194 protein-coding genes, 2 tRNA genes and 1 pseudogene (2 of these 197 only partly in view) are annotated in these 230,686 nt (G+C 71.1%); 75 read left to right on the plus strand and 122 right to left on the minus strand.

Annotated elements, in window-relative coordinates; all coding sequences use genetic code 11:
* The 7 genes from topA to bldG form a co-directional block, all read right to left on the minus strand.
* Positions 1-2,123, minus strand: partial view of a type I DNA topoisomerase gene (gene topA / locus IAG44_RS17985; protein ID WP_187748117.1) — the 5' portion only. 709 nt of this gene lie to the left of the window's left edge; only the first 2,123 of its 2,832 coding nucleotides appear in the window; it begins with the start codon at positions 2,121-2,123; the stop codon falls past the left edge of the window.
* A 268-nt stretch (positions 2,124-2,391) separates the two neighbouring features.
* Positions 2,392-2,589, minus strand: coding sequence for a hypothetical protein (locus IAG44_RS17990; protein ID WP_187748118.1), 198 nt, complete (start codon positions 2,587-2,589; stop codon positions 2,392-2,394).
* 359 nt (positions 2,590-2,948) lie between these two features.
* Positions 2,949-4,469 carry a DUF7059 domain-containing protein gene (locus IAG44_RS17995; RefSeq protein ID WP_187748119.1) on the minus strand — a complete coding sequence of 507 codons (1,521 nt, stop codon included), beginning with the start codon at positions 4,467-4,469 and terminating at the stop codon, positions 2,949-2,951.
* Between the two features lie 243 nt (positions 4,470-4,712).
* The gene (locus tag IAG44_RS18000; protein ID WP_187748120.1) at positions 4,713-5,426 is read right to left on the minus strand and encodes a small secreted protein; all 714 of its coding nucleotides are present in this window, start codon (positions 5,424-5,426) and stop codon (positions 4,713-4,715) included.
* Positions 5,427-5,633: 207 nt separating this feature from the next.
* On the minus strand, positions 5,634-7,994 hold the full coding sequence (locus IAG44_RS18005; RefSeq protein WP_187748121.1) for a sodium-translocating pyrophosphatase: 2,361 nt from the start codon (positions 7,992-7,994) through the stop codon (positions 5,634-5,636).
* A gap of 244 nt (positions 7,995-8,238) precedes the next feature.
* Positions 8,239-8,631, minus strand: a complete 393-nt coding sequence (locus IAG44_RS18010; RefSeq protein ID WP_187748122.1) for an ATP-binding protein — start codon at positions 8,629-8,631, stop codon at positions 8,239-8,241.
* Between the two features lie 107 nt (positions 8,632-8,738).
* Entirely contained in the window at positions 8,739-9,080 is a 342-nt protein-coding gene (gene bldG / locus IAG44_RS18015; RefSeq protein WP_187748123.1) for an anti-sigma factor antagonist BldG, read from the minus strand.
* Between the two features lie 80 nt (positions 9,081-9,160).
* Between bldG and IAG44_RS18020 the strand changes: the two genes are divergently transcribed.
* Positions 9,161-11,590 (plus strand): DEAD/DEAH box helicase, encoded by a 2,430-nt coding sequence (locus IAG44_RS18020; protein ID WP_187748124.1) that lies wholly within the window; start codon positions 9,161-9,163, stop codon positions 11,588-11,590.
* Between the two features lie 412 nt (positions 11,591-12,002).
* Here IAG44_RS18020 and IAG44_RS18025 read toward each other — a convergent pair whose 3' ends face one another.
* From IAG44_RS18025 to ssd, 7 genes and pseudogenes are all read right to left on the minus strand, one after another.
* Positions 12,003-12,350: an Rv3654c family TadE-like protein gene (locus IAG44_RS18025; protein ID WP_187748125.1), complete on the minus strand. Its 348-nt coding sequence runs from the start codon at positions 12,348-12,350 to the stop codon at positions 12,003-12,005.
* Positions 12,347-12,706, minus strand: coding sequence for a TadE family type IV pilus minor pilin (locus tag IAG44_RS18030; RefSeq protein WP_187748126.1), 360 nt, complete (start codon positions 12,704-12,706; stop codon positions 12,347-12,349). Before IAG44_RS18030 ends, IAG44_RS18025 begins: the two co-directional genes overlap by 4 nt.
* Complete coding sequence (locus tag IAG44_RS44550) at positions 12,693-12,830, minus strand: DUF4244 domain-containing protein (protein WP_343075743.1); 138 nt, start codon at positions 12,828-12,830, stop codon at positions 12,693-12,695. Before IAG44_RS44550 ends, IAG44_RS18030 begins: the two co-directional genes overlap by 14 nt.
* 192 nt (positions 12,831-13,022) lie before the next feature.
* A pseudogene (locus IAG44_RS18040) lies at positions 13,023-13,869 on the minus strand (type II secretion system F family protein).
* Between the two features lie 100 nt (positions 13,870-13,969).
* A complete protein-coding gene (locus IAG44_RS18045) occupies positions 13,970-14,830 on the minus strand; it encodes a type II secretion system F family protein (protein WP_187748127.1) in 861 nt (286 codons plus the stop codon).
* The gene (locus IAG44_RS18050; protein WP_246561815.1) at positions 14,827-15,987 is read right to left on the minus strand and encodes a TadA family conjugal transfer-associated ATPase; all 1,161 of its coding nucleotides are present in this window, start codon (positions 15,985-15,987) and stop codon (positions 14,827-14,829) included. The genes IAG44_RS18045 and IAG44_RS18050 overlap by 4 nt, the downstream gene beginning before the upstream one ends.
* A 230-nt stretch (positions 15,988-16,217) precedes the next feature.
* The gene (gene ssd, locus IAG44_RS18055; protein ID WP_246561817.1) at positions 16,218-17,348 is read right to left on the minus strand and encodes a septum site-determining protein Ssd; all 1,131 of its coding nucleotides are present in this window, start codon (positions 17,346-17,348) and stop codon (positions 16,218-16,220) included.
* Positions 17,349-17,928: 580 nt separating this feature from the next.
* Between ssd and IAG44_RS18060 the strand changes: the two genes are divergently transcribed.
* The gene (locus tag IAG44_RS18060; protein ID WP_187748129.1) at positions 17,929-18,756 is read left to right on the plus strand and encodes an HAD family hydrolase; all 828 of its coding nucleotides are present in this window, start codon (positions 17,929-17,931) and stop codon (positions 18,754-18,756) included.
* Between the two features lie 376 nt (positions 18,757-19,132).
* On the opposite strand, the gene IAG44_RS18065 is transcribed toward IAG44_RS18060, so the two are convergent.
* Positions 19,133-19,957: a Fic family protein gene (locus IAG44_RS18065; protein WP_187748130.1), complete on the minus strand. Its 825-nt coding sequence runs from the start codon at positions 19,955-19,957 to the stop codon at positions 19,133-19,135.
* A gap of 101 nt (positions 19,958-20,058) precedes the next feature.
* Between IAG44_RS18065 and IAG44_RS18070 the strand changes: the two genes are divergently transcribed.
* Positions 20,059-21,039, plus strand: coding sequence for an ATP-binding protein (locus tag IAG44_RS18070; protein WP_187748131.1), 981 nt, complete (start codon positions 20,059-20,061; stop codon positions 21,037-21,039).
* Here the strand turns inward: IAG44_RS18070 and IAG44_RS18075 are convergent.
* On the minus strand, positions 21,029-22,309 hold the full coding sequence (locus IAG44_RS18075) for a polysaccharide deacetylase family protein (RefSeq protein ID WP_187748132.1): 1,281 nt from the start codon (positions 22,307-22,309) through the stop codon (positions 21,029-21,031). The two genes, IAG44_RS18070 and IAG44_RS18075, sit on opposite strands and share 11 nt — an antisense overlap.
* A 259-nt stretch (positions 22,310-22,568) precedes the next feature.
* On the opposite strand from IAG44_RS18075, the gene IAG44_RS18080 reads away from it, so the two are divergent.
* The 6 genes from IAG44_RS18080 to IAG44_RS43565 all read left to right on the plus strand — a co-directional run bounded on the left by IAG44_RS18080 (position 22,569) and on the right by IAG44_RS43565 (position 31,038).
* On the plus strand, positions 22,569-25,394 hold the full coding sequence (locus tag IAG44_RS18080; RefSeq protein ID WP_187748133.1) for a bifunctional SulP family inorganic anion transporter/carbonic anhydrase: 2,826 nt from the start codon (positions 22,569-22,571) through the stop codon (positions 25,392-25,394).
* A 214-nt stretch (positions 25,395-25,608) separates the two neighbouring features.
* Positions 25,609-27,564, plus strand: coding sequence for an acetate--CoA ligase (gene acs / locus IAG44_RS18085; protein ID WP_187748134.1), 1,956 nt, complete (start codon positions 25,609-25,611; stop codon positions 27,562-27,564).
* 254 nt (positions 27,565-27,818) lie between these two features.
* A complete protein-coding gene (gene nhaA, locus IAG44_RS18090; RefSeq protein WP_187748135.1) occupies positions 27,819-29,231 on the plus strand; it encodes a Na+/H+ antiporter NhaA in 1,413 nt (470 codons plus the stop codon).
* A 50-nt stretch (positions 29,232-29,281) separates the two neighbouring features.
* Positions 29,282-29,770 (plus strand): phage holin family protein, encoded by a 489-nt coding sequence (locus IAG44_RS18095; protein ID WP_187748136.1) that lies wholly within the window; start codon positions 29,282-29,284, stop codon positions 29,768-29,770.
* Positions 29,767-30,696 (plus strand): alpha/beta fold hydrolase, encoded by a 930-nt coding sequence (locus IAG44_RS18100; RefSeq protein WP_187748137.1) that lies wholly within the window; start codon positions 29,767-29,769, stop codon positions 30,694-30,696. The genes IAG44_RS18095 and IAG44_RS18100 overlap by 4 nt, the downstream gene beginning before the upstream one ends.
* A 159-nt stretch (positions 30,697-30,855) precedes the next feature.
* Positions 30,856-31,038, plus strand: coding sequence for a hypothetical protein (locus IAG44_RS43565; protein ID WP_246561819.1), 183 nt, complete (start codon positions 30,856-30,858; stop codon positions 31,036-31,038).
* 39 nt (positions 31,039-31,077) lie between these two features.
* Here IAG44_RS43565 and IAG44_RS18105 read toward each other — a convergent pair whose 3' ends face one another.
* From IAG44_RS18105 to nth, 3 genes are all read right to left on the minus strand, one after another.
* Positions 31,078-32,277, minus strand: coding sequence for a MarP family serine protease (locus tag IAG44_RS18105; protein WP_187748138.1), 1,200 nt, complete (start codon positions 32,275-32,277; stop codon positions 31,078-31,080).
* 1,041 nt (positions 32,278-33,318) lie between these two features.
* Positions 33,319-34,005 (minus strand): NUDIX hydrolase, encoded by a 687-nt coding sequence (locus tag IAG44_RS18110; protein ID WP_246561822.1) that lies wholly within the window; start codon positions 34,003-34,005, stop codon positions 33,319-33,321.
* A gap of 515 nt (positions 34,006-34,520) precedes the next feature.
* Entirely contained in the window at positions 34,521-35,363 is an 843-nt protein-coding gene (nth, locus tag IAG44_RS18115; RefSeq protein WP_187748139.1) for an endonuclease III, read from the minus strand.
* Between the two features lie 329 nt (positions 35,364-35,692).
* On the opposite strand from nth, the gene IAG44_RS18120 reads away from it, so the two are divergent.
* Positions 35,693-36,367 carry a Crp/Fnr family transcriptional regulator gene (locus IAG44_RS18120; RefSeq protein ID WP_010350941.1) on the plus strand — a complete coding sequence of 225 codons (675 nt, stop codon included), beginning with the start codon at positions 35,693-35,695 and terminating at the stop codon, positions 36,365-36,367.
* A gap of 81 nt (positions 36,368-36,448) precedes the next feature.
* Positions 36,449-37,267 carry a nucleotidyltransferase domain-containing protein gene (locus IAG44_RS18125; RefSeq protein ID WP_187748140.1) on the plus strand — a complete coding sequence of 273 codons (819 nt, stop codon included), beginning with the start codon at positions 36,449-36,451 and terminating at the stop codon, positions 37,265-37,267.
* Positions 37,268-37,309: 42 nt separating this feature from the next.
* Here IAG44_RS18125 and IAG44_RS18130 read toward each other — a convergent pair whose 3' ends face one another.
* From IAG44_RS18130 to sp36, 4 genes are all read right to left on the minus strand, one after another.
* Complete coding sequence (locus tag IAG44_RS18130) at positions 37,310-38,140, minus strand: MBL fold metallo-hydrolase (RefSeq protein ID WP_187748141.1); 831 nt, start codon at positions 38,138-38,140, stop codon at positions 37,310-37,312.
* A complete protein-coding gene (locus tag IAG44_RS18135; RefSeq protein WP_187748142.1) occupies positions 38,137-39,006 on the minus strand; it encodes an NUDIX hydrolase in 870 nt (289 codons plus the stop codon). The genes IAG44_RS18130 and IAG44_RS18135 overlap by 4 nt, the downstream gene beginning before the upstream one ends.
* 99 nt (positions 39,007-39,105) lie before the next feature.
* Positions 39,106-39,570, minus strand: a complete 465-nt coding sequence (locus IAG44_RS18140) for a RidA family protein (protein ID WP_187748143.1) — start codon at positions 39,568-39,570, stop codon at positions 39,106-39,108.
* Positions 39,567-39,722 carry a Sp36 family protein gene (gene sp36, locus IAG44_RS18145; protein ID WP_187748144.1) on the minus strand — a complete coding sequence of 52 codons (156 nt, stop codon included), beginning with the start codon at positions 39,720-39,722 and terminating at the stop codon, positions 39,567-39,569. The genes IAG44_RS18140 and sp36 overlap by 4 nt, the downstream gene beginning before the upstream one ends.
* A 129-nt stretch (positions 39,723-39,851) precedes the next feature.
* On the opposite strand from sp36, the gene bagA reads away from it, so the two are divergent.
* Positions 39,852-40,829 (plus strand): ATPase BagA, encoded by a 978-nt coding sequence (gene bagA, locus IAG44_RS18150; protein ID WP_187748145.1) that lies wholly within the window; start codon positions 39,852-39,854, stop codon positions 40,827-40,829.
* A complete protein-coding gene (bagB, locus tag IAG44_RS18155) occupies positions 40,826-42,205 on the plus strand; it encodes an ATPase BagB (protein WP_246561827.1) in 1,380 nt (459 codons plus the stop codon). Before bagA ends, bagB begins: the two co-directional genes overlap by 4 nt.
* 215 nt (positions 42,206-42,420) lie before the next feature.
* Here the strand turns inward: bagB and IAG44_RS18160 are convergent, their stop codons facing one another.
* Complete coding sequence (locus IAG44_RS18160) at positions 42,421-42,777, minus strand: WhiB family transcriptional regulator (RefSeq protein ID WP_187748146.1); 357 nt, start codon at positions 42,775-42,777, stop codon at positions 42,421-42,423.
* A gap of 563 nt (positions 42,778-43,340) precedes the next feature.
* On the opposite strand from IAG44_RS18160, the gene IAG44_RS18165 reads away from it, so the two are divergent.
* Positions 43,341-45,683: a transglycosylase domain-containing protein gene (locus tag IAG44_RS18165; RefSeq protein WP_187748147.1), complete on the plus strand. Its 2,343-nt coding sequence runs from the start codon at positions 43,341-43,343 to the stop codon at positions 45,681-45,683.
* A gap of 160 nt (positions 45,684-45,843) precedes the next feature.
* On the opposite strand, the gene IAG44_RS18170 is transcribed toward IAG44_RS18165, so the two are convergent.
* Entirely contained in the window at positions 45,844-46,308 is a 465-nt protein-coding gene (locus tag IAG44_RS18170) for a GatB/YqeY domain-containing protein (protein ID WP_187748148.1), read from the minus strand.
* 301 nt (positions 46,309-46,609) lie between these two features.
* On the opposite strand from IAG44_RS18170, the gene IAG44_RS18175 reads away from it, so the two are divergent.
* The 5 genes from IAG44_RS18175 to IAG44_RS18195 all read left to right on the plus strand — a co-directional run bounded on the left by IAG44_RS18175 (position 46,610) and on the right by IAG44_RS18195 (position 54,560).
* Positions 46,610-47,536 (plus strand): metallophosphoesterase, encoded by a 927-nt coding sequence (locus tag IAG44_RS18175; protein WP_187748149.1) that lies wholly within the window; start codon positions 46,610-46,612, stop codon positions 47,534-47,536.
* Positions 47,537-48,009: 473 nt separating this feature from the next.
* Entirely contained in the window at positions 48,010-48,795 is a 786-nt protein-coding gene (locus IAG44_RS18180) for a Pr6Pr family membrane protein (RefSeq protein ID WP_187748150.1), read from the plus strand.
* 46 nt (positions 48,796-48,841) lie between these two features.
* Positions 48,842-48,915, plus strand: a tRNA-Pro gene (locus IAG44_RS18185).
* A 394-nt stretch (positions 48,916-49,309) separates the two neighbouring features.
* Positions 49,310-53,986 carry an RHS repeat-associated core domain-containing protein gene (locus tag IAG44_RS18190; RefSeq protein ID WP_187748151.1) on the plus strand — a complete coding sequence of 1,559 codons (4,677 nt, stop codon included), beginning with the start codon at positions 49,310-49,312 and terminating at the stop codon, positions 53,984-53,986.
* A gap of 10 nt (positions 53,987-53,996) precedes the next feature.
* Entirely contained in the window at positions 53,997-54,560 is a 564-nt protein-coding gene (locus IAG44_RS18195; RefSeq protein WP_187748152.1) for a hypothetical protein, read from the plus strand.
* Positions 54,561-55,247: 687 nt separating this feature from the next.
* On the opposite strand, the gene IAG44_RS18200 is transcribed toward IAG44_RS18195, so the two are convergent.
* From IAG44_RS18200 to IAG44_RS18210, 3 genes are all read right to left on the minus strand, one after another.
* Positions 55,248-60,134 (minus strand): DNA repair ATPase, encoded by a 4,887-nt coding sequence (locus tag IAG44_RS18200; RefSeq protein ID WP_187748153.1) that lies wholly within the window; start codon positions 60,132-60,134, stop codon positions 55,248-55,250.
* A 92-nt stretch (positions 60,135-60,226) separates the two neighbouring features.
* Positions 60,227-62,278, minus strand: coding sequence for a flotillin family protein (locus tag IAG44_RS18205; RefSeq protein ID WP_187748154.1), 2,052 nt, complete (start codon positions 62,276-62,278; stop codon positions 60,227-60,229).
* A 186-nt stretch (positions 62,279-62,464) separates the two neighbouring features.
* Positions 62,465-63,925 (minus strand): L,D-transpeptidase, encoded by a 1,461-nt coding sequence (locus IAG44_RS18210; protein ID WP_187748155.1) that lies wholly within the window; start codon positions 63,923-63,925, stop codon positions 62,465-62,467.
* A gap of 338 nt (positions 63,926-64,263) precedes the next feature.
* On the opposite strand from IAG44_RS18210, the gene IAG44_RS18215 reads away from it, so the two are divergent.
* Positions 64,264-65,826 carry a hypothetical protein gene (locus IAG44_RS18215; protein ID WP_187748156.1) on the plus strand — a complete coding sequence of 521 codons (1,563 nt, stop codon included), beginning with the start codon at positions 64,264-64,266 and terminating at the stop codon, positions 65,824-65,826.
* 15 nt (positions 65,827-65,841) lie between these two features.
* On the opposite strand, the gene IAG44_RS18220 is transcribed toward IAG44_RS18215, so the two are convergent.
* Positions 65,842-66,591: a TIGR03943 family putative permease subunit gene (locus tag IAG44_RS18220; protein WP_187748157.1), complete on the minus strand. Its 750-nt coding sequence runs from the start codon at positions 66,589-66,591 to the stop codon at positions 65,842-65,844.
* Positions 66,588-67,631, minus strand: a complete 1,044-nt coding sequence (locus tag IAG44_RS18225) for a permease (RefSeq protein WP_187748158.1) — start codon at positions 67,629-67,631, stop codon at positions 66,588-66,590. The genes IAG44_RS18220 and IAG44_RS18225 overlap by 4 nt, the downstream gene beginning before the upstream one ends.
* Positions 67,632-67,829: 198 nt before the next feature.
* On the opposite strand from IAG44_RS18225, the gene IAG44_RS18230 reads away from it, so the two are divergent.
* Complete coding sequence (locus tag IAG44_RS18230) at positions 67,830-69,644, plus strand: NAD-binding protein (RefSeq protein ID WP_187748159.1); 1,815 nt, start codon at positions 67,830-67,832, stop codon at positions 69,642-69,644.
* 50 nt (positions 69,645-69,694) lie between these two features.
* On the opposite strand, the gene IAG44_RS18235 is transcribed toward IAG44_RS18230, so the two are convergent.
* A complete protein-coding gene (locus IAG44_RS18235; protein ID WP_246561829.1) occupies positions 69,695-71,485 on the minus strand; it encodes a S9 family peptidase in 1,791 nt (596 codons plus the stop codon).
* A gap of 248 nt (positions 71,486-71,733) precedes the next feature.
* On the opposite strand from IAG44_RS18235, the gene IAG44_RS18240 reads away from it, so the two are divergent.
* Positions 71,734-72,627 carry an SURF1 family protein gene (locus IAG44_RS18240; protein ID WP_187748160.1) on the plus strand — a complete coding sequence of 298 codons (894 nt, stop codon included), beginning with the start codon at positions 71,734-71,736 and terminating at the stop codon, positions 72,625-72,627.
* A gap of 74 nt (positions 72,628-72,701) precedes the next feature.
* Here IAG44_RS18240 and IAG44_RS18245 read toward each other — a convergent pair whose 3' ends face one another.
* The 5 genes from IAG44_RS18245 to IAG44_RS18265 all read right to left on the minus strand — a co-directional run bounded on the left by IAG44_RS18245 (position 72,702) and on the right by IAG44_RS18265 (position 77,704).
* Entirely contained in the window at positions 72,702-73,754 is a 1,053-nt protein-coding gene (locus IAG44_RS18245; protein ID WP_187748161.1) for a hypothetical protein, read from the minus strand.
* 140 nt (positions 73,755-73,894) lie between these two features.
* The gene (locus tag IAG44_RS18250) at positions 73,895-74,464 is read right to left on the minus strand and encodes a SigE family RNA polymerase sigma factor (RefSeq protein WP_425508527.1); all 570 of its coding nucleotides are present in this window, start codon (positions 74,462-74,464) and stop codon (positions 73,895-73,897) included.
* The gene (locus tag IAG44_RS18255) at positions 74,455-74,934 is read right to left on the minus strand and encodes a hypothetical protein (RefSeq protein WP_187748163.1); all 480 of its coding nucleotides are present in this window, start codon (positions 74,932-74,934) and stop codon (positions 74,455-74,457) included. Before IAG44_RS18255 ends, IAG44_RS18250 begins: the two co-directional genes overlap by 10 nt.
* 290 nt (positions 74,935-75,224) lie before the next feature.
* Positions 75,225-76,415: an aspartate-semialdehyde dehydrogenase gene (locus IAG44_RS18260; RefSeq protein WP_187748164.1), complete on the minus strand. Its 1,191-nt coding sequence runs from the start codon at positions 76,413-76,415 to the stop codon at positions 75,225-75,227.
* Entirely contained in the window at positions 76,412-77,704 is a 1,293-nt protein-coding gene (locus IAG44_RS18265; protein WP_187748165.1) for an aspartate kinase, read from the minus strand. Before IAG44_RS18265 ends, IAG44_RS18260 begins: the two co-directional genes overlap by 4 nt.
* Before the next feature lie 189 nt (positions 77,705-77,893).
* Here IAG44_RS18265 and IAG44_RS18270 point away from each other — a divergent pair, with 189 nt between their 5' ends.
* Together IAG44_RS18270 and IAG44_RS18275 are read left to right on the plus strand one after the other, a co-directional pair.
* Positions 77,894-78,610: a response regulator transcription factor gene (locus IAG44_RS18270; RefSeq protein ID WP_187748166.1), complete on the plus strand. Its 717-nt coding sequence runs from the start codon at positions 77,894-77,896 to the stop codon at positions 78,608-78,610.
* Positions 78,607-79,995 carry a HAMP domain-containing sensor histidine kinase gene (locus tag IAG44_RS18275; protein ID WP_187748167.1) on the plus strand — a complete coding sequence of 463 codons (1,389 nt, stop codon included), beginning with the start codon at positions 78,607-78,609 and terminating at the stop codon, positions 79,993-79,995. Before IAG44_RS18270 ends, IAG44_RS18275 begins: the two co-directional genes overlap by 4 nt.
* Here the strand turns inward: IAG44_RS18275 and IAG44_RS18280 are convergent.
* A complete protein-coding gene (locus tag IAG44_RS18280) occupies positions 79,961-80,479 on the minus strand; it encodes an SgcJ/EcaC family oxidoreductase (protein WP_187748168.1) in 519 nt (172 codons plus the stop codon). The two genes, IAG44_RS18275 and IAG44_RS18280, sit on opposite strands and share 35 nt — an antisense overlap.
* Before the next feature lie 339 nt (positions 80,480-80,818).
* Here IAG44_RS18280 and IAG44_RS18285 point away from each other — a divergent pair, with 339 nt between their 5' ends.
* Positions 80,819-81,190 (plus strand): MazG-like family protein, encoded by a 372-nt coding sequence (locus IAG44_RS18285; RefSeq protein WP_187748169.1) that lies wholly within the window; start codon positions 80,819-80,821, stop codon positions 81,188-81,190.
* A gap of 120 nt (positions 81,191-81,310) precedes the next feature.
* Here the strand turns inward: IAG44_RS18285 and IAG44_RS18290 are convergent, their stop codons facing one another.
* The 3 genes from IAG44_RS18290 to IAG44_RS18300 all read right to left on the minus strand — a co-directional run bounded on the left by IAG44_RS18290 (position 81,311) and on the right by IAG44_RS18300 (position 83,086).
* Entirely contained in the window at positions 81,311-81,970 is a 660-nt protein-coding gene (locus tag IAG44_RS18290; protein ID WP_187752747.1) for a DUF5063 domain-containing protein, read from the minus strand.
* Positions 81,971-81,977: 7 nt separating this feature from the next.
* Positions 81,978-82,577: a recombination mediator RecR gene (gene recR / locus IAG44_RS18295; protein ID WP_187748170.1), complete on the minus strand. Its 600-nt coding sequence runs from the start codon at positions 82,575-82,577 to the stop codon at positions 81,978-81,980.
* A gap of 167 nt (positions 82,578-82,744) precedes the next feature.
* Positions 82,745-83,086, minus strand: a complete 342-nt coding sequence (locus IAG44_RS18300; RefSeq protein ID WP_187752748.1) for a YbaB/EbfC family nucleoid-associated protein — start codon at positions 83,084-83,086, stop codon at positions 82,745-82,747.
* 534 nt (positions 83,087-83,620) lie between these two features.
* Here IAG44_RS18300 and IAG44_RS18305 point away from each other — a divergent pair.
* Positions 83,621-84,358, plus strand: a complete 738-nt coding sequence (locus IAG44_RS18305; protein ID WP_425508528.1) for an SLATT domain-containing protein — start codon at positions 83,621-83,623, stop codon at positions 84,356-84,358.
* A 67-nt stretch (positions 84,359-84,425) separates the two neighbouring features.
* On the opposite strand, the gene IAG44_RS18310 is transcribed toward IAG44_RS18305, so the two are convergent.
* The 3 genes from IAG44_RS18310 to IAG44_RS18320 all read right to left on the minus strand — a co-directional run bounded on the left by IAG44_RS18310 (position 84,426) and on the right by IAG44_RS18320 (position 87,019).
* Positions 84,426-85,775 carry a sensor histidine kinase gene (locus IAG44_RS18310; RefSeq protein ID WP_187748172.1) on the minus strand — a complete coding sequence of 450 codons (1,350 nt, stop codon included), beginning with the start codon at positions 85,773-85,775 and terminating at the stop codon, positions 84,426-84,428.
* Between the two features lie 61 nt (positions 85,776-85,836).
* Positions 85,837-86,499, minus strand: coding sequence for a response regulator transcription factor (locus IAG44_RS18315; protein WP_187748173.1), 663 nt, complete (start codon positions 86,497-86,499; stop codon positions 85,837-85,839).
* A 70-nt stretch (positions 86,500-86,569) separates the two neighbouring features.
* Positions 86,570-87,019, minus strand: coding sequence for a hypothetical protein (locus IAG44_RS18320; protein ID WP_187748174.1), 450 nt, complete (start codon positions 87,017-87,019; stop codon positions 86,570-86,572).
* A 271-nt stretch (positions 87,020-87,290) separates the two neighbouring features.
* On the opposite strand from IAG44_RS18320, the gene IAG44_RS18325 reads away from it, so the two are divergent.
* Positions 87,291-87,935, plus strand: a complete 645-nt coding sequence (locus tag IAG44_RS18325; protein ID WP_187748175.1) for a ribonuclease domain-containing protein — start codon at positions 87,291-87,293, stop codon at positions 87,933-87,935.
* A gap of 66 nt (positions 87,936-88,001) precedes the next feature.
* Positions 88,002-88,355: a barstar family protein gene (locus tag IAG44_RS18330; RefSeq protein WP_187748176.1), complete on the plus strand. Its 354-nt coding sequence runs from the start codon at positions 88,002-88,004 to the stop codon at positions 88,353-88,355.
* Between the two features lie 10 nt (positions 88,356-88,365).
* On the opposite strand, the gene IAG44_RS18335 is transcribed toward IAG44_RS18330, so the two are convergent.
* The 4 genes from IAG44_RS18335 to IAG44_RS18350 all read right to left on the minus strand — a co-directional run bounded on the left by IAG44_RS18335 (position 88,366) and on the right by IAG44_RS18350 (position 94,810).
* Positions 88,366-89,796: a M20/M25/M40 family metallo-hydrolase gene (locus IAG44_RS18335; protein WP_187748177.1), complete on the minus strand. Its 1,431-nt coding sequence runs from the start codon at positions 89,794-89,796 to the stop codon at positions 88,366-88,368.
* Positions 89,797-89,903: 107 nt separating this feature from the next.
* Positions 89,904-91,457 carry a substrate-binding domain-containing protein gene (locus IAG44_RS18340; protein WP_187748178.1) on the minus strand — a complete coding sequence of 518 codons (1,554 nt, stop codon included), beginning with the start codon at positions 91,455-91,457 and terminating at the stop codon, positions 89,904-89,906.
* 108 nt (positions 91,458-91,565) lie between these two features.
* Positions 91,566-93,602 carry a serine/threonine-protein kinase gene (locus IAG44_RS18345; RefSeq protein ID WP_187748179.1) on the minus strand — a complete coding sequence of 679 codons (2,037 nt, stop codon included), beginning with the start codon at positions 93,600-93,602 and terminating at the stop codon, positions 91,566-91,568.
* A 203-nt stretch (positions 93,603-93,805) separates the two neighbouring features.
* The gene (locus IAG44_RS18350; protein ID WP_187748180.1) at positions 93,806-94,810 is read right to left on the minus strand and encodes a helix-turn-helix transcriptional regulator; all 1,005 of its coding nucleotides are present in this window, start codon (positions 94,808-94,810) and stop codon (positions 93,806-93,808) included.
* 222 nt (positions 94,811-95,032) lie between these two features.
* Here IAG44_RS18350 and IAG44_RS18355 point away from each other — a divergent pair, with 222 nt between their 5' ends.
* From IAG44_RS18355 to IAG44_RS18375, 5 genes are all read left to right on the plus strand, one after another.
* Positions 95,033-96,679, plus strand: coding sequence for an amidohydrolase (locus tag IAG44_RS18355; RefSeq protein ID WP_187752749.1), 1,647 nt, complete (start codon positions 95,033-95,035; stop codon positions 96,677-96,679).
* A gap of 313 nt (positions 96,680-96,992) precedes the next feature.
* Positions 96,993-98,360, plus strand: a complete 1,368-nt coding sequence (locus IAG44_RS18360; RefSeq protein ID WP_187748181.1) for an aspartate aminotransferase family protein — start codon at positions 96,993-96,995, stop codon at positions 98,358-98,360.
* Between the two features lie 191 nt (positions 98,361-98,551).
* The gene (locus IAG44_RS18365) at positions 98,552-99,256 is read left to right on the plus strand and encodes a GntR family transcriptional regulator (protein ID WP_187748182.1); all 705 of its coding nucleotides are present in this window, start codon (positions 98,552-98,554) and stop codon (positions 99,254-99,256) included.
* A complete protein-coding gene (locus IAG44_RS18370; RefSeq protein ID WP_187748183.1) occupies positions 99,253-101,706 on the plus strand; it encodes a dolichyl-phosphate beta-glucosyltransferase in 2,454 nt (817 codons plus the stop codon). The genes IAG44_RS18365 and IAG44_RS18370 overlap by 4 nt, the downstream gene beginning before the upstream one ends.
* Before the next feature lie 125 nt (positions 101,707-101,831).
* A complete protein-coding gene (locus IAG44_RS18375) occupies positions 101,832-102,482 on the plus strand; it encodes a hypothetical protein (RefSeq protein WP_187748184.1) in 651 nt (216 codons plus the stop codon).
* A 105-nt stretch (positions 102,483-102,587) separates the two neighbouring features.
* Here the strand turns inward: IAG44_RS18375 and IAG44_RS18380 are convergent, their stop codons facing one another.
* Together IAG44_RS18380 and IAG44_RS18385 are read right to left on the minus strand one after the other, a co-directional pair.
* Positions 102,588-104,393, minus strand: a complete 1,806-nt coding sequence (locus IAG44_RS18380) for a bifunctional metallophosphatase/5'-nucleotidase (RefSeq protein WP_187748185.1) — start codon at positions 104,391-104,393, stop codon at positions 102,588-102,590.
* Between the two features lie 257 nt (positions 104,394-104,650).
* Positions 104,651-105,742 carry an acylglycerol kinase family protein gene (locus tag IAG44_RS18385; RefSeq protein ID WP_246561832.1) on the minus strand — a complete coding sequence of 364 codons (1,092 nt, stop codon included), beginning with the start codon at positions 105,740-105,742 and terminating at the stop codon, positions 104,651-104,653.
* Between the two features lie 250 nt (positions 105,743-105,992).
* Here IAG44_RS18385 and IAG44_RS18390 point away from each other — a divergent pair, with 250 nt between their 5' ends.
* On the plus strand, positions 105,993-107,276 hold the full coding sequence (locus IAG44_RS18390; RefSeq protein ID WP_187748187.1) for an adenylosuccinate synthase: 1,284 nt from the start codon (positions 105,993-105,995) through the stop codon (positions 107,274-107,276).
* A 298-nt stretch (positions 107,277-107,574) separates the two neighbouring features.
* Complete coding sequence (locus tag IAG44_RS18395; protein ID WP_187748188.1) at positions 107,575-109,083, plus strand: APC family permease; 1,509 nt, start codon at positions 107,575-107,577, stop codon at positions 109,081-109,083.
* A 72-nt stretch (positions 109,084-109,155) separates the two neighbouring features.
* Here IAG44_RS18395 and IAG44_RS18400 read toward each other — a convergent pair whose 3' ends face one another.
* Positions 109,156-109,650, minus strand: a complete 495-nt coding sequence (locus tag IAG44_RS18400) for a GbsR/MarR family transcriptional regulator (RefSeq protein ID WP_187748189.1) — start codon at positions 109,648-109,650, stop codon at positions 109,156-109,158.
* Positions 109,651-109,723: 73 nt separating this feature from the next.
* Between IAG44_RS18400 and IAG44_RS18405 the strand changes: the two genes are divergently transcribed.
* From IAG44_RS18405 to IAG44_RS18415, 3 genes are read left to right on the plus strand one after another with little or no spacing between them, the layout of a single operon-like run.
* The gene (locus IAG44_RS18405; protein ID WP_187748190.1) at positions 109,724-110,614 is read left to right on the plus strand and encodes an ABC transporter ATP-binding protein; all 891 of its coding nucleotides are present in this window, start codon (positions 109,724-109,726) and stop codon (positions 110,612-110,614) included.
* Positions 110,611-112,179 carry an ABC transporter permease gene (locus tag IAG44_RS18410; RefSeq protein ID WP_187748191.1) on the plus strand — a complete coding sequence of 523 codons (1,569 nt, stop codon included), beginning with the start codon at positions 110,611-110,613 and terminating at the stop codon, positions 112,177-112,179. The genes IAG44_RS18405 and IAG44_RS18410 overlap by 4 nt, the downstream gene beginning before the upstream one ends.
* A gap of 54 nt (positions 112,180-112,233) precedes the next feature.
* Positions 112,234-112,473, plus strand: a complete 240-nt coding sequence (locus IAG44_RS18415; protein WP_187748192.1) for a hypothetical protein — start codon at positions 112,234-112,236, stop codon at positions 112,471-112,473.
* 140 nt (positions 112,474-112,613) lie between these two features.
* On the opposite strand, the gene IAG44_RS18420 is transcribed toward IAG44_RS18415, so the two are convergent.
* Positions 112,614-113,816 (minus strand): cytochrome P450, encoded by a 1,203-nt coding sequence (locus IAG44_RS18420; protein WP_187748193.1) that lies wholly within the window; start codon positions 113,814-113,816, stop codon positions 112,614-112,616.
* A gap of 99 nt (positions 113,817-113,915) precedes the next feature.
* On the opposite strand from IAG44_RS18420, the gene IAG44_RS18425 reads away from it, so the two are divergent.
* Positions 113,916-115,664 carry a C40 family peptidase gene (locus IAG44_RS18425; protein WP_187748194.1) on the plus strand — a complete coding sequence of 583 codons (1,749 nt, stop codon included), beginning with the start codon at positions 113,916-113,918 and terminating at the stop codon, positions 115,662-115,664.
* On the opposite strand, the gene IAG44_RS18430 is transcribed toward IAG44_RS18425, so the two are convergent.
* The 8 genes from IAG44_RS18430 to IAG44_RS18460 form a co-directional block, all read right to left on the minus strand.
* Entirely contained in the window at positions 115,652-116,143 is a 492-nt protein-coding gene (locus tag IAG44_RS18430) for a hypothetical protein (RefSeq protein ID WP_187748195.1), read from the minus strand. The genes IAG44_RS18425 and IAG44_RS18430 overlap by 13 nt on opposite strands.
* Before the next feature lie 55 nt (positions 116,144-116,198).
* Complete coding sequence (locus tag IAG44_RS18435) at positions 116,199-116,423, minus strand: DUF397 domain-containing protein (RefSeq protein WP_187748196.1); 225 nt, start codon at positions 116,421-116,423, stop codon at positions 116,199-116,201.
* Between the two features lie 115 nt (positions 116,424-116,538).
* Positions 116,539-116,709, minus strand: coding sequence for a hypothetical protein (locus IAG44_RS18440; RefSeq protein ID WP_187748197.1), 171 nt, complete (start codon positions 116,707-116,709; stop codon positions 116,539-116,541).
* An 83-nt stretch (positions 116,710-116,792) separates the two neighbouring features.
* Positions 116,793-117,623 (minus strand): helix-turn-helix domain-containing protein, encoded by an 831-nt coding sequence (locus IAG44_RS18445; RefSeq protein WP_187748198.1) that lies wholly within the window; start codon positions 117,621-117,623, stop codon positions 116,793-116,795.
* Positions 117,620-118,141, minus strand: a complete 522-nt coding sequence (locus IAG44_RS18450) for a DUF6879 family protein (RefSeq protein ID WP_187748199.1) — start codon at positions 118,139-118,141, stop codon at positions 117,620-117,622. Before IAG44_RS18450 ends, IAG44_RS18445 begins: the two co-directional genes overlap by 4 nt.
* Complete coding sequence (locus tag IAG44_RS43570) at positions 118,125-118,334, minus strand: hypothetical protein (protein WP_246561836.1); 210 nt, start codon at positions 118,332-118,334, stop codon at positions 118,125-118,127. The genes IAG44_RS18450 and IAG44_RS43570 overlap by 17 nt, the downstream gene beginning before the upstream one ends.
* Positions 118,335-118,451: 117 nt before the next feature.
* The gene (locus IAG44_RS18455) at positions 118,452-118,652 is read right to left on the minus strand and encodes a DUF397 domain-containing protein (RefSeq protein ID WP_187748200.1); all 201 of its coding nucleotides are present in this window, start codon (positions 118,650-118,652) and stop codon (positions 118,452-118,454) included.
* A gap of 7 nt (positions 118,653-118,659) precedes the next feature.
* Positions 118,660-119,511 carry a helix-turn-helix domain-containing protein gene (locus IAG44_RS18460; RefSeq protein ID WP_187748201.1) on the minus strand — a complete coding sequence of 284 codons (852 nt, stop codon included), beginning with the start codon at positions 119,509-119,511 and terminating at the stop codon, positions 118,660-118,662.
* A gap of 215 nt (positions 119,512-119,726) precedes the next feature.
* Here IAG44_RS18460 and IAG44_RS18465 point away from each other — a divergent pair, with 215 nt between their 5' ends.
* Positions 119,727-120,158, plus strand: coding sequence for an ATP-binding protein (locus tag IAG44_RS18465; protein ID WP_187748202.1), 432 nt, complete (start codon positions 119,727-119,729; stop codon positions 120,156-120,158).
* Between the two features lie 60 nt (positions 120,159-120,218).
* On the opposite strand, the gene IAG44_RS18470 is transcribed toward IAG44_RS18465, so the two are convergent.
* The 18 genes from IAG44_RS18470 to IAG44_RS44285 all read right to left on the minus strand — a co-directional run bounded on the left by IAG44_RS18470 (position 120,219) and on the right by IAG44_RS44285 (position 140,567).
* Positions 120,219-120,890 carry a response regulator gene (locus IAG44_RS18470; RefSeq protein WP_187748203.1) on the minus strand — a complete coding sequence of 224 codons (672 nt, stop codon included), beginning with the start codon at positions 120,888-120,890 and terminating at the stop codon, positions 120,219-120,221.
* A 25-nt stretch (positions 120,891-120,915) separates the two neighbouring features.
* On the minus strand, positions 120,916-122,292 hold the full coding sequence (locus IAG44_RS18475; RefSeq protein ID WP_187748204.1) for a sensor histidine kinase: 1,377 nt from the start codon (positions 122,290-122,292) through the stop codon (positions 120,916-120,918).
* A gap of 128 nt (positions 122,293-122,420) precedes the next feature.
* Positions 122,421-123,110: a response regulator gene (locus IAG44_RS18480; RefSeq protein ID WP_187748205.1), complete on the minus strand. Its 690-nt coding sequence runs from the start codon at positions 123,108-123,110 to the stop codon at positions 122,421-122,423.
* Entirely contained in the window at positions 123,107-124,708 is a 1,602-nt protein-coding gene (locus tag IAG44_RS18485) for a sensor histidine kinase (RefSeq protein WP_187752750.1), read from the minus strand. Before IAG44_RS18485 ends, IAG44_RS18480 begins: the two co-directional genes overlap by 4 nt.
* A 4-nt stretch (positions 124,709-124,712) precedes the next feature.
* Positions 124,713-126,125, minus strand: a complete 1,413-nt coding sequence (locus IAG44_RS18490; protein ID WP_187748206.1) for an acyltransferase family protein — start codon at positions 126,123-126,125, stop codon at positions 124,713-124,715.
* Entirely contained in the window at positions 126,118-127,107 is a 990-nt protein-coding gene (locus IAG44_RS18495) for an alpha/beta hydrolase (RefSeq protein WP_187748207.1), read from the minus strand. Before IAG44_RS18495 ends, IAG44_RS18490 begins: the two co-directional genes overlap by 8 nt.
* 274 nt (positions 127,108-127,381) lie before the next feature.
* Complete coding sequence (locus IAG44_RS18500) at positions 127,382-128,296, minus strand: alpha/beta hydrolase (protein ID WP_187748208.1); 915 nt, start codon at positions 128,294-128,296, stop codon at positions 127,382-127,384.
* Positions 128,297-128,541: 245 nt separating this feature from the next.
* The gene (kynU, locus tag IAG44_RS18505) at positions 128,542-129,741 is read right to left on the minus strand and encodes a kynureninase (RefSeq protein WP_187748209.1); all 1,200 of its coding nucleotides are present in this window, start codon (positions 129,739-129,741) and stop codon (positions 128,542-128,544) included.
* A complete protein-coding gene (locus tag IAG44_RS18510) occupies positions 129,734-130,573 on the minus strand; it encodes a tryptophan 2,3-dioxygenase family protein (RefSeq protein ID WP_187748210.1) in 840 nt (279 codons plus the stop codon). The genes kynU and IAG44_RS18510 overlap by 8 nt, the downstream gene beginning before the upstream one ends.
* 200 nt (positions 130,574-130,773) lie before the next feature.
* Entirely contained in the window at positions 130,774-131,187 is a 414-nt protein-coding gene (locus tag IAG44_RS18515) for a DUF3151 domain-containing protein (protein ID WP_187748211.1), read from the minus strand.
* A gap of 113 nt (positions 131,188-131,300) precedes the next feature.
* The gene (locus tag IAG44_RS18520) at positions 131,301-133,286 is read right to left on the minus strand and encodes a WD40 repeat domain-containing protein (RefSeq protein ID WP_187748212.1); all 1,986 of its coding nucleotides are present in this window, start codon (positions 133,284-133,286) and stop codon (positions 131,301-131,303) included.
* Positions 133,287-133,559: 273 nt separating this feature from the next.
* A complete protein-coding gene (fbaA, locus tag IAG44_RS18525) occupies positions 133,560-134,591 on the minus strand; it encodes a class II fructose-bisphosphate aldolase (protein ID WP_187748213.1) in 1,032 nt (343 codons plus the stop codon).
* Positions 134,592-134,732: 141 nt separating this feature from the next.
* Positions 134,733-135,281, minus strand: coding sequence for an orotate phosphoribosyltransferase (gene pyrE / locus IAG44_RS18530; RefSeq protein WP_187748214.1), 549 nt, complete (start codon positions 135,279-135,281; stop codon positions 134,733-134,735).
* Positions 135,282-135,389: 108 nt separating this feature from the next.
* Complete coding sequence (locus IAG44_RS18535) at positions 135,390-136,178, minus strand: aldose epimerase family protein (RefSeq protein ID WP_187748215.1); 789 nt, start codon at positions 136,176-136,178, stop codon at positions 135,390-135,392.
* A 146-nt stretch (positions 136,179-136,324) separates the two neighbouring features.
* A complete protein-coding gene (locus IAG44_RS18540; protein ID WP_187748216.1) occupies positions 136,325-137,188 on the minus strand; it encodes an SRPBCC family protein in 864 nt (287 codons plus the stop codon).
* 200 nt (positions 137,189-137,388) lie between these two features.
* Positions 137,389-139,029, minus strand: a complete 1,641-nt coding sequence (locus IAG44_RS18545; protein WP_187748217.1) for a polyamine aminopropyltransferase — start codon at positions 139,027-139,029, stop codon at positions 137,389-137,391.
* 278 nt (positions 139,030-139,307) lie between these two features.
* Complete coding sequence (locus IAG44_RS18550; RefSeq protein WP_187748218.1) at positions 139,308-139,823, minus strand: DUF2617 family protein; 516 nt, start codon at positions 139,821-139,823, stop codon at positions 139,308-139,310.
* A 423-nt stretch (positions 139,824-140,246) separates the two neighbouring features.
* Positions 140,247-140,567, minus strand: a complete 321-nt coding sequence (locus IAG44_RS44285) for a hypothetical protein (RefSeq protein WP_187748219.1) — start codon at positions 140,565-140,567, stop codon at positions 140,247-140,249.
* Between the two features lie 150 nt (positions 140,568-140,717).
* Between IAG44_RS44285 and IAG44_RS18560 the strand changes: the two genes are divergently transcribed.
* Positions 140,718-141,914, plus strand: coding sequence for a pyridoxal phosphate-dependent aminotransferase (locus tag IAG44_RS18560; protein ID WP_187748220.1), 1,197 nt, complete (start codon positions 140,718-140,720; stop codon positions 141,912-141,914).
* A gap of 881 nt (positions 141,915-142,795) precedes the next feature.
* Here the strand turns inward: IAG44_RS18560 and IAG44_RS18565 are convergent.
* Both IAG44_RS18565 and clpB read right to left on the minus strand, forming a co-directional pair.
* Positions 142,796-143,323 carry a YbjN domain-containing protein gene (locus IAG44_RS18565; RefSeq protein ID WP_187748221.1) on the minus strand — a complete coding sequence of 176 codons (528 nt, stop codon included), beginning with the start codon at positions 143,321-143,323 and terminating at the stop codon, positions 142,796-142,798.
* 268 nt (positions 143,324-143,591) lie between these two features.
* A complete protein-coding gene (clpB, locus tag IAG44_RS18570) occupies positions 143,592-146,189 on the minus strand; it encodes an ATP-dependent chaperone ClpB (protein WP_187752751.1) in 2,598 nt (865 codons plus the stop codon).
* A gap of 194 nt (positions 146,190-146,383) precedes the next feature.
* Here clpB and IAG44_RS18575 point away from each other — a divergent pair, with 194 nt between their 5' ends.
* Complete coding sequence (locus tag IAG44_RS18575; RefSeq protein WP_187748222.1) at positions 146,384-146,797, plus strand: pyridoxamine 5'-phosphate oxidase family protein; 414 nt, start codon at positions 146,384-146,386, stop codon at positions 146,795-146,797.
* 166 nt (positions 146,798-146,963) lie between these two features.
* Here the strand turns inward: IAG44_RS18575 and IAG44_RS18580 are convergent, their stop codons facing one another.
* Together IAG44_RS18580 and IAG44_RS18585 are read right to left on the minus strand one after the other, a co-directional pair.
* Positions 146,964-147,299, minus strand: a complete 336-nt coding sequence (locus IAG44_RS18580; protein WP_187748223.1) for a Rieske (2Fe-2S) protein — start codon at positions 147,297-147,299, stop codon at positions 146,964-146,966.
* Complete coding sequence (locus IAG44_RS18585) at positions 147,296-147,508, minus strand: hypothetical protein (protein ID WP_246561839.1); 213 nt, start codon at positions 147,506-147,508, stop codon at positions 147,296-147,298. The genes IAG44_RS18580 and IAG44_RS18585 overlap by 4 nt, the downstream gene beginning before the upstream one ends.
* Before the next feature lie 103 nt (positions 147,509-147,611).
* Between IAG44_RS18585 and IAG44_RS18590 the strand changes: the two genes are divergently transcribed.
* Genes IAG44_RS18590 through IAG44_RS18605 form a run of 4 tightly spaced genes read left to right on the plus strand, consistent with a single transcriptional unit; the run spans position 147,612 to position 151,570 of the window.
* Positions 147,612-148,622: a helix-turn-helix transcriptional regulator gene (locus IAG44_RS18590; protein ID WP_246561842.1), complete on the plus strand. Its 1,011-nt coding sequence runs from the start codon at positions 147,612-147,614 to the stop codon at positions 148,620-148,622.
* 7 nt (positions 148,623-148,629) lie between these two features.
* Entirely contained in the window at positions 148,630-149,607 is a 978-nt protein-coding gene (locus IAG44_RS18595; RefSeq protein ID WP_187748225.1) for a helix-turn-helix transcriptional regulator, read from the plus strand.
* The gene (locus IAG44_RS18600) at positions 149,604-150,587 is read left to right on the plus strand and encodes a helix-turn-helix domain-containing protein (protein WP_187748226.1); all 984 of its coding nucleotides are present in this window, start codon (positions 149,604-149,606) and stop codon (positions 150,585-150,587) included. Before IAG44_RS18595 ends, IAG44_RS18600 begins: the two co-directional genes overlap by 4 nt.
* A complete protein-coding gene (locus IAG44_RS18605; protein ID WP_187748227.1) occupies positions 150,584-151,570 on the plus strand; it encodes a helix-turn-helix transcriptional regulator in 987 nt (328 codons plus the stop codon). Before IAG44_RS18600 ends, IAG44_RS18605 begins: the two co-directional genes overlap by 4 nt.
* Here the strand turns inward: IAG44_RS18605 and IAG44_RS18610 are convergent.
* Positions 151,533-152,570, minus strand: coding sequence for a helix-turn-helix transcriptional regulator (locus IAG44_RS18610; protein ID WP_187752753.1), 1,038 nt, complete (start codon positions 152,568-152,570; stop codon positions 151,533-151,535). The two genes, IAG44_RS18605 and IAG44_RS18610, sit on opposite strands and share 38 nt — an antisense overlap.
* Positions 152,571-152,986: 416 nt before the next feature.
* Here IAG44_RS18610 and IAG44_RS18615 point away from each other — a divergent pair, with 416 nt between their 5' ends.
* Complete coding sequence (locus tag IAG44_RS18615; protein WP_187748228.1) at positions 152,987-153,574, plus strand: hypothetical protein; 588 nt, start codon at positions 152,987-152,989, stop codon at positions 153,572-153,574.
* A 41-nt stretch (positions 153,575-153,615) separates the two neighbouring features.
* On the opposite strand, the gene IAG44_RS18620 is transcribed toward IAG44_RS18615, so the two are convergent.
* The 6 genes from IAG44_RS18620 to IAG44_RS18645 form a co-directional block, all read right to left on the minus strand.
* Positions 153,616-154,719: a sugar ABC transporter substrate-binding protein gene (locus IAG44_RS18620; protein ID WP_187748229.1), complete on the minus strand. Its 1,104-nt coding sequence runs from the start codon at positions 154,717-154,719 to the stop codon at positions 153,616-153,618.
* Between the two features lie 260 nt (positions 154,720-154,979).
* Positions 154,980-155,426 (minus strand): heat shock protein transcriptional repressor HspR, encoded by a 447-nt coding sequence (locus tag IAG44_RS18625; RefSeq protein WP_187748230.1) that lies wholly within the window; start codon positions 155,424-155,426, stop codon positions 154,980-154,982.
* 5 nt (positions 155,427-155,431) lie between these two features.
* Entirely contained in the window at positions 155,432-156,604 is a 1,173-nt protein-coding gene (gene dnaJ, locus IAG44_RS18630) for a molecular chaperone DnaJ (RefSeq protein WP_187748231.1), read from the minus strand.
* 33 nt (positions 156,605-156,637) lie between these two features.
* Positions 156,638-157,270: a nucleotide exchange factor GrpE gene (gene grpE / locus IAG44_RS18635; RefSeq protein ID WP_112474705.1), complete on the minus strand. Its 633-nt coding sequence runs from the start codon at positions 157,268-157,270 to the stop codon at positions 156,638-156,640.
* Positions 157,267-159,108 carry a molecular chaperone DnaK gene (gene dnaK, locus IAG44_RS18640; RefSeq protein ID WP_187748232.1) on the minus strand — a complete coding sequence of 614 codons (1,842 nt, stop codon included), beginning with the start codon at positions 159,106-159,108 and terminating at the stop codon, positions 157,267-157,269. Before dnaK ends, grpE begins: the two co-directional genes overlap by 4 nt.
* Positions 159,109-159,203: 95 nt before the next feature.
* Positions 159,204-160,409 (minus strand): MraY family glycosyltransferase, encoded by a 1,206-nt coding sequence (locus IAG44_RS18645; protein WP_187748233.1) that lies wholly within the window; start codon positions 160,407-160,409, stop codon positions 159,204-159,206.
* 273 nt (positions 160,410-160,682) lie between these two features.
* Between IAG44_RS18645 and IAG44_RS18650 the strand changes: the two genes are divergently transcribed.
* The 13 genes from IAG44_RS18650 (at position 160,683) to IAG44_RS44760 (ending at position 177,950) form a co-directional block, all read left to right on the plus strand.
* The gene (locus IAG44_RS18650; RefSeq protein WP_187748234.1) at positions 160,683-161,120 is read left to right on the plus strand and encodes a hypothetical protein; all 438 of its coding nucleotides are present in this window, start codon (positions 160,683-160,685) and stop codon (positions 161,118-161,120) included.
* Positions 161,009-161,485, plus strand: a complete 477-nt coding sequence (locus IAG44_RS18655) for a hypothetical protein (RefSeq protein WP_187748235.1) — start codon at positions 161,009-161,011, stop codon at positions 161,483-161,485. The genes IAG44_RS18650 and IAG44_RS18655 overlap by 112 nt, the downstream gene beginning before the upstream one ends.
* A 54-nt stretch (positions 161,486-161,539) precedes the next feature.
* Entirely contained in the window at positions 161,540-163,822 is a 2,283-nt protein-coding gene (locus IAG44_RS18660) for a (Fe-S)-binding protein (protein WP_187748236.1), read from the plus strand.
* Positions 163,823-163,959: 137 nt separating this feature from the next.
* Positions 163,960-165,033, plus strand: coding sequence for a Yip1 family protein (locus IAG44_RS18665; RefSeq protein WP_187748237.1), 1,074 nt, complete (start codon positions 163,960-163,962; stop codon positions 165,031-165,033).
* Positions 165,034-165,569: 536 nt separating this feature from the next.
* Entirely contained in the window at positions 165,570-167,474 is a 1,905-nt protein-coding gene (locus IAG44_RS18670; RefSeq protein WP_187748238.1) for an ArnT family glycosyltransferase, read from the plus strand.
* A 171-nt stretch (positions 167,475-167,645) separates the two neighbouring features.
* Complete coding sequence (locus IAG44_RS18675) at positions 167,646-169,961, plus strand: HAMP domain-containing protein (RefSeq protein ID WP_246561845.1); 2,316 nt, start codon at positions 167,646-167,648, stop codon at positions 169,959-169,961.
* A 6-nt stretch (positions 169,962-169,967) separates the two neighbouring features.
* Positions 169,968-171,506 carry a poly-gamma-glutamate synthase PgsB gene (pgsB, locus tag IAG44_RS18680; RefSeq protein WP_246561848.1) on the plus strand — a complete coding sequence of 513 codons (1,539 nt, stop codon included), beginning with the start codon at positions 169,968-169,970 and terminating at the stop codon, positions 171,504-171,506.
* Positions 171,503-171,985, plus strand: coding sequence for a poly-gamma-glutamate biosynthesis protein PgsC/CapC (locus IAG44_RS18685; protein ID WP_187748239.1), 483 nt, complete (start codon positions 171,503-171,505; stop codon positions 171,983-171,985). The genes pgsB and IAG44_RS18685 overlap by 4 nt, the downstream gene beginning before the upstream one ends.
* 121 nt (positions 171,986-172,106) lie before the next feature.
* The gene (locus IAG44_RS18690; protein WP_246561851.1) at positions 172,107-173,207 is read left to right on the plus strand and encodes an NlpC/P60 family protein; all 1,101 of its coding nucleotides are present in this window, start codon (positions 172,107-172,109) and stop codon (positions 173,205-173,207) included.
* A 747-nt stretch (positions 173,208-173,954) separates the two neighbouring features.
* On the plus strand, positions 173,955-174,269 hold the full coding sequence (locus IAG44_RS18695) for a PadR family transcriptional regulator (protein WP_187748240.1): 315 nt from the start codon (positions 173,955-173,957) through the stop codon (positions 174,267-174,269).
* Positions 174,270-174,328: 59 nt separating this feature from the next.
* Entirely contained in the window at positions 174,329-175,024 is a 696-nt protein-coding gene (locus IAG44_RS18700; protein ID WP_187748241.1) for a hypothetical protein, read from the plus strand.
* 341 nt (positions 175,025-175,365) lie between these two features.
* A complete protein-coding gene (locus IAG44_RS18705; protein ID WP_187748242.1) occupies positions 175,366-176,775 on the plus strand; it encodes an IS701 family transposase in 1,410 nt (469 codons plus the stop codon).
* A gap of 96 nt (positions 176,776-176,871) precedes the next feature.
* Positions 176,872-177,950 (plus strand): IS630 family transposase gene (locus IAG44_RS44760; RefSeq protein WP_425508456.1). Its coding sequence is split into 2 segments (ribosomal slippage): positions 176,872-177,315 and positions 177,318-177,950, totalling 1,077 coding nucleotides; the frame shifts between segments, so codons are not numbered across the junction.
* A gap of 39 nt (positions 177,951-177,989) precedes the next feature.
* On the opposite strand, the gene IAG44_RS18720 is transcribed toward IAG44_RS44760, so the two are convergent.
* From IAG44_RS18720 to IAG44_RS18745, 6 genes are all read right to left on the minus strand, one after another.
* Positions 177,990-179,399 carry an IS701 family transposase gene (locus IAG44_RS18720; protein WP_187748242.1) on the minus strand — a complete coding sequence of 470 codons (1,410 nt, stop codon included), beginning with the start codon at positions 179,397-179,399 and terminating at the stop codon, positions 177,990-177,992.
* A 133-nt stretch (positions 179,400-179,532) separates the two neighbouring features.
* Positions 179,533-181,656 carry a KAP family P-loop NTPase fold protein gene (locus tag IAG44_RS18725; protein WP_187748245.1) on the minus strand — a complete coding sequence of 708 codons (2,124 nt, stop codon included), beginning with the start codon at positions 181,654-181,656 and terminating at the stop codon, positions 179,533-179,535.
* 527 nt (positions 181,657-182,183) lie between these two features.
* Positions 182,184-182,378: a hypothetical protein gene (locus tag IAG44_RS18730; protein WP_187748246.1), complete on the minus strand. Its 195-nt coding sequence runs from the start codon at positions 182,376-182,378 to the stop codon at positions 182,184-182,186.
* Positions 182,379-182,595: 217 nt separating this feature from the next.
* On the minus strand, positions 182,596-182,832 hold the full coding sequence (locus IAG44_RS18735) for a hypothetical protein (RefSeq protein ID WP_187748247.1): 237 nt from the start codon (positions 182,830-182,832) through the stop codon (positions 182,596-182,598).
* Positions 182,833-182,837: 5 nt separating this feature from the next.
* Entirely contained in the window at positions 182,838-183,326 is a 489-nt protein-coding gene (locus IAG44_RS18740; protein WP_187752756.1) for an ATP-binding protein, read from the minus strand.
* Positions 183,327-183,372: 46 nt separating this feature from the next.
* Positions 183,373-183,780, minus strand: a complete 408-nt coding sequence (locus IAG44_RS18745) for an NUDIX hydrolase (RefSeq protein WP_187752757.1) — start codon at positions 183,778-183,780, stop codon at positions 183,373-183,375.
* A 107-nt stretch (positions 183,781-183,887) separates the two neighbouring features.
* On the opposite strand from IAG44_RS18745, the gene IAG44_RS18750 reads away from it, so the two are divergent.
* Positions 183,888-184,679 (plus strand): GntR family transcriptional regulator, encoded by a 792-nt coding sequence (locus IAG44_RS18750; RefSeq protein WP_187748248.1) that lies wholly within the window; start codon positions 183,888-183,890, stop codon positions 184,677-184,679.
* A gap of 203 nt (positions 184,680-184,882) precedes the next feature.
* Here IAG44_RS18750 and IAG44_RS18755 read toward each other — a convergent pair whose 3' ends face one another.
* The 3 genes from IAG44_RS18755 to IAG44_RS18765 all read right to left on the minus strand — a co-directional run bounded on the left by IAG44_RS18755 (position 184,883) and on the right by IAG44_RS18765 (position 186,250).
* Positions 184,883-185,380 (minus strand): phosphoribosyltransferase, encoded by a 498-nt coding sequence (locus IAG44_RS18755; RefSeq protein ID WP_187748249.1) that lies wholly within the window; start codon positions 185,378-185,380, stop codon positions 184,883-184,885.
* Positions 185,381-185,390: 10 nt separating this feature from the next.
* A complete protein-coding gene (gene dcd / locus IAG44_RS18760; protein WP_187748250.1) occupies positions 185,391-185,966 on the minus strand; it encodes a dCTP deaminase in 576 nt (191 codons plus the stop codon).
* A 98-nt stretch (positions 185,967-186,064) separates the two neighbouring features.
* Positions 186,065-186,250 (minus strand): hypothetical protein, encoded by a 186-nt coding sequence (locus tag IAG44_RS18765; RefSeq protein ID WP_187748251.1) that lies wholly within the window; start codon positions 186,248-186,250, stop codon positions 186,065-186,067.
* A 258-nt stretch (positions 186,251-186,508) separates the two neighbouring features.
* Between IAG44_RS18765 and IAG44_RS18770 the strand changes: the two genes are divergently transcribed.
* The 7 genes from IAG44_RS18770 (at position 186,509) to IAG44_RS18800 (ending at position 194,973) form a co-directional block, all read left to right on the plus strand.
* A tRNA-Gly gene (locus tag IAG44_RS18770) sits at positions 186,509-186,579 on the plus strand.
* Positions 186,580-187,717: 1,138 nt separating this feature from the next.
* Positions 187,718-189,085 (plus strand): hypothetical protein, encoded by a 1,368-nt coding sequence (locus IAG44_RS18775; RefSeq protein WP_187748252.1) that lies wholly within the window; start codon positions 187,718-187,720, stop codon positions 189,083-189,085.
* On the plus strand, positions 189,082-190,032 hold the full coding sequence (locus IAG44_RS18780; protein WP_187748253.1) for an AAA family ATPase: 951 nt from the start codon (positions 189,082-189,084) through the stop codon (positions 190,030-190,032). Before IAG44_RS18775 ends, IAG44_RS18780 begins: the two co-directional genes overlap by 4 nt.
* Positions 190,029-191,222 (plus strand): DUF58 domain-containing protein, encoded by a 1,194-nt coding sequence (locus IAG44_RS18785; RefSeq protein WP_246561853.1) that lies wholly within the window; start codon positions 190,029-190,031, stop codon positions 191,220-191,222. The genes IAG44_RS18780 and IAG44_RS18785 overlap by 4 nt, the downstream gene beginning before the upstream one ends.
* On the plus strand, positions 191,219-193,552 hold the full coding sequence (locus IAG44_RS18790) for a transglutaminase TgpA family protein (RefSeq protein WP_187748254.1): 2,334 nt from the start codon (positions 191,219-191,221) through the stop codon (positions 193,550-193,552). The genes IAG44_RS18785 and IAG44_RS18790 overlap by 4 nt, the downstream gene beginning before the upstream one ends.
* A gap of 259 nt (positions 193,553-193,811) precedes the next feature.
* The gene (locus IAG44_RS18795) at positions 193,812-194,015 is read left to right on the plus strand and encodes a hypothetical protein (protein ID WP_187748255.1); all 204 of its coding nucleotides are present in this window, start codon (positions 193,812-193,814) and stop codon (positions 194,013-194,015) included.
* 178 nt (positions 194,016-194,193) lie between these two features.
* Positions 194,194-194,973 carry a polysaccharide deacetylase family protein gene (locus IAG44_RS18800; protein WP_187752759.1) on the plus strand — a complete coding sequence of 260 codons (780 nt, stop codon included), beginning with the start codon at positions 194,194-194,196 and terminating at the stop codon, positions 194,971-194,973.
* A gap of 11 nt (positions 194,974-194,984) precedes the next feature.
* Here the strand turns inward: IAG44_RS18800 and IAG44_RS18805 are convergent, their stop codons facing one another.
* From IAG44_RS18805 to IAG44_RS18825, 5 genes are all read right to left on the minus strand, one after another.
* Positions 194,985-196,412 (minus strand): BTAD domain-containing putative transcriptional regulator, encoded by a 1,428-nt coding sequence (locus IAG44_RS18805; RefSeq protein ID WP_187748256.1) that lies wholly within the window; start codon positions 196,410-196,412, stop codon positions 194,985-194,987.
* A gap of 395 nt (positions 196,413-196,807) precedes the next feature.
* Complete coding sequence (locus IAG44_RS44765; protein ID WP_246561855.1) at positions 196,808-197,488, minus strand: GtrA family protein; 681 nt, start codon at positions 197,486-197,488, stop codon at positions 196,808-196,810.
* 11 nt (positions 197,489-197,499) lie between these two features.
* Entirely contained in the window at positions 197,500-198,171 is a 672-nt protein-coding gene (locus IAG44_RS18815; RefSeq protein ID WP_187748257.1) for a DUF4097 family beta strand repeat-containing protein, read from the minus strand.
* A gap of 187 nt (positions 198,172-198,358) precedes the next feature.
* Positions 198,359-199,033: a hypothetical protein gene (locus IAG44_RS18820; protein ID WP_187748258.1), complete on the minus strand. Its 675-nt coding sequence runs from the start codon at positions 199,031-199,033 to the stop codon at positions 198,359-198,361.
* Entirely contained in the window at positions 199,023-199,637 is a 615-nt protein-coding gene (locus tag IAG44_RS18825) for a SigE family RNA polymerase sigma factor (RefSeq protein WP_425508457.1), read from the minus strand. The genes IAG44_RS18820 and IAG44_RS18825 overlap by 11 nt, the downstream gene beginning before the upstream one ends.
* A gap of 156 nt (positions 199,638-199,793) precedes the next feature.
* Here IAG44_RS18825 and IAG44_RS18830 point away from each other — a divergent pair, with 156 nt between their 5' ends.
* The 4 genes from IAG44_RS18830 (at position 199,794) to IAG44_RS18845 (ending at position 204,096) form a co-directional block, all read left to right on the plus strand.
* Positions 199,794-200,855, plus strand: a complete 1,062-nt coding sequence (locus IAG44_RS18830) for a sigma factor-like helix-turn-helix DNA-binding protein (RefSeq protein WP_187748259.1) — start codon at positions 199,794-199,796, stop codon at positions 200,853-200,855.
* 223 nt (positions 200,856-201,078) lie between these two features.
* The gene (locus IAG44_RS18835; RefSeq protein WP_246561857.1) at positions 201,079-202,629 is read left to right on the plus strand and encodes a transglycosylase domain-containing protein; all 1,551 of its coding nucleotides are present in this window, start codon (positions 201,079-201,081) and stop codon (positions 202,627-202,629) included.
* A gap of 249 nt (positions 202,630-202,878) precedes the next feature.
* Positions 202,879-203,163: an RICIN domain-containing protein gene (locus IAG44_RS18840; RefSeq protein WP_187748260.1), complete on the plus strand. Its 285-nt coding sequence runs from the start codon at positions 202,879-202,881 to the stop codon at positions 203,161-203,163.
* An 81-nt stretch (positions 203,164-203,244) separates the two neighbouring features.
* Positions 203,245-204,096, plus strand: coding sequence for a DUF72 domain-containing protein (locus IAG44_RS18845; RefSeq protein WP_187748261.1), 852 nt, complete (start codon positions 203,245-203,247; stop codon positions 204,094-204,096).
* On the opposite strand, the gene IAG44_RS18850 is transcribed toward IAG44_RS18845, so the two are convergent.
* The 4 genes from IAG44_RS18850 to IAG44_RS18865 all read right to left on the minus strand — a co-directional run bounded on the left by IAG44_RS18850 (position 204,080) and on the right by IAG44_RS18865 (position 210,285).
* Positions 204,080-206,632, minus strand: a complete 2,553-nt coding sequence (locus tag IAG44_RS18850; protein ID WP_187748262.1) for a hypothetical protein — start codon at positions 206,630-206,632, stop codon at positions 204,080-204,082. The genes IAG44_RS18845 and IAG44_RS18850 overlap by 17 nt on opposite strands.
* A gap of 100 nt (positions 206,633-206,732) precedes the next feature.
* On the minus strand, positions 206,733-207,872 hold the full coding sequence (locus tag IAG44_RS18855) for an SGNH/GDSL hydrolase family protein (protein WP_187748263.1): 1,140 nt from the start codon (positions 207,870-207,872) through the stop codon (positions 206,733-206,735).
* A 96-nt stretch (positions 207,873-207,968) separates the two neighbouring features.
* The gene (locus IAG44_RS18860) at positions 207,969-209,579 is read right to left on the minus strand and encodes a serine/threonine-protein kinase (RefSeq protein WP_187748264.1); all 1,611 of its coding nucleotides are present in this window, start codon (positions 209,577-209,579) and stop codon (positions 207,969-207,971) included.
* Positions 209,580-209,646: 67 nt separating this feature from the next.
* Positions 209,647-210,285: a TetR/AcrR family transcriptional regulator gene (locus IAG44_RS18865; protein WP_187748265.1), complete on the minus strand. Its 639-nt coding sequence runs from the start codon at positions 210,283-210,285 to the stop codon at positions 209,647-209,649.
* A 41-nt stretch (positions 210,286-210,326) separates the two neighbouring features.
* On the opposite strand from IAG44_RS18865, the gene IAG44_RS18870 reads away from it, so the two are divergent.
* Positions 210,327-211,043: a 2-oxoglutarate/malate transporter gene (locus IAG44_RS18870; RefSeq protein ID WP_246561859.1), complete on the plus strand. Its 717-nt coding sequence runs from the start codon at positions 210,327-210,329 to the stop codon at positions 211,041-211,043.
* Positions 211,044-211,057: 14 nt separating this feature from the next.
* Here IAG44_RS18870 and IAG44_RS18875 read toward each other — a convergent pair whose 3' ends face one another.
* The 14 genes from IAG44_RS18875 to IAG44_RS18940 all read right to left on the minus strand — a co-directional run bounded on the left by IAG44_RS18875 (position 211,058) and on the right by IAG44_RS18940 (position 225,972).
* Positions 211,058-211,354 carry a DUF2218 domain-containing protein gene (locus IAG44_RS18875; RefSeq protein ID WP_187748266.1) on the minus strand — a complete coding sequence of 99 codons (297 nt, stop codon included), beginning with the start codon at positions 211,352-211,354 and terminating at the stop codon, positions 211,058-211,060.
* A gap of 179 nt (positions 211,355-211,533) precedes the next feature.
* Positions 211,534-214,542, minus strand: coding sequence for a golvesin C-terminal-like domain-containing protein (locus IAG44_RS18880; RefSeq protein WP_246561861.1), 3,009 nt, complete (start codon positions 214,540-214,542; stop codon positions 211,534-211,536).
* A gap of 262 nt (positions 214,543-214,804) precedes the next feature.
* Positions 214,805-215,494 carry a response regulator gene (locus tag IAG44_RS18885; RefSeq protein WP_187748267.1) on the minus strand — a complete coding sequence of 230 codons (690 nt, stop codon included), beginning with the start codon at positions 215,492-215,494 and terminating at the stop codon, positions 214,805-214,807.
* 15 nt (positions 215,495-215,509) lie between these two features.
* Positions 215,510-216,142, minus strand: a complete 633-nt coding sequence (locus IAG44_RS18890; protein WP_187748268.1) for a potassium-transporting ATPase subunit C — start codon at positions 216,140-216,142, stop codon at positions 215,510-215,512.
* Positions 216,143-216,145: 3 nt separating this feature from the next.
* Positions 216,146-218,281, minus strand: a complete 2,136-nt coding sequence (gene kdpB / locus IAG44_RS18895) for a potassium-transporting ATPase subunit KdpB (protein ID WP_187748269.1) — start codon at positions 218,279-218,281, stop codon at positions 216,146-216,148.
* The gene (gene kdpA, locus IAG44_RS18900; RefSeq protein WP_187748270.1) at positions 218,278-219,942 is read right to left on the minus strand and encodes a potassium-transporting ATPase subunit KdpA; all 1,665 of its coding nucleotides are present in this window, start codon (positions 219,940-219,942) and stop codon (positions 218,278-218,280) included. Before kdpA ends, kdpB begins: the two co-directional genes overlap by 4 nt.
* Before the next feature lie 4 nt (positions 219,943-219,946).
* Positions 219,947-220,036, minus strand: a complete 90-nt coding sequence (gene kdpF, locus IAG44_RS18905) for a K(+)-transporting ATPase subunit F (protein WP_037659531.1) — start codon at positions 220,034-220,036, stop codon at positions 219,947-219,949.
* Positions 220,033-220,218, minus strand: coding sequence for a hypothetical protein (locus IAG44_RS18910; protein ID WP_187753146.1), 186 nt, complete (start codon positions 220,216-220,218; stop codon positions 220,033-220,035). Before IAG44_RS18910 ends, kdpF begins: the two co-directional genes overlap by 4 nt.
* Before the next feature lie 177 nt (positions 220,219-220,395).
* A complete protein-coding gene (locus tag IAG44_RS18915; protein WP_246561864.1) occupies positions 220,396-221,178 on the minus strand; it encodes an inositol monophosphatase family protein in 783 nt (260 codons plus the stop codon).
* Complete coding sequence (locus IAG44_RS18920) at positions 221,171-221,821, minus strand: glycerophosphodiester phosphodiesterase (protein WP_187748271.1); 651 nt, start codon at positions 221,819-221,821, stop codon at positions 221,171-221,173. Before IAG44_RS18920 ends, IAG44_RS18915 begins: the two co-directional genes overlap by 8 nt.
* Positions 221,818-223,005 (minus strand): ABC transporter ATP-binding protein, encoded by a 1,188-nt coding sequence (locus tag IAG44_RS18925; RefSeq protein ID WP_246561867.1) that lies wholly within the window; start codon positions 223,003-223,005, stop codon positions 221,818-221,820. The genes IAG44_RS18920 and IAG44_RS18925 overlap by 4 nt, the downstream gene beginning before the upstream one ends.
* A complete protein-coding gene (locus tag IAG44_RS18930; protein WP_187748272.1) occupies positions 223,002-223,814 on the minus strand; it encodes an ABC transporter permease in 813 nt (270 codons plus the stop codon). Before IAG44_RS18930 ends, IAG44_RS18925 begins: the two co-directional genes overlap by 4 nt.
* Complete coding sequence (locus IAG44_RS18935) at positions 223,811-224,734, minus strand: ABC transporter permease (RefSeq protein WP_246561869.1); 924 nt, start codon at positions 224,732-224,734, stop codon at positions 223,811-223,813. The genes IAG44_RS18930 and IAG44_RS18935 overlap by 4 nt, the downstream gene beginning before the upstream one ends.
* 80 nt (positions 224,735-224,814) lie before the next feature.
* Positions 224,815-225,972, minus strand: coding sequence for an extracellular solute-binding protein (locus IAG44_RS18940; protein ID WP_187748273.1), 1,158 nt, complete (start codon positions 225,970-225,972; stop codon positions 224,815-224,817).
* Positions 225,973-226,256: 284 nt separating this feature from the next.
* Between IAG44_RS18940 and IAG44_RS18945 the strand changes: the two genes are divergently transcribed.
* Positions 226,257-227,078, plus strand: coding sequence for a hypothetical protein (locus IAG44_RS18945; protein WP_187748274.1), 822 nt, complete (start codon positions 226,257-226,259; stop codon positions 227,076-227,078).
* 85 nt (positions 227,079-227,163) lie between these two features.
* Here the strand turns inward: IAG44_RS18945 and IAG44_RS18950 are convergent, their stop codons facing one another.
* Together IAG44_RS18950 and IAG44_RS18955 are read right to left on the minus strand one after the other, a co-directional pair.
* On the minus strand, positions 227,164-228,183 hold the full coding sequence (locus IAG44_RS18950) for a hemolysin family protein (RefSeq protein WP_187748275.1): 1,020 nt from the start codon (positions 228,181-228,183) through the stop codon (positions 227,164-227,166).
* Entirely contained in the window at positions 228,180-229,499 is a 1,320-nt protein-coding gene (locus IAG44_RS18955) for a hemolysin family protein (RefSeq protein WP_187748276.1), read from the minus strand. The genes IAG44_RS18950 and IAG44_RS18955 overlap by 4 nt, the downstream gene beginning before the upstream one ends.
* 392 nt (positions 229,500-229,891) lie before the next feature.
* Here IAG44_RS18955 and IAG44_RS18960 point away from each other — a divergent pair, with 392 nt between their 5' ends.
* Positions 229,892-230,686 carry the 5' portion of a sporulation protein gene (locus IAG44_RS18960; RefSeq protein WP_187748277.1) on the plus strand. The gene runs 267 nt beyond the window's last position, so only the first 795 of its 1,062 coding nucleotides appear in the window; its start codon is at positions 229,892-229,894; its stop codon lies off the right edge, out of view.

Below are 230,686 nucleotides of genomic sequence, written 5' to 3' on the forward strand. Positions count from 1 at the left end.
GCGATGATCTGGTGCCCGGAGACCGGGTCGGTGCCGAGTTCGAAGTCACCGCTCGGCTTGGCGAGCAGTTCCTCGGCGAGTTCGACGGACAGCTCGTCGGGCGCCAGGTCCTCGGGGACGTCGGCGCGCTGGTGGCCCTCGGAGTCCTTCTCGCCGCGCTCGATGTACGGCCCGTAGCGGCCGACCCGCAGGACGATCCCGTCGCCGACGGGGACGGAGGACACCTCGCGCGCGTCGATCGCGCCGAGGTCGGTCACCAGCTCCTTGAGGCCGCCGAGGTGGTCCCCGTCGCCGTTGCCGGCGTCGGCCGCGCCGCCACCGACCGTGCCCTCGCCGAAGTAGAACCGCTTGAGCCACGGCACGGACTGGGCGTCCCCGCGCGCGATGGCGTCGAGGTCGTCCTCCATCTTGGCGGTGAAGTCGTAGTCGACGAGCCGCCCGAAGTGCTTCTCCAGGAGGTTGACGACGGCGAAGGACAGGAACGACGGGACGAGCGCCGTGCCCTTCTTGAAGATGTAGCCGCGGTCGAGGATGGTCCCGATGATCGACGCGTACGTGGACGGGCGGCCGATCTCGCGCTCTTCGAGCTCCTTGACGAGGGACGCCTCGGTGTAGCGGGCCGGGGGCTTGGTCGCGTGCCCGTCGACCGTGATCTCCTCGGCGGCCAGCGGGTCGCCCTCGGTGACCTGGGGCAGACGGCGCTCGCGGTCGTCCAGCTCGGCGTTCGGGTCGTCCGCGCCCTCGACGTACGCCTTCAGGAAGCCGTGGAAGGTGATCGTCTTGCCGGAGGCGCTGAACTCGACGTTCCGGCCGTCGGCGGCGGTGCCGCCGATCTTGACGGTGACGCTGTTGCCGGTGGCGTCCTTCATCTGGGAGGCGACCGTGCGCTTCCAGATCAGCTCGTAGAGGCGGAACTGGTCGCCGGTCAGGCCCGTCTCGGCCGGGGTGCGGAAACGATCACCCGAGGGACGGATCGCCTCGTGCGCCTCCTGGGCGTTCTTGACCTTGGCGGCGTACGTGCGCGGGGCGGAGGGGAGGTAGTCGGCCCCGTACAGCTGCGTGACCTGCGCGCGGGCGGCGGTGATCGCCGTGTCGCTCAGGGTCGTCGAGTCCGTACGCATGTAGGTGATGTAGCCGTTCTCGTACAGCTTCTGGGCCACCTGCATGGTCGCCTTCGCGCCGAAGCCGAGTTTGCGGCTGGCCTCCTGCTGGAGGGTCGTCGTACGGAACGGGGCGTACGGGGAGCGTCGGTACGGCTTCGACTCGACGGACCGGACGGAGAACGCGGTGTCGGCGAGGGCGGCGGCCAGGGCGCGGGCGTTCGCCTCGTCGAGGTGGAGGACCTGCTCGCTCTTGAGTTGTCCCAGGGAGTCGAAGTCGCGGCCCTGCGCGACCCGCCTGCCGTCGACGGTCTGGAGGCGGGCGACCAGCGACGACGGGTCCGACGGGTCTCCCGCGCGGCCGGTCGCGAAGGTCCCCGTCAGGTCCCAGTACTCAGCAGAACGAAAAGCGATGCGCTCGCGTTCCCGCTCGACGACGAGTCGGGTCGCGACGGACTGGACACGGCCGGCCGACAGGCGCGGCATGACCTTCTTCCACAGGACCGGCGAGACCTCGTAGCCGTAGAGGCGGTCGAGGATGCGGCGGGTCTCCTGGGCGTCGACGAGCCGCTGGTTGAGCTGGCGGGGGTTGGCGACGGCGGCCCGGATCGCGTCCTTGGTGATCTCGTGGAAGACCATGCGCTTGACGGGGATCTTGGGCTTCAGGACCTCCTGGAGGTGCCAGGCGATCGCCTCGCCCTCGCGGTCCTCATCGGTGGCCAGGAAGAGTTCGTCGGACTCCTTGAGGAGGTCCTTGAGCTTCTTGACCTGCGCGCGCTTGTCGGCGTTGATCACGTAGATGGGCTGGAAGTCGTGCTCGACGTCCACGCCCAGGCGCCTGGCCTCGCCGGTGTACTTCTCGGGCACCTCGGCGGCGCCGTTGGGGAGGTCACGGATGTGCCCGACACTGGCCTCGACGACATATCCGGGGCCGAGATAGCCCTTGATCGTCTTGGCCTTGGCAGGCGACTCGACGATGACGAGTCGCCGTCCGCCCTTCGCGGTCTCGCTTGTCGGGGACAACTTCGCTCTTCTCTCCGGTCGACGCTCGGGCCTCCCCGGGCTTCGTCCCGGGGCACAGTCATGGTGACGCTGCGGAGTGTGACGGTACATCCCGCCCCCGTGTCAAACGGGAAAAGCCCGCAACGGCCACTCGAACGGTAACCCGACTACCGCCATTCCTGCCGCCCGGAGTCCGCGCCGACGGTTTTCCGACGGCCGACGGCACACCGCACCCGCGCACCGGCACGGCGCCCGCGCGCGGGAAGCCCCGCAGCGTCCCGGCCCCTCCTCAGACCCGCGTGAGGCACCACCCCGCGACGGCGAGCGACGCCACCGCGACGGCCGTCGCGAACGTCACCGAGACCCCTTGCCGCACCCCGTGCGCGACCGGCTGGCGCTGGCGCGCGCGTACGGCCGTCCACACCAGCAGCGCGCCCCCGAACAGGGCGAACACCGCCCCCGCGAAGATCGCCGGCCCACTCTCCATGTCCGTCCTCGCCCCCTCGTCCCGCCACACGCGCGTGCGGCTGCGGCGGACCCTGCCACGCCCGGACGGCACCCCGGCGAACCCGAGGTGAACACAGCCCCGCCACTCCCCGGACCCCCGCCCGCGGGCCCGGCGCACCGACGCGCACGCCCGGCACACACGCCCCACGCGCGGGTGGGTTTCCGGCCGACTTGCGTACCGGACGCGCACGGGCCGGGAAGGGCGGGCCATAACCGGCCGACCGGGCTGTCAGTGCCGCGTGCTTCGCTGAAGAGAGGACGCCGGCGCCGGGAAGGGGACCCGACGCACGACCCGCACGGCGACGCGGCCCTCCTCGCCGCCCGCCCGCCCCCGGACGATCACGCGGTGACCGGCTCCAGGAACCCCTGTTCCACCAGCAGCCGGATCTGCGCGGGCGTACGGTCCCGCAGCACCACCGGGTCCTCGCCGACGAGCTGGGCGATCGCGTCGAGGATCACCCCGGCGCTCAGCGACCCGTCGCACACGCCCGCGAACCCGGCGCCGACGGTGTCGACCTTGGTGGCCCGGCGCATCCCCCGGTGCTGGCGCAGGACGACGTGCTCGGGGTCGTCCGCGCCGGGCAGCCCGACCTGTTCCTGGACGACCTCGGGGGCGAGCGTGAAGTGGGCGGCGAGGAGGGCCGCGTCGTCGTGGTCGCGCAGGTAGTCGACGCGCTCGAAGTGCGCGCGGATCGCGTCCCCGAGGGGCTGCTCGACGGAGTGCGGCCACTCCTCGACCGTGAGGGACGGCTCGGCGGCGGACGTCCTGCGCAGGGTGATCCACCCGAAGCCGACGGCCTTCACCTTGCGCGCCTCGAACTCGTCCAGCCAGGCGTCGTAGCGCTCCTGGTAGGCCGTCGGGTCGTCGCGGTGGTCGCCGGCGTCGCGCAGCCACAGCTCGGCGTACTGGGTGACGTCCTGCACCTCGCGCTGGACGATCCAGGCGTCGCAGCCGCGCGGCACCCAGGAGCGCAGCCGGTCCTGCCAGTCCTCGCCCTCGACGTGCTGCCAGTTGGCGAGGAACTGCGCGTACCCGCCGTCGTTCAGCCGCTCGCCGGCGCCCTGGACGAGCGCGCGGCACAGGTCGTCGCCGCCCATGCCGCCGTCCCGGTAGGTCAGGCGGGCGCCGGGGGAGATGACGAAGGGCGGGTTGGAGACGACCAGGTCGTACGTCTCGCCGTCTCGCAGGGGCTCGTACAGCGAGCCCGCGCGCAGGTCGGCCGCCGGGACGCCGGAAAGGGCGAGCGTGAGGGCGGTGATGTGCAGGGCGCGGGGGTTGAGGTCGGTGGCCGTCACGCGCGTGGCGTGCCGGGCGGCGTGCAGCGCCTGGATGCCGGAGCCGGTGCCGAGGTCGAGCGCGGAGGCGACGGGCGTGCGGACGGTGATCCCGGCGAGCGTCGTCGAGGCGCCGCCGACGCCGAGCACGACGGCCTCGTCCCGCTTGCCGATGCCGCCGGCGCCGCCGACCGCGCATCCGAGGTCCGAGACGACGTACCAGTCCTCGCCGTCGGGCCCGCCGTACGGGCGTACGTCGACGGTGGCCGCGACCTCGGCGCCCTCGCGGGTCAGCCAGCCGCTCTCCACGCACGCGTCGACCGGCAGGACGTCCGCCACGCGTGCGTGGGGCACCGTGTGCTGGAGGAGGAAGAGGCGGACCAGTGTCTCCAGCGGTGAGCCGCCGCGCGTCGCGCGCAGCGCCGGCACCGTCTCGCTGCGGGCCAGCGCCGCGTACGCGGGGGCGCCGAGCAGGTCGAGCAGGCCGTCGGCGGTGAACGAGGCCGCGAGCAGGGCCTCGCGCAGCCGGGCGGTCACATCGACGCGGTCGGACGAGGGCAGCGGGGAGAGGGTGGCTTCACTCACACGCTCATTGTCCCCCGTCCCCGCCCTCCCGAACGGCTCCGCCCACGAGATCGGGGACCTTCCGGGGCCGTCCCCTAGGGCACAGCGACCACCCTTCGGGCCGGCTCCCCTTAGGGGACACCGGGCCGGAGGAGCACCGCCCGCTCTCCGGGAGCCTCACCGGACGCGAGACCGCCGGCGTCCCTCCCGGAGCCTCGCCGCCCGCCCCGGAGGTCTCGCCGGCCGCCCTCTCAACCCGCTCTCTCAGCCCGCCGTGGAAGAAGCGCTCGGCGTGGCCGAACCAGAAGCCGAGCCCGCACCGGCACCAGCACCGGCGCCCGCGCCGGCCCCCGACGGCGTAGCCGCCCCCGAAGGCGCCCCCGCGCCCCCGACCGACGCCGACTCCGACGCCGGTGCCGACGGAACCGCCGTCTGCTTGCAGCTGTCCTGCTCCACCATCGCCCGCTTCACCTCACCCGTCTCCAGGTCGGTCAGCGCGGTGTCGCTGGTCTTGAGGGTCTTGAGGTCGGAGGCGACGGCTTCGAGGCCGACGGAGAACTTGCCCTCGCTCTTGGTGTCGAGCGCGTCGGTCTTGGTCTTGAGGCCGGCGTACGACGTGGAGAGCGCGGTGAGGGCCGTGACGGCGTTCTGCTGCTTCGTGGCGCCCTCGTCGACGCCCGGGGGCACGCCGGCGGCGCTGATGGCGTCCGCGATGCCCTTGTAGCCGTCGGCCTGCTCCTGGAACGCCTGGGACAGCGTCTGCTGGACCACCTTCGGGGGGAGGCCGTTGCTGGAGACCTTCTGGATCGAGTCGCTGGCGGTGTCGATCTTGGCCTTCAGTGCCGGCAGGTCGGAGCAGAGCTTGCCCGCCCAGGCGACGAGGTCCTTGTTCACCTCGTTCTTGTCGCCGCTGCATCCCGACAGCGTCAGTATCAGAACCGCACCGCCGGACAGCGCGGCCGCGAGCTTCTTGTTCACCGGATCGGTCCCTTCCATGGCTCTCGGCCCCGGAAGATACACGCCGCCCCGGCGCCGCCCTCATCGAGAACGGTCCCTTTGGGCGCCGTCGAGCGTTTTGTCCCGGGGTGCCAAGAGAGAGAAGGCTCACGGCACGCGCGCGGGCACCCGAACAGGCGGCCCACGCGCCCACGCGCGCGAACCGCCCGCCCAGGGAAACGCCCGCCCCTACGGAACAGCCGCCCCCCGCTGCGCGCCCGCCCCTTTCCCGGCCGCGTCCTCCTCCTCGTCCCCCACCGCGATCCCCCGCCGTTTGGACACGTACACCGCCCCCACGATCACCGCGAGCGCGAGCACCGCGACCAGCACCCGCACGCCGACGCTCTCGTCCGCGCCGTACGAGAACTTGATCACCGCGGGGGCGATCAGCAGGGAGACGAGGTTCATGACCTTCAGCAGCGGGTTGATGGCGGGCCCGGCGGTGTCCTTGAAGGGGTCGCCGACCGTGTCGCCGATGACGGTCGCGGCGTGCGCCTCGCTGCCCTTGCCGCCGTGCCGGCCGTCCTCGACGAGCTTCTTGGCGTTGTCCCAGGCGCCCCCGGAGTTCGCGAGGAAGACGGCCATCAGCGTGCCCGCGCCGATCGCGCCCGCGAGGAACGCGCCGAGCGCGCCGACGCCCAGCGTGAACCCGACGAAGATGGGCGCCATGACGGCGAGCAGCCCCGGCGTGGCGAGTTCCCGCAGTGCGTCCTTCGTGCAGATGTCGACGACCCGCCCGTACTCGGGTTTCTCGGTGTAGTCCATGATCCCGGGCTTCTCGCGGAACTGCCGGCGCACCTCGAAGACGACCGAACCGGCCGACCGGGACACCGCGTTGATGGCGAGCCCGGAGAACAGGAACACGACGGCCGCGCCCGCGATCAGCCCGACGAGGTTGTTGGGCTGCGAGATGTCCATCATCAGGCTCATCGGCGCCCCGTCCCCGCTGAGCTGTTCGCCGACATCGCGCGCGCCCGTGGTGATGGCGTCCCGGTACGACCCGAAGAGCGCGGCGGCGGCGAGGACGGCGGTGGCGATGGCGATGCCCTTGGTGATGGCCTTGGTGGTGTTGCCGACGGCGTCGAGGTCGGTGAGCACCTGCGCGCCCGCGCCCTCGACGTCCCCGGACATCTCGGCGATGCCCTGGGCGTTGTCGGAGACGGGCCCGAAGGTGTCCATGGCGACGATCACGCCGACGGTCGTCAGCAGCCCGGTCCCGGCCAGCGCGACCGCGAACAGGGCGAGCATGATCGACGTCCCGCCGAGCAGGAACGCCCCGTACACCCCGAGGCCGATCAGCAGGGCGGTGTAGACGGCCGATTCGAGGCCGATGGAGATCCCGGCCAGGACGACGGTCGCGGGGCCTGTGAGGGACGTCTTGCCGATGTCCTTGACGGGCCGCCGGGTGGTCTCCGTGAAGTACCCGGTGAGCTGCTGGATCAGCGCGGCCAGGACGATCCCGATGGCGACGGCGACCAGGGCGAGGACGCGCGGATCGCCGTCCCGGCCGCTGATCGCGGTGTCGCCGACGCCGTCCAGGTCGCCGTAGGAGCCCGGCAGGTAGACGAAGACGGCGAGGGCGACCAGGGCGAGGGAGATCACGGCGGAGATGAAGAAGCCGCGGTTGATGGCGCTCATGCCGCTGCGGTCGCTGCGGCGCGGGGCGACCGCGAAGACGCCGATCATGGCGGTGATCACACCGATCGCCGGGACCAGCAGCGGGAACGCGAGTCCGGCGTCGCCGAAGGCGGCCTTGCCGAGGATCAGCGCGGCGACCAGGGTCACGGCGTAGGACTCGAAGAGGTCGGCGGCCATCCCCGCGCAGTCGCCGACGTTGTCGCCCACGTTGTCGGCGATGGTCGCGGCGTTGCGGGGGTCGTCCTCCGGGATGCCCTTCTCGACCTTGCCGACCAGGTCGGCGCCGACGTCGGCGGCCTTGGTGAAGATGCCGCCGCCGACCCGCATGAACATGGCGATGAGGGCGGCGCCCAGGCCGAAGCCCTCCAGGACCTTCGGGGCGTCGGCCGCGTAGACCAGGACGACGCAGGAGGCGCCGAAGAGGCCGAGGCCGACCGTGAACATGCCGACGACGCCACCCGTACGGAACGCGATCTTCATCGCTTTGTGGCTGACGGCGGTGAGATCCTTTTCCGGTTCACCTTCCGCCGGTGTCGCTTCTCTGGCCGCCGCGGCGACCCGTACATTACTGCGCACCGCGAGCCACATGCCGATATAACCGGTGGCCGCGGAGAACGCCGCTCCTATCAGAAAGAACAGCGAACGTCCGATCCGCTGATTCCAGTCGTCGGCCGGCAGCAACAGCAGAAGGAAGACCACGACCACCGCGAACACGCCGAGCGTGCGCAGTTGCCTCGCGAGATAGGCGTTCGCGCCCTCCTGGACCGCCGCCGCGATCTCCTTCATGCGGTCGGTGCCCTCGCCGGCCCGCAGCACCTGACGCAGCAGCACACCCGCGACGGCGAGCGCCGCCAGCGCGACGAGGGCGATGACCACCACCAGGACACGATTTCCGTCGGTCAGCTCCGCCATTCGTCCTCCTTGACGCTTGGGCTGAGCTCAAAGATGTGGACGGATTGTAGGTACCGGAACCCGATCAATACAGTGCGGGGGAGGCAGAATTCGCCGCCGCGTCAAGTAATGAGTTCGGGGCATTGATCGTGAATTCCTTCACGCACCCAAGATTGTTTTTACGAATCCAGTGTAAATGTTAATCGGCGGGCCCGCACATGCCGAAGGGCCCCACTGCGGGGGCCCTTCAGGTACCGCGGGGTGATTATGCCGATGTGGCCGGCCACGTCATCCGGATCAGTCCCGGGGTGACCTGTACGTCGTCCACGAGCCCGCTGATGACCGCGAGGCCCATGTCGTCCTCCTCGGCCTCGGGGCCGCCGGACGCGCCGTCGCCGGGGGCCGCGGCCGGGGCCTCGTCGCCGACCTCGATGGAGAACTGCTTCTCCTCCTCGATCAGCGCGACCTTCACGGGCGCGGTGAGCCCGGCGCTCTGGTGGAGCCCCACCGCGCGCGTGCATGCCTCGCCGACGGCGAGCCGGACCTCGTCGAGTACGGCCTCGTCCACTCCGGCCCTGCGCGCCACCGCTGCCGCCACCAGTCGGGCGGTCCTGACGTGCTCGGGCAGCGCGCTGAAGCGGAGTTCAACGGTGGCCATGCGTCCCCCTCGGAACTACGGGCGTGCTGTGGGAAGGCCGGGCCGCCGGTGAACGGCGGCCCGGTCCCCCCTGGTCGTTCAACTGCTGTACCGCGTACGGGCGGAGGTCAGTCGGTGGCCTGCACCGCGTCCTCGACCGAGGTGTGGATCGGGAACACCTTGGTGAGCCCCGTGATCCGGAAGATCTTGAGAATGCGCTCCTGGTTGCAGACCAGTCGCAGCGAGCCCTCGTGGGCGCGCACACGCTTGAGACCGCCGACCAGCACGCCGAGCCCGGTGGAGTCGAGGAAGTCCACGCCCTCCATGTCGACGACGAGGTGGAAACTCCCGTCGTTCACCAGCTCGACCAGCTGCTCACGCAGCTTGGGCGCGGTATATACGTCGATTTCGCCACCGACCCTGACGATCGTGCGATCGCCGATGGTCTCGGTCGACAGGGACAGGTCCACGGATCCTCCAGCACCTTGCTATCGAGCGGTCGCCCCTCGGGACACCTAGGCAGGAGCCCCTGGACGGTTCGCCAGCCGCGATGGCATTCAATCACTTACCGGCAGGCGTGCACGACGCCTTCGCTCCATTGTCCGTCACGCCGGTGACACACTCGGTGCCGATGGCCAAGAAACACCGATCCGATCGACCCTCGCCGCAGGCCCTGCTGCACAGCCTCGCAGCCACGCCCGAGCGCGCCTCGCGCATCACCCATACGGAGCACTTGCCCCCGCGCGCGGGCCGTCATGCCGTCTGGCCGGACCGGATCCGCGCGGAGGTGATCGCGGCCGTGCGCGCGTACGGCATCCCGGACCCCTGGGCGCACCAGGCACTCGCGGCCGAACACGCCCTGGACGGCGACTCGGTGGTGGTCGCCACGGGCACCGCCTCGGGCAAGTCCCTGGCCTATCTCGTACCGGTCCTGAGCGCCCTGCTGGACGGCTCCGAGGCCCCCAACGGCCGTGGCGCGACCGCTCTCTACCTCGCCCCGACGAAGGCGCTGGCGGCGGATCAGCTGCGTTCGGTGAAGGAACTTTCACAACCTCTCGGCACCTCGGTGCGTCCTGCTGTGTACGACGGGGACACACCGGTGGAGGAGCGTGAATGGGTACGGCAGTACGGCACCTACGTGCTCACCAATCCGGACATGCTGCACCGTGGCATCCTCCCCTCGCACGCGCGCTGGTCGTCGTTCCTCAAGGCCCTGAAGTTCGTCGTGGTGGACGAATGTCACACCTACCGGGGTGTGTTCGGCTCCCACGTCGCCCAAGTCCTGCGCCGGCTGCGGCGCCTGTGCGCCCGCTACGGCTCCTCCCCGGTGTTCCTGCTGGCCTCGGCGACGGCCGCCGAGCCCTCCGTCGCGGCCGGGCGGCTGACGGGCCTGCCGGTCGTCGAGGTCGCGGACGACGCCTCCCCGCGCGGGGAGCTGGCGTTCGCCCTGTGGGAGCCGCCGCTGACCGAACTGGAGGGCGAGAAGGGCGCCCCGGTGCGGCGCACGGCGATCGCCGAGACGGCCGACCTGCTGACCGACCTCGCCGTCCAGAACGTCCGCACGGTCGCCTTCGTGCGCTCGCGGCGCGGTGCCGAGCTGATCTCCGTCATCGCCCAGGAACGGCTCGCGGAGGTCGACCGGTCGCTCGCGCGCAGGGTGGCCGCGTACCGGGGCGGCTACCTGCCCGAGGAGCGGCGCGCGCTCGAAGGCGCCCTGCACTCCGGCGAGTTGCTGGGCCTCGCCGCGACGACGGCCCTGGAGCTGGGCGTGGACGTCTCGGGGCTGGACGCCGTCCTGATAGCCGGGTACCCCGGCACGCGGGCGTCCCTGTGGCAGCAGGCGGGGCGCGCGGGGCGGGGCGGTGAGGGGGCGCTCGCGATCCTCGTCGCGCGTGACGACCCGCTGGACACGTTCCTCGTCCACCATCCCGAGGCGCTGTTCGACCAGCCCGTCGAGTCGACGGTCCTCGACCCCGACAACCCGTACGTCCTCGCGCCCCATCTGTGTGCTGCGGCGTCCGAACTTCCGCTGACCGAGGACGACTTCGAGCTGTTCGGGCCCTCCGCCAAGGATCTCCTCCCGCAGTTGGAGGCGGCCCGGCTGCTGCGCCGGCGCACCAAGGCGTGGCACTGGACGCGCCGCGAGCGCGCCGCCGACCTCGCGGACATCCGGGGCGAGGGGGGTACGCCGGTCCAGATCGTCGAGTCCGGCACCGGGCGCCTCCTCGGCACCGTCGACGCCGGCTCCGCGCACACGTCCGTCCACGAGGGCGCCGTCCACCTCCACCAGGGGCGCACGTACCTCGTCCGCTCGCTCGACCTGGACGACGCGACGGCCCTCGTTGAGGAGGCCAGCCCCCCGTACTCGACGATCGCCCGCGACACGACGTCCATCGCGGTGCTCTCCACGGACGCCGAGATCCCCTGGGGCGAGGGGACGCTGCACTACGGCTCCGTCGAGGTCACCAACCAGGTCGTCTCGTTCCTGCGGCGCCGGGTGCTGACGGGCGAGGTCCTGGGCGAGACCAAGCTCGACCTCCCGCCCCGCACACTGCGCACCCGCGCGGTCTGGTGGACGCTGACGGAGGACCAGTTGGAGCGGGCGAACATCTCCCCGGAGATCCTGGGCGGCGCTCTCCACGCCGCCGAACACGCCTCCATCGGCATGCTCCCCCTCTTCGCGACCTGCGACCGCTGGGACATCGGCGGCGTCTCCATCCCCCTCCACCCCGACACCCTCCTCCCCACGGTCTTCGTCTACGACGGCCACCCCGGCGGCGCCGGCTTCGCAGAGCGCGCCTTCCACACCGCCGCGCCCTGGCTCACCGCCACCCTGGAAGCCATCACCACCTGCCCCTGCGACACCGGCTGCCCCTCCTGCATCCAGTCCCCCAAATGCGGCAACGGCAACGAACCGCTGCACAAACGGGGGGCGGTACGGGTACTGCGGGAGCTGCTTCGGGGGGCGACGGGGGCGTGAGGGACGGGGGCACGGGAGATGTGGAGAGGCGAGGTGGTGGCGCGGGGCGGGCATATCGGGGCGCGAGGGGCTGGGGGCGCGGCGGGCGTACCGGAGGCGCGAGGGACGGGTCACGGGGCGGCATTCCGCAGGCGTAAGGGGCGGGGCCCCAGGGCGGCCGTACCGGAGGAGTAAGGGAAACGGGGTCACGGGGCGGGCATACCGGCCGCGTGAGGGGGCTGAGGGTACGGGCGGGGCGTACGAGGACGAAGGGACGTGAGGCTGTTCCGACGTCCGGCTCCGCCGCATGGCCTCGACCGACCCGCGGCGCATCCACACCCCGTAAGCCGCACCACCCTCAGGGGCGCGGGGAACTGCGCGACCAGCCACAGCGAACCCGCACCCCACCCCACCACCTCACCCACCCATCACCTCACCCTCCTCCCACCTCCACACGCCCCGCCCGAGCCCGCGCCTCCGCCGCGAACGGCCCCTTCCCCACCCCCACCGTCAGATCCACCACCTCCCCCACGACAACACACCGCACCACCCACCCACCCTGCGCCCGAGCCACCCGCCCGGCCCGCTCACAAGCCGCCGCCTCCCCCTCCAGCACACCCCCCGCAGCGGCCAACGCCGCGAGATCAGCCCCACCGGCGGCCCGATGCCGGACGACGACGGCCTGCCCCAGCGCCAGCACACCCCCGAACACGACACACAGCACCCCCACCACGAAGAGCCCCCACACGCTGGCCGACCCCCGGTCACGTGAACGCCTCACGGCCCCACCACCCCCTCGGACACAGCCACGGCCTCCTCCCGCACCTCGAACGGCAGCACCCCGAACCCGGCCGGCTTCGCGACGACCACCACCCGGACCTGATCCCCCGCGCGCCCGACCGACACCCGGGCCCCCCGAGGGGCGGTCGCCCGGACCACCCGGACGACCACCTCCTCGGTCTCCTCCCGCGCAGCGGCCCGCGCCCCCGCACTCGCCGCGTCGACACACCGGATCTGGACGACGACCGCGAGCAGCCCCCACACCAGCGCCATGCAGAACGCGACGAGCACCGGCAGCACGACGGCCGCCTCAGCGGTGACGAACCCGCGATCCCCGCCCCGCTCAGACCGACGCATTGAGCGCCCTGGAGACGATCGCGGCCAGTTGAGCGGAGACGGCGTCACTGGTCACCACCTTGTAGAACGCCATCGCGATCCCCACGGCCGCCAGAATTCCGACGGCGTATTCGGAGGTCGCCATTCCGGCGTCCCGCCCTCGCCCCCGTCCAACCCGTCCAAGCCCCCGCACCCGGCAGACCGCCATCCACACCCGAGCCCGCATCACCCGATACATCCCAACCTCCAAGTTTTCAGCCGTCATCGCTCCGAACCCTTCTCAACTCGACCCACCGCTCCCGCTCCACCCCACCGCCCGCCCTCTCCCGTCACCCCGTCATCCGCCCACCACCCCTCCCGCCAGCCCGATCACCACCGGCACCACCCCCACCACCAGGAACGCGGGCAGAAAGCACAGCCCCACCGGAGCGGTCACCAGCACCCCCGCCCGCCGGGCCCGGGCGACGGCCGCCCGCCCCCGTTCCGCACGGGCATCCGCCGCGAGCCGGGCCACCGGCCCAGCGGCCGGCAACCCCGACACGTCCGCCCGCTCAAGCAGCCGAGCCAGCCCCTCCGCGCCCGGCACCCGAGCCAACCTCCCCCACGCGTCCCCCGGTTCACCCCCGAGCCGCACCTCCGCGGCCCCACGCGCCAGCCCCTCCCCCACCGGCCCCCCAAGCGCCTCCCCCACGGCCTGAGCCGCGACGACGGGCCCGGCCCCGGCGGCGACACACGCGGCCAGCAGATCCGCGGCCAACGGAAGCTGCCGAGCCGCGGCCACCGCATCAACCGCCTCCACCCCGCCCCCAGCAACCCCACCCCCGAACGCCCCGCCTCCTGAACCCCCGGACGCCCCACCCCCGGCAACCCCGCGCTCCCGCCCACGCCGCCACCGCCACACCCCGACGGCCCCCGCCACCCCGAGCCCCACCCCGATCCCCCCCTCCGACGAGCACCCAGCCCACCCCGACCACACCCACCTCAGGCCCCCACCGCCGCACCGCGTCCCACACCCGCGCCTTCGGCACACTCGCCTCGGCCACCAGCCGCAGCGCCATCAACTCGGCCAGCCTCCGCCGCACCCTCCGCTCCCGCCGAGCCCGCTCCACCGCCCGCACGGCCCACCCGAGCGCCACCAGCACCCCCACGGCCACCCCCAGCCTGTGGACAACTTCCTGACTCATCCCGCACCACCCCTTCCCGAACAACCGAACTCATCTGAAACCACCTGAGACCACCTGAGACCACTCGATCCGCACGCAAACCCCTTCGCGCCCCACCCCCTCACACCACCTCCGCCCCCCGAACGATCCGCACCACCCACCACACCCCCACCGCCTCCAGCACCCCGCCCACCACCAGGCACCCCACCCCCGCCCCGGAGTGCAGCAGCACCCCGAGCGGATCCGCCCCGATCACCGCCCCCAGCCCCAACCCCACCACCGGCAACCCCGCAAGCATCACCGCGGTCGCCCGGGGCCCGGCCAACTGCGCCCGCAGATCCGCCCGTTGATCCCGCTCCGTCCGCAACGCCTCCTCGACCCGATCCAGCCCGGCAGCGAGCCCGGCCCCCTGGTCGACGGCCACCCGCCAGCAGGCGGCGAGCCCCAGCAACCCCTCCGCCCCGGGCTGCCGCGCGGCGACGGCGAGGGCACCCGGCACGTCCCCGCCGAACCGGGCCGCCGCCAGCACCCCGGCCCGCGCCTCCTCCAGCCCGGCCGTCTCCCGCGCGGCCAGCGACAACGCCTCCCCCGGCTGCCGCCCCGCCCGCACCTCACCGGCGAGCACGGAGCACAGCCCGATCACCGCGTCCGTACGCCGCTCCCGCTCCCGACGCTCCTCGGCGGCCCGCCGCAGCCGCCGCAGGAACGGCACCGCGACGGCCCCGGCGAGCACCGGCAGCGGGGACGCCCCCAGCAGCCCCAGCACGACCCCGACGACCGGCGCCCACCACTCGGCCCGCCACCGCTCCCGCACCCGCCGCAGCTCCCGCCCGGCGTCCCACCCGTCGGCCGCGACGACCCCGCCCCCGGCGAGCAGCAGCCGCGCCCGGCGGACCCCGTGCCGCCGCTCCCCGAGGGTCCAGAACACGACCCCGGCACACGCCAGGGCCGCCCCCAGCGCCAGTTCGTACGCCGACCTCACGCCTCCTCACCTCCCAGCAGCTCCCGCAGCCGCCCCCACCCGGTCTCCCGGACGAACGCGTCCGCGCCCCACCGCAGCGCCGGCACGGTCCGCACCAGCCCCGCCGGGTCCCGTTCCAGCACGTGCACCTCGGCGATCCGCCGCCGCCCGCTCCCGTCGCGCACCAGGTGCAGGACGACGGACAGGGCGGCCCCCAACTGGCTGTGCAGCGCGGCCCGGTCGAGCCCGGCGGCCGTGCCGAGCGCTTCGAGCCGGGCGGGCACCCCGGCGGCGGCGTTGGCGTGGACGGTCCCGCAGCCGCCCTCGTGACCGGTGTTCAGGGCCGCCAGCAGATCCAGCACCTCGGGCCCCCGCACTTCCCCCACGACCAGCCGGTCCGGGCGCATCCGCAGCGCCTGCCGGACGAGGTCTTCCAGGGTGACCAGACCCGCGCCCTCCTGGTTGGCCGGTCTCGTCTCCAGCCGGACGACGTGCGGGTGGTCGGGGCGCAGCTCGGCGGAGTCCTCCGCGAGGACGATCCGCTCACCGGGCCCGACGAGCCCGAGCAGCGCGCTCAGCAGCGTCGTCTTCCCGGTCCCGGTGCCCCCGCTGACCAGGAACGACAGCCTGGCCCGCAGCAGTGCGCGCAGCACCCGGTCGCCGCCCGGCGGCACGGTCCCCGCGGCCACCAGCTCGTCGAGCGTGAACGCCCGCGGCCGCACGACGCGCAGCGACAGGCACGTGGACCCCACGGCCACCGGCGGCAGCACCGCGTGGAGCCGGGTCCCGTCGGGCAGCCGGGCGTCGACCCAGGGCCGGGCGTCGTCGAGCCTGCGCCCGGCGACCGCCGCCAGCCGCTGCGCGAGCCGCCGCACGGAGGCCGCGTCCGGGAAGACGACGGACGTCAGCTCCAGCCCGCCGCCCCGGTCCACCCAGACCCGGTCGGGCGCCGACACCAGCACGTCGGTCACCGAGGCGTCCGCGAGCAGCGGCTCCAACGGCCCGCTCCCCACCAGCTCCGACCGCAGCCGGTCCGCCGCCCCCAGCACCTCCGCATCCCCCAGCACCCGCCCCTGCTCCCGCAGCGCCTGGGCCACCCGCGCGGGCGTCGGCTCACCCCCGCTCAACGCCAGCCACTCCCGCACCCCGTCCAGCAACTCGACCCCACCAGCACTCACAGCCCTCTCCCTTCTCACGAAACTCCCGAACCTTCCGAACCCCGGACCTTCCGAACCCCGGACCTTCCGAACTCCGACCCCGCGCCCGACTCCCGAACCCAGAACCGATACCGCCCCGAACTCCGGGCACCTCCGCCGCGAACTCGACCCCTGCGCCCAGCCCCCTCACCCCGAACCGGCACCCGCCCCCGAGCCCCACTCCGCGCCCCACTCCGCCCGAGCCCCCGCCCTCACCTCACCGCCCCCTGAACCCCTCTCTCGCCCCCACCTCCCTCCACCAACACCCGCTCCCAGAACTCCTTGCAGAACCGCCCGAGCGGCCCCCGAGCCGCCGCCCCCGGCGGACGCCGCCCCGCGTCGGTCCGCAGCAGCGCCGGATCCAGCGGCACCTCCCCGGCCAGCGGCAGCCGCAGCAACCGCGCGACCTCCCGGTCGTCGAGACCGGGCGCGCAGGGCGTGCGCACGGCGACCCGCAGATCGCGCAGCACCATCCCGACGGCGGAGGAGACCCGCCCGGCGGCGGCGACGGCGCGCAGCTCGCCGGGGACGACGAGGAGCCCGAGGTCGAGCTGGGCGAGTACTTCCGCGACCCCGTCGTCGAACCGGCGCGGAAGGTCGACGACGACCGTGCCGCCCCGGCGCCGGGCGGCGGCGAGCACCGCGCGGACGGCCTGCGGCGGGATCGCGACGCAGTCGCCGCGGTCCCAGCTGAGCACCCGCAGGGCGTGCAGCTCGGGCAGCGACTCCTCCAGGGCGCCCCCGCCGACCCGCCCCCGGGAGGCGGCGAAGGCGGGCCAGCGCAGCCCTTTGGCGGTCTCGCCGCCGAGGAGGACGTCGAGCCCGCCGCCGAGCGGATCGGCGTCCACGAGGAGCGTGCGCAGCCCTTCCCGCGCCGAGGTGACCGCGAGGGCGCAGGCGAGCGTGGAGGCCCCGGCGCCGCCGCGCCCGCCGATGACACCGACGGTGAGGGCGGGCCGTCCGATGCCCTCGGCGACGTCGGCGATGCGGTCGACGAGCCACTGTTCGCCGTCGGGCAGCATCAGGACGTGGTCGGCGCCGATCTCGACGGCGAGGCGCCACACGTCGGGGTCGTCCTGGTCGCGGCCGACGAGCACCACCCCGCGGCGGCGGGCGGAGCGGCGGACCCGGCGCGCGGCGTCGTCGCCGACGAGGATCAGCGGCGCGGACTCCCAGACCCCGGCGCGCTGCGGCAGCGCGGGGTGGACCTCGGGTGTGGCGCCGGCGGCGGCGCACAGCCGCAGCAGGTCGTCCAGCAGGCACACGTCCTCGGTGACGATGAGCGGCCTGCCCTGGCGCCCCGAGGCGGTGGGCGGCGGGTCGTGTGTGACGGATCCGGACACGGTTTCATCCCCCTTCTCGCAATCGACCGGCATCGGCGGCCGGACGGAAACCGGCCACCCCGCGTCCGGAAAAGCGGAACTCGGCCCGACGGAACGCGGTGGAATCACGATGCGGCGATCGGGAAAATCGTGTGGATCTTGGTCGAAAACTGTGGACAGGGCACCGGCCTGTGGATATCTCGACCACCCGAACCGGTGAGACCGGCACCTTCCGTTGACGAAATACCGACGTCACGTCGACAAAATCGCCGAACCCGCCGAAGTTCCGGTACTTCCCACAGGAACCTTCCGCAGAGCACTCTGACGGCTACGCTCCGTGATGCTCTGCGGACATGAGAAAGAGGCGGCCGCAGCCGCCTCGTACGGCGAGATCGCCGTGAAGTGAGGGGAAAAACCCACCCGGACATGCGACGACCCCCACCGGGGGGGAGAGTGGGGGTCGTCTCCACGGCCTGACTCGGGGGGGGAGGAGTCGGGCCGGGTTAGCACGGTCGCGAACGATCCGTGACTTCCATGGTGTACCCGAGAGCCCTCTCAGGCAAACCCACGCGCCCCACCTTACGCCGAATGGGCTGCACCTATGCTCGGGGACGTGGAAAACCACTCCCTGCCCCGCACCGCGGCCTTCTTCGACCTGGACAAGACGGTCATTGCGAAGTCGAGCACTCTCACCTTCGGCAAGTCCTTCTACCAAGGCGGTCTGATCAACCGCAGGGCCGCCTTGCGCACCGCATATGCCCAGTTCGTCTTCCTCGTGGGCGGTATGGACCACGAGCAGATGGAACGCACCCGCGAGTACCTCTCCGCGCTGGTGCGCGGCTGGAACGTCCAGCAGGTGAAGGAGATCGTCGCCGAGACCCTGCACGACCTGATCGACCCGATCATCTACGACGAGGCCGCCTCCCTCATCGAGGAGCACCACACGGCCGGCCGCGACGTCGTGATCGTCTCCACCTCGGGCTCCGAGGTCGTCGAGCCGATCGGCGAACTCCTGGGCGCGGACCGGGTGGTGGCGACCCGGATGGTGGTGGGCGACGACGGCTGCTACACGGGCGAGGTCGAGTACTACGCCTACGGGCCGACGAAGGCGGAGGCGATCCGGGAGCTGGCCGAGTCCGAGGGGTACGACCTGGAGCGCTGCTACGCCTACAGCGACTCGGCGACGGACCTGCCGATGCTGGAGTCGGTCGGGCACCCGCACGCGGTGAACCCGGACCGCGCGCTGCGCAAGGAAGCGCTCACGCGCGGGTGGCCGATTCTCGACTTCCACCGCCCGGTCCGGCTCAAGCAGCGCATCCCGTCGTTCGCGCCGCGCCCGGCGCTCGTCGCGGCGGCGGCCGTGGGCGCGGCGGCGGCCACCGCGGGGCTCGTCTGGTACGTCAGCCGGAGGCGACCCCCGCTGACCTGACCGAATGACCCCTGTTTGCCGCCAAAAGCAAAGAATCGCGGCCAGGACTTTCGCTCTCCCGGGTCCGGGAGTACAAAGGAAGACACGGCCCGCGAGACCGAAGGACATCCGAGAGGATCACCTGACTGACGCATTTGGCCCCACGGACCGAGCATGTGAACCGGGCACCCACGCGACGTCGACCCGTCGATTACGGGCCAGCCGCACCAGGTGACGGGCGAAGCTCCCGACCTGATGGGCAACATTTCGAGGACGCTTGGTAACCCGGCGAACATGCCAGCGGCGGTACGGAATCCCGTACCGCCGCAACTCTTTTCCCGCCGAACGACCCGCACGCGCGCGCGTCAGGAAGCCGCCCCTCTCGCGCGGGCGCGCCTCACGCCGCCCCGCGCTGCAGCGCCTCGCACACCGCCGTCGACTCCCGCGCCCCCAGCTCGACCGCGCGCCCGCAGTGCGCGATCCACGCGCCCACGCCCTCCGGCGTCCCGGACACGTACCCCTCCAGGGCCGCGAGATAGGCGGCCCGCCCCAGTTCGGCGTGGCCCACCTCGGCGGGGCAGATCGACTTGGGGTCGAGCCCGCTGCCGATGAGGACGATCCGCGCGGCGGCACGCGCGACGAGCCCGTTGTGCGAGGTGAACGGGCGCAGGGCGAGCAGTTCGCCGTGGACGACGGCGGCGGTGACCAGCGCGGGCGCGGCACTGCCCGCGACGATCAGCCCGGCCAGCCCCTCCAGTCGCGCGGAGACCTCGTCGGCACCGGGGAGGGGGAGTTCGACGAGGGGTTCGTCGACGGGTTCGCCGTCCTGCCGGGGACGGCCGGTCGTGTCGCCCTGCTCGGCCGACGCGACGAGGTGCAGCCGGGCCAGTACGCGCAGGGGCGACTGCCGCCACACGGACAGCAGTTGCCCCGCCTCGGCGCCGAGCCGGAGGGCGGCGCCGACCACGCGCGCCTCGTCGTCGGCGCTGAAGTCGGTGCGCCTGCGGACCTCTTCGAGCGCCCAGTCCGCCCCGGAGAGCGCGGCCGAGCCGCGTGACCCGCGCAGGGCCGCCTCGGAGGTGACCGCGGTGCTGCGGCGGCGCATGATCCGGTGGCCGTAGACCCGGTCCACGGACTTGCGCACGGACTCCACGGACTCGGCCACTCCGGGCAGCGTGCCCAGGGCCACCAGGGGATCGGCGGTCGCGCCTGTCGTACTCATGAGTACGACAGTAGTCACCTCGCGCCCGCGCCCCTCGAAGGAGTGGTCTTCTTCACGCATCACTGCCACGGACAGCCAGCGCGCCACTACCCTTTGTGAACATGAAAATTGCTTTCGTCGGGAAGGGCGGCAGCGGCAAGACGACGCTCTCCTCCCTGTTCATCCGCCATCTCGCCGCCGCCGGCGCGCCCGTGATCGCGGTCGACGCGGACATCAACCAGCACCTGGGGCCCGCGCTCGGCCTCGACGAGGACCAGGCCGCCGCGCTGCCCGCGATGGGCGAGCGGCTGCCGCTGATCAAGGACTACCTGCGCGGCGACAACCCGCGGATCGTCTCGGCCGAGACGATGATCAAGACCACCCCGCCCGGCGAGGGCTCCCGGCTGCTGCGGGTGAGCGAGGACAACCCGGTCTACGAAGCCTGCGCGAGGAACGTGGAACTCGACGGCGGCGCCGTGCGTTTGATGGTCACGGGCCCGTTCACGGACGCCGACCTCGGGGTCGCCTGCTACCACTCCAAGACGGGAGCAGTGGAGCTCTGCCTCAACCATCTGGTGGACGGCCCGCGGGAATACGTCGTGGTGGACATGACGGCCGGCTCGGACTCTTTCGCGTCCGGCATGTTCACCCGCTTCGACCTCACGTTCCTCGTCGCCGAGCCGACCCGCAAGGGGGTGTCCGTCTACCGCCAGTACAAGGAGTACGCCCGGGACTACGGCGTCGGCCTGAAGGTCGTCGGCAACAAGGTCCAGGGCCCGGACGACGTGGAGTTCCTGCGCGCCGAGGTCGGGGACGACCTGCTGGTGACCGTCGGGCACTCGGACTGGGTGCGGGCCATGGAGAAGGGCCGCCCGCCCCGGTTCGACCTCCTGGAGGAGGCCAACCGCACGGCGCTGGAGCGGCTGCGGACGGCCGCCGACGCGTCGTACGAGCGGCGCGACTGGGAGCGGTACACGCGCCAGATGGTCCACTTCCACCTGAAGAACGCCGAGTCGTGGGGGAACGCGCGCACCGGGGCCGACCTGGCGGCGCAGGTCGACCCCGGTTTCGTGCTCGGCGAGGGCGTCGCGGTTACGGCCTGACCGCCGCCGGGGCCCCGGGGACGCCCTTCGGGGCAGGGGCGGGGCGGGCGGTCAGGAAGGCCGCCCAGCCCTGCTTCGGGGCCTCGCCGACGCCGAGGGTGCGCAGCTTGGCCAGGACCTTCGGGTCCTGGGCGTCGAGCCAGTCGGAGAGCTGCCGGAAGGAGACGCAGCGCACGTCGGGCTTGTTGCAGACGCGCTCGATGGTCTCCTCGACGGCGCGCATGTAGGTGCCGCCGTTCCAGGACTCGAAGTGGTTGCCGATGATCAGGGGCGCGCGGTTGCCGTCATAGGCGCGACGGAAGCCCTTGAGGAGGCCGTCGCGCATCTGGTCGCCCCAGAACTCGTGCTTGCCGGGGTCGCCCTGGGTGGTCGTGCCGGACTGGTTGACCATGAAGTTGTAGTCCATGGTCAGCTGCTCGTAGGAGTGGCCGGGGAATGGCACGAGCTGCATGGACAGGTCCCACAGCCCTTCCTTCTTGCCGGGCCAGAGCTGGTTGTTGACGCCGCTGGTGTCGTAGCGGAAGCCGAGTTCGCGGGCGGCCTTGCGGAAGTTCTTCTGCCCTTCGAGGCAGGGGGTGCGGGCGCCGATCAGCTCCTTGTCGTAGTCGAAGGGCAGCGGCGCCGCCTTCGTCATCCCGGTGGTGGTCTTCCAGGTCTTGACGAATCGTTTGGCCTGGGCGATCTCGTCCTTCCAGTCGGCCACGGACCACTCGCCGACGCCGCCGCCCTTGCCGCAGAAGTGGCCGTTGAAGTGCGTGCCGACCTCGTTGCCCTCCAGCCAGGCCAGGCGCAGTTGCTTGACGGTGTCGGCGATGCCCTGCCGGTCGTTGAAGCCGATGTCGGAGCGGCCCGGCGAGTGCTGCGGCGGCCGGTAGAGGTCACGTTTCTCCTCGGGCAGCAGGTACACGCCGCTCAGGAAGTACGTCATCGTCGCGTGGTTGGCCTTCGCGACCCCCCGGAAGTGCGAGAACAGCTTCTGGCTGTCCTCGCCCGCGCCGTCCCAGGAGAAGACCACGAACTGCGGGGGCTTGGCGCCCGGCGCGAGGCGTTCGGGGCGGGGCAGGTGGGGCTGGGCGCCGGTGAAGGCGGTGGAGCCGTCGCCGATGAGGCGGACGGCGCTCTTCGGCGCCGGGGCGGCCGGCTTGGCCTTCTGCGGCCCCTGCGCCCCCTCCTTGAGCGCGGGCGAGCCCCCGCCCGCGCAGCCGGCGAGCGATGTGGCGACGGCCGCGGCGAGCACGGCGCACGTGGCGATCCTCTGGGTGGCGGCCATCTGGTTCCTCACTTCTCGGACGACGCTGGCGGCGCCGACAAGGTCCCACGAGGCCGAGTGCGGATTAGTACGACAAGCCGATCAAAGAATCACTTCATTCGGGGGAGTGATTTATTGGGCCATTTGCTCTTAAGTTCTATTCTTGCTCTTTACTCTGCATTACGATTCGTTTACCGAGCGTTGCCTCATCCCGCCGCTGTATTGCCGTGACCCACGGCCGCGATTCCGCGACCGCGCTGCCCCGGAGGAGACGGGAAACATGTTCGCCTGCGCCCCCACCCGAGCCGTCGACCCGTACGACCACACCCCGCGCCCCCACCGGCCGCACAGCCCGCCGCCGCGCCGCCGCCTCCGCCCCCGCCTCGCGGGCGCCGACGTGTCGGCCTCGATCGCGGTCTTCCTGATCGCGCTGCCCCTCTCCCTCGGCATCGCGCTCGCGACCGGCGCGCCGCTCCAGGCGGGCCTCGTCGCCGCCGCCGTCGGCGGACTCGTCGCCGGCCGGCTCGGCGGGTCCCCCTTGCAGGTCAGCGGCCCCGCCGCGGGCCTCACCGTGGTCACCGCCGACCTCATCCAGCGCTACGGCTGGCGGGCGACGTGCGCGATCACCGTCCTCGCCGGGCTCACCCAGCTCGCCCTCGGCTGTCTGCGTGTGGCGCGCACGGCGCTCGCCGTCAGCCCCGCCGTCGTCCACGGCATGCTCGCCGGGATCGGCGTCACCATCGCCGTCGCGCAGTTGCACATCGTCCTCGGCGGCAGCCCGCAGAGTTCCGTCACGGACAACCTGCGCGCCCTGCCCGCCCAGCTCGCGGGGCTGCACCCCGGCGCCGTCGCGGTGAGCGCCCTCACGCTCGCGCTCCTGCTGCTGTGGCCGCGGCTGCCGGGGCGGATCGGGAGGGCGCTGCGGAAGGTGCCCGCCGCGCTCGTCGCCGTCACCGGCGCCACCGCCGCCGCCTCGCTCGCCGGACTCACGCAGCCCAAGGTCGAGCTGCCGTCCTGGTCCAGCCACGCGCTGGCCGGGATGCCGGAGGGGCCGGTGCTCGGCGTCGTAGCCGCCGTTCTGACGATCACGCTGGTGTGCAGCGTGCAGTCGCTGCTGGGCGCGGTCGCCGTGGACAAGATGATCGCCTCCCGGCAGGCGTCCGCGCCGGTCGCCGGCGGTGGCCCCGGGCCGCTGCCCGCCGCGCCCGCGCCGCGTGTCGGGCGCTCCGACCTCGACCGCGAACTCCTCGGCCAGGGCGCCGCGAACATCGTGTCCGGGGTGCTCGGCGGGCTGCCCGTCGCCGGGGTCGCGGTGCGCAGCTCGGCGAACGTGCACGCGGGCGCGGTGAGCCGGAACTCGACGATGCTGCACGGCGTTCTCGTGGTGATCGCCGCGCTGCTGCTGGTCCCCGTCCTGGAGCTGATCCCGCTCGCCTCGCTCGCCGCCCTGGTCATGGCCGTCGGCATCCAGATGGTGTCGCTGCACCACATCCGTACGGTCACGCGCCACCGCGAGGTGCTGGTCTACGCGGTCACCACCGCCGGCGTCGTGCTCCTCGGGGTCCTGGAGGGCGTGCTGCTCGGGGTCGCCGTCGCCGTGGCCGTCGCCCTGCGGCGGCTGGCGCGCACGCGCATCACCCACACGGAGCGCGGCGGCGTCCACCACGTCCACGTCCGGGGCCAGTTGACGTTCCTCGCGGTGCCCCGGCTCAGCCGCGCCCTGCACGTCGTCCCGCGCGGCGCGCACGCCGTCGTCGAGCTGGACGGCTCCTTCATGGACCACGCGGCGTACGAGGCGCTGCAGGACTGGCACAAGACGCACACCGCGCAGGGCGGCACCGCCGACCTCTCCGGCCGGCGCGCGCCCGCCGCGCCCACCGAATGCCGGTGCCGGCCCTGGACGCCGTGGCGCAACCACCAGTGCGGGAGCCTGATGCCGGGCGCCGAGCGGGAGGGCGGCGCGGGGACGGCGGCCGGAGCGTCGGGGCTGGGGGACATCACCGGTCACGCCGACCCGTCCGCCGGGACCGGCCACACCGGCGCGCCTGCCGGGACCCGCCGTACGGGCGCGCCGTACGGCGGCGGTCGTCCGAGCCCGTTCTTCGGCACGGGCCGCGCGGGCGCACCTGCCGACGCGGGCCGGACCGAGGCGTCCGGCACGACGGGCACGACGGGCACGACGGGGACGACAGGGACGACGCCCAGCCCGGCACACCCCTCAGCCGACCCGGCACACCCCGCGCCCGGCCAGGCCCGCCCCTCCACCGACCCGACCCGCTCCCCCAGCACCCCCGCCCACTCCCCGACCGACCCGACCCACCTCCCCGACGACCCCAACACCCCCACCACCTCCGCCTCCACCACTGCCTCCGCCTCCCCCTCCGCCGGCACACCCCCGACCACACCCCCCACCCCCCTCACCCCCGCCCCCCAACCCAGCGGACACCAACTAGCCCGAGGCATCAGCGCGTTCCAGCGCAACACCGCCCCCCACGTACGCGGCGAACTCGCACGGCTCGCCAAGGAGGGCCAGCGCCCGGCGCAGTTGTTCCTGACCTGCGCGGACTCCCGGCTGGTGACGTCGATGATCACGTCCAGCGGCCCCGGCGACCTGTTCGTCGTGCGGAACGTCGGCAACCTCGTCCCGCTCCCCGGCGCGGAGAGCGGCGACGACTCGGTGGCGGCGGCGATCGAGTACGCCGTGGACGTGCTGAACGTGCGGTCGATCACCGTGTGCGGGCACTCGGGGTGCGGGGCGATGCAGGCGCTGCTGAACTCCGAACCGGGCGGCACGCAGACCCCGTTGAAGCGGTGGCTGCGGCACGGGCGGCCCAGCCTGGAGCGCATGGCCGACGACAGCCGCCCCTGGGCGAGGCTGGCCGGGCGCGCGCCCGCCGACGCCGTGGAACAGCTCTGCCTCACCAACGTGGTCCAGCAGCTGGACCACCTGCGCGCGCACGAGTCGGTGTCCCGGGCCCTCACCGCGGGCGCGCTGGAGCTGCACGGCATGTACTTCCACGTCGGCGAGGCGCAGGCGTACCTGCTGACGGAGTCCCGCGAGGGCAAGCTCTTCGACCACGTGGGCACGGTCGAGCGGCCGTCCTGAGCGCGTACCCAAATCGAACCCCAACACCCCCAAGTGTGAAAGGCGTTACACCCCCTGAACTCCCCCACCCCGAGATCCGTGGGTACGAATGACCGGGCTGGTACCGGACCCCGAACAGGTCTAAACCACTGATCGGCCGACCCTTGTCATCGCCCCCCGGGTCTGATGAGCTGTGGCCTGGGACACAACGGACACCCTGGGAAAGGGAGATGTCGTGAGCAACGAAAGCCTGGCCAACCTCCTCAAGGAGGAGCGGCGCTTCGCTCCGCCGGCGGACCTGGCGGCGAACGCCAATGTCACGGCCGAGGCGTACGAACAGGCCAAGGCTGACAGGCTCGGCTTCTGGGCGGCGCAGGCCCGTCGGCTGAGCTGGGCCGAGGAGCCGACCGAGACGCTGGACTGGTCGAACCCGCCGTTCGCGAAGTGGTTCGCGGACGGCAAGCTGAACGTCGCGTACAACTGCGTGGACCGGCACGTGGAGAACGGCCTGGGCGACCGGGTCGCGATCCACTTCGAGGGCGAGCCCGGCGACAGCCGTTCGATCACCTACGCCGAGCTGAAGGACGAGGTCTCCAAGGCGGCGAACGCGCTGCTGGAGCTGGGTGTCCGGGCCGGCGACCGGGTCGCGATCTACCTGCCGATGATCCCCGAGGCCGCGATCTCGATGCTGGCCTGCGCGCGCATCGGCGCCCCGCACTCGCTGGTCTTCGGCGGGTTCTCGGCGGACGCGCTGGCGACCCGCATCGAGGACGCCGACGCGAAGCTCGTCATCACGGCGGACGGCGGCCACCGGCGCGGCAAGCCGCTGCCGCTGAAGCCGGCCGTGGACGACGCGGTCGCGCGCGTCGGCAGTGTGCGCAACGTGCTGGTGGTGCGGCGGACCGGGCAGGACGTCGCCTGGGACGACAGCCGTGACGTGTGGTGGCACGAGGCCGTGGAGCGGCAGTCTGCCGAGCACACGCCCGAGGCGTTCGACGCCGAGCACCCGCTGTTCATCCTCTACACCTCGGGTACTACGGGTAAGCCCAAGGGCATCCTGCACACCTCCGGCGGCTACCTCACGCAGGTCTCCTACACGCACCACGCGGTCTTCGACCTCAAGCCGGAGTCGGACGTCTACTGGTGCACGGCCGACGTCGGCTGGGTCACCGGGCACTCGTACATCGTCTACGGGCCGCTGGCCAACGGCGCGACCCAGGTGATGTACGAGGGCACCCCCGACACCCCGCACCAGGGGCGCTTCTGGGAGATCGTCCAGAAGTACGGGGTGACGATCCTCTACACGGCGCCGACGGCGATCCGGACGTTCATGAAGTGGGGCGACGACATCCCCGCGAAGTTCGACCTGTCCTCGCTGCGCGTGCTCGGGTCCGTCGGGGAGCCGATCAACCCCGAGGCGTGGATCTGGTACCGCAAGAACATCGGGGCGGACGCGACGCCCGTCGTCGACACGTGGTGGCAGACCGAGACCGGCGCGATCATGATCTCGCCGCTGCCCGGGGTCACCGAGGCGAAGCCCGGCTCCGCGCAGACGCCGCTGCCGGGGATCTCCGCGACGGTCGTCGACGACGAGGCGAACGAGGTGCCCAACGGGGGCGGCGGCTACCTCGTCCTCACCGAGCCGTGGCCCTCCATGCTGCGCACCATCTGGGGCGACGACCAGCGGTTCATCGACACGTACTGGTCCCGCTTCGAGGGCAAGTACTTCGCCGGCGACGGTGCCAAGAAGGACGACGACGGCGACATCTGGCTGCTCGGGCGCGTGGACGACGTCATGCTCGTCTCCGGGCACAACATCTCGACGACGGAGGTCGAGTCGGCCCTCGTCTCGCACCCCTCGGTCGCCGAGGCGGCGGTGGTGGGCGCGGCCGACGAGACGACGGGGCAGGCGATCGTCGCCTTCGTCATCCTGCGCGGCACGGCGTCCGAGAGCGACGACCTGGTGGCGGAGCTCCGCAATCACGTCGGCACGACCCTGGGCCCCATCGCCAAGCCCCAGCGCGTCCTGCCGGTCGCGGAACTCCCGAAGACCCGCTCCGGCAAGATCATGCGACGCCTCCTGCGCGACGTCGCCGAGAACCGGGCCCTGGGCGACGTCACGACCCTGACCGACTCCACGGTCATGGACCTGATCCAGGCGAAGCTCCCGGCCGCACCGAGCGAGGACTGACCCCTCCGCCCGCGATCAACGCCCCCGACGCCCGGCTTTTCGGCGCCGGGGGCGTCGCGCGTGGTCCCTGAGGAGCGGGGGCTTCTTCGCGCCGCCGAGCGCGGGCCGGCCGTGGCTGGTCGCGCCGCCCCCGCCTTCGGTACGCTGGTAAAAGTCGCGTCAAGATCGTGGCGAGGTCCGTCAGGATCGCCCAGGTGCGCCGGGAAGTCTGGTCGGCATGTGAGTCCGCATGTCCAGAGACCGGAGGTTCCCCCGTGACCGCGCCCCGCAGCAATCGCAAGTTCCTCGGCAGGCTGTCGCTCCCGGAGCGGACGTTCGTCGTGGACGCGCTGCGGACGGAGACGGTCGGCGGGGTGCTGTTGCTCGTGGCGGCCGTGGCGGCGCTGATCTGGGCGAACGTGCCGGCGTTCGGGGGGAGTTACGAGAGCGTCAGCCACTTCCACCTGGGGCCGGCGGCCCTGGGTCTTGACCTGTCCGTCGCCCACTGGGCCGCCGACGGACTGCTGGCGATCTTCTTCTTCGTCGCCGGCATCGAGCTGAAACGTGAACTGGTCGCGGGCGACCTGAAGGACCCGAAGGCCGCCGCGCTGCCCGTCGTCGCCGCGCTGTGCGGGATGGCCGCACCGGCATTGGTCTATACCGCTGTCAACGCGGGCGGGGGCGGCTCGCTCGCGGGGTGGGCGGTGCCGACGGCGACGGACATCGCGTTCGCGCTGGCGGTACTGGCCGTGATCGGGACGTCGCTGCCGAGCGCGCTGAGGGCGTTCCTGCTGACGCTGGCCGTCGTCGACGACCTGTTCGCGATCCTGATCATCGCCGTGTTCTTCACCGGCTCGCTGAACTTCGCGGCGCTGGGCGGCGCGGTCGCGGGGCTCGCCCTGTTCTGGTGGCTGCTGCGCAGGGACGTCCGCGGCTGGTACGTGTACGTCCCGCTCGCCGTCGTCGTCTGGGCGCTGATGTACAACAGCGGCGTCCACGCGACGATCGCCGGTGTCGCGATGGGCCTGATGCTGCGGTGCACGACGCGCGACGGCGAGAAGAGGTCGCCCGGGGAGCGGATCGAGCACCTGGTGCGACCGGTGTCGGCGGGGTTCGCCGTCCCCCTGTTCGCCCTGTTCAGCGCGGGTGTGAGCGTGTCGGGCGGCGCGCTCGGCGACGTGTTCCGGCAGCCGGAGACACTGGGGGTGGTGCTCGGTCTGGTCGTCGGCAAGATCGTCGGCATCTTCGGCGGGACCTGGCTGACGGCACGTTTCACGCGGGCCTCGCTGAGTGACGACCTCGCCTGGGCCGACGTCTTCGCGCTGGCCTCGCTCGCGGGGATCGGCTTCACCGTCTCCCTGCTGATCGGCGAGCTGGCCTTCGACGGCGACGCGGCCCTGACCGACGAGGTGAAGGCCGCCGTCCTGCTCGGCTCGCTGATCTCGGCGTGCCTGGCGACCGTCCTGCTGAAGCTGCGCAACGCCAGGTACCGCGGGCTCGCCGAGGAGGAGGAGCGCGACGAGGACGCCGACGGCATCCCGGACGTGTACGAGAGGGACGACCCGGCGTACCACCTGCGGATGGCCGCGATCCACGACCGCAAGGCGGCCGAGCACCGCCGGATCGCCCGGGACATGGCGGCCGATGTGGCGGGCGGGACGGGCGCCGGGGACGGGCGTCCGGCATGATCTGACGGGACGGTACAAATCGAGAGCACGTGAAGACGAGGGAGAACGCGATGAGCGCACCCGACGACAGCCCGGTCGGCGCCGAACGCAGCGTCGGTCAGCTGTTCGCCTCGGCGACGGCCGAGATGTCCGCGCTGGTGCACGACGAGATCGCGCTGGCGAAGGCACAGCTCAAGCGGGACGTGAAGCGGGGTGCGATCAGCGGCGGCGCGTTCACCGTCGCCGGCGTCGTCCTGCTGTTCTCCCTGCCGATGCTCAACTTCGCGCTGGCGTACGGCATCCGGACCTGGAGCCACTGGAACCTCGCCCTCTGCTTCCTGCTGTCGTTCGCCGCGAACGTGCTGGTCGCGGCCGTGCTCGGGCTGGTCGGCGTGGCCATGGCGAAGAAGGCCGCGAAGAGCAAGGGCCCGCAGAAGGTCGCCGCCTCCATGAAGGAGACCGCCGGCGTCCTGCAGAACGCGAAGCCGCACCCGCGTCCCGAACTCGCGCAGGGCAAGTCCCCGAAGGCCGTCGAGGCTGTGGCACGCTCGACGTCATGACGGACCCCTCGACAGCGCCCTCCTCAGTCGTACGGCCGGACGGTCCCTGGATCCACCGGGACGTCGCCGCCAACGGCGCCCGCTTCCACATCGCGGAGGCCGGCGAGGGACCGCTGGTCCTGCTGGTGCACGGCTTCCCCCAGTTCTGGTGGACCTGGCGCCACCAGCTGACGGCGCTCGCCGGCGCGGGGTTCCGCGCGGTCGCCCTCGACCTGCGCGGCGTCGGCGGCAGCGACCGCACCCCGCGCGGCTACGACCCGGCGAACCTCGCGCTCGACATCACCGGCGTCATCCGCTCCCTCGGCGAGCCGGACGCGGCGCTCGTCGGGCACGACCTCGGCGGGTATCTGGCGTGGACGGCGGCCGTGATGCGCCCCAAGCTGGTGCGCCGGCTCGCGGTCGCCTCGATGCCGCACCCCCGGCGCTGGCGCTCCGCGATGCTCGCCGACGTCAAGCAGACGACGGCGAGTTCACACATCTGGGGGTTCCAGCGGCCCTGGCTGCCCGAGCGGCGGCTCGTCGCGGACGACGGGGCGCTGGTCGGCGAGCTGATCCGGCAGTGGTCGGGGCCCGTGCCGCCGGACGAGGAGGCGCTGGAGGTGTACCGGCGCGCGATGTGCGTCCCGTCCACGGCGCACTGCTCGATCGAGCCGTACCGGTGGCTGGTGCGTTCGCTCGCGCGGCCCGACGGGGTGCAGTTCTACCGTCGGATGAAACGGCCGGTGCGCGTCCCGACGCTGCATCTGCACGGTTCGCTGGACCCGGTGTCGCGGGCGCGGAGCGCGGCGGGCAGCGCGGAGTACGTCGAAGCACCGTACCGCTGGCGGCTGTTCGACGGGCTCGGCCACTTCCCGCACGAGGAGGACCCGGTGGCGTTCTCGACCGAACTGGTCAACTGGCTGAAGGATCCCGAGCCGGACCGGTGAGTGGCCGAAACACGGGCGGCCCCGGTGCGTGACTGAGCCGATGCGCCCGGTATCCGGACGGGAACTGCTGTCCTACGAACGGCCATGTGCCCGGCGCATAGGCCGATTGGCGGGCCGCCGGGAGGTTATCGACCTTGGGGCGGGGGCAGACGTCGGGGTATGGGCTGGACGCACGACTACAGTGACGCAGCACGCAACCGCCGCTCGGCCGACGGCCTGAGCCCCCATCAGCGAGGCAGCGACCCGGAGTTGCCGGGCAGCGACCTCCGGGTGGGCATTCCGCGCATCCTGCGCCGCAGGGCCCGCTGGGTCTCGGTGCGCCTGCGTCACCCGCGAGGCTGACGCCGCACTTCTTTTCACACCGGTCGCCGGCCACTTCCGCTACAGCGCGCAGTTGTCGCTGTCGACCTGCTGCGACGCCGTGCGCCCCTCCGCGATGTCCTGCTGGATCTCGTCGGCGGTGAGGGCGTAGCCGGTCTGCGCGTCGTCGAGGGACTTCGCGAAGACGACGCCGTAGACCTTGCCGTCGGGGGTCAGCAGGGGGCCGCCTGAGTTGCCCTGACGGACCGTCGCGTACAGGGAGTAGACGTCCCGGCGGACCGTGCCGCGCTTGTAGATGTCCGCGCCGGACGCCGTGATGCGCCCGCGCACGCGTGCCGCGCGGACGTCGTACGCGCCGTTCTCGGGGAACCCGGCGACGATCGCGCCGTCGTCGCTGGACGCGTCCTTCGTCGCGAAGCGCAGCGCCGGCGCGTCCAGGTCGGGGACGTCCAGGACGGCGATGTCGCGCCGCCAGTCGTACAGGACGACCTTCGCGTCGTACTTGCGGCCCTCACCGCCTATCTGGACGGTCGGCTCGTCGACGCCGCCCACGACGTGCGCGTTGGTCATCACACGGCGTTCGCCGAAGACGAACCCGGTGCCCTCCAGGACCTTGCCGCAGCTCTCCGCCGTGCCCATCACCTTGACGATGGACCGCTTGGCGTTCAGCGCGACCTCGCTGCCCGCGAGCGCCGGGTCCGGCGGGTCGACCGCGCGGATCGGCTCGTTGGAGAACGGCGAGAAGACCTGCGGGAAGCCGTTCTGCGCGAGGACGGACGTGAAGTCCTTGAACCACGTGTCCGCCTGCACCGGCAGCGTCTCCGACACGCCCAGCAGGACCTTCGAGCCGCGCACCTCCTTGCCGAGCGTCGGCAGCGTCGTCTGCGCCAGCATCGAGCCCAGCAGCCACGCCACCAGCAGCATCGCCGCGACGTTCACCAGCGCGCCGCCCGTCGCGTCGAGCACGCGCGCGGGGGACCACGTGATGTACCGGCGCAGCTTGCTGCCCAAGTGCGTGGTCAGCGCCTGCCCGACCGACGCGCAGACGATCACGACGACGACGGCGACGACCGCGGCCGTCGTACTGACCGCCGAACCGTCCGTCAGCGCGTCCCAGATGACCGGCAGCAGGTACACGGCGACCAGGCCGCCGCCCAGGAACCCGACGACCGACAGGACGCCGACGACGAAGCCCTGGCGGTAGCCGACGACCGCGAACCACACGGCCGCGACCAGCAACAGGATGTCCAGCACGTTCACCGCTCGGCGCCTCGCCTACTCAACTCGCCCTCACTACAGGTCGGCCGGGGGTCCCGGCACTCCGACGGGGCGACCGGGGGGTCCAGTACGCCACGGGGGCCACCGGGGTTCCGACTTCGCCCCGAGGCCCGCCGGACCGTCCCGACGTTCCCTTGAGACCGGCCGGTGTTTCCGGCGCACCCCCGAGGGCGGCCGGATCGCCCGGCGTTCCCTTGGGGCCGGCCAGGGGGTCCGGCGCGACCCCGAAGGCCACCGGAAACTCCGGCGTCCCCTGGAGCCCCGCCGATGCCTCCGGCGCGCCCCCGAGGCCGGCCGGATCGCCCGGTGCCCCACTGAGGCCCACCGGGCCTCCCGGCATCCCTCCGAGGTCCGCCGGATCGTCCGGCGTTGCTCTGCGAGCGGCCGGGGATCCTGGCGTGCCTCCGAAGGACGCCGGGAGGTCCGGCGTTCCCCTGAGGTCCGGCGTCCCACTGTGGCCCGTCGGGTCGTCCAGCATCCCATTGAGGTCCGCCGGGGATTCCAGCGCGTCCCTGAGGTTCACCGGGAGCGCCGGTTCACCCCCGGGGCCGACTGGATCGCCCGGTGCCCTCTTGAGGACCGCCGATGGCTCCGGCACGTCCCTAGGGGTCGCCGGGAGTGCTGGTGCGCGTCCGAGGCCGACCAGATCGCTCGGCGGCTTTCTGGGGTCTGTCGGTGGTTCCGGTGTGGTCCTAAGGGTCGCCGGGGTCGCCGGGGTTCCTTCGGGGGTGTTCGTTCGGAGGGCCGGGGTTTCCTTGGGGTGGGGGGTCGGGGTCCTGACGGGGGGCCAGGGGGCTGGCGGGGTGGGGTGCGAGGGGGTGTTTCGGTGCCGGTGTGTCGGGCTGAGGGGCCCTGCCTTCTCGCCGGGTGCCGGGGACTTCCCGGATTCCTGCGGGAGTGGCCATGAGATCCCCGGGTTCCGACGAGTCGGGTGGGGAGTCTCCGTCTTCTCGCCGGGCGCCGGGGCGGCCCCGGTTTTCGGTGAGGGGTGCGGAGAGGGGGCCTCGTCCCGGGGACACCCTGTCATGCGCGCCAGTCCAGTGGGACCCGCTTCTCGCGGTCCCAGGGCCGTTCCCAGCCGGCGAAGTGCAGGAGCCGGTCAATGACGCCGGCCGTGAACCCCCACACGAGGGCCGATTCGACCAGGAACGCCGGACCCGCGTGCCCACTGGGGTGCACGGCGGTGGCGCGGTGCGCGGGGTCCGTGAGGTCCACCACGGGGACGGTGAAGACGCGGGCGGTCTCGGCGGGGTCCACGGCGTCCACGGGGCTCGGCTTGCGCCACCAGCCCAGCACGGGCGTCACGACGAAGCTGCTCACGGGGATGTAGAGCTTGGGGAGGACGCCGAAGATCTGCACGCCCGCGGGGTCCAGCCCCGTCTCCTCCTCGGCCTCCCGCAGCGCGGCCCGCAGCGGCCCGTCCCCCTGCGGATCGCCGTCCTCCGGGTCCAGCGCGCCGCCGGGGAACGACGGCTGGCCCGCGTGCGAGCGCAACGAGCCGGCGCGCTCCATCAGCAGCAGCTCCGGCCCCCGCGGGCCCTCCCCGAACAGGATCAGCACCGCGGACTGCCGCCCCCGGCCATCCGCCGGCGGCAGGAAACTGCTCAGCTGCCGCGGCGCCACGGTCCGTACCGCCCGCACGACCGGCCCCAGCCACTCCGGCAGCCCCTCCTCGCTGACCTCCACCGGCGCACCCTCCACATGCCTCACGACCACACCACCCCCGTTCCTTTCCTACCCAACGCCCACCACCCCCGAGATCGTTCCGCCCCACGCGGATGGTCCTCCCCGGTTTCCCCCGAGTTCATGTGACCGTCCACATCACGAACGGGGGTGGGGCGGCCGGCGGGGAGTCAGCGCCGGGCACCTCACCGAGCGGCACACCGCCTACGCGGGCACCCGCACAACGTGCGATGCCGACCGGCAGTCGCTGAACGGTCAGCGCCGACGGCCGGGGCAGCCGGGCCCTCCCGCAGGCCCGGCCCCGGCCTCGGGGTGACCGCAGCCGCCGGGGCGACCGACGTCCACAGGTTCACGCTCGCCGGCGGGCCGGCACTCCGTCCGGACGTAGGGCGCTCCCGTTCCGCCGGCCTCAGCCTCCCAACGCATCCGCAACCCCGTCTCCCGAGTCTCCCGAGCCAGCGGGCACGCACGCGTGGAACACCCGTCCAGCGGTTCAAGCCGGGGCCGCAGGGCCAGGCCCCTTCACCGGCCGGCGGCCACCCTTACGCGCTGCCCAGCGGCGGTGCCGGCTTGCCGCCCGCGTCGAGGTAGGACTGCGGCGGGTTGAGGCGCTGGCCGGGGAAGCCGCCCTTCTCGTACTTGAGGAGTTTGCGGGCCTTGTCGGGGTCGGTCTCGCCCTCGCCGTAGGCGGGGCAGAGGGGGGCGATGGGGCAGGCCCCGCACGCGGGCTTGCGCGCGTGGCAGATGCGGCGCCCGTGCCAGATGACGTGGTGGGAGAGATCGGTCCAGGCGGACTTGGGGAAGAGCTCGGAGATCGCGGCCTCGATCTTCTCGGGGTCCGTCTCGGCCGTCCAGCGGAACCGGCGCACGAGGCGCTGGAAGTGCGTGTCGACGGTGATGCCGGGCCGCCCGTAGGCGTTGCCGAGGACCACGAACGCCGTCTTGCGGCCGACGCCGGGCAGCTTGACCAGGTCCTCAAGCCGCCCCGGCACCTCCCCGCCGAAGTCCTCCACGAGCGCCTTGGAGAGCCCGATGACGGACTTGGTCTTGGCGCGGAAGAACCCGGTGGGCCGCAGGATCTCCTCGACCTCCTCGGGGTTCGCGGCGGCGAGGTCTTCCGGCGTGGGGTACTTGGCGAAGAGCGCGGGCGTCGTCTGGTTGACCCGCAGGTCGGTCGTCTGGGCCGACAGGACGGTCGCGACGACGAGCTGGAAGGGGTTCTCGAAGTCGAGTTCGGGGTGCGCGTACGAATAGACCTCGGCGAGTTCGCGGTCGATCCTGCGCGCGCGGCGGACCAGCGCGGTGCGGGACTCGGGTTTCCCGGCCCCCGCCGGTTTCCCGCGCCCGCTTTCGGACGCTTTCTTCCCAGAAGCCTTCTCTGTCATTTCCGCCCTTTTCGTGCCGCCACCAGAGATCCCCCCGCCGTCCTGTTCGCCCACGGCGGAATTCCGCCGCGATCCCGCCCGGCCGCCCCCGTGAGCCCGCGCTCTCACCGGCGATTTGGACACTCGACCAGCGTAGAGCCCGGCACTGACATCCGCCCCGGCCCCCGGCGACCGGCCCCCGATTGGACCCCTGCCGCTTACCTCGGGACAGGTGTGCGGCATCCTTGTGACAGATCACACTGTTTGGACCGTCCGGCAAAATGGGCACCACGGTCCCCTGGTACGTGGGGGCGCAAGATCCCCTGAGCAGGTCGACAAGGAGAGAACTCGTGGACGACGTTCTGCGGCGCAACCCGCTCTTCGCGGCTCTCGACGACGAGCAGGCCGCGGAGCTGCGCGCCTCCATGAGTGAGGTGACCCTCGCGCGTGGTGACTCGCTGTTCCACGAGGGCGATCCGGGCGACCGGCTCTACGTCGTCACCGAGGGCAAGGTGAAGCTCCACCGCACCTCCCCGGACGGCCGCGAGAACATGCTGGCGGTGGTCGGCCCCGGCGAGCTGATCGGCGAGCTGTCGCTGTTCGACCCGGGCCCGCGCACGGCGACGGCGACGGCGCTGACGGAGGTCAAGCTGCTGGGCCTCGGCCACGGCGACCTCCAGCCCTGGCTGAACGCGCGCCCCGAGGTCGCCGGCGCGCTCCTGCGCGCGGTCGCGCGGCGGCTGCGCAAGACCAACGACCAGATGTCCGACCTGGTCTTCTCCGACGTCCCCGGACGTGTCGCGCGCGCGTTGCTCGACCTGTCGCGCCGGTTCGGCGTCCAGTCGGAGGAGGGCATCCACGTCGTCCACGACCTCACGCAGGAGGAGCTGGCGCAGCTCGTCGGCGCGTCGCGGGAGACCGTGAACAAGGCGCTGGCGGACTTCGCGCAGCGGGGCTGGCTGCGCCTTGAGGCGCGGGCCGTGATCCTCCTGGACGTCGAGCGGCTGGCCAAGCGGTCGCGCTGAGCGTCGTCCTGGAGGCTGATTCCGTCGGGCCGCCCCGAAAATGAGCTGCCCGACCGCTCTCCCTCCACGCACAGTGGGCGCATGACGGAACCGATCTCCCACCGAGGTCTCGACGCCCAGGGCTGCATCGCCAGGGAGGGCTCCCTCGCGCGCGTGCAGCCTCGGTTCCGGCCCGTCGTCGCGGCGGCCCGGGACCGCGTCCTCGATCTCTTCGGGACGCGGCTGCACAGCGCGTACCTCTACGGCTCGGTCCCGCGCGGCACCGCGCGCGTGGGCCGCAGCGACCTGGACCTCCTGATCGTCCCGCGCGCGGAGCCCTCCGAGGCCGACTGGGACGCCGTCCGCACGCTCGGGGAGCACCTGGACAAGGAGTTCCCCGAGATCGACGGCGCGGGGGCCCTCCTGTACGGCCGTGACCGGCTCCTGAGCGACGCCGAGACGTACGACATGGGTTTCTTCGTCGCCTGCCTCTGCACGCCCCTCCTGGGCGACGACCTCGCCGAATACCTCCCGCGCTACCGCCCCACCTCCCTCCTCGCCCGCGAGACCAACGGCGACCTCGCCGCACTCCTGCCCCACTGGCGCACCCGCGCCGCCGAGGCGGACTCCCCCGAGGCCCGCGTCCGCCTCGTCCGGTTCCAGTCCCGCCACCTGGTCCGCACCGCCTTCACCCTCGTCATGCCCCGCTGGAACGGCTGGACGAGCGACCTGCACGACATGGCCGGCGCGTTCGCCGAGTACTACCCCGCGCGCGGGGCCCAGCTCCGTACGGCAGCCGCACGCGGCTACGACCCGACGGACTCCCCGGAGGTACTGGCGGAGTACACGCGGGACCTGGGTCCGTGGCTGGCGGAGGAGTACGCACGCGTGCACGGCGTGAAGGGCGAACAGGCGTCCTGAAGGCGCGGTCCTCCGCCGCGTGAACAGGTGCGTGCGCGCCCGCTAGATCAGCCCGTGGTCCCGCAAGTACTCCAGCTGGGCCCTGACCGAGAGTTCGGCCGCCGGCCAGAGGGAGCGGTCGACGTCGGCGTAGACGTGGGCGACGATCTCGGGGGCGGTGCGGTGGCCGTTCTCGACGGCGGTCTCGACCTGGGCGAGGCGGTTGGCGCGGTGGGCGAGGTAGAACTCGACGGCGCCCTGGGCGTCGTCGAGGACGGGGCCGTGGCCGGGGAGCACGGTGCTCACGCCGTCGTCGACCGTGAGGGAGCGCAGGCGGCGCAGGGAGTCCAGGTAGTCGCCGAGGCGGCCGTCGGGGTGGGCGACGACGGTGGTGCCGCGGCCCAGGACGGTGTCGCCGGTGAGGATCGCGCGGTCGGCCGGGAGGTGGAAGCAGAGGGAGTCGGCGGTGTGGCCGGGCGTGGGGACGACGCGCAGTTCGAGGCCGCCGGTCGTGATGACGTCGCCTGCGGCCAAGCCCTCGTCACCGAGGCGGAGAGCGGGGTCCAGCGCGCGTACGCGGGTACGCGTGAGGTCGGCGAAGCGGGCGGCGCCCTCCGCGTGGTCGGGGTGGCCGTGGGTGAGGAGCGTGAGGGCGATGCGGTGGCCCGCGCGCTCGGCGGTGTCGACGACCGCGCGGAGGTGGCCCTCGTCCAGGGGACCGGGGTCGACGACGACGGCGAGGTCGGAGCCGGGTTCGGCGAGGATCCAGGTGTTGGTGCCGTCCAGGGTCATCGCGGAGGCGTTGGGGGCGAGGACGTTGACCGCGCGCGGGGTGGCGGGACCGGAGAGGACCGTGCCACGCGGCTGGCCGGGCAGGGCGCCGGCTTGGGTCATGCGGGGGCTCCAGGGATCGGGATGTGCTTGGTGAACTCGGCGTGCCCCGGCCAGGACAGGACGATCTCGTCGTCCGTGAGGCGGGCGTGCGCGAGGACCGGCGTGAGGTCGCGCTCCCGCGCGGCGGACAGGGCCTCGGCGGCGCTTGCCCAGGGCGCGAGCTGGCGCAGGGTGGCGATGGTGGGCGGCATCATCAGCAGGTCGCCCGCGTCGTAGGAGGCGGCGGCCTCGGCGGGCCGGATCCAGACCGTGCGGTCGGCCTCCGTGGAGACGTCGCGGGTGCGCTGGCCGGCGGGGAGGGCGGCGGCGAAGAACCACGTGTCGTAGCGCCGGGGTTCGAACTCGGGGGTGATCCAGCGCGTCCAGGCCCCCAGGAGGTCCGAACGCAGCACGAGGCCCCGCCGGTCCAGGAACTCCGCGAACGACAGCTCACGGGCCACCAGGGCCGTTCTGTCGGCCTCCCAGTCGTCGCCGGTGGTGTCCTCGATCACCGTGTCGGCCGTCGGCCCCGCGAGCAGGACGCCGGCCTCCTCGTACGTCTCCCGCACGGCCGCGCACACGATCGCCTGCGCCGACGCGCCGTCCACGCCGAGCCGGTCGGCCCACCACGCGCGCGAGGGGCCCGCCCAGCGGACCGTGCGGTCGTCGTCGCGGGGGTCGACGCCACCGCCGGGGTACGCGTACGCGCCCGCGGCGAACGCCATCGACGTGCGCCTGCGCAGCATGTGGACGACGGGGCCGGTGCCGGTGTCCTTGAGGAGCATGACGGTGGCCGCCCGTCTGGGGGTGACCGGGGTGAGTGTGCCGTCCGCCAGCGCGCGGATGAGATCCGGCCAGTCCGGTGGGAACCACTGCCCATTCGCCATGGCCGGAGGCTATCCGCTGGGGAGCGAATGTTCGAGAGGGGGCAGGAAACACGGAAACCCCCCGGCAGGAGGGTTCCCGGCGGCTTGTCGGTCGGGCTGTCAGTCGCTCACTTCGACCAGGAACTCGACCTCGACCGGCGCGTCCAGCGGAAGCACCGCGACGCCGACCGCGCTGCGCGCGTGCACGCCCCTGTCGCCCAGGATCTCACCGAGCAGTTCACTGGTGCCGTTGATCACCGCGGGCTGGCCGGTGAAGTCCGGCGCGGAGGCGACGAAGCCGACGACCTTCACGACGCGCACGACGCGGTCCAGGTCGCCGACGACGGCCTTGACGGCGGCCAGGCCGTTCAGCGCGCAGCGCGCCGCCAGCTCCTTGGCCTCCTCCGGGGTGACCTCCGCGCCGACCTTGCCGGTGACGGGCAGCTTGCCGTCGACCATGGGCAGCTGGCCGGACGTGTAGACGTACGCGCCCGAGCGCACGGCGGGCTGATAGGCCGCGAGCGGCGGGACGACGTCCGGGAGGGTCAGGCCCAGTTCGGCGATCCGGTCCTCGACCGCGCTCACGCCTTGGCCCGCTTCAGGTAGGCCACCAGCTGCTCGGGGTTGGGGCCGGGCACGACCTGGACCAGCTCCCAGCCGTCCTCGCCCCAGGTGTCCAGAATCTGCTTGGTCGCGTGCACGAGGAGCGGCACGGTCACGTATTCCCACTTGGTCATGGGGCGACTGTAGCCGCCTGGGGCGAGGGGGTTGTCCACAGGCTGGGGACGGGGTGTTCATGCGACTGTCGTACCGGTTATCCACAGCCTGCTGATTGGTCCGGGCGCCGAGTGGTTACGCTCGAAGACGTGAGCAGGCTCCAGGTCGTCAGCGGCAAGGGCGGGACCGGAAAGACGACGGTCGCCGCGGCCCTCGCGCTGGCCCTCGCGACGGAGGGGAAGCGGACGCTTCTCGTCGAGGTCGAGGGCCGGCAGGGCATCGCGCAGCTCTTCGAGACGGAGGCCCTTCCGTACGAGGAGCGGAAGATCGCCGTCGCGCCCGGGGGCGGGGAGGTGTACGCGCTGGCCATCGACCCCGAACTGGCCCTGCTGGACTACCTCCAGATGTTCTACAAGCTCGGCAGCGCCGGGCGGGCGCTGAAGAAGCTCGGCGCGATCGACTTCGCGACGACGATCGCGCCGGGCCTGCGGGACGTCCTGCTGACCGGCAAGGCGTGCGAGGCGGTGCGGCGCAAGGACAAATCCGGGCGGTTCGCCTACGACTACGTCGTCATGGACGCGCCACCGACGGGCCGGGTGACGCGCTTCCTGAACGTCAACGACGAGGTGGCCGGGCTCGCGAGGATCGGGCCGATACACAATCAGGCGCAGGCCGTGATGCGGGTGCTGAAGTCCCCGGAGACCGCGGTGCACCTGGTGACGCTGCTGGAGGAGATGCCCGTCCAGGAGACCGCCGACGGCATCGCCGAGCTGCGCGCCGCGCGGCTGCCGGTGGGGCGGGTCGTCGTCAACATGGTGCGGCCCGAGGTGCTGGACGGCGAGACGCTGGAACTCGTGGACGGCGTCGCGCGTTCCTCTGTCGCACGGTCGCTGTCCTCGGCCGGCCTCGGCGGGGCGCGCCGCGGGGGCAACGCGGAGAAGCTGGTCGGCCCCCTCCTGGCGGAGGCCGAGGAGTACGCCGAGCGCCACCGCCTCGAACACGACCAGCGCGCGGTCCTCACCGACCTCGGCCTCCCCACCCACGAACTCCCCCTCCTCACCGAAGGCATGGACCTGGCAGGACTCTTCGCACTCGCCACCGAACTGCGGAAGCAGGGCATCGCATGACCACGCACCCGTCCGACCGCCCCGCCACCGTCACCCCCGGACCCGAGGCCGGCACCGAGGCAGCACCGGCCGCCACCCCCCGCCCCCTCTCCCCCGCGCGCGTGCTCGACATCGACCCCGTGCTCGACGACCCGGCGACGCGGATCGTCGTGTGCTGCGGCTCCGGCGGGGTCGGGAAGACGACGACAGCGGCGGCCCTGGGGCTGCGGGCGGCCGAGCGGGGGCGGAAGGTCGTCGTCCTGACGATCGACCCCGCGCGCCGGCTCGCGCAGTCCATGGGGATCGACTCGCTGGACAACACCCCGCGCCGGGTGAAGGGCGTCGAGGGCGCCGGCGAGCTGCACGCGATGATGCTGGACATGAAGCGCACGTTCGACGAGATCGTCGAGGCGCACGCGGAGCCCGACCGGGCGGCCGCGATCCTGGGGAACCCCTTCTACCAGTCGCTCTCCGCCGGGTTCGCCGGCACGCAGGAGTACATGGCGATGGAGAAGCTGGGCCAGCTGAGGTCGCGGGACGAGTGGGACCTGATCGTCGTCGACACGCCCCCGTCGCGTTCCGCGCTGGACTTCCTGGACGCGCCCAAGCGCCTGGGCTCGTTCCTGGACGGCAAGCTGATCCGCGTGCTGCTGGCGCCCGCGAAGGTCGGCGGCCGGGCGGGGATGAAGTTCCTGAACGTCGGGATGTCGATGATGACCGGCGCGCTCGGCAAGCTGCTCGGCGGCCAGCTCCTGAAGGACGTCCAGACGTTCGTCGCGGCGATGGACTCGATGTTCGGCGGCTTCCGCACGCGCGCGGACGCGACGTACAAGCTCCTCCAGGCCCCCGGCACCGCGTTCCTGGTCGTCGCGGCGCCGGAGCGGGACGCACTGCGGGAGGCGGCGTACTTCGTCGAGCGGCTGGCCGCCGAGGACATGCCGCTCGCCGGGCTGGTCCTCAACCGGGTGCACGGCAGCGGGGCCGCGCAGCTCTCCGCCGAGCGGGCGCTGAGCGCGGCGGAAAATCTTGACCGCTCCGGCATTGTGGATCAGGACCCAGGGAAGGCTGACCTAGGTAACTCTCCCGACCCACTTGGCAGTTCATCCCCCTCCGCCACCGACGAACCCGCCCCCGACGAAGGTTCCCCCGCCGGCGTCGACACGGAGCGGTCCGTCGACCGGCTCACCGCGGGCCTGCTGAGGCTCCACGCGGACCGGATGCGCCTGCTCTCCCGCGAGCAGCGCACGCGTGACCGTTTCACCGCGCTCCACCCCGAGGTCGCCGTGACCGAGGTGGCCGCGCTCCCCGGTGACGTACACGACCTGGCGGGCCTGCGCGACATCGGCGCACGCCTGGCGGCGAACCGTCCGGAACTGCCGGAGGACGCGGTGAGCTGAGGACGCGGTGAGTTGGGGACGCGGTGAGCCAAGGGCACGTCGAGGGCGCACGGACGAGAAACCCTCGTACGAAAAGCGCCGTACGGGCCGAATACCCCGAGCCGAGAAAGGCCCCCACTCGGCTCGGAAGGAATTCAGCGCACGACGAGACGAAATGTGGTGCTCAACCGCTCACCACCGTGAAACCGAAGGCCCACGAGAACCCCGGTGCGCGGCTATCCCACCGCCGCGTAACTCTCGTACACCCGCTCGTCGTCGAGCGAGACGACACCGGCGACGCTCACGACGCCCGTGCCCCGCTCGTACTCCGAGCGTGCGGTCTCCAGGAGCCTGCGCCAGGAGGTGACGGTCGGCCGGCGGCGCAGCAGGGCCCGCCGTTCACGCTCCGTCATCCCTCCCCACACGCCGAACTCGACGCGGTTGTCGAGCGCGTCCGCCAGGCACTCGGTGCGTACCGGGCAACCGGTGCACACCGCCTTGGCCCTGTTCTGCGCTGCTCCCTGAACGAACAGTTCATCCGGATCAGTAGTGCGGCAGGCAGCCTGCGCACTCCAGTCGGTTACCCAGCCCATACCGGCGCCGTCCTCTCCCGAATCGAGGCTCCCCCACGGCGGCAGCGGCATATTCACCGCCGCCAGTTGAGGACGTTACGGAAGGTGGGCACAGCGCAACACCCCCTTCGGGTCCAATCTTGAATGGCCCGAACGGACTATGCGCATCCGGCAGATCACCCGCGCGAGTGAGGCCGCGACATACGTGACTTTCCCGGCGAATCGGGGCAGTTCACTGGTGCCACAACGGGCGTCAGCTGACACACGAGACGGATTCGGGCACGCCCCCGGCAGAAATTGTCGGGCCTCTCCGCAACGATTCGGGGTCGGCGGACGTATGGATACGTGGCCCTGCCGCTGTGACAGCTGAGAGCAGCTTAGGCCAACGCCTGTCCGCGTGTCCGGGGAATGAGAAGGTACGCGCGCCAGGCGCGTCCGAATGCCCTCGGAGCACCTGAACGCGCCCGCGCGTCTGCGCTCCGGGCGGCGTCAAACGCGTCCGCACGTCACAATCCTGTCCCCGAACAGCCGCACGGCCGCCCACTCCGGCGAAGCCCCCAGGAGTACGGATTAGGCTGGCCCCCATGCCAAAGAAGCGCTCGGGCGGTGGTCTGTCCACGACGCAGCAGGCCGCCAAGTTCCTCGGTGTCAGTGTGCTGTCGGGAGCCGTCCTGGCGGGGATCGCGCTGCCCGCAGCCGGCGCGCTGGGGCTCGCCGCGAAGGGGTCGGTGGAGTCGTTCGACGAACTCCCGGCCAACCTGAAGACGCCCCCGCTCAGCCAGCGCACCTCGATCCTGGACGCCAAGGGCAACCAGATCGCGTCGGTCTACTCGCGCGACCGCACGGTCGTCGACCTCAAGAACATCTCGCCGTACATGCAGAAGGCGATCGTCGCGATCGAGGACTCGCGCTTCTACCAGCACGGCGCGGTGGACCTGAAGGGCATCCTGCGCGCGCTGAACAAGAACGCGCAGAGCGGCGGCGTCTCCGAGGGCGCCTCGACGCTGACCCAGCAGTACGTGAAGAACGTCTTCGTCGAGGAGGCGGGCGACGACCCGACGAAGGTCGCCGAGGCCACCCAGCAGACCATCGGCCGCAAGATCCGCGAACTGAAGTACGCGATCCAGGTCGAGGAGGAGCTGGGCAAGAAGAAGATCCTGGAGAACTACCTCAACATCACGTTCTTCGGGCAGCAGGCGTACGGCGTCGAGGCCGCCTCGCAGCGGTACTTCTCCAAGCACGCCAAGGACCTGAACCTCCAGGAGTCGGCGCTGCTCGCCGGCATCGTCCAGTCGCCGAGCCTCTACGACCCGATCAACGACGAGAAGCAGGCGACCCTGCGCCGCAACGTCGTCCTCCAGCGGATGGCCGACCTCGGCGACATCTCGCAGGCCGACGCGGACAAGGCGAAGGCCGCGCCGCTCGGGCTCAAGGTCACCCAGCCGAAGAACGGCTGCATCACCGCCGTCAAGGGCGCCGGGTTCTTCTGCAAGTACGTCGAGAAGGTCTTCCTCAACGACCCGGTCTTCGGCCGGACCAAGGAGGACCGGGCCAAGATCTGGAACCAGGGCGGGCTGACGATCCGCACGACCCTGGACCCGCAGGCGCAGGACTCCGTGCAGGAGTCGATCCAGGACCACGTCTACCAGTCCGACGCGGTCGCCACGGCCGTCACGCTCGTCGAGCCCGGCACCGGCAAGATCCTCGGGATGGGGCAGTCCAGGCCGTACGGCTACGGCAAGAACGAGACCGAGTACAACTACTCCGTCGACTCGGCGTACGGCGGGTCCAACTTCGGCTGGCCGACCGGTTCGACGTTCAAGCCGTTCCTCGCGGCGGCGGCGCTGGAGAAGGGGCGGCCGGCGAACCAGGTGTATCCCGCGCCGTTCGAGATGCCCTACCCGGAGCGGGTCTCCGCGTGCGGTGGCAAGGACTGGCGCAACACCGGTAACGACACGGTCGAGAACGAGAGCGAGTCCGAGGTCGGGCCGTACGACCTGCGCAAGGCGATGGAGCTCTCCGTCAACACGTACTTCGTGCAGATGCTGGAGGACATCGGGATGTGCCCGGTGTCCAAGATGATCGACGGGCTCGGGGTCGTCCAGGGCAACGGCGACAAGGTTCCCCAGGTGCCGTCGTCGATGACCCTCGGCTCCACCGGTCTCTCCCCGCTCACCATGGCCAGCGCGTACGCCGCGTTCGCCTCGCGCGGGATGTACTGCACGCCGGTCGCCATCGAGTCGATCACACAGACCGTGGGGAACACCAAGAAGTCCCTTGAGGTGCCCAAGTCGACGTGCTCGCGCGCGATGAGCGAGAAAACGGCAGACACGATCAACACGCTGCTCAGCGGGGTCGTCGACTCCGGTACCGGTAAGACGGCCGGCCTCAAGGACCGCGCCAACGCCGGCAAGACGGGTACGACCGACTCCCGCAAGAACGCCTGGTTCGTCGGCTACACGCCGAACCTCTCCGGCGCCGTCTGGGTCGGCAGTGCCACGCAGAAGGTCGAGATGCAGAACATCTGGATCGGCGGCGAGTACCACTCCCTCGTCTACGGCGGTGACACCCCCGGTCCCATCTGGAAGGACGCCATGACCGGCGCCCTCGCGGGCAAGGACTCCCCCGACTTCCGCACCGTCACCATCCCCGGCAGCAAGGTCGACCGCGACCGCGGCAACAACGGCCCGGGCAACGGCAACGGGCGTGGCCGGGGTCGTGGCAACGACAACAACAACGGTGACGACGGCGGCTTCATCGGCGGGCTGCTGACGGGCGGCACGACCGGCACGAACACGTCGACCGGCGGTTCCAACGGGGGCTCCGGCGGGGGCGATTTCCCCACCCCGACGATCACCGGGCTCCCCGAGGGGCTGTTCCGGGGGCAGAACGGCAACAACGGGAACGGGAACGGGGGGCGGGGCTGAGTAGGGGGTAAGGGTCGGGGTTGAGCGTTGAAAGGGCCCCCTCGCCGTCGTACGGAGGACTCGTACGGTGGTGAGGGGGCCCTTTGGTGTGGTGGGCGGCGTGGGTTCGTCGCCGGAGGCCACTGCGGGGTCGGTCCGCCGGAGGCCGCTGCGGGGTCGGTCAGCTCGCGAGGAGTTTCTTGACCGTGGCCGCCACTCGGCCGCCCTCCGCGAGGCCCGCGACCTTGGGGTTGACGATCTTCATGACGGCGCCCATCGCGCGGGGGCCCTCGGCGCCGGCGGCCTTGGCCTCGGCCACCGCGGCGGCGACGATCTCGGTCAGCTCGTCGTCGTCGAGCTGCTTGGGCAGGTACTCGGCAAGGACCTCGCCCTCCGCCTTCTCCCGCTCCGCCTGCTCGGTCCGGCCGCCCTGTGCGAACGCGTCCGCCGCCTCGCGGCGCTTCTTCGCCTCGCGGGCGAGCACCTTCAGGACCTCGTCGTCGGAGAGCTCGCGCTTCTCCGTGCCCGCGACCTCTTCCTTGGTGATCGCGGTGAGCGTGAGCCGCAGGGTCGAGGAGCGCAGTTCGTCGCGGGCCTTGATCGCGGTGTTGAGGTCTTCCTGGAGCTTGGACTTGAGCGTGGTCATGGGGTTGATTGTGGCAGGTGCGGGTGGGTGGGGGCGTGGCTATTACGGGCGGGGGCGGGGTGGGGTGGGGTCGGGAGCGGCTTTTCGAGGTGGCTTCTGCGGGCGGCGTCGGGCGAGGTCGGTGGGGTTCTCCGAGGCGTGGGCGGGGCGTTGGTGGGGCGGGACATTGCCAGGGCGTAGGCGGGGCGTTGGTGGGGCGGGTCTCGGGGTTTTGGCCAGAGGTGCACCTAGGGGGCGGATGAGGGTCGGATCAGGGGGGCGGGCGGGGAAACGGAGGGGCGGGGTCTGACACGATGGCCGTATGCAAGCGCGATACGGAGTCCCCCTGGGAATCGCGGCGGTCGGCGCCGCCGGACTGCTCTACTCGGCCGGGTTCGAGGCCCGTTCGTTCCGGCTGCGGCGGGTGACCGTCCCCGTCCTGCCCCCGGGGATGCGTCCGCTGCGCGTGCTTCAGGTCTCCGACATCCACATGGTCGGCGGGCAGCGCAAGAAGCAGCGCTGGCTGCGCTCCCTCGCCGGCCTGCGCCCCGACTTCGTGATCAACACGGGCGACAACCTCTCCGACCCGGAGGGCGTCCCGGAGACGCTGGACGCGCTGGGCCCGCTGATGGAGTTCCCGGGCGCGTACGTCTTCGGCTCCAACGACTACTACGGGCCGAAGCTGCGCAACCCCGCGAGGTACCTCGCGGAGAAGGTGAGCGGCAAGCACGGTCTCAACGGCAACGCCCCAGCCGTCGGCATCGTCCACAACCCCTGGGAAGACCTGCGTGACGGTTTCGACGGCGCCGGCTGGCTCAACCTCACGAACACGCGCGGCGTCCTGAAGATCGACGGCGTCTCCGTCGAGCTGACCGGGCTCGACGATCCGCACATCCGCCGTGACCGGTACGAGCAGGTGGCCGGCGGGCCGTCCGCCTCCGCCGACTTCTCCATGGGCGTCGTCCACGCGCCCTACCTGCGCGCCCTCGACTCCTTCACCGCCGACGACTATCCGCTGATCCTCGCCGGGCACACGCACGGGGGGCAGTTGTGCGTGCCGTTCTACGGGGCGTTGGTGACGAACTGCGATCTGGACACCGGGCGGGTTAAAGGGTTGTCGACGCATACGGCCGGGGGGCGGACTGCGTACATGCACGTCTCCGCGGGGTGCGGGACGAACCGCTACACGCCGGTGCGGTTCGCGTGCCCGCCGGAGGTGACGTTGCTGACGCTGGTGGAACGGGGGTAGGGGCTTGGGGTGAGGGGGGGTTCGCTGGGGTGGGTGCTTTCCCGGCGCCGGTCGCGGCTTTCGTGACCGGCCGGGGGGCGGTTCGACGCCGGGCGGGGGGCGCGGCGCCAGGCGGGGGTGGGGTGGGCGGAGCTTGTGGGGCGGCGCCGTGAACGGGCCGGATGGGGTGTTCGGCGTGGTGCGGGAACGGTCGACGCGATGTGGGAACGGTCGGCGCGGTGCGGGAACGGTCGGCCGGAGGCTCCAGTTCAGGACCGGGCTCGCGGGACGGCGTGGTGAACGGGCGGGAGGCTTGGCGAGGGCATCGGGGTGCGGTGACGGACGGGTGGTGCTCCGGCGTGGGCTGGAGGCGGGGCGGTGGTGGGGTGTCGGGGCGGGTCGGACGTCCGCGTCGGTGGTGGGTGGCTGAGTGGCGTCCCCCACACAGCCCACCCGGATCGCCCGGTATGCGGGGTTTGCCTAGCTTGGGGGGCATGACCGCTCCGATACCCCGGGACATCCCGGACCTGCCGGCGATCCCCCGTACGCACGCGCTCTTCCCCTCGTACGTCTCCCAGGTACCGGCGACGGCGGTGGTCGCCCCGGTGCGCAGACCGCTGGCGGCGATGCTGCGGCTGCTGCTGACGGGGACGGCGCTGGCGGCCGTCGGGATGGCGGTGGCGCTGGGCGAACCGTTGACCGTGCTGAGCCGTTTCTCCGTGCAGAGCACGTTGTTGCTGGCGCTGGTGACGGCGGCGTCGGCGCGGCGGGCGTGGTCGGCGCGGCGCCCCCTCTCCGGCGCGCTGACCGGCGCGGCCCTGCTCTACACGGTCACCGGCGCCCTGACGTACCACCTGCTGCTGGCGGACAACGCGCAGGCGGCGCCGCTGACCGGCGGCACGACGGGCTGGCACGCGATCACCGGGCACCTCCTGCACACGGCGATCCCCGCGGCGGCCGTCCTCGACTGGCTGCTGCTGACTCCGCCGGCCCGCCTGCGACTGCGTCAGGCCGCGCCCTGGCTCGTGTATCCCCTCCTGTACCTGGCGTTCACGCTCACCCGGGGCCACCTCCTCCCGTCCGCCTCCCCCTCCCGCTACCTCTACCCCTTCCTCGACGCCGCCGCCGACGGCTACCGCCACACCCTCGCCAACGCCCTCCTCCTCGGCCTCGCCATCTACGCCCTCGCGCTCCTCCTCACCGCCCTCGACCACGTCCGCCCCAGCCCCGTCCGCCCCCACCCCAAAACCGGATTTCGTCTCCAGCCGCCCGTGGGCTAAAGTTAACGACGTCGCCGCGACAAGCAAGCAGTAGCCGTAGCGACATCGGGGTGTAGCGCAGCTTGGCAGCGCGCTTCGTTCGGGACGAAGAGGTCGTGGGTTCAAATCCCGCCACCCCGACAGTGTTTCACCAGGTCAGGCCCGGTGCTGAGAGATCAGCGCCGGGCCTGACCTGCGTTGTGGGCATGTTCTGGGTGCCAACTGGGTGTGATCTTCGGTGTCCGGCTCCCCGGCAAGGGAGAGGCCCTTTCCTCGACGACCACGGGGTGTTCACCGGCGAGTTCAAGCGGCAACCAGGTCAAACACGGGACGGGTCGGCGGAGACCAGCGGCAGGTCCACGTCAGTGGCGCCGCTCCCGAAAGCCGCGTCCTCACTCGGCCGTCCCTTCGATCAACTCGCTCCCGGAGCCCCGCACAACCGGGACTCCGTCCGGAAGGTCCCCGTCGGTAGAGTTTCGGGGCACATGTGACAGCCGGGCACCGGGCTGCGGAGGACACACGGGGGACAACGCGGATGGGTTACACGATTCCGGGCTGGCTGGACGACGTCCTGGACTTCATCGGGATCAGCTTCCCCAACGTGGATGAGGACGACTACCGCGAAATGGCCGAGGCCATGCGGGAGTTCGCGGACCGGTTCGAGGGCCAGGGCGGCAACGCGCACAGGGCGATCGCCCGGATCCTGTCCTCCTCCGAGGGCTGGGCCGTGGACGCGTTCGAGAAGCACTGGTACCAGGTGAAGGCCGGCCACCTGGAGAAACTCCCGGAGCTGGCAAGGCTGTTCGCGGACGCCTGTGACGTCCTGGCGGACATCGTCCACGGGATGAAGACCAAGGCCGAGATCGAACTGGGGGTGATGGCGGCCTCGGTGGGCATCTCGGCCGGGCTCGCCGTCGTCACCGGCGGCCTGTCCGCCCTGATCGGCGCGGCCGAGGTCACGGCGATGCGGCAGGTGGTCAAGCGGATCATCGACGAGGCGGTGGAGCGGATCGTCGACGAGGTCCTGGCCAAGCTCACCGAACCGGTCAACGCCAAGCTGGAGGCGATGGCCGAGGACATGGTGCTCGACCTGGCCGAGGGGGCGTTCTCCATGCCGGCCTCCATGCCGACCGGTGACGGGCACGGCGGGCACGGCGGGCACGGCCAGAGCGGGATGCAGCTCGCCTCGGCCGGCGGCGAGGCCGGCAGCGGCTCCGTGCCGGTCACCAGGATCGACCACGTCGAGTTCGAGGACGGCGCGGGAAAGGTCTCGCGGCACGGCAACGACCTGCACACGGCGGCGAGTTCACCCCTGGGAAGGGCAAGGAACGCGTTCGGCCGGAGCAAGGGCCGCGACCCGTTCACCCAGGCGTTCGACAGCGTGCTGCACGGCGCGCTCAAGGGCACGGACAACGCGCTCGGCAAGATCGTCAAGCATGTCGGTGAAACCGTCCCCGACCGGGTGAAGGCCACCTCCCGGCTGCACAAGGGCAACGACCACGGCGTCGGGGACAAGGCCAACAGCATCGACGTGGGAAAGCACGGCGACGGCAGGGGCGACGGTGACGGGCTGCCCGGCTCAGGCTCCCGGCGCCGGACCGACGCGAACGCCGAGCACGATCCTGACCTGCCGCAGCGCGCCAAGGACGCCCGAGCCCTGGCGAACAAGGAGACCTGCGGCGACCCGATCGACATGGCCACCGGCCAGCTGGTCATGGCGCAGACCGACGTCGACCTGCCCGGCACCCTGTCGCTCACGCTGCGCCGCACCCACCTGACCGGCTACGCGCACGGCATCTGCTTCGGCCCGTCCTGGGCCTCCACCCTCGACGAGCGACTGGAGCGTGACCCCGGGGCCGACGGCGTGTGGTGGCGCAGGGAGGACGGATCCAGCCTGTACTACCCGCGCACCCCGGACATCGTCGGCGACCGCGTCGACCCGGTGGCGGGCGAGCGCCTGCCGCTGACCTACCGGTCCGACGGCGCCCGGTACGTACTCGTGGTGCGGGACCAGCACTCCGGCCTGACCCGGTACTTCGAGCCTGCCGAGACCGCCGTCGGCATCTGGTGGCTGACCAGGATCGAGGACCGCAACCACAACCACGTCACCCTCGAACGCGACGCGGACGACGTCCTGCTGTCGGTCGCCCACTCCGGTGGCTACCGTCTGACGCCGACCTGCGCCGAGGGCACCGGCCGGGTGACCGCCGTGCACGCGCTCACCGAGGCCGGCCCGCTGCGGCTGCGCGGCTACCACTACGACGCGGGCGGTGACCTGACCGAGGTGATCGACGCCGTCGGCGCGGCCACCCGCCTCACCTACGACGGCGCCCACCGCATCACCGGCTGGCGCGACAGCAACGACACCGTCTTCACGTACGTCTACGACGACCTGGGCCGGGTCGCCGCCACCCGGGGCAGCGGGGGATTCCTCAACTCCCGTGTCACATACGGCGGTACGAGTACCGACGGCACCACCACCGCCACCTACACCGACTCCCTCGGGCACGCCACCGTCTACCGTGCCAACGTGCGCGGCCAGATCGTCGCGATCACCGATCCGCTCGGGAACACCACCACCCGGACCTGGGACGACCGCGACCGCCTCCTCAGCCGCACCGACCCGCTGGGCCACAGCGTGGTCCACCGCTACGACGACGCGGGGCGCCTCATCGCGGTGGTGCGTCCCGACGGCAGCGAGACCACCGCCGAGTACGGCGAGTTCCCGGAGCCTCTCAGCGTCCGCACCCCCGACGGCAACGTCACCCTGCGCGCCTACGACGACCGCGGCAACCTCGCCTCCCTCACCACTCCTGGGGGTCGCACCACCCGTTTCACCCACGACGAGGCGGGCCGGCCCACCGAGGTCATCGACCCGCTCGGCAACATCACCACCATTCGCTGCGACGCGGCGGGCCTGCCGCAGGAGATCACGGACCCGCTCGGCGCGGTCACCCGCCAGACCCACGACGCTCTCGGCCGCCCCGTCACGCGGACGGATCCGACGGGCGCGACGACCCGCCTGGAGTGGACGCCCGAGGGGCAGTTGGCCAGGCGTATCCGGCCGGACGGCACCAGCGAGTCCTGGACCTACGACGGCGAAGGGAACTGCACCGCTCACGTCGACCCGCTCGGCGGCGAGACCCGCTTCGAGTACACCCACTTCGACCTGCTCACCGCCCGCACGACCCCCGACGGCGTGCGCCACGAGTTCGGCCACGACACCGAGCTGCGTCTCACCCGGGTCACCAACCCCCAAGGACTCACCTGGAGTTACACCCGCGACGCGGCGGGCCGTCCGGTCGCCGAGACCGACTTCGACGGCCACGTGCTCAGCTACCGGCACGATGCCGCGGGCCGCCTCACCGCCCGCACGAACGGCCTGGGCGAGACCACCACCTTCGAGCGCGACGCGCTGGGCCAGGTCCTCCGCAAGGACGCCGCGGGCCGGGTCACCACGTACACCTACGACGGCAACGGCCGGCTCGCCGAAGCCGTCAGCCCCGACGGCACCCGTCTGACCGTGACACGGGACCAGTACGGCCTCGTCCGCTCCGAGACCGTGGACGGCCGGGAAATCACCTACAGCTACGATGAGTTGGGGCGCCGCAGCGGGCGCACGACCCCCGTCGGCGCGACCACCACGTGGTCGTACGACGCGGCGGGCCGGCGTACGCGCCTGGTCGTCTCCGGACGTCCCGTCGACATCGCGTACGACGCGGCCGGCCGCGAACTCACGCGCCACGTCGGCGACTTCCTCACGCTGCACAGCACCTACGACGCGCGGGGAAGGCTCGCCACCCAGTCCGCCGTCGGCCGCCGGGAAGATTCCGTCCTCCAGCGCCGCGCCTACACCTATCGGGACGACGGGTATCTCACCGCTCTCGACGACCAGTTGAACGGCACGCGCCGCTTCGGCGTCGACGCGGTCGGCCGCGTCACCGCCGTCCACGCCGAGGGCTGGACCGAGACGTATGCCTACGACGCGGCCGGCAACCAGGCCCACGCCTCCTGGCCCGCCCCGCATCCCGGTCAGGAAGCCACCGGCGACCGCACCTACACCGGCACCCGCATCACCCGCGCCGGTAACGTCCGCTACGAGCACGACGCCCTGGGCCGGATCACCCTGCGTCAGCAGACCCGGCTGTCGCGCAAGCCGGAGACCTGGCGTTACGTGTGGGACACGGACGACCGGCTCGTCCAGGTCACCACCCCGGACGGCACCCGCTGGCGGTACACCTACGATCCGCTGGGCCGCCGCGCCGCGAAGCTCCGTCTCGGCGCCGACGGTGAAACGGTCGTCGAGCGGGTCGACTTCACCTGGGACGGCGCCACGCTGTGCGAGCAGACGACACGCTCCGACGGCCTGCCGAACCCGGTCAGCCTCACCTGGGACCACCAGGGGCTGAAGCCCATCACCCAGACCGAGCGCATCACCACGGCCGAGGCACCGCAGCGGGAGATCGACTCCCGTTTCTTCGCGATCGTCACCGACCTCGTCGGCTCGCCCCGCGAACTCGTCGACGAGCAGGGCGAGATCGCCTGGCGCACCCGCACCACCCTGTGGGGTTCCACCACTTGGCACACCGGCGCCACCGCCTACACCCCGCTGCGGTTCCCCGGCCAGTACAGCGACCCCGAGACCGGTCTGCACTACAACTGCTTCCGCCACTACGACCCGGAGACCGCCCGCTACCTCACCGGCGACCCTCTGGGCCTGGCGCCCGCGCCCAACCCCGCGTCGTACGTGCACAATCCGCACACGTGGGCGGACCCGCTGGGGCTCGCGCCCTGTGACGAGGACACGATCTCGGTCTACCGCAAGCAGACCGACCATCCGCTGAGCCGGCGCATTCACATCGGTGAGAACGGTGAGGTGACGCTCACCGGCAAGGGCAAGCTCTATGTGAACATGAGCGACGACATCAGGCACACCATCGAATACCGGGGTGACGGCGGCCAGATCGTCTCCTTCGACGTCTCCAGGGAATACCGGGACTGGATCAGAGAATCCGCTCTGCCACAGAACAAGGACGATCATCCGGACGGTGACTCCTTCACCCGGGGAGAGTGGAAGGAACTGCTCAAGGAATACCCGGAGATCTCCGATCCGACCAAGGGGAGCGACCTCTACGGAATTCCGCACAAACTCTTCGACGGCCTGCGTTCCGAGATCATCCGCAACTCCGGGCGCGTCGTGCAGGACGGGTAGGCTTGTGCCCATGATCCATAGCGAGGAGAGCGTCGCCGCTGAACGGGACCGGGTGCGGCAACGGTCCAGGATCGAGGCGGCTCCGCCTGTTCTGGCGGTCTTCACCGTCGAGGTCGCCGAGGGCTCCACGGAGGTGTACGTACAGCGGGTGCGTGATGTTCTTTCGGCGGCGCTCCAGTTGGCCTGTACGGCGGAGTTCGGCGATGACGATCTGCCGGTGGACGAATTTCCCGAGTGGTTCACGGAGATCTCCACGCGGGATGGCGAGACCTCGCATGAATTCTCCCGGAACGGCCGTGCCGCTTTCCTCGCCGCAAGTGGTGGAGCCAATCCCTGGCGCCTCCAGAACTGGATCTACCGGTTCGATCCGGACGAGGAGTCCCGCGGCTGGGAATTCTGGGACGTCGTCTCCGCGGGTCCGGCGCGGGTCCGTGTCTGGGTGGACAGTTGGGGAGAGTCCTTCTTCGGCTCCCTGGAGCTGCGGTGGCTGCTGTACGTGGCCGGCGCCGCGCACGTCGAGGGGCCGGAGGTCCACACGGCGGGTAGGTGGGCGGCGGAGACGGGCGGGCTGTGAGCTCAGTGGGTCGGCTCGGGTGTGGGTGCTCAGGGTTGCGGCCGACAGCGGTTTGCGAGGGGAAGCACAACCCTGTGAGGAGGCTCCCTATGAGGGGGTTCCATGAGGGGGCTTCCCTGTCGCTCGGCCGCGAAGGCTGTGGTGAAGTGCTCGCCTCGGCGGTGGTGGCCGAGCTGAAAGGCTGTCGTCCGCATGGGCAGCCGGGACGCCGGAGTTGTCGGAGTTGTCGGAGGAATGCCTCAGCCACGAGACGTGGCAGGCCGATCAACAGCTCGCGGGGTTGCGTACGGCGATCGAACGCAACCCGGGGGATCCTGCGGCGGTGTCGCGCGGCGCTGGGAGACCCCGGTCAGGTCACTGTCCGCGAACTCGCCGGCGCTTCCGAGGAAATCCTCGGCGGCTACCTGGCACGGTGTGCCGGGGACGACGCCCTCGTGGAACTCGTGCTGCTGTCCTCCGCCTTCTCTTCATTCCGGTCGAAGCCGGCGTTCCCGGAGGTCTTGGCCCGCCGTTCCTCCCCGGAGAAGGCGCTGATCCGGATCACCTCGGATCTCCGGAAGCACCTGGACGGTGGGCTCCACTTGAGGGAGGCGTGGGCCCGTGTGGTCCTGGCGCTTCCAGGGCTCACACCGGAGGTGATCCGCGCCTTCGGTCAGCCCGGCCTCGTGCTCTGGGGCGACGGCCCGGCTACGGCTCGGGGACGTTCTCGACGCTGTCACGAAGGGGACGGACTCCCCTGCTGCTCATCGCCGATCGGACGATGGCCTCCTCGACCGCTGTCATTCGCTCGGCGAGTATGTTCAGGGCGGTGACGGCACGCTCTATCGGGTCTGTGCCGCCTGCTGGAATGTAGGACGCCTTTATCGACTCCCAGCGTTTCAGGGGAGGGCCGGAGAGGGTTCCTTGCAGTTCGCAGAGTTTCAGGAGGTTTGCTTCGGCGTCGTGGGAAAGGGTATGCGCCTCGGCGGTGAAGTGGTCGGCGATGATGGCGTCGAGTTCTCGGTCGTTCATCGCGGGGCGTATGCGCTGGACGATTCTGTTCATCGTCCGGTAGGAGCCTTGGAGGCGGAACGGGGGTTCGGTGCGGGATTTCTCGGATTGGGCGGCGGATGCGATGTAGGCCGAATTCACGGTGAGGACTGTCTCGCGGGCGCGTAGTGCGTGTCGTAGGACGGAGAGGATTTTCTCGATTTCGGCGGGGGTGTAGGGGTGACGCAGCCGGTCCGGGGTGGCGGTGGGGTCGTGCTGGGCCAGGCGGGCGAGGAGGTGGAGGTCGGAGCGGTCGCGTCCGGCCAGGGGGGACAGGACGGGGTGGGAGGTGAGGGCGTTCTCCAGGAAGCTTTCCGCGAAGGCGGATTCCTTTCCGGTGAGGACGTCGCCGAGGTTCCATACGTCGGCGCGGTTGGCGAGCATGTCGGGGACGCGGAATCGCGCGCCGGATTCGGTGAAAGGGTTTCCGGCCATGCAGACGGCGAATCGCTTGCCCCGGAGATCGAAGGTCCGGGGTTCACCGTCCCATACTCCGTCGATACGCCGGGTCGCGTCGCACAGCGGGATGAATTTCTGCAGGAACTCGGCGGAGACGTGCTGGATGTCGTCGACATGGAGGAGGGTGTTGTTTCCGGCGGCCAGCGCGAAGTTGGCTTTCTCGACCTCTTGGCGGGACGTCGCGTTCGGCGCCTCGGCGGGGTCGAGCGAGGTGACTCCGTTTCCGAGTGCGGGGCCGCTGATTTTGACCAGCATCAGGCCGAGCCGGTGTGCCACGTATTCCATCAGGGTCGTTTTTCCGTATCCCGGCGGGGAAATCAGCAGCAACAGGCCGCCGGTGTCCGTCCGCTTCGTCTCCCCCACGGTGCCGATCTGCCGCGCGAGGCTGTCCCCGATCAGCGGCAGGTACACCTCGTCGATCAGACGGTTGCGGACGAACGCCGTCATGGGCCGGGGCCGGTGTTCCGCCAGGCGCAGTCGTGCCCGTTCCGCCGCGACCAGTTGGGCCCGGCGCTGCTGGTACGCGCGGAAGGCGGGCACGTCGTGGTCGGCGAACTGGCCTGTGCGGGCGAGGAATTCGTCGATGCGGAGGACCAACTTGCCGTCCACGAACCGTGGGTGGGCGGACAGCAGTCCTTCGATCGTGACCACGGGCGATACTTCGGGCGGGTATCGGGTCGACTCCGGGCACAGTTCGGCCGATACGGCCTCCGCCAGCTCACCTTCCGTGATGTCCAGGCCGGTTGAGGAGGCGTACGCCGACAGCCATGCCGTCACCAGTTGCCGCCGCTCCGCCGGCCCGCCGAGAGCCGCGAGGTCGTCCGCGTACGCCTCGTAGGCCGAACTGCCCACGGTGGAGCGGAACTTGTCCAGCAGGGTCCGCGCCGGATCGCTCAGGACGAACCCCTCGGGCCCGCCGGTGATCTCCTCGAAGAGGTAGGTGGCTGCCGCGTCCGACTCCCCCAGAGCCGAGGCCAACTCCCGTGTGAACTCGGGGAGTCCGGGTGCCGTGCCGAAGATCTCGCCGACCCGCGCCAGCGACACCGCTCGCCGGGTCAGCGTCTCGCGCTCGCCGGGGCCGACGCCGTGCGTCCAGCTCACGAGGGCGGCCGCGCGGACGGCCGGCTCGTGGCGGAGGGTGCCGGCGCGGTCGTACAGGGGCAGCAGCGCGCGCAGGATCGCGGTCGCGTCGTGGTCGTGGATACCCCGCTCGTATCCCTCGTCGTACGACTCCTGAGCTACCCGGCGTACGAGGGCGGGCAGGTCGTCGGTGGTGGCGAGGGCGGTGGGGCCGGGGTCGCGCAGGAGGCGGGCGGCGAGGTGTTCGGCGCGGCTGACCTGCGGGGACTCGGAGGGGAGTGAGCGGTCCCAGTGGGGGCGGGTGTCGGTGAAGGCGGGGTCGGTGACGGGGGCGCGGTAGTCGGTGCCGGTCAGGGCGAAGGCGAGGGTGTCACCCTGGGGGACCAGGGTGAGGTCCAGGGGTTCGGTGGTGACGGCGAAGCGGTGGGCGCCGAGGCGCAGGGTGCGGCCGTCGTCGGCGTAGAGGTCGGTGCGGTCGCGCAGGGCGCGGGTCGCCTCCTGGCGTGCGGCGCGGAGCCGGCCGTCCAGCTCCTCCGCCCGTACCATGTCGCCGAGTTCGCGTAGTTCACCGGCCGTGCGGCGGATCTTGGCGACCATCGGGTCGGAGGCGAAGTGGGTGCTGACCGCGTCGGCGTCGGGCAGGGTCGCCGCGCGGCGGGCGATGGTCTCCAGGACGCGGGTGGCGGAGGCGGCGAGGTGTTCGGCGCGGCGGGCTCGGGCGTCCAGCAGGCTCTGCTTGCGGGCGGCGAAGGCGTCGGCCAACTCGGTTCGCCGGTCGTCGAGTTGGGTGAGGAAGTCGTCGAACTCGGCGAACCTCGACTCCAGGTTCTCCAACCGGACGAGTACGCCTGCGAGTTGGGTGTCGCAGGCGTCCGGCGTGTCCGCCGCCGCGAGCGCGCCGGTGACGGTCTGCCCCAACAGGGCGAATTCGGCGGCGAATTCGGCACGTCCCTCGCTGTCGCGCAGGGCCCGCCGACGGGTGTCGAGGACGGCACGGGCGCGGTTGACGCCGCCGAGGACGTCGGCGATCCGCTCCAGTACGGACGTCCGGACGGTCGCGTCCGCGATGTCGAGGCCCGTCACGACCTCGGTGACCGTGCGCAGGCCCTCCCCGGCCGTGTCGATGCGATCGGCGACGGAACCGGCCTGCGCGACGGTCGTGATGGCGGCCGCGTCGGCCAACAGGGCTTCCACTTCGGCCTGTTGGGTGTCGAAGGCGTCCGGTTTCGCCAGGTGTTCGACGGCCCGGCGTCCGAACCGGTCCAGGTCGGCGCCGGCTTGTTCGGCCAGCGCGTCGATGCGGGGCAGGTCCGCGTACCGGACCTCTTTCAGCGTCAGCAAGTGGCCCTGGGCGCGGCGGAGTTCGGTCAGTGCGGTCACCCAGGCGGAGGCGGTGCGCGGGGTCTCGCCGCGCAGCCGGCGCACGGTCGAGGCGAGCCGTTCGGCGGCTTCGTCGAGGGCGTCGGCGGCCTGCCGGGTGAGGGTGCGGACGGTGCGGAACTCGGCGAGGACCTGTTCGGCGGTAGCCTGGACGGCGGCCAACAGGGCGCCGAGGCCGCCGAGTTCGGCGTCCGCGAGCCAGTGGTGGGTGTCGGCCGCGCGTACGCAGGCGGCGACCAGTGCCTCGTGCCCCTCGACCGTCGCGGTGGTCTCCCCCACCGACCGCGCGATCGAGAGGCAGTCGGCGATCCCCCGCACCAGGTCGGCGTTCCCCACCCGGCCCAGTGCCTCGCCGCCTCCCCCTGTCTCCGCGTGTGTGTCGGAGACGTACGGCGACGTCCAGCGCTGCACGGCGTGCACGCGTCCCGGTTCGTCGCCCGCCCGCAGCACCACCAGCTCCCCGTCGTCCCAGCGGGCCCAGCCCTGGCAGGGCAGCGGTGCGGCGAACTCCTTGCGGATGGTGTTGTACGACAGCAGCAGCGTCGTACCCGTAGTACTGAAGGCCGGACTCGTAGCACTGGAGGTCGCCCCCGTAGTACTGAAGGCGTACAGGACGTCCTCCCCGTACGGGGAGCGCACCTCCCGTTCGAACTCCAGGCCCTCTGTGTCGAGGTCGAAGGTCTTGTGCGCCCCGGAGGCGAGGCAGTAGCCGCCGGGGAAGACGATGCCCTGGTCGTCGGGGAGGCGCCGGCACGCCTGTCCGATTCCGTCGAGCCGGACGGCCGTCCGCGTCAGGGTGTTGGCGACCAGGTAGCGGTGGGTGTCCTCCCGGTAGGGGCGGACCCGGACGAGGATCAGGGGGCCGACGCGGGCGTGGGCGATGTCGGCGTCGGCCAGGGACTGCAGGGCCTCGGTGACGGGCTCGGTGTGGAGGGTGTCGCCGGTGTCCGTCGTGAGGGTGAGGGCGGCGTCGGACGTCGAGATCCGCAGGCCCTCGGGGAGCCGGGCGTAGCGGCCCTGGACATGGTCGTCCCGTAGTACCTCGGTCCAGGGGAAGTCGTGGCTCTCAGGTCGTACGTGGTCCCGGTCGCCCCGCGCGTCGAGGAATTCCGGGTGTCCGGTCGGGGCCTGCGACCAGCGCAGCACCTTGGTGTCGTCCGTCTTCTCGCCGGTCCTGAAGACGGCCAGCAGCCGGTCGTCGGTGAGGCGGAGCCTGAGGAGGCTCGCCTGGCGGTAGTAGCGGTGGAGGGCGGTGAACTCCCGCAGGAATTCCGGGGAGTCGAGGAGGCCGGGGAGCGAGTCGCCCGGGACGCGGTTCAACTCGCGGTCGTACAGGGCGAGTACGTCGGCGACCTGCCGCTCGGGGCGGCCGTGGACATCGGCGGCGGTGTCGTACCCGAAGAGGAGAAAGTCGCCGATGGCCACGATGTCCCGGGGCAGGCCGGGGTGTTCGGTGCGCAGCGTGTCCGTGCCGGTGAGGGCGAGACCGGTGGCGCCGAACTCCTGGATGCGGCGGGCGTTCAACTCCTCGGTATGCCGGGTGAGTTCGGCGGCCTGGGCGGTGAGGCGGTCGCGGAGGAGTTCGTAGGTGCCGGGGTCGGCACCGTCGTGGGCGCGTGAACTCAACTTCTCCCCCAGGGGTGTTGACGTGGTGGTCGTGCGGGCGGGACGCCGCAGCTGCTGCCCCCCGCGCGGCAGCTGCGGCGTCCCGCCGGGGATCAGGGCCTCGCGGTGGCGTTCAGCTCGGCGAGGCCCGACTGGGCTGTGGTGTCGAGGAGTTGACTCAGCTGCGGCGGGACGGTGACGCCGGACTTCATGAGCTTCGTCAGCAGGGCGGAGACGGTGAGGTTCTGGACGTCGGACGTGCTGATCGAGCCCAGCATCCGAGTGAGGTCGTCGGTGAAGGGGGTCGTGCCGTCGAGCCAGGGCTTGGCCAACGTCTGTGCGGTGTCGGAGTGTTGGACGAATCCGTCGACGCCCTTGCCGAGCGCGATCGAGCCGACGAGGCGGTCGAGGAAGACCGAGTCGCCGCCGACGATGTCGATGTCCGCGTTCTCCAGGCCCGTCGCGAGGACGGTGGCCTGTGCCTCGGCGATCTGCCGCTGCGTGTCGAGCCCGGCGAGGCGGATCTCCTTCTCCGCCGCGAGCCGCAGGCGGTACTCCTCGTGGGTGCGGGACGCCTCGTCGAGGGCGGCCATCGCGGCGGCCTTGTCGGTGAGCCCCGCCGCCTCGGCCTTCAGCTTCTCGCCGATGGCCTTGGCGTCGGCGAGGGCCTGCGCCTCGGCGCCCTCGGCGCGGGCGAGGGCGGTCGCGCGGGTGCCCTCGGCCTCGGCGCGCATCCTCGCCGCCGCCGCTTCGGCCTCGGCGCGGCCGGTCTTCTCGATGACCTCGGCCTCCTTGTCGCGCACCTGCACGGCGGCGAGCCCTTCGGCGGCGGCCTCGGCCTGGATGCCCTCCGCTAGCCGCAGCTTGGCCTGCGCGTCGAGGTCGGCGCTCTTCAACCGGGCCTCGGCCAGGGTGAGTTCTTCAGCGGCGCGGTGAACTGCCGCCGCCTCGGCGGCCTCTGCGGCCTTGATGTCCTTGACCAGCTTCTCCTGAGCCTCGGCCTCGGCGGCGATGACGACGGCCTGCCGCTCGCGCTCCGCCTCCTCCACGGCCCTCAACTTCTTGATGGCTTCTTCCTGTTCGGCGACCGTCCGGTCCACGGCGACCCGTTCGCGCACCACCTCGGCGATCTCCCGGCGCTCCGCCTCGACCTCCTTGTCGGCGGCGATCCGCGTCAGCTGGGTCTCCCGCTCACGGGCGATGACCTCCAACAGGCGGTCCTTCTCGATGCGTTCGCTCTCGACGGCGATGACGCGCTCGCGGTTCTTCGCGGCGACGGCGACCTCGCGGGCCTGGTTCTCGCGCTGGACGCCGAGTTGTTCCTCGGTGCGCAGGAACGCGCCCTGGGAGCGCAGCCGTTCCTCCTCGATCACCCGCGCGGTCTCGGCCTCCTCGCGCGCCCGCGTCGTCTCGATCTCGCGCCGCTGCTTGATCTCGGCGTCGGCCTGGCGGCGTTCGAGTTCGAGGATGGCCTCGCGCGCGTCGACGTTCTGGCGCGTGATCTCCTTCTCCTCGGTGCGCTGGGCCTCGTTGGTGCGGACGTGCTCGGTGGCGGTGAGTTCGGTGATCTTCCGAATGCCTTGCGCGTCAAGGACGTTGGCGGGGTCGAGCTGGCTGAGCGGCGTCTGCTCCAGGTAGTCGATCGCCGCGTCCTCCAGGTGGTAGCCGTTGAGGTCGACGCCGATGACCTCGATGATGCGGTATCTCAACTCCTCGCGCTTGGTGTAGAGATCGGTGAAGTCCAGTTGTTTTCCCACGGTCTTGAGGGCTTCGGAGAACTTCGCGTGGAACAGTTCCTGGAGGGTGCGCTGGTCGCTGGCGCGGGCCGTGCCGACCGCCTGCGCGACCTTGACGACGTCCTCGACCGTCTTGTTGACCTTGACGAAGAACGAGATGCGGATGTCGGCGCGGATGTTGTCCCGGCAGATCAGCCCCTCCTTGCCGGCGCGGGTGATCTCGATCGTCTTGACCGAGATGTCCATCGTCTCGGCCTTGTGCAGGACCGGCAGCACGATCTGTCCGGTGAACGTCACGTCCACCTTGCGCATCTTGGACACGATCAGCGCCTTGCCCTGCTCGACCTTGCGGAAGAGCCGGGAGACGAGGAACAGGGCGGCGAGCAGCAGGATCAGGCCGACGGCTGTCAGCACGCCTATGACATCCATGGGTACGTCCTCGGGCCGTTGGGTTGGTGCCGTCATCGTGCCCGCGGCCCGGATCTTCGCGCATTGCCGGTTCTCGGCAGTGTTCTCAGGGGTGTTGATGCCGAGCCCTGTCAAGATTCCGTCAAGAGGGCCCGACAGTAGGGGAGTTGGAGGTTCAAGGGCGTGGGTCCGGGTGTCGTCGTCCGGTCACGAGGCCGAGGGGCGCAGGGGGTGTTCGGCGGGGCGTGCCTCGCTTCTCCCGTGCAGGGCACTGCCCTTGAGCCAGGTGCGCCAAGGCATGTTCCAGTCGCCGACGCCGTTCTCGAACGGCGTCATCTCCTGGCCCCGGGTGTGCACGGTCCGCGTGATGTCGCCCTCGCCGAGGATCAGGAACAGCCACGCCGCGTCCTCGTCGCTCATCCCGACGCAGCCGTGGCTGACGTCCCTGCGCCCGAACGACGACGTCGCCCAGGGGGCGGCGTGCAGGAACTCGCCGCTGCGGGTGAGCCGGACGGCGTGGCGCACAGGCAGGTCGTACGTCTCGTCGGTGCCGGAGGGGATGCCGATGGTCGTGCTGCGCATCCTGAGGACGGCCTGCTTGTCGAGGACGACCTTGACGCCGGCCCGGGTGCGGTAGCCCTCCTTGCCGGTCGTCACCGGGATGACCCTGAGGGTCATGCCGTCGCGCAGGACGCTCATCCGGTGGGCGGCGGCGTCGATGACGGCCTCCACGTGGGCGCCGGTGGCGAAGCTCAGGGGTTGTACGGGGGCCACCCTGAGGTGGTCGGTGAGGCGCAGGCCGGCGAGGTCGTCGGCGGTGACCCGGATCTCGGCACGGGCCGGCCAGTAGGTGCGGGGGCGGTAGTGGAGGGTGGTCGCGTCGAGCCAGTGCCAGGCGCCGGAGGCGGCCTGTGGGGTGGAGGTGACCCTGAGGTGGCTCTCCAGGAGGGCGCGGCTCTCGGGGGGTACGGGGTGGCTGAGGTGGGCGGTGATGATCTGGCCCACGCCGTAGGTACTACGGGTCTCCCCGACGCCGGCTGCCGCCTGCCCCTGGGTACTGCGGGCGCCGTCGGGGTCGGCTGGCCCCTGGGGGCTACGGGTACTACGGGTGCTGTCACGGCCGGCTGCCACCCGGGTACTACGGGTCTCCCCCGCCCCGGGTCCCAGGGTGATCGTGAGGAGGCCGCTGCGGGCGCGGGCGGTGGTGAACTCCGTGCGGTGGGGGGTGCCGCCGGTGCGGGGTTCGGTCCGGACCTCGGCGACGTAGTGGGTGGCGGCCCGTAGTACGTGGGTACTGCGCCATACGCGCGAGGAGGCGTCGAGCCGTCCGGCCACGCGGTGGCCCGCGTCGTCCCTGAGGGTGACGTCCGTGAGGCTGCCCTGTCCGTTCAGGGTGACGGTGACCGGGGCGTCGGGGTCGACGGGACCCGTACGTCCCAGGGTGTGCGCGCCGACCCGCACCTCGGGCCGGGGCGGGGCGGGCTTGCTGTCGCCGTCCGGGGTGTCGGCGTGGGGTCGGAGGGCTGCGGTCAGGGCAACGGCCAGGACGGCGGCGGCTGTTGCGGCCGTGCCGTACGTCTTCGGGGCCCTGCCGCCGGGGCTGCTCGGGATGCTCGGCGCCAACCTGTGCTCCAGCGGGGTCGAGGGGGCGGATGGGTCGGCTCGCATGTAACCGGCTGATACCTCGGAGCCACCCGTACGTCCCCGGCGTGTCCCGAGAACCACGGATGATCAGCATCCGATCAGACGAAAAGGCGGCCTCCGGGCCGTCGTCCTATGCCGCGCGTCCGACCCCGGCAGACCGTGCGGGACAGGTCCGGCCGGGCGGGAGAGGGCCGTCCGAGTAGCTGGGGGACGTCCTCATCTCCCCCTGCGGAACACTCAATTGGCCCGTACGCCCTCCACCGGCCGCCCGCCAAAAGGACGGGGTGAATCCATGCGCCCATATGACGTCCGCTGCGCGCGCCGCCGCCGCGGCGCCCACAACCATAATGATCAATACGTTCATGATCATCCGATTTCCCCAGTGCAACGAGCACACCGGCGCCCCGGTCTCCCGGGCCGGCACCGGCACGCTGGTCCGGCGGGCGGTTCTGCCGCTGGTCCTGGCGTGCAGCGCCCTCGCCACCTGCTGGCCCACCCATGCCGCCCCGGCCGCGGCCCCTGCGGACGGGACCGGCACGAGGGGACTGGTACTACGGGTGATCGTCAACAAACGGCCCGGCATCGGCGCCGTCGACCCGGGCATCCGTACCGGTCACCCCGTACTCAAGGAGTACCGCCTCACCAACAAGGGCGGCGCCGACCTGCACGACGTCCGCGTCGTCGACCCCGGCATGAAGGGGGCCCGCATCACCTGCGCGGGCGGCTCGGACCGGGTCCGGCTGCTGCCCGGCCTGACCTCGACGACCTGTACGGCGGAGGGCGGCGCGCGGAAGGGCAGGCGGATCGCGCAGGCCACCGCCGCCGGGCGGATCCCCTCGCTGAACGCGCCGGTCCGGGCGACGGCCCGCTCCGGGTACTCCGGGGTCGGCGGCACCCTGACCCTGAGCCAGCGCGCGACGATCGCCGCGCCCGCGAAACCCGGCGACCCGGCCCGCGTCACTCTCAAGTACGCCCTCGTCAACACGGGCAACCTCCCCGTTCACTCCGTCAGCATCACCGACCGCCGGCTGGCCCCCAAGGGAGTGAGGTGCGCGGAGGGTACCTCGGTACTACGCCGGGTAGCTCCGGGGCAGAGCGTGCGGTGCACGGCGCGGCTGCGTCTCGACCCCGGCGAGCAGGTCAGCGAAGGGTTCGCCGAGGGCAGCGACCGCACCAGCACCCTGGACCGCAAGGGCCGGCTGATCGGCGCGCCCATGCTGCGGGCGCACAGCATGCTGCGGTTCGGGGTGCCGTACCAGGGCGCCGTGGTGGACCCGGTCCCGATGCCCCTGGGGGTCGAAGCGGGGCCCGAGCCGGACGCCGCCGACGACGAGCCCGCGCCCGGTACACCCGTGCCGGGCCAGACGACGACGGACGACCCCGGTGTCGCGGCCGGCGTCGACCCCGGCGAGATCCCCTCCACGGGGTATGACGACGTACCCGATGTGGTCCCCGGGTTCCTCCCCGGCGAACTGCCCGCGGGGTACCTCCCGGGTATCCCCTCCACCCATCCCTCGGGCACCCAGGTCCCCGGCGAACTGCCCGCCTTCTCGCTGCTCCCGCCCGGACACCACTTCTCGGACCCGGCGCTCCCCGGCACCCACACCGACGCCCCCGGGTCCCGTAGTACCCCTGGTACGTCCGGCGCCCACGACGGACCCCACCAGACCGGCGCCGCCCACCCCTCGGCCTCCCACGACCCGGCCCGTAGTACTCAGGTACCCGACCCGTACGACCACGGAGCCGCGACCGCGACCCTCGAACCCGGCACCGCCCTCCCCCGGGGCGCCTCGGAACTGGGCTGGTTCGGCATCCCCCGCAACACCTTCCTCATCGGCGCGGTCCTGCTCGGGGCGTCGGCGGTGGCGGGGGCGGCGCTGTTCCTACGGCGGCGCGGGAGCGGGCCGGACGATCTGGCGTTCTGAATTCCCGAGCGGGGTTCAGCCGTTCCACGTCTCGTCGTAGGGATCCGTCGGCTCGGTCACCGGCTGCGCGCGGCTCACCTGGATGAAGGGAATGGGGCCGCCGTTCACCGGGTCCGCCATTCGGCGCGGTGAATAGGTTCCGGTGATCAGCAGCCAGGTGTCGGGCTGGAGGACCGGCGGAATCTCCCCGGTGAGCGCGACTTTCACCGGCTGGGCATCGGCGGCACAGCAACTCAGTGCCATGCGCACCAGATACGGTGTTCCGTCCTTGCCCAGTGCCAGGAATCCGGCGATCTGGATCGTACGTCCCTTTATTTTCTCGTTGTCATAGATCGCCCGCCCCGCGTAATCGACGAGCGCGAGCCGAAGAGGACCGGTGGCGGGCAGTTCTCCGTAGACCACGGGTTCCTGGAGCGCGGTTCCGGTGCGGGTGGCGGTGTAGGAACCGAGCGCGGGCGGCGCGATGAGAATCAGCGCGAGCAAAGGGAGGACGAGCAGCCAGGAAATCCGGGGCTCGCGGTGGGAATGCCCGCTTTCCCCTTCGGCCGTGTGCGCTTCCGCCTCTCCCGGGCCGTCCTCGGTCTGCCCCTGTCGCCGCTCGTACCACCAGGTCGCCACCGCCGCGATCACCAGCACCACGCCCGCGGCCAGCAGCAACGGCCGCAGACCGGCCTTGACGTACCGGAGGTAGAGGTCGGTGGTCCCGGCGTGCAGCAGCGCGGCGCCGAGCAGGAAGAGAACAGCCGACTGAGCCTGACGATTCACAGCAGTACCGCCCCGGTGAGCACGGAGACCACCACGGCGAGCACGAACGTCGCCGGCGCGAATCGCAGCGCGAAACTCCGGCCGAACGTTCCGGTCTGCATGGCGAACAATTTGAGGTCGATCATCGGCCCGACGACCAGGAAAGCCAGCCGGGCGGTCAGGGAGAACTGGGTCAGGGAAGCGGCGACGAACGCGTCCGCCTCCGAGCAGATGGAGAGGACCACCGCGAGAACGGCCAGTGCCAGCACGGCGATCACGGGATTGTCGGCGGCGGTCCGCAGCCAGCTCTCGGGCGCGACCGCTTTCAGCGTGGCCGCGGCCATCGCGCCGACCACCAGGAATCCCCCGGCGTGCATGACGTCGTGCCGCACGGAATCCCAGAAAGCCGCGCCTTTCGTCCGTCCTTCATGAATGGCGCGGGCCGGCGGTTTCAGCAGATCGGTCCGGCCGAGCCGCAACCACAGCCACCCCATCGCGCAGGCGACGACAAGGCTGGCGGCGAAACGCGCCACGACCATTTCGGGATTGCGCGGAAAAGCGACCGCGGTGGCCGTCAGCACGATCGGATTGATCGCGGGCGCCGACAGCAGAAAGGCGAGCGCGGCGGCCTGGGGCACGCCCCTGCGGACGAGGGCTCCCGCCACCGGCACGGACGCGCACTCGCACCCCGGCAGGGCGACCCCGGCCACTCCCGCGACCGGTACCGCGAGCGCGGGCCGCTTCGGCAGGGCGCGCGCGAAGAACGACGGGGGCACGTACACGGCGATCGCCGCCGAGAGCAGTACCCCTAGTACCAGGAAGGGCAGGGCCTGGACGACGACGGCGACGAACACGGTCGTCCAGCTCTGCATGACGGGGGCGCCCAGCGCGCGCCTGAGGGGCGACTGGAACAGCACCATCAGCAGCATGCCGAGGACGAGGACCAGGGGGGAGTTGAGCCGGGCAGGCCGCTGCGGCGCCGGGCGGCCCGCGCCCTCGGGACGCCCGTCGTCCTCGGGGTGCCCGTCCTCCGTGTCCTGGCCGGTGACGACGGTCGTCACGGCCGGGCTACCTCAGTGCTACCGGATCGCATGCACGGCCTCCGCTCTCCACGATCCCTACGCCCCCTACGACTCAAGTACGGCCAAAACGCCCGCTCCGTTCAGCTCGTTGCTGGAACCACCTGTCTCGATGAGGCAGTCTTCTCCGTCGTGGGGAGCGTTCCGAATCCGGCCAGACCGATCGACACCGAGGCACACATGGTGGTGTGCGGTGACGACGGTCTCGCGCACCGTCTCGCCGCCGAACTCCGGGGCGTCTACGGCGAACAGGTCACCCTCGTCGTCCCGCCCGCACAGCGCACGGTACGCCCTCCCGTGGTGGGCCGGGCCCGCGCGGTCTCGGCGGCGCTGCTCGACCGGGTGGTCAGCGCGGCCGTCAACAGGGCCTCGGGCAACGGCGGTTCGGCGACCGCCGAGCCGGCTCCCGTGGGCGACGAACGGACCCTGGAGGCCGCCGAGCCCACCGAGGCGGTCCTGTCGGAGGCGGGCGTGACCAGGGCGGCGGCGCTCGCCCTGGTCTATGACGACGACGAGACCAACATCCGCGCCGCCCTCACCGCGCGCCGCCTCAACCCCCGGCTGCGGCTCGTACTGCGCCTCTACAACCGGAGGTTGGGCCAGCACATCGAGGAACTGCTCGACCAGGCCGCCGTGTTGGCGTCCGGCGACGAAGACCTCACCGCCGGCACGACGACGGTCCTGTCCGACGCCGACACCGCCGCGCCCGCCCTCGCGGCGACGGCGATCGCCGGGACCACCAAGGTCGTCCAGACGGACGGCCTGCTGCTGCGGGCGGTCGAGCACCACGGCGAGGGGGCCGCGCCCGGCCTCGCCACGCTCGCGCTGCTCTCCCCGGAGACCGAGGGCAGCGGCGAGCAGGGGCCCCAACTCCTGCCGGACGCCGAGGCGGTGGGGGCGGCGCCGGGGCGCGGGACCGTCGTCCTGGAACAGGTGTCGTACGCCTCGGAGGGCGGCGTCTCGACGGGGCGCGGGACGGGGCTCATCGCGCCGATGGCGTCGCTCTTCTCGCGCCGGCTGCGGTGGTCGCTGGCGGGGCTGATCGGCTGCGTCCTCGCGCTGGCGGTGGCACTGTGGCTGACGACGGGCATCCATCCGCTGGGCGCGCTGTACCTGACGCTGCTGGACCTGTTCGCCATCAACGACCCTGCCGTGGGCGACCCGTTGGCCCGGCAGATCCTCCAACTCCTGTCCGGGCTCATGGGGTTGCTGCTGCTTCCGGTGCTGCTGGCCGCCGCGCTCGAAGCGTTGGGGACGTTCCGCAGCGCGGGGGCGCTGCGCAAGCCGCCGCGGGGGATGAGCGGGCACGTCGTCCTGCTGGGGCTCGGCAAGATCGGCACCCGGGTGCTGATCCGGCTGCGGGAGCTGGACATCCCCGTGGTGTGCGTGGAGGCCGGGCCCGAGGCGCGGGGGCTGGCGGTGGCCCGGCGGCTCAGGGTTCCCGTAGTACTCGGGGACGTCACCCAGGAGGGGGTCCTGGAGGCGGCGAAGATCCAGCGCGCGGGCGCCCTGCTGGCCGTCACCAGCTCCGACACCACCAACCTTGAGGCCGTCCTCTACGCCCGTTCCCTGCGCCAGGACCTGAACGCGGTGCTGCGCCTGTACGACGACGACTTCGCGACGGCCGTCTACCGCACCCTGCGCGCCGCGCACCCCTACGCCAAGACCCGTAGCCGCAGCGTCTCCCATCTGGCGGCGCCCTCCTTCGCCGGGGCGATGATGGGCCGCCAGATCCTGGGGGCGATCTCCGTGGAGCGCCGGGTGCTGCTGTTCGCGGCGCTGGAGGCGGGCGGGCACTCCCAGCTGGCGGGGCACACCATGGGCGAGGCGTTCCGTCCCGGGCACTGGCGGGTCCTCGCCCTCGACACCGGGACCGGCCTCGCCTGGGACCTGCCGGCCGACCGGGTGCTGCGGCCGACGGACCGGGTCATCCTGGCGGCGACCCGGCAGGGCATGGCGGATCTGCTGCGCCGGCAGGGACGGCGGGAGGGGTAGTTCTTGAGAGGTAGAGGGGTACCTCGGAGGTACCCCCCACCTCCCGGCCCCTACTTCCCGAGGTGCCGTTCCGCGAACTCCAGCTCCAGCCGGACCTGCTTGATCCGCTCGTCCACGACCAGCGAACCGTGCCCGGCGTCGTACCGGTACACCTCGTGGACGGCGCCCCGCGCCTCCAGGCGGCGTACGTAGTTGTCGACCTGCCGGATGGGGCAGCGCGGGTCGTTGACGCCGGCGGAGATGTAGACGGGCGCCTTCACCTGGTCGACGTACGTGAGGGGCGAGGACGCCTCGTACCTCTCGGGTACCTCCTCCGGGGTACCTCCCAGGAGGGTGCGGTCCATCGCCTTCAGGGCCTCCATCTCGTCGTGATACGCGGTGACGTAGTCCGCGACCGGCACCGCGGCGATGCCCAGCGCCCACGCGTCCGGCTGGGTGCCGAGGCCGAGGAGGGTGAGGTAGCCGCCCCAGGAGCCGCCGGTCAGGACGAGCCGGGCGGGGTCCGCGAGCCCGGAGGAGACGGCCCACTCACGGACCGCGGCGATGTCCTCCAGCTCGATGAGGCCGACGCGGTGCTTGAGCGCGTCGGTCCAGGCCCGGCCGTACCCGGTGGAACCGCGGTAGTTGACGCGGACGACGGCGTACCCGTGGTCGACCCAGGCGGCGGGCGCGGCGGCGAAGGCGTCGCTGTCGTGCCAGGTGGGACCGCCGTGGATGTCGAAGACGGTGGGCAGCGGGCCCCGGGCGCCGGCCGGTTTCTGGACGAGCGCGTGGATACGGCCGCCGGGGCCCTCCACCCACACGTCCTCGACCGGCACCGAGCCCGGTGACCTCATACCTGGGGGGTCGAGTACTACCCCTCCGGAGGTGGACCGCACGACCGGCGGCTCGGCGGCGGAGGACCACAGGTACTCGGCGCTGCCGTCGGGGCGCGCGGAGGCGCCGGAGACGGTGCCGGCGGGGGTGGGGACGCGCTCCAGCTCTCCCCGGGCGAGGTCGTAGCGGAAGAGTTCGCTGCGGGCCTCGTGGCTGTGGGCGATCAGCAGGGAGCCGCCGTCCGGGAACCACTCCGCGTTGACGTCGCCGGGCAGGTCGAGGAGGAGTTCGGTCTGCTCGCCGGAGGCCACGTCCCACACCAGCGGCTCCCAGCGTCCGCGCCGCTGGTGTCCGATGAGCAGCCGGGTGTCCCCGGCGACGGGCGCGAACCCGAGGATCTCCAGGCCGAGTTCTTCCGTGCCGCCGCGCGTGTCGTCGAGTTCGGCGACCGTCGTGCCGTCGAGTCTCAGCACGCGCAGCGCGGAGTGCATGGCGTCGCCGTGCTCGGTGTGCTCGATGGCGATCAGGGTGCCGTCGTGGGACAGGTCGCCGACGCCCGCGGACTCGCGGTGCCGGTAGATCTCCCGGGGTTCCTCCCCCTCACGTACTACGTGGATGGTCGTGCCGTCCTCGTCGGTGGAGCGTCCCACCACGGAGGTACGACCGTCCCTCGCGAGAGCCAGTCCGGCGGGGTAGGAGGGGTCGAGGCCGGGGGTGGCGGGTTCGTCGGCACCGCCCTCGAACGGCTGCCGCCGCCAGACGCCGAACTCGTCACCGTCCTTGTCGTCGAACCACCAGATCCAGGCGCCGTCCGGGGACAGCCTGCCGTCCGTCGTCCCGTTGGCCCGGTCCGTCACCTGCCGCTGCTCACCGCTGACGCGGTCCCAGGCGTACAGCTCGTACGTCCCGGTCGCGTTCGACGTGAACAGCGAGCGGTCCGGGGCGTCCTCCGCCCAGTCGGGCAGGGAGACCCGCGGCGCTCGGAACCGCTTCTCCCACTCGGGCATGGCCTCAGCGTCACTCATATGTCCATCAAACCTGATGGGGAGGGCCGAGCGGACCTTGCCGGACGACGAGACGCGCCGCATCCGTCAGAAAGTGCGGGGTCGGTGAAGGACCGGGGGTGATGCCTCGCGCGTACATCGGAGGTACTAGGGGTGCTGCTCCCTCCTCCGTCCGGCTTCTCCTGCCTCCGGCCGCTTCCTCCCGCCTCTGGCCGTCTCCTCGCACCCCGCCGCCCGCCGTCCGGGCCCCGGCGCGTACGGTTGAAGGCGTGTACCGGTTTCTGCTGACGCCTCGCTGGTGGGGAATCAACGTCTTCGTGCTGCTGGCCATCCCGTTCTGTGTGTTCATGGGGTCGTGGCAGCTGAGCCGGTTCGAGTCGCGGATGGATGATCACCGGGCGCTCGACCGGGCCGCGGAGACGGGGAAGTCGCAGCCCGCGCGGCCGTTGGAGCAGATGCTGCCGGTGGACAAGGCGACCGTGGGAAAGCGGATCACGGCGAGCGGGCGGTACGGGGAGCAGTTGCTCGTGCCGGACCGGGAGGTCGGCGAGAGGCGCGGGTACTACGTGCTCACGCTGCTGCGGACCGACTCCGGGAAGGCCCTGCCAGTGGTACGGGGCTGGCTCCCAGGTAGCGCGGACGCTGCGAAGGCCCCGGCCGCGCCGCGTGGCGAGGTCAGTGTGACCGGCGCGCTTCAGGCGTCGGAGACGCCCGGCGACAACGGCGTCAGCGCCCGCGGCGGACTGCCCGCCGGTCAGGTCGGCGCGATCAGCACCGCCTCACTGGTCAACCTCGTCCCGTACGACCTGTACGACGCGTGGGTGACGCTGGACAGGGGCGACCCAGGTATGAAGACCGTGCCGGCCGAGGCGCCCGCCAACACCGGGCTCGACCTCAAGGCGTTCCAGAACCTCGGTTACACCGGCGAGTGGTTCGTCTTCGCGGGGTTCGTGGTCTTCATGTGGTTCCGGCTGCTGCGGCGCGAGGTGGAGGCGGCCCGGGACGCCGAGCTGGGGCTGGCCCCGGAGGACTCCGACGGCACCGGTGGCGCCGGTGGCTCCGGCGGCCCCGACAACTCCGGTGGCCCCGGCGGCGGTTCAGCGGGGCCCGACGCCCCCGAAGCGCCCTCGTCCGCGTCCCCCGTCGCGTCCGGCACCTCCTGAGGGCCGGGCGGTCGAGCGTCCGGCGTCTCCGAAGGAAGCGCCTCAGGGCTGTGAACCTCCGCTGACGCCCCCGCTCACGACGCCGCCAGCACGCCCGTCCGGTAGATCGTCCCCGCGCACGCGTCCGGCACGGTCGCGGTGACCGAGGGTGAGCCCGCGTCGGCGGTGTAGGTCACCGTCACGCTGCCCGGGTCGGTCGTGGTCGCGTCCTCGCGGATCAGCTGTGGGCTGGTACCCGTAGTACCCGTACTGGTCCCCGTCGTCTGCTCGGAGGGGGACGGGGAGGGTGTCGGGGAGGAACCGGTGTCTCCGCCCGTAGTGCTTCCGCCGGTGCCGCCCCCGTCGCTGGGACAGTCCTCCGACTTCACCCAGGCGAACTTCACGTCGTACGCGGAGCCGGGCGCCAGCGCCAGCTGGGTCACGTAGAGGGAGGGGTCGGGGAGCTGGGCCGCGGCGTCCCCGGCGACATGCTCGGTGACGCTGATCTTCATCGCGTCGGCGGCGCCCTGGGCGCCCGGGTTGAGGGCGACGGCCCCGCCGACGGTACAGCTCGTGGCGGAGACGTTGACGACGCGGAAGGTGCCGTACACCACGCCCGTGGAGTCCGGGCCGTCGACCGACGAGGTGGCCGAGCCGAGCTGGTCGGCGGTGCAGGCGGGGGCGACCGGGCTGAGCGACTGTGAGGGGCCCGCGCCGCTGGAGGCTCCCGGCGTGGGGGTCTCCTTGCCGCCGCCGGTGCCCTTGGAGGCGCCCGAGCTCGTACCCGTAGTACCTCCGGTGGACTCGCCCACCTTGCCCTCGGAGCCCCCGTCGGGGTTCTTGCCCTGGCCGGTGGAGCCGCCGGTCTGCGACGCCTGGCCCGCGACCGCGGGGTTCGCGTCGGTGTCACCGGTGCTGGAGACGGTCATCAGGGCGGGGACGGCCACGCCGGCGAACAGGACCGCGGCCGCCACCCCCACGATCGCCTGCCGCTTGCGCGCCTTGCGGGCGGGGACGGCCCGGCGGAGGTGGTCGAGGGCGCCGTCGCGCGGTGCCATCTCGTGCACCGCCCGGTGCAGCATGCGGCGCAGCTCCAGCTCGTCCGAGTCGAGCCCGTCCGGGCCCTGGTCGTCGAGGTGGTGGTTCACAGTCCTGTTCCCAGCGTGTGGTTGCTTCGGTTCGTTCCCGTACGACGGTCCCGAACCGCCCTTGTCGTACGACAGGTCGCTCTCCCCCAGGGGATCTCCCCGTCCCTCCAGAGGGTTACTACTCCTGTCCGGTTCCCCGCTCACGCCGATGCCTCCATGGCCGTACGCAGCGCCGCGATCCCCCGCGAGCCGTACGCCTTCACGGAGCCCAGGGATATCCCGAGCGCTTCGGCGACCTGCGCCTCGGTCATGTCGGCGAAGTAGCGCAGGACCAGCACCTCGCGCTGGCGGCGCTGGAGGCCCTTCATCGCCTTGATCAGGGAGTCGCGCTCCAGCTGGTCGTAGGCGCCCTCCTCCGCGCTGGCCATGTCCGGCATCGGCTTGGAGAGGAGCTTCAGGCCGAGGATGCGGCGGCGCAGGGCGGAGCGGGAGAGGTTGACGACCGTCTGCCTCAGGTAGGCCAGGGTCTTCTCGGGGTCGCGGACGCGTTTGCGCGCCGAGTGGACGCGGATGAACGCCTCCTGGACGACGTCCTCGCAGGACGCGGTGTCGTCGAGCAGGAGCGCGGCGAGACCCAGGAGGGAGCGGTAGTGCGCCCGGTAGGTCTCGGTGAGGTGGTCGACTGTCGTGCCGGCCGCCACGGTGTCGTCGGCACGCGGGCTGGGGATGCGGGCGGGCCGCGCTGCGGGCATGGGCGCGATCACCGGCAGGCCGCCGGGCGCCCCGCCGGCGCGGGGGCGGGCGGTCCTGCGGGGCGGACGCAGGGCTGTGCCGCGCGCCGCCGCTGTGAAGTCGAGTACCTCAGCCACGCCAGTTGGACACCCGTGCCCCGGAGGAGGTTGTACGTGTCGGCGGTCACTTTTGCCCGCCGGCCCAGCACGCAGGCCCCGTACGACCCGTCATACCCGTACGACCCGTAGTACTCGGGCGCCCCCACAGACACCCCGTAGTACCCGTAGCCCTCGGGCCGCGCGCCCGGCTCCCCGTAATACCCGTAGCCCTCAAGCCGCGCACCCGGCGCCCCGTAGCACCCGTAGTACCCGCGCGCCTCCGACGCCACCGGCACCGGCCTCGTCGCCACCCCCGTCGCCGGAATCGTTTCTCCACCGGCGCTCACGCCGGATCTGCCGAGCCGCGCGGCCGGCCGTCTGCCGGCCCGCGCCCCCTCATCTACCCTCATACGTCCCGCTCTTCCCCTATGTTCCCTATGTCCCATAGGAAGTGTCCCCATACGAAACGGGCGTCCCCACGCCCGTCCACAGGCTTCCGACAGCTACAGCCCGTGGTCACACGCCTGCGCACCCGGAAAGGGTGACCGCAAAGACGCTCCCCGCGCACCGCACGGTTGCGGGGTACGGGGAGAAAAATCTTCGAACGCCGACCCGCCCGGGGACAAGGCGGCACGACCGTCTTCCGGCTCACACTTCTCACACAAATCCTACAAAGCCGTCCGCCCTGGCCAGCGGGTTTTCACTCGGGGCGGGATCCGGCGGAGGAACCGGCGGAGGACGTCCACTCGGCGGCGACCAGTTCCGCGATCTGCGCGGTGTTGAGGGCGGCGCCCTTGCGGAGGTTGTCGCCGCAGACGAAGAGTTCGAGCGCGGTCGGGTCGTCGAGCGCGCGCCGGACCCGGCCGACCCAGGTGGGGTCGGTGCCCACCACGTCCGCCGGGGTGGGGAACTCGCCCGCCGCCGGGTTGTCGAACAGCACGACCCCGGGCGCGGTGGCCAGGATCTCGCGCGCCCCGGCGACGGTGACCTCGTCCTGGAACCGGGCGTGCACGGTCAGGGAGTGCGTGGTGACGACGGGGACGCGGACGCAGGTGACGGCGACCGGCAGCTTCGGCAGCCCGAGGATCTTGCGGGACTCGTCCCGCACCTTGCGCTCCTCCGAGGACCAGCCGTCCTCGGTGAGCGAACCGGCCCACGGGACGACATTCAGCGCGATCGGCGCCGGGAACGGCCCGGTGTCGTCCCCCACGACCCGCCGTACGTCTCCGGGGGTAGTCCCCAGGGCTCCCCCTAGACCCCCTACCCCTCCGGTACCCCCGACGCCTCCCGTACCGGCGGAGCCCAAGGACCCAGGACCCGTACCCGTACCCGTAGTACCTCCGGACGACGCCTCCACCACCTGCGCCAACTGCCGCCGCAGCGTCTCGACGCCCTCCCGGCCCGCCCCGCTCACCGCCTGGTACGACGAGACCACCAGCTCACGCAGACCGAACTCGGCGTGCAGCGCGCCGAGGGCGACGATCATCGACAGCGTCGTGCAGTTCGGGTTGGAGACGATGCCGTGCGGCCGGACCCGGACGGCGTGCGGGTTCACCTCGGGTACGACGAGGGGTACGCCGGGGTCCATCCGGAAGGCCCCGGAGTTGTCGACGACGACCGCGCCCTTGGCGACCGCGACCGGCGCCCAGCGCGCGGCCACCTCGTCGGGGACGTCGAACATCGCGACGTCGACCCCGTCGAACGCCTCCTCCGAAAGAGCTACGACCTCGACCTCCTCGCCGCGCACGGCCAGCTTGCGGCCGGCCGAGCGCGGGGAGGCGACGAGGCGGATCTCGCCCCAGACGTCGGCACGCTGGGAGAGGATCGTGAGCATGACCGAGCCGACGGCCCCGGTCGCTCCCACGACCGCGAGCGTCGGTCGTGCGGTCATCGCCCGGTGCCTCCATAGACGACGGCCTCGTCGCTGTCGGAGTCGAGGCCGAACGCCGAGTGGACGGCGCGGACGGCCTCGTTGACGTCGTCCGCACGGGTGACGACCGAGATGCGGATCTCGGATGTCGAGATCAGCTCGATGTTGACGCCTGCGTCCGAGAGGGCGGTGAAGAAGTCGGCCGTGACGCCCGGGTTGGTCTTCATCCCCGCGCCGACCAGGGAGATCTTGCCGATCTGGTCGTCGTAGCGGAGGGATTCGAAGCCGATTCCCGAGCGGTTCTTCTCCAGCGCGTCGATCGCCTTGCGACCCTCGGACTTGGGGAGCGTGAAGGAGATGTCCGTCAGGCCGGTCGAGGCGGCGGAGACGTTCTGCACGATCATGTCGATGTTGATCTCGGCATCCGAGATCGTCCGGAAGATCGCGGCGGCCTCGCCCGGCTTGTCCGGCACGCCGACGACCGTGATCTTGGCCTCGGAGGTGTCGTGCGCGACACCGGAGATGATGGCCTGCTCCACCTTCTGGTCCCCTTGCTGCTGTGTCTTCGAAGCGAGTGGCTGACTGCTGACCCAGGTGCCCTGCAGCCCGCTGAAGCTGGAGCGGACGTGGATCGGGATGTCATACCTGCGGGCGTACTCCACACACCGGTGGAGCAATACCTTGGAGCCAGACGATGCCAGCTCCAGCATGTCCTGGAAGTGGATCCAGTCGATCTTGCGGGCCTTCTTCACCACGCGCGGGTCGGCGGTGAAGACGCCGTCGACGTCGGTGTAGATCTCGCAGACCTCGGCCTGGAGCGCGGCGGCGAGGGCCACGGCCGTCGTGTCGGAACCACCGCGGCCGAGCGTGGTGATGTCCTTCTTGTCCTGGCTGACGCCCTGGAAACCGGCGACGATCGCGATGTTGCCCTTGTCCAGGGACTCGCGGATGCGGCCGGGCGTGACGTCGATGATCCGGGCTTTGTTGTGGACGGAGTCGGTGATGACGCCTGCCTGGCTGCCGGTGAAGGACTGGGCCTCGTGGCCCAGGTTCTTGATCGCCATCGCCAGCAGGGCCATGGAGATCCGCTCTCCGGCGGTCAGCAGCATGTCGAACTCACGCCCGGCGGGCATCGGAGACACCTGCTCGGCGAGATCGATCAGCTCGTCCGTCGTGTCGCCCATCGCGGAAACGACGACGACCACCTGGTGGCCGTTCTTCTTCGCTTCCACGATCCGCTTGGCGACGCGCTTGATGCCCTCGGCATCGGCTACGGATGAGCCTCCGTACTTCTGCACGACAAGGCCCACGTGCGCTCCTCGCTCAATTAGTCGATTGCACCGGTCAGTCTAACGAGCGTCCGTTTTTCCCCTCCGAGGTATCGCATGGTGAGATGTCCGACACTCGTTTCCGGTCTGGTCCGGGGGAGCTACTACCCAGGTCGTACGGGTTACGCGCGTGAATGCTGTGAATTAAGTTTCAAGCACTAGGGTGCCGCTGTGCGCGTACTTCTGGTGGAAGACGACGAGCCCGTCGCGGAATCCCTGCGGCGCGGGCTGAAGCGGTACGGCTTCGAGGTGGACTGGGTGACGACCGGCGCCGCCGCGCTCGCTCACGCCGACCCCCACGACGTGGTCCTCCTCGACCTCGGCCTGCCCGACACCGACGGGCTCGACGTCTGCAAGGAGCTGCGGGCCCGCAGCGACGTCCCGATCATCGTGATCAGCGCCCGCAGCGACGAGACGGACCGGGTGGTCGGGCTCGAACTCGGCGCCGACGACTACGTCTCCAAGCCGTTCGGGGTGCGTGAGGTCATCGCGCGGATAAGGGCCGTCATGCGGCGCGTCCAGCCCCGGACGCCCGCGGAGGCAGGGCCCGACCGGTACGGCTCCGGCCTCACCGTCGACCGCAAGGCCGCGCGCGTCCGGCTGAACGGGGAGGAGATCTCCCTGGCTCCCAAGGAGTACGACCTGCTCGCCTTCCTCACCGAGGAGCCGGGGGCCCTGATGACCCGCGAGCAGATCATGGAAGCCGTCTGGGACGCGAACTGGTTCGGGCCGACGAAGACGCTGGACGTCCACGTCGCCGCGTTGCGCCGGAAGCTGGCCGGGGCGATCACGATCGAGGCGGTGCGGGGGGTGGGGTTCCGGCTGGAGATCGTGGGGGGTGCGGGTACTACGGGTACTACGGGTGCCCCAGGAGATACGTCCGTATGATCCGGCAGCTCATCCTCAGCTACGTCCTGCTCGTCGCCGTCGCGATCGGCCTGTTCACCCTCCCCGTGGCCTTCACCCTCACCAACCAGCTGCGCGACGACACCGAGCTGTCGGTGAAGCGCGAGGCGACGACGATGGCGGTGCTGCTCAGCAACGGCGACCCCGCGTCGTGCCAGGCACTGACCCAGCTCGCCCGCGCGTACGCCAAGGAGACGAAGGACGACGTCCAGGTCACGGCGACCGCCCAGTGCGCGGCCCCGCTGCCCCGCCCCGACGCCGGCCAGGCCCTGGAGCGCGCGCTGACGCGGGGCAAGGACACCACCGACTGGGGCTCGGACTTCATCTGGGGCGAGGAGCTGACGATCACCGTCCCGGCGAAGGCCGATGACAAGGTCGTCGGCGCCGTGCGCATCGTCTACTCGACCCACGGGATGACCAAACGGCTGTGGAACATCTGGGGGTTCAGGGCCGGGCTCGCCGTCGCCGTACTCGGTGTCGCCGCCGTGATCGGCGCGGTGGTGGCCCGCCGGCTCACCCGCCCGCTGCGTCAACTCAACGATATGGCGACCAAGTTCAGCGACGGCGACCTGACGGCCCGTACCCCTGAGACGGGACCGCAGGAGACCCGGACCCTGGCTCGCACCCTGAATCAGGCGGGCGAGCGGCTCGACACCCTCATCGCTTCGCAGCGCATCTTCGTCGCCGACGCCTCGCACCAACTCCGCACGCCACTCACGGCGTTGAGGCTGTCGCTGGACAACATCGCGGACGGCGTGGACGACGAATTCGTGCGTGAGGACGTGGAACAGGCGACCGCGGAGGTCGTCCGGATGAGCCGTCTGGTCAACGGTCTGCTGGTGCTGGCGCGGGCCGAGGCGAAGGTAACTGCCGCGGAACCGCTGCCACTTGCCGAGATCGTGAACGAACGGCTCGCGGTGTGGAGGCCGGCCGCCGACGAGCGCGGAGTCACCATCGCGCTCATGGGGGGAAGTATCGACGACCGGCCGCTCGTGTTGGCCGCGCCCGGCCATCTCGACCAGGTGCTGGACAACGTGCTCTCCAACGCCCTGGAGGTCTCGCCGGACGGCGGGACCATCACCGTGCGCTGGGATTCGAGCACCGCCCGCTGGGATTCGGGCCAGCGGGCGGTGGTCCTGTCGGTCCTCGACCAGGGACCGGGCATGTCGGACCAGGAGAAGTCGAGGGCGTTCGACCGCTTCTGGCGTGGTCAGGGCCTCACCGGCCGGGGCGGTTCGGGGCTCGGCCTCGCCGTCGTCAAGCAGTTGGTGACGGACGACGGCGGCGCGGTGTCCCTGGCGGACGCCCCCGGCGGCGGGCTCTGTGTCTCGATCAGCCTTCGGGCATCTTCGAGGAGTGGTGGTTGACGATCTTCCAGTCGCCGTCGGCCTGCTTCTCGTACTCGTAGGAGTAGCGGGCCTTGACGACGCTCTTCGCCTTGGTCTTCGGGTCGGTGAGCGTGAACTGGTAAATGCCCGTGTCGATCGCGGAGTTGTTGTCGAGCACGGTCACGATGGTCGTGAGCTTCTTGCCGACGGGCTTGTTGGCGAGGAAGTGCTCGAAGTAGTCGACGATGCCGGCGTGGTCCGTGCGGATCTTGTTGGAGACGGTGGGCAGCAGGACCGCGTTGTCCGCGTAGAGGTCGGCCACCTTCTCCGGATCGCCGGTTCTCAGCGTGGAGTTCCAGGTGTCGAAGAGGCCGGCGATCTGGGTCTTCGTCGCCCTCTTGGACTGCGGCTTGTGCTCGGGGCCGGCGAAGCTGACACCGGCGCCGACCGTACCCGCGACGACCAGCGACGCCGTGCCGATGGCCAGGGCCCGCCTGCTGATGGAACGAGGACGACGGTTCATCACAACTCCAGTGCGTATGAGGGGAGTTCGTTTCCCTCCGGTTCTCCTGTGGAGGAAGTGACTCCAGACTCCCGTCTCACCGGTTAGCGCCCGTGCAGCCGTCGTACAAGGCAGATCCAGGGATGTTCCAATCCTTGCCCCGCCCTTACCGGGCGATGCCGTGCCGGCCGCCGCGGTCACGGACCAGGGAGACGCCGGCGACGAGGTCGTTGAACAGGAACAGGAACCACAGGACGGCGTGGGAGGAGAGCCCGCACCCGGACCTGAGGTGTAGCGGGCTACACCTCAGGGGGAGGATCAGCTCCCCCTGCCTGGGAGTGACGACCTGAGGAGGACCTGGTGGACGATCTGGCGTGGGAGCAGGTACGGCGGCTGGTGGGCTGGCTCGACGAGCACGCGGAACCGGCCGCCGCGGGCGATGTCCGGCTGCTGCGGGTGCTGAAGATCGGCGAGGAGTTCGGCGAGGTCGCCGAGGCGCTGCACGGCGCGCTGGGCGCCAACCCCCGCAAGGGGGCGTCGCACACGTGGGACGACGTGCGTCAGGAGCTGTGCGACGTGATCGTGACGGCGATGGTGGCGCTGGCGACGTGCACGGACGGCGGGGACGGCGGCGACGGTCCCGGCGGGCCGGCGGAGGTGCTGGCGGGCAGGCTGAGGCTGCTGGTGGAGCGGGCGGGGTTGGACGCGCCGCCGGGGGACGGTGTGCGGTGATCCGGCGGGGGCGCGGGGGGCGGTGCGCGTACTCGGGGGGTGTGCGTACGCGGGGGAGGGCGCCGCGAGTACTACGGGTACTACGGGGCGCCCCCAGGCGTACGGGAACTCCCGTAGGGGTTACTTCGGCGTCTTCAGCCCCAGCGGCTCCGCGATCTCCTCCGTCATCACGCGGCCGGCCTCGATCTCCAGCGTCTCGTCACCCATGTCCTGGTCGGTGTCGAGGCCGTCCAGCTCGGCCAGCGGCTGGTCGAGGCGGACGTGGGCGAGGACCGAGTGCAGCGCGCGCAGCGTCGCCGAGGCCGTCGTCCCCCAGTTGGAGAAGTACGAGAACTGCCACCACCACAGCGCCTCGGTCGTACGACCCGCGCGGTAGTGGGCCATGCCGTGGCGCAGGTCGGTGATGACGTCGGCGAGGTCGTCGGAGATCCGGGCCGGTACCGGAGCCTTACGGGGCTCATAGGGGTCGAAGACCTCGGAGTAGACGTCGACCGGCTCCAGGAGGCGGGCCAGGTTCTCGCGGAGTTCGTCGACGTCGGCGTCGGGGCCCGCGTCGGGCTCGTACCGCTCGTCCGGGACGATGTCCTCGTGGGCGCCCAACCGGCCGCCGGCCAGCAGGAGTTGGCTGACCTCCAGGAGGAGGAAGGGGACCGCGGAACCCGGTTCGTCGCCCTTGGCGACCTCGGTGACCGCGACCAGGAAACTCTCCACCTGGTCGGCGATCTGGACCGCGAAGTCGTCCGGGTTCTGGCCGGTCGCGTGCAGCGTGGCGTCGGGCATCGTGACGTCAGACATCTAGGAGTCGTCTCCCCTCGAAGGCGCGGCCGAGGGTCACCTCGTCCGCGTATTCCAGGTCGCCACCCACCGGGAGGCCGCTGGCCAGGCGGGTGACCTTCAGGCCCATGGGCTTGATCATGCGGGCGAGGTACGTCGCTGTCGCCTCGCCCTCCAGGTTCGGGTCCGTGGCCAGGATCAGCTCGTTGACGGTGCCGTCCGCGAGGCGGGCCAGGAGTTCCCTTATCCGCAGGTCGTCGGGGCCGACGCCCTCGATGGGGCTGATCGCGCCGCCGAGCACGTGGTACTTGCCCCGGAACTCGCGCGTGCGCTCGATCGCGACGACGTCCTTCGGCTCCTCGACGACGCAGATCACCGAGGGGTCGCGGCGGGGGTCGCGGCAGATGCCGCACAGCTCTTCCTGCGCGACGTTTCCGCAGGTCGCGCAGAAGCGGACCTTCGCCTTGACCTCCATCAGGGCGTGCGCGAGACGGCGCACATCCGTCGGCTCCGCCTGGAGAATGTGGAAGGCGATCCGCTGCGCGCTCTTGGGACCGACGCCGGGCAGCCGACCCAGCTCGTCGATGAGGTCCTGGACCACGCCTTCGTACACGGACTGCCGTCCTTCCCGGGGTTCCTTCAGTGCGTACGGTAGTTGCCGGATGCCTCTCCCAGAAAGGCGACCGGCGTGAAGAAACCGGTCTGGCCTCGGGAAAGGGGGCCGGGGTTACAGGGTCTACGGGTAGGTATTACGGGGTCTACGGGTAGGGGTTCCCGGGGTCAGAAGGGCAGGCCCGGGATGCCGCCACCGCCCAGGCCCTGGGCCAGCGGGCCGAGCTTCTGCTGCTGGAGGGTCTGCGCGTTCTGGTTGGCCGCCTGCACGGCCGCGACGACCAGGTCGGCAAGGGTCTCCGTGTCCTCCGGGTCCACCGCCTTCGGGTCGATCACCAGGGCCCGCAGCTCGCCGGAGCCGGTGACCGTGGCCTTCACGAGGCCGCCGCCCGCCTGCCCGTCGACCTCCGTGTTCGCCAGTTCCTCCTGCGCCTGCTGGAGGTCCTGCTGCATCTTCTGGGCCTGCTGGAGCAACTGCTGCATGTTGGGCTGGCCACCACCGGGAAACACCATCGGCTCCTGTGTCGTACGACGTCTCGGGCGGGGGTTTCCCGCTCGGCACGAGCCTACGTGGTCTGTGCGGGCGCTGCCCCGGCACTCTTTCGAGTGAGTCTCTTCCACGGCCTATACCTGATCAAGGCCCACTTCCGGGCGTAAAAGCGGCGAAACCTTCCTCTTCGCCACCCATTGGGAGGTAGGAAGTGTCAGACGCACCGACGGACACGTCCGGGTGCCACACGGGGTGCCGTCCGGCGGTATACGCGGGGCGGCGCTGCGGGGTGGCTCTGCGGGGTGGCTCTCGGGTAGTGCCCCTCGCGGGGTGGCTCTGGGGAGGTGGCTCCGGGGAGGTGACTCTCGGGGTGCGGCTCTCGGGGTGGCTCTGAAGCGGTAGCCCTCGGGGGGTCGCTCCCGAGGCGTAGCCCCTGAAGGCCGGCCCTGGAGTGTGGCTCCCGGGGTGTACCCCCTGAGGGTTCACCCGGTGTGTCAGGTCAGGCAGTGGGAACGGGGTTCAGGAGGGAGTGCCGGGTGGGTCAGCAGCCGGAGATGCAGCCCGAGGGTCCGCCTCAGGACGGACGGGACGAGGGGGCGGCCGGGCTGCGGCCGGGCGATCTCACCGGGCGGATGTTCCCGCACGGCGACTGGGGCGAGCCCGCGGTGCGGCTCGACGAGCTGTACCGGTGGGTGGAGCAGGGGGCGCTGGAGACGGCGGCCTGGTACCTCGCCGACCGGGGGTGGAAGCGGCGCGGGGCGCGGATCCTGCGGGGCGCCGCGGCGGGCGGTGCCGTGATCGGCGCCGCGCTGCCGCTGCTCGACCTCGCCGGCCTGTTGCGGGGCGCCTCCCCGTGGGGGTACCTCGCGCTGCTGATCGCCGTGTCCTGCGTCGCCGTCGACCGGTCCTTCGGGCTGACCTCGGGGTGGATGCGGGACGTCGCCACCGCGCAGGCCGTCCAGCGCCGGCTCCAGATCCTCCAGTTCGACTGGGCCTCGGAGAGCGTCCGCGAGGTGCTGGGCCCCGCCGAGGGGACGGCCGGTGAGGCGGCCGAACGGTGCCTGGGCGTGCTGCGCCGCTTCTCGGAGGACGTCACGGATCTGGTGCGTACGGAGACGGCGGACTGGATGATCGAGTTCCGGACGTCGTCCACGTCCCTCGCGCTCCAGACCACCGCACCCACAGTCCCGCGCCAGGAGCCTCCCGGCCCGCACCAGGGGCGTTTCTCCCCTCCGCCGGTGAACGGGACGCGTCCGAACATGCCGAGGCAGAGGCCGCCGGAGCCGCGGTGAGGGGCGGGGCGGTGAGGGGCGGGCCGGGGCGGGGCGTCATACGGCACCTGCACCCCGTACGACCACCTCACCCCCGTACGGCGACCTCGCCCTCGTCCTCCTCCTCGTCCCGTCCACCCCGTACCCCTCCTGCCGTACGTCCCGTAGTACCCGTACGTCCCGTAGCCCCCGTACGCCCCGTAGTCCCCGTGATACCCGTAGTACCCCCTGGGCCCCCTTCCGGCAGGCGTAGTACGGCCTCCGCGCCGCCCTCCGGGTGGTTGCGGAAGGTCAGGCGGGCGCCGAGGAGGCGGGTCTGCCCCGCGGCGATGCTGAGGCCGAGGCCCGTCCCGGCGGACGCGCACCCGGTGCGGAAACGTTGCGGCCCCGAGGTGGTGAGGACGGCGAGGGCGTCGAGCGGGAAGCCGGGCCCGTGGTCGCGGACGCGGACGACGGGGCCGTCGCCGCAGCGGTCGACGTCGACGGTGACCGGGGCCGCGCCGTGGCGCAGCGCGTTGGTGACGAGGTTGGTGAGGACCCGTTCCACCCGGCGCGGGTCGGTCTCCACGAGCGTGTCCGCGACGATCCGCACCGCGACCCCTTCGAGCCCGGCGACCGCACGCCGCGCCATCGCGCTGACCTGCCGGAACTCGGTCTCGACGACCGCGCAGTCGGCGTCGAGGCGGGCGATCTCCAGGACGTCCTCGACGAGCCCGTGCAGCTTGCGCACCCCGCCCGCGACGAGGTCGCCGGCGGGTCCCGGCGGCAGCAGGCAGACCGCGGTGACCATGGCGGCGACCGGCGTGCGCAGCTCGTGCGCGATGTCGGCGGTGACGCGCCGCTCGGCTTCGAGGCGGGCGGCGAGCGCGTCGGCCATCGCGTTCATGGACCCGGCGAGCCGGGCGATCTCGTCGCGGCCGTGGGGGCGGACGCGGGCGTCGAGGTCGCCGTGGGCGATACGTTCCGCCGTCCGGGCGGCGGCCGTGGCGCGCCGGCCCATGCGTACGCCGAGGGCGAGGCCGAGCAGCGCGACGGTGCCGGTCGCGGCGGCGCCGGTGGTGGTGAGCGTCCGGTCCAGTTCGCCGAGCGCGTGCGCCTCGCGGTCGTAGGGGCGGGACAGCGCGAGGACGGTGCGGTCCGAGACGCGGGTCGCCGCCCACAGCACGGGGTGCGTACCGCTCTGGAGGTAGGTCGCACGTACCCCCCTGCCCATGAGGCGGGTCAGCGGCGCGGGCAGGTCGGGCGGGTCGAGGCGGGCGGCGGACTCGCGTCCGGCGGCGTGGTCGTAGGCGGCGGCGACCAGTTGGCGGTCGAGGTCGGCGCGGGCGGTGGCGAGCTGGTCGGCGGCGGTGATGCGGTGGACCAGCACTCCGACGGCTCCGGCGACCCAGAGGGCCGCGACGGCGACGGCCAGCGCCACCTTCGTACCGAGGTTCATGGGTATCCCCTAGGGGCGTTCCTCAGGGCACCCCTGGGGGCGCGGCGTGTAAGGGGCACCCCTAGGGGCGCAGCTTGTAGCCGAAGCCGCGGACCGTCTCGATGCGGTCGCGGCCGATCTTGGCGCGCAGCCGCCGGATGTGGACGTCGACGACGCGGGTGTCACCGCTCCAGGCGTAGTCCCAGACCCTCTCCAGGAGGAGGTCGCGGGTGAGGACCGTGCCGGGGGAGGCGGTGAACTCCTGGAGGAGGCGGAGTTCGGTGGTGGTGAGCGCGAGGGGCCGGCCGGCGCGGTGCGCGGTCAGGGTGACGGGGCAGAAGTCCAGGTCGCCGAAGCTCAGGCGGGCTGCGCGGGGGGCCGTGGGGGCGGCGCGGCGCAGGAGGCAGCGGACGCGGGCGGCGAGGACCAGGCCGTCGAAGGGCTTCGTGACGTAGTCGTCGGCCCCGGCCTCCAGGCCCATCACGACGTCGACGGGGTCGTTGCGGGCGGATATCAGCAGCACCGGTACGCGGGACTCGGCGCGGATGCGGCCGGCGAGGCTGACCCCGTTGAGGCCGGGGAGCATGATGTCCAGGACCGCGACGTCGGGTCTGCGCTCGCGGAAGAGGTCGAGGCCGGTCGTGCCGTCGGCGGCGGTCCGTACGGCGTAGCCGCTCGACTCCAGGGCGAGGCGGGTGGCCTCCCGGATCATCTCGTCGTCCTCTACCAGCAGGACCTCGTGCATCGGTGTTCTCCTGGGGTGGGGGTCTGCTGAGGGGTGGGGGTCTAGGGGTATGACAGGGGCGCGGCGGCCCTCATGCCTTCGGGACCCTGAGTCGTACGGGTCCTACGTCCAGGGCCCAGCCGGGGGCGGGCGGGTGGTCGGGGGTGAGGACGGCGTGGCTGTAGTACGCGGCGTACTCGCGTTTGACGAGGCCGGTGAGGACGAGGCCGGCCGGGAAGGACGGGGAGTCGCCGTGGGGGCAGCCGGAGACGCAGGCGAAGTCGACGACGAGGCCGGTCGCGACGGCACGGGGCGTACCCCAGCCGTGCCACTTCAGGCCGTACAGGGTGGTGACGTCGGTGAGGTCCACCACGTCGGGGCTCTGCCGGGGGATCGAGCGCGCGTCGTCGATGTAGACCGGCCCCGACCAGGGGATCGCGGACGGCGCCGGGCCCTCGACCCGGGCGCCGCCGGGGAGCCCGCCGCATCCCGTCAGCGCGAGGGCGAGCAGCACGGCCGTCGCGGGTCCGGCATGTCTCATGCCGCTCTCCTTTCCGCAGCCTTCGGCCGTGTTCGGCCGTCTTCATGGGGAGGGCACCACTTTGACCCGCTCTCGGTAAACGCCAAATGTCCGGATATTAAGGATCGAGCAAAGCGTGGAAACGCTCCCACGGCCGCGTAACAGCCGGACGACTTTTCCGACCGCCGGCTGTGACACGGCCGCCGGACCGTTGTCACGCCCCGCTGGTTCCTTGAGCCGCACCGGGGCCGACGGCCTCGGGTGAACTCCGGAACGAGTCGAGGAGCACGAGGTGTCGACCTCCCCTGCCCCGGTGTCCGCGCCCGACGCGGCACACCGTAAGAAGTCCCGGCTGCGCGGCCGCCGGGCCCTGACCGTCGCGGGCGTCCTGCTCGCCCTCGTCGGCGGCGCGGCCGGCACGGCGATCGCGCAGCCGCCGCCCGGCGCCTGCCGCCAGTGGTGCAACAACCCGCCGGGCGGCACCCCGACGATCACGAACCAGGAGTGGGACGACGCCGAACAGGCCGCCGACTTCTGGGCGAACCACCAGGTCGATCCCCATTTCACCTGGGGCGTGGGCCGGTTGAACGACGCGAACGGCCACGGGTGGCCCGGCCAGGCGCAGGGCGGTCGCTGGTTCGACTTCTGGGACAGCGCCGCGCACGCGTGGCGGAACATCTACTACGGCGGCACGTTCAACGACCGCGGCGGCGACCTCGCGGCGTTCGAGCAGCAGGCCCGCCACGAACCGTCGTCCCGCGCCTTCTCAACCGGCAACGGGCGTACGGCTCCTTACGTCGAGTACGACATCGACGAGCACACCTCGACCCGTTCGCAGGACCGCGGTCTGCGGCGCATCATCCGCAATCCGCTGACCGGGAACGTCTTCGCGACCTGGGACCACTACCAAACGTTTGCTTGGCTGGGCAAGTACTGACCGGCACTCCGGGGGCGCGGCACCGGCCGCGCCCCCTCCCTTCAACTACCGAGGCAGGTACGTCACTTGAGCAGCACGCCGATCCTGATCCACCCCCTGTCCGAGGCTCCGGGCTCCGCGCGGGAAGTGAGCGGGACGCGCAGCCGCACCCGCCAGGACCTGTTCACCGAGTGGTCCGCCGGACTCGCCTTCCCCGCCCATTTCGGCCGCAACTGGGACGCGTTCACCGACTGCCTGCGCGACATCGTGCCGGTCGCGGTCATCGTCCGGGACGCCGCCGACCTCCTCGCCGACGCCCCGCCGCACGAACTCGCCGTCCTGCTCGACGTGTTGGCCGAGTCCGGTGGCGTCCGTCTCTTTCTCGACGACACCCCGGACCGCCTGGCCTCGCTGAACACACGCCTGTCGACGACGAGTTGAGCCCGACCGGCTACGACTGGGGCGAGGGGAACGCCACCGGCCCCCGCAAACCGGCCCGGTTGACGGCCCGTACCCCGAAGAAGACGTTGTCCTTCGACAGGTCCACCTCGTACGAGGTCACGTCGCCGGCGTCGACGAGGTGCGTCCACTCAGGCGCCGTCGTCTCCCGCCAGACGACCTCGTAGCCGGCGAGGTCGGGTTCCGTGCCCCGACTCCACACCAGGCGTGTCGAGTTGGTGAGCGCCGAGGTCACGATCCGCGCCCCGCGCGGGGCGCCCGGCGCCTGTGCCAGCGTCCACAGGGCGGCGGCGTTGACCCGCGCGACGCGCGTGGTGAAGCCGAAGTCGCAGAACTCGGGGAGGTCCCCGAACTGCCGCCCGTCCTCGACGCGTACGTCCTGGTGCTGGTGGGCGAAGTCCTCGGCGGGCTCGGTGAACCGCAGCGCGGGGTAGCCGTTCTCCAGGAAGGGGATGTGGTCGCCGCCCCGCAGATAGCGGTCGCGGCGGTAGATCACCCGGACGCGCATCCCGGTGGCGTCGTTGTCGGCAACGTCCCTGACGAACCGGGCGAGTTGGCGGGTCTCGGAGTCGTTCTCGCCGCCCACCGACCGGCGGACGGCCGCCTGTTCGGGCGTCTCCGAGGTGGGCACGCCTTCCGCGAACAGCCTGATGGTGTGCGGGTCGCGGGTCCCGTCGTCGGCGGTCGAGCTGCCGACGATGTCGTTGGTGAACATCGCCCGGACGTCCGCCCCAGTGTCCTTCAACTGCCGTGCCAGGTAACGCGATCCGTACAGCCCCTGCTCCTCCCCCGCGACCGCCGCGAACACGATCGTCGACGCCGGGCGCCGTCGCGCGAACACCCGCGCCAGTTCCAGGACGACGGCCACGCCGGACGCGTCGTCGTCCGCGCCCGGGGCGTCGGACACGGCGTCCATGACGTCGCTGACGCGCGAGTCGTAGTGCCCGGAGATCACGTGCACCCGCTCGGGCGTGACCGAACCCCGCAGGGTGGCAAGGACGTTGGTGATCCGGGTGGGGGCGGGGATCCTGGGCGCCGGTTCCTGGACGTACGACTGGAGCTCGACCGTCATCCTGCCGCCCGACTCCGCCGCGTACGACTGGAGTCGGTCCCTCAGCCAGTCGCGCGCGGCGCCGATACCGCGGGCCGGGTCGTCCTGGACGGAGAGGGTGTGGCGGGTGCCGAAGGAGACGAGGGTGCGGACGGTCTCCTCGATGCGGCTCTGGTCCAACTCCTTGAGGATGGCGCGGAGTTCGCGGCTCGGGGGCTGGGTGGTCGCGGGGCGGGGAGTGCCGGTCGAGCGGGCGGCCGCGTGTGCCTCCGCGGCTTCGGCGGTGGCGGTGTCTGTGGCCGTGGTGCCCAGGGTGGCGGCGGTGGCCGCGGTCGCGGTGAGGACGGTGCGCCGGGTGGGGGTGGGGGGCATGGCTCCTCCTGGGGCGGGGTTCCGTCGATGCTCCTGGAGTCGCCGGGGAGCGGCAAGAGGGCCCGAAGACAGGGGAGTTGGCGGGCGTGCGGTGAAGGGCCTTCGGGTCAGGGCGAGTTGGGGTCCAGGCCGGTGTCCGCGCACAGTCGGAGGCCCTGCGGGCTCCAGCAGGGCAGGTGGCCGTGGGAGCGGATCGTCGTCTGGCCCTTGCCCCGGACCAGGTAGGACAGGAAGCTCGCGGCGAGGGAGTCGGCGGGCGGGCTGCCGTGGGTGTAGGCGTACTCGATCTCGCGGTACGGGTAGGCGCTGGTGCCCTGTTCGATGGCCTTGACGTCCGGCGGGTCGCCGTCGAGGTCGAGGGGGTGCAGGCCCTTCGCGCGCCCCGCGAGGTTCAGCTCGCTGTAGCCGATCGCGCCGGGGATCACCCTGACCGACGCCAACACCTGCTGTGTGGAGTCGAGTTCGCAGCGGATGAAGCGGGCCGACGGGTAGTCCTTGTGGGCGCAGTCGGTGGAGGTGTTCGCCAACTCGCCCTGGCCCAGCACCCGTCGCTGGAACACCTGCCGGGTACCGGAGTTGGCGTCCCGGCTGACCATCCGCACCGGCAGGTCGGGGCCGCCCAGCTCACGCCAGTTGGTGACCTCGCCCCGGTAGAGGCGCCGCACGGAGTCGGTGGACAGGTTCGCGATCGTCACGCCGTCGTTGACGACCAGCGCGAACGCCGAGATCGCCACCCGGTGCTCGACGAGCGCGTCCATGCCCGCCGGCCGGGGGCCGTCGGAGAGCACGACGAGGGACGGGGCATCCTCGCCCCGGCGGGCACCGGCCGCCTGGAGTTCGCGCAGGCCGGCGGTCGAGCCGTGGGCGTCCACCTCGATCGTCGCGCCCTCGCAGTCCTGCTCGAACCGCTCGGCGACGGCCTTCACCACCGGCGCGAAGGCCGTCGAGCCGCTGACGGTGAGCCGGCCATGCGCGCACTCGACCGGCGGCGGGGTGTCGTCACGGACCACGACGATCGCGGCCAGCGTCACCACGCAGACCGTCAGCAGCACCGAGATCGCCCGCGCCGCCCGGCTGAACAGCGGGGGTACGTCGTCCGGGGTAGCACTCCGGTTGGGGTGCACCTCCCCCTCACGTATGCCGCCGTACAGGCGGATGGGGCTGCCGACGTCGCCGCCCGAGAGCAGGACGAGCAGCTTGAAGTGGTCGCCCCGGTTCAGCGGGACGCGTGGGACGCGCAGGGTGTGGCCGTCGTAGCCGAAGCCCCGCTCCACGGTGAAGTGGTCCATCAGGTGGTCGGTGTCGGTCGGCTGGGTGACCGTGACGCCCTTGACCGTGCGGTCGGTGAACACCGCTGTCAGGCCGTGGACTTCGGGCGAGGTGTAGTCGTCGCGGTCGATGCCCTGCGAGCCGTCGTTCTCGATGCGCAGCAGGACCAGCGTCGCGTCGGCCATGTCCGGGGTCTCCTCGAAGAGGCCCAGCCGTCTGTTGGCGCGGCCCGAACGGGCGTCGTCACCAATGGGGTTGTCCATCTGCACGCGGTAGCCGATGCGCCTGCGGCGCGGCACCCTGCGCTCGTACCAGACCATCACCCCGGAGGCGACGATGCCGACCATGGCCGTCCCCACGGCCACCGCGTTCTCCGCGTTCAGCCACTCCACTGGGCTCCCCCGCCACCGCCGACCGCTCGATCGTGGGGTCACGGTACGTGCGCGCCGGGGGCGTACGCCCGGACAAAGCGGACCAACTCCCGTGTGTTCCCCGGACGTTCACCTCTTGGTGTAAGTCAGCTGCTCGCCGGTGGAGCTGTTGACCCGCTGGAGGGTGCCGTCGGGCAGGAGGGTCACCTCGGTCGCCGCGCCCGGTGTGCAGGAGGAGAGGGGGCGGCCGGTGGTGACCCGGGACGGGCCGTAGGTGAGCGGGCCGCTCTCCGTGGCCGGCCGGCGGGTGAGTGTGGCCGTGAACTCGCAGTGGTAGCCGGGGCCTTCGGCGACCAGCGTGAGCGCGGCGGCGCCCGGATCGCCCTGCGCGATGACGAGTTCGCGGGTGTTGGCGCCGTTCGCGCTGTCGATCCTGGCGGTCCAGCTGCCCAAGTAGGCGGCGGGGACGGCGCCTTCGCCCTCCGGCGTCGCCGAATCGGAGGGCTGCGGGGTGGGCGGGGCCGGCTGCGGCGCGTTCTTCGTGACCGTCGGGGAGGCGTCGGGGGTCTTCGCCTCGGGGGTGCCGTCGCCGTTCAGCAGCGCGTACACGGAGGAGCCGGCCGCGATGGCGACGACCAGGGCCACGACGATGAGGAGGGCGGTGGTGCGGTTGTTGCGGCGGGGGGCGGGGTCCTCCGGGGGGTACGGGGAGTGGGGGTGGGAGGTGTACGGGGCGTAGGGGGTGGGGTTGTACGGGGAGGGGGACGGGTGCGGGTGGGTGGGGGGCGGGTTGTAGGGGCCGGGGGTACCCGTAGTACCTGCGGCGGCCATGGGGTGGGGGTGGGGAGTGCCTGGCGCGCCGGGGTACGGGGGCCTCGGGGGATACCCGTAGGACGTGGGGGCTACGGGTGAGGGATACCCGTGAGCCACCGCTGTCGGGCCCGGCGCGGGGTCGTGGCCGGCCGACGCGGGGTCATGGCCGGTCGGCGCTGGTCGTACGGGATACCCGTAGCCCTCCTCCCCCTGCGGCGCGGGCTGCGGGTGCTGCTGGGCGTGGCCGTACGCGGGGTGGGCCGGTGCGGCGGCGACGGGACCGGCGGCGGACGACGGGGTCCGGACCGGACCGGCGTTCCGGTCGGCGAACGGACCGCCCGGTCCGCCCTCGCCGCCCCGGGGGCCGGAGTGTTCGGGCACCGCCTCGGCGGCGGCGTCGTCCTCGCCCGGTCCCTCGATGTCGAGCAACCGCACGGCGTGGCGCCCGAGTTGGGCCACCAGGCCGCTCGGCAGCCAGGGGTCGCGGGACCGGCCGTCGGAGACGGTGTCCTCGGCGCCGATGCCTTCGAGGACGGCGCCCAGGGAGGGCCGGGCGGCGGGATCCTTGCGCAGGCAGGCGAGGACGAGGTCGGCGATCCCCTCGGGAACGCCCGCGAGGTCGGGGTCGTCCTCGGCGATACGGAACATGAGCGCGTGCACCCCGCTGTCGGCGTTGCCGAACGGCAGCGACCCGGTGGCGGCGTACGCGAGCACCGAGCCGAGGCAGAACACGTCGCACGCGGGAGTGATCCGGTCGCCCCTGACCTGCTCGGGCGCCATGAAACCCGGAGACCCGACCATCGCACCCGTAAGGGTCAGCTCAGGGGTGTCGCCCTCCAGCGCGCGGGCGATGCCGAAGTCGATGACGCGGGGCCCGTCGATGGTGACCATGACGTTGGACGGCTTGAGGTCGCGGTGCACGATGCCGGCCGCGTGGATGTCCTGGAGCGCGTGCGCGAGCCCGGCGGCGAGGATGCGGACGGACCGCTCGGGCAGCGGGCCGTGGTCCTGGCCGACGACCTGTTGCAGGCTCGGTCCCGCGACGTACCCGGTGGCGACCCAGGGCATGCCGGCCTCGGTGTCGGCGTCCAGGACGGGCGCGGTCCAGTGGCCGCCGACCCGCCGGGCGGCGGCGACCTCCTGGCGGAACCGCTCCCGGAACTCCTCGCGGGTGGCGAGCTCGGAGCGGACGAGTTTCACGGCGACGGTGCGGCCCCGGTCCGACCTGGCGAGATAGACGTGGCCCATGCCGCCGCCACCCAGGCGCGCGACCAGCTGGTACTCCCCGGTCCGCCCCCGGAGCCGGAACCCCGGCGGGATCCCCATCGGGTCACCCTCGCCCAGCTTCTCCATCGCCGCCGCCCGCCTTCCCCCCCGCACACGTGAACGGGCCGAGGATAATCGGGCGATACCAGGAGTCGTACGGTGCGGGGTCGACGGTTCCGTAACAGGGGGCGGCCCGGGGAGTGGCCGGGGGCGGTGGCTGGACCCGTAGTACCCCCGAGGGCGGGTCGGGGATACGCGTAGTACTTCCGCTGGTACTTCCGCCGACGCCCTCACCTCTCCACGAAGAACCCGAGGTCTTCCGGTCCCGGCCGCAGCAGCCCGTCGCGGACGGCGAGGGCGGTGGCCTCGGCCCGGGACGCGGCGCCGGTCTTGCGGAGCACGTGTTCGACGTGGGTGTGCACGGTCCTCGGCGAGAGGAACAGCGCCTGCGCGATGGCCCGGTTGGTCTGCCCCGTAGCCGCCCGGGTCAGGACCTCCACCTCGCGCGGGCTCAGCCCGAACGGCGGCTCGGTGGGCATCTCGTGCACGAGGACGCCGTCCGGTGCGGGCCGCCGGTGCAGTGTGACCCGGTACCAGGTCCCGCCGTCCGCCCACAGCAGACGCAGCCGACGTCCGCCCGTACCGGCGAAGTCCCGTACGAGGGCGGCGAGTTCGGGGTCGTCCAGAGTCCGGGCGGGGGCACGGCCGGGCAGGCTGATCACTCCGCCTGCCGTGACGAGGCTCGCCGCGCCGTGCTCCGGCAGGTCGTGGACGTCGCCGGCGAGCGGGTCGGTGAGCGCGGCGAGGGCCGGCATGACGGCGGCGAGCAGGAGCCGGTTCGGGGTGCCGTACGCGTCGGCGCTCTCCGTGTTGAGGTGGATCATCCCGACCAGCCGCCCTCGATGCCGCAGCGCCCCGGTGACGCCGTCGCGGAAGCCGGCCGGGCGGACGCGCTCGGCGTAGAACCGGCCGTGCCGGAAGCGTCCGCCCAACGTCCCGGCCTCCTCGGCGTCTTCGCAGATCGAGGGCGGCAACTCGCCCCGTACGACGTTGCGGTACCACGGCGTCGTGACGAACTCGGCGGCCAGGGAATGCGATTCGCGGGCGGTGTAGCCGACACCGGCGACCTGGACGTGGGTGCCGGTCAGTGGGTCGAGCGCGAGGAGGGTCGCGGCGTCGAACGGAAGGGTGCGGGCGAGTTCGCCGAGCGCCTGGTCACGGGCGAGGGCCTGGTCACGTTCCCGGGTGAGCATGCCGATCCGGGTGGCCGCCGCCAGTTGGTGGTGACTGAACACGCGCGCCTCCCGGAGTGCGGACTTCCGTCCGGTGCACGGCAGTTGGGGATCAACGATAGGAGGGGCGCCCGGGGCGGACAAGGCGCCGGGGCGATCGGTATTTGTACGGATGGCCTCACCCCGGCGGGCGGGCTTTTCCTGGACGGGACACCCTCCCCGCTCCTGGAAAGGTGCACCGTGCCTGCTCCCTCCCTCGTCCTCACCGGCGGCCAAGTCCTCACCATGGACGGCGACTTCACGATCGTCGAGGGCGTCGCCGTGCACGGCCGGCGCATCGTCGCGACGGGCACCGACGCCGAGATGCGCGCGCTCGCCGGGCCCGGCACCCGGGTCGTGGAGCTCGGCGGCCGGACCGTGCTGCCCGGCATCAACGACTCCCACCTGCACGGCGCCGCGTACGCCATGTCACGCCCGCCGTTCGCCCTGGACGTCGGCCATCCGGCCGTGCGGTCGATCGCCGACGTCGTCGCGGCGGTGCGGGAAGCCGTACGGACCACGCCGGCCGGCGGGTGGGTCATCGGCCTCGGCTGGGACGCCGGTTACCTCGCGGAGTGCCTGGCCGACCCGCGCCGCTTCCCGCACCGCCGGGACCTGGACGCGGTCGCCCCGCACCACCCGGTCTGCCTGACGGACTTCTCGCGGCACACGGTGTGGGCCAACAGCGAGGCCCTGCGCCGCAGTTGTGTCGGAGCGGGGACAACTCCCCCGCCGGGCGGCGTCATCGACCGCGACGCCGACGGCGAACCGACCGGCATCCTGCGCGAGTCGGCCGGGATGCTCGTCCAGTCCGAGCTGCCCTCCCCCACAACTGCCCAGCGCCGCACGGCCGTTCAGGGAATGATCCGTGAACTGCACACGCGTGGCATCACGAGCTACACCGAGCCCGGCCTCGGCCCCGGCGGCGCCGGAAGCCTCCTCGGGGGCCTGAGCACCGACAACTGGACCGCGTACGCCGGACTCGTCGAGGACGGTCAACTGGAGGCCCGCGTCAGCGTGTTGCTGCTGCCCGCGCCGATGGGCGGCGGTGCCGACGACGTACGCGCGGGGCTGCGCGCGCTGGAGCGGCCGGTCTGCGCCGACCCCCGGCTGCTGAACGCGATCGGTGTCAAGATCTTCGCGGACGGCGTGCCGCCGAACCGTACGGCGTGGATGAACGAGCCGTACTCCGGGGGCGGTCGGGGTTCGCTGTGCGTGCACGGCGAGTCGCCCGCGCTCCAAGTGGCCGAGTTGCGCGAGATGATCGCCGTCGCTCATCGCGCGGGCTTCCAGCTCGGCGTCCATGTCACCGGTGACCGGGCGATCGACACGGTCGTCGACGCCCTCGCCGACGCGCACGCCGCCTTTGCCCGGCCCGACGCCCGTCACTACGTCATCCACGGCGACTTCATCGGCCCGGCCGCCCTCGCGAAGCTGGCCGCGCACGGGTACGGGGTGAACATGAACCCGGCCATCAAGTGGACCGTGTCCGACCTGATGGACGAGGTCGTCGGCCCGGAGCGCTCGGCGTACCAGTGGCCGGTGCGGTCCGCCGTCGAGGCGGGGGTGCGGGTGTGCGCGAGTTCGGACGCGCCGATCACCGAGCCGGACTGGCGGCAGGGGGTGGCCGCGATGATGCTGCGCGAGTCCAAGGGCAGCGGGCGGGCCAGCGGTCCCGAGCAGCGGGTGCCGCTCGCGACGGCCCTGCGCGCGTACACCGCCGTACCGGCGTGGCAGGACTTCGCCGACGGGTGGAAGGGCACCGTGGAGGCGGGGAAGGCGGCCGATCTGTGCGTCGTCGACCGGCCGCTCGTGGGGCTCGATCCGCACGAGATCCCCGGTGTCCGGGTGGATCTCACGGTGTTCGACGGGCGGGTGGTGCACGAGGGCTGAGCCGGGCGCACGGCGGGGCGGACCCGGGAAGGGACCCGTAGTACCCGGAGACGGCGCTCGGAACACCCGGAGGCGATGCTCGGGAGGTACCCGGAGACGGCGCTCGGGGATACCCGTAATACCCCCGGCCGCGCCGCCCTCCGGCATACCCGTAGTACCCGGAAGCCACCCTCGGGGACACCCGTAGTACCCCCGCCGTACCCTCACCCCCGGCGCCCCGCCCCTCACCCCCGACAGACTGTCGCGGATTCTCCGCGTCCACAGCACAGGACGCCGATACCTTTCCGCATCGCGGACATTTACGCTCACTCCCATGACCCTTGAGACCGACCCGCAGGCCGGCGCCGCAGTGAAGGCGGCGGACCGTGCGCACGTCTTCCACTCCTGGTCCGCCCAGGACCTCATCGACCCGCTCGCCGTGGCCGGCGCGCAAGGGTCGTACTTCTGGGACTACGACGGGAACCGCTACCTCGACTTCACCAGCGGGCTCGTCTACACGAACATCGGCTACCAGCACCCGAAGGTCGTCGCGGCGATCCAGGAACAGGCCGCGAAACTCACCACGTTCGCGCCCGCGTTCGCGATCGAGGCCCGCTCGGAGGCGGCGCGGCTGATCGCCGAGCGGACCCCCGGCGACCTGGACAAGATCTTCTTCACCAACGCGGGCGCGGACGCGGTCGAGCACGCGGTGCGCATGGCCCGGGTGCACACCGGCCGGACGAAGGTCCTCTCGGCGTACCGCTCGTACCACGGAGGTACGCAGCAGGCCGTCAACCTCACGGGGGACCCCCGCCGCTGGGCCTCGGACAGCGCCGCCGCCGGCGTCGTGCACTTCTGGGCGCCGTTCCTCTACCGGACGCGTTTCTACGCGGAGACGGAGGAACAGGAGACCGCGCGTGCCCTGGAGCACCTGGAGACGACGATCGTCTTCGAGGGCCCGGCGACGATCGCCGCGCTGATCCTGGAGACGATCCCCGGCACCGCCGGGATCATGGTCCCCCCTCCGGGGTACCTCCCCGGGGTGAGGGAGCTGTGCGACAAGTACGGCATCGTGCTGATCCTCGACGAGGTCATGGCCGGGTTCGGGCGGACCGGCGAGTGGTTCGCGGCCGACCTGTTCGGCGTCGTACCGGACCTGATGACCTTCGCGAAGGGCGTGAACTCCGGGTACGTCCCGCTGGGGGGCGTCGCCATCTCGGGGGCGATCGCGGAGACCTTCGCCAAGCGGCCCTACCCCGGAGGTCTGACGTACTCGGGTCATCCCCTGGCCTGCGCGGCGGCCGTCGCGACGATCGGTGTGATGGCCGAGGAGGGCGTCGTCGAGAACGCGAAGCGCCTCGGTGCCGACGTCGTGGGTCCGGCGCTGCGCGAGTTGGCCGAGCGGCACCCGAGCGTCGGCGAGGTCCGGGGCACGGGCATGTTCTGGGCGCTGGAGCTGGTGCGGAACAAGGAGACGCGCGAGCCGCTGGTCCCGTACAACGCGGCCGGTGAGGCGAACGCGCCGATGGCCGCCTTCGCCGCCGCCGCGAAGAAGAACGGCCTGTGGCCCTTCGTCAACATGAACCGCACGCATGTCGTCCCGCCGTGCAATGTCACCGAGGAGGAGCTGAAGGAGGGCTTCGCCGCCCTGGACGCGGCACTCTCCGTGGCCGACGAGCACACGGTCGAGCACACGGCGTGACTCTCGGGTCGTACGGGGCGTAGGGGGCGTAGCCCCGTGGGGGTAGTACGCGAGTAAGGCTTCTTCCGATTCGAACGCGTAAGGTGGCGTGCTCGTAGGTATAGGCGAGTACGTCACCCCACGGGCCCCGGCGACACCCCGCCGGCCGGCCGCGCGTCGAACGTGACGAAGGACGAAGGAGGCCCCCGACCATGTCCGCCGGCAGCGGCAACGGCGCCGTGACCCGCAGCACCCTGCGGCAGCAGATCGCCGAGGCCCTTCGCGACGAGGTACTGGGGGGCCGGTTGCAGCCGGGCCAGGAGTTCACGGTCAAGGAGATCGCCGAACAGTACGGGGTCTCCGCGACCCCGGTCCGCGAGGCGCTGGTGGACCTCTCGGCGCAGGGGCTCCTCGACGCCGACCAGCACCGGGGCTTCCGGGTCCACGAGTACTCGGCGGCGGACTACCGGGGGATGGTCGAGGCCCGCGCGCTGGTCATGGAGGGCATGTTCCTGGCTCTCGAGAGGGACCGGGCCAAGCTGCGCGACCCCGGGGACCCGGTGGTGGCCACGGCCATCGCCGGGGTACGCCGCAGGGGTGAGGAGGCGCAGCGGGCCGCCGTCGCCGGGGACCTGACCGTACTCATCGGGTACGACCTGCGGTTCTGGCGCGAGCTGAGCATCCTCTTCGGCAACCCCTACCTCGCGGACTTCCTCAACCGGCTGCGCGTGCAGTCCTGGGTCTGCGCGGTCCAGCACCTGCGGCGGCTCACCGATCTGCGCGGCCACCTCTGGTCCCGCCACACCGACCTGATCGACTCCCTCTCCGCCCACGACACGGCCGCGGCGCAGGCGCTGCTCGCCGAGTACAACGCGGGGTCGGTGGCGCTGATCGAGCGACTGGCCACCACCGCATGAGCCGACCGGAAACGGGCGAGAAGGCCGCGGACACGGTGGCCTCCCCCGACCTCTCCGTCGTCGTCCCCGCCTACAACGAGGAACACCGCCTCGCCCCCACGCTCGACGCGATCACCGCGCACCTCGATCAAAGCCCCTCCCGTTCCTGGGAGTTGATCGTCGTCGACGACGGCTCGACCGACGCCACCGCCGCCCTCGTCACCGGCCGGGCAGCCGACGACCCGCGCATACACCTCCTCAACTCCCCCGAGAACAGAGGCAAGGGGCACGCCCTGCGGCTGGGCGTCGCCGCCACCCGGGGCCGCCGCGTTCTCGTCACGGACGCCGATCTCGCCACTCCCGTCGAGGAGTTGGAGCACCTGGAGAAGGAAGTGCCGGACGGCGGCGCCGCGATAGCCTCCCGCTCCGTCCCCGGCGCCACGATCTCGGCGCGCCCCCACCGCCTGCGCCAACTCCTGGGCGGCGCGGGCGACTTCCTCATCCGGCGCACCACGCTCCCCGGCATCCGCGACCCCCAGTGCGGCTTCAAGCTGTACGACGGCGAGGCCGCCCGCGACGCCTACGCCGCCTCGCGCCTCGACGGCTGGGCGACGGACGTCGAGGTCCTGCGCCGGCTGCGCGACGACGGCCGTCCGATCGCCGAGGTCCCGGTGCGCTGGGCCCATCAACCCGGTTCGAAACTCCGCCCGTTGGACTACGCCCGCTTCCTCGCCGACCTGATACGCCTGAACCGCTCCGGCGTCCTGGTCGCGCTGCTGTTCCTGGCGTTCTCGGTGATCCTGTACTCCGGCCGCTTCTTCGACCCGGCCGGCCGCTACCTCACCGACTCGCTCCAGGACCAGAACCAGTGGGAGTGGTTCTTCGCGGTGACGGCGGACAACGTCGCGCACCTGCGCAACCCCCTCTTCACCGACCTCCAGGGCTACCCCGACGGCGTCAACCTCATGGCGAACACAGCCATGTTGGGCCTGTCGGCACCTCTCACCCCGGTAACTCTCCTGCTGGGCCCGGCGGTTGCGCTCAGCCTGTGCATGACGCTGGGCCTCGCGGCCACGGCGGTCGCCTGGTATCGCCTGCTGGCGAGGCGAGTTGTGCGCTACCGGCCGGCCGCGTTCCTCGGCGCGGCCCTCGCCGCGTTCGCGCCGCCGATGGTGAGCCACGCCAACGCCCACCCCAACTTCGTCGTCCTCTTCATGATCCCGCCGATCGTCGAACGGTCCCTGCGACTGTGCGAGGGCACCCGGCCGACGCGGGACGCGGTCGCGCTGGGCCTGATGGCGGCGTACCAGTGCTTCCTGGGCGAGGAGGCGCTGCTGCTGGCGGCGCTCGGCATGGGCGTCTTCGCCGTCGCGTACGCCGTCGTCCGGCCGGACGTCGCACGGCGGGCGGCGCCCGGTCTGCTGCGGGGGCTCGCGGTCGGGGCGTCGGTGTGCCTGCCGCTCGTCTGCTACCCGCTGCTGTGGCAGTTCCACGGACCGCAGAGCTACACGGGGATCGACCACGGGGAGAGCGCGGGCAACAGTCCGCTGGCGCTGCTCTCGTTCGCCGAGCGCTCGCTGCTCGCGGGGGACGCCGCGCGGGCGGACGCGCTCTCCCTCAACCCGACGGAGCAGAACGCCTTCTACGGCTTCCCGCTGGTGCTGCTGGCGCTCGGGGTGACGGTGCTGCTGTGGCGGCGCCGGCCGGTCGTACGGGTACTGGGGGTCACCGCGCTCGTCGCCGCGCTGCTGTCGCTGGGGCCCCGGATCGGGGTCCCTTACACGGATGTCGTCCTGCCGGGTCCGTGGGCGGCCCTCGGGCGGCTGCCGCTGCTGGAGTCGGTGATCGAGGGGCGGGTGGCGATGGTCTGCGCGCCCCTGCTGGGGATGCTGGTCGCGATCGCGGTGGAGGAGCTGGGGCGTCCGGGGCTCCCGGCGCGGCCTCGCGGGGTGCGGTACGCCGGGCTGGCCGCCGTCTGCCTGGCGCTGCTGCCGCTGGTGCCGGCGCCGCTGAGATCGGCGCCCCGGGCCGAGGTGCCCGCGTTCTTCGCGGACGGGACCTGGACGTCGTACGTGCGGGGCGGGGAGACACTGGTGCCGGTGCCGCTGGCGGATCCGGTGGCCGCCGAGGCGCTGCACTGGCAGGTGGTCGCGGGGCTGGGGTTCCGGATGCCGGGCGGGTACTTCAACGGGCCGTACGGGGACGGGGACCGGACCGGGGTCTACGGGGTTCCCCTGAACTTCACCTCGGGGTTGTTCGCGGACGTCCAGGTGACCGGGGTCGTACCCGTGGTGGACCCGGCGGCGCGGCGGCAGGCGCGGGCCGATCTCGCGGAGTGGCGGGCCGGGGCGCTGGTGGTGGCCCCGGGGCGGTACGCCGGACAACTGCGTGAGACCGTGGAGAAGCTGGTGGGGCGGCCCGGTGAGCGGGTGGGCGGCGTATGGGTATGGGACCTGCACGAGGGGAGCTGACGGAAGCGGCAGCGACTACCCTTCCCTGACCGGACGAGCGCGCTGAGTGACGTAGGACCCGTAATACCCGTAGTACCCGTAATACCCGTACGGCCGTGGCGACCTTTCGAACGAGGAGCATTTCTTTGGCCTGTGACCTGTGGCTGGTACCGCTCGTGGACGTCCTGTGCCACACCCCCGACAACCCGTTCGCGGACGAACTCGCGCAGTACAACGCCGTGCTCGCCGAGAGCGGACTCCCGCCGGTGCCGGTGTACCAGTACATGCCGGGCCTGTCCGGCGAGGTCGCCCCGGTGGCCGGCTTCGACTACGACGCGCTGCATTTCCTGCGCCGCGTCTACCTGTTGCAGGTGTGCGGCCTCCCGGTGACCCCGGTCGGTGAACTGGGCGGGGACTACGAGCAGTTGCTGGAGATGTTCGAGGGGACCGCGCAGCAGTCGCACCTGGTGTGGCACTACGACCACGCGGGCGCGTACGTGCCGGTGGACTTCCCGGCGCCGCTGTCCAACGACGAACTGCTCGCCGGCGGTGGCCCGTTGGGTTCGTCGCAGGCGCTGCTGCGGGAGCTGGAGTACGTCGCGCCGTCGATCGGCATCGACCCCGCGAACCCGCCGGCGCCCCCGCAGCCCCCGTCCGCGCCCACGGAGTTGGAGGAGCCGGCCGTGCCTGCGCCGTACGACCCGAGCCCGTTCGCGCGGGAGCGGCACGTCTGGCTCGGGCTGCACGCGGCGGCGACGCGGAGTCTGGCGCAGGGCTCGATGATCGTGTTCAGCTGAGGCCGGTGCACGTGAACCGGGAGAGACCTCGCGCCAGGTCCTCCCGGTTCATGACCCGGGTCGGCTCGCTCTCGGCGCCGAAGCCCGCTAAGCGGGGCTCGCGGCTCAGAAGACCGGCGTCCCGTTCTGCGTGAGCTTCCAGTTGACGTCCGCGAAGTCCGCCGGGTCGAGCGTCTTCTTCGCGGTCACGTAGTCGATCATCAGCTGCCGGATCTCGTCGGTGGAGCTGTACGCGATCTCGGCGGCGGCGATGTGCGGGTACCCCGAACCGCCGTTCGCCCGGTAGTTGTTGACCGCGACGACGAACACCTGGTCGCCCTCGACCGGCTTCCCCGCGTACGTGAGGTTCTTGATCCGGGACCCCTCCGGCTGGGCGATGTCGATCTCGTAGCCGACGCCGGCGGCGGTGTCGTACATGTAGTCCCAGAAGCTGTTGGCGTTGGTGAGGGTCGCGGTGTCGACCTTCGTGCCGCTCGGCACCTGGTGGTAGTACTTCGCGGCGTACTCCAGGTAGTCCTTGAGCTGTACGCCGGTGAGCTTCTTCCCGTACAGGGTGTTGTCGTAGATGTAGAGCCCGGCGATGTCCTTGATGGTGACCGAACCCTGCGGAATATCGGCGGTGCGGCTGAACGGCGCGGCCACGGAAATGAGCGGGAGTGCGGCGTCGGCGGCGGAAAGGCCCGCTTTCACGCTGTCCATCTGGACCTGGTGGATGAAGTCCATGATCGGCACGTCCTTCCAGCAGGAATCGGCGGCCGAGAGATCGGCGGTACAGGTGCCGACCGAGGTGTTGACGTACTTGACGACCAGTTCGTGGTCGGCTTCGAGGAGTTTCCTGATCTCCGGGTCCTCTTCGACGCCGTTCGGGTTGAGGGTGGTGGCGGTCTTCTTGGTGACCTTCCACTGCCCGCGCACCAATTCGACCTCGAAGTCGAACACGCTCAGCCGGTAACCCCAGCAATAGGGCTCGGAGAGGAGGACGTCCTCGCCGGTCTCCTCGTTCGTCACGGTGTACGACGGCACCTCGACGTGCGTGTGGCCGACGAGGATCGCGTCGATGCCGGGCACCTGCTGGGCGACGAGGTTCGAGGCGTTCTCGACGTACGGCAGCTCGTCGCCGTACGAGGAGGAGCCGTCCAGGCCGGAGTGGTCGGTGAGGAAGACGACGTCGCAGCCGAGGGCGCGCAGCCGGGGCACGAATTTCCTCGCCTGCTCCACGAGGCCGGGGAAGACCATTTTCCCGCCGACGTTGTCCTTGTCCCACAGGGCGATTCCGGGGTTCGTGAGGCCGAGGATCCCGACCTTGATGTCCGGTGCTCCGGGAACGCGGATGCGTTTCACGGTGTACGGCTGGAAAGCGGGCTTCAGCGTTTTCGCGTCGAGGGCGTTGGCGCCGAGCAGCGGGAAACGGCACTGCTTCTCGAATTTACGCAGGGTGTCGATGCCGTAGTTGAACTCGTGGTTTCCGAGCGCGGCGGCGTCGTACCGCATGTGGTTCATCGCGACGGCCATCGGGTGTTTCGGGCCGCCCTTTTCCGTGATCGGCGCGACACGGGCGAAGTAGTACGCGAGTGACGTGCCCTGGATGATGTCGCCGGCGTCGACGAGCAGGACTCTCTCCTCGCCCTTCGCCTCCCGCTGCTGTTTGATCAGGGTCGCGACCCGGGCTACCCCTACGGAATTCCCCTTGGTGTCGCTGTACGCCGCGTCCTTGTAGTAGTCCCAGTCGAAGACGTGGCTGTGCAGGTCCGTCGTACCCAGGATGGAGAACGACCACGTCTTCGTGCGGCACTTGTGCCGCTGCGCCGCCTGCGCGGCCGGCGCCCCCACCGCCCCCGCGGCGGCGACCGCGGCACCGGTGACGGCCGACTTCTGCATGAACTGGCGTCGGTTCAAGGGGGACTTGGGCATGAGGGGGCTCCAGGAGCGCGCGAGGGGTACGGGTATGACTACCCGCGTAGATGTTTGCGGCCCCCGACTTCGGGACGGAACCAGGAGTTGGCCATGGACGGGTCAAGGATGGGATTCGGGGCGGTGATTGGCCCGGCACGTTGAGTGGCGGGCGGTCGGCGGGGCGGGTTCGCGTCCACCGCGGGCCCGCAGCCCTTCAGCCTCGCCGTCCCGCAGCCCCGTCGTCCCGCCGTCCCGCCGTCCCGCCTCTTGACGGCTCACCCCGCCCCCGGCACCACCACCCCCAGCGCACCTTCCCGTACCCGCCAGGTCCGGGTCCGGACCGGGCCCGCGACGGCCGCGTCGGCGCCGTAGCGGAAGTCGCCGCCGGAGACGGTCACCACGCCCCCGTACGCCACGAGCGGGGACGCCTCGGCGCCCACGGAGGCGGGGCGGACCTCGACGGCGGCCGTGCCGGAGGCGCCGGGAGTCACGGAGACCGCCTCCAGGGGCTGGTCCAGATCGACGAGGACCTTCCCGTCGACCTCGACGCGCAGCCGGAAGGGACCGGGCGGCGCCGGCGCGGGACCCTCCCGGGAGGGGACGAGGGCCCGTACCAGGGAGCTACAGGTGCGACGCCAGCGCCGGGCGGCGGAGACCTCGCCGTCGGCCCCTGTGATACCCGTAGACCCCGGTCCCTGCCGGTCCGTAGCCCACGGTCCCTGCCGGCCGGCCGGCCCCCGAGTACCCCTAGGCCCCTGGTAGCCCCCGGCCCCCCTGCCCCCGTCGTCCCCCTCAGGGGCCCCGTACACCCCGTACCCCCACCGCCCGAGCCCGCCGTACCCCGCACGCCCCTCGCCGCCCTCGCCGCCCCCGGCGTCCCCGCCGCGTCCGGCACCTCCGCCGTCCCCGGCGCCGCCAAGGCCGTCCGCACCCGCCGCCCCCATCGCCCCCGGCGGGATCCGAAGCGCCCCCACCACCACCCCGTCGCTCTCGTCGACCAGCACGTCCACCCGCCTCTCCACCCCGTCGAGCACCGCCCGCGCCGCCGCGACGGCGTCGGTCGGGATCCCCAGGGAGCGCGCGACGGAGACCGCGCCCCCCACCGGCACCACGGACAGCACGCACGCGTCCAGCTCCCGCCGCCGGTGCAGCAGGGAGACCGCCCGCAGCAGCGCCCGGTCGTCCCCTACGACCACAGGTCTACGGGAGCCCCTACGGGTCAGCGCGCGAGCGAATTCGTCGTGATCTTCGGGAAGGCATACCTTCGTCGCCGCCCCGGCGCTCAGGACATCCTTCACGATGCGCACGGATTCACCGTCGGTCTTCCGGGCAACCGGGTCGATGACCACCAGCAGCTGATCGGACACCGCGAAATCGGAAGTCGCGAAAGTCGCCACCTCGGTCCTGCCTCGCTTCCTCGGGTAGCATCTTTGTGCAAGAGCCCCTTGCGCTATTGCGCCAGGGGCTTCGTCTATTCCGGGGCATCCGGGTCCGACGGGTAGCGGCCGTACGACGGCTGCCGGCGACCGAACAGCGATCGCCGGGGTACGAGGCACAGGGCCGTGCCGCGTACGCCCCTGACCTTGGGTCTGCCCCGCCCGGAAGGGGTGTACGCGCGTGCCCGCACTTGTGCTGCTCGGTGCTCAGTGGGGTGACGAAGGCAAGGGAAAGGCGACGGACCTGCTTGGCGGCTCCGTCGACTACGTGGTCCGTTACCAGGGTGGTAACAACGCCGGCCACACGGTGGTCGTGGGCGACCAGAAGTACGCCCTCCACCTCCTCCCTTCCGGGATTCTCTCCCCCGGCTGTACGCCGGTCATCGGCAACGGCGTCGTCGTCGACCCGTCGGTCCTGCTCTCCGAGCTGAGCGGTCTGAACGAGCGCGGCGTCGACACGTCCAAGCTCCTGATCAGCGGAAACGCTCACATCATCACGCCGTACAACGTGACCGTCGACAAGGTGACGGAACGCTTCCTCGGCAAGCGGAAGATCGGTACGACGGGCCGCGGCATCGGTCCGACGTACGCGGACAAGATCAACCGTGTGGGCATCCGGGTGCAGGACCTGTACGACGAGTCGATCCTCACCCAGAAGGTCGAGGCGGCGCTCGACGTCAAGAACCAGATCCTCACCAAGCTCTACAACCGCAGGGCCATCTCGGTGGCTCAGGTGGTTGAGGAACTTCTGGGTTACGCCGACAAGCTGGCCCCCTACGTCGCCGACACGGTCCTGGTGCTGAACCAGGCTCTGGAGGACGACAAGGTGGTCCTCTTCGAGGGCGGCCAGGGCACGCTGCTGGACATCGACCACGGCACGTATCCCTTCGTCACCTCGTCCAACCCGACCGCGGGCGGCGCCTGCACGGGCGCGGGCGTGGGTCCGACGAAGATCAGCCGGGTCATCGGCATCCTCAAGGCTTACACCACACGAGTGGGTGCGGGCCCGTTCCCGACGGAGCTGTTCGACGCGGACGGCGAGGCGCTGCGCCGGATCGGCGGCGAGCGGGGCGTGACGACCGGCCGTGACCGGCGCTGCGGCTGGTTCGACGCGGTGATCGCCCGGTACGCGACGCGCGTCAACGGCCTCACCGACTTCTTCCTCACCAAGCTCGACGTCCTCACCGGCTGGGAGCAGATCCCGGTCTGCGTCGCGTACGAGATCGACGGCAAGCGCGTCGAGGAACTCCCGTACTCCCAGTCGGACTTCCACCACGCCAAGCCCATCTACGAGACCCTGCCCGGCTGGTCGGAGGACATCACGAAGGCCAAGACCTTCGCCGACCTCCCGAAGAACGCGCAGGCGTACGTGAAGGCGCTGGAGGACATGTCCGGCGCCCCGATCTCCGCGATCGGCGTCGGCCCGGGCCGCGACGAGACGATCGAGATCAACTCGTTCATCTGACACGGCAGTTCGACACGAGGCCGGCTCTCCCGTCCGGGGAGGGCCGGCCTCGGCGTATGCGCGAACGCCGGTCATTGCCGGTGCGTGGCGCGCTCGCCGGGCGGGAGCAAGCCCAACGACTCCTGACCCAACGGCTCCTGGAGCGGGCCGAGTTCCCGAGGAGCGGACAGCCACACAAAGGTCTGGTTGACGCATATTTAACCTCGCACGCCTCTTGCCCGACTCATTCGGGCTACAGCATTCTCCTCCGAGGGCCGATACAGCCAAGGACAGCTACCGGCAGGGAGAGGGGCACCCGATGGCAGTGGACGAGGGCGTCGCACCGGCGACGGGGACGGGTGGGGCGGGGACGGTTCACCGGCTGAAACCCAACGCCGTCGGGTTGTTGGGCGTGGTGTTCATGGCGGTCGCGACGGCCGCGCCGATCACCGCGATGACGGGCAACGTGCCGTTCATCGTGTCCGCGGGCAACGGGATCGGCGCCCCCGCGAGCTACCTCGTCGCAATGGTCGTCCTGGGAATCTTTTCGGTCGGCTTCACGGCGATGGCCCGGCACATCACGTCGACGGGCGCGTTCTACGGGTTCATCTCGTACGGCCTCGGCCGGACCGTCGGCCTCGCCTCGGGGCTCCTCGCGACCTTCGCGTACGTCGTCTTCGAGCCGGCGCTGATCGGCATCTTCTCCTCGTTCGCGACGTCAACTCTCAAGGACCAGACGGGACTTCACATCCCGTGGTGGGCGTTCGCGGTGCTGATGCTCGGCGTCAACGCGCTCGGCACCTGGTTCGGCGTCTCGGTCGCCGAGAAGCTGCTCGTCGTCCTGCTGGCCACCGAGGTGACCGTGCTGGCCGCGATGGCGGTCTCGGTCCTCTTCCACGGTGGCGGCCCGGACGGCTTCTCGCTCGACCCGGTCAACCCCGTGAACGCCTTCCAGGGCACCTCGGCCGGCCTCGGCCTCTTCTTCGCGTTCTGGTCGTGGGTCGGCTTCGAGTCGACCGCGATGTACGGGGAGGAGTCCCGCGACCCGAAGCGGATCATCCCCAAGGCGACGATGATCAGCGTCCTCGGCGTCGGCGTCTTCTACGTCTTCGTCTCCTGGATGGCGATCAGCGGCGTCGGCGAGCGCAACGCCGTGAAGGTCGCCACCGACAACCCGCTCGCCCTGTTCTTCGACCCCACCGAGCAGTACGTCGGCCACTGGGCCGTCGTCGTCATGCAGTGGCTGATGATCACCGGCTCGCTCGCGTGCGGCATGGCCTTCCACAACTGCGCCGCCCGCTACCTGTACGCCCTCGGCCGTGAGGGTGTCGTCCCCTACCTCCAGAGGACTACGGGTCGTACGCACCCCCGCCACGGCTCCCCGCACATCGCGGGGCTCGTCCAGACCGTCGTCTCCGCCGTGCTCATCGGCGCGTTCTGGCTCGCCGGGAAGGACCCGTACACCGGTACGTACGTCCTGCTCGCCATCCTCGGCACGATGGCGATCCTGATCGTCCAGGCGGTGTGCTCGTTCGCGGTGCTGGTCTACTTCCGCTCCCACCACCCCGAGAGCCGGCACTGGTTCCGGACGTTCACCGCGCCGCTCGTCGGTGGGCTCGCGATGCTCGCCGTCGTCGTACTCCTGGTGTCCAACATGGGGGTCGCGGCGGGCCCGGAGTCGGGCTCGCCGCTGCTGAAGGCGACGCCGTGGCTGGTGGCGTGCGTGGCGCTCGGCGGGGTCGCCTTCGCCCAGTACCTGAAGCGGCGTTCACCGCAGCGGTACGCGCTGCTGGGGCGGACGGTGCTGGAGGAGACGAAGGAACGCTGACGGCTCGTCACTTCGCTGAACTGACAGGTCGTCAAGCCCCTTTGGTCAACCCTCAGTTCAGCGACCGCACCGTCACCCCTGCCCGAACTCCCGCTCCCGGTACACCCGCCAGCGTTCCATCATCGCCGCGAGCTCCACCTCGGTGAACTCGAAGAAGGCCAGCGTCTCCGCCATCCGGCGCCCGGCGGGCGTGTCGGCCCCGAGGCTGTCGACGCCCTCGCGCAACGACACCTCCCAACGACGCAGCACGGAATCGCGGTTGGCCAGCGCCTCGTACCACTGGTTGCCGCTCACCCGGTAGCGCTCCCGCCGCGAACCCGGCTCCCGCTCGCGCGTCACCATGTACTGCTCCGCCAGATAGCGCACCCCGCCGGACACCGCCGCCGGGCTCACCTGAAGCCGTTCGCCCAGTTCGGCGGAGGTGAGCACGCCCTCGTCGGAGGCGAGCAGCGCCGCGAAGATCCGGGCCGCCATGCGCTGCATCCCCGCGCCGGCGAGCTGCGCCGCGAAGGACTCGACGAACTTCGACACGGCTGCGGGGTCCCGCCCACCTGCTGTTTCGTCCATGCCACCACCCTACCCAGGCTTCGGATCATTCATGAACTTCACAAATTTCTGAAAGAAGCGTACGTTCTGAACCATGACGACCGCCATCGAGGTCTCCGGACTGCACAAGTCCTTCGGCCTCACCCATGCCCTGGACGGATTAGACCTGAGGGTGGAGACCGGCGAGGTACACGGTTTCCTCGGCCCCAACGGCGCCGGAAAGTCCACCGCCATCCGAGTCCTGCTCGGCCTGCTGCGCGCCGACTCCGGCACCGCCCGCCTGCTCGGTGGCGACCCGTGGCACGACGCGGTCGAACTCCACCGCCGCATCGCGTACGTCCCCGGCGACGTCACCCTCTGGCGCGACCTCTCCGGCGGCGAGGTCATCGACCTGTACGGCAGACTGCGCGGCGGACGGCTCGACGCGCGCCGACGCGCCGACCTGATCGACCGCTTCGAGCTGGACCCGACGAAGAAGGGCCGCACCTACTCGAAGGGCAACCGGCAGAAGGTCGCACTGGTCGCCGCGTTCGCCGCGGACGTCGACCTGCTGATCCTCGACGAGCCTACGTCCGGACTCGACCCCCTGATGGAGGAGGTCTTCCAGCGCTGCGTGCGCGAGGAGCGCGAGCGCGGCCGCACCGTGCTGCTCTCCTCCCACATCCTCAGCGAGGTCGAGGAGTTGTGCGACCGCGTCAGCATCGTCCGGCAGGGACGGACCGTCGAGAGCGGGTCACTGGCCGACCTGCGCCACCTCACCCGCACCAGCGTCAGCGCCGAACTCGCCGGTCCCGTCAACGGGTTGGGCGGCCTGCCCGGCGTCCATGACCTGGACGTGCAGGGCAACCGGGTCCGTCTCCAGGTCGAGACGGAACAACTCGGCTCCGTGCTCAAGGCGTTGAGCGAGTCGGGGGTGCGGTCGCTGACGTCGGCCCCGCCCACGCTGGAGGAGATGTTCCTGCGGCACTACGAGGACGCGCGATGACAACTCTCGCCGGAACAGGGGTACTTCTACGGTTCGCGCTCCGCCGTGACCGGCTGATGATCCCGGTGTGGGTGGCGGTCAGCGCGCTGATGGTCCTGTCGATGCCGGGCACGCTGAAGAGCCTGTACGCCACGCGGGCCGAACGAGCCGATCTGCTGGCGCAGTTGGAGACCAACTCCTCCTTCCGCTCCCTCATCGGACCGCTCTTCGGGGACTCCCTGGGCGCGCTCACCGCCTGGCGCGTCGGCGTCTTCGTGGGGGCGCTCGCCGCCACGACCGCGCTGCTGGTCGTCGTGCGGCACACCCGCGAGGAAGAGGAGACGGGCCGTCAGGAACTCGTCTCCGCCGGGATGGTGGGCCGCCGGGCGGCCCTCACGTCGGCGCTGCTCGCCTCGGGTGTCGCAAGCGGTGCGCTCGGGCTGCTGGTCGCGGGCGGGCTCGCGGGGCAGGGCGTCTCCGGCGCGCTGGCCTTCGGACTCGGGCTCGCGGGCGTCGGGGCGGTGTTCGCGACGCTCGCAGCCGTCGTCGTCCAGCTCACCGAAAGTGCCCGTCTGGCGCGGGGGTTGACGGCCTCGGTGCTCGGTCTGGCGTATGTGCTGCGGGCCGCCGGGGATGCCGCCACGCATGACGGTTCGTCAGTTCTGACGTGGGTCTCGCCGTTGGGGTGGCTGGAGAATCTGCGGCCGTTCGCCGGTGAACGGTGGTGGGTGCTCGGGCTGTTCGCGGGGGCCGCCGCCGTGCAGGGGGTGCTGGCGTACGTGCTCGCCGGGAGGCGGGACGTCGGGATGAGCTTTCTGCCGGCCCGGCCCGGTCCCGCCGTCGGGAAGCTCGGCACCGCCGGGGCGCTGGCCTGGCGGTTGCAGCGGGGCGGCGTGTTCGGGTGGGGGCTCGGATTCCTGCTCGCCGGCGTGGTGTTCGGCGGGCTGACCGACGGGGTCGCCGATCTCGTCGGGGACAACGAGCGGACGCGGGAGATCTTCGAGCGGATGGGCGGGCAGTCGGGGCTGACCGACGCCTTCCTCGCCTCGATGATCGGGATCATGGGCCTCGTCGCCGCGCTGTACGTCGTCTCGTCGGTGCTGCGGCTGCACGCCGAGGAGACGTCCGGGCGGGCGGAACCGGTGCTCGCGAGCGCGGTCGGCCGGGTGCGGTGGGCCGCCGGGCATCTGCTGATCGCCTTCGGCGGGGCGGTGTTCATCATGCTGCTCGCGGGGGTGGGGTTCGCCGTCGGGTACGGGCAGCGGCCCGGGGCGATTCTGGCGGCCTGTCTCGTGCAGGTCGTGGGGGTGTGGGTGATCGGCGGGGTGGCGGTGCTGCTGGCGGGGGCCGTTCCCCGGTTCGCGATGGCGAGTTGGGGTGTCGCCGGTGCGGCACTGCTCGTCGGGTGGGTGGGGCCGGCGCTCGACGTGCCTCAACTCGTGCTGGATCTCTCGCCGTTCGGGCATCTGCCCAAGTTGCCCGGTGGATCGATGACTTGGGGGCCTGTCGGGCTGCTCCTGCTGCTTGCCGGGGTGTTGGTGGCCGGTGGGCTACTGGGGCTGCGGCGACGGGACTTGAGCACCTGACGCCGGGTGCGCGCCGACAGGAACCGTGTCCGCCGCGTTCACGTCGTTGCCCTTATGAAGGGCAACGGGCGGGACGCGGCGGGGTGTTTGCTGGCCGTCGGCGGCGCGGGGGCGGGGCTCGCGCTGTGGTCGGTCGACGTCCGCCGACGCTTCTACCGGTTCGAGGACTTCGCCGACTGGAGTGTCCTGTACGCCGAGCTGCCGTTGGCCGTCCTGGGCGGGACGGCGGGTGGACTGCTGGTGTGGGCAACGGTGTTGGGGCTCAGGAGGCGTTGGCGGGGCAAGGGTGGCTGAGCGGGAGCGCGTTGAAGCGGGGGCGCGTTGGCGGGGGCGCGTTGGCGGGGGCGGCCGAGCGCGCCGAGAGCCTTGGGCGGTGACGTCGGCAAGGCTCATCAGCAAGCGTGCCCCGGGGCGGTGGCCGGGCGCCGCGCGTCTCAGATCTCGACGTCCAACCCTTCCAACCCCCTGATGACAAAGGCCGGTTTGCGGCGTGGCTCGCGTGCGAGGCGCAGGGTGGGTGCCTTCTCCAGGAGGGCCGTCAGGGAGGCCGCCAGCTCGATGCGTGCCAGCGGGGCGCCGATGCAGTAGTGGATCCCGGCGCTGAAGGAGATGTGCGGGTTGTCGGTGCGCCGCAGGTCGAGCCGGTCGGGGGCGTCGAAGACGGCGGGGTCGTGGTTCGCGGATCCGAAGAGCAGGGCGACTTCGGCACCCCGGGGGACGGTGACGCCGTCGATCTCGATGTCGTCCAGCACCCAGCGCTCGAAGAGCTGGAGCGGGGTGTCGTACCGCATCAACTCCTCGACCGCGCCGGGGACATGGGAGTGGTCGGCGCGCAGGGCGGCGAGCTGGTCCGGGTGGTGGAAGAGCGCGTTCCAGCCGTTCACCGTGGCGTTGACGGTCGCCTCGTGTCCGGCGTTGAGGAGCAGGACGGCGGTGGAGATCATCTCCTGCTCGGTGAGCCGGTCGCCCTCGTCGTGGGCGGCGATGAGTCCCGAAATCAGGTCGTCGCCGGGCTCGTTGCGCCGGACCGCGATCAACTCCCGCAGATACTCGGAGAATTCGACGGAGGCCCGCACCGCTTCCCGCGCCGTCTCCTCGGACGGGTTCAGCTCGTACATCCCGCAGATGGCCGCCGACCAGGGCCGCAGCGGCGCCCGGTCCCCCTCGGGGATGCCCAGCATCTCGGCGATGACGGCGACGGGCAGCGGCTCGGCGATGTCGGTGAGCAGATCGCCGCCGCCCTTCTCGACGAGCTGGTCGACCAACTCCCCGGCGAGCCGCGTGACATACGGCCTGAGCCGGTCAACCGTGCGCGGGGTGAAGGCTTTTGAGACGAGGCGCCGGATGCGGGTGTGGTCCGGCGGTTCGAGGTCCAGCATGCCGTGGTCGTTGAGCGTGTGGAACGGCTCGTGCTCGGCAGGCGGCGGGGTGCGTCCAAAGTCGTCGTGCTCGTACCGGTGCAGATAGGTCCGCCCGAGCCGCCGGTCCCGCAGCAGCGCCGAGACGTCCGCGTGGTGGGGCACGAGCCACTGGTTCGTGGGCTCGTAGTGGATCACCCGCCCCCGCTCACGCAGTTCGGCGTACGCGGGGTACGGGTCGGCGAGGAACGCCGGGTCCCAGGGGTCGAAGGCTGCCATGGCGGGACGCTAGCCCGGAAAACGGCCGCTGACCAGGGGGGTCTCGCCGACGCGGTCATCGCTTCCGGCGACACCGGGTCGGCCGGGATCATGTCCCGCATGACCGAACCCACCCGCCGGGGCCTCCTGACCGCCTTCGCCGCAAGCGCCGCGACCGCCGTGGCCGTCCCCCTCGTCGGCTCAACCGCCGTGCCCGTCAAGGCCGTTGGCGCGTCGGAGTCCGTGCCGCCCGGCCTGGCCTCGCCACGCTCCTCCGTGACCTTCGCCGCGCTCGACGCCTCCTACTTCACGCCGGTGACCTTCGGGGCCGCGCTCACCGCGACCGAGCTGCCCGGGACGCCGGAGCGGACCGAGGTGTCGGCCGGCGGGAGACGCGTGGCGGTACTGACGCGGGGCGCGCGGACGGTCGTCCTCAAGGGGCCGCGTCGGACGTTCCTGGAGAACAAGAGACCGTTCGCCGACGTCTTCCAGCGGACGCTGCCGGATCTGACGCTGCCGGAGGCGAGCAGGTCGTACTGGGGTACCTCCCCCGGAGGGGGTAGCTGGTCTACGACCGGTCCCGTGGACGCGGACTTCTCGGTGACGCCGGGACTGGGACTCGTAGCTCTCACGACCGACTACGCCAGCCGCCACGCCACCCTGCGCGACGGCGAGGTGGCCGACGTCGACGTCCGGGCCACGGCCCGCTTCGACAAGGTGCCGACCGGGCAGGCGTGTTCGTACGCGCTCTCCTTCGGCTACCAGGACACGCACAACCACTACCGGGCCCGGCTCTCCTTCCTCACCACGGGAGCGGTCCAGCTGCGCGTCGAGAAGGAGGTCGCGGACACGGTCACCGCGCTGGCTCCCGCGATGGACCTCGCTACGGGTGTCCCGGCGCGCACGGACTGGACGATCCGGGTACGACGTGAGAGTGACCGCATACGGGTGAAGGCGTGGCGCACGGCGTCCCCGGAGCCGTCCGCGTGGGCGGTGGACGTGACGGACTCGGCGTTCACGAAGGGGCGCGTCGGTCTGCGGGCCCTCGCCAACGAGGGCTGCGCGAACCTGCCCGTGACCCTCCAGGTCTCCCGTTTCCAGGTGGACGCGGCGAGCTGGGCCGCGCCCCCGTCCGTCACTCACGACGACTGGGTGCGGCTGCTCCCCTCGCCGTACGACGGCGTCTGGACGCCGGAACTGGAGCGTGTCGTCCGGGAGTCGATCGGTTCCCTGGCACCGGACGCGCTCGCGTACGCGGCGATGTTCCTCGGTGGGGCTCCTGCCGTGACGGCGGGGGCGGGGCAGGCGGCGGGGAAGCAGGTGCTGGGCGAGGCGGGGTACGGGTACTTGGATGACCGGGGGTACCGGTACGAGGGCGCGGACTTCCACGAGTACATGGGTACGGGCTGGACGTTCGAGGACGGGGCGTACACGGGTCCGTCCCCGCGGCAGACCGGCAACCTCGACTGCTCCGGCTACACGCGCATGGTCTACGGGTATCACCTAGGGGTTCCGCTGGCGGCGTCCGCCGATACCTCAGGACTACGCCTCCCCCGCACGTCCCGCGACATGGCCGACCACTCCCCCGGCGTCCGCGTCGCCCGCACCGACGGCGCGGCCCCTCCCTCCGCGGAGTTGCTCCAACCGGGCGACCTCGTCCTCTTCAACGCCGACTCCGGCGACGACACGACCAGCGCGACCGTCGACCACGTCGGCATCTACCTCGGCCTCGACGCCGACGACCGGCGCCGGTTCGTCTCCAGCCGCAAGACGGTCAACGGGCCGACGATGTCCGACCTGGGCGGGGCGTCGCTGCTGGACGGGACGGGGACGTATGCGCGGACGCTGCATACGGTTCATCGCATCTGAGGTGCGGGGCACGGGAGTTCAGGGCGCGAACTGTTCGGGGAGCAGACGATCAGGGCGAGGTGAAGATAGGCGGGGCGCTCCAGATAGAAGCCGAGTGCGATGTCGTTTCCGGCTCGGAGTCGCGCGGCGGCGGAGTCGACCAGCGCGTGCTGTTGCGCGGCAGTTCGGTGCCGGTCCGAAGCGAACCGAGGTGCGTACTCGGTCAGTTGGCGAGCGAGCCAGGCAGTGATCTCCTCGGGGTCGGTCCAGGTGCCCTGGACCACGGACTTCGGCTTGAGGAGCCAGTGGGCGGGTTCGATGGGCGGGAGGTCGGACGTGGGAAACTCGGCGGCGACTTCTCGGTATCGGTGCAGGAGGCGTTGTCCGGCGAGGTCGTTCGGCAAGGGGGTGGGCGGTGGTTCGGGGTGCGGGGGCCGTCGGAGGGCTTCGTCGTCGAAACGGTCTTTGGAGCCGGTCCACAAGTAGCCGTGATAGTGCATGAGTTGATCCCGTCGAGGGGGTCCGGGCTCGCGAGGGGCCCGGACCCCGTTCAGGTCAGACGCCGATCCCGAAGCGGGCCGGGTCGATGCCGGCCGCGTCGAGTTCGGCGGTCGTGAAGCGCAGGGGCCGCGCGTCGGGGCGCTTGCTGTCGGCCAGGGCCCAGGCGTCGGTGCCGATGCGGGCGAGGGTGACACAGCCCTCGGAGCAGGGGCCGCCGCACGCCTTCACGAAAGAGGCCGCGCTGATGTCAAGTGCGTAGAGATCGGTTCCGTCCAGCATCGTCGTACACCTTCCAGCTCGACTGGGACACGGCCACTGATCGGGCCGCCGCCGTCCAAATGCCGTGCACTGGACGGGAGTTGAGGGGAGCGGAAGGGGACGGAGGACGTCGGCCTCAGTGCGCCTCGGCGAGGTGCCTGCGCAGCAGGACGTTCGCGTCCGTCACAGCGCTGTAGTCATGCGTCGACCGCGCGTTCCGTCTCGCTGTCACGAAGGACAGGCATTCGGAGCAGCCGGGAACGGGGGACGGCTCGGGCAGCGGGTAGTTCTGTGGTTCGTACGACATTTTCTCCCCTTGGAATCTGCGGTGCCCCAAGGTTAGGCAATGACGAGAGCGAAACAGACCTTATTTCCGTTCCGGAATAAAGATCACCGGTAAGCGTCCGACCATTCCCGAAGGAGATTCCTCGCCTCGTCGCCGAATCGCGCATGGCGTTCGAATTCGGAGAACACGGCCAGGTGTTCGGAAATGTCCCGCGCGTCCCGGAAAACCATTCGGCCGGTGAAGTTCTCGACGGTGACGAGGCGTTCGTCGTAGACCGTGAAGGTGTTCATGGGGCCCCGGGGCATGAGCGTCCCGATCGGGATGACTCCCATGCGAATGTTCGGAAGGCGGGACAGGGAGGCCAGGTGGTCGATCTGGACTGTCATGGCCGGTGCCGGAATGATCGACCAGCGGGCAGCTTGTTCGGTCAGGAGGAAGGTGAACTGCTTGGATGTGTCGTAGAGGACTGCCTGGCGTTCCAGCTTTTTCGCCACCGTCCTCGACACATCACCTGACACATGACTCAGGCTCGCCTTAATCAAATCAGGTGTCGCAAGCAGCCCTGTAATCATCGCGGGCAGGAAATACCTGAGTTCTCTTGACTCGGACTCCAGAGAGGCCAGTTCGACCTGCCGCTTCTCGATACCCCGGCGCCAAGAGGATCGTTTGTCCTGCCACTCGGTGTTCGCGACGCGCGCGAGGGCCATGACCTCCGCGACGTCTTCGGGCGAAGCATCGAGGGCCCTGAGGATGCGCTCGGCATCTACGAGCGTCGGCGCCTTCTTCCCGGTTTCGAACTTGCTGATCTGGCTCTGGGACATGTTGCAACGCCGAGCGAGCCGGTCCCCAGTGAGGCCGGCTCGCTTGCGCAACTCTCGGAGCTTTCCCGCCAGGTCGCTTCTCGACGGGCCCAGTTCCTCGGGTTCAAGGGTCACTCAAGATCTTTCACGTACTCGGCGAACGGAACCGCATGCTCCAGGGCGATCTGCTGCCACTCCAGATAGGGCGCGATATCACCCTCGAACAACTCCCGGTTGATCTGCGTACCGTCCGGGCGGTAGTTCAGGTGGACAATCCGCGTTTCGTCGAACATCCACCAGTCGGTGCCGGAGAGGGGAAGTCCGTAGTCGTTCTGCGTCACATCCAGGACACGCATGTCCTCGCCCGCCTGGATGTTTCCGGGAATTCCCCAGGAAAACTGGTAGCGCTGATAGTCCGTGAGTGGCTGGCGCACGATCCGGACCCGCCCGATGGTACGCCCGGACTCAATGAACCCTCGGACCCGCCCGTGCCAACGCTCGTTGTGCCCCTCCGGCTCCGGCTCCCCCCGAAGAAAACGAGCGAAGCTTTCCGCCTCGTTCGGCATGGTGTAGGTGGGCTGCGCCTCGAACCGCCACGCCGTACGCTCGTAGGAGTCGAAAAACCTCCGCCAGTCTTCACCATCCAAGAACACGTACAGCCTCCCTGAGTACCGATTCCGGAATCTCCACGAGAACCTCGCCAGCAGGCGGCTGAAAGGCAGCAGAGACGTTCCCCTGGACAACGATGGAGCCGCTGGCCGTGCGGTACACGTTCGGACAATCGTCTTCGTTGCAGTCGGGTCCACCGGGTTCCCCGGTGAGTCGCGTCAGTTCACTGCGAGCCATCGCACCCCCAGTCTCGTCGGCTCCGCTGGGGAGCCACTGCCGAGTCACGTTACGCAGGTTCGGAACCCCTGGTCCACGCCGACTCCGGAATATTCCCGAGCTGGCATAAACAGTCTGTCAACCCCGTTTCGGTGCGCCTGAGTTGAGGGCCGACACGAAGGCGGAGAAGGAAGCCGCCGGGAAGGAGAGGGTGGCACGGGCCGGGAGTTTGGAGTCGCGTACGGCTACACGGAGGGGGAGTTCGGCTATCTCGACGCAGGTGTCGCCCGCCCCTCCGTCGGAGTACGTGGACTTGCGCCAGTGCAGGACCGGGTTCATGGTGCCTCTACAGTTCTTTCGCCAACCGATGGATGAAGTCGCGCGACGCCGTGGGGTCCAGCGACGCCTTCTCCACCCTACGGATCAGTGCCCGCACCTGCTCCAGTTGGGCTTCGGCATCAAGGAACGCGACGCCTGTCGGGGAGTCCCGCAGCACGGTGTCCAATCGAGGCACCGCGCCTCCCGCGTACATCATCGAGGCGCCCGATCCGGCGAAGCCGTCCTGATCGGTCGGGATGACTCGCACAGTGACGTGTCCCTTCTCAACTCGGTCAAGAATCTCCTGGAGTTGGGAACGCATGGCCTTCCGGTCGGAGACTCGGAGACGCAACGCGACTTCGTGGATGATCGCCTCGTACGGTGTCGGGGCGTCCCCCTCGATGACGACCCTCCGGCGCATCCGATGCTCCACCCACATGGCCGCCTCGTCCTCGGGGAGCCCAGGGTTCATGTACTCGAACACCGCTCGGGCATAGTCCGGCGTCTGAAGGAGGCCCGGGATGCGGGTGATCACGATCTCGCGCAGGAACGTCGCATGGTGCTCGACCTCGGCGGTGTCCAGGAACACCGGCAGCAGCACCCCCCGGTACTCCTCCCACCAACCCTTCGTGCGGTCGGTCGCCATCGCCGTGAGCGCATCGATCAACGCCTCGTCGGTACATGCGTAGAAGGCCGCCAGCCGGCGCACCCTCTCCTCGCTGATGGCCGCGATACCCAACTCCACCTGGCTCATCTGCGCCGAAGTCGAGTTCAGGAACGCGACCGCATCCCGCGCTTTCAGCCCTGCGGCCTCGCGCAACCTGCGCAGTTCCGTCCCCAGACGCATCTGACGCGCGGTGGGATTACTCCTGGGCGGCATGCGAACTCCCGTCCTCAACACCCTGACCGGTGTGCCCCTTTCGGGTGTCAGGTTACGACAATCGCTTGCGACGGCATTAATTACTGCCATACCGTCAGTGACGCGGAACAAGTCCCCCGCACCCGGGGACCGGAAGCGCACCGCTCCGCCCTGCCATGACGGACGCGGCACTGCCACCCTCCCCCAACCACCCCTCCACGAACTGGAGTTCCCCCATGCCCGAAACCCCCGGCTCCCTCACCCTCCCCCCGGACGACAAGACCTGGGAGTACGCCGTCGACATCCCCAACGACCTCCGCGCCGTCTCCATCTGCCGCCGCACCCTGCGCATGACCCTCACCCTCTACGGCCTCATCCACCTCGTCGACACCGCCGAACTCCTCGCCACGGAACTCCTCGCCAACGCCCTCCGCCACACCAATGGCCCCGCCACCCTCAGGATCTGCCGGGACGCGGGCGCACTGCGGATCGGAGCGTGGGACACCGACCCCGAACCCCCCGATTTCACAAGGGAGTTCGGCGAGCTGACGGAGCATGGACGAGGGCTTGCGCTGGTCCGGTACTGCGCGGACGTGTGGGGGTGGAAGCCGCTGACACGGCAGGGGCATCGGGGGAAGTACGTGTGGTGCGAGCTGGGGACGGCGTAGAGAGCCCACCCCCGTGCTGGCCGCCCCGCCCCACTGGGCCGGACCGTGATCCGCCGGCCGCTATCCCGGCACCACCAGCCTCGTCTCGTACGCGAACACCGCCGCCTGTGTCCGGTCCCGCAGCCCCAGCTTCACCAGGACCCGGCTGACGTGTGTCTTCACCGTCGACTCCGCGACCACCAGGTGCTCGGCCATCTCCGCGTTGGACAGGCCCTGCGCGATCAGCACCAGCACCTCCGTCTCCCGCTCCGTCAGCTCCCCGTAGGCCGCCTGGGCGCTCTGCGGGACCCGGGGTCTCTCGCTGTCGGCGAGCCGGGAGAACTCGGTGATCAGCCGCTTCGTCACCGAGGGCGCGAGCAGTGCCTCCCCGGACGCCACCACCCGTACCCCGTCCGCCAGTTGCCGGGCCGAGGCGTCCTTCAGCAGGAACCCCGAGGCGCCCGCCCGCAGCGCCTGGTACACGTACTCGTCCAGGTCGAACGTCGTCAGCACCAGCACCTTCGCGGACCCGTCCGCCGCCACGATCTCCCGCGTCGCCTCGATCCCGTTGAGCCGCGGCATCCGGATGTCCATCAGGACGACGTCCGGCGCCAGTTCGCGGACCTTCTCCACCGCCTCCCGCCCGTCGACCGCCTCGCCGACCACCTCGATGTCCGGCATCGCGTTGAGCAGGACCGAGAAGCCCTCGCGCACCATCATCTGGTCGTCCGCCACCAGCACCCTGATCGTCATGCCCGTCTCCCCGCTCGTCCCGCGCTCAGTCGCTGTCCCGGCCCGCGACCGGCAGGAACACCGCCACCTCGTAGCCGCCGTCGTCCGTGGCGCCCGTCGTCATCTCGCCGTTCAGCATCACCACCCGCTCCCGCATCCCCGCCAGCCCGTGCCCCTCGCCCGGCTGCACCTTCGTCAGGGACGGGTGCGTCCCCGGACCGTTCACCACCCGCACGCCGAGGCCCCCGAGCACGTACCCGAGTTCCACCGTCGCCCTCGCCCCCGGCGCGTGCCGCAGCGTGTTGCTCAGGGCCTCCTGCACGATCCGGTACGCCGACAGCTCCACCCCCTGGGGCAGCTCCCGCACCGCTCCCGTCGTCACCTTCTCCACTGTCAGGCCGGCCTCCCGGACGTTGGCCAGCAGGGCGTCCAGGTCCGCCAGCGTCGGCTGCGGGGCCTCCGGCACCTCGTAGTCCTCGGCGCGGACCACGCCCAGCACCCGGCGCAGCTCGGTGAGGGCCGCCACCGCGTTCTCCCTGATCGTCTCGAACGCCTTCGCCAGCTCCGGCGGGGTGTTCTCCACCCGGTAGGGGGCTGCCTCCGCCTGGATGGCCACCACCGACATGTGGTGCGCCACCACGTCGTGCAACTCCCGCGCGATCGTGGTGCGTTCCTCCAGCAGCGTCCGCCGGGAGCGCTCGTGCTCGGTCACCGTCTGCTGCGCCGTGACCTCCCGCTCCGCCTGCCTGCGGGTGTGCCAGATCGTGACGGCGAGCAGGACGAACGCGGAGAGCACCAGCATGAGGCCCGTGTCCGTGCCGTACCCCTCGTGGGTCCAGCTGAAGAACGTCTCGAAGACGAAGCCGTACGCCGCCGTGAGCAGCCACATCCAGGCCGCCGTCCTGGGCCGGGTGCGGACCGCCACGACCGTCAGCACCAGCAGGTGGGAGACGAAGGAGCTCGCCTCCCAGGGCCACAGCCGGTACGACGTGCCGGCCACCGCGACGACCGACGTCGAGGCGAGGGAGAGCCAGAACGCGCCCGCCGGGCGGACCAGCGTGAGCAGCACCGGCGCCAGGACCAGCAGCCCGCACAGCAGGTTCAGGGAGCCGCCCCGAGCGTCCGTCCACGCGTTCGCCATCGCTATGAGGCCGCCCGCCACGACCAGGCCGTGCCACGCCCAGGCCGCGTGTTCCCGCCTGCGGCCCTTCAGCCGGCGCAGGAGCGGGCTGTCGTCGCCCAGTCTGGGCAGGGGGCGGTAGGCGAAGGCGTCGTCGATGAGGTCCTTGCGCAGTCCGCGCAGGGCGTCCAGCGCCGCCCTGGCCTCCGGGCTGCGGGGCTGGTGGGCCCCGTCCGCCGAAGTGCCGTACGCGTTCTGCGGATCCGTGTGCTGCGTCCGTGTGGTCTGCGTCGTCTCGGTCACGTTCACCACCGTAGGGCGGGGTCTTGATCGCCGTCGTCACCACTGAGAGGGGTTCCGCCGGGTCCGTCTCAAGTACTACGGGATCCCCCGATACCTGCCCGGTCCCGGCGTTCGGCGTCGGCCGCCGCTCAGCGGGCCGCCGGGCGCACGAGTCCCACTTCGTACGCGAACACCGCTGCCTGGGTCCGGTCCCGCAGCCCCAGTTTGATCAGGATCCGGCCCACATGGGTCTTCACCGTCTGCTCGGCCACGCACAGGTGGCGGGCGATCTCCGCGTTGGACAGGCCCTGCGCGATCAGCGACAGCACCTCCGTCTCCCGTTCGGTGAGTTCGTCGAGGCGTGCCCTCTCGGGGGCGCGCGGGCTGCCGTTGATGCGGGAGAACTCGGTGATCAGCTTGCGGGTGATGCCGGGCGCGAGCAGCGCGTCGCCCGCCGCGATCACCCGAACCGCCTCGGCGAGCTGGTCGGCGGAGGCGTCCTTGAGGAGGAACCCGGAGGCGCCGGCGCGCAGCGCCTCGTACACGTACTCGTCGAGGTCGAAGGTAGTCAGCACCAGCACCTTCAGGTCGGGCCGCGAGGCGGTGATCCTGCGGGTCGCCTCGATGCCGTTGAGTTCGGGCATCCGGATGTCCATCAGGACGACGTCCGGGGCCAGTTCCTCCACCTTCGCGACCGCGTCGAGGCCGTCGACCGCCTGGCCGATCACCTCGATCCCGGGGTGCGTGTTGAGCAGGACGGTGAAGCCCTGCCGGACCATCTGCTGGTCGTCCGCGATGAGGACGCGGATCGTCGTGTCGTTCGTCTTGCCGTTCGTCATGTCTTCTCGTCTCCTGTCGCGTCGTGCGGGGGTCCCGGCGGGCGCGGGTCGTCGTCGCCCTGCCCGTTCCTCGCGGGAGCCCCTGGTAGTTCCAGCCTGAACAGTGAGCTTTCGGACGGGCCTGTCGTGATCGTCAGTCCGTCCAGGACCGTCTCGTCGGCCTCGGGCACGTCCACGCGGACGCCGTCCCTCGGCAGGAACGCCGAGACGACGTAGCCGCCGTGCAGGTTCGGGTGGGCCACGAGGTGGCCGCCGAGCATCGCGGCGCGCTCGCGCATCCCCAGCAGTCCGTGCCCCGCGCCGGGGGACGGGTCGGCCGGGCGGCTCGGGCGGGAGTTGGTGACGCTCACCAGCACGCCCTCCCGCTGGTGCCCGATCTCCACGGTCACGCCTGCTCCCGGCGCGTGCCGCAGCACGTTGCTCAGCGCCTCCTGCACTATTCGGTACGCCGAGAGCTGGACGCCCGGCGGGTACGGCGGCGTCGGCGGCTCGCCCGTCACCACCTTGACGACGTCGAGCCCCGCCGCGCGCGTGTTGTCCAGCAGCCCGTCCAGCCGGTCCAGGGTGGGCTGCGGGGCGTCCGGCGCGGTGCCCGTCGCCACGCCGAGCCCGTACGGGCCGTCGGTGTCCTCGGGGCTCTCCGACCGCAGCACCCCGAGCACCCGGCGCAGTTCGGCCAGCGCCTCCAGCGCGTTCTGCCGGATGCCCGCCAGGTTCTCCTTCAGCTCCTCCGGCGGATCCGCCACCAGGTGCGGGGCCACCTGCGCCTGGATCGAGATCACCGACATGTGGTGCGCGACCACGTCGTGCAACTCCCGCGCGATCCTGCTGCGCTCTTCGAGCAGCGTGCGCCGTGCGCGCTCCTCCGCCGTGATGCCGGTCTGTTCGAGGAGCTGGCTGCGGGCCTCGCGCCGGCCGCGCATGGCCGCGCCCAGGAGGACGGCGCCCAGGAACACCGCGACGGCCACGGGACCGCTCGGCACATAGCGCGAGCCGCCGATCACGCCCTCCACGATCCAGGTGGCCAGCGCGGTCAGTGCCAGCGCCTGTGCCGAGACCCGCGCGGGGACGCGCAGGGCGAGCAGGAAGAGGACCAGCGCGTGGACGACCAGACCGGGAACGCCCCAGGGCCAGTAGACGCCCGCGCTCAGCGCCGCCAAGTCCGGGAATCCGGCCGGGCTTTCGGGCATCAGCAGCCGGCTGCGCGCCCCCAGGGCCGCCACTCCCGTCGTCACCAGCGACAGCCACCAGCCGTGCAGCGGCCACCACAGCGCCACGACCAGCGCCACGCCCTGCGCGAGCGCGCACACCAGGCCGAACTCGACGCCCAGCCGATAGCGGGTGTCGAACTGGTCCACGTTCGCCAGCGTCGCCACGATCGCCGCCAGGCACACCAGGCCGTGCGGCAGCCAGCGCAGCCATACCGACGGCGGCAGCGGCGCCGGGCGGGTCGGCCACAGGTCCTGCCCGAGCCCCCTCAGTGCCCGGACCGGCCACGCGCCGGCCCCGGTCGTCCACAGTGCGCGGCGTGCCCGCCCCTCGCCCGGCGTCCCGCGCAGTACGCGCTCCACCTGCTTCTCCAACCCCGTCACCCGCATCACCCTATGCACCGCCGATCCCCTTCCGAGCAGATGTTTCCGGGCACGGAAGCCCCTGCTTCCGGCCTGTTCGCAGGTACACGGACGTCCGTGTCACCGCTGGTGGCTCACGGTCGGGACGCGGCGGCCGGTTGACGGCACGCCCCGCCCTCGGGGCCCCCTTCGTCCGTACGACCCGTGAGCCGTCCCCGCGCCGGCCCGGCCGGTTCTCCCAGCCGTGGAACGCCGCCCAGCACACCGCGAGCGCCAGCGCGAACGCCGGGAGCCACAGCAGGCGGTGGGGGACCCAGGCCAGGGTGTCGGGGCGGGTGTGGAGGCCGGGCAGGTGGCCGGCGGGGAGCGCCAGGGCCGTCGTCGCCATCAGGGCCGTCTGGTGCCAGAGGAACACCGTCATCGCCGAGAGGTTGAGCAGGGCCACCGCCGCCCACGTGCGCGGCCGGCGCATCGCCCGCCGCAGCCGGCCGCGCAGCAGCAGGGCCAGTCCGCACTGGGCCAGCCCGAAGGCGACCGCCGCGAGCGTCGGCGGGTTCAGGTTGGAGACGTCCTGGCCGGGCACCCCCACCATCGACGCCGGGTAGCCGCCCCAACGCACCAGCACCGCCGTCACCACCGCCCCGCCGGCCAGCAGGACCCACCCCGCGCGCGGCCGCTCCAGTTCGCCCCGCGTCCAGGCGGCGCCCAGTGTGTACGGCACGGCCCAGCCCGCCGCCAGGTTCACCCAGCCCAGCCAGGCCGGGCCGCCGAGTCCGAAGCGGACCAGGTCCACGTGGAGCACCACCACCAGCGGCCACAGCGGGTTGAGCCGCGCCAGCAGCGGCGTCGCCGCCGTCAGCACCGCGAAGACCAGGAGGAACCACAGCGGGGAGAGCGCCAGTTTCACGACCGTGTGCACCGTCACGAGCGACGCGCCGCCCAGCAGCAGGCAGACCGCCAGCACCGCCCACACCCCGACCAGCGCGGCCACCGGCAGGAACAGCCGCGCCAGCCGGGCCCGCAGCCAGGGGACGTAGACGCCCCGCCGGTACCCGTACGCGCCGCCTCGCGGGCCCGCGCCACCGCCGTGCGTGTGCCCCGCGCCGGCGGTCCGCCCTTCTCCGCCGGCGTCCCGCGCCCTCTCCCGCGCCGACGCGTAACTGCGCGTCGCCACATGCCCGCCCACCATGAAGAACACCGCAAGCGTCTGGAACGTCCACGACACGGGCGCCAGCCACGGCATCGACGCCAGCGGGCTGGACGCGCGCAGGGTGTGGCCGTCGGCGACCAGAGCGGTGACGAGCCAGTGGCCGAGGACGACGCCGACGATGGCCAGCGCGCGCAGGGCGTCCACCGCGCGGTCGCGGTGCGGGGGCGTGGCGGCGTCGATGCGGGCGGCCGTCCGGCCGAGCCAGGTTCCGCGCGGATCACGTGTGTCAGGCACCGGTGACCTCCGTCGGTTCGCCGAGGACGATCCGGGCGAGGTTGGCCAGCGAGACCGAGCCCGGGGTGAAGTAGTCGCTGTGGCCGCCGTCTCCGGCGGCGAAGACGTGGGCGCCGTAGGCGGCGGAGACCGGGTCCGTGCCGAAGCCGATCGTCGTGCCGAACAGGTCCACGCTGACGTGCGGGACGTCCGCCACCCAGTCGTCCGTGCCACGCGCCGCCCATACGCGGGCGCTGGTGTGCAGGCCGGCCGCCGTGTCCGCGCCGGTGCCGGGGCTGCCGAGGAGGACCAGTTCGTCGGCGTCCAGGCCGGAGGCCGCTCGGGCGCACACCAGCGTGCCGTAGGAGTGGCACAGGAGGCTGAGCCCGGTGTCCGGGCCGGTGAGGGCGCGCAGTCCGGCGACGAAGGCACGCAGTTCGGGCGCCGCCTCGTCCGCCCGGCCGGTGGTCAGGACCGTCGTGCTGATCGTGGCCGGTGTCGTGTAGCCGAGCCAGGCGACCACCGCCACGCCCGTGCCGGGCGGGGCCTCGCGGGTGAGCCTGCGGTACAGGGCGTCGGCGCCCGCGTGGAAGCGGCCGTAGGTGTCCAGCGTGGTGTCGGAGCCGGGGACCAGGACGGCGATCCGGTGTGCGTGGGCGAGGTCGCCGAGCACTTCCGTGGCCCGGCCCTCGCCCCGGCCGTCGAAGTGGAGGAGCTGCTTGTCGGAGGCGGCCAGGGTCCGGTCGGCCTCGGCCCGGTGCCGGTCGCCGCCGTCGCGGGCCATCTCGGACGCCCGCTCGGCGTTGGCCCGGTTGACCGCGTACGTCTTCTGCAGTGTCGCGGCCGTCAGCGGTGCCTGTGCCGCCGGGGCGGGGGCGGGGATGTCGGGGCGGGCCGCCGCGCTGAGGGGGACGGCCACCGAGGCGACGACCAGGACCGCGAGGAGGGCGCGGAGCCGCCGCCCCGCTCCTCCCCGCGTCTTCTCCGCATCGCCGAACCGCATCGCCGTGTCCCTCCCCGTCCTGTTCGCCCGGTTGTCGGGCCTCACAGGATGGGAAGTTACGGATCGGCGATCGTGGTCCGCGTCCCGCCGGAGAGCTGTTCTCCCACGTAGCTCTCAGGTATTACGGGTATGACGGGGGTCCCGTTTACGGGTATGACGGGGTCCGGGATTTGGCGGGGGCCCGGACCGAGGACGGCGGCCCCGGCCAAGGAAGGCGCGCCTCGGTCAGGGGAAACGCACCCCGGCACTCACCCCATCTCATCAACTCCCAGTATCACCAGGCGAGTTGCGCGATCTCCTCGACCACCACCGCGCACGCGTCCGCCACCGGGTCGATCAGCGGAAAGTGCCCCACGTCCTCCAGCAGGGTCACCCCCACCATCTCCCCCGCCTTCGCCGCCGCGTCCGCGTAGGCGTCGGCGACCGCCATCGGCACGACCTCGTCCGTCCGCCCCTGCACCAGCGTCGTCGCGATCCCCGTCGGCAGCAGCAGCGCCGGGTCGGCGTACGGCCGCCGTTCGGCGAACTTCCCTTCACCACCCAGGAGTTGGGCGGACGCGCCACCGCACACGCCAAGCTTCTCGGCGACCTCGAAATCGGCGATCGGCGCGAGCGCGACGACGCCCCGCAGGTCCGCGGGGCGGGCCGTGCGCCAGGGCGCGTCCGCCGGGAGGACGTGCCGGGCCGCCGCCCACAGCGCGAGGTGGCCGCCGGCGGAGTGGCCGGTGAGGACCGTGCGGCGCGGGTCGGCCATCGGCAGGGCGTCGCGGACGAGGCCGGGGAGCGCGTCGAGCGCGGCGGCGACGTCGTCGAAGGTGTCCGGCCAGCGTCCCGCGACCGGCGTCGCACCCTCGCCGTCACCTGCCGGAGCGTTTCCGCCGGGGCCTTCGCCGGTCAACTCCCCGCGCCGGTACTCGACGTTGGCGACGGCGAAGCCCCGCCGGGCGAGGAAGTCCGCGAACGGCGTCACGTGCTGGCGGTCGTACCGCGCGCGCCAGGCGCCACCGTGCAGCACGACGACCAGCGGCGCGAGGACCCCCGTACCCCCCGTACCTCTGGGGACGTAGAAGTCGATCACCTGGTCGGGGTGGTCGCCGTAGGCGGTGGTGGTGTCGGGGGCGACGGGCGCGTGTGAGAAGGCAGACTGCTCCTCGGCGGCGGTCCGGGCTGCGGCGACGTCGTCCGGCATGCTCCAACCTCTCAGCAACGAAATGGAATTGACGACCAGGCGGGTGAGGACGGCTGCGAATCCGTCCGCTGGCGGGGACGGTATCAGGCCCGTGACGTGCGCGGACACGTGGATGTAACGCTGGGTGAGGGGTAAACGGTTCTGCCCGGATATGACACCCCCTCGCCTCGCACCGAACGTACCGAGGGGCGCACCACGCGTATCCGTGCGATGCGCCCCTCGCTCGTACTACGGGTACGACAGGGCTACTTGAGAGCCAGCCGCAGCTCCCGCGCCGCGCGCTCCACGTCCGCGAACCCGAGGTACAGCGGCGTGAATCCGAACCGCAGGACGTCCGGGTACCGGAAGTCCCCCACGATCCCCCGCGCGATGAGCCGTTTCATGACGTCGTCCGCGTCGTCGCAGCGCAGCGCGATCTGGCTGCCGCGCTCGGCGTGGGCCCGTGGCGTCACGCACTCGACCCGGCCGGCGGGGACGTACTCCTCGACGCACGTGAGGAAAAAGTCCGTCAGGGCAAGGGACTTGGCGCGCACGGCCTCGATCGGCACGCCCTCCCACACCCCGAGGGCCGCCTCCAGGGCGAGCATGGACAGGATGTCCGGCGTGCCGACCCGGCCGCGGACGACGTCGCTCGCGGGCCGGTAGGACGGGTTCATCCCGAAGGGTTCGGCGTGCGAGTTCCAGCCGGGCAGCGGGGAGTCGAACTCCCCTTGCAGGTCACGGCGGATGTAGAGGTACGCGGGTGAACCCGGGCCGCCGTTCAGGTACTTGTAGGTGCAGCCGACCGCGAGGTCCACCCCGTGCTCGTCCAGCCCGACCGGCAGCGCGCCCGCGCTGTGGCACAGGTCCCAGACGGCGAGGGCGCCCGCCGCGTGGATCGCGGACGTCAGCGCGGGCAGGTCGTGCAGCCGTCCGCTGCGGTAGTCGACGTGGTTGAGCAGGACCGCGGCGGTACGGGAGGAGAGGGCGCCGGTGACCTCCGAAGGTATGACGGGGCGCACCGTACACCCCGTCATCCTCGCGGCGGACTCGGCGATGTAGCCGTCCGTGGGGAAGGTCGTGGCGTCGACGACGATCTCGTCCCGCCCCGCTCCCGCCATCCGCCGGGCGGCCACAAGTGCCTTGAAGACGTTGACACTTGTCGAGTCGCCGACGACGACCTGGCCGGGGCCCGCGCCGATCAGCGGGGCGATCCGGTCGCCGATCCGCTCCGGCGCCGTCCACCAGCCGCTCTCGCTCCAGGAGCGGATGCGCAGCTCGCCCCACTGGCGGCGGACGACGTCCGCGACCGCGTCGGGGACGGCGGCGGGCAGGGCGCCCAGCGAGTTGCCGTCGAGGTAGACGCCCGGCTCGCCGGATCCGTCGTCGAGGACGAACTCGGCGCGTTTCGCGGCGAGTTCGTCCTTGGCGTCCAACTCCTGTGCGGCGATGGCCAGTTCAGACATGGGACCTCGCTGTCCACAGCTCGGGGAAGACGTTCTTGCGGGCCCGCTTCTCCAGCCAGGCCACCCCGGCGGAGCCGCCGGTGCCGGGCTTGGCGCCCATCGCGCGCCGGGTGGCGACCAGGTGGTCGTTGCGCCAGCGCCACACCAGTTCGGCGACGTCGGTCAACGCCTCGCCCAGCCGGGCGAGTTCGGCGTTCTGGTCGCCCTGGTAGAGGGCCGTCCAGATCTCCTCCACCGCCGGTGACGGCTCGTACCTGAGGGACACGTCGCGGTTCAGCACCTCGTCCGGGACCAGGTGTCCGCGGCGTGCCAGCAGTCTCAACACCTCGTCGTACAGGCTGGGTTCGTGCAGCGCCTTCTCCAACTCGGCGTGCACGCGCGGGGCTCCGCGGTGCGGGACGAGCATCGACGCGGACTTCTCGCCGAGCAGGAACTCCATCCTGCGGTACATGGCGGACTGGAAGCCGGAGCCCTCGCCGAGGGCCGAGCGGTACGAGTTGAACTGCGCGGGCGTCAGCTGGGAGAGGGGCCGCCACGAGGCGTTCAGCGCCTCCAGCTCCCGCACGGAGCGCTTCAGCGCGTCGACCGCGACCGGGACGTCGTCCGAGCGCAGGGCCTTCGTGGCCGTCTCCCACTCGTGGACGATGACGGTGAACCACAACTCCATGACCTGGGTGGTGACCAGGAAGACCATCTCTCCGGGGTCGTCGGAGAGGGGGTGCTGGAGGTGGGTGAGCACGTCCGCCCGGACGTAGTCCTCGTACGGCGTCGTACCCGCGAAGTCGAGATGAGGGGTCTCGGGCTCGTGAGCCTCGTGAGCCTCCTGGGACATCGCTGTCTCCTGTGTGTTGCTCCGGGTAGCGGTCCGCCCCTGCCGTTACCGACACGGGGGCCCCGGTCCCCGCCGGGCATCCTCTTCGATCGTCCGCCGAAAAGGCAAGGCCCGCCTGGTCGCACGACCGGACGGGCCACCCCTGTGATACCCGGAGCCCCTACCCGAGTACTACGGGTACCGCCCCGAGTCCACGTCCGTCAGCCGAGGGTCTGCGCCGCCGTCGCCGAGGAGTCCTTCAGGAACTGCGTGCACCGCTCGTACTCCTCCTGCTCCCCGATCGCCCCGGCCGCGCGGGCGAGCCCGTGCAGGGCGCGCAGGAAGCCGCGGTTCGGCTCGTGCTCCCACGGCACCGGGCCGTGCCCCTTCCAGCCGCTGCGGCGCAGGGAGTCCAGGCCCCGGTGGTATCCCGTACGGGCGTACGCGTACGACTCCACCACGCTCCCCCGCTCGTACGCCTCGTCGGCGAGCCGGGCCCAGGCCAGCGAGGACGTCGGGTACTTCGCGGCGACGTCGGCGGCCGGGGTGCCGCTCGCGAGCAGTTCGCGCGGCTCGGGGTCGTCGGGGAGGTGGGTCGGGGGCGGGCCCCCGAGAAGGTTCTCGTGAATCGTCATGGCCTCCAGTCTGTCACCCCGGACAGCGCCGAGCCCGCCACCCTGGGAAGGGCACCGGGCTCGGCCGGAGGAGTTACCTCCGAGGTGGTACCGCGCGGGCTACCCGCGAGGTATCACTTCGTGAAGTTGAAGTACTTCCACGCCCCGTACGAGGTCGTGTTGGCGATGTCCCCGTTGTAGCCGTCCACGTACACCGACCGCACGCGGAACCGGTACCCGGCGGCGCCGTCGCCGTCCATCTGCACGTACGCCTTGCCGGTGCTGTCCAGCTCGAAGAACTGGGAGCCGTCCGCGTACCAGCGACCCTGGTAGTAGATCTCCAGGTCGAGGCGCGTGTGCCGCCCGGGGTAGGCGTTGATCCAGGTGGTGATCAGCGGGTCGGCCGACTGGCGGAACGTCTGGTACTGCGTCTTGCCGATCTTGGTCCACTTGTAGTGGCGCGACAGCGAGGTGGTCACGCCCGCGCGCGTGCGCACGCCGGACTTGGCCTCGGCCCTGCCGTAGCGGGCGTCGCCGGTGAAGAGCGCGCTGACCGTGGTGTCACGGGTCATCCGCAGCGTCGTCGCCAACTGACCCTTGGCGTTGACCTTGCCCCGCTTGAGCAGCCGCTTCGGCTCCGGACCCCACGGGTCGGCCCAGATCTCGACGGTGCGGTTCTTGTACGTCGCGCCGAGCGTCGCCGTGTACGTCACGTTGGTGCCGTAGTTGACGGTCGTGTTGTTGCGGTCGATCTTCACGGCCGTCTTGTTGTACGCGACCTTGACGAGCGCGGACCCGGACGCGGCCGAGTGCGTAGTACCTCCGGCGTACGCGACCTTGTAGGTGACGTTCCCGGCGACGGCCGGGGTGTCCGTAAAGGAGAACGCCCCCTTCGCGGCCAGCTTCTTCGTCCCCAGGGACTTGCCCTTGGGGGACTCGGAGTCGTACCGGGTCACGGTCAGGGGGGTACCCGTAGGCAGTGAGAGTGACCCCGAGACCGTACCGGAGACGGTGAGCGCCTTGCCGAGCGCGCCCGTGGCCGGCGCCTTGACGGCGACGGTCGGCGCGGACTTCGTCGGCTCGTCCAGGACGTGCAGCCGGACGTTGCTGTCCCAGTTGTCGGTGACCGCGAACAGGCGGCTGCCGCCCGGCTCCCAGGCGAGTCCGCCGTTGACGAGGCCGTCGCCGGCGGACGTCGTACCCGTCACCGGGAAGTCGTAGTTCCGGACGGCCGTGGTCTGACCCGGGCGGTAGACGAAGACGTCCTTGCCGTACGGGGCGTCGGAGCCCGCGGCGACGGTGCCGTCCGGGGCGATCGCGACCGACGTGCCGTGCTCGGTGCTGGCGTAGGTACCGGTCTCGGTGAGGTCGGACGCCTGCCAGACGTGGTGCACGTTGCCGGGGTTGGCGGTGATCAGCCGGGTGCCGTCCGGGGTGTACGCGAGGTCGTTGGTCTGCCCGGAGAGCGCGGTGGTATTACGGGACGTACGGGTCGCGGTGCCCGTCGTCACGTCGTACGTCGCGAGGGCGAACCGGTGGTAGTACGACCCGGCGGCCGCGACGGTGTTCGGGTTCACCGGCGAGACGGCCAGCCGCGGGGCGCCGGAGTACTCCGTCTCGGCGTCCTGGTCGAGGGCGACGACGGGCTCGGCGCCGCTGACGTCGAGCGAGCCGATCGAGCCGTCGGACTCGCTGCCGTACCCGAACCAGATCTTGCCGCCCGCGAGGGCGAGGAACTGCGGGTCGGTGCCCTCGCCGGTGGCGTAGCGGGCGTTCTCGGTGACCGTCGTGGTGTCGAACTCGACGATCGAGTCGACGCTCGGGACGGCCGCGTACAGCCGGCCCGAGTCGGCGGACAGGGCGAGCCCGGTGACGCCGTACAGCTCGGGCACGGTGGTGAGCACGTTGCCGGAGTAGTCCGTCGCGACGACCCGCCCGGTGACGGGGTCGCTGACGAAGACCTTGCGGTGGACGCCGTCCACCACGATGTCGCCCGCGGACTTCAGCGGGAGCACCTTGCTGCTGTCCGCCGCGGCCGAGCCGGCCGTCCCCACGACCAGCGCGGCGGAGCTGACGAGAACCGCGAGCGCGGTCGCGGTCGAAAGAGTGCGCTTACGCACGAACACGATGAAAAGACCCCCCAATGGTCTTCGCTGCCCCGCGAGTTGGGGCATACCCCGAGAACCGGGGCGCGGTGACCGCAGCCTATTGCATGGCTATGACAATCCGTCCACGGGATTCCCACACGGGCTCCATCGACACGACCGCCGCACCCGCCCCGCACCGACCCGTACCGCCTCATCCCTCTCAGGGGGTACGGGAAAGGCCCGGTGCCGTCCCCTGGGGGACAGTCACCGAGCCTCGCCCGTCATACCCGTAGTACCTACGGGCGACTACTTGATCCGCGTCCCCGCCGACCGCAGGTTCTGCGTGGCCTCGACGACCCGCGCCGCCATGCCCGCCTCGGCCAGCTTGCCCCAGGTACGGGGGTCGTAGGTCTTCTTGGAGCCGACCTCGCCGTCGACCTTCAGGACGCCGTCGTAGTTCTGGAACATGTGGGCCGCGACCGGACGCGTGAAGGCGTACTGCGTGTCCGTGTCGAGGTTCATCTTGATGACGCCGTTCTCCAGCGCGGTCGCGATCTCCTCCTCGGAGGAGCCGGAGCCGCCGTGGAAGACGAAGTCGAACGGCTGCGAACCGGCCGGCCTGCCGAACTTGGCGGCGACGCCCTCGTTCAGCTCCTTCAGCAGGTCGGGGCGGAGCACGACGTTGCCCGGCTTGTAGACGCCGTGCACGTTGCCGAACGACGCGGCGAGCAGGTAGCGGCCCTTCTCGCCGAGGCCCAGCGCCTCGACCGTGCGGATCGCGTCGTCGACCGTCGTGTAGAGGGAGTCGTTGATCTCGTGCGAGACGCCGTCCTCCTCGCCGCCGGTCGGGGTGATCTCCACCTCAAGGATGATCTTCGCGGCGGCGGCGCGGGCGAGCAGTTCCTGGGCGATGGCCAGGTTGTCGGCCAGCGTCTCCGCCGAGCCGTCCCACATGTGCGACTGGAACAGCGGGTTGCGGCCGGCCTTCACGCGCTCCTCGGAGACCGCGAGCAGCGGACGGACGTACCCGTCGAGCTTGTCCTTCGGGCAGTGGTCGGTGTGCAGCGCGACCGTGACCGGGTACTTCTCGGCGACGACGTGCGCGAACTCGGCGAGCGCGACCGCGCCGGTCACCATGTCCTTGCTGTACTGGCCGCCCAGGAACTCCGCGCCGCCCGTGGAGATCTGGATGATGCCGTCGCTCTCCGCCTCGGCGAAGCCGCGCAGCGCCGCGTGCAGGGTCTGGGTCGAGGTGACGTTGATGGCCGGGTAGGCGAACTTGCCTGCCTTCGCCCGGTCGAGCATCTCGTTGTAGACCTCGGGGGTTGCGATGGGCATCTGTCCGCTCCTTGGGTGTGCGGGTTGGCGATCTTCGTACTACGGCCCTGACCTAGACCTTGGGTATGACGTCGTCGTCATGCCCATCTTTCCAGACATGGCCCGCTGCTCCGGAAGGTGTAACCGGCTACGTCTCAGGTATCAGTCCAGGCCCAGCTCGTCCTTGGAGAAGGCGAACAGGTACGGCACGCCCGCGCCCTCCTGGATCTTCTCGGCGGCGCCGGTCGCCCGGTCGACGATCGTCGCGACGGCCACGACCTCGGCGCCCGCCGCGCGCACCGCCTCCACCGCCGTCAGCGGGGAGCCGCCGGTCGTCGAGGTGTCCTCGACGACCAGCACGCGCCGCCCGCGGATCTCCGGGCCCTCGACCTGCCGCTGCATACCGTGCGCCTTCGCGGCCTTGCGGACGACGAACGCGTCGAGCTTCTGTCCGCGCGCGGCGGCGGCGTGCAGCATCGACGTCGCGACCGGGTCGGCGCCCATGGTCAGCCCGCCCACCGCGTCGAACTCCAGCTCCGCCGTCAGGTCCAGCAGCACCTGGCCGACCAGCGGGGCGGCCTCGCCGTCCAGGGTGACGCGGCGCAGGTCGACGTAGTAGTCCGCCTCCAGGCCCGAGGAGAGGGTGACCCTGCCGTGCACCACGGCCTTGTCCTTGATCTGTTGCAGCAGCTCAGCGCGTACGTCCGTCATGGCGAACAGCTTAGGGCGCCGGGGTGCGGTGCCTGTCCGGGCCTCGGGGCGCGGGCATGTCCGGGTCCCGAGGGTCTCGGGGGTCGTGGCTCTCAGGTCGTACGGGTACTACAGGCGCCGCCAGGTCCATGTCGTCGACGCCTCCAGCGGGTCCACCGGGGTGACCAGCCGGGGGTGGGTGCTCAGGCCGTTGGGCGGGCCGGTCTGGGGCTCCACGCACACGGCGGGCTCCTGCTCGTCGTACACGACGACCCACTTCTCGCGGCTGGTGACCTTCAGCTCAAGCCGCTCGGGCCAGGTCAGCGTCACGTCCACGCCGTCCGGCATGCCGAAGCAGTCGTCCCAGGGGCCGGGCTTGCGGTCGATCCGGTTGCCGGTGGGGAGGTGGTCGTCGCCGCGCTCCTCCTGCCAGGCGGGGTCGAACGCGAGCTGTACGTCCGTACCTCCCAGGTTCCTGTTGAACCACGGGTGCCAGCCGATCTGCGCCGGGAAGGAGTCCCCGTACGTCTCCACCGCCATCGTGAGGGTCAGGGCGTCCTCGGCCAGGGCGAAGACCTGGGTGATACGTCCGGGGTAGGGCCAGGGAGCCACGAGGTCGTACGTCAGGACCGCCTCGTCCGCCGAGACGCGGGCGACGTTCCAGGCGCCGCCCCGGGCGGTGCCGTGAATGGCGTGCGGCGGGGCGTTGAGCGGCATCTGGTGCGTCGTACCGCCGTCGCGGAACTTCCCGTCCCTGATCCGGCCGCACCACGGGACCATCGGGAAGCAGCCGAACTTCTCGCCCTGGCGCAGGAGTTCGACGCCGTCGACCTTGAGGGAGGCCACGCGGGCGCCGTTGGCGGGGTGCACGGTCGCCTGTGCGGAGCCGGCGGTCAGTGTGATCTCTTCGTTGCTCACAAGGGATGACAGTACTGGGGGACTACGGGTCTCACGGGGTGGTGGGGGCAGGGGGTGGTTGATGTACGGGTCGCGCCGGTGAGGGCGCGCGGGCGTCACGCGGGGGGCGGGCGTCACGCGGGGGGGGGCGGCGCCGTCCGCACGCCTCAGCGGCGCCTGCGCAAGGCTCGGCCGACCACCACCGCCGACACCACCGCGAGCGCCGCCGCCGGGGCGGCCCAGCGCAGGGTGTTCGCCGGGGTGAGCGCCTGCGGTGCGGGGACCGGGGCGTAGCGGCCTCGCGGCGGGGCGTGGTCGACCTCTTCCGCGCTTCTGCCGATCATCGTCCGGCGGGCATGGGCGGCCTCCGCCGGGGGTTCCGAGGGGGTCGCGGGGTCCAGCGGGTCCAGGGCGTCCAGAGGTTCCAGGGACGACGGGGGGATGTCGGTCTCGAAAATCGTGGGCGGGAGGGGGTGTTCCGACGCCCGCTCGGGGGCGGGTTCCGGGGCCGGGGTCTGTTTCGGCTCCGGCCGGGGTTCCTGGCCCGGGGGCTGTTCCGATGCGCCGGGGTGCTGCTCCGGATCGCCCGGGTGCCGCTCCTGCGACCCCGTACCCGTAATACCCAGGTTCCCCCCGAAGCGGTTCAGGAGGCGGGCGACCGCCGCCGCGACCGTCTCCTGCGGGAGTTCCGTGACCCTGCCGTCGGCCCGCGCGGTGCCGGTGAACCTCAGGTTGGTACCCGTAGGGGTCTCGGTGAGAGCGAGGGTGAGCGCGAGGTGGACCTTGCCGGTGCCCCTCGCCTCTGCCGCGTCGGCGCGGACCGTGTACGTGCCGCCCGGGGCTGGCGCGACCTGGGCCGTGCCCCGGTAGGTGATCGTGTGGCTGCCGACCCGGACTTTCAGCCGGCCGGCGATGGGGGGCGTCCCCGCGTCCTGCTGGAGGCCGGGGACCGCGCGGGCCACCTGCGCGGGGTCGGCGAGGGCCGCTCGCAGCCGCTCCGCCGGAACCGGAACGAACACCTCTTGCTCCATGTCGGTGGAGCCTACCCACCGGTCCGGGAAAAGCACCCTCGCGAAGGGGGATTCGCTCCGCCGCGCCGACAGGCGGGAGCGGGCAGGCCGGGAAGGTGCTGGACGGGCAGCCCCGGCGATTGCCGGATCACGCATCCGACGTACGGGGCGCACGGCCCCGGACCTGCCCGCCCCGAAACACCACCCCCGCCCTGCTCCCCCTAGTACCTCGGATGGACCAGCGTCGATACCGGCACCCCCTTCACCCGCGTCGCCTCCGCCGCCGACGCGTCCGCCGCCAGTTCCTCCGGGCCGAGCGTCCGCGGTCGCGGCGCCCGGGGGTCGAGCGCGAGGACGGGGGACCGGGGCCCCGCCGAGGCCAGCAGGAACCCCCAGTCCTTCGGCGCCCGCGAGCGCGCGGTCGTCCGGTCGGGGCCGGCGGCGAACCCGGCGTCGCGGCCGGTCACCCGGTAGGGCGTCGTCCGCAGGCCCGCCGCGCGCATGGTCGCGTCGACCGTCCAGTAGACCCGCGACCGACTGGTCAGCGGTCCCGCGTGGACGACGAGGCGGCCGCCGGGCGCGAGGGAGCGCCGGGCGAGGCCGTAGAACTCCTCCGAGTACAGCTTCGTGCTGGCGGTGATCCCCGGGTCGGGCAGGTCGGCGACGACGACGTCGTACGTGCGCGGGCGCGTCGTGCGCAGGACGTGGAACGCGTCCCCGATGGTGACGTGGACGCGGGGGTCGCCGAGGGCGTGGCCGCCGAGGCGGGAGAGCGCGGGGTCGGTGCGCGCGAGGCGGACGAGGCCCGCGTCGAGGTCGACGATGTCGACGCGCCGTACGCCGGGGTGGGTGAGGACTTCGCGCGCGGCGAGCCCGTCACCGCCCCCGAGGACCAGGACGCGCGCGTGCGACCCGTACATCGCGGGATGGACCAGCGCCTCGTGATACCTGCGCTCGTCCCGCCCCCCGACGCGCAGCCGGCCGTCCAGATAGAGCCCTAGGGGATGCCCCGGAGTACCCCCGGTAAGGACCAGTTCCTGCACGTCGGTCTGGAGAGCCACGCGGACGTCGTCCCCGTAGACCGCCTGCCGGGCGGCCCGCTCGAAGTCGTCGACCAGGACGGCCGCGGCGGCGAGGACGCCGAGCACGGTCACGTTGGCCACCAGCAGCAGCCAGCGCGCCCGGCGGGTCAGGTCGCGCCGGAACAGCCCGAGGATCAGCGCGCTGCCCGCGACGACGTTGACGGCGCCGGTGAGCAGCGAACTCGTCAGCTGGCCCAGGAACGGCAGGAGGAGGAAGGGGAAGGCGAGGCCGCCGACCAGCGCGCCGACGTAGTCCGCGGCGAAGAGGTCGGCGACCGCGCCGCCCGCGTCCTGGCGGCGGATGCGCTGGATCAGCTCCATCAGGAGGGGGACCTCGGCGCCGATCAGCAGGCCGATGGCGAGGGAGAAGGCGACGAGCAGCACGCGCGGGCCGTTCGCCCACATGCCGCCCCAGTCGCCGGTCCAGGCGAACACGGCGTACAGGGCCATCGCGCTGCACCCGCCGATCAGCGCGAGCGTCGCCTCGACCGCGCAGAAGCCGGCGGCGGCGAGGTTGCGCAGGCGTTTGGCGGCGAGCGAGCCGATGCCCATGGCGAACACCATGACGGACAGCACGACGGACGCCTGCGTGACCGAGTCGCCCATCAAGTACGAGGCCAGCGCGACGAGTTCGAGTTCGTAGACCAGCCCGCACGCGGCGCACACGAACACGCAGGCCAGCACCAGGAACCGCCCCGTCGCGGGCCGGACGGGCAGCGGGGCCCGGCCTCCCCACAGAGGCGGGGCACCGGGGGGCGCGGGTACGTGCGGTTCGATCACGACTGCGACGTTACGTCACGGCCCTGGCACGCCTTGTCACCCACACGCGTGAAACCGGGGGCCGGAGTGGTCCGTTGGGTTTACGCAGGGGGGTCGGGAGGGGGTCCGAGGGGGCTGCTCCACCCGTGTGAGTGAGGGAGGTGCGGCGCTTCAGGGGGTACACCCGAAGGGGTACCGCGCGGGAGGCACCTCGCCAGGGGTAGTCCTCCAGGGGCACCTCGCCAGGGGTACTCCTTCAGGGGTGCCTCTTCAGGGGCACTCCTCCAGAGGTACGCCCCCTACCCCACAGGTACTCGTACCCCGACCCGCGTCCGGGTGGCCACCAGCTGCCCGTCCTGCGGGTACGCGTGCCAGGTCCGCCAGTGCACGTGCCCGTCCACCCGCTGGGCGAGCAGCGCGGTGAAGGCGTGCGGGCTGCCCGGGAAGACGCCCGCGAGGCCGTGCGGGTGGTCGGAGACGAGCGCGAGGAGTTCCTGGGCGCGGCCCGCGAACTGGCCGGGGGACAGCACCTCGACGCGGGCGGCGAACTCGTACTCCCAGTCGCCGACGCGTTTGGCCACGCCGAGCGGGAGCGGGGTGCTGCTGCCGGGGATGCAGGCGACCGTCTCCGAGCAGGAGCTCTGCTCCTCCTCCAGCAGCACCTGGTGCGAGGCGCCGAGGAGCCTCAACTGGAGTCGGGCACCGGACAGTTCGAGGTCGAGCGTGGCCAGCGCCGGCAGTGGCTCGCGCCCCAGGGCCCAGGCGAGGTCGGCCGCGCGCGTGTCGGTGTAGGAGGTGGTCAGGGTCGTGAGCATGGATCGGCTCCGCAAGCACGCGAGGAAGAAGCGGGTAGGTCCGGCGCGCCCCGGTCGACTCCGGGGCCCGGCCCCGGTCGGCCCGGTCTGAGAGGACGTCCGCGTGGGATGTCCGAGGGGTCCGAGGGGCTGCGTTGGTGATTTAGAGGGAATCATGAACTGCGGTCCCGCCACAGCGTTTTTACCCAACTTCGTGGGGTTTCCATCCCTCAGGGGGCACCACAGCTCAACTGTACAACTACGGCGTACGCCGGGCGGGCCATGCGTACGCGGGGCGTACGTCACATACGAGGACGCCCGCCGCGTGTCGCCGCGCGGCGGGCGTCCCTCTGCGGTAGCCCCTCGGGCCCCGCCGGGGTTCCCTTAGGGGAGACCCCGTACCCCTGAGGAGCTTGGCTCCGGGCGAAGCTCGGCTGCCCCGTGTCAGCTGCCTCCGCCGCAGCCACCACCCCCGCCTCCCCCGCAGGAGCTACCCCCGCCGCAGGACGAGCCTCCCCCGCAGGAGTGACCCCCGTGGTGCCCTCCCGAGTCGCCCCCGCCGCCGAAGATCCACCAGCTGCTGCCGCTGTCGCCGCTCGCGCCGCCGCCGCCGTCACCACCGGCCGCGCTGCTCCCGCTGTACGTCCGCCGTCGCGCGCGGCGCGCCCGCATGGCGGCCCGCTCCTGACGGCGGCGGCTGACCAGCGCCACCAAGAGCAGCGTCACGAACAGAACGAGCAGGATGATGCCGATTGCCATGGGCATGACGATCACCCTCCTTCCGCTTCTCACAAGTCCCCCGAAGCGGCCCCCCGTGGGCGCCTCGCGCACCGTGCGTGCGGTGCGTGACCTGGGGATGCCCGGCCGTCTCACCTGCCAAAGCACACTTGAGGAAGTCAAGAGCTTGGGCGCAGGATGACGGGCATGACCAGCAGCGCACGCCCCTTCCTCAACCGCCGGCTCGCCGAGTTCGGGACGACGATCTTCGCCGAGATGTCGGCTCTCGCGGTGCGCACGGGCGCCATCAACCTCGGTCAGGGCTTCCCCGACACCGACGGCCCCGAGGAGGTCCGCGAGGCGGCGGTACGCGCGCTGCGCGACGGGCGCGGCAACCAGTACCCGCCGGGTCCGGGGGTGCCCGAGCTGCGCCGGGCCGTCGCCGCCCACCAGAGCGCGCGCTACGGCCTGTCGTTCGACCCGGACACCGAGGTCCTGGTGACGGCCGGCGCCACGGAGGCCATCGCGGCGACCCTGCTGGCGCTCCTGGAGCCCGGCGACGAGGTGGTGGCCCTGGAGCCCTACTACGACTCGTACGCCGCCTGCATCGCCATGGCGGGCGCCCGCCGGGTCCCCGTGACCCTGCGCCCGGACCCCGAGGCGGCCCGCTTCCGCCTGGACCTCGACGAGCTGCGTGACGCGGTCACCGACTCGACGCGACTGCTTCTGATCAACACGCCGCACAATCCGACCGGAACGGTCCTCACGCGCGCGGAGCTCACCGCGATCGCCGAACTCGCGGTGGAACGGGACCTGCTCGTCGTCACGGACGAGGTCTACGAGCACCTGGTCTACGACGACGCGGAGCACATCCCACTGGCGACCCTCCCGGGCATGCGCGAGCGCACGGTGACCATCGGGTCCGCCGGGAAGACGTTCTCCTTCACCGGCTGGAAGGTCGGCTGGGTGACCGCCTCCCCCGCGCTGACGACGGCCGTCCGCTCGGCCAAGCAGTTCCTCACGTACGTCTCCTCGGGCCCCTTCCAGTACGCGGTCGCCGAAGCGCTCGCGCTCCCCGAGGCGTACTTCGCGTCCTTCCGCGCGGACATGCGCGCCAAGCGGGACCTGCTGTCGGCGGGCCTCAAGGAGGCCGGTTTCGACGTGTTCACCCCGGCCGGCACCTACTTCGTCACCACCGACATCCGCCCCCTCGGCGAGAGCGACGGCTTCGCCTTCTGCCGCTCCCTGCCCGAGCGCGCGGGCGTCGTCGCCATCCCCAACGCGGTCTTCTACGACCACCGCGACCAGGGGGCGCCGTTCGTCCGGTTCGCCTTCTGCAAGCAGACGGGCGTGCTCCAGGAGGCCGTTTCTCGCCTCAAGGCACTCGCCACCTGAGCCGGGCCCCCATGGTCGCGCGCGGGGGCGGTCGGCAGGCAGCCGCTGACGGTGCTCGGGCACTCGTGGGACTCCCGGTGGTACCTGGGGATCGCCGCGCACGGCTACGGGCGCGTCCTGCGCTTCGGCCCCGGCGTCGTCCACAACGGTCTGACGTGCTTCCCGCTGTACCCGGCGCTCCGTCCGCGCCGTGACCGCCGTGACGCCCCTCAGCGGCGGCACTGCGGGCTTCCTGGTGTCCTGGGCGGCCACGGTCGCCGCCTGCGGGATCCACGCCGTGGTGTGCCGTCTGCGCGGTCCCGCCGTGGCCGCCGCCGCGGGGTGTGGGAGACGGTGCGCGGGCGGGGCTGGGGGCACGCGCGCGGGGGCGGGGCCGGATGCCGGTGCGGGGCGGCGGGAAGTGGGGGGTGCGGCCCCGGGGTGCCGGCCAGGGCGTCGGCGCGGGGGCGCGTCGGGAAGGCGTCGGGGTCGGGCGTGCGCGCGCGAGGGCGCGTCGGGGGTGTGCCTGTGCCGGGCGTGGGGCGGGCCGAGCGAGGACGCGTTTCCCACAGGCTGTGGACGGAGATCGTCGTCGCACCGCTGGGGTGGGTCGCGTACGTCTTGTGGGTGGGATGCGGAAGGGGGACCCGCCAAGGGGCTACTTCGAGGTGCAGCGCCTATGGGGGTCGCGGTTCGACTTCGGAGAGAGGCCGCTGCGGTTCGCGCGGCACCTGGTGCGGACGGCGAGAGCCCGGCCGGGGCTCGCGGCCGTGGTGGTCGCGGTCCTGGTCGGGCTCTCGTTCGCGTGTGGGCCGGGAGGTCTACGGGTCGTACGGGGTGCACGTCCCGTAGCTCTCAGGTCCTGCCTGTAGTCCTCGGGTCGTGCCCGTGGCTCTCGGGTCCTACTGGTCGTCCTGCGGCTTCTCCGCCTCGTCGACCTCTTCCTCCAGGCCGAGCTGTTCCACGAGCCACTTGTCGAACTCGATGGCGGCGCGGACCCAGCTGACCGTGGAGGAGACGAAGAACTCGATGTTCACGCCCGCGCCGATCAGCATCTGGGTCTCGCCGATGAGGCGGACCGTGCCGTCCTCGTGGGTGTGCGTGTAGACCTTGGGCCACAGCGTGCGGCGGTTCCAGTCGTCGATCGCCTCCAGGAGCTGGAGCTTGTCGTCGATCTGGTGGGGCCGGTCGAAGAAGGTCCGCACCGAGTAGACCTGCTGCTCGCCCTCCCCGCGGAACATGAAGTACGTGCGGAACTGCTCCCACGGCGCCGCGAGGTCGCCCTCGTCGTCGACGACGTACTTCAGCTCCATCTGGTCGAGGAGCTGCTTCACGAGGTCCTGGTCCGGGACGACGGGGCCCGCCGGTCCTTGGGGCTGCGGCTCGGGCTGGCCCCCGAAGTTCGGAATCGAGGACGGGTCGATGCTCACCGTGTTTTTCCCTTCGTACGGATGCCGCCATCCTCCCCCATGCGGGGCGGGCACTGGCAACCCCCACCGGACCCTGTCAGCCCTCGGCTGACAGGAACCGACCGGGGCCTGAACATCGGGGGCGGGCAGAGCCCGGCGGGAGGGGCGGACGGCGCAGGCATTGCGGACGGCGCAGGTATTACGGGTACTACGGCCCGCCCCTCCGCCGAACGCCCCGCCCGGCACCCCATCCCTGACTCTCCGCCCCCGACAGCCCCTACCCCTACAACTACAACCGCTTCCCCGAAGCAGGCCCCACGATCAGCCCGTCCCCGAACGCGTCCACCCGCACTGTGTCCCCGTCCTTGACCTCCCCGGACAGGATCTCCTTGGCGAGCCGGTCGCCGATGGCGGTCTGGACGAGACGGCGCAGCGGCCGCGCACCGTACGCGGGGTCGTTGCCCTCGGTCGCGAGCCAGGCGAGGGCTTCCTCGGAGACCTCCAGGGTGAGCCGGCGGTCGGCGAGGCGCCGGGCGAGCCGGTCGATCTGGAGCCGCGCGATGTGCGCCAGCTCGTCCTGCGAGAGGGCGGAGAAGACGACGAGGTCGTCCAGCCGGTTCAGGAACTCCGGCTTGAAGGACGTCCGCACGACCTCCAGGACCTGCTCGCGCTTCTCGTGCTCGCTGGTGAGCGGGTCGACGAGGAACTGACTGCCCAGGTTGGACGTCAGCACCAGAATCGTGTTCCGGAAGTCGACGGTGCGGCCCTGACCATCCGTCAGGCGCCCGTCGTCCAGCACCTGGAGGAGGACGTCGAAGACCTCGGGGTGGGCCTTCTCGACCTCGTCGAGGAGGACGACGGTGTACGGGCGCCGGCGCACGGCCTCGGTGAGCTGGCCACCCTCCTCGTAGCCGACGTAGCCGGGAGGCGCGCCGACCAGCCGGGCCACGCTGTGCTTCTCGCCGTACTCGGACATGTCGATGCGGACCATCGCCCGCTCGTCGTCGAAGAGGAAGTCCGCGAGGGCCTTGGCGAGTTCGGTCTTGCCGACGCCGGTCGGACCGAGGAAGAGGAAGGACCCGGTGGGACGGTCGGGGTCGGCGATGCCCGCGCGCGAGCGCCGCACCGCGTCGGAGACCGCCTGGACCGCCTCGGTCTGGCCGATCAGACGGCGCCCCAACTCGGCTTCCATGCGCAGGAGTTTCTGGGTCTCGCCCTCCAGCAGGCGCCCGGCGGGGATGCCGGTCCAGGAGCCGACGACGTCGGCGATGTCGTCGGGGCCGACCTCCTCCTTGACCATGGTGTCGCGGGCGGCCTCCTCCTCGGCGGCCGACGCCTCCTCCAAGTCCCGTTCCAGCGTGGGGATCTCGCCGTACAGCAGCTTGGAGGCGGTGTCGAAGTCGCCGTCGCGCTGGGCGCGTTCGGCCTGGCCCCGCAACTCGTCGAGTTTTTCCTTGAGTTCACCGACCCGGTTGAGGGACTGCTTCTCCTTCTCCCAGCGGGCGTTGAGGCCGCGCAGCTCCTCCTCCTTGTCGGCGAGGTCGCGGCGCAGCCGGTCCAGGCGCTCACGGGAGGCGGCGTCGGTCTCCTTGCTGAGGGCCAGCTCCTCCATCCTCAACCGGTCGACGGCGCGCTGGAGTTCGTCGATCTCGACGGGCGAGGAGTCGATCTCCATGCGCAGCCGGGAGGCCGCCTCGTCGACGAGGTCGATGGCCTTGTCGGGCAGGAAGCGGGAGGTGATGTAGCGGTCGGAGAGGGTCGCGGCGGCGACGAGCGCGCTGTCGGCGATCTGGACCTTGTGGTGGGCCTCGTAACGGCCCTTCAGGCCACGGAGGATGGCGATCGTGTCCTCCACCGACGGTTCGGCGACGAGGACTTGCTGGAAGCGGCGCTCCAACGCCGGGTCCTTCTCGATGCGTTCGCGGTACTCGTCGAGCGTGGTGGCGCCGACCATGCGCAGTTCGCCGCGCGCGAGCATCGGCTTGAGCATGTTGCCGGCGTCCATGGCGGAGTCGCCGCCCGCGCCGGCGCCGACGACGGTGTGCAACTCGTCGATGAACGTGATGACTTGACCGTCCGACTCCTTGATCTCGGCCAGTACGGTCTTCAGCCGCTCCTCGAACTCGCCGCGGTACTTGGCGCCCGCGACCATCGCACCGAGGTCGAGGGAGACGAGCCGCTTGTCCTTCAGGGACTCGGGGACGTCACCCTTCACGATGCGCTGCGCGAGCCCTTCGACGACGGCCGTCTTGCCGACACCGGGCTCGCCGATGAGGACCGGGTTGTTCTTGGTGCGGCGCGACAGCACCTGGACGACGCGGCGGATCTCCTGGTCGCGGCCGATGACCGGGTCGAGCTTGCCCTCGCGGGCGGCGGCGGTGAAGTCGGTGCCGAACTTCTCCAGCGCCTTGTACGAGCCCTCGGGGTCGGCGGAGGTGACGCGCCGGCCACCGCGCGCCTTGCGGAACGCCTCCAGCAGCTTCTTCGCGGTGGCGCCCTGCCGGGTGAGGACGTCGCCGGCCTGGCCGCCCTTGTCGGCGATGCCGATCAGCAGGTGCTCGGTGGACAGGTACTCGTCCCCGAGGTCGGCGGCGCGGCTCTGGGCGTCGGCGATCACGGCGAGCAGGTCGCGGTTGGGCTGCGGCGGGGCCACTGTGGACCCCGTAACCCTCGGGAGGGAGGCGAGGACCTGCTCCGCGCCCTGGCGCACGGCGGCCTGGTCCGCGGCGACGGCGGCCAGCAGGTCGGTGATGTTCTCGTTGTCCTGCCCGGCGAGCAGAGCCAGGAGCAGGTGTGCGGGGGTGAGATCGGGGTGCCCCTCGGACACGGCACGGCTGCTCGCCGCGTTGATCGCGTCCCGGCTCCGGTTGGTCAGCTCTGCGTCCACGGTCGGGGTCTCCTCCTTGCGTCCTGGAGTACTACGGGTACTACGGGTACTACGGGCCTTAGCAGGTACTACGGGTACTACGGGCATGACGGGTGCGAACTTGTTGCTGACTAGAGCAACGTCCACAAAGTTGAGTCTATTCCACTCAAGGTGGAGCGGGGAGGGAATCCGCCGGGAGCGGCTAGATTCACGCCATGGCAGCCCACCCCCAGGACCTGGACGCACCGGACCCCGCCTACCTCGACTTCTGGCGCGAATACCACCTGTGCACCCTCACGACACCACGACCCGACGGCACCCCGCACGTCGTACCCGTAGGGGTCACCTACGACCCCGAGAACCGGCTCGCACGAGTGATCGCGAGCCGGGGCAGCAGGAAGGTGCGCAACGTGCTGGCCGCCGGAGAACAGGGGGCACTCGTCGCCGTCTGCCAGGTGGACCGGGCACGCTGGGCGACGCTGGAGGGGCGGGCCGTCGTCCGCGGCGAGCCGGAGCGGGTGGCCGACGCCGAGCGGCGTTACGCCGAGCGGTACGGACGGACGCCGTCACCGAACCCCGAGCGCGTGGTGATCGAGATCACACTGACGCGAGCCATGGGGCGAGGGTGACCCCGAGAACTCCCTGAGGGTGCGGAGGCGGTTTCCAGCCATCCGGGAGATCGCCGCACATCATGAAATGTCGGCACAAAACACAGCGGCGTCACCGTGTTCAGGTCACGGTGACGCCGCTGCGGGGGGAAGCACCTGAGCGATCTTTTACGACGGGGGAATCGCGTCAGGCACTGCGGGGGGTGGCTGAAACAGTCCGCGAGGTGGGGGGCTCCGCGTCCGTCAGCCGGTGGTCTCGTCGATCAAGGTTCACAAAAATCATTCCGTACCGGATGGCACACTGCACCGGCTGCGGCGCGCCCCGCGGCCGCCGCAGACACCGGTACGCCCGCACGTCCCCGTCCTCGTCCCGCGTGACCACCACCGGCTCGCCGAACACCGTCACCATCAACGAGTCACCACTGTGGGGGATGGCGGTGACCAGGTCGATGAAGTGCCAGCCGGAGCGGTAGGCGGTGGCCATTTCGCGGCGGAAGGAGCGGTCGTCGGGTGGGGTGGTCACGACGGTACGGCCCAGCTGCTGTCGCCAGGGACGCTGGACGCCACGATCACCCAACTGCTGTCGTCGACGGCCGCGACAGTGACACCTGAGCGCCAGCTGCTGTCGGCCGTCACACTTCCCTTCGCCTCCGCGAGTCCATTCAGCATCCCGAAGGCCGCCACTGCGGAGAAGACGGTGACGAGCACCAATCGAAGCTTCTTCTTATACATAGTCGGCTTCGTCCTCATTTGAAAGGTCACCTCTCCCCGTTGGTTACGACGATGGCCCATTCCGGCACGTCGTGGCCACACAAACGATGCATCATGTTCCTGCATGTTCAGGACCCTGGGGGGTGGAGATTTGACGACAAATGAGACCAAGCGGACACATCCTCATGCACTGACTGAGCTATGCGAGGACGGTCGGCGGATCTACGGGAACGCTCTCCGCATAGGGCGCATCTCCCGCACAGACGTGGAGCCGGCTCCCTGTTTGATGGAGTTCGCCCTCCTTCATCCAGACCCTGACGACGCCAATTGGCTCCGTCCGGTGCTCCCTTCCGTCGCGCTGGCCCAGCGGCTCAACCCCATCGAGCACGAGATCACCCAAAGGCGGCGGAAATCGATCGAGCTGGCCGACGCTTTTGAGCCGTTCATGACCATCAGTGCGCAGTCGTCGTCCAGCACCCACTCGATCACCGTGCTGGAAGGTATCGACAGGATCAACGCGGCACTGGACCTGGCCACCGCGCAGTGCCAGAACGAAATGCTCACCGTCCAGCCGAGCCGCCGCCGCCTCGAACAGACCCTCTCCAAGGCGCTGGACCGGGACCGCCCCCTGATCGAACGGGGCTGCCGCATCCGGACCCTCTACCAGCATCCGGCCCGCTACAGCCCCGAGACGCTCGCCTACGTCGCCCAGTTCTCCGACGGCAAAGTGGAGTACCGGACCATAGACGAGCTCGTCGAGCGCCTGATCATCTGCGATGAGACCGTGGCCTTCATCCCCACGCGCGACGACGGTCAGGTCGCCCTCGAACTCCGCCACCCAGGGCTCGTCCGCTACCTGATCAAGGTGTTCGAGTTCATGTGGAACCGCGCGGTTCCACTGAGCGCCGGCGCTCCGTACGAAACCGCCCCGGACGGCATCACGGACATCCAGCACTCCATCGCGAAACTCCTCGTCGAGGGGCACGTGGACGAGGCGATCGCCCGCCGCCTGGGCATAAACGTACGCACCTGCCGCGCGCACATCGCCAAACTCGCCACCGCTCTGGGCAGCGGCAGCAGAGCCCAGCTCGGCTACTTCATCGCGCAGTCCGGCATCCTGGACCAAGAGCACTGAGGTCACGATGGGAGCACACCGGCACGACACCGAGGAAGTCTGCGAAGCGGGCCTGGCGCTCTACGCCCGCGCCCTGCGCGAGCACCGCATACGGCAGGCGGACGCCGGCCCCGCCCCCTGCCTGACCGCCACCGGCCTGCTCGTCCCGAGCCTGGACGCCCCCGGCTGGCTCCGTCCCCTGCCGCCCGCGCTGGCCCTCCCCCGGCTCCTGCACGGCATCGCACGGGAGATCGCCGAGCGCCGGCAGCACGAGGCCCGGCTGACCGCGTCCTTCGAACCCCTCCTGGCCCTGGCCGCCGGGCACCCCGACACCGCGCACCCCACCGGCTTCACCCTGCTGGACGGCCTCGACCGGATCGACGACACGATCAGGGAGGCCATGCTCCGCTCCTCGGACGAGATCCTCACGATCCAGCCCGGCGGCAAGCGCCCCGTCTCCTCCTTGGCCCTGGCCCTCCCCAAGGAGCAGGAGATGCTTTCCCGGGGCGGCCGCATGCGCACGCTGTACCAGCACACGACCCGCCACGACCCCGCCGTGCTCGCCCATTACGAACTGCTCGCCGGCGACGTGCAGGTGCGCACCCTCGACGAGGTCCCCGACCGCCTCATCGTCCTGGACCGGGCGATCGCCTTCATCCCGGCCAACCCCGAACGTACGATGGCGGTACAGATCCGACACCGCCCCACGGCCGCCTACCTGGCGACGACGTTCGACCGCCTGTGGCGGCTGGCCACCCCGATGTACCCCGAGGCCACCCAGCAGCCCTCGTCCGACGGTGTCACCGCCCGTCAGCGTGCCATCGCCGTACTCCTGGTCGAGGGCCACACGGACGCCGTGATCGCGGAACGTCTCGGCATGAACATCCGCACCGCCCGCGAACACATAGCGAAACTCGCCGCGGCTCTGGGCAGCGACAGCAGGGCCCAACTCGGCTACCTCATCGGCGAGTCCGGAATCCTGAAGCAGAAGGAAACCGACACATGACGGTGCCCCACCCGCCCCACGGAGTGGAGGAACTGTGCAAGGCGGGACTGGAGTTGTACGCCCGCGCCCTGCGCGGGGAACAAGTCCCGGCGTCCTGCGCCGAGTTACTGCCCTGCCTGCTCCAAGCCGGGCTCCTGCGGCCCGACCTGGAAGACGCCCGCCTGCTGAGACCCGTACCGCCCGTCCTCGCGCTCTCCCGCCTGCAGCGCACGGTCGACGACGACATCGCCCAACGGCGCAGACAGGGCGAGCGGTTGGCGGAGAGCTTCGCACCGCTCCTCACGCTGGCCCTGCCGGACGGCGGTGCCATGGACGCCGCCGGGATCGAGTTGCTGAGCGGCCGGGACCGGATCAACTCCGCGATCTCCACGGCGATGGCCGCCGCCTCCGGGGAACTCCTCGCCATCCAGCCGTCCCCCGACCGCCACCCGCGGACGGTCGGCCTGGCCCTGGAGCGCGACCAGGCGCTGCTCGACCGCGGCGGCCGGATCCGCACGCTCTACCAACACACCCAGCGCCACATACCCGAAACCCTCGCCCGGTACGAGCAGTTGAGCGGTGACGTCGAGGCGCGCACCCTGGACGAGGTCACCGACCGCCTCATCCTCATCGACCGTACGGTCGCCTTCGTCCCCGCCGACAAGAGCCGCGCCCTCGCCCTCGAAGTCCGCCACCCGGCGCTGCTCAGCTACTTCGCCACCACCTTCGACCGTCTCTGGCGCCTCGCCACCCCCATGCACCCCGAGACCGTCCACCCCACCCCGCTCAGCGGCATCACCCCCCGCCAGCGCGCCATCGCCGCCCTCCTCGTCGAAGGCCACACCGATGCCGTCATCGCCGACCGCCTCGGCATGAACATCCGCACCGCCCGCGTCCACATAGCCAAGCTGGCCACCATCCTCGGCAGCGACAGCAGGGCTCAACTCGGCTACCTGATCGGTGAGTCGGGGATTCTGAGGAAGAAGGAAACCGAAGCATGACAGCGTCCCACCCGCCCCACGGGACGGAGGAACTCTGCGCGCCCGGAGCGGAGTTGTACGAACGAGCGCTGGAGGAAGGGCACATACCGGCTGCGGCGGCGACGGCGGCTCCGTGCCTGGTCGACATGGGACTGCTGCACCCCGCCGTGGGCGACCTGACCAGGCTGGAGCCCGTCTCCCCCACCCTCGCCCTGCACCGCATGCTCCGGCGCTCGGCGCGGCGCATCGCGGACGAGCGCCGACGTGAACACCAACTGGCGGAGATGTTCGAGAAGTTGGTGCGGTTCGACGCGGACCCGTCGGCGGTCAGCGCCCCGGCGATCACCCTGCTCAGCGGCAAGAACCGGATCAACCAGGCCATCACGGACGCCATGGCCGAGGCCACCGTCGAGATCCTGACCATCCAGCCCAACACGAACCTCCACGGCCCCGCCGTGGAGACCGCCCGCGCGGTGTCGGTCCTCCGCGACCAGGCCGCACTCGACCGGGGCTGCCGCATCCGCACCCTCTACCAGCACACGATGCGCAGCGCCCCCTCGATCCGCGCCCTGCACGAACGGCTGCACGGCGACACCGCCTGCCGCACGCTGGACGAGGTCACGGACCGCCTGATCGCCGTCGACCGCGCCGTCGCCTTCATCCCGGCCAGCGAGGACAACAACCTGGCCGTGGAGGTCCGGCACGCGGCCGTCATCAAGTACCTGACGACCACCTTCGACCGCCTGTGGCGCCTCGCCACCCCCCTCTACCCCGGACCCGCCGTCGAACGCACGACGCCCGACGCGGTCACCCCCCGCCAACGCGCCATCGCCGCCCTCCTCATCGAAGGCCACACCGACGCCGTGATCGCCACCCGCCTCGGCCTCAACATCCGCACCGCCCGCGAACACATCGCCAAACTCGCCGCCACCCTCGGCAGCGACAGCAGGGCCCAACTCGGCTACCTCATCGGCCAGTCGGGAATCCTTGACCAGGAAGGGTGACGCCCCTCCCGGCGTCGTAGGACCCTCCACCCCCCACCAGCCCGACCTGCGCGATCCGCACGCCGAGTTGCGTGCGGCTGGCCGCCCCCAACGTCTCGGAGAGGCGGGCGATATGGGCCCGGCAGGTCCGGACGCTGATGCCGAGGCGCTCGGCGATGACGGCGTCCTGGTGCCCCTCGGCGAGGAGCGCGGCGATGGACTGCTCGCGGTGGGAGACGCCTTCGACGGCGGGCGCGGGGATCGGCGCGGCGAGGGGGATCGCGAGGCGCCAGAGGCGTTCGAAGACGGTGACGAGGTAGGTGATGAGCGCGGGGTGCCGCAGTTCGAGGGCCATCGTGCGCTCGGCGTTGGCGGGTATGAAGGCGACGGCGCGGTCGAAGACCATGAGCCGGTCGGTGACCTCGTCGAGGGTCCGCGCCTCGACCGCGTCGCCCATCAGGTCGAGGTAGGTCAGCAGCCCCTGGCCGTGCCGGGCGACGTGGTTGTAGAGGTCCCGCATCCGAACTCCCCGCGCCCGCAGGGACATCGCCCGGTGCAGCCCCTCGGAGAGCTCGTGCTCGCGCCGGATCCCGCCGGGCTGGACGGTCAGCACCTCGGTCGTGCACGCGTCGGTCGCCTCGTCCAGCGCCGCCTGGATCCGGGACGCCCCGTCCAGGACGCGCAGCGCCGTGCCCTCGCCGGGCGCGCCGAGCGGGCCGCCGAGCCCGGCGTACCACTCGAACGCGGCGACCGCGGCGCCCATCCGCCGCCGGCTCGCGCTGACCTCGTCGTACAGCCCGTGCAGCAGCCGCGTCATGACCTCCTGCGGCGCCGTGGGGACGAGCCAGTCCATGTCGTCGGGATCGGGGTGCAGCAGGGCGAGTTCGAGGAGGCAGGGCGCCTGCTCGACGTCGGCGCGCGGGACCCGGCCGCGGCGCACGGCGCGGGAGTAGACGCGGTCACCGGCCTCGCACAGCCGGTCGGCACCGTGCGGATGGTCCTCCGTCCCGTGCCCGGTCATCGTCCATCCCACCCCCGCACTTTGCTCTTCCGCAGCGCAACTATGCGGGGCGTCCGCCCGGCTCCGCAACACGGCGCTCCCGCTCACGCGACCTGAAATCCCCCGGTATGCGGCCGTTTCGACCCGCCTCCGCCCCTCACACTGCAACAAGCTGACGGTGGTGCACCGTACCCACTCGCGGCAGGGTGGAACCGCTCCACCCGGGCTGCCGCTCGCCCGGGAGACCCGGCCGGACGCTCCCCGTCCGGCCGGGTCCACCACGCCCTGCCGACGCCGGCCCGCTCCCGTGGTCCCACAGCGCCGTGCGCCTGCGACCCGTAGTCCCTGCGAGCCACGGCCCCGTAGTACCGCCGCCCCTACTCCTCGTACCGCCGCACCTCTCCTCACCCTCGTCCCCACCCGCCACAATCCGGGGTATGGCGAACCGAAGCGCACCGAGACCGTCCCCCGCGCGCCCCCTCCTCCCCCTCGCCGCTCTCCCCCTCGCCGCTCTCCTCCTGGCCGTCACCGCCTGCGACGCCGACACCGGCACCACCACCCCGTCAGCCGCCCCCAGCACCGCCTCCCAGCCCCCGTCCCGCCCTCACCAGGACGGCCACCTCGTCTTCACCCTCCTCGCCCTCCACTGCGGCATCCCCGGCGTCACCGGCACGCACAGCGACGCCCTGGCGGACGGCCAGTTCTGCTCGGCGAGGCTCCGCGTCGACAACCCGAGCCCCGACTTCCACACCTACGTCGTCAAGAACCAGCGCCTGGAGGGCGTGAGCGGACGCCCGGCCCGCCCCGACAGCTTCGCCATGGCCGTACGCCGCCAGCACGAGTCGATCTCGATCGGCGGCCACTCCCTCGTCGAGGTGGAACTCTGGTACGACGTCCCGCGCGACGCGAAGGTCACCGGTCTACGGGTCATGGGCGACCGCGATCCGGCGGCCTGGATGGCGACGACCCCTGCGGCGCACGCCCCGGACGGAGTGGTGATCAGGATGAAGCCCCTGACGGAATGACGAGCCCCGTCATACCCGTAGTACCCGCAGTACCCCCACCCCTACTTAAGGTTGACCGCCTCGCAGAACGACTCGAACTTCGGCGTGCAGATCTGCGCGACCGTGTAGATCCCGTCCGCCACGACCGTCGACTTCACCTTGTCCTTGGTCATCGCGACCACGGTCACCAGCTGCGCCGGGATCCGCTTGTTCGTCGGGCTGTCCACCCGGTCCCGCGTCAGGGAGTCGAACTTGATGTCCTTGCCCTGGATCTTGGCGACGGCCATCTCCGCGGCGGCGGCGGCCATCTCGGGGTACGGCTTGTAGACGGTCATGTACTGCTTGCCGCTGAGGATCCGCTGCACGGCGGGCAGCTCGGCGTCCTGCCCGGTGATCGGCGGCAGCTTGGTGACGCCCGCGTCCTCCAGCGCCTTGAGCGCGCCCCCGGCCATCGCGTCGTTCGCGGAGTAGACCCCGGCGATGTTGTTCTTGCCGAACTTCTCGATCGCCTGGGCCATCTCGGACTGCGCGAGGGTCGGGCTCCACGCGTCGGTGTCGTACGCGGCGGCGATGGTCACCCGGCCCTGGAGCTCGTTGAGCGCGCCCGCCTTGAACTGCCCGGCGTTGGGGTCGGTCGGCGAGCCGTTGATCATCACGATCTTGTCGGCGGTGCTGGGGTTGTCGATGGCCTCGACGAGGGTGCGGCCCTGCACCTGGCCGACGAGCTCGTTGTCGAAGGAGACGTACGCGTCGATGGGCCCCTCGGCGAGCCGGTCGTACGCGATGACCGGGATACCGGCGTCCTTCGCCTTCTGCACGGTGCCGGCGATGCCCTTGGAGTCGACCGCGTCGAGGAGGATCAGGTCCACCCGGTCGCTGATCATCTTCTCCATCTGCTGGATCTGCGTCGCCGGCTTCGCCGCCGCGTTCTCGTAGATCGTCTTGCCCTGCTTGTTCGTCAGCTCGGCGACCCGCTGTTTGATGATCGGGTAGTCGAACTGCTCGTACCGGGTGTTGGTCTTCTCCGGCATGAGCACGCCCACGGTGAGGTCGTTGCCCTTCGTCGGGCTCGCGTCGGCCGGGTCTCCCGTCGCGCCCAGCATCCCGCATCCGGCGAGCGAGAGGGTCATCGTGGAGGCGACGACGGATATGGCGATACGACGCATGCGGGGGCTCACTTCAGGTGACGTCCAGGTGTTCTGAAAGACAACGCGGCCCGCTCCCGCAGAGTCAAGAAGAATCACTTAACGAGATGGCAACATCACACTGCGCTCAAGTAACAGCAACACATGGAGACGAATCCCCTCGATCTCCAACTCCCTTCACACGCCCGCCACTTCGGAGAACCCGAAAGGGCCCGGAGTAATGAACTCCGGGCCCTTTCACAGCGTTCGTCCACCCTTGGCCTGGTTTCAGTCCCCTGGTTTCAGTCCTTGGGCTTCTTCGGCCGCCACACGACCAACGCGCTGGTCTGCTGCACCTCCTGGTACGGCACCAGGTCGCGCCGGTACGACGCGTGCACCGCGGCCTCGCGCTGCTGCATCGCCGCGGCGGCGCCGTCGAGCGCCGACTCCAGCTCCGCCACCCTGGACTGCAGCGCGGCGACCTGGTTCTCCAGCTCGATGATCCGCTTGATGCCGGCCAGGTTGATGCCCTCGTCCTGCGACAACTGCTGGACGGTGCGCAGCAGTTCGATGTCGCGGGCCGAGTAGCGGCGGCCCCGCCCGGCCGTGCGGTCCGGGGAGACCAGGCCGAGGCGGTCGTACTGCCGCAGCGTCTGCGGGTGCAGACCGGAGAGCTGGGCCGCCACCGAGATGACGTAGACCGGGCTTTCCTCGGTCAACTCGTACGGGTTACGTCGACGGCCGTCCATCACTCTCATGCTCCCTTCGCGGCCTCGAACAGCTCCGCCCGCGGGTCGTCGCCCGCGGTCGCCTCGCGATACGCCTCCAGTGCGTCACGAGCCTTCCCCGTCACGTCCTTCGGGACACTCACCTCGACGGTGACCAGGAGGTCGCCCCGGGAGCCGTCCTTGCGGACCGCGCCCTTCCCGCGCGCACGCATGGTGCGCCCGTTGGGCGTCCCCGGCGGCAGCTTCAGGGTCAGCGAGGGCCCGCCCAGGGTGGGCACCTTGATCTCGCCGCCCAGCGCGGCCTCCGCGAACGTGACCGGCACGGTCACCGTCAGGTTGTCGTCCTTGCGTCCGAACACGGGATGGCTCCCGACGTGGACGACGACGTAGAGGTCGCCCGAGGCGCCGCCCCGCTCGCCGGGCGCGCCCTTGCCGCGCAGCCGGATCCGCTGCCCGTCCGTCACCCCCGCGGGGATGCGGACCTGCATCGTCCGCGAGGACTTGGCCCGGCCGCTGCCGTGGCAGTCCTCGCAGGGCTGCTCGGCGATGAGGCCGCGCCCCTTGCAGTCGGGGCAGGGGTCGGTGAGCGAGAAGCCGCCGCCCGAGCCGCGCGCGACCTGCCCGGTGCCGACGCAGGTCGGGCACACGCGCGGGGTGCCGTTCTTGTCGCCGGTGCCGGAGCACGCCTTGCAGGCGGCCTGGGACGTCATCCGCAGCGGGACGGTCGCCCCCTCGATGGCCTCGGTGAAGCTGAGGGTCACCTCGGTGTCGATGTCCTGGCCGCGCCGGGGCTGGGTGCGGCCCGCGGTCGTACCGCCCCGGTTGAACAGGCCCCCGAAGACGTCCCCGATGCCGCCGCCGAAGCCGCCCTGGGCACCGCCCTGGCCGCCCCCGAAGAGGTCGCCGAGGTCGAAGTTGAACGAGCCGCCGCCCGCGCCCGGTCCCGGGCGGAAGCCGCCGTTGCCGAACAGGGCGCGCGCCTCGTCGTACTCCTTGCGCTTCTTGGGGTCCCCGAGGACGTCGTTCGCCTCGGAGATCTCCTTGAAGCGCTCCTCCGCCTTGGCGTTGCCCTTGTTGGCGTCCGGGTGGAACTCGCGCGCGAGTTTGCGGTACGCCTTCTTGATCTCGGCCTCGGTGGCGTCCTTGGGGACGCCGAGGACCTTGTAGAAGTCCTTCTCGATGAAGTCCTTGGTGCTCATCCCCGACGTGCCCCCTTCCGCTCGTTGTCTACGTCAGCCCTCCTCAGGGCCGTTGTCCTTCTCGTCGCCGGCCTCGTCCTCGGCCTTGACGGTCTGCGCGCCGGGCTGCGGCTCGGCGACGGCCACCCGCGCGGGGCGGATGGTGCGCTCGCCGATCCGATACCCGGGCTGGAGAATCGCCACGCACGTCGTCTCCGTGACGTCCGGCGCGTAGGAGTGCATCAGCGCCTCGTGGATCGTCGGGTCGAAGGGCTCGCCCTCCTTGCCGAACTGCGTCAGACCCATCTTGGCGGCGGTGGTCTCCAGCGACTCCGCGACGGACTTGAATCCGCCGAGCAGTTCGCCGTGCTCCCGCGCGCGGCCGATGTCGTCCAGGACCGGCAGCAGCTCGGTCAGGAGGTTCGCGACGGCGATCTCCTTGACCGCGATGCGGTCCCGCTCGACCCGGCGGCGGTAGTTCTGGTACTCGGCCTGGAGGCGCTGGAGGTCGGCGGTGCGCTCACCGAGGGCGGTGCGCACCTGGTCCAGCTCTGCCACCAGACCGGCTGTCTGGTTCGCGTCCCCGGCCGGGGCCGCCTCCTTCTCGGGGGCGGCCTTCGGCTCGGCGTCGTCGGCGCCGGAGGGGACGTCGGGCTTCTCCTCGAAGCCCGGGGTCTCCTCCGTCACGCGGCACCACCCTTGGGCTTCTCGTCGTCGACGATCTCGGCGTCCACGACGTCGTCGTCGGCCTTGGCGCCCGCGCCGGCCGCGCCTTCGGCACCCTGCGCCGCCTGGGCGTCGGCGTACATGGCCTGGCCGAGCTTCTGGGAGACGGCGGCGACCTTCTCGGTGGCCGTGCGGATCTCGGCGGTGTCCTCGCCCTTGAGCTTGTCCTTCAGCTCGGCGACGGCTTCCTCGACCTCGGTCTTGATCTCGCCGGGGACCTTGTCCTCGTTGTCCTTGAGGAACTTCTCCGTCTGGTAGACGAGCTGTTCGCCCTGGTTGCGGGCCTCGGCGGCCTCGCGGCGCTTGTGGTCCTCGTCCGCGTACTGCTCGGCCTCCTGGCGCATGCGGTCGACCTCGTCCTTCGGCAGCGAGGAGCCGCCGGTGACGGTCATCTTCTGCTCCTTGCCCGTGCCGAGGTCCTTCGCGGTCACGTGCATGATGCCGTTGGCGTCGATGTCGAAGGAGACCTCGATCTGCGGGACACCGCGCGGGGCGGGCGGCAGGCCGGTCAGCTCGAACATCCCGAGCTTCTTGTTGTACGCCGCGATCTCGCGCTCGCCCTGGTAGACCTGGATCTGCACGGAGGGCTGGTTGTCCTCGGCGGTGGTGAAGATCTCGGAGCGCTTGGTCGGGATCGTGGTGTTGCGCTCGATGAGCTTCGTCATGATGCCGCCCTTGGTCTCGATGCCGAGGGACAGCGGGGTGACGTCGAGCAGCAGGACGTCCTTGACCTCGCCCTTGAGGACACCGGCCTGGAGGGAGGCGCCGATCGCGACGACCTCGTCCGGGTTGACGCCCTTGTTGGCGTCCTTGCCGCCGGTCAGCTCCTTGACCAGCTCGGCGACGGCGGGCATACGCGTGGAGCCGCCGACCAGGACGACGTGGTCGATCTCGCCGAGCGAGATGCCGGCGTCCTTGATGACGTTGTGGAACGGCGTCTTGCAGCGCTCCAGGAGGTCCGCGGTGAGCTGCTGGAACTGCGCGCGGGTCAGCTTCTCGTCGAGGTGCAGGGGGCCCTCGGCGGAGGCGGTGATGTACGGCAGGTTGATCGACGTCTCGGAGGACGACGACAGCTCGATCTTCGCCTTCTCGGCGGCCTCGCGCAGGCGCTGGAGGGCCATCTTGTCCTTGCCGAGGTCCACGCCGTGGCCCGACTTGAACTGCTGCACCAGGTAGTCGACGACGCGCTGGTCCCAGTCGTCACCACCGAGGTGGTTGTCGCCGTTGGTGGCCTTCACCTCGACGACGCCGTCGCCGATCTCCAGCAGCGAGACGTCGAACGTGCCGCCGCCGAGGTCGAAGACCAGGATGACCTGCTCGTCCTTGTCGAGGCCGTACGCGAGCGCGGCGGCCGTCGGCTCGTTGACGATGCGCAGGACGTTCAGGCCCGCGATCTCGCCGGCCTCCTTGGTGGCCTGGCGCTCGGAGTCGTTGAAGTACGCGGGGACGGTGATGACCGCGTCGGTCACCTTCTCGCCCAGGTACGCCTCCGCGTCGCGCTTCAGCTTCTGGAGGATGAACGCGGAGATCTGCTGCGGGTTGAAGTCCTTGCCGTCGAGCTGGATCTTCCAGTCCGTGCCCATGTGGCGCTTCACGGAGCGGATGGTCCGGTCCACGTTGGTGACGGCCTGGCGCTTGGCCACCTCACCGACGAGCACCTCGCCGTTCTTGGCGAAGGCGACGACGGACGGCGTGGTCCTGGCGCCCTCTGCGTTGGTGATGACGGTGGGCTCGCCGCCTTCAAGAACGCTGACGACGGAGTTAGTCGTGCCCAGGTCGATGCCGACCGCACGTGCCATTTTGATCTTCCTCCAGCTGACTTGAGTGGAACAGGCTCAAGTGTGCATCACTCGCACAGCGGAGTCAACAGACCTGAGTCGAACGGACTCAACTCTTATCCGTTCCTTACACGCATGCCTTCCCTGACCTGCGAAGACTCCGGCCTCCTGGGCCCTCGCACCTGCACTCCAGGGGTGACACCAGAGGCTTGCGGGACCGTCCGCCGCACCCGCCACAGGGCGACGAGACGCCGCACGCCGGGTGCGCGCCGGGGCCGTCGCGGGCCGGGGGCCCGGCTTCCCAGCGTCTCTCCCCCGCGCGCGGGACGCACCTGGGCGGCGGACCTGCCCGGCGGACCGTACGCGCGCACACGCAGCAGCCCCGCCCCGGCCGCCGCCACGACGAGCACCGTCCACACCGTCACCGAGGCCGGCACCCACCCCGCGTGCGCGAGCACCCCCGCCAGCGCGGCCGCGAAGGACGCGGCGCCGATCAGGACGACGCTCCCCTGGGCGGTGATCCCGAGGCGCCGCAGCCGGTGCGCGACGTGGTCCGGCGCCGTCCGCAGCAGCGGCCGTCCGGCGCGGGCGCGCGAGAGGAGCACCAGGGCGACGTCCAGGCTCGCCACGGCCGTGAGCGCGAACAGCACGCCCGCGCCGGGCAGTGGTTCGCGTTCCGCGCACGCGCGTACGGCGACCGACGCCGGCAGGAACCCCGCGAACAGCGCGCCGCACGTGCCGAGTCCCACGCGCGCGTGGGGCCAGTTGTGCATCAGGAAGCCGGTCAGGGCCGCCGCCAGGACGCTCAGCAGGACCGCCGGGCCGTCCATCACCTCGGCGGCGGCGCAGGCCCCGACGCCGAAGGCGGTGACGACGCCGACCGTCCCGGCGACCCCGTCCGCGTGATCGAGGCCGCGGAAGGCCAGGGCGACGAAGACGACCCACGTGAGCGAAACGACGCCTCCCAGGGCGCCGATCCCGTCAAAAGGGATCACGAAGGCCGCCGCGACGGTCGTCCCCAGCACCAGGAACCGCGTCTTCAGGCGCCACAGGTCGGCGGCGAGACCGAGCAGGGCGACGGCGCCGGCGGCGACGAGCAGCCTGCCCGTGCCGGGGTCGAGCGGGGCGAGGCCGGTGCGGTCGCCGACGGCCGCGACCGCGCACGTCGCCCCGGCCACCGCCACCCCTCCGGACAGCGGCACCTTTCGCAGCCGCTGCCGCCGCTCGACCAGCCCCACGCGCAGGGCGGGGACACGGAGCAGGGCGGCCAGGACTGCGGCCAGCGCGAGCGAGGCGGTGGCGGCGGAGATTCCGTAGAGCACGGTCCTAAATTAGTCACAAATGTAGCAATTACGTACGAATGACATGAACGGAACGATTCTGCAGCGGGTGATCTGGGCCGGAAACAGGCGTGACCCCGGCGTTCCCGCCGCCTTACGGTGAGCCGTCCGCTGATCACGTGACCGGTGTGGGGGCGCCATGGAGTCCGGGGACGCCCACAACACGGTGAGCGGGGGCAAGTCCAGCGGGCCGGTTCTCCAGGGCCACAAGTTCGACGTGCACTTCCACCCCCGGTCAAGCTCGTCTCGCTCGCCGTGGCCCTCGCCCGCGTCGCCGGCACGGCCACGCGCGCGACGTCCGAGCCCCCCGCCGCCGAGAGCGGCCACCTGTACGCGATCAGCCCTGAGGACGTCACCGTCTGGTCGTGGAGCAGCCGTACGGGGTGGAAGAGGGTCGGCCACACCCCCGCGGGGGTGATCGCCGCAGGACCCGCCGGCCTCTTCGCCACCGACCCTGTGGACGACCGGATCTTCCGGTACGACGGCGTGAGCCGCTGGGACTTCGTCGGCACGGGAGCGGACGGCCAGACCCTGGCGGTCGGCGACCGCCTCTGGGTCCGCGACAGCAGGGCCGTACGCCAGTGGGACCCGTCCACGCCGCGTGGACGACGATACGGACCAGCCTGGCGGCCGAGATCCACGGCGGACCGGTCGGACTGTTCGCGACCGAACCCGACGGTGAGCACGCGCTGACGCGCTGGGAGCCGGAGACCGGGGGGGGGCTGAGCAGCACGGACCGGCGCGTCTACCGCTGGAACGGCTCCGGCGGCGTGGACGACTGGACGCCGCTCGGCGAAGCCACGTTCGACGGCGTCCTCGCGGGCGACGCCGGCCTGTTCGCCACCCGCGGCGACCGGCTCCTCGCGTACGACGAGGCGTCCGGGCGCTGGCACGACACCGGCGAGACGGCGGACCGGCCGCGGCACTCACGGCCTCGGGGTGAACCCGTAGTACCCGTAGTACCTGCCACCCGTTCTGAGGCAACCCTCAGCGACTCAGATCACTCCGCGCCCCGCTACAGTGCGACGGAGAATCCGGGGTACCCTCAGACGGACTGAATAAGTTACCGCTTAGTAACTCCGATCTTCCCCTCGCAGGCACGAGGAGCCCCCATGCAACTCGCCGCGATCATCGTGTCGCTGGTCCTGATCGTGGTCGGCGTGGCCCTGTTCGCGCGCGCCCTGCTACAGATCTACAACTTCATGCGGCTCGGCCAGAACGTGCCGGCCGGCACCCGCACCGACGAGCCCGCTCAGCGCACCCTGACCGTCGTCAGGGAGTTCCTCGGCCACACGCGGATGAACCGCTGGGGCATCGTCGGCGTCGCGCACTGGTTCGTCGCCGTCGGCTTCTTCTCGCTGCTGCTGACGATCGTCAACGCCGTCGGCCAGCTCTTCAAGGCCGACTGGATGCTGCCGGTCATCGGCGACTGGGCGCCGTACAACGTCTTCGTCGAGTTCATCGGCACGATGACCGTCCTCGGCATCCTGGTCCTGATCGTCGTCCGCCAGCTGAGCAAGCCGGACAGGCCGGGCCGCAAGTCCCGCTTCGCCGGCTCCAACTTCGGCCAGGCGTACTTCGTCGAGACGGTCATCCTCATCGTCGGCGTCTGCATCTTCATGCTGCACGCGCTGGAGGGCGCCCAGCACCACGTGGACGGCTACGAGGCGTCGTTCTTCATCTCGTACCCGGTGGTGTCCTGGCTGGAGGGGATGGACCTCTCCACCCTCCAGAACCTCACCTACTTCTTCGCCGGTCTGAAGATCGCGACGTCGTTCATCTGGATGATCACCGTAGCTCTCAAGACCGACATGGGTGTCGCCTGGCACCGGTTCCTCGCGTTCCCGAACATCTGGTTCAAGCGCGACGCGAAGGGCGGCACCTCGCTCGGCGCGCTGCTGCCGATGACGTCCGGCGGCAAGCCGATCGACTTCACCGACCCTGGCGACGACGACGTGTTCGGCGTCTCGCAGGTCGAGCAGTTCTCCTGGAAGGGCCTGCTGGACTTCTCCACCTGCACCGAGTGCGGGCGCTGCCAGTCGCAGTGCCCCGCGTGGAACACCGGCAAGCCGCTCTCCCCGAAGCTGCTGATCATGTCGCTGCGCGACCACGCGCACGCCAAGGCGCCCTACCTGCTCGCGGGCGGCGGCAAGACCATGGAGGGCGAGGAGAAGGCGTCCGAGGAAGCCCTCAAGGGTGTCCCGGCAGGGGCGCTCGCCGAGGCCGAGCGCCCCCTGATCGGGACGGCCGAGGAGAACGGCGTCATCGACCCGGACGTCCTGTGGTCCTGTACCACCTGCGGGGCATGCGTCGAGCAGTGCCCGGTGGACATCGAGCACGTCGACCACATCGTCGACATGCGCCGCTACCAGGTGATGATCGAGTCGGCCTTCCCCTCCGAGGCGGGCACGATGCTCAAGAACCTGGAGAAGAAGGGCAACCCCTGGGGGCTCGCCAAGAAGCAGCGCCTGGAGTGGCTGAAGGAGCTGGACTTCGAGGTCCCGGTCGTCGGCAAGGACATCGAGGACCTGTCCGAGGTCGAGTACCTGTACTGGGTCGGCTGCGCGGGCTCCCTGGAGGACCGCGCGAAGAAGACGACGAAGGCGTTCGCCGAGCTGCTGCACATCGCGGGCGTCAAGTTCGCGATCATGGGCGGCGACGAGAAGTGCACGGGTGACTCGGCACGGCGCCTCGGCAACGAGCCGCTGTTCCAGGAGCTCGGCATGGAGAACGTCATGGCGCTCAACATGGCGTTCGGCGAGGAGATGGACGACGACGGCAAGGTGACGCCGGAGTCGAAGAAGCCGAAGTCCGCGAAGAAGATCGTCGCGACCTGCCCGCACTGCCTCAACACCATCGGCAACGAGTACCCGCAGCTCGGCGGCGACTACGAGGTCGTCCACCACACGCAGTTGCTGCAACTCCTCGTCGACGAGGGCAAGTTGGTGCCGGTGACGCCGGTCGAGGGGATCATCACGTACCACGACCCCTGTTACCTGGGGCGGCACAACAAGATCTACACGCCGCCGCGCGAGATCATCGCGAACGTCCCCGGGCTGCGCAACGAGGAGATGCACCGGCACAAGGAGCGCGGGTTCTGCTGCGGTGCCGGTGGCGCGCGGATGTGGATGGAGGAGCGGATCGGCAAGCGCATCAACAACGAGCGCGTGGACGAGGCTCTTTCGCTCAACCCCGACATCGTCTCGACGGCCTGCCCGTTCTGCCTCGTCATGCTGACCGACTCGGTCAACGGCAAGAAGAACGAGGGCAAGGCGAAGGAGTCCATCACGGTCGTCGACGTCGCCCAGCTGCTGCTGGAGTCGGTGAAGACGCCGGTGGATCCGGCGGGGGACGCGGAGGCGGAGAACGAGCCCGAGCCGGAGCCGGTGAAGTAGCTCGCGAGCAGTACGGGTACGGGGACGCCCCTCGCTTCTTTCCGAAGAGGCGGGGGGCGTTCTCGTCGCGCTCTCATGGCGCCGTGGCCGCCTCGTACTTGAGGCGTACGGGTACCTAGGGGTCCGCCCCCTACGGGATGTCACAGGTCGGCCGCAATGGGGTCCGGGAAGCGTCCGGCCCCGCACCTCACTCTCCGGGACCAGGTACGTTCGAAGGCGTGGCTGGATTCAGGATCGGACGCGGCGGCCGGGACGACCGCGCCCCGCAAGCGCGACCGCAACACCCCCCGCACGGGCAACAGGCGCCCCAGGGACCGCCGTACGGCGCCCAGGGCCCCTCGCCCTCGTACGGACCGGGGGGACCCTCCTACGGCCAGGCGCCGTCCTACGGGTACCCGCCGCAGCCGTCGTACCCGCAGCAGCGGCCGTACGGCGGGCCGGGCGGCGCGACGCAGGGCGGCGGCAGAGGCCCGGAGGAGCCGGAGTACTTCGGCGGGAGCAGCCCCTCCTACCCCCAGGGTCAGGGCCAGGGGCAGCCGCAGGGTGCCCCGTACGACCCGTACGCCGCGAACAACCCCGGGCACACGCAGGCGTTCTCGATCGACGAGCACCAGCGGTACAACCAGGGCGAGACGTACCACGCGGGCTCCGCGCCCGCCGGTCCCGCCGGGCCTCGGCTGCACTGGAAGGCCCTGCTGAAGGGCATCGTGACCGCCCCGAACCAGACCTTCCTCGTCATGCGGGACTACACGATGTGGGGCCCCGCCCTCATCGTGACGTTCCTCTACGGCCTGCTCGCCGTCTTCGGCTTCGACGGCGCCCGCGCGGACGCGATCGACGCGAAGCTCTCCAACGCGATCCCGATCGTCCTGACGACGGCCGTCGCCATGGTCGTCTCCTCGTTCGTGCTCGGCGTCGTCACCCACACGCTCGCCCGTCAGCTCGGCGGCGACGGGGCCTGGCAGCCGACCGTCGGCCTCTCCATGCTGATCATGTCCCTCACGGACGCGCCCCGGCTCATCGTCGCCATGTTCTTCGGCGGCGACGCGTCCTTCGTCCAGATCCTGGGCTGGGCCACCTGGGTGGCCGCGGGGGCCCTCCTCACGCTGATGGTGAGCAAGTCCCACGACCTGCCCTGGCCCAAGGCGCTCGGCGCCTCCGCGATCCAGCTGGTCGCCCTGCTGTCGATCGTGAAGCTGGGGACGTTCTAGGGCTGAGTACCACCGGGACCGGCCCCGCCGTTCGGAGGGGGCCGGTCGGCCGACCGGCGGGGTGCCTCCCGAAGTCCGGCGGGTGGCCGGCCGTCTCCCGGCCTTGGCAAGGTCGTCGGGTGACCGAACTCGAAGGCGCCGCAAAGGCGCCTCCCCAGCCCTTGCCCGCGCAGCCCTCACCCCCGTCTGCCGCGTCCGGACCCGGCGTCTCGCAGTCGGCGCTCCAACTCATCGCCGGTGGCAAGCGGTTCACGACCGGAACGCCCCGCGTGAAGGCTTCGACGCCCTGAAGGGCACCGGCCCCGCAGCACCGTTCCTCGACCTGCCGCCCGGCGCCCGAGCCGCACCGCGCTCCCCCGCCTGACCGCGCCTGGCCGCACCGGCCGCACCGGCCGCACCGGCATCGCGGTCCCCCTCCCGCCGTGCGCGACGACACCCCGGCCCAACTGCCGCGGCCACGCTGCCCGGCACCACAGTCGTCGCCGGCACCTCCCCGACCCGCCACGCGGCCCTCCCCTGATCCGAGGACCTTCGCCATGCGCACCGTCCCCGCCGCCCCCGCCGTCCGAAGCACCCCCTCCCCCAGCCCCCGCAGGGACCCGCACGACCCAGCCCGCTGGGAACGCCCGGCGCTGGCCGCGGTCCTGGGTGTCGCCGCGCTGCTGTACGCCTGGGGCATGGGGAACGCCGCGCTGCACCCCTACTACGGCGCGGCGGTACGGTCGATGGCCGCCAGTGGGCGGGCCTTCTTCTTCGGAGGGCTCGACGCCAGCGGTTCGATCACCCTGGACAAGCTGCCCGGCGCGTTCTGGCCGGACGCCGTCTCGGTGGGGATCTTCGGCCCGCACACGTGGGCGGTCGCGCTGCCGCATGTGGTCGAGGGCGTGCTCGCCGTGTGGCTGCTGCACCGGATCGTGCGGGCCTGGGCGGGCCCGTTCGCGGCGCTGACCGCCGCGCTGGTCCTGACGTTCACCCCGGTGACCGTGGTGCTGAACAGGGCCACCATCCCGGACACCGCGCTCACGCTGCTGCTGGTGGCGGCCGCCGGGGCACTACAGAAAGCGGTGCGGACGGGGCGGCTGCTCCCGCTCGTCACGTGTGGCGTGTGGGTCGGGCTCGCCTTCCAGACGAAGATGCTCCAGGCGTGGCTCGTCCTGCCGGTGTTCGCCGGGGTCTTCCTGCTCGCCGCGCCCGGCTCACCGGTGCGGAGAGCCGGGCGCGTCCTGCTGAGCGGCGCGGTCGCGCTGGCCGTCTCCTGCTCGTGGGCGCTGATCGCGTGGCTGACGCCCACGGACAGCCGTCCGTACATCGACGCGACGTCGAACAACAACCCGTTCAGCCTGGTCTTCGGCTACAACGGCCTGAGCCGCTTCGGCGACGACGCCACCGCGTTCGGCGCCGTCCCGGCCACCGCCGCGAGCCGGACGACCGGGAACACCGGCTGGGGGATGCTCGTCAACCACGTCGTCGGCCCGCAGATCGCCTGGTTCCTGCCGCTCGCCGCGCTCGCCGTCGTCACCGCCCTGGTCTGGCGTGCCCGGGAGCCGCGGACCGATCCGCTGCGGGCGGGTTTCCTCCTGTGGGGCGGCTGGCTCGCCGTCCACGCCGTGGTGTTCAGCGTCTCCAACGGCAATCACGCCTACTACACGGCCGCCCTCGCGCCGGCGATCGCCGCGCTGGCCGGAGGCGGGCTCGCGCTCCTGCGCACCGCGTACGGGACGGGCGGACGGCGGCGGCTGTGGCTGCCGGGGGCGATCGGGCTGACGGTGGCCTGGGCGCTCGTCCTCGACGGGCCGACCTGGTTCGCTCCCGGGCTGCTGGTGTTCGCCGTGTTCTTCGCGGCCTGCGGGGTGTTCGGCCTGTGGTCGAGCGGGCCGCGTGCCTCGCGGCGCCGGGTCAACGGCTCCCTGGCCACCGGGGTCGCGGCCATGCTGCTCGTGCCGGCCGGCTGGGCCGTCTCGTCCCTCGACCCGCTCTACGCGGGCGCCGCGACGTCCCCGACGGCCGGTCCGGTCGGCGAGTTCCACCACCGGGCCCTGCGCGACCCAGCCGCGCTGCGCCGGGCCGCGCTGGGCCGGCCCAGCGGACGCGACACCGCCCTGCTGGACTACCTCGTCGAACACCGCGCGGGCGAGAAGTACCTGCTGGCGACCCAGGCCGCCTACCCGGCGGAGCGTCTGCTGCGCGCGCAGGCCCAACCCGTGCTCGTCATGGGCGGGTTCACCGGCCGGACGCCCTTCCCCGGTGTCCCCCGGCTCAGCGACCTGATCGCCACGCACCAGCTCCGCTACGTGCTGCTCACCCACCTGCGGCCCACCACCCCCGCCACGACGTGGGTGAAGTCCCACTGCGAGCGGATCCGCTCCTCGGACTACGGCTGGCGCGCCAAAGGCAATTTCGGCCTCTACGACTGCCGCACCCCCGCCGATCGGCGGGGGTAAAACCGCCGACTGCGGGATATACGGGAGAACGGAAATACAAAACACTGCCCACATTCCGTGAAGCCTGAATTCTAATTCTTTTGGTGAGCACCCTCACACCTTCCCGATAAACCGGCGAAGCATTCCCGCCGTCAGACAGGTCGAGAAATTCTTCACGCGAAAGGATTCTTCTTGACCACCACGCGATCCCCGATATCCGCGCGGCGTCGGGCGGACATGGCCGTGCTGGGAGGGGTGCGACCGCCGCTGGCGGCCCTGCCGGTGCTGCTGGCGCTCGTCGCGGGCCTGACGGTGTTCGCCGTCGGCAGCGACGCCGAACACGGCGTCCCCGAGGCCGTCCTCAGCTCCCAGCAGCACATCGCCGAGGACGGGGCGGTCGCGCTCCAGACCGCCGTCGACAAGAACGTCACCGATCTGCGGGTGTCGGCCGCGGACCTCGAAGGGTCCGTCTCCCCGGACGGCATGCTGGCCCGCCTCGACCGGACCGGCCACAAGTGGCGCGGCAGCGCCGTCGTCGACCAGACCACCGGACGGCTGCTCGCCGCGCAGGGCGAGTCCCTGCCGCTCGGGAAGGTGAACCTCCGCGCACTGCCGGCGAACCCGCCCCCGGCCCTGGTGCGGGACGACGCGGGCGTCACCCGGCTGCTGGCCTTCGCGACGCTGACGCGGGGCGGCAAGCAGGAGTTGATCGTCGCCGCGCAGAGCGTGAAGCTCCCGGGCATCACCGTCGGCAAGGACCACACGCTCACCGTCGTGGACCGGGACGGGAACACCCTCGCCTCGACCGGTCCCGCGCCCGGCGTCGTCCGGGCCAAGACGCTGGCCGTGACCGCGGCCCGCCAGGCGCACAGCGCGGGCCCCTCGGACACCGCTGTCGCGGCCGGCGGCTTCGACGGGCCTAGCGGCAGCCTCGTCGGGGCGGCGGACGGCGACAACCGGACCGCCGCCGGGTACGCCGCGGTGGCCCGGGGGACCGCGACGAAGGAGAGCCCGAGCAGCGCGCTCGGGCTGACGGTCGTCACGACGGTCCCGGCCAAGGGGAGCGGGGCCGGGACCGGTGACCTGCGTCTGGCCCTCCTCGCCGCGGCCGTCCTCCTGGTCCTCGCGGCCGGGGTCACCGTCGCCCTGCGTCTGCTGGTGCAGCGGCCCGTGCTGCGGTTGCGCCGCGAGGCGCGGCGGCTCGGCTCGGGCGACCTCACGGCTCCCGTCCCCGTACCCCGCTTCGGGGAACCCGCCCGGATCGGCGCCTCCTTGGAGGCGCTGCGCCTCCAACTCCGGGGCGAGGGCGGGCCGTCCGCGCCGGCCGGGAAGCGGCGCCGGCTCGGGCTGCGCACCGTCGTCGCGCTGAGCGCGTTCGCCCTGGTGGCCTGGCCGACGTCGATGCTCCTGAGCCTCGGCAGCAGCCTGCCGCGTCCCGCCGACGCCGTGCCCCGGGTGATCTCCGACGACCAGCGGCAGCGCACCGAGACGACGGCGGACCGGATGCGCCGGGGGATCAACGACGCGTACGCGGACCTCACTCGGCTCGCGACGGTCGTCGACGCCGCCCGGCCGGAGAAGGCGCGCGAAGTCCTCGACAGGTCGCTGGAGCGGAACGGGCGGTACCGGTCCCTGTATGTCGTGGACGGGTCCGGCGAGATCCTTGTCCAGGCCGGGGGCGAGCCTCGGACCTCGAAGAAGGCTCGGCTCAGGAGCGGGGTCACGCAGGCGAACACGTCCGGGACGGAACCGGTGCTCGCCGCTGTGGCCGCTCAGCCGGGCAAGGGCGCGCAGGCGGTGAAGGGCGCGCCTGTGGGCAAGGGCGCGTCGAAGAAGGCCGAACGCCGTTATGTCGTGGGCGAGTTCAAGGTCCAGTACCTGACGGGCCTCCTCAACCGGCCCGGTCTCGGCTCGGTGTGGCTGGTGGACTCCGAGCAGCGGGTCATCGCGTCCAACAAGGGGTTCGTGGCCTTCGGCCGGGTCTCCGACGGGCGGCTGCGGGCCCGGCTGCGGGCCGACCGCACGGCCAAGGGCTCCGCCGACGTCGTGCTCGGCCGGCGGGATCCGGCGGTCGCCGCGGTGGCGCCGTTCAGCGACAAGCCCGGCGTCGCGAGCGCGCTCGGCTGGAAGGTCGCCTCGATCCGGCCGGTGTTCTGGATCGGGCTGCCCCAGTACGAGGCACAGCGGCGGATCCTGCTCGTCGGTCTGCTGGGGGTGACCGCGGGCGCCCTCTGCGTCGGCTGGCTGTACCTCATCGTCGTCCGTCCACTGCGGGACGTCGCCCAGGGCGCCGAGGCGTTGGCGGGCGGGGATCGCGGGACGGTGCTCTTCCCTCGCTACCACGACGAGGTGGGTTCCATCGCGCGCGGCCTCGAAGTGATCAGGCAGCGGCTGCCCCGCGCCGAGGCGCCGTCCGCGTCCGGGACGTCCGACTCCTCCACGCCCTCGCCCGACCCCTCCGCCTCCCCGCCCGACCCCTCCACTCCGCCGTCCGGCCCCAGGAGCTGACCTGCCGTGCTCTTCCTGTACTGCGTCCTCGCGGCGTGCTGCGCCGGCCTGCTCGTCGCAGGCGTCGTCGAACAGCGCCGCCATGACGCGAACCTCGCCGCCATCCCCACCCGCGTGCTGGTCAACGGCATTCGCGGCAAGTCCTCCATCACCCGGCTGTGCGCGGGCGCGCTGCGCGGCAGCGGTCTGGTGACCGTCGCCAAGACCACGGGCACCGCGGCCCGGTTCATCCACCCCGACGCCACCGAGGAGCCCGTCTACCGCAAGTTCGGCATCGCCAACGTCGTCGAGCAGATCGGCATCGTCCGGCGGGCCGCCGGCTACCGGCCCGACGTCCTCGTCATGGAGTGCATGGCCGTCATGCCACCGCTCCAGGAGATCAACCAGACCAAGCTGATCCGCTCCACCATCGGCGTCCTGTGCAACGTCCGCGAGGACCATCTCGCCGAGATGGGGCCGACGCTGGACGACGTCGCCCGCTCCCTGTGCCGGTCCCTGCCGGTGGGCGGTGTCTGCGTCACCGCCGAGAAGGAGCGCTTCCACATCCTCCAGGAGGAGGCCGACGCCCGGAACTGCGAGCTGGTCTACGCCGACCCGGACACCGTCACCGACGACGAGCTGCGCGGGTTCAGCTGGTTCACCTTCAAGGAGAACGTCGCCATCGCGCTCGCGGTCGCCAACCTGCTCGGCATCGACCGCGCGACCGCGCTCAAGGGGATGTACGACGCGCCGCCGGACCCGGGTGTGCTGTCCGTCGAGCGGTACCGCACCGCCGACGGGAAGCGGCTGCGGTTCGCGAACGTCTTCGCCGCCAACGATCCCGAGTCGACGCTGATGAATATCAACCAGTTGCTCGAACTCGGCGCTATCCAGCGGCCGTTGCATGTCGTCATCAACTGCCGTCCCGACCGGGTGGAGCGCAACGGGCAGATGGGGGCGCTCATTCCCCAGCTCGATCCGGAGACGGTGTTCCTCATCGGGCATCCCACCAAGTCGGCGGCCGACGCGATACCCGGCCACTGGGGTGGGGACGTCGTCGATCTCGGTGGGGAGCGGCGTGATGCCGGTCAGCTCACGGAGGAGTTGCTGGGGCGGCTGGGGGCGGAGTCCTCGGTCGTCGCCATCGGCAATATCCATGGGCAGGGGGAGCTGTTTCTGGAACGGCTCGGGGCGTTGGCAGCTGAGGGTTCCGGCAGCGCTGGGCCGGTGGGCGCGGGGGAGGCCGCTTTGTGGTCCGGCTCGGGTGATGGGGTCTCGTCGTCCGGCGTGGGTGATGGCGTCTCGTCGTCCGGCGCGGGTGACGTCCCCTCGTCGTCCAGCGCGGGTGACGCCGCCTCATCGTCCGGCGCGGGTGACGCCGCCTCATCGTCCGTCGGCTCAGGCGACGCCCTCTCGTCGTCCGGCGCGGGTGACGCCCTCTCGTCGTCCGGCGCGGGTGACGCCGTCTCGTCGTCCGGCGCGGGCGATGTCCCCCCGTCGTCCGGCTCGGGCGACGCCCTCCCGTCCGGTGCCCCTCACAACTCCCCCCATGGAGCGTCCCGTTGATCCCCGCAGTCGTCACGCCTCAGATCGCCGCCATCGGTATCGCCCTGGGGCTGGTGTTCTCCCTCCTGTGCTACCTGACCACGAACCTCTCGCCGGGCGGCATGATCACGCCCGGCTGGCTCGCCCTCACCTTCGTCGAGGATCTGCGGCGGGCCGCGATGGTCGCGGCCGTGGCGGCACTGACATACCTGTTGACCAAGGTGCTGCAGCGCTTCGTCATCCTCTACGGCAAGCGGCTGTTCGCCGCCGTCGTGCTCACCGGGGTTCTGCTCCAGGCGGGGCTCTCGCTGTTGCTCCATCAGCAGTTTCCGCTGCTGTTCGCCCATCAGGCGCTCGGGTTCATCGTGCCCGGGCTGATCGCCTACCAGCTGGAGCGGCAGCCCAAGACGGCGACGGTCCTCTCCACCGGCGCGGTCACCTTCGCCACGTACGTGATTCTGGTGTCCGGGCTGTTGCTGGGCGCGCTGCCGACGACATGAGCCGACCTCTCCTCCCCGGCGCGCGACGCCCTCTCCCCTTCCCGCCCGTCCTCTCGCTCATCGGAGCCGACCAGTGAAACGCCTCCTGCCCAGGATCCGTAGACGTCCCTCGACCAAGAACATGGTTCTGTTCCTGGTGACAGCCGTGCTGCTCGCGGCGAGTTACGGGCTGACCCTGCAACTCCGGCAGCGTGCCGAACGTCCGGCGGCGGTATCCCGGGCATCGGCTCCGGCGGTACCGGCACCGGCGGCTGGGAGTGCGGGGACGGGTGCCGGTGCGGGCGCGGGTTCGGGTGCCGGTGCGGGTACGAGTGCCGGTGCGGGTTCGGGGGTCCAAGCTGACGCCGGCCGGCTGCGCTTCGAGCGGATCGGCAACCCCGCCCGCACGGTCGCCCGCGACCAACTCGGCACCGTCGTCGCCACGTTCACCGACGGCGCCCGCACGGCCGTGCTGACCGGGCCCGGCAGAACCTTCGCGGAGCCGCGCACGACGGACGCCCGAGTCGTCACCAAGAACTGGGTGCGGCTCCTGCCCACGCCGTGGACCCCCGGCGCGGAGCGGAGCGGATGGTTCACGCCGTGGCTCAAGTCCCGGCTCGGCAGCCGCGATCCCGACATCCTCGCCACGGCCTTCGACTACATCGCCGGCGCCCCGGCCCGGACGACGTCAGCGGGAGTCACCTACAGCGGTGCCGCCCGCTACACCCCCGACACCGGGCAGGAGAACCCGAAACAGGGCTCGGACTTCTACGACTACCTCGGCGTCCCCTGGACCTTCCCCGACGCCGTCACCCGCAACCCCGTGAAGGACCGCGCACGCTCCGTCGACAGCTCCGGCTACGTCCGGCTGGTGTACGGATACCGCTCGGGTTTCCCCCTGAACAGCAGAGACGACGCACCGGGCAACGGACTCCGACGCTCCCCCGACGCGATCGCCCACGCCCCCCTCGGCGTCCCCGTCCTCCCCCTCACCGGCCACCGCCCCACCACCCTCCAACAACTCCAACCCGGCGACCTGGTCTTCTTCAGCACACAACAACTCCCCGGCAAACGGCTCGGCCACATCGGCATCTACCTCGGCCTCGACACCGCCGACCACCCCCGCTTCATCTCCAGCCGCAAGAACGCCGGCGGGCCCACCATGGGTGACACGGGCGGCACCTCTCGGCTCGACGGCACCGGCTACTACGCCCAAGCCCTGCGCGCGGCCCGCCGCTTGTAAACCCACTCCAGCTGGACGGACGTCGCCGTTTCTGCGGGTCTGCTCGGGGTGCGGCCGGCCCTTACGCCCGCCTCTGCTCCCGCGGTCAGAGCTGTGCCGGGCCGGGAGCGGGGCGGGGGACTCCGTCCGCTGACCGATGCCGTCGAGACACAAATACCCCGGACGGGGCCCAGGGCCGGTGCTGTTCACCGGCCCTGGGCCGTTGTGCCGTCTACCCGCGCTGACGGTGATGCCGCACATCGCGCGCGTCGTCGTCCCTGCGAGGAGTGCGGTGCGCTCGACGTGAAGAGCGGCTACGACGAGAAACCCGCGTCGCCCGTCCTCGACACATAGCACTCCTGCACAAATCCGTCACACAAGAACTGGCGCACTACACACAGCAAAAAGGCCCAAGTCTCCGACTTGGGCCTCAACACTGAAGCGGGTGACGAGAATCGAACTCGCGCTCTCAGCTTGGGAAGCTGCGATCACCGACGGCAGCTTCGGGCGCTGACCTGGGCGAACGTTTCAGACGAGATGGCATCGCCCTTGTTCGCTTTCACCGTGATACCCCGCTGTTCCCCGCTCTATCTGGTGCGCTTGTGGTGCGGGCGGACATAGCTACAGCGACGACCGGTGGGGTGCTGTCAGCCGGGACCGTCGCCACGGCGTCCGGCGCAAGCGCCTTCGTAGGGCGTCCGAGCACGTCAGCATGTCGTACTCGATATACGCTTGCATTTCGTACTCGATACATGCTCCACTTGGAGTATGACGAATATCCGGCTCACTAAGCCGACGATCGCTGTGCTGGAGGCATTGATCTCCGCAACGAGCGACCAGCCGGCCTGGGGTCTCAGCATCTGCCGTGACGCCGACCTTGGTCCCGGCACCGTCTATCCGATCCTCGACAGGCTCGCCGAACGTGGCTGGGTCATCAGTCGTGAAGAGACTGGCCCCCACCCTGGGCGACCTGCCCGTCGGTTCTATGAACTCACTGGAGTCGGTCGTATGCAGGCGAATGAAGCTCTTGAGGCCAGGAAGGCTCGTCGCTTCGGGCTTGGTCTGGCGGGAGGGGCCGCGTGAGGGTTGGGCGAAAGTACAAGATCTCCTACGGATCAAGCGTCTCCAAGACCGTGGACAGCTTGTCTGTCGAGGATCGCCAAGCCTTCGAACGTGTTTTGCGCGCTCTTCGAGGTGGGGAGCGGTTCGGCACGATCGTCGTTTCCTCGCGGTTCAGCTACAGCTACGTTCAGTTCGCGGACGATCTTTACGTTGGGCTGTCTTGGGTTACGCCGAAGGTGCTGGTGCTCAACGGGATCTATCTGGAGGTCGACAACCGAGACTTCCGGCAGGTGCGACGGCACCAGCTGGCTATGAGGCTCAAGGGTGCCAAAGCGCCCGACGCGACGGCCGCGCGGACCACGTCTATTGCGGCGCGCATCGCCGGACGGAACCGGGCTCATCTGGGTCCCGATTGGGCTGCGGTCCTCGCAGGAGCCCCGGAGCATAACGTCACTTTCTCTGCGCGCCGACAGTGCCTGCTTGCAGTGGGCTTCTTGTTCGCGGCTCTCCGGATGCGTGTGCATGACGTCGCACGTCCGGCCTGGCGCCCCGTTGACTGGCTGTTGAGTGCTTCGTCCCGGACGAACGCGTTGATCACGGGTGTAGTGGGCGCCCAAGCGATCTACATCGTCGATGACGGCGGCCTGCCAGCTCTGGTGACCGAGGTGTGGGAGCCCTGCGGAATCCTAGGGACGGCGTTGTTCGTGCTGGCGCGCTGGATCCGCCGCCTTCGAGGTATCGAGCTAGCCGTGCCGGAAGGCGAGCGCGCCGACTAGGGGACGTCCTGCGGCTGCGCGGACTGCCGTCAAAGGCCCCGGATCTTGATCGGTCCGGGGCCTTTTGGCTGGTGCCCCCGCAGGATTCGAACCTGCGACACCCGCTTTAGGAGTTCGATCTCGGTCTGACCCCGTGGAAGCTCCCCTTACTCTCCGGGGCCGTATGCAGCTGCCGGGGGTCACCGCCGTCCATGGCTGTTGATGTCAGCGATGGATGTCAACGGAACAGGCTAGCACTGCATACCGGTAGTTCGTTAAATCCGGCGGTGATGTGGGTTGACGACGGGGCGGGTCGCCCGTAGGCCGGTGGTAGGAGTCAACTGCTCTGTTGGGGGCTGGAGATGACTGCTCGCCGTCCGTGTCCGCCTGCGCCGGGGCCGTTGGAGGAGTACGCGGCCCGGTTCGACGACCTCTTCTTCAGCTTGGCTCAGCGGCGAGGTTTTCGTGAGTATCTGACCGGGTTGCTGGCGCCGCGGGAGCGGAACAAGACGATCACCTGCCTGGCCGGGGCGGAGCCGGTGGCAGGTGCGGGCACGCCGGGGGTGCAGCGGCTGCAGTTCTTCCTCTCGGAGTCGCCCTGGGAGGCCGAGGAGGTCAACGACCGGCGGCTTGAGCTGCTGCGCGAGCAGCCGGCGACCGCTCCGCATGACGGCGGGGTCATCGTGATCGACGACTCAGGGGACCGCAAGGACGGCACGGCTACCGCCAACGTGGGCCGGCAGTGGCTGGGTCGGCTGGGCAAGACGGACAACGGCATCGTCACGGTGACCACGGTGTGGACCGACGGCCGCGTGTACTACCCGCTGCACGCCCGGCCCTACACGCCCGCCCATCGCTTCGCCCGCGGCCGGTCCGACCCGGCTTTCCGCACGAAACCGCAGCTGTCCGCCGCCCTCGCGGCCCGAGCCAAAGAGGCGGGCTTCGCCTGCCGGGCGGTGGTCGCCGACTGCGCCTACTCCGTGAGCGACGACTGGTACCTCGCGCTGCGCGACGCGGGCCTTCCCTACGTCGTGGCACTCAGGCCGCACCGCGGCACCTGGGCCCGCTCCGACCAGCCGCACACCCCCATCGATGCCGCCCGCGCCCTGGCCGGTACCGACCCGGAACATCCGGGTGACTGGACACGAGTTGAGCGCCACTTCCGCGACGGGCACACCGAGACCTGGTGGGCCGCGGATACCCGCCTGGGCGGCTACGGACCCGACTCCCCGTGCCGCCTGGTGGTGGCCACCACCGATCCGGGTGTGCTGCCGGAGAAGGCCACCTGGTTCCTGGCCACCAACCTGCCCCACCCCGACGCCCCGCACGCCGACACCAGCCCACACCCGTCGGCCGACCTCGCCGAAATCGTGCGGCTCTACGGGCTGCGGCCGTGGATCGAGCAGAGCTACAAGCAGATCAAGGACGAACTCGGCTGGGCCGACTTCCAAGTCCGCTCCGACCGCGCCATCCGCCGCCACCAGACCCTGGTCAACTGCGCCTTCTCCTTCTGCTGGGACCAGTGGTTCGCACCGCCCGGACCACTTGATGCCACCGCGCCGGATCCGTGCCCTGATGACGGGCCAGAGAGGGGGCCCAGCCGCACCCCACCAGCACCAACAGCCTTGCTGGCCCAGGGCCTTACGGGCCGTCCGTTCCTGGCTCACCCCCGCCGTCACCCTCCACCGGTGGTGGCAAGCCTGGACGGACAAGGACCCACCCTCCGAGCTCCAGGCCCTGATCGACGCAGTCACGGCCGGACACGGCCTTGACCTCTACTACCGGATTTAACGAACTACCGATACTGACCATCAATGCGTGGTGTCGGGAGGGCTGACGGCTATTGATCCCTGCGGTATGCCGTCTGTATGAGGTATGCGCAGGGCGGTGGCCTGACCGCCGAGCGGCGGGCGTTTCGGGAGCGGTTGCGCATGGAGGCCGCCGACCGCTTTGTCCGCGGTGAGGAGACGGCCGTGATCGCCCGGGACCTGCGGGTCACCACTCGCTCGGTGCAGCGGTGGCGGAAGGCCTGGAACGAGAACGGACTGCCGTCCCTGGCGTCCAAGGGGCCGGCCTCGGTGCCGTTGCTGAGCGACGAGCTGTTCGCGGTGCTGGAGAGAGAGCTGGACAGGGGCCCGGTCGCGCATGGCTGGCCGGACCAGACCTGGACCCTGTCGAGGATCAAGACGCTGATCGGCCGCCGCTTCCACAAGAGTTACACCGTCCAGGGAGTGGCGGTCCTGCTCAAGCGGCACGGCTGGACCTGCCAGGTTCCCGCCCGCCGCGCGGTGGAACGGGACGAGCAGGCGGTGGCCGGCTGGGGGAAGGAAACCTGGCCGCAGGTGGAAGGATGCGGGCGGCACGCGACGCCTGGCTCGTCTTCGAGGACGAGGCCGGCTTCACGCTGACGCCGCCCACCACCCGCACTTGGGCCCGCCGCGGCCATACCCCCGTGGTGCACGTCCGTGGCCGCTCCCGGCGCCGCCTGTCGGTCGCCGCCCTGCTCTGCTACAAACCCGGTCATCCCACCCGACTGATCCACCGGCCGCGGGCCGACCCCCGCCGCGACGGGCGCAAGTCCTTCGCCTGGACCGACTACCGCGACCTTCTCCAGGCCGCTCACCAGCAGCTCGGCGGAAACATGGTGCTGGTCTGGGACAACCTCAACACCCACCTCGCAGCCGGTATGCGCCGCTACATCACCGACCGCGACTGGCTCACCGCCTACCAACTGCCCTCCTACGCGCCCGACCTCAACCCGGTCGAGGGCATCTGGTCCGTCCTGCGGCGCACCACCCTGGCCAACCGAGCCTTCGCCGATCCCCACGAACTGATCACCGCTGTCCGCCGGGGCCTACGCCAACTGCAGTACCGCAGCAACGTGCTCGACGGCTGCCTCAGCGGGACCGGCCTGCCCTGGCCTCACTACAACGACACCACGCATTGATGGTCAGTATCGGTAGTTCGTTAAATCCGGTAGTAGAGGTCAAGGCCGTGTCCGGCCGTGACTGCGTCGATCAGGGCCTGGAGCTCGGAGGGTGGGTCCTTGTCCGTCCAGGCTTGCCACCACCGGTGGAGGGTGACGGCGGGGGTGAGCCAGGAACGGACGGCCCGTAAGGCCCTGGGCCAGCAAGGCTGTTGGTGCTGGTGGGGTGCGGCTGGGCCCCCTCTCTGGCCCGTCATCAGGGCACGGATCCGGCGCGGTGGCATCAAGTGGTCCGGGCGGTGCGAACCACTGGTCCCAGCAGAAGGAGAAGGCGCAGTTGACCAGGGTCTGGTGGCGGCGGATGGCGCGGTCGGAGCGGACTTGGAAGTCGGCCCAGCCGAGTTCGTCCTTGATCTGCTTGTAGCTCTGCTCGATCCACGGCCGCAGCCCGTAGAGCCGCACGATTTCGGCGAGGTCGGCCGACGGGTGTGGGCTGGTGTCGGCGTGCGGGGCGTCGGGGTGGGGCAGGTTGGTGGCCAGGAACCAGGTGGCCTTCTCCGGCAGCACACCCGGATCGGTGGTGGCCACCACCAGGCGGCACGGGGAGTCGGGTCCGTAGCCGCCCAGGCGGGTATCCGCGGCCCACCAGGTCTCGGTGTGCCCGTCGCGGAAGTGGCGCTCAACTCGTGTCCAGTCACCCGGATGTTCCGGGTCGGTACCGGCCAGGGCGCGGGCGGCATCGATGGGGGTGTGCGGCTGGTCGGAGCGGGCCCAGGTGCCGCGGTGCGGCCTGAGTGCCACGACGTAGGGAAGGCCCGCGTCGCGCAGCGCGAGGTACCAGTCGTCGCTCACGGAGTAGGCGCAGTCGGCGACCACCGCCCGGCAGGCGAAGCCCGCCTCTTTGGCTCGGGCCGCGAGGGCGGCGGACAGCTGCGGTTTCGTGCGGAAAGCCGGGTCGGACCGGCCGCGGGCGAAGCGATGGGCGGGCGTGTAGGGCCGGGCGTGCAGCGGGTAGTACACGCGGCCGTCGGTCCACACCGTGGTCACCGTGACGATGCCGTTGTCCGTCTTGCCCAGCCGACCCAGCCACTGCCGGCCCACGTTGGCGGTAGCCGTGCCGTCCTTGCGGTCCCCTGAGTCGTCGATCACGATGACCCCGCCGTCATGCGGAGCGGTCGCCGGCTGCTCGCGCAGCAGCTCAAGCCGCCGGTCGTTGACCTCCTCGGCCTCCCAGGGCGACTCCGAGAGGAAGAACTGCAGCCGCTGCACCCCCGGCGTGCCCGCACCTGCCACCGGCTCCGCCCCGGCCAGGCAGGTGATCGTCTTGTTCCGCTCCCGCGGCGCCAGCAACCCGGTCAGATACTCACGAAAACCTCGCCGCTGAGCCAAGCTGAAGAAGAGGTCGTCGAACCGGGCCGCGTACTCCTCCAACGGCCCCGGCGCAGGCGGACACGGACGGCGAGCAGTCATCTCCAGCCCCCAACAGAGCAGTTGACTCCTACCACCGGCCTACGGGCGACCCGCCCCGTCGTCAACCCACATCACCGCCGGATTTAACGAACTACCGGTAGGAGTCCAAAACGGAGTCGACTCCTTTGCAACCTCAGAATTCGTCCGGTCTCCAACCGGTCGAATAGAGATCGAAAGCAGTAATAGCTCTTTGAAGGCGCGACCCAATTTCTTGACCTGCGAGGGATTCTTTGAGCTGTTCGACCGCAGAAGATAGTCGACTCTCGCCGCCATAGACAGAAATTAGCGGTTCCCAGGCGAGTCTATCCTCAGAGTTTACTACTACACTTCCAATCATATTGCTCCTGCTGGGAGAGAGCGCCGTTTCGAGGAGTCTGGCTGTTACTTCAGAAGAATCGGCTGACGCGATAGCAAGCTCGCCTGACTCGGCATCGCAGTCGATCACTTGAACCACAGTCCGCAGCAACTCTCTCTCTGTGCGCAATGCATCCGCGGGCGCCGACTTCAAGTACTCCTGTAGGTTGGCTCGAAGTTCTGTCTCAAGCTCCGGGGTGATGATTTGCCCCTCCGAATGCTGCCGCTTCCCCACCAAAGAGAGAAACCTGAGACGGGCGTACGGACTTTTGGTGGCTTGATAGATGGTCCGCGCCACCAGATCCGCATTCGCGGGTTCGACTCGTTGCATTAGTTTTTTCGACGGCCGAAGTGCGGTGTAATCGCGGCCAACATCGAGCATGCCAGATGATTCCTCGCTGAACCGGGAGAGCAAGTCCAGAAGCGCCACTACGACTGGCGGGATGCGGCTACTGTCGATCGTGTCCACATGGGATAGGAAGCGGTCCAGAGCGTCTTCGAGATGGTGATCTGGGACTGCCGCAAGGGCATTTCTGAACGCCTCGTCATCTCCGGCTGCGTAAACGATCGAGTCCACCTGGCTGCTTGGGGCGGCGCCCGAGGGCAGCTCGCGATGGAGGTAATACTTCAGAACGGTAGCGTGGGCTACTCGACGATCGCGGCGCCATGCTTGCAGGGAATCATTTCCGTGCCACATGTTTTCTGTGTGAACCTGGGCTGCCGGAAAGACGTACCGAATCAGGGCCCGCCCAGTGTCATCTGGCAGCTCCGCTTGGAGGGCTGTCACGACTTCGGCATCGGCATCCAAGATTGATTGGTTGCGTGTTTCCGTTTGCCAGCCGTAGACCGCCGTGAGCGCGCGAACGTTCTGAGCGATTAGGTCGTGTGCGGACGGCCTCATTACTCGGATTGCTTCGAGGGCCACGAGGTCCGGAAGGGCCACCTCGTCAGCCGCAGAGCGAACTGTAAGCGTGAGAGACGACAAGAATCTTTTGACGTCCCTAACTGTGTGGAAAAGAGGTCTCACCACTTGCCAGAACACGTCAGGGAAGCGGTTCTCACCCGAGGCCGTTAGCGGTACATTGGAGAGAGCTGTAAGCATTCCTGTGCGAAGGACAGAAGCCAATGCCTCGTCTGCGGCCGGCGGCACTTCAACGGACGTCTTTACGATCTTCTCAAGGTAGGCAGCCCCGTTAAGTCCTTCTTCGCCCAATGCGCTTTCTACCACGCTCCTGTCGAAGCACAGAAGGTAAACGACGTTGGGAAAGGATCCATTGAGTCGGACAAGGCGAAAGAGGTCGCGAATCTCCTGGCGTGTGAGGCGGTCAATATCGTCGATTAGGACGACGATTCTCCCGTCCAGCTTAGTCAAGGCCTCAGATATTTCGATTCTTTGGTCATGGATACTTGCAGTGAGAGCCTGAGATACTCCTTCCGCGGTCTTCTGTGCTACGTCAAGTATTTGCCCAGCCACTGGTATGAATTTGACGGGCGATAGGGATGTCGAATACTTGCTGAACTTCTCTGCAATATTTGCGGTAGCATCCTTGAGTCGCTTCTTTCCGCTCCGTTCGCTTCTTAGTTGCCTGGTCATTTCATCGAAAAAGAAGCGGATTAGTTGATCGGTTCCCGAGAAGAACCAAGGGTTGAACTCAATGACCTGTATGGTTTCCTTTTCCTGCAGGATATTCGCGGTCAGATTTAGTAGCGATGTCTTTCCGGTGCCCCACTTGCCAGTAATTGCCACTACGGCGCCGCGATCGGCATTCATCTCTTGCACTTCGTCGGCTATGGCTACTGCCAGGCGTGACCGGTTCAGAAGGTCATCGTCGGAGTTGAGAATTGGGTCATCGCCTGCAAAGAGGGCCGATTGGCTTCCGTCGCCGTGGGCTGAATCAGTCATGACATCACCTGACTTAAGGGATACCTTTGATTCGCAGCCTATCTGTGCTAGCCCGCGTTGTCCCGACTTTGCGGTTGTCTGTCGGAGGAGCGCACAACTAGGTCGGTGGAGCGGCTTTGGGCTGGAGCTGCTTTGGCGCGAGTGATCATGGCCCCGTAAGCTTCCGGCGCGTCGGGCAGTCTGTGGACCTGCCCGCTAAAGCACGACGTTGGGGCCATGATCTTCGAGGCTCGCGCCAAAGTGGCTGCCTAAAGCCGTGGAGCCGACCGCCCCAGCCACAGAGGGTGTCTCTCACTTCATGCCCGCAGCCGCTAGCGCGCCGCCGGGCGCGGCCAGCCGGGGCGAAGACAGGAGGCAGGCCGCGCCCGGCGGCGCGCGCCCGCGCCGTGCGCGGGCCTTGAACCAGTAGAGAAAGTTGTAACGCACCTCCGTGCAGGGCTATGCGGAGAACCCCCGAGCCACGATGACCATGATGGTGACGACCCACAGAGCCGCGCTGACGGTGATGGCGATCGCTCGTGCTCTGCTCACGCGGGCTCCAGCTCGGCGGGATCGGTCGACCACTCGACCCCACCGTTCACGGGGCGTACGAACGCCTTGGTCTGCGCGTGGCGGTCCCCGATGGGGCTGGCCGGGTCCACCCAGTCGGAGATCACGTCCGTCAGGATGCCGATGCGGACACCATCGGTGACCTTCTGGCCGATGAGCTGTGCCGTGACCATCACTTCCCCCTCTCGGCAGCACAGTCGGGACATGCCTCGAAGGGGCACGGAGCGTAGACAGGCGCGGGCAGTTCGACCTTCCCGCTCTCGGGATCGACGGTTCCGCCGTATGCGATCCGCCAGTCCCTCTCCGGTTCCTCCAGGCCACCCAGGAGCCGAACGATCTGAGGCAGACCCGCCGCTTGCACGCGGCTCCCTGCGGCCCGGCCCGACGACTTCACCGGGACCTCTTCGCGCGCTTCTTCGGCTGGTAGCAGGCGTAATGCCGGTAGTCGGGTACAACCTGCCCGCCCCCGATATGGTCGGCGGCCAACCGCACCGCTTTCTCCTCGGCGCCGATCGGCCCCTTGCAGTCGGCGCAGACATAGCCGGAAGGGGCATAGGTCGTGTACGCGATCGGCGCCACCTGGTCGCCACCGCGCCGGCCTTCGTTCTCGCTGGTCCTGTCGGACACGTTTCTCAACTCCTCTTGTTATTCGACTCACTTGGGTGGCCATTGAGATGGCCGACTGACATCGACCGTGCGATGTGTTCAGCTGGGGAAGGCGCCGCGTACAACTCGGCAGTGACCGTGTGGCCCTGCCCGCTCCGGTGCACGACGACCCGATGAGCGATCGCGCTGACCATCTCCAGCCCTCGCCCGTGCTCGGCGTCCTGCTCCTGGTGCTCGGCCTTCGGTGCCGTCCCGGTCCTGCCGTGGTCGGTCACGGAGACCGCGACGACCTGTTCCGAGACCGCAAGCGCGAGGTGGAAGCTCCCGGCCTCCAGCCCGCTGGCGGTGTGCAGGATCGCGTTCGCGCTCAGTTCGCTGACGATCAGCTCGGCGTCATCGACGAACGGCGATCCGCGCAGAACATCCCGAGTCCATCGCCGGGCGCGACCAACTTCCTCCGGAATTCCTGGGCAACTGAGCCCCCAGACCCGGACTCGACTCATATACTCGTGCATACGAGTTACTTCGTGCTGGTAGGCCGCCATGTGCAGCGGGTCAGAGTTAGACGAGTTTCACGCCGTCGTGTGCGCGAACGGCAGGCGGCGACGCCGAGTCCAACGCGTCCAGAACACGGATCGCGTATGCCTCATCGGCAAGCTCGGAGACTTCCTCACGAGTGGCCCACCGCAGCGCGCGGGTCTCACTCCCGGTCGTAGGGGTACCGTCGGCCGCCTCGCACCGGAACACCAGGGAGACGATCAGCCCGGTCATGTTCTTGTAGACGCCGGTCAGAGTCGCGGGAAGCGCGATCTTGATGCCGGTCTCTTCGAGGACTTCGCGCTGAAGGGCCTCGGGAATGGTCTCCTCGCGTTCGAGGACACCCCCAGGCGGCTCCCACTTCCCGTTGTCCCGCCGCTGGATCAGAAGGCCTCGGCCACGGTCATCAACGACGACCCCGGCCACGCTCACGGAATGCGGACGTTCCAAGCTCACGTTCCTCGGCCCTCCCGGCTGGCTAGAGTCTCCACGGTAGCAACACCGCTCGCGCGCTCGTCTAGATATCTAAAGGAGTACATATGAGCCCTTCCCTCCCTTCGGGCCTCCTCGGCACGCTCGATCCGACGAGCGACCGGGCGGTTTTCAGGCAGATCGCTGACCAACTTCGCGAGGCCATCGACCGTGGCCGTTTCAGGGAAGGCGAGAAGCTGCCCTCGGAAGCTGAGCTGGTCGACCACTTCGGCGTCTCCCGCATGACGGTCCGCAACTCCTTCTCGATCCTCCAGGGCGAGGGCTTGGTCCACGCCGAACACGGCAAGGGCGTCTTCGTCCGCCCCCGCCCACCCGTCCGCCGCCTCGCCTCGGACCGCTTCACCCGCCGCCACCGCGAGCAAGGCAAATCGGCGTTCATCGTCGAGGCGGACACCGTCGGCGGCCACCCCCAGGTCGACAGCCTCGAAGTCAAGGAGATCAAGGCCAGCCCGGACATCTCCGCCCGCCTCGGCTCCGTCCGCCGTGTCCTCTCCCGCTACCGCCGCTACCTCCTGGACGGCCGCCCGGTCGAGTTCGCGACGTCCTACCTCCCCCTCGACATCGCACGCGGCACCCAGATCGCCGAACCCAACCCCGGCCCCGGCGGCATCTACGCCCGCCTGGAAGACCTCGGCCACCGCCTGGACCACTTCGACGAAGAGATCCGCTCCCGCATGCCCTCACCCGCCGAAGTGAAGACCCTCAACCTCGCCGCCGGCGTCCCGGTCTTCCACCTGATCCGCACCGCCTACGACACCGAAGGCCGCGCGGTCGAAGTCTGCGACACAGTCATGGCCTCCGACGCGTACGTCCTCTCCTACCGACTCCCCGCCACGTGACGGTCATGACCGCCAGCGGCGCGCGTGTATCTCGACACACTCACACGTCTAGACGAGTAGCCAAGTTGAAGACCGAAGTGACCCTCGCTCACGAGCGAGACGCCGGTGACGCCAGGGACGCCCCAGGTACTACGGGTATGACAGGGGTCCGGCGCCGATATGGTGCCGACCCCCCGTCGTCGTACGGGAAACCCCGTAATACCTCAGGCGTCGAGCACCTGCCCCGACCGCTTCACCACCGGGGGTTCAACGGACCAGGGGAAGTTGATCCAGTCGTCCGTGCGCTTCCAGACGTAGTCGCACTTCACGAGGGAGTGGGACTTCTCGTAGATGACGGCGCTGCGGACCTCGGCGACGGTGTCGAGGCAGAAGTCGCGGACCAGTTTGAGGGTCTTGCCGGTGTCGGCGACGTCGTCCGTGATCAGTACCTTCTTGTCGGAGAAGTCGATGACGTTGGGGACGGGGGCCAGCATGACCGGCATTTCGAGGGTCGTCCCGACGCCGGTGTAGAACTCGACGTTCACCAGGTGGATGTTCTTGCAGTCCAGCGCGTACGCCAGGCCGCCGGCGACGAAGACGCCGCCGCGGGCGATGGACAGGACGATGTCCGGCTCGTACCCGTCGTCGGCGATGGTCTGGGCCAGTTCGCGGACGGCGGCGCCGAAGCGGTCGTAGGTCAGGTTCTCACGTACGTCTGTCATACCTACGGCCTCATACCTGGGTCCGATGGAAGCTGCGGAAGGAGCGGGAGGCGGTCGGGCCGCGCTGCCCCTGGTAGCGGGAGCCGTACCGCTCGCTCCCGTAGGGGAACTCGGCGGGCGAGCTGAGGCGGAACATGCACAGCTGGCCGATCTTCATCCCCGGCCACAGCTTGATGGGGAGCGTGGCGAGGTTGGAGAGTTCGAGGGTGACGTGGCCGCTGAAGCCGGGGTCGATGAAACCCGCGGTGGAGTGGGTGACGAGGCCCAGCCGGCCGAGGGAGGACTTGCCCTCCAGACGGGAGGCGAGGTCGTCCGGGAGAGTGATCACCTCGTAGGTGGACGCGAGGACGAACTCCCCCGGGTGGAGGATGAACGGCTCGTCCCCCTCAGGTTCTACGAGTCTCGTCAGGTCCGCCTGCTCGACCGAGGGGTCGATGTGCGGGTAGCGGTGGTTCTCGAACACCCGGAAGAACCGGTCCAGTCGTACGTCGATGCTGGACGGCTGCACCATTGATTCGTCGTAGGGATCGATCCGTACCCGCCCGGCGTCGATCTCGGCCCGGATGTCCTTGTCTGAGAGAAGCACGCCCCGAGGATACGCAAGACGCGCGGAGTCGCCCCAATCGGACGGCTCCACGCGTCGGGATCACCGCTGGCCACCGCTCCTTCGCGGCGGCGCCTTCGCTACTGCGTCTTCTCCACGGCGACCGGAACCGCGCTGCGGAGCCGGGCGCACCGGGGACATCGGACGAGGCGTCCGGGGCCGAGCCGGTCGGCCTGCTGCATCGGGAACGAAGCGGTGCTGAACACGTGCCCATCGGCACAACGGACGACGGTGCGCTCCATCAAGTCCAAGAGTCCCTTCCCCATGAACCGCGTCACCTCTGGCGGGGATGCCGTGACGACGGACGTCACATTACGGGATGAAAGGGACGGGCCTCCAGGCGCCGCTCCGGGTTCACGGAACCCTCTTCCACCTCTCCACCGTACGCCCCAACTCCCGCCCCACGAACCCCGATCCGCCCCCTGACCCCACCCTCCCCGCCCCCGCTTCCGCCACCCCCCGCTCCCCATGAGGTAGAGTGACAGAGCAGTCGGACACCGGAACTCATCCCGGCCCGATTTTTTGCGGGTGTAGTTTAATGGTAGAACATCAGCTTCCCAAGCTGAGAGCGCGAGTTCGATTCTCGTCACCCGCTTCATGATTAAGGCCCGAGTCAGGAACTCGGGCCTTTTTGATTTTCGGCTGTACGGGTTGTTCGGGTCACCACTGCCGGTGGTCCGGGGACCAGCGGCAACGGTGTGCGCAGCGAGGGGGAGGAGTGGTGGCTTCGTGTGTGGCGTTCGGATGTGCTGTGGTTCGGGCCGGGTCGGTGCCCGCTGTTGTCTTGGCAGGGGCGGGCATCGGGCGCTGCCGCGTCGGGGGCAATCGGGCGTCGTCGTGTTCGGAACAGTGGTGGTCGTCGGCCACTGACACCTCACCCGTGGCCGATTACGCTTTCAGCGGGCTGGGTTGTTGATCTGTGTGGGGAGGCGGGTATGTCGGGGGTGCGGCGGTGGTGGGGGGTGTTGGCGGCGGTGGGGGGTGATCGGGTTGTCGGGTGGGTTGCGTTGGGGGCTGTTGGGGCGGTTGTGGGGGCTTCGTTGGTGGTGGGGAGCGGGGAGGGTGGGGCGCGGGTGAGGCTTGCGGATGTTGGGGGGTGGTTGGTGAGTGGGGCGCGGGGGGAGGTCGCGCATGTGCAGGGGCTGACCGGGGATGTGGAGGGGAGGGTCGCGTTGTCAGTCGGGGGCTCGGGGGATTCGGTTTCGGTTGCTCAGGGGGGCGAGAGCACGCTCGTGCTGGATGAGGGGACCGGGCGGGTTGTTCGGATTGATGAGGCGCGGCTTACGGCTGAGCAGTCGGCGGATTATGGGGTGGCAGGGCTGCGGCTGGCCGTCGGGGGTGCGTACGCGTATGTTGTTGATCCCTCGCGGGGCACCGTTCAGCGCATTGATCCGGCGTTGGCCACGCCGGTGGGGCCGGCCGTTGAGTTGGGTGGGGCGGCGGGGGCGGGTGTGGTGGATGGGGCGGGGACTCTGTGGGTGCCCTTGCCGGGCGCGGGTGCTGTCGTGCCGTTTCCCCAGGGGCGCGCGGGGACGCCGGTCCGGGTTGCCGACGCGGGGCACGAGCTGACGTTGACCCTGGCCGGGGGCCTCGCTGTGGTGACCGACAGGACCGCCGGGGTGTTGAAGGTTCTGGAGGGGGCCGGCGTCCGGAGTAGTTTCGCGCTCGGTGGTGCGTTTACGGGGGCGGATCCGGACGACGTTCTGGTGCCGGCGGGGACCGATGGGGCCGCGGTGCCCGTACTGGACGGTGGCAGCGGGGAGTTGGCGGTGGTGGACGTCCGTAGCGGGCACACCCTGCGGGCCCGGGTGCCGGGGGCGGGGCGGGGGACGCCTCAACTGCTCGGCAAGCGCGTCTACTTGCCCGACGAGTCCGCCGGCTCGCTGCTCGTGTACGACACCTCGCTGTCCGCGCCCGCCGATCCGGTCCGGGTCACGGGCGGGGGTGGCCGGCTCGAACTCTTCGTCCGTGACGGCCTGTTGTGGGTGAACGATCCGGACGGCGCCGACGCTGCGGTGATCGATGCCGGGGGTGAGGTCAGGCGGATCACCAAGTACGGCCCCGCGCCCAGGGACAAGGCCGTCGAGGGCGGCGTTCCGACGGGCGGGTCCGGCGCCTCACCGGGTCCGTCCCGGGCGGGAGTTGCGAGTGGTGCCGTGCCAAGTGGGGCCGTCCCAAGTGGAGTTGGCGCCATCCCGGGGCCCGGCATGCCCTCCGTCAACCCCCCGTCCGGCTCCCCGGAGGCGTCCGGACCCGGGCCGACCCAGCCGGAACCCGGGCCAACCCAGCCGGAGCCCGGCGCGCCCGGTGCGCCCCAGGTCGAGTCCCTGCCCGGAGCCCTCCGCGTCACCTTCGCCCCGGCGGCGGGAGCGACCCCGCTGCGGTACGTGCTCAAGGGCGCGGCGCCGGACCAGACCGTCACCCCGGACGAGGTCGGGCCCGACGGCCCGTTCGTGTTCGAGGTCGAGGGCGGTTCGTGCGCGCGGCAGTACGGGTTCACCGTGGTCGCGGAGTACGGCGGGGGCCGGCCGGGCAAGGAGTCGGCGCCGTCGGCGCTCGCGCGGCCGTGCGTCGCGCCGGGGGCTCCGCAGGACCTCGTCATCGTCCCCGCCCAGGGCGGCCACGGCGGCACCGCGACCTGGCGGGAGCCGCAGGGCGGCGCGGTGACCTACACGGTCACCGGGCCCGACGGGACCGCGTCGACCACGGCGACGACGCACACGTACCGGGACCTGCCGAACGGCGCCCCCCACGCGGTGTCGGTGACGGCGAGCAACGCGGCGGGGTCGGGGCCGGCCGCGTACGGGACGCTCGACCTGATCCCGCCCCCTCAGCGGATGAGGATCGTGAACAACGACAGCGACGGGACACTCGGGATCCGGAGCATGGCCCACCACCTGGAGGGCCGCCGGGTCGGCGAGGTCCCGGCGGGGCAGAACCCCGAGGTCGTCGTCCACTGCAAGAAGCGGGGCTCCACGATCACCGCGCACGAGATGACCACCGACATCTGGGCCTACCTCACCTACCAGAACATCACCGGGCACGTCTCGGACATCTGGGTGGACTCCCGCTCCAACGCCGACGTCTGGGACTGCGCATGACCTCCCCCCTCGCCCACCGCTTCCACGCCCTCGCCGACAACGTGGAACGTGTCGTCAAGGGCAAGCGCGACACCGTCGAACTCGCTCTGACCTGCCTGTTCGCCGAAGGGCACCTGCTGATCGAGGACGTGCCCGGCACGGGCAAGACCACGCTCGCCCGCTGTCTGACCGCGTCCGTGGAGGCGGACTTCGCGCGCGTGCAGTTCACGCCGGACCTGCTGCCGTCCGACATCACCGGGGTCACCGTCTACCGGCAGGGCACCGGCGCGTTCGAGTTCCTGCCGGGGCCGGTGTTCGCGAACATCGTGCTCGGCGACGAGATCAACCGGGCCTCCCCCAAGACGCAGTCCGCGCTGCTGGAGGTGATGGAGGAGCGCCGGGTCACGGTCGACGGCGTCACGCACCCGGTGCCCCGTCCGTTCATGGTGCTCGCCACGCAGAACCCGGTGGACCTGGGCGGTACTTATCCGCTGCCCGAGGCTCAGTTGGACCGGTTCCTGATGCGGATCACCGTCGGCTATCCGGATCTCGCCTCCGAGGTCGCGGTCCTCACGGGGGTCGGCTCGGACGCGGCCCCCGAGTCGCTGAGTCCGGTCGTCTCCGCGCGGGAGATCGCGCAGTGTGTCGAGGAGGCCGCCGAGGTGCAGGTCGCCGACGCGCTCTACGACTACCTGGTCCGGGTCGTGGCGGCGACCCGGACCTTTCCCGGGGTACGGCTGGGCGCCTCGCCGCGCGGGTCGGTGGCGCTGCTGCGCGCCGTCCGGGTGTGGGCGGCCTCGCAGGGGCGGCCGTACGCGTTCCCCGAGGACGTCAAGGCGCTGGCCGTGCCCGTGCTCGCGCACCGGCTGGTGCTCACGCCGGAGGCCGAGCTGAGCGGGCGCACCGGGGCGGACGTGGTCGAAGAGGTGCTGGCCGGCGTGGAGTTGCGCGGCGGGGTGCGCCGGTGAGGCTGACCAGAACGCCGGTGAGGCTGACCAAGACGCCGGTGAGGCTGGCGAAGACGCTGGTGAAGCTTGCTGAGACGCCGGTGAGGCTGACGTCCACGGGGTGGGGGGCGCTGGTCGGGGGCGCCGTCCTCGTCGCCGTCGGGTACGCGTTCGGGTACGGCGAGGCCGCCGCGCTCGGGGCGGTGTGTCTGCTGGCCGTCGTCGGGGCGGTCCTGTGGGCGGTGCCGGCGCCGGTGCTGCGCGTCGAACGGGTCGTGCCGGGGCGGGTGCGGCGGGGGGATCCGGCCGAGGCCGTCGTCGTCCTCGGCAATACCGGGACTCGGACGCGGCGGGGGCTGCGGGTCGTCGAGCGGGACGTCGTCGTCGAGGTGCCGGCGTTGCGGGGCGGGGCGGCGCACGAGGTGCGGTACGCGCTGCCGACGGGGCGGCGGGGGCGGGTCGAGGTGGGGCCGGTGCGGGTGGAGCGGGGCGATCCGCTGGGGCTGGTGCGGCGTACGCGGGTGTACGGGGGGTCGGAGAGGCTGCTTGTGCGGCCTCGGGTGCGGGAGTTGGCCGTGCTGGCGGGCGGGCGCGTGCGTCATGGGGAGGGGCCGGTCTCCGGTGGTGCGGACGACGGGGCGGCCTTTCACGCGCTGCGCGCCTACGTGCTGGGGGACGATCTGCGGCGGGTGCACTGGCGGTCCACGGCGCGGACCGGGACGTTGATGGTCCGGCAGACGGCGGATGTGCCGTTGCCCCTCACGACGCTGGTGCTCGATACGCGGCGGGCCTCCTACGGCTCGGCGGAGGAGTTCGAGGTGGCCGTGGAGTGCGCGGCGTCCGTCGCGTACGCCGCCGCTCGGTCGCGCTTTCCGGTGCGGGTGGTGAGTGAGGCGGGGGTGGTGCTGGCCGGGGGCGGGGACGGGGAGGCCGTGCTCGACGCGCTGGCCGTCGTGCGGTGGTCGAGGGCCGGGGGTGGGGCTTCCTTCGAGGGGCTGGAGCGGCATCGTGGGGGTGGGGTGCTGGTCGTCGTCACCGGGGCGGAGGGCGGTGGGTCGGGGGGTGTCGCTCGGCTTCGGGGGCGGTTCGATCGGGTGAGTGTGGTGTGTGTCGGGGGCGGGGGTGCGCGGGTGGGGGGCGAGGTGGGTGAGGTGCGGGTCTCGTCCGTGGATGAGCTGGCGGTTGTGTGGCGGCGGGAGGTCGCGGGGTGAACCGGGTGAGCGGCGGGGGTGTCGGGGGGCTGGGGGTGGCGCGGGGGTTGTGGTCGTTGGTGGTCGTGGCGGTCATGTGCGGGGCGGCCGGGTTCGGGTTCGCTCGGGTGTTTCCGGTGGCGGAGCTGGTTCCGGTGCTGGTGGTGGCGGTGGGGGTGCCGGTGGTGTTGGCGGGGGTGGTGCGGGGGTTGAGTGGACGGGGGTTTGGTGGACGAGGGCTGAGTGGACGGGAGTCGGGGGCGCGCGGGCGTGCCGGTGGCGGTCGTCGTTCTGGTCCGGCGTTGTGGCCGTCCGTCGTGTTGAGCGTCGTCGTCTGGGCCGTCGTCGTCAGTGCGACGCTTTTTCATGAGGTGAGCGACGGGTTGCCCGGGGGGCCGGCGTTGCGGGCCGTGTGGACGACGTTGCTGGACGCGCCGCACGCGCTGGTGTCGACCGTCCTGCCCGCGCCGGGTGAGCCGGAGTTGCTGGTGTTGCCGCATGCCGTCGTGTGGGCGGCGACGGCGGTGTCGGCGGAGCTGGCTCTGCGTACTCGGGCGCCGTTGCTGCCGGCGGTGCCCGCTGTCGTCGTCTTCGGGTTGGCGTTGGTGCTCGGGGCGGGGACGCCGGGGGCGTCGTATCCGGCGGCGGGGGTGTTGGCGGGGGCCGTGGGGGTGGGGGTGCTGGTGCGGTCGCGGGTCGCGCTGTCGCCGCGTACGGCGGGGGTGGGGGTGGCGTTCGTGGGTGCGCTCGCGCTCGTCGCCGTGTTGTTGGGGCCTTGGCTGCCGGGGGTCGGGGAGCCGCGGGAGTTGCGGGAGACGGTTGCCGCGTCGGACGTCCGGCCGTTGGCCGTCAGTCCGCTGGACCGGGTCGCGGCGTGGTTGCGGGACGGGGATGAGGAGGTGTTCAGCGTGCGGACGTCCGGGGCGGTGCCCGGGGAGTTTCGGCTGGCGGTGCTTGATCGGTACGACGGGGTGGTGTGGAGCAGTGGGGCGGGGATGGTTCGTACGGGTGGGCGGGTGCCGGCGGAGGAGGCCGGTTCTGGGCGGGCCGGGGTGGAGGAGGGGGCCGGTCCTGGGCGGACCGAGGTGGTCGAACAGCGCGTCACCGTGCGGTCGTTGGACGGGGTCTGGCTGCCGGCCGTCGGGCGGGCGGCGTCCGTGCGGGTGGCCGACGGGGTCGCGTTGTCCGTGGATCCGGAGAGCGGGGTGTTGGCTCTTGGGGAGGGGGTGCCGCGGGGGTTCGGTTATGCCGTGCGGTCGGTGGTTCCGTCGTACGACGGGGCGCGGTTGCAGGACGCGGACGTCGCCGATGATCCGGCTCGGACGGGGCTGCCCGGCGTCGATGCCGCCGGGCAGCCCCTCGCGTCCGTGCGGGCGTTTCGGGAGATCGCCGGGCGGGTGACTCAGGGGGGTGGGCGGCCCTATGAGCGGGCTGTGCGGCTTGCCGAGTGGTTGCGGGCGTCTTATCGGTTCGATGCGGGGGCTGCGCCTGGGCACAGCTACCGGAGTCTGGAGTTCTTTTTGACCGAGGGGCGGCGGGGGACGTCCGAGCAGTTCGCCGCGTCGTTCGCTGTGCTCGGGCGGGCTGTGGGGCTGCCTACTCGGGTGGTGGTCGGGTTTCGGGCGGGGGTGCGGGGTGGGGGCGGGGAGTGGGTTGTTCGGGGGCGGGATGTGGTGGCTTGGGCGGAGGTTCGGTTTGCGGGGGTGGGGTGGGTGCCGTTTTGGCCTGCGCCGGGGGAGGGTGGGGGTGGCGGGGGTGTCTCCGTTGTGTCGCCGGGGGTGGTTGAGGGGGGTGAGGGGGCTGGGGGTGAGCGGGGGGCCGGGGTGCCGTCGGGTGCGCCGGGCGTGTCGTCGGGTACGTCGGGGGCGGTGGCGGGTACGTCGGGGGCGGTGTCGGCCGGGGGTGGGGTGTCGGTGTGGGTCGTCGTGACGGGGGTGGGGGTGCTGCTTGTCGTGGGGTTCCTTGCGTACGCGGTGTGGTTGCCGTATCGGCGGCGGGCTCTGCGGCGGGGGGATCCCGATCCTCGGCGGCGGGTCGTCGGGGCCTGGGAGCAGGTTGTCGAGCGGCTTGTGGAGGTGGGGCTTTCCGACGCGGGGGCGCGTACGGCTCAGGAGGTCGCGGCGTTCGGGGCGGCTCGGTTGGGGGGTGTTGCGGGGGTGCGGTTGGAGGCGTTGGCGTTGCTGGTCAATGAGGTGGAGTACGGGGGGCGGGTGCCTGAGGAGGGGGAGGTCGAGGGGGCTTGGGGGGATTGTGCGGTGGTGGAGGGGGCGGTTCGGGGGTGTGTTTCCTGGCGGGGGCGGGCGGGGTGGGTTTTGTGGGGGGTGGTTCGGGGGGTGGGGGTGAGGGGTTGAGGTGGGGTGGGGTGGTGTGGTGAGGCGTGGACGGGGTTGTGTGGGCGGGGTTGTGTGGGCGGGCGGCGTCGCTGGGGAGGTGCGGGGGTGCTGGGGCGGTGCGGGGGCGCTGGGGCGGTGCGGGGGCGCTTTCAGCAGGGGAAAGCGCGGAGTTGCGGGGCTAACCCCCGGGTCCTTGAAGGTGTGGGGCATCCCCGGCCGGGACTGTCCTGTTCCTCAGCGCATCGGCTGCGGTGCGTCCTGTGTTTTTGGAGAACCAGTGTCTTTCGATGACCTGTTGGCCGCTGTGCCGATCGCCGTCGGCGGGATCACCGTCGTGGGTTTCGCCGTCGTGGGTTTCACCGTCGCGGGCTTCACCATCGTGGCCGTCACCGCGCTGCGTCGCGCCAAGGCCGCCTCTGTACCGGATGTGCTGCGTGCGCTCGCCTCGCTGGCGCGCGTGATGCTGCGGCGGCGTCGGTAGGTGTGTTCCGGGCGTCCACCTCTGGGTGGGCGCCCGGCGCTTCGTGTTTCTGGGATTCCTCGGGTTTGTCCGTGGTTGGTAACGGACGGATCCCTCGGGGTCTCCCGCTCGTCCTGTCGGTTGGTCGCGAGGCGGCCGGGACGGGATCGGCGTGGGACTGCGGGAGGGCGGGGCGGAGATGGCGCGGCACGGTGGTGGGCGGGGTTGGTACGGGAAGGTGGCCGCGGCGGCGCTCGGGGTGACGTTGCTGGCCGGGGGCGCGGCGGCGTGGAGTGCGCAGGCCGGTGTGACGGGTGGGGCGGCGCCGGAGGCGCGGGCGACGGGGCCGGCCTCACCGCGCGGTGCGGTCACGCCCGTCGACGTGAGCATCGCGCACGCGTCGGACGCGGGGCCGAAGGGCGTCAACATCACGATCGACGACGGGCCGGACCCGTCCTGGACGCCTCAGGTACTGGGGATACTCAAGGAGTACGGGGTGAAGGCGACGTTCTGCATGGTCGGGACGCAGGCCCAGGCGCACCCCGGCCTCGTGAAGGAGGTCGTCGCCGCCGGACACCGCCTGTGCGACCACTCCGTCTCGCACGACACCTCGATGGACAAGAAGCCGGAGGCGTACCAGGCGCGGGAGATCCTGGACGCCGAGCGCATGATCACCGAGGCGTCCGGGGGTGTACGTCCGATGTACTACCGGGCACCCGGCGGGGCGTTCACCCCCTACAGCCGCAAGCTCGCCGCCTCGCGGGGCATGCGCCCGCTGGGCTGGAACGTCGACACCAAGGACTTCGAACGGCCGGGCACGGACGCGATCGTCGCCACCGTCGAGCGGGAGTTGCCGAACGGGCCGACGCTGCTGTTCCACGACGCGGGCGGGGACCGGTCGGAGACGGTGGCCGCGTTGCGGCGGGTCCTTCCTCGGCTCAAGGCGGAGGGGTATGAGTTCGGGTTCCCGGTGCGGTGAGGGGTGAGGATTTAGCAACTACCGGGGGGTTGCCGCTTGTTGGGGACACGGTTGCCGCCGCAGGTCGCCAGGCTGCACCACCTGCGCAGCCCGCTCGCGTCGAGGAACAACCAGCCACAGGTGTCGGATTGACACTGCCGGACCATCAAACTGCTGGTGCTGACCAGGAGTTCACCGGCCTTCTGGGCGATCGCGTGGAGCGGGAGGCGCAGACCCGTACCGGGTGAGAGCCGCCAACGGGCGACGCCGGACTCGTCGCGGACGAAGACGGAGTGCGCGGCGGCCTCCTCGACCGTGCGGGCGAGCGACGCGAAGGCGCGGGTGTCGCCGGGGTCGGTCAGGCAGGCGTACAGGTGTGTGCGGAACTCGCGGGCTCGCGCCAACTCGGCTGCGGCGTCGGCGGGTTGGCGCAGGGCCTGGTCCCTCAGGCGGGTGACCGTGCGGGGGTCGGTCAGGTCCATGTGGCCGGCCCAGACGGCGAGGGTCGCGTAGGTGCGGAGCCATTCCGCGCCGGGGAGGTCGGGGGTGGCCCATCCCGCGTAGGTATTGCAGAACTCCAGGGCCGGGTGGCCGCTGGTGTTCCAGGGGAGCCACTGGTCGTCGACCCGGACGGCGTAGACCGGGCCCGGTGGCCGGTTCAGGCGGTGGTCGCCTCGGACGATGCGGTCGTGGAGGGTCTGGAGGTCTTCGCCGGGTTCCGTGTCGTACTCGGTGACCAGTACCTCGCGGGTACGCCGGTACAGATCGAGGGCTTCCGTCCGGCGTCCGGTGCGGTGCAGCGCGGTCATCCGGGCGGCGACGAGACGTTCCCGGGGCGGGTGCTCCTCGACGGGCGTGGCCACGACGTCGTCGTACCGGCCCAGCGTGAGCTGCGCCTCCGCCCTCCGCTCGACGGCCGACAGGCGCAGGTCGGTCAGCGGGGTGCCCAGGCGGGCGCGGAGGTGGTCGTCGGCGAGGTCGGCCAGGAGGGGGCCGCGCCACAGGGCCAGGGCCTGGTCGTAGAGGCGGAGTTGTTCGGCGGGGTCGGTGGTGTCGGCGGCCCGGCGGGCGAGGGTGGTGAAGCGGTGGGTGTCGACGGAGTCGGGGGGCAGGTCGACGGTGTAGCCGTCGTGGGTCGTCTCGATCTGCACCCCGTACGACTTGAGGGCTTGGCGGAGGCGTCCTACGTAGGTGTGGATGGTGGGGCGGGGGGAGGTGGGGGCGTTCTGGTGGCCGGGGTCGTCGCGGTCCCGCGGGTCGTCCCGGTCGTCCCGGTCGTCCCGGTCTCTCCGGTCGCTCCGGTCGCTCCACAGGAGGTCGATGAGGCGGTCGGTCGGCACGGAGTGGCCCGCGTGCAGCAGGAGGATCGCCAGCAGGCACCGTTCCTGGCGGCGGGTGCCGATCCTTACGGGGCGTCCCTCGTGGAGAGCGGTGAAGGGACCGAGCAGCTGGAAGTCCATGGTGCCCGGAAGACTAGTGGTGAGGGTCTGGTCAGGGGGAGGCGGAACAGTGGCGTACGCCGAGATCGACCGAGGAGAGTCATGCGCCGAACTGCTGTTGTTCCGTTGGTATTTGCCGCTGTGCTGCTGGGCGGGCAGAGCGCGTACGCCGGTGAACCGGCCACGTATCCCGATGAACCGGCCGTGTACGCCGCCGAGTCGGCCGTGCGCACCGGCACCGGATGGGAACCGGCGCCCTCCGCGCCGTGGGACGTCCCCGCCGGAGCGCGCTGCGACTTCCCGGTGCACGGGGAACCCGTCGTCGACAAGGTCGTGAAGCGGGTACTGGACGCCAACCGGACCTTCTACACGGGCGAGTTGGTCGTCCGGGTCACCAACACCGAGACCGGCGCCTTCTACGACGCCGACGCCAGCGGCTCGGCGCTCGTCGAACTCCGCGCCGACGGTGGCCAGTTGTGGACCGTGCGCGGACCGGTGCTGGTCGGGGTCGGCGCGGGGAACCTGCCGCGCGGGCTGTACATCGTGGACGGGGCGTTCACGCTGGACGTCAGCTCCACCGGGTACAGGACGGTGACCTTGGTGCGGGGTACGACGGACGACCTCTGCGCCCGCATCGGCTGACAACTGGACCGCTTCCTCGTCGAGTCGGCCCGCGCACGGCGGCGGCCCGCCGCGAAGACGTGGAGCCGCAGAACGAGGAAGCGGGCCACGCCGGCGAGAGCGGAGGCGCCGAGGTAGACGCCCTGCTCGGCCACCATCCCGGGTGCGGACTGCACCAGGTGCAGGGCGAACACCGCGGCGCCGGTGGCCAGATAGGCGGCGAGGGCCGAACCGGCGGACTGCCAGTGCTCCCGCCACACCGCCCCACGCCCCTTGCGGAACGTGAAACGGGCGTGGAGTTCGGTGCAGAGCAGCGTGGAGACGACGGTCACGACCGCGTTCGCGATCACCCACGGCACCGCCGTGGCCAGCAGGGACACCGCGAAGCTGGAGAGCACTCCGACGCCGCCGCCGAGGACCACGAACCGTACGAAGGAGGAGAGGGCCGGAGTCTTCTGCGCGAGCGGCGACGTCATGGGGACCTCCTTCAGAGGGTGTGGGCGGTGATGTTGCCGTGGGTGGTGGTGGCGGTGATGGTGAGGGTGGGGTTGCCGTTGTTCTTGAGGGAGTTGGTGATGCGGCCGTGGTTGGTGGAGGCGTCGAGGGTGGCGTTGGTGGTGGGGGTGGTGCCGATGTGGATGTCGCCTTGCTGGGTGGTGAGGGTGAGGGTGCCGGTGGTGGCTTCGGTGATGTGGAGGGTGCCGCGTTGGGTGGTGAGGTGGGCGGGGCCGGTGAGGCGTTTGATGGTGATGTCGGCGTCGTGGGCGGTGAGGTGGGCGTTGTCGGCTTCGTCGAGTTTGACGGTGTGGTAGCCGCCGGTGTGGGTGACGGTGCCGAGGCGGCCGACGCCGCGGAGTTCGGTGGCTTGGGTGGTGGCGTGGAGGTGGGAGCCGGTGGGGAGTTGGACGGTGATCTCGACGGCGCCGGTGTGGCCGAGGAGTGCGTTCTTCGGTTCGGGGGCTTCGATGCGCAGGGTGTTGGTGGTGTTGTCGTAGGTGGCGGTGATCTGGTCGGCGGTCTTCTGGTCGCGGGTTTTGGTGGGGTTGGCGGGGCGGATGGTGACGGTGGTGTCGGGGCGGTCGGCGGCGATGAGCTGGATGCGGCCGGCGGGGAGGGTGATGTGGGTGGTGATGGGGGTGGGGGTGGTGAAGGTGTGCATGGTGGGTGCCTTCCGCTCGTCGTCGTTTCTGATGAGCGAAAAGCTACGTTGCGTTGAAGTATCTGGCAACGCATTCGTTGCGATGGATGGCTGTTATTGCAGGTCGTAGCCTAGAAATCGTTGCAACGGTTCTAGATATAACGCAACAGCCACCCCGGCGCTCGTTGCAATGAAAGAGGAGTGAACGCTAAGCGGCGGGCGTGCTCGCGTCGACGACCGCCAGGACGGCGCCGGGATTCGCTTCCCCGTAGAACCACTTGGCGTCGGCCTGGTCCAACGCCAGCCAGCCGTCGGCGAGTTCGTGGGTGCCGATGTCGTCCGCGTTGTAGGAGTCGGAGGCGCCGATGTAGACGGAGCGGCCGGTGGCGTCGCGGAGTTCGACCACTGCCGTGATGACCGCGTTGTAGCGAGTGCCGTCGGCGGCGTTGGTGACGGTCAGGGTCCGGGTGCCGGATTTCTGATCGACCGTCAACGGTCCAGTGATACGCGGCAACTTGTCGAAGCCCGTGGCCAGTTTCAGGGTGCGGCCGCCGACAGTCAGGGTGTGCCGCGTCAGGTCGATCTCGCCGACGGCGGGGACGGCCCTGGTGGGCGAAGGGGTGGGTGAGGGGACGAGCGGAGGGGTGGCCGGGGTCACGGGCGCGGCGGCCGGCGGGTGGTTCCGGGGCGCGGGTTCCTCGGCGTTCCGGGTCACGGCAAAGGCCAGGAGCGCGACGGCGGTTGCCGCGCCGCCGAGGGCAACTGCCGTGCTGCGGCGGGCCCGGCGGCGGGCGCGGGCGCGGATCGCGGGGCCGGTGACGGGTGGTGGCGTCTCGTGGGCCGAGGCCAACTCCTGGAGTGCGCGGGTGAGTTCATCCGACACGGCCGTTCTCCTTCCTGGCCGTGCCGTACGCCGTACCGTTCGTCGTCTCGCGCGTCGTCTGGCGCGTCGTCTCGCGCGCAGCCTCGTCCGCCGCCCCGTCCGCCGCCCCGTCCGCCGCCCCGTCCGTCGTCTCGTCCACGGCGAGGTGCTTCGCCAAGGCCGCGCGGCCCCGGGAGAGTCTGGCCTTGACCGTGCCCACCGGCGCGCCCGTCTCGGAGGCTACCTGCTCGACGCTGAGGTCGCACAGGTGGTGCAGGACGATCGCCATCCGCTGCGGGGCGGGGAGTTGGCGCAGCGCGGCGATCAGCGCGGTGCGGTCGGGGCCGGGCCCCGGGGCGGACTCGGGCGGCGGTGTGCGGCGCACCAGCTCCAGCCAGCGCTTGGCCCGCCGCCAGCGGCTGACCGCCAGCCGCATCGCGACCGTGCGGATCCACGCCTCCGGCGCCTCGTCGGCGAGGAGTTCCCGGCGGCGGTTCCAGGCGCGCACGAAGGCTTCCTGGACGACGTCCTGCGCCTCGCCGTGGTCTCCGGTGAACGCCGTGAGCTGGCCGATCAGCCGGGGGAACGCGGCCGCGTAGAACGCGTCGAACTCGTCCTCGGTCATGCCCCCACCGGAAGTCTGGAATCGCCGTGCAACCTGACCGTCCTCGCCATGCGTACAGGTCCCGTAGGTCGAGTACATCGAAACACAACCCAACTGACAGACGACGTACGGCGGTTGCCGGATCCATCCGCCCTCACACGCCTAAGGACCACCCAAGTGCCTCACCCGCGCCACGACTTCGCCGCGTACGCCGAGGCGAACCGGTTTCGGCTGGTCATCGCCGCGCACCTGCTCTGCGGAGAACCGCGCGGGGCCACGGAGTTGGCGCACGGCACGCTGGTGCGGGTGTGCGCGCGGTGGCGGCGCATACCCCGGGACGACGTGGACTTCCATGTGCGACGGGCCCTGGTCCGGGGGTACTTGAGGCGTACGTACCGTCAGAAGAGCGTGGTGCATGGCGAGTTGGCGCGGCTCTCCGTGCGGCAGCGGGCCGTGCTCGTCCTGCGGTACTGGGAAGGGCTCGAGGAGGTGGAGACCGCGCAGGTGCTCGGGTGGTCGGCCGGTGCGGTCGAGAGCCGGGCGCGGCGGGGGCTGGCGATCTGCGGGGGCCGGGAGCGGGTCGGTGAGCTGTTCACGGAGGCCGCGACGCGGGCCGCCGCGTACGGCGACGTTCCGCTCGGGGCGCTGGGTGGCGTCGAGCGGCGGGGGCGGGCGCTGCGGCGGCGCCGGGTCGGGGCGGTGGCGCTCGGGTGTGCGCTGCTGCTCGTGCCGCCGGGCCTGGTCGTGGCCGAGCGGGTCGGGGGGTTCGGGGGTGTCGGGGCCGTGGACGGGGCGGCGCGGGTGGGCGGGGTGGCGCCGGGGCCGATCCGGGTGCTGGCGCCCGGTGAACGGGTCGAGCCCGTACCGGGGTTGAAGGTCTGGCTGACCTCCGACGGCGAGCACTGGTCGACGCCGAGGGGGGCCGAGCCGCTTCAGGAGGGGGGCTCGGGGGCGCGGGTCTCCTTGCGGGCCGAACTCGTCGACGGGGACGTGTACTTCGTGACCGGCGGGTACAGCGGGCTGACCGGGGATCCGCGCCGGGTCGAGGTGTCCGTGGGCGGCTCGGTCGTCACCGGCATGGTGCTCACGCTGGCGGGCGGGCCGGGGTGGGGCGTCTGGTATCTCGAGAAGCCGCTCACCGCACGGGAGTTGAAGGCGAGTTCCGCTACCGGTGAGCTGGTGGTCACGGTGTACGACGCCGGTGGGCGGGCCGTCGCCCGGTCCGGTGGGGGTGAGTGAGGTGACCGGGGGTTCGGCGGAGGCGAGTGAGGTGACCGGCGATCGGGCGGGCGAGGCATCGGAGCGGGGCAACTCCGTGCGGGAGTCGCCGAGTTCGACTGGCGAGGAGTCCGGTCATGGCAAGTCCGCGCGACGCACGCCGAGTTGGGCCCGTCACTCCTCCCGCGTTCCCCTGCGGCGTCGGCTTCGTCGTACCTGGGGCCGCTGGGCGCGTCGACTCGCCGTGTCCGTACTGGTGTTGGTCGCGGCGCTGTGCGGGGCCGCCGCCGTCGCCTACCGGCTGACGGAGATTCCCGAGCCGCATCCGGAGACGGTCGTCCAGAGCACCGTGTTCACCGACGCCGCGGGGGCCTATCTGGGGCGGCGTGGTCCCGTGGACCGGCAGGAGGTGCCGTTGTCGCAGGTCCCGCGGTATGTGCAGGACGCGGTGATCGCGGCCGAGAACCGGTCCTTCCGGTCGGACACGGGGGTGTCGCCGAAGGCGATCGGCCGCGCGGTGTGGGCCTCGGTGACCGGGGGCGCGCGGCAGGGCGGGTCCACCATCACACAGCAGTACGTGAAGAACGCGCTGCTGAGTCCGGAGCGGTCGATGTCGCGCAAGCTGCGCGAGGCACTGATCGCGGTGAAGCTCGACCGTACGCGGTCCAAGGACCAGATTCTCGCGGGCTATCTCAACACTGTGTATTTCGGGCGGGGTTCGGCCGGGATCGAGGCCGCCGCGCGCAACTATTTCGGGGTGAGTACCCGTCAACTCACCGTCGCGCAGGGCGCCGCGCTGGCCGCGATCGTCAACATCCCGTCGTACTACGAGAAGGCGGGCTCCGATCCCCGGGTGACCGCGCGGCTCCAGGACCGCTGGGCGTGGGTGCTCGACGCGATGGAGGCGGGCGGGGCGATCACGTCGGCGCAGCGCGCCGGGGCCGTCTTCCCGGCGTTCCGGTTCTATCCGCCGGGGACGACCGAGGGTCAGCGGCAGTACATGATCGACGTCGCGGCGAAGGAGGCGGCGAAGCAACTCGGCATCTCCGGCGACGAGTTGGCGCGGGGCGGGTACACCGTGCGGACCACCTTCGACCTCGCGCTGCAGGATGCCGCGACCGAGTCCGTGAAGGGCCTCAAGGGCCGCGCGGGGACCCGGCCGCACTCCGCCGTCGTGGCGATCCGGCCCGGCGACGGGGCGGTGCGGCTGCTGTACGGCGGCGCGGACTACGCGCGCCAGCCGTTCAACGACGCGGTCGACGGCGCCGTCGAGGCGGGGACGGCCACGGAGCCGTTCGGCCGGGTCCGACTCGGCGCGCCGCTGGCCGAGTTGGGGAAGTCCGCCGCGCCGACTCCGCTGAAGCTGGCCTCCGCGTACGCGGCGGTCGCGGCGGACGGTGTGTACGCGGCGCCCTACACGGTCGCGTCGGTCAGCCGGGGCGGGCGGACGCTCTTCACCGCGCGGCCCTCGGTGCGGCGGGTGCTCGCGGAGAAGGAGGCGTTCGTGGCGAACGCGACGATGTTCGACTGGCCGAGGCCCGGGGAGAGCGCGGCCGGGGAGTCGTACTTCACCGCCGGGGCGGGTGGCGGGATCACCCGGCGGACCGTCTGGTCCACCCGGCTCGACCGTGAACTCGCCATCACCGCCGTGCTGTTCGCTGACCGGCCCGGCCGGAGGAAGGGGACGGTCGTCCCGGCCCAGTTGCCGAACTCGCCCGCGCCGACGTCGGTGGCGGAGGGGGTCGTGGCGCGCCTGTGGGAGCTGGCCGAGGGAGTGCGTCCTGCGCGCGGATGAGATGAGGGCGGGGCGGGCGCGGGCACCGCCGTCCGGTGAACCTCCGTTCCGTTTCCTGTACATCGGCAAGACCAGAGAGAACTGACCTGTGCACACTCATGAGTTGACGAAGTCCCCGCGTTTTTCGCCGCGTTGGTACGCGGGCCTCTTCGCGGTCGCCCTCACCCTCGCGATGGCCCTGGTGAACGCCTCGCCCGCGTCCGCCGCCATCGGCACCAACCTCCTGCGGAACTGGGAGACCGGGCGACGGTGGACTTCTACAAGCACACCGACTTCGACATGGTCAGCATCCGCAACAACGCCACCGGCCGCTGTCTCTTCTGGGTCGACAACGGCCCCCGCACCGCCCCCTGTGTCTCGCCCTCCGACTGGGGCCACACCCTCAGCATCTGGCGTGCCGTGGGCTCGGGTTGGGACAACGTCCAGCTCACCGACGCGGGCGGCGGCACCTGCCTCGACAGCAACCGCAGCGGGAACGCCTATCTGATGGGCTGCAACGGGGGCGGGTTCCAGCGGTGGAAGCTGGGCTTCTGAGCCTGGGCGCTGCGGGGCGTTTCCGGGCGCGGCGGGTCGCCGTGGGGGTGATCCGCCGCGCCGAGGGGGTACCTGGGAGCGATGGGCGACATCCTCGTGGGCACCTGTTCCTGGACCGATCCGGCGCTGGTCGGCAGCGGCTGGTACCCGGTCGGGCGGCGTAGTACCGAGGGGCGGTTGAGGTATTACGCCGAACGGTTTCCGCTGGTGGAGGTCGACTCGTCGTACTACGCGCTGCCCGGGGAGCGGAACAGCCGGCTGTGGGTGGAGCGGACGCCGCCGGGGTTCGTCTTCGACGTGAAGGCGTTCTCGCTGCTCACGGGGCATCCGACCCGGCCGGGGGTGATGCCGGAGGGGCTGCCGGCCGACGCCCGGGATCCGGGGGTGCTGGACGAGGTGTGGGCCCGGTTCGCGGCGGGGGTCGGGCCGTTGCGGCGGGCGGGGCGGCTGGGGGCCGTGCTGTTCCAGTTCCCGCCGTGGCTGCGGCCCGGAGCGCGGGCGGAGGCGTTCCTCGCCGAGACGGCGCGGCGCACGGCGGGCTGGCCCGTGGCCGTCGAGTTCCGGCACCCTCGGTGGTGGTGCGCGGAGCGGGCCGAGGCCACCCGCGTACTGCTTGAGGGGTACGGGATGAGTGCCGTCGCCGTGGACATGAACCGGGCGCTCGCCTCCTCGGTCCCGCCGGTCCTGGCGGTCACCTCGCCCCGGCTGTCCGTGGTGCGGTTCCACGGGCGCAGCGCCGCCTGGGGCACCGGGACGAAGGAGGAGCGGTTCCGGTACGCCTACCGCGACGACGAACTCGCCGAGTGGATACCAGGGTTGCACGCGCTCGCCGCACGGGCCGAGCGCGTGCACGTCCTGTTCAACAACTGCTGCGGCGACCGCGCCGTGCGGGCCGCCGAAGCGATGGCCCGGCTGCTCAGGTCCGCACCGTGAGGTAGGTCCACGCGCCCCACGTGCTGAGGTTGGTGTTATCGCTCGTGGCCCTCTGGTACTGGGAGCGGACCCGGAACTTCTGGTTGACCGCCTTGGTGAGGGTCAGTTGCGTGCGCACGCTGCTGTTCGCGGCGAGGGTGAGGCAGCCGGACGTCGAGAGCGTGTGCCAGGCGCCGCTGTAGTACTGCTGGGCCTGGAACCGCTGGCACTGGCCCGCCTTGTTCGGCGTCACGGTCGCGGTGACCGTCGGCTTCACCGTGCGGTGGTAGACGCGGTAGGTGATACCTCCGGACGTCGTACTCGTGTAGTAGCCCCCGAGTACCGTCGCCACCTTGGCGTAGGTGCTGACGCCGCGCGCGGCCGTCGCCGGGGCGTAGCGCTGGTCGCCCGCGTAGGACGCCGTGAAGGTGGTGTTGCGGGTGAGCGCGTACGTCGCCGTCAGGTTGCCCTTGGCGTCCACGGTCCCGGACTTGACGAGCGTCTTCTTGCCGCCGGCGGGGGTGGCGTAGAGCGCGACGGTACGGCCGTCGTAGGTCGTGCCCAGGTGCGCGGTGACGGTGGCCTTCGCGCCGTACGCGTACGTGGCCGCGTTCGCCGCGACGGTCAGGGACGTCGCCGCGCGGGAGACCTGGACGGTCGCCGAGGCGGTCGCCGCGCGGTGGGTGGCGTCGCCCGGGAAGGTGACCGTGTAGGTGTTGGCGCCGCCCACGGGCGGGGTGTCCTTGACGGTGACCGTGCCGTCGGCGGCGACGGGCGCGGTCCACTTCACCGGCGTCGTCGTGTGCGCGGCGTCCGCGCGCGTGATGGTGACGGTCCGGCCGGTGCCGTACGGGCCGTCGCCGAGCGTGCCGGTGAAGGCGAGGGCGGCTCCCCGCGTCGCGGTCGCCGGGGCCTTCAGGGTCAGGGCGGGGGCGTACGGGGCGATCATGACGCTGCGGGAGGCGGTCGTCGGCGCGTGGGTGACGTCGCCCTCGTACGACAGGGTGTACGTGAACATGCCGGTCGCGCCCGGCGCGTCGGTGACGGTGAAGCCGCTGGTGGCCGGGTCGACCGGGACCGGCGGAAGCTGGACGGTCTCCCCGGTGGCGTCGTTCAGCCGGGCGACCTGGACCGTCGTGCCCTGCGGGAGGGGTTCGCGGCTCAGCCCGGTCAGGAGCGAGCCGGTGAGGACGACCGAGCCGGGCTCGACCGAGGTGGCGTCCAGGCCGATGAGGTCCGTCGTCATGCGTGCGACGCGCACCGTCAGCGTGGCGGTCGCGGGGCGGTGTGTCGCGTCGCCCGGGTACGACACCCCGTAGACGTACGTGCCCTCGTCCTGCCGGGTGTCGCCGATCGTGAACGTGCCCTGCGCGTCGACCGTCGTGTCCGGCAGGGGCGCGCCGTCGCGGGTGACCTGGAGGCGGGCGCCGGCCGGGAGGAAGCCTCGGGTGCTCAGGGTGCCGGTGACGGTGTACGGGAGCGTCGGGACCGCCTGCTTCGGCGGGGTCAGCGCGAGCTCGGTGTCGGTCAGCTTGGGCGCGTCGAGGACGTTCAGGGTGTACGACCCGGAGGACTCACGGGTGACGGCGTACAGCGTGGTGCCGTCGCCGGCCCACTCCAGGCCGTCCGGGGCGATCGTGCCGGTGGGGAAGGTGATCCGGTTCTCGGCGAGGCCGCCGGTGGCGTACAGGTACACGCCGGAGGTGCCGGCGACGGCGATCGTGCCGTCCTCGTCCGTCGCGAGCGCGCTGGGGGCGGAGTTCGCGCCGCCGGTGAAGTACACGCCCGGGTCCGTGCGCAGGAGGTCCGCGCTGCGGTACTCCTGGAGGGCCATCTGCTGCGGGGCGGCGAGCCGCACCTTCGCGCCGTCGGCGGTGACGTCGAGGCCGGTGGCCGTGCCGCCGTACACGAGCGTGTCGGCCTTGGCCGCCGGGGTGCCGGAGGAGACGTCGAACGTCGCGACGTGGCTGAGGCTGCCCGACGGTTCCTCCGCCGCGAGCACGCCGCCGCCCGTCGCGAGCAGCGGGGCGGTCGACCAGTGCGACATGGCGGGCTGCGGGGTCGCCTCCGGCGCGGGGGCGGCGGGGTCGATCGAGCCGATGCCGCCCCGGCCGTCCGCCGTGTACCCGTACCAGACGCGGCCCGCCTCCACCGCGACCGAGACCGGGGCGCTGCCCGTGCCCGTGGGCCAGCGGGCCGTCTCCTTCAGCGTCGCCGTGTCGATCGCGGCTATCGCGCCCGCGTCCGCCAGCGCCGCGTACAGGGTGGTGCCGTCGGGGGACAGCGCCAGGCCCGTCGCGCCCTGCTCGTCCGCGATCGTCGTCACGCGCGCGCCCGCCAGGTCCGTCACCACGATGCCGGTCGAGCCCTTGCCCTCGGTGAAGAAGAGGTGGCCGTGGGCGGGGTCGGCCTGGAGGTGCGCGTACGCCGCGAGCGGGAGGGGGGTGGCGGCGGGCGTCGCGTACGCGGTGCCGGTCACGGCGAGGGTGCCGGCTGCGGTCGTCAGGGCGACGAGCAGCGCGAGCGTGGTGGCGGGCGCGCGGTGTCTGTGGTGCATGGGTCCCCCGGGGCGGAAGTGGTGCGTTCGATTCGGACCATATCGTCCGGCACCGACAATCTGTTCGGGGGCTGTGGATAACTCGGTCGGGTGGGGGGGCTCACCAGCGCAGGCGCAGGGTGGAGACGCGGTCGAGGAGGAGGCCGGAGAGAAGGCGGTGGTCCTGGAGCGAGGGGTGCCAGTCGCAGGCGAGGAGGTCCAGGGCGGCGTCCCCGTAGTACCAGTGGTGGACCCGGTGGTCACCTTGGGTACTACGGGTCCTGGTGATGCGCTCGACGGTCTCCCGGTAGGGGACGGTGGAGACCCGGGTGGAGCTGACGACGATGTGCGGGCGGGGACCGTAGCGGGCCCGGAGCCTGTCCAGAAAGCCGTGGTAGGCGGTCTCGTACGCGGCGAGCAGTTCCGCCTCCGTCGCCCACGCCTCGCCCGGGTGGAGAGGGGTGGAGAAGTCGTTGATGCCCAGGCCGACGACGATGAGCTGGGGCCGCCAGGTGGGCGGTCGGTGCCAGACGTCGCCGTCGACGTTCAACAGCGCCCGGTCGTAGTACGTCCGGTAGTCCGTGCCGGGGCTCGTACCGGCGTAGTTGCGGACCATGCCCCGCCCCGAGAAGGCGTTGTTCTGGTGGTCCGCGCCGAGCGCTCTCGCGGTCAGGGCGGCGAAGGAGAGGTCGGCGTTGGTGTTCCGGTCGACGCCGCCGATCCCCGAACAGTCGCGCACGCCCGAGACGTTGCCGTACCCGGCGGTGAACGAGTCCCCGATGAACTCGATCTGCCGGTGCCGGGGGCGCGGACCGGGCAGCAGCGCACCGCCGGGCGCGGCCACGAACCCCCCGAACTTCCCTACGGCCCAAGGGCTTTCGGTCCGCTTCACGAGCCGCACACGGTGCACGGCGTCGGCGAGCCCGTCGACCCACACGGTCGCCCGCCCCGGTGTCACCACCGTCCGCGCGGTCACGCCGTCGATCTGCACGTCGTAGTCGTTGACGGCGTCGTCGAGCACGACGCCCACCCCGCTCCCCCGGAAGCGGGCCTCGAAGTAGACGCCGGGCCAGGTGAATTGGACGAATCCGTCGGCGGCCGGCGCCGTCCGGCCGACCGTGCGGTAGCGGGCCGGGGCGGCGTTCGCGCGGGACGGCGTGGCAACGGACGGTGTGGCGACGGACGCCACCAGTCCAGCCGCCGCTGCGGTCACCAATGTCCGTCGGGAGATGGGGTGTTGAGGTACAGAAGGCGTGTGCATGTGGCCCTCCTCGGGTGACGAGTCGGATGCGGGAGCGCTCCCAGGTGTTCAAGGTGACCGTGCCGCGCGTGCTCGTCAATGCCCCCTACAGGGGCCCTAGTTGGCGCGCCAGACCGTGAGGTCGGCCATCACGAAGTTGATCCTGGAGTCGGGCAGGGCGGTCGACTTGACCTGGATCACGAGCAGGGCGATGTCCCCGGAACGGTTCTTGACACAGATCTGGCTGCCGGCCGCCGCGGACGCGAGCGACACACTGCTGCCGACGGCGGCGGGCCCCGCGAGCAGAGCGCCGCACGTGTCGTAGGAGCCGTCCGGCGGGCCCGCGAGCAGCACCATCTCGGTGGTGTCGCTCTTCAGGGCGCATTCGCCGTCGCCGCAGACGAGGCGGATGTCCCCCTTGCGGTCGTCGCGGCTGACCGGCTCCCGGAGGCTGACCGAATTGTCCTGGTCCAGGTGCGTCAGCGGGTACGGCAGCGCGACGACCGGAGCCGAACCCGCGCCGGAAGGTCCGGCCGCTCCCGCCGCCAGGTCGTCGGCGGCCTCCTCGGGGACGGCCCCCGCCGAATGCGAAGCCGAAGTCGACGCGGACGCGGACGCGGACGGCGTGGCCGGCGGCGACGCGTCGGCCCGGTTCCGGCTCAGCTCGGCGAACTCCACCCCCAGCCACACCAGCGCGGCGAGGACCGGCACGGCCAGCAGAGCGCCGACGCCCGCGATCATCCTCCTGCGCTTGCGGGACGAGGCTACCCGTACGACCTCAGAGGGAGGCGCCCATACGTCGGTGGCGGCCAGGGTCGGTACCAGGGTGGGTGCGGGCGCCGGTACAGGTGGCCCCACGACCTCGTGCCACACCTCGGGTCCCCCGGAGGTATCAGCCTCCGGCCCCAGTTCCCGCCGGCACCAGGCGACGATCTCCGCCGGGGTGGCTCGCTCCTGCGGATCGGCGGCCAGGCAGCGCGCGAGGATCGGCCGGAGCCGGTCGGGCAGCGGTGACAGGTCGGGCGCGGAGTTCACGATCCGGTACATCACGTTGAGCGCGGAACCGCTCCCGTACAGCGGCTCGCCGAGCGCGGCGAACGCGACCGTCTGGCCGAGCGCGAACACGTCGGTCGCCGGGGTGATCTCATCGGCGGACGCCTGCTCCGGGGCCATGAACTGGGGCGTGCCGATGGTGGATTGCTGGGTGGTGTGCACGGTCGCGTCGGGCGCGAGCGAGATGCCGAAGTCGATGACGCGGGGCCCGTCGGGCGCGAGCAGCACGTTCGACGGCTTCAAGTCCCGGTGCACGACACCGACTTCGTGGATGGCCTCCAGCGCCTCGGCCACGCCCGCCATCAGCCACAGCACCGCCGGTACCGGCAACGCCCCGTGCCTGGCGACGAGTTCGGACAGCGAGGGCCCCGGCACGTACAGCGTGGCCAGCCAGGGCGGCATGCCGTCCGCGTCGGCGTCGATCAACTCGGCCGTGTAGGCGCCCCGTACGCGCCGGGCCGCCTTCACCTCGCGGTGGAACCGCTTGCGGAAAACGGGGTCGTCGGCCAGCTCCGGCCGGACGACCTTCACCGCGACGGCCCGGCCACCTCGCGTGTACGACAGGTAGACCCGCCCCATGCCGCCCGTGCCGAGCCGCGCCACCAGCCGGTATCCGCCCGCCACTTGGGGGTCGTCCCGCTGGAGCCGCTGGAACCCCCCGCCCTCGTTCCCCATCGCCGCACTTCCCCCCTGTGTTCGGACGATCACGAAGAGCCTAAGGGGCGGCGAGCTGCGCACGAGGTCAGGGGGATGCCTGAACAAGCAGTTCAGCGGCCAGAGTTCGGGCCCACCACTCCTCGACGCGGTCGGCGGACCAGCCCCGTTCGCCGGTGAGCACGGTGTAGACGTCGATGTTGCACAGGGCCGCGTAGACGTCGGTCGCGGTGCGAACGTCCGTGTCCGCGCGGAGAGTTCCGGCGGGCCAGGACGAGAAGACCTGCGTCCGGGTCGCGTCGCCGCCCTCGCGGCCCGCGCGGTAGAGCTCCGCCAACTCCGGTTCCGCGCGCGCCGCTTCGCGGATCAGCGTGATGACGTCACCGGCCCGTTCGTACAGGCGGCGGTCATAGGCTGCGAGCGCGGCGAGCTGGTCGGCGGGGCCCGCGGCCGGGGACTCCAGGTCCGCGAGGAGCCGGGACAGGTCGGCGGAGAGGTCGGCGGCGTCCGCCAGGGCCCGGGTCAGCTCCGTCTTGTTGCCGTACGTCGCGTAGACCGTCGGCACCGAGACGCCCGCCTCGCGGGCCACGTCCCGCACGGTCGTCGCCGCCCAGCCCCGCTCGACGAACAGCCGCCGCGCCGCCCGCGCGATGTCCAGCCGGGTCTCCTTGGCCTGCGCCGTCCTGCGCAGGGAGTCGTAACGCCGCCGGTCGGGTTCCGCGCCCACGCCTCTCCCTCAATTGACTTTACGTTGCTAATAATGAATACATGTTACGTCAACTCGCACGTCCGGCCGCCCGTGACGTCTCCACGGCCGCCGGTCTCGCCGCCATCGCGTTCGCCTCGCTGATCGTCCTGGGCAACGTGGTGCTCGTACCGGCGGGACTGCCCCGCACCGGGGCCCAACTTGCCGACGTCAGCGTGTTCTTCGAGGAGCACGGCCAACTCGTGGGCGTCGGCTCGGCGTTGACCCCGGCGGCCTGGGTGGCGGCGACGCTGTTCGGGGCGGGTGCGCTCGCCGTGCTGCGCCGGGACGAACGCGAACCGGGCACCGCCTGGGCCCTGTTCGGGTTCGCGGGGCTCGTCCTCCAGAACGCCGCGTTCACCGGAGTCATCGCGCTGCGCCTCGCCCTGGCCTCGTCCGACGGGGACGCCGCCCCGGCGCTGTGGCCCCTGCACGACACCCTGTTCACGCTCAACGGCACGTTCCTGGCCGTCGCCCTGACCGGCCTGTCCCTCGCGGGCCTCCAGGCCGGTCTCGTACGGCCATGGCTCGCCCGCCTGAGCCTGGCCTCGGCCACGCTCCAGTTCACCTCGGCGACCCTCACACCCCTGGTCGTCGACCACGACGGCCCGCTGGGTCTCCTCGGCCTCACCGGCTGGCTCCTGTGGGTGATCTGGCTCGTCTCCTACGGGATCACCCTGATCCGCCTGACACCGGGGCGGCGGGCCGCCGGGGCGACCGAGGAGCCGGCCATCGCGTAGTACCCGTAGTACCCCTACTCCTCCACGCCCCCTTCCCACTCCACCTTCAGCTCACCCCGGCGCCCGAAGCGTTCGAGGTGGCTCCCCACCACTCCTTGGATCGCGACGACCGCCTCCGCGTCGGGGCCGGTCACCTCGATCAGGAGGTGGTCGGCGGCGGAGTGCAGGAGGGCGGTGGTCTTGTCGAAGACGAGGCGGAGGTCGCCCTCGGGGGTCTCCTCGGCGGGGACCTTGCGGCCGAGGTGGGAGGCGAGCTGCTTGGCGTAGCGGGCCGGGGTGTCGGTGGCGACGCGGGCACGGGAGGTGGGCATGGGGGCCTCCGGTATTACGGGGATGCCAGTAAGGGGGATCGAGTGCTGGATTGAATCTTCAAACGACAACACTAGGCTTGTTTCAAACTTTGAACAAGACCTCATGGCCGAGGCCGGGGAAGGAACCTCCTCCCCCGGCCTCGGGTACTACCTCTCAGGAGCTACGCCCTCCTGCTACTTCACGGTGTCACCGCGTCCGACGGCTTCTGGGCCTGCGGCACGAAGGCCAGCGCGTCCCAGGCGATCGCCGCGTCACCCGTGCCGTCGGCCGTGGCCGAGCTGAGCGAGACACTGGGGGTGCCGCGGAACTCGTACGACCCGAGGGAGAGCCAGGTGTTCTTGCCCCCGGTGTCCTGCGAGACCGTCTTCTCCACGACCGTGCCGTCACCGAGGTCGATGCGGTACGTCGCCGAGGGGGTGTCCGCCTGGTGGTCGGGCAGGTGGACGAGGACCCGGGCCCAGCCCTTGAGGGTGCGGTCGGGGGTCCAGGTGCCGGTGACGACCGAGTCGGTGTAGGTCGGCACCCGGGTGTGGGTGAACCAGAAGTGCCCGCCGAACCCGGCGCCGAGCTGATGGAAGTCGATCTTCGAGGGGTAGACCGTCGCCCCGTTCTGCTCGGCCGAGCCGAAGGTGAACGTCAGCGTGCCCCGGCTGACCCAGTTCCGTTCGCCCGCGCAGGGGTTGGCGGAGCCGACGCGGAACTTCACGGTGTTCGGGACGTCGTCGACGATCAGCGCGTTCGGCGGCAGGGTGGAGGCGCAGGCCGCCGGGTGGACCGGCGTGGCCTTCGGCTCCGGGTCGGTCGCCTCATACTTGAGTACTTCGGTACCACAGGTCGTCGCGCAGTCCGTCCAGCTCACCGGCTGGTGCCACCAGCACTTGAACGAGTCGAGCTGGCAGGGGCCGGTCGGCTGGCTGGAGCCGGGCGCCTTACGGGGCTTGGTGACGTCGCAGTCGTTGCCGGCGGGGGTGCAGAACGCGTCGTGCGGCGGCTGCGCGGCGGGCGCGCCGCCGTCCGGCCAGGAGCCGACGGTGAACTGGGCGACGGGCTTGCCGGTCTGCGGGTCGTTCTTCTGCAGGGAGTACGCCGCCCAGCCCATCACCCTCTCGGGGTAGGTCCACAGGTTGGGAGTACGGGAGTCCTCGTACCCCGAGGAGAGGAACATCTTGCGGTCCGCCGGGTAGAGCCCGTTGGCCGGGTTGTTGAACCAGCCCAGCCCCCAGGGGGCGGCGCTGTCCGTCGGACTCGGCTGGTTGAAACCGCTGTTGTACGCCCAGAGCGCGAACCACCAGTTCTCCAGGTAGCGCGCGTCGCCGCCGTTGACGAGCACGCCCTTGTCGTACAGCTGGTTCCACTTGTCCTGGAGGATCCGCAGCCCGGCCGCGATGTTCGCCGCGTAGTCGACGGTGATCGCCTTCTGCTGCTCGGCGGTGAAGGTCGTCGTGTCCGACTTCGCCATGCCACTGGTCACCTGCGAGATGCCGTAACCGCAGTCGGCACCGGCCCAGTTGACGGTGTGGACGCTGCCGCCGTTGCCGTAGTAGCCGCCCTGCGTGAAGTTGCCGCTCTCCCCGGCGGACGCCCTCGGCGTGGCCTGCACCAGGTTGGACTCCTGGGCGAGGACGCCGAGCATGATCTGCGCCGGAACCCGGCCGCCGCCCTTGAGTTCGAGCGGCGGGAACATGCCCTGCGGGGTGTACGAGGCGAGGTCGGTGCCGTTCCAGCCCTTGCGGCGGCGGACGTCGAGCTTGCCCTGGACGGCGAGGTCGGTGGCCCACTCGGCCATGTCCGCGGACGGCTGGAGCGACTGGAGGTGCGGGTCGTTGCGGGTGACCGCGCAGGCCCGGTCCGGATCGGTCGTGGTGTGCGCCGGGTCGTCGCCGGAGGTCTGCGCGGACGCCGCCCCGGTGCCGACGGGTTCGGCGCGGACGCTGTTGGTGTGCACACCGGCGTCGCCGGTGCGCGCACCGGCGTCCGAACTGCCGCTGTTCGCACGGGACTTGGTTTCGCGCAGGGCCGGTGACTGCGCCGACCCCTGCTCCTGCCGGAGCGCGTCGGGCTTCACCCGGAACGCGAAGTCGGCACCGGTGCCGGGGACGAGGGCGTCGATGCCGACGGGCTGCGCGGTACCGGCGTCCGGGATCGCGCCCGACGGCTTGGCGCCCGCCGCCTCGGTGCCGCTGCCCACTCCGATCAGGGCGAGAGCACCGGTGGTGGAGACCTCGGCCGACGCGGGCACGTCGTCCAGAGCGCGCCAACTCTTCGGCAGGGACGCCGACTTGAGCTTCTTGTCCGCGTCCTCGCCGGTGACGAAGACCCGGCCGCCGGTGCCCCGTACGGCGAGGGTGCCGAGCGCGCCGGAACCAAGCAGTTGGTCGGTTCCGGTGGAGGTCACGCGGCGGACCTGAACTGCCTTGTCCCCGGCGGGCACTTGGTAGGCGAGCCCGGTCTGCGCGTCCGGCACCAGCCGGAACGGCGTGCCGCCGGTCTTCGCGAGCGTACGGACGTCGCCCTTGCCGTCCACCGAGACGACGGAGTCGCCGGCCGAGGCCGCGATGCCGCCCGCGAAGGGCACGGCGGAGGTCAACTGCCCTGCGACGGTCTGCTTCTTGACGAGCGTGCCGCGTCCGGCGTCGACGGTCAGCAGCTGGGTGTCGTTGCCCTGCGGCCGGGTCAGCACGGCCTGTTCGCCGTCGCCGCAGCCGGGGTTGAAGTAGGCGAGGGAGACCAGTTCGGGGAGCTTGGTCACGGCGCCGTCGGTCAGGTCGACCACGGCGGCGAACGCGCCTTCCTGGAAGCCCTGTTGGTCGTTGGCGGCCTGGCGGGGCGCGTAGACGACGACCGCCTTGTCGCCCGAACCGGTCACGCAGGTCTGGCCGATCCACTGGTCGGTCTCGATGCCGGGCTCGGACAGGGTGGCGGCGGTGCGCCAGGCGTAGCGCTTGGCGGAGTCGGCGACGAGGACGTGGAAGCCGGTCGCGTCACCGTCGAAGGTGACCATCCGGTCGTCCGACTTCCGCCAGCCGGAGGGGAGTTGGGAGGTGTCGGTGACCAGGTCCGACGGCGTGGCACCGTCGGACGACGACGGGCCGCTCAGCGTCGCCGAGGCGAGCGGCGCGACGATCGCCGTGGCCAGCACGGACATCGCACCGGCCGCCGCTATCCGTCCCCGCCTGCTTTTCGGCACCCAGCGGTGCCTTCCTCCTGATTTTTCACGAGAGACGCGCAAGGGTATTCCGTTTCCGTCCAGATGCGTCACGCATCGGCGAAGGTCTGGTGGCCGCTCAGCGCACTGGCCGGGGCCAATGAAACGGAAGTTATCAGTCCACTATGACCGCATCGCGCCCGCCGATTGCCTTACCGGACGGTATCCACGAAACATCCACGCACCGGAAAGAAGTATTTCCAAAACCATGAACAAAGGGCATGAACAAAGGGCCGGTGACCACTCATCCGCCGTCCTCGAAGCGGTAGCCCATGCCGGGTTCGGTGATCAGGTGGCGGGGGTGGGCGGGGTCGGCTTCGAGTTTCCGGCGCAGCTGGGCCATGTAGACCCGTAGGTAATTGGTCTTGTTGGTCCGGGAGATCCCCCACACCTCCTGGAGGAGGTACTTCTGGGTGACGAGCCGGCCGGGGCGGGTGACGAGGAGTTCCAGCAGGTGCCACTCGGTCGGCGTAAGCCTCACGTCCCGCCCCTCCCGTACGACCTTCTTCGCGAGGAGGTCGATGGTGAAGGCGTCCGTCTCCACCCGGGTGGACTCGGGAGCCAGCGGCATCTCCTCCGTACGGCGGACGGCGGCCCGCAGCCGGGCGAGGAGTTCGTCCATGCTGAACGGCTTGACGACATAGTCGTCCGCCCCCGCGTCCAGGGCCGCGACCTTGTCCTGCGAGGAGTGGCGGGCCGAGAGGACCAGGACCGGTACGCGGGTCCAGCCGCGCAGGGCCCTGACGACCTCGACGCCGTCCATGTCCGGCAGCCCGAGGTCGAGGAGGACGACGTCGGGCTGCCGGGCGGCGGCGAGCCGCAGGGCCGTGGTGCCGTCGGGGGCGGCGTCGACGTCGTAGCGCCGCGCCCGCAGGTTGAGTACGAGGGCTCGGACGAGCTGTGGGTCGTCCTCGACCACCAGCACCCGCGTCATCTCAGTGCCACTTCCTCACTGCCGGGCCACAAGTGCCTTGAGAGCGATGTTGAGTTGGAGGACGTTGACCCGGGGGTCACCGATGAAGCCGAGGGTGCGGCCCTCGGTGTGCTCCTCGACCAGCTTCTCCACCGCCGCGACCGGCAGGTGGTTCTTCAACGCGACGCGGTGCACCTGGAGTTGGGCGTAGGCCGGGGAGATGTCCGGGTCGAGTCCGGAGGCGGAGGAGGTGACGGCGTCGGCGGGGACGTCGGACGGCCGCACCGCGAAGCCCGGCACCGAGTTGTCCGCGACGACCTTCGCCTTGGCGTCCTCGACCTGCTTGATCAGCGTCCTGCTGTCGGCGGCGAGGTTCGTGGCGCCCGAAAGCAGCAGCTTGTACTGGGTGTTGACGGAGTTCTCGCCGAGGCCGTTCGCCGGGCGGGGCTGGAACCAGTCGAGGCTGTAGCCCTGTTGGCCGATGAGGGACGAACCCACCACCTTCCCTTGGGACTTGACCTCGGAGCCGTTCGCCTTGCCGTGGAAGGCGACTTGGGCGATGCCGGTCACCACCAGCGGGTAGAGCACGCCGGTCACCAGGGTCAGGACGAGCAGGGCGCGCAGCCCCGCCGCGAGCAGACGGGCCGTGTTCGTCACGGAGTTGTTCATGGTTCACCCGATCCCGGGGATCAACGAGAGGAGCAGGTCGATGAGTTTGATGCCGATGAACGGCGCGATCAGCCCGCCGAGTCCGTAGACCGTCAGGTTGCGGCGCAGCAACTTGTCGGCGCTGACGGGCCGGTAGCGCACGCCCTTCAGGGAGAGCGGCACGAGCGCGATGATGATCAGCGCGTTGAAGATGACGGCCGACAGGATCGCGGAGTTCGGCGAGGACAGGTCCATGATGTTGAGCTTGTCCAGGCCCGGGTAGACGGCCGCGAACAGCGCCGGGATGATCGCGAAGTACTTCGCGACGTCGTTGGCGATCGAGAACGTCGTCAACGCGCCCCGGGTGATGAGGAGTTGCTTGCCGATCTCGACGATCTCGATGAGCTTGGTCGGGTCGGAGTCGAGGTCGACCATGTTGCCGGCCTCCTTCGCGGCCGACGTCCCCGTGTTCATCGCGACGCCGACGTCCGCCTGGGCGAGCGCGGGGGCGTCGTTGGTGCCGTCGCCGGTCATCGCGACCAGCTTGCCGCCCGCCTGCTCGCGCTTGATCAGCGCCATCTTGTCCTCGGGCGTGGCCTCGGCGAGGAAGTCGTCCACCCCGGCCTCCTCGGCGATCGCCTTGGCGGTCAGCGGGTTGTCGCCCGTGATCATCACGGTCCTGATGCCCATCCGGCGCAGTTCCTCGAACCGCTCCCGCATCCCGTCCTTGACGACGTCCTTGAGATGGATGACGCCCAACACCCGTGCGCCGTGGGTGTCTTCGACGGCGACGAGGAGCGGGGTACCGCCGGCCTGGGAGATCCGGTCGGTCAACTCCTGGGTGTCGGCGGCGACTTCGCCACCCTGTTCACGAACCCAGGCGACGACGGAGGCCGTTGCCCCCTTGCGCACCTTGCGGCCGTCCAGATCGACACCCGACATACGGGTCTGCGCCGTGAACGCGATCCACTCGGCGTGGCTCAACTCCCCCTGGTGGCGCTCCCGCAGGCCGTACTTCTCCTTGGCGAGGACGACGATGGAGCGCCCCTCGGGGGTCTCGTCGGCCAGCGACGACAGCTGGGCGGCGTCGGCGACCTCGGCCTCGGTCGTCCCGCGCACCGGCACGAACTCCGCCGCCCTGCGGTTGCCGTAGGTGATGGTGCCGGTCTTGTCGAGCAGCAGCGTCGAGACGTCCCCGGCGGCCTCAACCGCCCTGCCGGACATGGCGAGTACGTTGCGCTGGACGAGCCGGTCCATGCCCGCGATGCCGATCGCGGAGAGCAGGGCGCCGATGGTCGTGGGGATGAGGCAGACCAGCAGGGCGACCAGCACGACCATCGTCAGGTGCGTACCGGCGTAGGTCGCGAACGGCGGCAGCGTCGCGCAAGCGAGCAAGAAGACGATGGTCAGCGAGGCGAGCAGGATGTTCAGCGCGATCTCGTTGGGCGTCTTCTGCCGGGCCGCGCCCTCGACGAGGTTGATCATCCGGTCGATGAAGGTCTCGCCGGGCTTCGTCGTGATCTTGATGACGATCCGGTCGGAGAGCACCTTCGTCCCGCCCGTGACGGCGGACCGGTCACCGCCCGACTCCCGGATGACGGGGGCGGATTCACCGGTGATGGCCGACTCGTCGACCGAGGCGACCCCCTCGACGACGTCGCCGTCACCGGGGATGACGTCGCCCGCCTCGCAGACGACGAGATCGCCGATCTTCAGCTCCGTGCCCGGGACTTGGGTCCCGTCGACCTTGCGCGCGACCGTGTCGATCTTGGCCTTGCGCAGCGTGTCCGCCTGCGCCTTGCCGCGTCCCTCGGCGACGGCCTCCGCGAGGTTGGCGAAGACGACGGTCAGCCACAGCCAGCCGCTGATCGTCCAACCGAACCAGTCCGTGGGGTCCTTGAAGGAGAAGACGGTCGTCAGGACCGAGCCGATCCACACCACGAACATCACGGGCGACTTGACCATCACCCGCGGATCGAGCTTGCGGAACGCCTCCGGCAGCGACTTGAGCAACTGCTTGGGGTCGAACAGCCCTGTGCCTGCCCGGCCTTGACCGGAGTCCCGGCCGCTCGGGGTGTCCTGGTGGGGTGCGAGGGCGGTGGTGGACATCGCGTCCTCTTGGTCCATCGCGTCCTCGTGGTCCTTCGTGCGAGTCGTCATGACGCCAGCCCCTCCGCCAGCGGTCCCAGCGCCAGCGCCGGGAAGTAGGTCAGCCCCGTGATGATCAGGATCGCGCCCACCAACAGGCCGGTGAACAAGGGCTTTTCGGTGCGCAGGGTGCCCGCCGTCGCCGGTACGGGGCGCTGCTCGGCGAGCGAGCCGGCCAGCGCCAGCACGAACACCATCGGCAGGAACCGCCCAAGTGCCATGGCCAGCGCGGTCGTTGTGTTGTACCAGTCGGTGTTGGCGTTGAGTCCGGCGAACGCGGAGCCGTTGTTGTTCGCGGCCGACGTGAACGCGTACAGCACCTCGGAGAAGCCGTGCGCACCGGAGTTGAGCATCGAATGCGGCGGCGTCGACAGGGACATCGACACGCCCGTGAACACCAGCACCAGCGCCGGGGTGACGAGGATGTAGCAGGCGGCGAGCTTGATCTCGCGGGCGCCGATCTTCTTGCCCAGGTACTCGGGCGTCCGCCCGACCATGAGCCCGGCGATGAACACCGCGATGACCGCCATGATCAGCATGCCGTACAGGCCCGAGCCGGTGCCGCCGGGCGCGATCTCGCCGAGCATCATGCCGAGCATCGTGATGCCGCCGCCGAGGCCGGTGAAGGAGGAGTGGAAGGAGTCGACGGCGCCGGTCGAGGTGAGCGTCGTCGACACCGCGAAGAGCGACGAGCCGCCGATTCCGAACCGCACCTCCTTGCCCTCCATCGCCCCGCCCGCCAGCTCCAACGCGGGCCCGTGGTGGGCGAATTCGGTCCACATCATCAGCGCGACGAACCCGAGCCAGATCGAGGCCATCGTCGCGAGGATCGCGTACCCCTGCCGCACCGAGCCGACCATGACGCCGAACGTGCGGGTCAGGGAGAACGGGATGACCAGGATCAGGAAGATCTCGAAGAGGTTGGTGAACGGCGTCGGATTCTCGTACGGATGCGCCGAGTTGGCGTTGAAGTAGCCGCCGCCGTTGGTGCCGAGCTCCTTGATGGCCTCCTGCGAGGCGACCGCCCCGCCGTTCCACTGCCGCGAGCCCCCCATGAACTGACCGACCTCGTGGATGCCGGAGAAGTTCTGGATCACCCCGCAGGCGACCAGGACGACGGCCGCGAGCGCCGCGCCGGGCACCAGGATGCGGACGGTGCCGCGCACCAAGTCGGCCCAGAAGTTGCCCAGTTCACCGGTGCGCGAGCGCGCGAATCCGCGGACGAGGGCGACCGCGACCGCGATGCCGACGGCCGCCGAGACGAAGTTCTGCACGGCGAGCCCGGCCGTCTGCACGACGTGCCCCATGGTCTGCTCGCCGTAGTACGACTGCCAGTTGGTGTTCGTCACGAACGAGACGGCCGTGTTGAACGCCTGCGCCGGGTTCACCGAGTCGAAGCCCAGCGAGCCGGGCAGGACGCCCTGGAGCCGCTGCAGCAGGTACAGGAACAGCACGCCGACGGCCGAGAAGGCGAGCACCCCGCGCAGGTACGCGGGCCACGTCATCTGGGTGTCGGGGTTCGCGCCGATGCCCCGGTAGATCCAGCGTTCCACCCTCCAGTGCCGGCCGGTGGAGTACACCTTGGCCATGTAGTTCCCGAGAGGGATGTAGGAGAGCGCCAGCGCGCCTATGAGTGCGAGGAGTTGCAGGACTCCCGCGAGTACGGGACCCACGCTCTCAGAACCTCTCCGGGAAGATCAGGGCGAGGACGAGATAGCCCAGCAGGGCGACGGCCACGATCAGGCCGACGATGTTCTCGGCGGTCACAGCTTCGCCACCCCCTTGGCGACGAGAGCCACCAGCGCGAACACCGCGATCGTGGTGACGACGAAGGCCAGGTCGGCCATCGCTAGCTCCTGAGAAGGATCGAACGCATCCGCAAGCGGATCGGACGCCTTCGAGGAAACCTCCCGGGGCGGCCGGTGCCGACCCTTCTTGACGGGTCCCATACGGCACCGGAGGGACCTTTGACGGGTCCCTTACGGGGGGTACGGGGATTACGGGGGGGGCACGGATCACGGGGGTGTCCCGCAAGGACCACGGGGGGTGTCCCGCAAGGGCCACGGGGGCGCCCCGCAAGGGCCGCAACCCCTACGGGACACCCCCGTCATACCCGGGGCCCGGTCTTACCCCCGCGCGGCCCGCAGCAGCTCCGCCGCCTCCCGCGCCACCCCGGGCGCCGCCAGCAGCAGCGGCGTGTCGTACGCGGGCAGCTCGGGCAGGGCCACGGCACCGGCCTCGGTCGCGATGAGCAGGGCGGGGAGGCCGTCGATCGGGTGGAACTCGCCGATCGCGGCAGCGCTCGCACGGCCCGCCGCGACCTGGGCCAGGGAGAGGGCGGTGGAGCCCATGACGCGGACCGTGCAGTGCCGCTCGGCGAGCGCCGCGAGGAGGGCGTCGAGGCCGGTCCAGTGCCGGTGCGCGGCCCACTCGGTCATGAAGACGTGACCCGTCAGGGTCGTGTGCGGGGCGGCCGTCAGGGGCGCGCCGTCGAGGAACGCGCCCCTGCCCCTGATCGCGGTGAAGACCTCGCCCCGCCAGGGGTCGGCGACCACGCCGAGCAGCGGACTGCCGTCCGGCGCGGCGAGCCCCAGGGAGAAGGAGCACCAGCCGAGGCCGTGCGCGTAGTTCGTGGTGCCGTCGATGGGGTCGATCAGCCAGTGCGGGGCGTCGGGGACGCCGTCCGTCGTCCCGTACTCCTCGCCGACGATCCCGTACTCGGGGAACGCGTCGGTGAGGACTTCACGGACGTGCGCCTCGACCTCCTCGTCCCGGTCGGTGACGATGTCCGCCGGGCCCTCCTTCTGGCGTACCTCCTGAGGACGAGGCCGGCGGATCACCTCCGACGCCCAGTACGCCAGCTCCGTCGCGACCTCCATGGCCGCGTCGAGGTCCACCTCGTCACGCACAGCTCTTCACCACGCCTTCCACGTCGTTGCTGATGATCGCGTCCACGCCCCAGGAGATCAGTTCTTCCCGCCGGACGGCGTCGTCCACCGTCCAGCAGCTCACCTTGATGCCCCGGTCGTGCCATACCCGTACCTCCTGAGAGCTCAGGAACCGGTGCTCGGGGTTGTAGTACTGGGGGCGTACGGCGGTGAGGACCGACTCGGCCGGGGGTTCGGCGCCGTACCAGCTCAGGAAGAGGGTGACGTGGTCGTCGCGCGCGCGGACGGCGGCCATCGCCTCCGCCGAGCCGCAGAACATGGCGCCGGCGCCGGCGATCTCCGCGAGGGCGGCGACCGCCAGCTCGGGGTCCCCGGTGTCGAGGAGCAGCGGGCGGGCGGCCGTCTCCAGGGCCTCGGCGAGGGTGGGGACGTCGGGGGCGAGGGCGCGCAGCGCGGACAGGGTGAGGTCGGCGACGCGCTCGGGGCGGCCCCACAGGCGGGTCAGGTCGTCGTCGTGGTGCAGGACGAGGACACCATCGGCGGTACGCCTCAGGTCCACCTCGATCGCGTCGGCCCCGGCGGCGCCCGCGAGGCGGATCGCCGCGAGCGTGTTCTCGACGGCGCCTCGGGGGTCGCCCCGGTGGGCGACGGCGAGGAGGCTCATGCGGCGGCGCCGTGGCCGTCGTACGACGCGGGGGCTTCACCCTTGGGTAGGTCGTCCCTGGGTACGTCGCCCTCAGGTACGTCACCCTCGGGTACGTCACTCCCGAGTACGTCACCCCTGGGTACGTCGTACGCCAGCGCGCGCCCGGCCGAGACCAGGACCCGCTCCCCCACCCCCGGCGTAACCCCGGTGAGGTACGACCTGAGGGTTACCCCTCCGGTATCCAGCCGCAGGACCACCTCGGTGAAGTGGCCCCTGGGAAGTACCCGGGTGACTACCGCGGAGCCACCCCCCTCGGCCCCCGACCGTGTCTCCCCCGGCAGCGTCTCCCCCAGCCGTACCTCCTCCGGCCGTATCCCGACCACCTTGCCCGCGCCCGCCGGACCCACCACCTCCGCGCACCGCAGCAGCACCGTCCCGTCGGCGAGGCGCACCTCGCCCTGGCCGACGGTGACATCGTCGAGCCGGTTGAGGCTGCCGACGAACTCGGCGGTGAAGAGGGTCGCGGGGGTGCGGTAGAGGTCGTCGGGGGCGGCGTACTGCTCGATGCGGCCCGCGTTCATGACGGCGATGCGGTCGGCGACGCTCAGGGCCTCGTCCTGGTCGTGGGTGACGAACAGGGTGGTGATGCCCAGGCGTTGCTGGATGTCGCGGATCTCCTCGCGGACGCGCTCGCGCAGTTTGGCGTCCAGGTTGGACAACGGCTCGTCCAGCAGGAGGAGTTGGGGCCGGAGTGCCAACGCCCGGGCGAGCGCGGTGCGTTGCTGTTCGCCGCCGGAGATGCGGGCCGGGTAGCTGTCGGCGTGGTGGGTGAGGCCGACCAGGTCGAGCGCTTCGGCGACGCGCCGCGCCGCCTCGGCCTTGGGGACCTTGTGCATCTTGAGCCCGAAGCCGACGTTGCCCGCGACGGTCATGTGCGGCCAGAGGGCGTAGTTCTGGAACACCATGGCGGTGGGCCGTCGTTCGGGCGGGACGGCCGCGTAGTCGGTGCCGCCGATCTCGACGCGTCCGGCGTCGGGGGTCAGAAATCCCGCCGCCATGCGGAGAGTTGTGGTCTTGCCGCAGCCGGAGGGGCCGAGCAGGCAGACCATCTCGCCGGGCTCCACCCGCAGTTCGAGGCCGTCGACGATCGTCCGGCCGCCGAGTGTCTTGCTGAGACCAGCCAGAACCAGCCCTGAATTCATCGCAGTTGGAACCCTTCGGCGAGATGGCCGCCCATGATGTGCCGGCGCACGCCGAACAGCAGGACCACGGACGGGACGGACAGCAGGAGCGAGAAGACGGCCGCGACGCCCTCGGGGTAGTTGGTGACCATGCTGAACATCGCGGTCGGCATGGTCAGGTAGACCGGCGCGCCGACCAGCAGCGTGCCCTGGGCCTCGTCGAACGCGGCGAGGAAGGAGAGGATCACCGCGACGAGGATGCCGGGGCGGGCGATCGGCAGGGTCACGCGCCAGAACACGGTCAGTGGACCCGCGCCCGCGTCCCGGGCGGCCTCCTCCAGGCTGCGCGGCACCGAGGAGAACGCGGCGGCGGGCAGCCACGTCATGAAGACGACGGTGCCGAGGAGTTGGACGATGACGACGCCCCAGAACGTCGTCATCAGGTTCAGCGTGTAGAAGAGCGACGCCATCGCGACGTACAGGCCGATCTTCGGGAACGCGTTCACCGAGAACAGCGCGACGAGGAAGAAGCGGCGGCCGGGGAAGTCGAAGCGGGAGAACGCGTACGCGGCGGGCAGGCAGACGACGGCGGACAGCAGCGTCGCTACCGGCGCGAAGACGAAGCTCCAGCGCACCGCCGCGACCAGGTCGGGGTTGTCGGCGACGGCCCGCCACCAGCGCAGCGTCCACTCCTGCGGGAGGAGCCCGGGGTAGCGCCAGGTGCCGGCGAAGGCGTGCGGGAAGAGCCACAGCAGCGGGCCGAGGACGAAGAGGGCGAGCAGCCCGACTCCCAGGCAGACGGCGGCTTTTCGGAGGATGCGTACGGTCATCGCGCCGCCGCCTTCCTGGCCTCGCGGACGTTCGCCCGGACGTAGGCGACGCCGACCAGCGACGCCAGCGCGAACACGACGACCGCCATCACCAGGGACTGCTGGGGCTGGTTGTAGGACTGGAAGGTGTTCGCGAGCTGCACCCCGAGCATCGTCGGGGCCGTAGGACCTACGAGGTAGGGGACGGTGTAGCTCCCGAGTACGGAGATGGTGGTGAACGCGGCCGTGATCACGGCCGGGACGCCCGCCATCGGGAGCAGTACCCGTAGTACCACCTGCGTACGGCCCGCCCCCGCGTCCCGGGCCGCCTCGATCAGGGCGTCCGGTACGGCGGCGAGCCCGGAGGACAGCACGAGGACCGCGAACGGCAGATTGGTCCACACCTGGCCGATCACCACGCCCCACATCGTGTAGCTGAGGCGGGGCGCGTGGCTCCAGCCCAGCGCGTGGGCGAGGGTGGTGAGGGCGCCGTCGCCCGCGTAGAAGGTGAGGATCGCGTACGAGCCGATCACCGCCGGCAGGAAGAGCGGGGTGATCGACAGCGCCGTGACGATCTTCGCCGTCCGCCCGCCGGTGAGGCGCGCGTACAGGGCGACGGTCAGCGCCAGCGCGAACACGGCGACGACGCTCAGCAGGGTGACCTCGACCGTGACGGTCAGGCTGCGCAGGAAGACGTCGCTGGTCAGGACCTCGCGGTAGGCGCCGAGGGTGCCCCACCAGTGATCGGCGGCGTGCTGGTGCAGGCCGATCGCGGCGACGACGGAGTTGAGCCCGCCGAAGTGGCCGAGCGTGTAGAGGACACCGGAGACGACGGGGACGCCGACGAAGAGGGCGACCAGGAGAAGCGGCGGGAGGACCAACAGGCCGCCGGGGCGCGGGAGTTGACGCGGCGCGCCGACACCGTCGCGCTGACGTCCCAAGTCACCGTCAGGGTGCGGACGTTGGCGCAGCGCGCCGTCTCCTCGTCCCGTCTTGCCGACCCGTACGCGTTGCGCGAGGCTCACTGGCCGGGGACCTTCTGCTGCCACAGGTTGTTCATGTCGTTGGCGGTCTTGCCGGAGTACCCGGGGCGCAGCTTGGTGACGTCGACTCCCGTGAAGCGGGCGGCCGTTGACTTGGGCAGCTCGGTCAGCGGGATCACCGGGTAGGCGGCGAGGTTCTTGACGATCGCGTCCTGCTGGGCCGCCTCCAGGAAGAAGTCGGCGAGTTTCAGCGCGGCCTTCTGCTTGCCGCCGCCCTTGGGGACGCCGATGTAGGAGGCGCCGCCGGTGAAGGTCGGGGAGGAGATCTGGGTGAACTTCACGGTCGAGCCGAGCGTGTGGTTCTGCACCGCCGAGAGGTACATGTCGGACCAGACGGGCGCGAGGGAGATCTGCCTCTTGGCGAGCAGGTCGAGGACGGCCTGGTTGCCGTTGGGGTAGACCCCCTTACCGTAGACGTACGGGTTTAGCCCCCGTAGCTCCTTGAACCCCGAGTCCCACTGGGACTCCAGGGACGCGTCGTACCCGGTCTGGAAGGTCTTCAGGGTCGCCGGGGCGAGGTGGCGGTCGAGCGTCGTCTCGACGAACGATCCGCCGGAACCACCGGTCGAGGGGCTGTTGTAGGCGAACTCTCCGGGGTGACCCTTGATCCAGGCCACGAGGTCGTCGTAGGTCTTCGGCGGGGTCTTCACCTTGGTGGAGTCGTACGCGAGTACTACGGAGGATCCCCGATAGGGCACGGCCGCGTTGTTCACCGGACCGAGGAGACTCTGATCCACCTTGGCCAGCTGAGGGACATTCGCCGGTGACACCGTTGTCAGCAGGCCCGCCGCTGCCGCGTCCGGCGTGATGGACGACTCGATGACGTCGTACCCGGCGTCCCGCTTCGTCTTCGCGGCGGCCTGGAGCTTCGCGAGCGTCGCGGCGTCGGCGACACCGTGCGCGGAGTAGACGACCTTGACCTCGTAGCCGGGGTTCGCCTTCTCGAAGGCCGGGACGACGATGTCCTGCCACAGCGTCTGGATGTTCGTGTCCCCGCCGACGTACGCGGTGAGGTGGCGGTCCGAACCGCCGCTCGCCGACGCCGACGAACACGCCGAGGCGACGAGAGCGAGCCCTCCGGCACACAGGACGGCGAGCGCCGTGCGCGTGGAGCGGGCGGATATCCGGTGGGGCATGGTGGGGCTCCGGGCAATCGAGAGGAAGGGTGCGTTCCGCACGATAAGCACCCCGGCTCGGCGGGCGCAGGAACCTCCGGATGAACCCGCAGTGACGCCTGGAGAGCCATTTCCTGTCACCTTAAGACCCTTTTGCCCGACTCTTACCTGAGGCGCTGGGCGATCATCCCTTAGCACGACAGCCGCCCCCGCGCAGGAGAAAAGCGGCAACGCTCGCGTCGTTCGGGGACGCCGCCCTACCGTTGCGGGCGCAGGAAGTTCACCGGTCTCGCGGGAGTTCGGCCATGGATGATCGTGCGGAGGCGTCGGATCCGTCGAGGGTGATGGCGGCGCGGGAGGTGGACGGCAGGCTCGCGGCGATGGGGCGGGCGGTGGGGGTGCTGCTGGGGGAATGGGAGGGCGTGGAGCGGAAGTTGGCGGAGTTGAGCGAGCTGAACGAGGGGCGCATCAAGCGGGCGCAGTCCGCGGGGAAGACGTTCTCTCCGTTCGAGGCCGAGGCCGTGCTGGACGAGGTGCGGTGGAAGCTCACGCTGGACAGCGCGAAGGGATACGGCGACGCGGCGCGGGACTTCGCGTGCTGGTGGGTCGACGCGGCCGTGGCGGCGTGGCGTTCGGCCGCGCTGGGGACGCCGTTGACGCACGCGGACTGGGCGGCGGTCACCCCGCGCACGGTGCCCTTCGAGGAGGAGGTCACGCCCCCGTCCCGGCACGACGATGACGACGAACAGGCGGACCGTTTCCTGGAGTTGGACGTCCTTGTCAGTCCCGACACCGGGGAGCCGGAGGGGCGGCGCCTGTGGGGGGACCTCTGGGTCGAGCACCGCATGCCGGCCCTCCCCGCCGCCGAGGAGGCGGACCGTCTCCTCGCCCGCACGCCTGAGCCGTCCGCCTCCCGGCTGAAGAACGCGTTCGCCGCGGTCGCCGAGTCGGCCACGGCCCGGAACCGGATCGACGAACTGGAGGAGAAGGAGGGCCCCTGGGCTCCCGCCGAGATCGCCGAGTACGACCGACTCGACGCCCTCTTCGACGAGTTGACCCATCGCCTCGCCGAGTACGCGCGCGTCCTCACGGAGGCGGTGCCGCAGGTACGCGCGGCGAACACCTGAACCGACGCCAGCCGCAGGGGAGTTGAGGGCGCCCGAACTGCCGTTCCCAGTAGGGGACTTCCAGTTCAGGCACCCTCGCCCGGGTTCACCCGGCCTGCGGATGCAGCAGCCGCGCCAGCAGGTCGTCCAGGGTGACCAGCCCCGTGAGCCTGCCCTGCGCGTCCCGGACGACCGCCAACGTCGCCCGGCGGCGCCGGAGTTGTTCGATCGCCTCGGCGACGGTGTGCCCGGGGGCCAGTTCGGGGACCGGGCGGGAGAGGTCGCGCGCGGTGGTCGCGCGGTGGCGGGAGCGGGCGACCAGGGCGTCACGGGCGTGCACCGAGCCGACGACCGTGTCGCCGTCGCGCACCAGGAGGCGGCTGCGGTCGTGGGCGGTGGTGAGGGCGAGGATCGCCTCGACGCCCGCGTCCGCCGGGACCGAGGTGATGCGGTCGGCGGGCACCTGGAGTTCCACGACCGGGACCTGAGGCTCCGTCAGGGAGTTGGTGATCAGCTCGGAGTCGTCCTTGCTGATCAGGCCGAGCCGTTCCGACTCCTCGACCAGGTGGGCCAGTTGCTCCCGGTTGTGGACCGAGGCCAGCTCGTCGCGCGGGGTGACCCGGCACAGCCGGACCAGTGCGTTGCTCATCGCGTTGAGGACGCGGATCAGCGGGCGGACGGCCTTCACCACGGCCCGGAACACCGGGGACAGCAGCATCGCCGAGCGCTCGGGGTGGGCGATCGCCCAGGATTTCGGGGCCATTTCGCCGACGACCATGTGCAGGAAGACGACCAGGATCATCGCCACGGCGAACGCGACGCCGTAGCTGAGCGCGCTCGGCAGGCCCAAGTCGTGCAGGAGCGGATCGAGTTCGTGGGAGATCGCCGGTTTCGACACCGAGCCGAGTCCCAACGTGCACACGGTGATGCCCAGTTGGGCGCCCGCCAGCATCAACGACAATTCCCGCATGCCCGCCAGGGCCGCGCCCGCGCCACGTTTCCCTTCCGCCGCCGCCTTCTCCATGCGGTGGCGTTTGGCCGCCACCAGCGCGAATTCGGCGGCGACGAAGAAGCCGCTGCCCACGAGCAACACCAGGGTCACGAAGAGCGCCATCGGGAAACTCATGCGGAGCGCACCTCCAGACGGACCCGCTCGGGCACGTGCCGGTCGAGCGTACGGACGTCGACGGTCACCGAACTCCCGTCCGCCAACGCGATGTTCAGGCTGTCCCCGACCGTCGGGAAGCGGCCCAGCCGGTCGACGATCAGACCCGCGACGGTGTCGTAGTCCTCCTCCTCGGGGAGGTGGACGCCGGTGGCCTCGGCGACCTCGTCGAGGCGGCGGCCCGCGTCGACGAGCCAGCCGGTGCCGTCCGGGACGGCGATCTCGGTGATGCGGTCGCTCTCGTCGGCGATGTCGCCGACCAGTTCCTCCGCGATGTCCTCGTAGGTGACGATGCCCGCGACACCGCCGTGTTCGTCGAGGACGACCGCGAACTCGTCGTCGCCCGTGCGCATCTGCTCGACGGCATCGGGAAGCGGAAGCGTGTCCGGCAGGAGCAGCGGGCGGCGGGCGGCCGTCCCCGCGTCCGTCGTGCCGAACTCCCCTGCGGGCAGGGCCATCAGCTCCCGTACGCCCAGCACGCCCGCGACGTCGTCGGGGTGGTCGCCGAGCACCGGGTAGTTGGAGTGGCCGTGCTTGGCGACGAGTTCGACCGCCTCGGCGAGGGTCGCGTCCTTGCGGACGAAGACGGCGTCGGCGCGCGGGACCATCACCTCGTCGAGCGTGCGCTCGGAGAACTCCAGGGCGTGGTCGAGGAGTTGGGCGGTCGCGCCGGGCAACTCGCCCTGTTCCCTGGACTCTCCGATGAGATGGCCCAGCTCCTCCAGGGTCGCGCCGTGGTGAAGCTCCTCCACCGGCTCGATGCCGACCTTGCGCAGCAGTTTGTTGGCGGCGCCGTCGAAGACACGCACCACGGGGCCGACGACCTTCAGGTACGTCAGGGTCGAGCCGGCCAGCGCCTTCGCGAGCCGTTCGGGCACCGCGATGGCGAGGTTCTTCGGCGCCAGCTCGCCGATCACCATCTGGACGACGGTCGCGAGCACGAAGGCGAGAACGACCGAGATGCCGCCGACCGCGCCCTCGGGGACGCCGACGTCGGTCAGCAGCGGTTTCAGCAGCGCGGACACCGAGGGTTCGGCGATGAAGCCGACGACCAGACCGGTGACCGTGATGCCGAGCTGGGCGCCGGAGAGCATGAAGGAGAGCCGTTCCAGCACCTTCAGCGCGCGGGTAGCTCTCCGGTCCCCGTTCTCGGCGTCCCTCGCGAGAGCCAGGCGGTCGACGGAGACGTAGGCGAACTCCTGGGCGACGAAGTACCCGGTCCCGAGGGTGAGGAGCAGGACGGCCAGCAGGCCGAGCCATGCTTCAGCGGCGCTCATCGGACACCACCCCGCCGGGCGCCGCGGTCAGTGAGACCCGTAGTACTCAGGTTCTGGCGGGATGGTCGGGGACTGTGCCCCGGGGAGTCCGTCGATCTGGCGGACACGCGTTCACTCCTTGATCGCAGAGGTGTTCACAGAAACGTTCACTCGGGACGTTCACCTTGGCAACGATTGTGGCCGAGACCCGGTTCCCGCGCCTGGCGGAGGACCGGCCCCACCTGCGCGCGCGGAGACACGGAGCGACCGTTTTCGGCCGTTCCCGGCACGCGGGCGCGAAGTGTCCGCCGCGCCCCGCACCACCGACCCTATGCTGCTTCTACGCGAATGTAGAAGGCTCACGTGTGAAGAACTCGCGCGTTCCGGCCCGTGAAGAAGGAGTGGACGCCACGATGGTGTTCAAGCGACTGCTCGGCTCGCTCGGAGTGGGCGGCCCCACGGTCGACACGGTCCTCGACCCGGGTCCCGTCCGTCCCGGCGGGGCCCTTTCCGGTCAGATCCACCTCAAGGGCGGCAGCGCCGACTTCGACGTCGACCACCTCACGCTCGAACTCGTCGCACGGGTGGAGGTGGAGCACGAGGAGGGCGAGAGCGACGGCGTCGTCGTCTTCGACCGGACCGTGGCCGGCGGCGGCTTCCGGCTCGCCGAGGGGGAGACCCGCAGCGTGCCCTTCACCCTGACGCTGCCCTGGGAGACCCCGGTCACCGAGTTGTACGGGCAGCCCCTAGGGGTCGTTCTGGGGGTACGGACCGAGCTGGCGGTGTCCGGCGCCAAGGACAAGGGCGACCTCGACCAGCTCACCGTCACGCCGCTGCCCGCCCAGGAGGCCGTCCTGGAGGCGTTCGGGCAGCTCGGCTTCGGGTTCCGCTCCGCCGACCTGGAGTACGGGCGGATCGGCGGCACGGGGCAGCAGCTCCCCTTCTACCAGGAGATCGAGATCACGCCCCCGCCGCAGTACGCGGGCGCCTTCGAGGAGATCGAGGTGACCTTCCTCGCCGGGCCCTCCGGTGTCGAGGTGGTCCTTGAGGCCGACCGACGCGAGGGTTACTCGGCCGGCTCCTCCGACGTCCTCGGCCGCCATGTGATCGGGCACCAGGACGTACGGGACTGGAACGCCGAGGTCGAGGGGTGGGTCCGGCAGCTCGCGGAGCACCGGGGGTCGTACGGGTACGGGGCCCAGGGGTAC

The sequence above is a fragment of the Streptomyces roseirectus genome, assembly GCF_014489635.1.
Classification (GTDB): domain Bacteria; phylum Actinomycetota; class Actinomycetes; order Streptomycetales; family Streptomycetaceae; genus Streptomyces; species Streptomyces roseirectus.

Excerpts from the sequence above, each read along its gene's own strand:
- dnaK (WP_187748232.1), bottom strand. The coding sequence starts at position 159,108 with ATGGCACGTGCGGTCGGCATCGACCTGGGCACGACTAACTCCGTCGTC.
- fbaA (WP_187748213.1), bottom strand. The coding sequence starts at position 134,591 with ATGCCCATCGCAACCCCCGAGGTCTACAACGAGATGCTCGACCGGGCG.
- IAG44_RS18205 (WP_187748154.1), bottom strand. The coding sequence starts at position 62,278 with ATGGATGTCATAGGCGTGCTGACAGCCGTCGGCCTGATCCTGCTGCTC.
- IAG44_RS18210 (WP_187748155.1), bottom strand. The coding sequence starts at position 63,925 with ATGCGAGCCGACCCATCCGCCCCCTCGACCCCGCTGGAGCACAGGTTG.
- IAG44_RS18435 (WP_187748196.1), bottom strand. The coding sequence starts at position 116,423 with ATGCTGGACGGAACCGATCTCTACGCACTTGACATCAGCGCGGCCTCT.
- IAG44_RS18950 (WP_187748275.1), bottom strand. The coding sequence starts at position 228,183 with ATGAGTTTCCCGATGGCGCTCTTCGTGACCCTGGTGTTGCTCGTGGGC.
- sp36 (WP_187748144.1), bottom strand. The coding sequence starts at position 39,722 with ATGACCAAGTGGGAATACGTGACCGTGCCGCTCCTCGTGCACGCGACC.
- IAG44_RS18460 (WP_187748201.1), bottom strand. The coding sequence starts at position 119,511 with ATGCCGCCCAGGAGTAATCCCACCGCGCGTCAGATGCGTCTGGGGACG.
- IAG44_RS18620 (WP_187748229.1), bottom strand. The coding sequence starts at position 154,719 with ATGCGTCGTATCGCCATATCCGTCGTCGCCTCCACGATGACCCTCTCG.
- IAG44_RS18255 (WP_187748163.1), bottom strand. The coding sequence starts at position 74,934 with ATGAGGGTAGATGAGGGGGCGCGGGCCGGCAGACGGCCGGCCGCGCGG.
- IAG44_RS18420 (WP_187748193.1), bottom strand. The coding sequence starts at position 113,816 with ATGGCAGCCTTCGACCCCTGGGACCCGGCGTTCCTCGCCGACCCGTAC.
- IAG44_RS43570 (WP_246561836.1), bottom strand. The coding sequence starts at position 118,334 with ATGGCTCGCAGTGAACTGACGCGACTCACCGGGGAACCCGGTGGACCC.
- IAG44_RS18510 (WP_187748210.1), bottom strand. The coding sequence starts at position 130,573 with ATGTCCCAGGAGGCTCACGAGGCTCACGAGCCCGAGACCCCTCATCTC.
- IAG44_RS18365 (WP_187748182.1), top strand. The coding sequence starts at position 98,552 with ATGTCCGCCGGCAGCGGCAACGGCGCCGTGACCCGCAGCACCCTGCGG.
- IAG44_RS18910 (WP_187753146.1), bottom strand. The coding sequence starts at position 220,218 with ATGGGACCCGTCAAGAAGGGTCGGCACCGGCCGCCCCGGGAGGTTTCC.
- IAG44_RS18825 (WP_425508457.1), bottom strand. The coding sequence starts at position 199,637 with ATGACCGAGGACGAGTTCGACGCGTTCTACGCGGCCGCGTTCCCCCGG.
- IAG44_RS18855 (WP_187748263.1), bottom strand. The coding sequence starts at position 207,872 with ATGCACACGCCTTCTGTACCTCAACACCCCATCTCCCGACGGACATTG.
- IAG44_RS18670 (WP_187748238.1), top strand. The coding sequence starts at position 165,570 with ATGCGCACCGTCCCCGCCGCCCCCGCCGTCCGAAGCACCCCCTCCCCC.
- IAG44_RS18550 (WP_187748218.1), bottom strand. The coding sequence starts at position 139,823 with ATGCTCACGACCCTGACCACCTCCTACACCGACACGCGCGCGGCCGAC.
- IAG44_RS18495 (WP_187748207.1), bottom strand. The coding sequence starts at position 127,107 with ATGCGGTTCGGCGATGCGGAGAAGACGCGGGGAGGAGCGGGGCGGCGG.
- IAG44_RS18500 (WP_187748208.1), bottom strand. The coding sequence starts at position 128,296 with ATGCCGGACGACGTCGCCGCAGCCCGGACCGCCGCCGAGGAGCAGTCT.
- IAG44_RS18170 (WP_187748148.1), bottom strand. The coding sequence starts at position 46,308 with ATGACCACGCTCAAGTCCAAGCTCCAGGAAGACCTCAACACCGCGATC.
- IAG44_RS18465 (WP_187748202.1), top strand. The coding sequence starts at position 119,727 with ATGCCCGAAACCCCCGGCTCCCTCACCCTCCCCCCGGACGACAAGACC.
- pyrE (WP_187748214.1), bottom strand. The coding sequence starts at position 135,281 with ATGACGGACGTACGCGCTGAGCTGCTGCAACAGATCAAGGACAAGGCC.
- IAG44_RS18010 (WP_187748122.1), bottom strand. The coding sequence starts at position 8,631 with ATGGCCACCGTTGAACTCCGCTTCAGCGCGCTGCCCGAGCACGTCAGG.
- IAG44_RS18720 (WP_187748242.1), bottom strand. The coding sequence starts at position 179,399 with ATGACTGCTCGCCGTCCGTGTCCGCCTGCGCCGGGGCCGTTGGAGGAG.
- IAG44_RS18480 (WP_187748205.1), bottom strand. The coding sequence starts at position 123,110 with ATGACGAACGGCAAGACGAACGACACGACGATCCGCGTCCTCATCGCG.
- dnaJ (WP_187748231.1), bottom strand. The coding sequence starts at position 156,604 with ATGAGCACCAAGGACTTCATCGAGAAGGACTTCTACAAGGTCCTCGGC.
- IAG44_RS18195 (WP_187748152.1), top strand. The coding sequence starts at position 53,997 with ATGATCCATAGCGAGGAGAGCGTCGCCGCTGAACGGGACCGGGTGCGG.
- IAG44_RS18320 (WP_187748174.1), bottom strand. The coding sequence starts at position 87,019 with ATGAGACATGCCGGACCCGCGACGGCCGTGCTGCTCGCCCTCGCGCTG.
- IAG44_RS18180 (WP_187748150.1), top strand. The coding sequence starts at position 48,010 with ATGACCGCTCCGATACCCCGGGACATCCCGGACCTGCCGGCGATCCCC.
- IAG44_RS18665 (WP_187748237.1), top strand. The coding sequence starts at position 163,960 with ATGTCACAGGTCGGCCGCAATGGGGTCCGGGAAGCGTCCGGCCCCGCA.
- IAG44_RS18765 (WP_187748251.1), bottom strand. The coding sequence starts at position 186,250 with ATGGGGAAGGGACTCTTGGACTTGATGGAGCGCACCGTCGTCCGTTGT.
- IAG44_RS18345 (WP_187748179.1), bottom strand. The coding sequence starts at position 93,602 with ATGGAGAAGCTGGGCGAGGGTGACCCGATGGGGATCCCGCCGGGGTTC.
- IAG44_RS18190 (WP_187748151.1), top strand. The coding sequence starts at position 49,310 with ATGGGTTACACGATTCCGGGCTGGCTGGACGACGTCCTGGACTTCATC.
- IAG44_RS18020 (WP_187748124.1), top strand. The coding sequence starts at position 9,161 with ATGGCATTCAATCACTTACCGGCAGGCGTGCACGACGCCTTCGCTCCA.
- IAG44_RS18595 (WP_187748225.1), top strand. The coding sequence starts at position 148,630 with ATGGGAGCACACCGGCACGACACCGAGGAAGTCTGCGAAGCGGGCCTG.
- IAG44_RS18235 (WP_246561829.1), bottom strand. The coding sequence starts at position 71,485 with ATGAGTGACGCTGAGGCCATGCCCGAGTGGGAGAAGCGGTTCCGAGCG.
- IAG44_RS18470 (WP_187748203.1), bottom strand. The coding sequence starts at position 120,890 with ATGACGATCAGGGTGCTGGTGGCGGACGACCAGATGATGGTGCGCGAG.
- IAG44_RS18940 (WP_187748273.1), bottom strand. The coding sequence starts at position 225,972 with ATGCCCCACCGGATATCCGCCCGCTCCACGCGCACGGCGCTCGCCGTC.
- IAG44_RS18930 (WP_187748272.1), bottom strand. The coding sequence starts at position 223,814 with ATGACCGTACGCATCCTCCGAAAAGCCGCCGTCTGCCTGGGAGTCGGG.
- IAG44_RS44765 (WP_246561855.1), bottom strand. The coding sequence starts at position 197,488 with ATGACGTCGCCGCTCGCGCAGAAGACTCCGGCCCTCTCCTCCTTCGTA.
- IAG44_RS18815 (WP_187748257.1), bottom strand. The coding sequence starts at position 198,171 with ATGCACACCTTCACCACCCCCACCCCCATCACCACCCACATCACCCTC.
- IAG44_RS18315 (WP_187748173.1), bottom strand. The coding sequence starts at position 86,499 with ATGCACGAGGTCCTGCTGGTAGAGGACGACGAGATGATCCGGGAGGCC.
- IAG44_RS18130 (WP_187748141.1), bottom strand. The coding sequence starts at position 38,140 with ATGACCCAAGCCGGCGCCCTGCCCGGCCAGCCGCGTGGCACGGTCCTC.
- IAG44_RS18885 (WP_187748267.1), bottom strand. The coding sequence starts at position 215,494 with ATGACGCGGGTGCTGGTGGTCGAGGACGACCCACAGCTCGTCCGAGCC.
- IAG44_RS18335 (WP_187748177.1), bottom strand. The coding sequence starts at position 89,796 with ATGCCCCCCACCCCCACCCGGCGCACCGTCCTCACCGCGACCGCGGCC.
- IAG44_RS18860 (WP_187748264.1), bottom strand. The coding sequence starts at position 209,579 with ATGGGGAACGAGGGCGGGGGGTTCCAGCGGCTCCAGCGGGACGACCCC.
- IAG44_RS18625 (WP_187748230.1), bottom strand. The coding sequence starts at position 155,426 with ATGGACGGCCGTCGACGTAACCCGTACGAGTTGACCGAGGAAAGCCCG.
- IAG44_RS17990 (WP_187748118.1), bottom strand. The coding sequence starts at position 2,589 with ATGGAGAGTGGGCCGGCGATCTTCGCGGGGGCGGTGTTCGCCCTGTTC.
- IAG44_RS18005 (WP_187748121.1), bottom strand. The coding sequence starts at position 7,994 with ATGGCGGAGCTGACCGACGGAAATCGTGTCCTGGTGGTGGTCATCGCC.
- IAG44_RS18215 (WP_187748156.1), top strand. The coding sequence starts at position 64,264 with ATGATCATCCGATTTCCCCAGTGCAACGAGCACACCGGCGCCCCGGTC.
- IAG44_RS18360 (WP_187748181.1), top strand. The coding sequence starts at position 96,993 with ATGACCCTTGAGACCGACCCGCAGGCCGGCGCCGCAGTGAAGGCGGCG.
- IAG44_RS18705 (WP_187748242.1), top strand. The coding sequence starts at position 175,366 with ATGACTGCTCGCCGTCCGTGTCCGCCTGCGCCGGGGCCGTTGGAGGAG.
- IAG44_RS18290 (WP_187752747.1), bottom strand. The coding sequence starts at position 81,970 with ATGCCCGACGCCACGCTGCACGCGACCGGCCAGAACCCGGACGACTTC.
- IAG44_RS18125 (WP_187748140.1), top strand. The coding sequence starts at position 36,449 with ATGACGGAACCGATCTCCCACCGAGGTCTCGACGCCCAGGGCTGCATC.
- IAG44_RS18800 (WP_187752759.1), top strand. The coding sequence starts at position 194,194 with ATGGCGCGGCACGGTGGTGGGCGGGGTTGGTACGGGAAGGTGGCCGCG.
- IAG44_RS18135 (WP_187748142.1), bottom strand. The coding sequence starts at position 39,006 with ATGGCGAATGGGCAGTGGTTCCCACCGGACTGGCCGGATCTCATCCGC.
- IAG44_RS18370 (WP_187748183.1), top strand. The coding sequence starts at position 99,253 with ATGAGCCGACCGGAAACGGGCGAGAAGGCCGCGGACACGGTGGCCTCC.
- nth (WP_187748139.1), bottom strand. The coding sequence starts at position 35,363 with ATGACAGAGAAGGCTTCTGGGAAGAAAGCGTCCGAAAGCGGGCGCGGG.
- IAG44_RS18260 (WP_187748164.1), bottom strand. The coding sequence starts at position 76,415 with ATGACCGCACGACCGACGCTCGCGGTCGTGGGAGCGACCGGGGCCGTC.
- IAG44_RS18725 (WP_187748245.1), bottom strand. The coding sequence starts at position 181,656 with ATGACTGATTCAGCCCACGGCGACGGAAGCCAATCGGCCCTCTTTGCA.
- IAG44_RS18310 (WP_187748172.1), bottom strand. The coding sequence starts at position 85,775 with ATGAACCTCGGTACGAAGGTGGCGCTGGCCGTCGCCGTCGCGGCCCTC.
- IAG44_RS18845 (WP_187748261.1), top strand. The coding sequence starts at position 203,245 with ATGGGCGACATCCTCGTGGGCACCTGTTCCTGGACCGATCCGGCGCTG.
- IAG44_RS18410 (WP_187748191.1), top strand. The coding sequence starts at position 110,611 with ATGACAACTCTCGCCGGAACAGGGGTACTTCTACGGTTCGCGCTCCGC.
- IAG44_RS18780 (WP_187748253.1), top strand. The coding sequence starts at position 189,082 with ATGACCTCCCCCCTCGCCCACCGCTTCCACGCCCTCGCCGACAACGTG.
- IAG44_RS18610 (WP_187752753.1), bottom strand. The coding sequence starts at position 152,570 with ATGACCGGGCACGGGACGGAGGACCATCCGCACGGTGCCGACCGGCTG.
- IAG44_RS18455 (WP_187748200.1), bottom strand. The coding sequence starts at position 118,652 with ATGAACCCGGTCCTGCACTGGCGCAAGTCCACGTACTCCGACGGAGGG.
- IAG44_RS18955 (WP_187748276.1), bottom strand. The coding sequence starts at position 229,499 with ATGAGCGCCGCTGAAGCATGGCTCGGCCTGCTGGCCGTCCTGCTCCTC.
- IAG44_RS18030 (WP_187748126.1), bottom strand. The coding sequence starts at position 12,706 with ATGCGTCGGTCTGAGCGGGGCGGGGATCGCGGGTTCGTCACCGCTGAG.
- IAG44_RS18605 (WP_187748227.1), top strand. The coding sequence starts at position 150,584 with ATGACAGCGTCCCACCCGCCCCACGGGACGGAGGAACTCTGCGCGCCC.
- IAG44_RS18850 (WP_187748262.1), bottom strand. The coding sequence starts at position 206,632 with ATGCACCACAGACACCGCGCGCCCGCCACCACGCTCGCGCTGCTCGTC.
- IAG44_RS18690 (WP_246561851.1), top strand. The coding sequence starts at position 172,107 with ATGGTTCTGTTCCTGGTGACAGCCGTGCTGCTCGCGGCGAGTTACGGG.
- IAG44_RS18805 (WP_187748256.1), bottom strand. The coding sequence starts at position 196,412 with ATGGACTTCCAGCTGCTCGGTCCCTTCACCGCTCTCCACGAGGGACGC.
- IAG44_RS18395 (WP_187748188.1), top strand. The coding sequence starts at position 107,575 with ATGGCAGTGGACGAGGGCGTCGCACCGGCGACGGGGACGGGTGGGGCG.
- IAG44_RS18095 (WP_187748136.1), top strand. The coding sequence starts at position 29,282 with ATGAGCGCACCCGACGACAGCCCGGTCGGCGCCGAACGCAGCGTCGGT.
- IAG44_RS18695 (WP_187748240.1), top strand. The coding sequence starts at position 173,955 with ATGACGAATATCCGGCTCACTAAGCCGACGATCGCTGTGCTGGAGGCA.
- IAG44_RS18440 (WP_187748197.1), bottom strand. The coding sequence starts at position 116,709 with ATGTCGTACGAACCACAGAACTACCCGCTGCCCGAGCCGTCCCCCGTT.
- IAG44_RS18400 (WP_187748189.1), bottom strand. The coding sequence starts at position 109,650 with ATGGACGAAACAGCAGGTGGGCGGGACCCCGCAGCCGTGTCGAAGTTC.
- IAG44_RS18875 (WP_187748266.1), bottom strand. The coding sequence starts at position 211,354 with ATGCCCACCTCCCGTGCCCGCGTCGCCACCGACACCCCGGCCCGCTAC.
- IAG44_RS18415 (WP_187748192.1), top strand. The coding sequence starts at position 112,234 with ATGAAGGGCAACGGGCGGGACGCGGCGGGGTGTTTGCTGGCCGTCGGC.
- IAG44_RS18600 (WP_187748226.1), top strand. The coding sequence starts at position 149,604 with ATGACGGTGCCCCACCCGCCCCACGGAGTGGAGGAACTGTGCAAGGCG.
- IAG44_RS18560 (WP_187748220.1), top strand. The coding sequence starts at position 140,718 with ATGACGGGCATGACCAGCAGCGCACGCCCCTTCCTCAACCGCCGGCTC.
- IAG44_RS18165 (WP_187748147.1), top strand. The coding sequence starts at position 43,341 with ATGCCAAAGAAGCGCTCGGGCGGTGGTCTGTCCACGACGCAGCAGGCC.
- IAG44_RS18740 (WP_187752756.1), bottom strand. The coding sequence starts at position 183,326 with ATGCACGAGTATATGAGTCGAGTCCGGGTCTGGGGGCTCAGTTGCCCA.
- IAG44_RS18355 (WP_187752749.1), top strand. The coding sequence starts at position 95,033 with ATGGACGGCGACTTCACGATCGTCGAGGGCGTCGCCGTGCACGGCCGG.
- IAG44_RS18430 (WP_187748195.1), bottom strand. The coding sequence starts at position 116,143 with ATGCACTATCACGGCTACTTGTGGACCGGCTCCAAAGACCGTTTCGAC.
- kynU (WP_187748209.1), bottom strand. The coding sequence starts at position 129,741 with ATGTCTGAACTGGCCATCGCCGCACAGGAGTTGGACGCCAAGGACGAA.
- IAG44_RS44550 (WP_343075743.1), bottom strand. The coding sequence starts at position 12,830 with ATGGCGACCTCCGAATACGCCGTCGGAATTCTGGCGGCCGTGGGGATC.
- IAG44_RS18075 (WP_187748132.1), bottom strand. The coding sequence starts at position 22,309 with ATGGCCGCCACCCAGAGGATCGCCACGTGCGCCGTGCTCGCCGCGGCC.
- IAG44_RS18425 (WP_187748194.1), top strand. The coding sequence starts at position 113,916 with ATGACCGAACCCACCCGCCGGGGCCTCCTGACCGCCTTCGCCGCAAGC.
- IAG44_RS18070 (WP_187748131.1), top strand. The coding sequence starts at position 20,059 with ATGAAAATTGCTTTCGTCGGGAAGGGCGGCAGCGGCAAGACGACGCTC.
- IAG44_RS18730 (WP_187748246.1), bottom strand. The coding sequence starts at position 182,378 with ATGGTCACGGCACAGCTCATCGGCCAGAAGGTCACCGATGGTGTCCGC.
- kdpB (WP_187748269.1), bottom strand. The coding sequence starts at position 218,281 with ATGACGACTCGCACGAAGGACCACGAGGACGCGATGGACCAAGAGGAC.
- IAG44_RS18920 (WP_187748271.1), bottom strand. The coding sequence starts at position 221,821 with ATGAGCCTCCTCGCCGTCGCCCACCGGGGCGACCCCCGAGGCGCCGTC.
- IAG44_RS43565 (WP_246561819.1), top strand. The coding sequence starts at position 30,856 with ATGGGCTGGACGCACGACTACAGTGACGCAGCACGCAACCGCCGCTCG.
- IAG44_RS18060 (WP_187748129.1), top strand. The coding sequence starts at position 17,929 with ATGCTCGGGGACGTGGAAAACCACTCCCTGCCCCGCACCGCGGCCTTC.
- IAG44_RS18755 (WP_187748249.1), bottom strand. The coding sequence starts at position 185,380 with ATGACAGACGTACGTGAGAACCTGACCTACGACCGCTTCGGCGCCGCC.
- bagB (WP_246561827.1), top strand. The coding sequence starts at position 40,826 with ATGACCACGCACCCGTCCGACCGCCCCGCCACCGTCACCCCCGGACCC.
- IAG44_RS18065 (WP_187748130.1), bottom strand. The coding sequence starts at position 19,957 with ATGAGTACGACAGGCGCGACCGCCGATCCCCTGGTGGCCCTGGGCACG.
- IAG44_RS18925 (WP_246561867.1), bottom strand. The coding sequence starts at position 223,005 with ATGAATTCAGGGCTGGTTCTGGCTGGTCTCAGCAAGACACTCGGCGGC.
- IAG44_RS18945 (WP_187748274.1), top strand. The coding sequence starts at position 226,257 with ATGGATGATCGTGCGGAGGCGTCGGATCCGTCGAGGGTGATGGCGGCG.
- IAG44_RS18305 (WP_425508528.1), top strand. The coding sequence starts at position 83,621 with ATGCAGCCCGAGGGTCCGCCTCAGGACGGACGGGACGAGGGGGCGGCC.
- IAG44_RS18590 (WP_246561842.1), top strand. The coding sequence starts at position 147,612 with ATGTTCAGGACCCTGGGGGGTGGAGATTTGACGACAAATGAGACCAAG.
- IAG44_RS18615 (WP_187748228.1), top strand. The coding sequence starts at position 152,987 with ATGGCGAACCGAAGCGCACCGAGACCGTCCCCCGCGCGCCCCCTCCTC.
- IAG44_RS18405 (WP_187748190.1), top strand. The coding sequence starts at position 109,724 with ATGACGACCGCCATCGAGGTCTCCGGACTGCACAAGTCCTTCGGCCTC.
- IAG44_RS18870 (WP_246561859.1), top strand. The coding sequence starts at position 210,327 with ATGTTACGTCAACTCGCACGTCCGGCCGCCCGTGACGTCTCCACGGCC.
- IAG44_RS18275 (WP_187748167.1), top strand. The coding sequence starts at position 78,607 with ATGATCCGGCAGCTCATCCTCAGCTACGTCCTGCTCGTCGCCGTCGCG.
- IAG44_RS18485 (WP_187752750.1), bottom strand. The coding sequence starts at position 124,708 with ATGCGGGTGACGGGGTTGGAGAAGCAGGTGGAGCGCGTACTGCGCGGG.
- IAG44_RS18080 (WP_187748133.1), top strand. The coding sequence starts at position 22,569 with ATGTTCGCCTGCGCCCCCACCCGAGCCGTCGACCCGTACGACCACACC.
- IAG44_RS18575 (WP_187748222.1), top strand. The coding sequence starts at position 146,384 with ATGGCAGCCCACCCCCAGGACCTGGACGCACCGGACCCCGCCTACCTC.
- IAG44_RS18230 (WP_187748159.1), top strand. The coding sequence starts at position 67,830 with ATGGTGGTGTGCGGTGACGACGGTCTCGCGCACCGTCTCGCCGCCGAA.
- IAG44_RS18750 (WP_187748248.1), top strand. The coding sequence starts at position 183,888 with ATGAGCCCTTCCCTCCCTTCGGGCCTCCTCGGCACGCTCGATCCGACG.
- IAG44_RS18280 (WP_187748168.1), bottom strand. The coding sequence starts at position 80,479 with ATGAACCGTCGTCCTCGTTCCATCAGCAGGCGGGCCCTGGCCATCGGC.
- IAG44_RS18515 (WP_187748211.1), bottom strand. The coding sequence starts at position 131,187 with ATGACGATTCACGAGAACCTTCTCGGGGGCCCGCCCCCGACCCACCTC.
- IAG44_RS18890 (WP_187748268.1), bottom strand. The coding sequence starts at position 216,142 with ATGAACAACTCCGTGACGAACACGGCCCGTCTGCTCGCGGCGGGGCTG.
- IAG44_RS18100 (WP_187748137.1), top strand. The coding sequence starts at position 29,767 with ATGACGGACCCCTCGACAGCGCCCTCCTCAGTCGTACGGCCGGACGGT.
- IAG44_RS18540 (WP_187748216.1), bottom strand. The coding sequence starts at position 137,188 with ATGGAGCAAGAGGTGTTCGTTCCGGTTCCGGCGGAGCGGCTGCGAGCG.
- IAG44_RS18585 (WP_246561839.1), bottom strand. The coding sequence starts at position 147,508 with ATGTATAAGAAGAAGCTTCGATTGGTGCTCGTCACCGTCTTCTCCGCA.
- IAG44_RS18160 (WP_187748146.1), bottom strand. The coding sequence starts at position 42,777 with ATGGGCTGGGTAACCGACTGGAGTGCGCAGGCTGCCTGCCGCACTACT.
- IAG44_RS18380 (WP_187748185.1), bottom strand. The coding sequence starts at position 104,393 with ATGCCCAAGTCCCCCTTGAACCGACGCCAGTTCATGCAGAAGTCGGCC.
- IAG44_RS18175 (WP_187748149.1), top strand. The coding sequence starts at position 46,610 with ATGCAAGCGCGATACGGAGTCCCCCTGGGAATCGCGGCGGTCGGCGCC.
- IAG44_RS18660 (WP_187748236.1), top strand. The coding sequence starts at position 161,540 with ATGCAACTCGCCGCGATCATCGTGTCGCTGGTCCTGATCGTGGTCGGC.
- IAG44_RS44285 (WP_187748219.1), bottom strand. The coding sequence starts at position 140,567 with ATGCCCATGGCAATCGGCATCATCCTGCTCGTTCTGTTCGTGACGCTG.